The organism is Psychrobacter sp. JCM 18902, from assembly GCF_904846615.1.
Lineage (GTDB): Bacteria > Pseudomonadota > Gammaproteobacteria > Pseudomonadales > Moraxellaceae > Psychrobacter.
Map to the genome: position 1 here is coordinate 1,153,428 of NZ_CAJHBK010000001.1, position 230,686 is coordinate 1,384,113.

Consider the following 230,686-nt stretch of genomic DNA (forward strand, 5'->3'; position numbering starts at 1 on the left):
CTACTTCGTTAGTGTGGGTATAAGAATATCAAGATCATAAATTCATATACGGTATGAATGATTTTGATAGAAGTAAAAAAGATTACCAACACTATACTAGGCATAGTGTTAACAACCTTTCTTTAGTTAGCATTTTACTTAGGTGATGTGCTTAATATTGGGGTTTGAGAGGGTTGGGATGCCAGCTTTGGTGCTGCAAATAATCACTGGACTTTGGATGGCCTACCAGCTATTACCCAACATTGCTGCATGGTTTGAACTTGATAATGATTTTAGTATTCTTATTAGGGCGTGTCCTCAATTCAATCGATTATTATCTAAATGGACTAAAAATGGCTAAATTTTGCCAAACATCGTCAACTAGCTTATTAATATCTCGATATTATTTGCGCTACTTTCCTTGTTTGACGGCAATTTATCTCATTTTTACCCCCATTTTTAAAATGAGGACACGCCCTAGTCTCAAATCACTATTATTGCTAATGACTGTTCTGGTTGCTTTACACGCTCGTTTCTATCGGATACCCAGACTGTCTGTTCAGACCCTGAAAGGGTTTTCAATCAATATCATATTGGTCACTTTGTTTTCTGTCGCCTTTGTTGTCGTTGGTACGCTCTTTCGCACAGGGTTCGTCTAGTGATTCGATATTTTTTGTTATGAACAGAATCTAATCGTACCTCAATATTTAAATTGAACCATAGCGTTAGCAGTTTTCCAAGTAACCGGCCTAGTGGTATCTGCATGTTACTAGCCCATAACCGCAGTTTTTTATCTGACCACTGTCATTTAGTCCAATCTATATTTTCATGAATATAAGGCGACATGCTTCATAAATACGAGACAACCATTTTTTTGATGATAAAAATATTATTTTTGGCTTGATCGACGCTAGAGTGGAAGTCAAAATACTATAAATTATAGTTCCTAAACTAAATAAAGACACAAGCGAGTAGTAATACCTCTGAACACTTTCTACCAAGTGGCGACAGCCATATAAGTACCAGTTTAGCGTATTGTTGTTGCGTTTTTAATTTGGCTTAACGAGCATTCACATCTCTCAAAGATACAATCTCTTACGTCGCTACCCGTCATAGCCTTTTTCTTTGTTGTGGTAAACAAAATTGTAAGACGTCGCGTATTTTTTTCAACCACTTCCCAATCCTACAAAGTCCCTAAGTTACTTCAAGAATTTTCGACTGGACGGTATCTATACTAAGGCGTGCCCTCAATCTGAACAATAAATATTTGCCAAACTGTGTCACGTAGCTTGCTAATATCTCGATATTATCTGCACTACCTTTCTTGACCTATGCCGTCAAATCCGTATAGATAAACTTGGGAGATTTTAGTTACGCAGCTTGACGATAATAATCAAACCACACTTGTCTTGGCGATTTATAACCTAAAGCCTTTCGAATCCTAGTCTGACTATAATACAATTCAATATATCCAATGATACTCAGCATAGCCAAAAAAACCCATAAGTTATCAGCTTATGGGTTCCCTTCATTTATTTTACAAGCTAAACAGTATTTACATGGAGTCGGATTTAGATGTCCGACTTAATATGTAATTTATACATTGTCCTCTTTAATCATATCAGCTGCCTTTTCTGCTACCATAATTGTAGGTGCATTGGTATTACCAGCCATAACGAACGGGAAAATAGAGGCATCTACCACACGCAATCTTTTAACACCTCGAACCTTTAATCGTGGTGTTACCACTGCCAAACTATCAATTCCCATTTTACAGGTGCCATTTTGGTGATGGTAACTGACAACTGATGATCGTGCATACTCTGCAATTTGTTCATCTGTTTTAACATCTTCACCTGGATATATTTCTCGACCACGCCACTCCACTAAAGCTGGTTGGTTTGCGATATTGCGCATCTGTTTAATCGAAGTCACTAATGTATCGACATCATATTGTGTATCAAGTACATTGGGATCGATATTCATCTTATCATCAGGATTAGCACTGTTTAGTGTAATCCTGCCGCGTGAGGTCGGTCTAACTCCTGCAGCTACTAGAGAGAATGCATTTTGAACGGAACTATCTTGACCAGGTGCGTAATAAGGAACATGGAAAAAAAGTGGCTGCATATCGGCCCCTAGTAGAGCTGTCTGAGTTTTTGCAAACATATGAGCATGCAATACTTGAATAGACATGTCACTTGGTGGTGGAACCTCTTTCTTTCCTTCGTATATTACAGGGCTTAAGTTATGATCGTGGAGGTTTTCACCTACACCGGGGCTATCGACAACCACATTAATACCAAGCTTTTCTAACTCTGATTTTAACCCAATGCCTGATAGCATCAAAATACGAGGAGACTCAATAGCACCGCCACATACAATCACTTCTTTTTTAGCTTTGACTGTTTTGATAGTGCCTTCTTGACGATATGTAACACCTGTTGCTACACCCTTTGTTATATTTACTTTATGGACACGTGAGTTAGTTATTAATGATAAATTAGGACGATTGAGAGCTGGACGTAAGAAAGCGACTGCTGTGGAGTGTCTCTTCCCATCTTTCGTATTTAAATCAGTATAACTGACCCCTTCTTGTGTCTCCCCATTGCTGTCATCATTGAAAGGGATACCAGACTCTATAGCAGCATCAACTATCGCTTTCGTGACTGGATGAGGAGTAAAATCTGCAGTAACATGAAGTAGCCCGTCACCGCCATGATAGACACTTGGACCACGTGAGTAATTTTCTGACTTTTTGAAATATGGTAGTACATCACTATAAGACCATCCATCACAACTTAATTCATTTGCCCAATGATCATAATCAGATGCATTACCTCGCACATAAATCATGGCATTTAATGAAGATGACCCACCCACTGTTTTACCACGTGGCCAATTTAAGATACGATTGTGTGCATTTTTTTGCGGTATAGTTTTATAGTCCCAATCATATTCGGTACCCCATAGCTCAATTAAACGCATGGGTGTTGATATCATTTCACTGTTATCAGGACCTCCTGCTTCAATAATAAGTACTTGACTACCGTCTTCAGTTAGACGATTCGCAAGTACGCAGCCTGCTGAACCTGCGCCAATAATCACATAATCGAATTCCTTACTATGGCTATCTATAGGATTAATACTTGCACCTATAGCACCTTTAGATAACATAAGCACACCTGAAGCAACTGCGGTGTATCCTAAAAAATTGCGACGTGAAATACCTTTTGATTTATTTTTAGTAGACATGAAAACTCCTTTTTACTGTCAACTATATTCTTTTGTTTTAGATGAGCCTATTTCAATTAAAATAACTAACCATATTCAGATAACTGATTTTTTCTACTAACAACCATGTAATCTGATGCTTTTAGCATCTCTAAAGATAAGTACTCACTACCTGTTCTACTTCAGCCATATTTTTTGCATTTAACTAGCGGTCACTAGATGCTTGCTATGTAATAAATATCTATCAAGATTTAAAAATTTGCATGGTCTGTATAGAAGTAAACTCTTTAAGACCAGCTTCTCCGAACTCAATACCAAACCCAGAGTCTTTAACACCACCAAACGGAGCATCGGGTTGCACCATGGCATGATTATTAACCCACACAGTGCCACAGTCTAAACGTGAGCCTATACTCTGTGCTTTTTCGATGTCTGTTGACCAGACTGAACCGCCAAGTCCAACAGATAAGCGGTTGGCACTGGCAATCGCCTCTTCGACATCGCTAAACTTAATAATCGGTAGAATCGGTCCAAACTGTTCTTCATCAACCAATCTTGCGCCATCATTGATATGGTTCACCAGCGTTATGGGGTAAAAATAGCCGGTCTCGTCTACCACTTCCCCGCCGCATAAGAAGTTTGCACCGCGCTCTTTGGCATCTTGAGCAAGCGCTTTGACAATATTCAATTGTGCCTTATTTTGTAGAGGTCCAAAGTCGGTGTCTTCATCAAGCCCATTACCTGTCTTCATACTTTTGGCAATCGCGGTCAAGGCTGCACACAACTCATCATGCACGGATTCATGCACATACAGTCGTTTTAGGGCGGCACACGTTTGGCCATTATTGATAAAAGAGGTTGCAAAAATCTTACCCGCGATGGCTTCAATATCAGCATCCGCCAGTACAATACCAGCGTCATTGCCACCTAACTCAAGCGTTAAACGTTTTAAAGTCACCGCAGCGCTTTTCATGATGGCCTTGCCCGTTGGGGTTGAACCTGTAAATACAATCTTTTGAATGTCCACATGTGCAGACATCGCCGCACCAATATCACCTTTGCCAGTCACCACATTCAATACGCCTGCTGGCAAAATATCTTTAGCAATCTCACCAAAGCATAGTACGGTCAATGGGGTCATCTCAGACGGTTTCATGACGACGGTATTACCAGTGAGCAAAGCAGGAATGATGTGCCAAATACCGATGAGTAAGGGATAATTCCATGGGGTAATTGAGCCCACAACGCCCAGTGGCTTACGATGTAACTCTATCCGAGCCAAGTCATTGTCTTGAATGGTTTCTGGCTCTAACGCCATGTTGGCAGTCGCACGTATCCAAGCCAATGCACCACCCAATTCAAAGCCTGCACCCAAATCGGCAAAACCTTTTGTGGGTTTGCCTTGCTCTTTGGTCAGCATCGTCATAAGCACATCAGCACGAGCTTCAACCGCATCAGCAAGCTGCATTAAGTGGTCACGGCGCTCTGCATAGGTGAGTGCTGACCAACTAGGGAACGCAGCTTTGGCTGCTGCGACTGCTTCATCTAGTTGAGCCACACTGGCCTTTGGGCAGCAGGCAATAACCGATTTATCAGCAGGGTTGATGACATCAAAATAATCGGTAGTGGCAACGCTTTTACCACCGATAATTAAATTAAAAGATTCCATTATTCATCCTCTTATTGTTAGGATCTATTGTCTATAGAGTTGACCCGAATGATTTAAAAATAGTAGATTTAAACAATTGGCTTTAAGAACGCTAAAAATAATGGGCCTTAATGCAACAATATGAGTGCCACATTAAAGCCCATTATGTTAAAAACACGTCAGGTTTACTTACTATCGTCTTTACTTTGATTAAGATTTAATGAAGGGGTTTCATCAAAGAAGTTCCATGGTTTCAGCAGAATATTCACCCACTCTGTTGGCATAATAGGCCATTCTTCAGCCCGGGCTATATGTGTAGTGCCCGTGGTTAGCCACACCACTAAATCTTTGTTATGAATGTTCTCATCATCTGCAACAAAGGCGCCTAGCCCCGTATCTTTATCAGAGCGATTGGGATAAGTACCCTCTGGATATAGCTCATTCGTCTTGTATTTTGTCACCCAAATTTGTTTATCCATAAAGCTAAGACGATTAAATAACCACTCATCATCTGCAAAGTTAGCGCCTTTCGCAATGGGGTGAGTGGCACCTGCAAATGGGATCATCTGATAAGACACTGGATTGCCCATACGATTTTCTTTACTGGCATTGCTGATTAAACGCACAGTAGTAGGGTCAAAATTCTCTTGCGCCTTAGTTTCTGTCACTACTGTCGTCTCGCGAGTCTCCATTGCACTGGTACGAGGGCCACTGCGCACATTGGGTACGACGACTGGCTCTATACGTTTGATGTTGTTGGTCTCGCCATCAACATCCATATCCAAGCGGAAATTATAGATGTGCTGATGCGTGGTGCCAACGATGTTATGGTCTATCAGTGTGCCGTAACGTGTGTCTTCTTTAGCACTTGGATCATGCATGGTTTTTGCAATAACACCTTTGACCGCCTCGATACCAGTAGCACCAGCATTAATACCAATGGTACCGTTTGGCTGAAGCACCCAGTCAAAAATATAGTCATAGTTGCCGATGGTGCTGATCCAGCGTACGACCAGCTCACGACGCTCAGTACTGACATTTTTCTGTCCCATTTCTTGGTGTTTAAACTCAGGGCCTGCATAACGTTCAAACACGGCGATGGCATTCGGAATGGTATAAGGATTGCCTTGGTAATCTGCAAGCACCGCATCAAGGAGTACGGCATTTTCTGGTGCGTCAACGTTTCTTTCTAGCGGGGAGGTTAAGGTGCCCATGCCATATTCGCCAGAGTCTAAATAAGACTTAAAGTACCAACCCATATCGGGGTCACCATAAGGGACTACCATGCCGCCTAAGTTGCCTTGATACATGATTTTACGGTCTACGCCTTTGTCGTTAAAGGTCACGGTGCTGAGCTGTAAACCGGTACGACTGTCTAGACCAATATGGAATTTCCAATTGTTCCACTCAATGTTTCGACCAGTAATGGTATAGTTTTTCCCTTCTGGTTCGATAATGTTCAGTGGTTTATTGGTCACAACCTTTTTATCGCGACCATCAATTGGGCGCGGGGTCATAGGTACCGGAATAACACCGCCTTCTTCGATTTTAATAATCTTGTTCTTATCTAAATCGACAACGGCTACTAAGTTTTCGATCGGATGTGCCCAATAGTTGCCATCGCCGACATCTAGGTAAGAGACAATTTTTAGAATCCTCTGTTGCTGATCTAAAAGTCCATCTTTTCCCCCAAAATAGCCGACAGTCAATGGTGTTCCAACCACTTTTGTCACGTCATCAACGCCCCGTTTTTTCAAAGCGGTTTTATACTCTTGGCTAGTTTGAATAATGTCTTGTATGGCCATAAAATCATCGACTAATACCATACCAAATGTATTTTCGAGCGTTTTCCAGCTGGTAAGTGACTTGGTGTTTAAATCCACCTCACCTTCAATGACAGTGTTACCCTTTAGAATTGTAAAAGTGACTACACGATCGCCAACATAAGGTTTTTTATCAATTACGTTACGCCACACGGCATCTTTGTCAGGTTGCTTTAGACGAATATCGGCAAACCTTAAGTTGGTTTCTTTCGGTTTGGCTTTACGAATAATAGCGGTCGCTTGCTTAATTTCATCACTGCTCAAAGTATTGAGTGGATGCGGTATGCTCTCTACTTTAAAGGTTTGGTCTAAATTGGATTGGAGTATTTCATTGGCCAAGGTATCGGGCACCAAAGCTTGACCATCTTTCATAACCAGTGGGTTGGTGATTTTTAAGGATTTTCCATTAACCATGGCAGTTGCGCTACTGGGTTTGATTTGTACTCGTGTAGAGTTCTTGGTGATGGTATACATATCAGCATAACTGTCATAGGTGACCTCTGCACCCGCTGTAGACATTGCTTCCTCAATCGGAACCATATGCACCTCTCCACCATGTGCCAGTGCTTGACCACTATAAATAAAAGCTAAGCTGGCGACTAGCGCCGTTAAAGTAGACTTGAATGTGATATTGTGATGAGATTTTTTACTGATTGTAGCGTTGATTTTTTGGTGATGGCTTGAGTGTCTCATGAATAACTTCCTTGTTATTGTGGATGGATATAGATTTTACTTTTTGAAATAGCCGCTAAATATTGATGGCCTTTGTTATTAAAGTTCTGATTTGATATGATGTTGGGCATTAAATTGCTCATGTGTTAACCGCTCGTCTGCATCCATGGTTAAAGGCTTAACTTCCTTTAAAGAGTGCAAACAACGTTTGGTAAGATCTATATATTGCTGAGTACCATGAGCTTTCCAAGCCAATTCCTTTTCTTCAAGTTCTCTTATCACTTTTGCAGGGCTGCCAAATGCAATGACATTTGGCGGAATAACCATCTTCGCTTTGACGGTACTATTAGCACCAATAATGCTATTTTCACCCACTTCTGCTACGTCTAAAATGACACTATTCATTCCGACTAGTGCATTCTTTCTCACAATACAGCCGTGTAGAATGGCTGCATGTCCAATATGTCCATACTCTTCGACTACCACTACATGGTTAGGAAAACCATGTATAACGCAATTGTCTTGGATATTGGCGTTATTTTTAATACGAATACCACCAAAATCAGCACGTAATGAAGCGAACGGACCAATATACACACCTGCTTCAATCACAACATCGCCGATGATCACGGCAGTTGGATGAACATAAGCATTTGGGCTAATAACCGGTATTACACCGTCAATGGCATAGCAAGGCATCATCGTTTCCTTATCAAAAAATATCAAAAAAAGTTTACAGCCATCATTCGCTTAAGTTCCTTCAGCAAGCTTTAACCCGCCGAAGCGTTTATAAAACTGTGGCCGTGCTGCCGGCATAGTCCCCTCAGCAGTGCGAGCAATGTTAAGAAAAAACTCTTCAGACGAACTAATAATCATTTGGTACACATTACTGGTCAAATTACGCGCGGTCAGTGCCAGCCAATCCGATGGCAATAGTTCTAGAGGTAAATTCGGATCTTTTAATAATATACGTCGGTACTGGTGAATCAGTAGAATGCGAATTTGAAACGCTTGTAGTTCATTAAGATCACCATCTTCAATGAGGCTTAAAACATTACGAAAATCGTTAATAAATTTATCATAGCGTTGGTGCAGCTGCTCGATGGGCCAGTTCACCTCAATCATACGCTTAAGTGTTGGGTATGACTCTTGCCATAAGTGCAAGGCTTCAGCACGAAACACTACCACTTGTTCAGTCATATTGAGCTTAAACAGTAAGTTTTGCAGCTGCAGTTCATCACAGCTAGGATAGGCCATGAGATTGGTGGTAATATTGGCAAACCCTAACCACTCCAATTCTTTTTTGAGGAGGGTTTTGTTTCCAAGCTCAACCGAACTTAATAACACCAAGTCCCATTTGTGATCCCACTCACACTGATTTAAACCATAAATTTTTTCATGGGCGGCAGCAAAGCGTTCACGGCTGACTTCTGTAATGCGGTAGTAACTGGTACGTCCGATTTTTTCGGAGCTTAACCAGTCATTTTGCACCAAGCGAAACACCGCAGTACGCACGGAACGTTCGTTGAAACCGAACACATCCATGAGTTGAATCAGACTGGCTAAACTAATAACCCCTCCTCGTTGAAAGATACAATCACCAAAGATTGACATAATTAACGAGGTGCCACTTAAGACGTCTTCACAAATAAGCTCATCGATATATTGTTTTAGTTTAGCGTTCATGTCATTTATTCATTATTTAAAAAGCACGCAACAATACCCAAGAGACTATCGCGCGGGGTTAACTACATTAAGCAGGCACAGCGATATTGCGTAGGTCAACAACACGTTGAGCCTTACCCTCAGAACGAGGTAACATACCTTGTGGTAAGACGTCTATCTGAACGCTGATACCCACCATGGTTTTTATTTTTTGTTCAAGTTTTCTGGCCAATTGCATCACTTCAAGATCACTGGCATCACTACGTGACTCAACATGGATACGTAGGGTGTCTAAGTGGCCGTGCTTGATGATATGAATTTGGTAGTTTGGCAGTAATTTTGATATTTGTAAAATTTGTTCTTCGATCTGCGAGGGAAACACATTGACGCCGCGGATGATCATCATATCATCACTACGACCAACAATCTTTTCCATACGACGCATGGTGCGTACAGAGCCTGGTAATAAGCGGGTCAAATCTCGGGTACGGTAGCGAATGATGGGCATACCCTCCTTAGTAATGGTCGTAAACACTAGTTCGCCAAGCTCGCCGTCTGGTAGCACCTCCCCGGTCTCAGGGTTGATGATTTCTGGGTAAAAATGGTCTTCCCAAATGGTTGCGCCGTCTTTAGATTCTAAGCATTCCATGGCGACACCTGGGCCCATGATTTCTGACAGACCATAGATATCTAACGCATCAATACCCATGCGTGCTTCGATTTCTTGGCGCATGGCGTTAGTCCACGGTTCGGCCCCAAAAATACCGGTTTTGATAGAACAGTCTTTAGCTGTACCAAACTTCTTCTCTAATGCTTCAATAATGTTCAAGCAGTAAGAAGGGGTAACCATTAATGCGGTTGGTTTAAAGTCATGGATTAGCTGGGCTTGGCGGTCAGTTTGGCCACCTGACATTGGGATAACCGTTGCACCTAATCTTTCAACACCATAGTGCGCACCCAAACCACCAGTGAATAGGCCATAACCGTAGGATACTTGGATGGTATCTTTGCTAGTAAGACCAGCCGCACGCAGTGAGCGTGCTACGACATCCGACCAAGTCACGATATCTTGCTTGGTATAACCGACCACGGTAGGTTGGCCAGTAGTACCTGATGATGCATGAACACGGACGATCTGTTCACGTGGGACGCTAAACATACCGAACGGGTAATTGTCGCGCAAGTCTGATTTGGTGGTGAATGGGAATTTGGCTAAATCTTCTAATGATTGGCAGTCTTCTGGGTGGATACCTATTTGATCAAATTTCTTCTTATATACAGGGTTGTTTTCGTATGCGTGTTTGAGTGTTTTTTTCAAACGTTTCAACTGTACGCTACGCAATTCGTCTACTGACGCGGTTTCGATGTGTTCCATAACGTTATGATTCATGTAAAACTCCTTTTCGTAATCATCCTGACTACATTTCCAATTAAAAAACTCGGTTAAAGCCGTGATCAAACGTTTTCTATCACCATTGCCACGCCTTGACCCACACCCACACACATAGTGCATAACGCATACTTACCGTTACGACGTTTTAATTCTTTCATTGCGGTGATGACCAAACGCGTACCACTCATTCCTAGAGGATGACCTAGCGCAATGGCCCCACCATTTGGGTTGATACGTACGTCATTATCGGTAAGACCCAGTTCGCGAATCACGGCAAGGGATTGCGCGGCGAATGCTTCGTTAAGCTCGATAACATCCATCTGGCTTAATGTTAGTCCGGTTTGCTCAAGTACTTTTAGTACTGCAGGCACAGGACCAATACCCATATAGCGTGGCTCGACACCAGCACTCGCCATACCAACAATACGCGCTTGCGGCGTTAGATTGTGTGCTTGACCAAAGCGTTCGCTACCCATTAGCACACAAGCAGCACCGTCATTGACGCCTGATGCGTTACCCGCAGTCACTGAGCCGCCCTCCTTGCGAAATGGGGTTTTAAGACTAGCAAGAGCTTCTAAGCTAGAATCGGCACGTGGGTGTTCGTCTTGGTCAACAATCACGCTGCCTTTTTTCGTTTTGACTTCAACTGGTAATATCTCTTCGGTAAAAAGACCCGCCTGTTGGGCAGCGGCAGTTTTCTGTTGGCTGCGTAGCGCGAATAGATCTTGGTCTTCGCGGCTGATCTGATATTTTTCAGCCACGTTTTCGGCAGTTTCTGGCATGCTATCAACACCATACGCTGCTTTCATTAGTGGGTTAATAAAACGCCAACCGATGGAGGTGTCAAAAATCTCTGGTGCGCGGTGAAAGGCACTGGTCGGTTTTGATTGGACATAAGGTGCGCGGCTCATGCTCTCGACACCACCAGCCAATACAAACTCGGCCTCACCCGTTTTTACCAAACGTGAGGCGATGCCAATCGAGTCCATACCAGAGGCACAGAGACGGTTAACGGTGATAGCAGGCACCTTATCAGGCAAGCCTGCAAGTAAAGTTGCCATACGCGCTACATTACGGTTGTCTTCGCCAGCTTGGTTAGCACAGCCAATGACTACCTCATCGACCTTATCCCATGGCAAGTTTGGGTTTTGAGCTTTTAGGTGTTGAATAGGCAAGGCTGCCAAATCGTCTGTACGAACACTACTCAAGCCACCGGCATAGCGCCCGATTGGGGTGCGAATGGCGTCATAAATATATACTTGTTGCATCATAGTTTCCCCTTACAATAAATTAATAAGCTTAAGCGCTCGCCGTGTGACAGGTGACGGCTTTTTTTACCAAATACAGGCTGGCACGGTAACGTTCTTCACCATAAATACGTTGTAAGTTATTGAGCGTGTTAAGCACGGTGTCGTAGCCGAGCATTTGTGCCCATTCAAACGGACCTTGGGGGTAATTCACGCCGTACTTCATGGCCGCGTCGATGTCTGCTTCAGAGGCGATGTTATGTAACACTGCTTCACAGCCTTCATTAATGAGCATAGCAATGGTACGTAAAACATATAAACCAGGATGGTCGGCAGTCCAAATAACATGCACGTCAATACGGGCAAAGGCTTGCGTCACCAGCTCACGTTCATCATCATTACAGGCCATAGAGGCAGCCAATACAACAGCGCAGGCTTGTGACCAGTCCGCATGCCAGTCCATCAGCATGACTTTGGCATCACCATGATCAATCACCACGGATTCACCCAGTGATAAACGGATGCTAACATCACCAATTTCGATACTGTTCTGGTCTGCATTTTCAAGAGTCACCGTGAGGCTATCAGCAGCTTGTAAGCGTTCAACCAAACCTTTGGCATAAAGCCAATCACCGCGTACGATAATGGTAGGCAGCTCGCCATCGTTTGCTTCAACGGTGGGCAAGGTATAGGCAGGGGTTGCTAGGGTTTGGCTATACTCATAGAATCCTTGGCCAGATTTACGGCCGAAGCACCCTGCATCGACCAACTCTTTCTGTACCAACGATGGACGGTAACGTGGCTCATAGAAGAAAGCTTGGTAGACGCTTTGGGTCACCGAGAAATTGACATCTTGACCAATTAAGTCTGTCAACTCGCATGGCCCCATAGCAAAACGACCTGATTCACGCATGATAAAGTCAAGCTGCGCAGGCGTGGTCGCGTTCTCTTGCAGTGCGCGAAAACCTTCGGCGTAGTATGGACGCGCTACACGGTTGACGATAAAGCCTGGGGTAGACTTGGCGATTACTGGTACCTTTTTCCAAGCACTCATCAAGTTAAACAAGCCATCCGTAATCTCAGTCGCTGTTCGTAAACCGCGAACAATCTCAACAAGCTTCATCACTGGGGCTGGATTAAAGAAGTGTAAGCCCACCACACGCTCAGGGTTTGGTACTGCTGAGGCAATCGCTGTAATCGATATTGACGACGTGTTTGATGCAAAAATCGTATCATTAGCACAAATATCAGCCAATTGGACAAAGAGCTGCTGTTTAATGTCTTGACGCTCAACAATCGCCTCAACGATCAACTGCACCGCTGCCATCTCATTAATATCTGTAATAATAAATAAATGCTCTAGGGTGCTATCAAGTAGCACTTGGGACATTTTGCCTTTTTGGACCCGTTTGGCAAGTTGGCTTTCCAGACTCGCTAAGGCGGCTTGACTTTTGGCAACATCTACATCAAAGAGATAGGTCGTGTGACCGTGCATGGCGGCCAACTGGGCAATGCCAATCCCCATCGTGCCTGACCCAATAACGGCAATGGTTGCGTTTGATAAATCCCTCGTTTCCATGATTAACGTCCTTGGTAAATTGGGGGGCGTTTTTGCATAAAAGCTTGGACACCTTCTTTATAGTCGGCTGAGCGGCCAGCAAGTCGCTGCAAGTCCCGCTCTAAGATTAGCTGATCTTCTAGGCTGTTGTCCGCGGATACATTGATGGCTTTTTTAATGAGGCTTAGGCCATAGGTCGGTTGGCTGGCCAAGTGTTCGGCCAATTTACTGGCTTCGCTACGTAGCGCGTCATCTTCGACCACTTGCCAAATCATGCCCCATGCCATCGCTTGTTCAGCAGATAGCTTATCGCCTAATAGGGCTAAGCCCATCGCACGGGCGCGTCCGACAACGCGTGGTAAGAACCATGTACCGCCTGAATCGGGTACAAGCCCAAGACGACAAAACGCTTGGATAAATGAGGCTGATTTGGCCGCCAATACCAAGTCACACGCCAAAGCGATGTTCGCGCCGGCACCGGCAGCCACGCCATTCACCGCACAGATCACAGGCTTTGGCATGTCAGTAATCAGCTTAATCAGTGGATTGTAGTAAGTCTCGATAGATAGGCCCAAATCTGGCGCATCAGCATTCGGGGCAACTGCACGATCGCCTAAATCTTGACCTGCACAAAAACCGCGACCTTCAGCAGAGAGCACTACAGCGCGAATAGTACTGTCTTTTGACCATGCTTTTAGCACGCTGACCACTTCTTTGTGCATGGTTTCATTAAAGCTATTAAGCTGTTTTGGGCGGTTTAAGGTAAGATAGCCGACGGTATTTTTTTCTTCGACGAGAATCGTTTGATAGTCCATTACATACCTCTAAAAATTGGTTGACGTTTTTCTAAAAATGCACGGATGCCTTCTTGGCGATCTTGGGTGGCGGCAAGCCAAACAAATAGCTGACGTTCTTGCTTAAGGCCTTGGCTTAAGTTCACTTCGTGGATGGTTTTAAGTGACTGTTTGATGGCGCGAATGGCCAAAGGGGCTTGTTTGGCGATTTTGGCAGCCAGATCAATGGTGTATTGTACGGTCAACTCGGTTGGGCAGATTTGGGTGGTAATCCCATGTTGTTGCGCGCTCGATGCACTAATCCGCTCACCTGTCATCGCCCAACGCATGGCAAGCTGCTGACCTACTAGGCGAGCGAGGCGCTGGGTGCCCCCTGCCCCTGGTAGCATGCCCAAGCCAATTTCAGGCAGCGCAAATTGAGCGTTTTCGCCCGTGACCACGATGTCACCATGCAATACCAGCTCAAAACCGGCACCGAGTGCATAGCCATTGACTGCTATTAATAGTGGCTTGCTAAATTCATCGATTCGCTTCCATAAGGTTGGGCGAATATCGGTTTGTAAGCTAACGGTATCGAGTTGAATAAGTTCATTAAGATCTGCACCCGCAGCGAAGCATTGGGTGTTGCCAGTAATGACGACCGCTTTTATATCAGTATCAGCGTCATAGGCTTGAAGCTGTTCAACGATTTCTTGCAAAGTGGCGTTATTTAAGGCGTTGCGTTTTTCTGGGCGATTAAGCTCAATCAGTGCAACGCCTTCTTTTGGGCTGGAGGTTTTAATGTAATTCATCCCTGAATCCTAATAAAAACAATGAAATAAAACAATGAAATAATGAGTTTTGCCAAACCCTACTTTGGATATAAAAACGATAGATAGCTGGGTTGCTAGTGTCTCGCGATTACGCGTCAAAGCTTAATCGTATGTTGGCTGATACAGGTAATGCTTGGCAGCTGAGTACGTAGCCTTTATCTAACTCTTCTTGCTCAAGGCTATAGTTAACGGCCATCTCGACCTCACCTTCAATCACCCTACACTTACAAGTGGCACACACACCGCCTTTACAGGCGTAGGGTAAGTCAGCACCCGCACGTAATGCGGCATCTAGGATGCTGTCATCGTGTTTTGACACTTCAACGATCAGTTCACGTCCGTCCAAAATGATATTGACGCGCTCTTCGCTACGTTTTTCGATTTGCTGGGCGGTTGGTTTGTTGACAGTCCCCGTGTGGAAACGCTCGGTATGGATGTTGTTGCGATCGATACCAAAGTTTGGCAATACGGTCTCAACGGATTCCATCATCTCTTCTGGGCCACAGGCAAAACAGTGGTCCACATCAGCACTGATAAGTTGGGCGTCAAACAACTGTTGTAGTTTATTCGCATCGATACGGCCATTAAAGATCTCGCTGTCACTCATCTCACGTGAGAAAATATTGACCAGTTGTAGGCGTGTTTTAAAACGGTCTTTAAGGTCCATGATTTGCTCAGAGAACATGGTTTGTTTCCATGACTGATTGCCGTATACCAAGGTAAAATTGGCATCTGGTTGGGTATTTAACACCGTTTTGACGATGGATAAAATTGGGGTAATACCACTACCAGCAGCAAAGCTTAGGTAGTTTTGACCACCAGTTTTAGCGGCTTTTTGAAAGAAAACTCCTTGGGGTGGCATGACTTCTAGGGTATGGCCTACTTTTAGGTGTTCGTTTGCCCAAGTAGAAAATTGACCTTGATCAATCTTCTTGATGGCGATGCTCATGTCTTCTCGCACATCACTACAGATTGAGTAGCAGCGACGGATTTCGCCATTGTCTGTCATGTGACGGATGGTCAAATGTTGACCTGGTTGGTACTTAAAGGTTGCCGCGACTTCCGAAGCAAGATCAAATGCAATGCAAATCGCTTGCTCAGTTTGTGGCTGAATAGACTTGATAGTTAGTGGCAAAAATTGACTCATGCGAAAATCCTTATTTCATATTGCTTAGTTAGTGAGCTGACTGTCACGTGCGGTCTCGCGACTACCCCTACCTTAGATGCATTTAAAATAATCAAACGGCTCAAGGCAGTCGAGGCACTTATACAGCGCCTTGCACGCAGTTGAACCAAATTCGCTAATCAGTTGGGTTTTTTGACTGCGACAATGGGGACAGGTCACACCATCGATTAGCGCCACGTGGGTACCACAGCTGTGTGAATCGCCTTGCGGCGGTGCAATGCCATATTCTTGCAGCTTTTGCTTACCTGCCTCACTCATCCAGTCGGTCGTCCAAGCTTCAGACAAGTCAATCACCACCTTTACAGGGGTCAGCCCACGTTCGGTAAACGTGTTGGTAATCTCATCTTTTAGCATATCGGTTGCTGGGCAGCCGCTATAGGTTGGTGTTAAACGCACCACGATTTCGTTATCTGCGTTGATATCAACGCCCCGAATCATGCCTAAGTCAAGCACGGTCAAAACAGGTATTTCTGGATCATGAACCTGATTAAGGGCTTGCCAGCAGGCATCTGTGACTTGTGGAATTAACCGCATACTTTGACTCCCTGTCTTGTATGTTTACCAATTCATATTTGGGTAAGCACGTTGCATGTACTGTAATTCTGCCAAAATATAACCCAAGTGTTCGGTATGAGCGCCTTGTTTCGCACCACGGCGGTATGCGCCAATCTCAGGCAACGTTAAGTTCAAACGTGTCAATCCACTTTCAATCTGCGCTAACCATTCAGCTTTTAGAAGATCAAGTTTCGGTAAGACACCACTATCAATCAAAGCTTGTTCGTCAGTGGTGAGTTCAAACAATTCAGCAGTAAAGCGCCATAGGTTGTTCATCGCTTGTTGCGTTTTGTGGTGTGCCTCATCGGTACCTAGGCTTAGGCGTTCCATCCAAGCGCTTGAGAAACGTACGTGATATTTTGCTTCTTTCAATGACTTTACACCAAAGGCTGCAATATCTACGTGGCTGCTTTGGCTTAACGCGTCAAGTAACAATACATGGTAATGATCCATCAACCATTGACGCGCCATCGTTTGAGCAAAATCTCCATTGGGCTGTTCACATAGCAATAGGTTGCGATATTCACGTTCGGTACGTAAAAAAGCCATATTATCTTCATCACGGCCCAAGCCTTCAATTTGTCCGGCTAGACTCAGCACCGTACGTGATTGGCCTAATAAGTCTAAACCGATATTTGACAAAGCAATATCAAGCTCAAGCTCAGGGGCATGTCCACACCACTCAGACAAGCGGTGTGATAGGATCAATTGGCTATCACCAACATGAAGTAAAAATTGTGTTAATGCTTGGTTATTCATCGATTATCTCCTACCTTAAATATGTCCAATACCATCTGGAATTTGATAGAAGGTAGGATGACGATATACCTTGTCGAGTGATGGCTCAAAAAACTCTGGTTTTTCCTCAGGTTGCGATGAGGTAATCAGCTCTGATTTCACTACCCAAATGCTCACACCTTCGTTACGACGAGTGTAGACATCACGCGCGTTTTGCAGAGCAATTTCATCATCTGGCGCGCGCAAGCTACCAACATGACGATGGCTTAGACCTTGCTTGCTACGGATAAACACTTCGTAAAGTGACCAGTTGTTTTTGCTTTCCATGGCTAATTTTCCTTTAAAAAATATTAAGCGACTTTTTGAGTATTGGCGTGTTGTTTCTGTGCATAGACAGCAGCAGAGTCACGAACCCATTTACCCTCTTCCCAAGCTTTACGTCGGGCTTCGATACGCTCATGGTTACACGGGCCTTTACCAGCAATCACGGCCAAGAGTTCGTCCCAGTTGATTTCACCGAATTCATAGTTGCCCGTTTCTTCGTTAAACGTCAAATCTTTGTCAGGAATAGTTAGACCAAGTTGTAACACCTGTGAGACGGTGTTATTCACGAATTTTTGGCGCAACTCATCGTTACTAAATAGTTTGATTTTCCAATCCATGCTAACAGCACTGTTGGGTGAATTATCATCACTTGGACCGAACATCATAAGCACTGGCCACCAGAAGCGATCGACTGCATCTTGTGCCATAGCTTTTTGTTCAGGTGTACCATTCGCCAACACCATCATGGCTTCGAAGCCTTGACGTTGGTGGAAACTTTCTTCTTTACAGATACGAACCATAGCGCGAGCATATGGACCATATGACGTCCGGCAAAGCGCCACTTGGTTGACGATAGCGGCGCCGTCAACCAACCAGCCGATAGCAGCGATGTCAGCCCAGGTTAAGGTTGGGTAGTTAAATATTGATGAGTATTTCATGCGGCCTGCAACGAGTTTATCCATCATATCGTCACGATCTGCGCCTAAGGTTTCAGCAGCGCTGTATAGATATAATCCATGACCTGCTTCATCTTGGACTTTGGCCAACAATACGGCTTTACGCTTGAGTGTTGGTGCACGCGTAATCCAATTACCCTCAGGTAACATACCAACCACTTCTGAATGCGCATGCTGACCAATCTGACGAATGAGCGTTTTACGATAAGCATCTGGCATCCAATCTTTTGGCTCAATTGAAATGTCCTTTTCAATCTTGTTGTCAAACAATTCTACTTGCGTGTTCATTTGATACCTCGTCCTTAACAAGCGTTAGTGTTATCTAATCTAAAGCGATACTATTTTAAAATCAATACCTATTTTTATGTATCGTTTTATTTTTTAGCCACTTTTATTATAAGTTATTGTTTTTAATATCTATTTATAATAAAATTTTTAAAAAAATATTAATGATGTTAAATACGCTTGACTTCTTAGTGATTTAAATACAGATTATGACACGTTGAGTTTTTATTTTTATCTATAATGTATCGTAAAAGGAGTTATCATATGTCAGACATTAAAACTTTAAGCTCACTCATTCTCGGTAAAGCCTACGTTGCACAAAGCGATTTTCGCACCGTGCATCATGCGGTCACCGGTGAACCAATTTATCAAGTCAGTAGCGCTGGTATCGATACCAAAAAAGTGGTTGAATACGCCAAAGAATATGGCTCAGCGATTGCCAACTGGACATTCCACCAACGTGCTAATGCACTAAAACTAGTCGCACAATACCTACTTCAACGTAAAGAAGAATTTTATGCATTGGCCAAGGCAACTGGTGCGACACGCAAAGATGCCTGGGTCGATATTGAAGGAGGTATCGGTACCTTATTTGCATATTCGAGCCTCGTGCGCCGTGAGCTCAGCGATGAGACTGCCTTAGTCGAAGATGCTTGGATTCCTCTGTCAAAAAATGGTACGTTTGGCGCTCAGCATATCCTGAGCCCGAAAACGGGCGTGGCCATTCATATTGATGCGTTTAACTTCCCCATCTGGGGCATGTTAGAAAAAGTCGCACCGACTCTATTAGCTGGTGTCCCTTGTATCGTCAAGCCTGCAACCGAAGGCGCTGAGCTGACTCATGCCGTGGTAGCCGCGATTCATGAAAGCGGTCTATTGCCAGAGGGTTCATTGCAGCTGATATGTGGACAAACCTATGACTTGTTTGACCATCTGAATCCCCAAGACACCATAACCTTCACAGGTTCTGCAGTAACGGGTCAAAAACTACGAGCCCATCCACACTTAAACGCTTATTCAATCCCCTTCACCATGGAAGCCGATTCGGTGAACAGTGCAATTTTAAGCCCAGCTGCCAACGATGAAACTATCGATTTGTTTGTACGCGAAGTTTTCCGCGAAATTACTATCAAAGCCGGTCAAAAATGTACTGCAATTCGTCGCGCGTTTGTCCCTGCCGCCTTGCTAGAAACAGCGCAAATTCGCCTAGTTGAAAAACTACAAAAAGTCGTGGTCGGTGATCCAAGCCGTGAAGACGTGACCATGGGTACATTAGCTAGCGTGAAGCAAAAACTTGACGTCACAGAAAAAGTCGAGCAACTAAGCCAAGAAGCCGAAGTGGTATTCGGTAGTCACTTACGTGAAGACTTCACTCTACAAGTAGACGACGCAGAAAAATCAGCCTGTTACCCACCAACCGTATTGGTCTGTAATAACCCAAGCCAAGCCGAAAATATCCATCGCATCGAAGCATTTGGTCCAGTTGTCACCCTAATGCCATACGGCGACCTAGATGAACTCGGTGCACTTGTAGCACGTGGTGAAGGTAGCTTAGTTGCCTCTATCGTGCGCAATTCGGACGAAAATATCGAAGCCTTATTGAAAAAAATTGCCCCTTGGCATGGACGTGTACATATCCTAGATAGCGAAAGTGCTCGTGAAAGTACGGGTCATGGTTCACCTCTCCCATTACTTGTACACGGCGGCCCAGGCCGTGCCGGTGGCGGCGAAGAACTTGGTGGTCTGCGAGCTGTTAAACACTACATGCAACGTACCGCAATCCAAGGCTCACCCAATGCCATGACACAAGTCGGTCACAGCTGGACAGCTGGTGCACAAGTGTTCGAAGATCGTGTCCATCCGTTCAAAAAATCATTCGATGAACTTCGTATTGGTGAGCGTCTATTGACCGCACGTCGTACAGTGACGGAGGCAGATATCGTCAACTTTGGCTGCTTAAGTGGTGACCACTTTTACGCTCATATGGACAAAATTGCGGCGGCAGATTCGTTCTTTGGCGAGCGTGTCGCCCATGGTTACTTTATCGTATCGGCGGCCGCTGGCTTGTTTGTTGACGCACCAGCTGGTCCAGTTATCGCTAACTACGGTATGGAAAGCCTACGCTTCGTTGAGCCTGTCAAGATTGGTGACACAATTCAAGTTGAGTTAACTTGTAAACAAAAGACGCCAAAGGCACAACGCGACCCAGCGGAAAAAGCTCACGGCGTCGTAGTATGGGATATCAAAGTTAAGAACCAACGCAACGACTTGGTCGCAACTTACGACATCTTGACCTTAGTTGAGCGTAAGGCTTGATAGCTATACGGATTTGCGAAAAAGGAGTCGTCATGACTCCTTTTTTTCAACTAAAGTAAACTTTATTGATAAAACATATTGACGCCAGGTTGTAAAATAGCTAAATTATAAATAAAATGATACATAATTTTTTTTAAAAAAATAAAAAGTATCACTAATTTATATTGAGTAATGTTTAGCTAGGATAGCTAAGCTGTCGAGTCGTTTCTAGGACAATATATAGACAAGGAGTCACTAATGACAACCACCACCACGATGGCTGAAAACGCCTCGCTTGCTATACATCAGGATAAAAAAGTACTCACTGCCACCCTAGTTGGTACTGCGATTGAATGGTATGATTTCTTCATCTATGCACAAGCCGCAAGTCTCATATTTGCTCCCCTGTTTTTCGCTGAAGTCAGCAAATCTAACCCTATGCTAGCTCAAATCATCGCTTTTGCTACCGTTGGTATCTCATTTCTATTTCGCCCATTAGGTGCAATCGTATGTGGTCGTTTGGGTGACAAATACGGTCGCAAGATGGTATTGGTAACAACCTTGATTTTGATGGGTGCATCAACGACGTTAATAGGCTTCTTGCCGACTTATGCGCAAATTGGCGTATTAGCACCCTTGGCTTTGGTATTTTTACGTATTATCCAAGGCTTTTCTGCAGGTGGTGAATGGGGCGGTGCGGCATTGTTATCTGTCGAGCATGCACCCCTTAACAAACGCTCACTATTTGGGGCTTACCCACAGATTGGTGTACCCATCGGTATGATTTTAGCGACTGGTGTCCTGCTACTTTTAAATTTGATTTTGGGTAAAGAAGCCTACCTCGAGTGGGGTTGGCGCATTCCATTTATATTATCGATTGCATTGATCATCGTGGGCACCTTTATCCGTCGTTCGGTTAAAGAATCACCGGTGTTTGAAGCCATGCATCGCCGTAAAGCAGAAGCCTCTGCACCATTATCATTGTTATTCAAAAATCATACGCCAACAGTTCTTAAAGCGGCTTTAATCTTTATGGGAGTGAATGCAGGTGGTTATATCCTTATCGCTTTTATGGTGGGTTATGGCCAAAAAGCCTTAGGACTTAGCCCTACTTTGACCATGCTAATCGTAGTTGCGGCTGCTTTTTCTTGGTTAGTATCAACCCTTTGGGGCGGCATATTAGGTGATAAGATTGGTCGTCTAAGGATTTTTAAGTTAGGCTATATCTTATTGTCGTTATGGTCGATTCCAATGTGGTTTTTGATTGATACCAAATCTCCGTTTTTATTTATGCTAGCATTGGTGGTTTGGGCTATTCCCTTAGGTTTTACTTATGGTCCATTGTCAGCTTTATTTGCTGAAATGTTCCCTGCAAAAGTACGTTTTTCAGGGGTATCCATCAGCTATGCATTAGGTTCCATTATTGGTGGTGCGTTCGCTCCGATGATTGCGCAATGGATTATGGCAACTTATCAACAGTCATGGATGATTGGTTTGTATATTACTATCGTCTCATTAATTTCACTATTCACACTTTACACGATTAAAAAAGACCCACAAGGCGTTGATCTATCTCTCTAAATAAATTTAGAGGGATAGTGGAAAATGTCACCATATAAATGGTATAAAAATTTTCTCAGCATACGACAAAAAATCAGCCCCACCTCACCTTTAACGGTTGAAAAGCTGACTAACTATCGAAATACCTAAGTTTGTCGTATTACTATATTTGGTTGACATACATTGACATGGTAGAGGATGTTCTAATTCATTTTAAAAATTAAATAGTGGATTATATTAACTACTCTACGTTACAAACTGTCACGTGTTAAACCTCTTATTTTCAGATGATAGAAAATACAAATTATCGTGATTAAACGGTATCACCGTCACGTATTTCATGGATAAAAAAACACCCTTTAAACTATGTTTTATATAGTCTGAAGGGTGTTTTTTTATCTGTAGCCCTATGCGGTTGAGTCGCTTAAAGTTAAGGTTGGTCTAAAAATACAACGCCCTCCCTTATTGATAATTTGCCAATACTATCCTGCTGTGCGTTGACTCTGAACTCATCTGGTTTCGAATGCCACTAAAAACTTTACCTACTAAAAACAGGGTAATGCTAAAAGACTTTCGTTAGACAAACGATCGTTCATCATGTCTAGAGAATAGCTGTTTTTTTAGTCGCTATAATGAACTCAGCAGCAAAAAATGCAATCATTCCGGCTCAAGTTAAAAAACCATAAAAGGACATATCAATGAAATTCTCAAAAATACTCATGGCGCTTCCGTTGTCACTACTCTCTGTTAGCGCTATTGCAGGTATGACCGATATCAACGGTAGTACCAAATGCACCATCGTTGATTCTATTATTAAAAATAAAGCCATCGTAAAACCTTGTACTTACGAGGGTTCCGTAGGAGGAAGTATGAGTTATGCTATTAGTCAGCTGAATTTCAAACTCTCTAATGGCAGTATCTATCGTACCGTGGATGATGCGACGTTTGACTTTAATACAAGTGGAAAAATACAAAACTTAAAAGAGACTGTCTCACTCAATGGTAAGACAGCCGAGGTTGTAAGACTCCATCATAAAACATTTAAAAAAATCTCTGATAAAGACATAGAAAGTCGCTATGAAAGCGTAAAACCTGACTTTTCTGATGTTCTACAGTGTTTCAAATACGTTAAGCAAGACGCTGCTTTCTGCGTGTCTTATGAGTTTATCAATAGAATCTCTTAATCGTTATTTGGCCACCGTTTGTTCAGTACGCTATACATTAACCAGAGACACTCATCTATTGGAGTCATTATGAAATTAATTCACCTACCCTCTTTGGCGTTGTTCGTAACTGCGTCTTTATTGTCTGCTAATACACTGGCTGCACCTGAACTCTCTAAGAGTCTCAGCAGCACTACGAGCAGTGATATGGTTCATATATTTGGCTGGATGGAGGATGCTTGTGATGGTGAACAGCCACCTTACAAACAGATTTATGATAAACATGCAGTATTTATAAACAGTATTAGAGGTCAAAGACCTTATGAGGATTTCATCAAGCCAAAAGCGCAGTGGTCGTCAGAATATCGTAATACGATAAAAGAGGTAAAAATGAACGTCGGTGATATCTACACTGAGTATCGAGTCATTTTTAATAAAGGCGTCACTTACCGTGGTCAACCTCTAAAGGAATATATATTTAGTTTTACACCTGAATCATCAGGTGGTCAAAATATTTTAAAGTTTGCATCCAATGCCAATGTATCTACTATTATGTCGAACTTTCAAACTCGTCAGGTGGAGTACTGGGGTGAAATGGAAGATCGAGGTGCTATCTACAATCCTAAAAATAAAATGGTGACCTGTGAATTTTGGTAAAAATATCTTTGTGAACAATGATGACCCGTAGCCTAGTGCGTGTCATCATTGTTATATTAGGCCCACCTGCGAAGCATTACTGCGAAATTAGCTCGAACACAGAGCCGCTATCTGCTGCTAAGACAAATTATCTTAGGTAGCGATGGCATCATTTTTATGGTGGCCAATATATCAATATTACATAATCTATCTGAGAGACTAACGCCATAAAAATCTTCAAGCCATACTATATATGACGTATAGTTTTCTCAAGCCTTTATTATTCCCAGGTGAGCTTGTCAAAATCGGGGTTTAAAACAATACTGTAACAGTATTTATAAGGTTAAACAATAATTCATTCTAAGGTACAGTGTGTCAGTGGTTGGCGCGGCTTTATCATTAACAACAACGCTGATATGCTCAATAACGCCGAACCAAATCAGAATCTTAACATCCATAAAACACTGATAGCATGCTCAGATATGCCCATACATAACAACAAACGACCATAGCTGAGAATAGGTCACTAAATATTGCCGGTATCTGCATCAACAATAATTTCTAACAGATAACAGCCCGATGCATTGACCGCTTTATGGATTGCTTCGGGCAGATTTTCGTGCTCTTTGATACGAGCACCTTCACACCCCATACTATTGGCCAATTGCACAAAATCGATATTGGGTAAATCAAGCCCTGGTACAGACTGACTCTTCATAATTTTGCCAAAAGAATGCATGGCACCATACCCAAAATTGTTTAGCACAATAAATGTCACCGGCAAATTCAACTGCGCGGCCGTCCAAACAGCTTGAATGGAATACATAGAAGAGCCATCACCAATTAAGCACACAACCCGTTTATTGGTGGATAACGCGACTCCTACTGATGCTGGTAGTGCATAGCCAAGACCGCCACTGGACATCGTAAAAAACCCTTGCGCTTGTGTAATGGGCAAAAAACGTTGAATGACAGATCGGTGAGAAGGCGCTTCTTCGACGATAATAGAGTCAGATGGTCGTGCATGCGACAGCAGATCAATGGCATATTCCACTGGAATAGGGGTCGCTCCAGTTACCTTGGGCGCAGCAGGACGCAGTGGCATGACAAATTTGTCACTCTGAGAGTCAGATAAAGGAAGGATTTTATCCAACATGGCACTAATACTGTGATTGATTGAACCGAATAAAGTGGTGGTTGCAGAAGCAAATGCCGCATATTTTGGGTCATCGGTAATTTGATATATTTTGACTGCTGAATCAAATATCGTCACGTCCCCTGCAATATGTAGCGTAAACACAGGGGCGCCAATCACCAGAATCACATCATACCCAGACAGTTTTTCTGACAACTGCGCAGGAAGCGCAGGTAGAAACCCTGCAAATTGAGGGTGGTCTTCTGGAAAACTGGCTCGACTCGAATACGGCGCTGCCCAAACATGTGCTTGTAACCGCTCAGCCAGTTTAACGGCAGTATCAAATGCACCTTGCCTATCGACATCTGCACCCACAACTATGGCTAAATTTCGACTGTTTTTGAGTACCTCTAACAGTTGATCAATAGCTGCTGCCGTTGGTATAGTGCCCTCAATCACTTTTGAGTAATGAGGCATATAGGTCGTTTTGTCCCAATCATCAGAGGGTATCGATACAAAGGTTGGACCACGTGGATGCTGCATCGCAATATGATACGCTTGAGCGATTGCCAACGGCACATCCTCAGGACGCGCAGGCTCGATGCTCCATTTAACATACGGTTTTGGAAAGTCAGCAGCGTGATCTGCGCCAAGATAAGGTGCAAAAGGTAAGATACTACGAGATTGCTGGCCTGCCGTTATGACCAAAGGTGTGTGATTTCGATATGCTGTGAATATGTTTCCTAACGCATGGCCAACCCCTACTGCTGAGTGCAGATTGACAAAAGCGGCATTACCAGATGCTTGAGCATAGCCATCGGCCATCGCCACAACAGATGACTCTTGTAAGGCCAATATGTATTCAAAATCTTCAGGAAAGTTATTCAAAAAATTAAGCTCAGTAGAGCCGGGATTACCAAACACTGTCGTCATATTAAGTTCACGCATCAAACGAAACGTCACTTGTTGCACAGTATCTGTATGCTGGATAGAAGACATAAAAAACATCCTTGTCACTAATTGCTTATTACTAAGCGTTGATTGTCAAAATTATTAATACTAGGGCGTATCCTCATTTTGAAAATGGCGATAAAAATAAGATAAACAGCAGTCAAACAAGGAAAGTAGCGCAGATAATATCGAGATATTAGCCAGCTACTTGACGCAGTTTGTCAAATATTTAGCCATTTTTAGCCCATTTAATATTTATTGTTCAGATTGAGACACGCCCTAAGGTCTGTTGAATATTTAACTGCTTTACAGACCCTACTATCGGAGCAAGCGACCTAGCCATTAAGACTGACAAGCGGCACTGGCTTTTATGGTTTTTTGATAAGCTGTTTGAGCATCCAAACCCAGCTTGGCAAGATCTGTTAAATATTTTTGTGTGCCCGCTTCTACAGGCTTTTTCCATTCAGGGTTTTCTAGTGGATTGGGAATATCTATGATTGAATCACCCTTGGCTTTAGCTTCCGCCATATGCCTTGCGTCATCTTCATCGAACACCTTGCCCGCTATTTTGGCCATCGCCTCACCCGAATTATTATCGATGACTTTTTTAAGATCATCTGGCAAGCTTTCATATTTATCTTTATTCATAGTCACAACAATCGGCGAGCTATAAAAAGGGATATTGGTATGAGTGTTGGTTATCTCTGTCAACTTAAAGGAACCCATAGCATCCCAAGGCAAGCTTATGCCGTCCAATACACCGCGCTGCAAAGAGGTATAAAGATCAGTCACTGGCAACCCCACTGGCGTGCCACCTGCCGCGTCAATGATATTGCCGGTTATTGCTGAAGGACCTCGAATACGCATTCCGGCTAAGTCATCTGGTGTGCGAATCGGCTTGTCAACTGTGTGAAAACCACCAGGGCCGGTACCCATCATGAACAACACATGAGTGTCTTGATACTCACTTGCAATCACACCATCGTCATATAGATTATGGAGCATACAGTTTAGTTGTGTTGCCGAGTTTGACAGCCCTGGTAACTCAGTAATTTGAGTCAATGGAAAGCGGCCATTGGTATAGCCTTGGAGCGTAGACCCAATATCGACCACACCATTGGCAACTGCATCATAGGTTGCGTTTGGTTTACTGAGTGTTGCAGAAGGAAATATTTCAATTTTAATTTTTTCTTTAGAGTCTGCCTCTACTTTTTTTGCCCAGTATTCAAATATTTCTGTGTTTGTGGTCGAGGTGGCTGGCCAAAAATGTGAGAAACGCAGAGTGGTGACTTCTTGAGCACTTTGAGTGGTGCTGTCATCTGATGGTGAACAAGCCGTCAGACCCACTAGAGCCGCCAACGCTAAGCTAATTGAAAAGGTTTTACTCATCATGAATTCCTTTTTTTGATGGTAGACAATTATTGTGATAGATAAATGGGCATAGCTTCCAATCTATGCCGCTCTCATATGCCTGAATGATTAGTAATAAGAATCTTAGCGCGTGTCTTCAATTCACTCGATAGTCATCTCAATGGGCTAAAAATGGCTAAATCTTGCCAAACATCGTCAAATAGCTGGTTAACCCCGATATTATCTGCGCTATTTTCCTTGTTTGACGGCAATTTATCTCATTTTTATCACCATTTTTGGAATGAAGACACGCCCTAATACCTATATTCTTAAGTTCAAAATCACTTATTGATAGTTAATTATTAAAAATTACTAAACAGGATATGGACGCTGTTCAGTTTGTACCGATACCCATTGATAAGTCGTGAACTCATCGAAGGTAATGTGACGACCGAAGCGGCCCACCCCTGATGCTTTTTCACCACCAAAGGCAACGCGCGGCTCATCATTGACACTTTGATCATTAATATGAACCATGCCTGTGCGCCATCCTGCCGCAAACCTTTGTGCTCGGGAGATATCTGCAGAATGCACAGCACCGCTCAATCCAGCATCGGTATCGTTTGCTAAGCGTAAGGCATCAGCATCGCCTTTGTGTGAAATCAAGGTCACGACAGGACCAAACATTTCTGTACGTGCAGAATAAACGTCATTACTGCCCTTTAGGACATATGGATAAACGAGCGCACCGTCACGCTTACCTTCAAGAAGTATCTCAGCACCTTCTTGCACGGCCTTTTGTACGGCCTGCTCTACCCGCACAGCTTCACGCTCATCAATCAAAGGCCCCACCAACACATCAGGTCTTGATGGGTCACCAACGTTCAGTCCTTTTGTATATTCGACAAACTTTTCGGCAAACGCATCAAAGATAGACTCATGAACAATGACACGGTTCACTGACATACAAATCTGACCACTGTGTAAGAACCGACCAAAGACTGCAGAACGTGCCGCATAATCAATATCGGCATCGTCAAGCACTACAAAGGCATTATTGCCACCAAGCTCTAAAATAGAACGCTTGATTTCACGGCCAGTCATCTCTCCTATGCGCTGACCAACCTCAGTAGAGCCAGTGAACGAAATCACACGAGGAATCGGGTGTGTATATAGCGCATCGCCAATCTCAGAGGTTTTTGGCACAACCACTGTCAACACACCTGCGGGCAAGCCTGCCTCTTCGAAGATTTTGGCCAGTAAGATACCGCCAGTAATGGGTGTGGTAGAAGCAGGCTTTAGTAATACAGTGTTGCCACTTGCCAAGGCCGTGACTACCGATCGCATGGCTAAAAACATTGGAAAATTAAAGGGGCCAATAACCGTTACCACACCTACTGGCTTACGAATAATGTGATTTAACTTATTGGGAATGGCTGAGCGTGCAACCGTAGTTTCTAATAAAAACGGGTACTCGGCGGCCACTTTAATGACCCCAATACAGGCATCAATCTCGATATTGGCTTTCATCACGGTAGAACCAGACTCACGCACCAGCAAGTCAACCAACTCGTCTCGGTGATTGCTGATTACTTTTGCCGCTTGCTCAACAATCTGGCTCACAGCATAAGGGTTGGTCTGACACCAGCCTTGTTGTGCTTGCTCTAGTGCTTTATAAGACTCATTGATATCATCTAGACTGGCAGCTTTAAACGTAGCGATATCTTCACCAGTGAACGGGTTACTCGTGACAATACTGTGGCTCGACCTACCATCACGCCACTCGCCAGCCATATAATGGTAATGTAAATCAGTATAGTTAGACATATAAACTCCTTATTAAAAACAATGATCTAAACAGCGCCTTACGATTACAGCACAAACAGCTTTTGCTTGATGTTCAACATAATCATACGCTGTGTCATGAATCATGCGAGGTACTCAGACGACAAGGTCTAGCTCAGAAGTACCAAAGATATCGCTGGGAAAGCAATTAAAACCACCAGTCGAACCAAGTCCGATACAATAAAGGGGGCAACGCCGCGAAACATATCAGCGAGCTTGATGTGCGGTGCAGCCGCCTTAATCACAAAAATATTCATGCCCATTGGCGGGGTAATCAGCCCAAGCTCTACTGTCAATACAGCAATAATACCGAACCAAACTGGGTCAAACCCCAATGCCAAAATAATCGGGTATACCACAGGAATAGTAATAACCAGCATGGCCAAGGCATCCATAAACAGTCCAAGCACAAAGTACATGAACAAAATACAGATCAAGACGACCATAGGACTAACGGCTAAACCGCCAATCCACGATGCCAACGTATTAGACATCTGTGACACAGAAATAAAGTAACCTAGCGCTTCTGCACCTAGCAGCATAAAGAACACGACTGCAGATAAGGCCAAGGTTTCTGTTAACGAACGCTTTAACCCATCGATTCTCATGCCTTTAACAAAGGCGTAACCCCAAGCAGCAAACGCGCCAACCGCAGCCCCTTCAGTAGGCGTAAATATCCCAAAGAAGATACCAGCAATAATGACGATGAAAATAAAACTAAAAGGTATGAGACCCGTCAATGATAGTATCTTGGCTTTCCATGGCGTTCGTTCGCCGCGGGATGCCAAATGTGGCTTCCAACGCACCATAATCATGACAGTGATTGAATACATGACCATGCCTAAAATACCAGGCAAAAACCCAGCGATAAACATATCACCGACTGACTGCTGCGTTAAAATCGCATAAACCAGTAGAGCAATACTGGGCGGAATCATGATACCAAGCGTGCCACCTGCGGCCAAAACCCCACAAGCAAAGCCTGGCTGATAACCGTATTTTTCCATTTGCGGCAATGCCACTCGCGCCATTGTCGATGCGGTTGCTAAAGATGACCCTGAAATCGAGGCAAAGATACCCGATGAGCCAATACCTGCAATACCAAGGCTGCCTCTAACACCACCAAAAATAGTTCGTGTTGAATCAAAAAGCTTACCTGCCATACCAGAATGTGTCGCAAACACGCCCATCAAAATAAACAGAGGAATGGCACTAAAATCATATTTTGCCAACACATCAACAGGGATGTCTTTTAGCATCTGTAGAGCGCCACTTGGTGCAGTCACAGCACCAAATCCTACTAACCCAACACCTAGCATGGCAAGTGCCACTGGCACTCGTAACATCACCATCACAATCATGCACAACAAACCGATCGCACCAATAATTTCTGGACTCATGCGCCTGTCTCCTCGGCGTCATAAAACTCGCCAGTTTTAAAAATAGTAATAGATTCGATAAGTGCACGAATGGCGAGTAAAAGACTCAAAAAGGCACTGATAAGATAGATGGGCATCATAGAGACTCGAAGGTCTTGTGTTACCTTGCCGTACTCTAACGCATCAAAAGCACTCTCATAGAGCCCCCATGCAAAAACGAGACCTATCAAGAAAAACCCCATCATAAAAGTGCCCATCATGTAGCCTTTGATAGACTGCGGCATTTTTTGGGTAAAAATATCAACAATGATTTGAGAGCGTTCGACATACGCGGCACAAGCGGCCAATAAAGAAAACAGCATGAAATAAGAGACAATCTCTACGCTGCCCTTCACCGTGAATCCAACCTCACCACCAGTGAGCTTGAACACATAGCGAGTCACCACGTCTATCATAGTGGCCAAGACAATGATAATAAGACTGATGCCGCCAATAAATTGACATAATTTAGAGATTCCCTGACTGAGCTTTACCAATGGTGTCATTTGATACCTCCTAGCTCGCTACGTACTGCCATGCTATGGCCAGAGAAATTAGAGATCGCAGGCAATAGCGCCTGCACCTCTCTAAAAGAGAGATGATGATTCATCATTGAGTCCTTTCTTGATGGGTAAATATTTTTGTATTGGTAGACTGTAATCGCGGGTTTTTTGGTACTAACCTATGAGCTTCGCACCTGTTTTGGCTTGTAGCGCATCAAAGGTCAGACCTGCCACCATCTCACGGACAACCAAGCCTTGCTCAGTCACATCAATGACGGCCAAATCGGTATAGATTCGATTGACGCATCGTTCACCTGTGATAGGTAATTTTAGAGTCTTGACAATTTTTGGCTCACCATTTTTGCTGACATGATCCATGATGACGTAAACTTGTTTGGCACCAACGGCCAAATCCATAGCGCCGCCAACAGCCGGAATGTCATTTTCTCGACCCAAAAACCAATTGGCAATATCACCGTTTTCGGCAACTTCAAACGCGCCTAGCACGCACAGGTCAATATGGCCACCTCGTATCATGGCAAAAGAGTCGCCATGATGAAAATAACTGCCGCCTTTCAGCAAAGTTATGTATTGCTTACCTGCATTGATGAGATCACCATCCTCTTGACCCTTTTCAGGGGCAGGGCCCATACCCAAAACACCGTTTTCACTGTGCAAAAAGATATCTTTGTCTTTTGGTAAAAAGTCAGCCACTCGGGTTGGTTGGCCAATACCTAGATTGACATACATTCCCTCTTTGATATCTTGGGCAACGCACTGAGCAATCTCATCAACGGAACGCGGTTTATACTCACTCATGATGCTTCTCCTTGAATACAAACGACTTCATGTACAAAGATACCTGGGGTAACGATGTGTTCAGGGTCAAGTGCGCCCAGTTCCACCACTTCACTGACTTGGGCAATCGTGTGGTGTGATGCAGCTGCCATAATGGGGCCAAAATTACGTGCCGCTTTGTGATACGTTAAATTGCCCCAGCGGTCTCCCTTAAAAGCTTTGATGAGGGCAAAATCTGCTTTGATGGGGTATTCTAGTACATAGTTTTTGCCATCAATAACCCGAGTCTCTTTGCCCTCGGCCAGCAGTGTTCCGAATGCGGTTGGTGTGTATATTGCGCCAAGGCCGCTGCCTCCAGCTTGCATACGGGCCGCCAATGTACCTTGCGGCACTACTTCTAGCTCAATTTTACCTGCTCGGTATAGATCATCAAAAATATGTGAGTCGTGCTGGCGCGGAAAAGAGCAGATGATTTTTTGTACACAGCCTGATTTTAGTAATAAGGCCAATCCTGTTTCACCGTTACCTGCGTTGTTACTTACAATCGTTAGATTTTTAGCATTACGGGCAATCAGCGCATCAATCAATTGCGCGGGCTGACCAGCCAAACCAAAACCACCGATCAAAATGGTTGCCCCATCATTGATATTGCTCATGGCTTCGATGGCAGAATCTGTCACTTTATTTAACATTGCATCGTCCTATATAAAAGAGTTGAATCGCTAAATCAGACAGGTTTACTCTAAAGGCTCAACAGGCAATCCAACGTAGTTTTCAGCGATAGTCGCCTTCCCTGCTTCTGAGTTGATAAAGTATTCAAACTCAGCCTGTTGTACGCGAAAATCAAAACGTTCGCTGCTTTCGAAACGGTGTAACAGCATAGTCATCCACCATGAAAAACGGACCGACTTCCAAACACGGGCTAGACAGATTTCTTGATAGCGTGGAATCAGATCAGTCCGCCCTTCTTCATAGATTTTTACAAATAAACGAAACGCTGTTTCTACATCACTGGCGGCAAGGTTCAAGCCTTTAGCCCCTGTTGGCGGTACGATATGGGCCGCATCTCCCAATAAAAACAACTTACCGTATTGCATGGTTTCACACACATAAGAACGTAGTGGCGCAATGCTCATGTCCAGCGCAGGACCAGTCACTAGACGTTCTGCCATTTTTGGTGGAATACGGCGCTTTAGCTCATCCCAAAACATCTCTTCAGTCCAATCCTCAATTTTGTCGGTATTTGGCACTTGTATGTAGTAGCGGCTTCTGGTTGGGGAGCGCATAGAACAAAGCGCAAACCCGCGTTCATGAGCGCAGTAGACCAGCTCATCGTTAACGGGCGGCGTCACTCATCAGTCCCAACCAACCAAATGGATAAACCTTTTCAAACTCTTCTAGCTTATCGGCAGGAATAGATTTGCGTGAGACACCGTGGAAGCCATCACACCCAGCTATATAGTCACAATCTAAGCGGCATAATTGCCCATTAAGCTCATAGGTGGCATAAGGATTGTCTGATTCAAGATCGTGCAGCTCGACGTTGTCAGCCTCATAGACCGTCACACCGCCAACCGTCTTACGCGCCGCCATCAGATCACGAGTCACTTCTGTTTGACCATATACCGTGACATGTTTGCCGCCACTATATTTTTCTACATCTATTTGATGATGCTCACCTTGAAAGCTAAAATCAGTGTGCGTATGAATCAAACCTTCTGCATCCATACGTGCGCCAGCACCTGATTCACGAATCAGGTCAGTCGTCCCCTGCTCTAGTACTCCCGCACGGATACGGCCTAATACATACTCTGCTGTTTTACGCTCTAAGATAACGTTGTCGATGCCAGCCTTGGTCAGTAGTTGACCAAGTAATAACCCTGATGGCCCTGCGCCAATAATAGCGACTTGAGTTTTATAATTCATGAAATCCCTCTCATTACTGCATACATTGCGATTGTTGATTGAATAAATTGACTGTGTGTTATTCAGTGCACCGACTTAAAAGTCAAAGAATACGGTTTCACCATCCCCTTGCAAATAGATATTAAAACGATAGCGAGGTTTGCCAGCGCTTGGCTCTTTCTTAGCGATTAAAGTTTGACGGCGCTCAGTAGATGGCACACTGTTTAAAATGGGGCAATTGGCATTGGCATCTGGCTCATCATCAAAATAAGCACGGGTTTGCAAATGTAAGTTGATACCACGCGCAAAAATAGCGATATTAATGTGCGGTGCCATGGGTTTGCCATGCTGACCATCAAAAGCCACTTGTCCAGGTTTAACCGTATTGAAATGAAAATCGCCATCTAATGCACAAGCACTACGGCCAAAACTGGTGAATGGTTTTTTATTGTCAAATTCACTAATGTAGTGGCCACTGCTATCTGCTTGCCATATTTCGATGAGCGCATCGCGTACTGCATCACCATTGCCATCGTACACATGGCCAACCAGCTCAATGTGCTCACCGACTGCATCTGCTTTGGCCAAGTCTTGCCATATTTCATCTGAGCGCGACTCAAACCCGGCGATTTCTAATGCCAAACCAATATGAACGAAAGGCCCTGCTGTTTGGGATGCGGTCTCGCGCAGCAAACCACTGTCATCTTGCAATTTGTATTGACTGTACATGGGTTACTCCTCAAAGTAGGTTTGTAATGCGCCGCGGACCACAATGTCAAAACGGTACGCTAAGCAATCCATTGGCTTACTCATGGTCATATCTAGACGGGCAATCATCGTCTCGACTGCTTCTGGGTCTTTTAACACTTGTACAATAGGACACAGTGGAATAAGTGGATCACCTTCAAAGTACATTTGGGTAATCAAACGGGTTGAGATTGAAGGTCCCATGACTGATACGTGAATGTGTGCTGGACGCCATGTATTAATGCCGTTTGGCCATGGGTAAGGGCCTGGGCGCACAGTGCGAAATCGATAACAGCCATCTGCATCTGTGATGCATCTGCCGACCCCGCCAAAATTAGGATCTAATGGTGCCAAATAACCGTCTTTCTTATGACGGTATTTGCCGCCAGCATTTGCTTGCCACATCTCAACTAAGGTATTTGCAACTGGCTTGCCAAACTGATCAATCACACGGCCGTGCATGATGATACGCTCGCCGATAGGTAGACCGACTGGTGCACCTTCTGTCCTAAAGTTCATGAGTAAGTCGTTGTCATATTGACCAATCTCTAGGCCATTGAACACAGGGCCACTGCGCTCAGAGACGCTAGATTTTTGGATACTGACAAATGCTTGGCGCGGTGAACGTGCCACCGATGTTTTGTAACCTGGGGTATACTGCGCAGGTTGCCATGTCCGATCACGCGGTAAAAAAGAAGGATATTTATGGTTCATTGCATTGTTCTCCATTGCGATAAAGCAAATTTATCAATAACGTGTGCTTGTTGATTTAATGCTGTTAAATGCGACATTAAAGAAGCGCATCGCCCCAGCCATTATCTTTGGCCATAGAAAATGCATGATTGGCCGCAGGCACACCGCCATAAATCGACACATGCATAAGTACTTGGCGCAGCTGATTTTCGTTAATGCCCAAACGCTTTGCCGTACGCAAATGTAACCCCAGCTCGCCATCACGGCCAAGCGCCGCCAATATTGCAGTGGTAATCATGCTGCGTTGTTGCACTGTCAAGCTGCTATCACCCCATAGCTCACCCCATGCCGTACGGGTGATAAACTGCTGAAACGGGCTATCTAAAGTGTTGGCATTTTTGGATGCTTTTGCCACATGCGCCTCTCCCAAAATGCGTTTACGCTGCTTCAAACCTTGCTCATAACCAATGCCAGTTTCGCCAACCGATGTACGCTCTACATTACGCTGCATATAGTCAACCAGCTGCTGCGATGCTTCAACAGATGGCACATGACCCACCTCTTCCAATATGGTCAATGTTGCAGTAGTAAATGCTGTTTGTAGCACTTTGAGCGTGGCAGGCGGTGTCGACACATCTTGAGCGCCGCCCAACAACGCAACCATACCAGCATAGCCCACTAGGTTGTCACGGTTATCGACTTGTGCCAATGCCTCACAAAGTTTGGCATAGCTTTCATTATCATTGCGTGATAACTGTACTTGCCATCCTTGTAACACCTCAGGGTTTTGTTCGACATAGCTTTGTGAAAACCAGCGCGGCGTAATCGCTTCTGCCATCTCAGTCAGCCCCAAACGGCGAACATTGTCCGCACGCTCAGCCCATGCCTTTTTAGTACCAATCACCGCGCCCGTATTGGTCAGCCATACTTGCTCTAAACGCTGTGGCGCTATTTGGCATAAGTGTTGACCAATGACGCCGCCAATGGAGGTACCAATAAAACTAAAGCCTTCAATATCTAGGGCATCTGCTAGTGCCAGTGCATCATTGGCAAGCAGCGCTATTGATAAGTCTTCTGTCGCCACACCACTACTGCCATGCCCTGGCAGATCCCAACGCACACAGCGATAATGTCCGTGTAATTGGTCACACACCTCATCCCATACTGCATGGCTCATGCCCAATGGATGCGCCATCAATAAGGCGGGTAAGTAGGTTTCGCCACTGTCTTGGTAAGCAATGAGATGCGCTACTGTTGCTAAAAATGCCATTATTCTGCTCCTACTCGTGAAACCACCAAGGCAATTCCCTGCCCAACGCCAATACACATGGTACAAAGTGCACGGTCTTTTTTGGTGTGCTGTAATTCATGGATAGCTGAAATCAAAATGCGGGCGCCTGATGCGCCAAGCGGATGACCCAAGGCAATGGCACCGCCTCTAGGGTTGATACGCGCATCACGGTCATCAAGACCCAACTCGCGTGAACATGCCAATGCTTGCGCAGAAAACGCTTCGTTAAGCTCAATAATATCAATATCATCTAAGCTAAGATTGAGACGTTTGAGCAATTTTTGAGTGGCAGGCACTGGGCCAATGCCCATGATAGTCGGTAACACGCCAGCGGTTGCCATGCCCTCTATTTTTGCAACAGGCGTTAAACCGTATTTTTGCACGGCTGCTGCACTTGCGATAAGCATGGCAGCAGCCCCGTCATTAATACCAGAGGCATTGCCTGCGGTAATCGTGCCGTTTTCGTATATGGGACGTAGCTTTGTTAATGCTGCCATATCGGTATTGGGGCGTAGGTGTTCATCAGTATCAACAATGAGCGGTGTTTGCTTACGTCTTTCAATAGTAATGGGGGTGACTTCAGCGTTCAAGCGCCCGTCACTCTGTGCTTGGGCAGCTTTTTGCTGCGACCATAAAGCAAATGCATCTTGGTCGTCGCGTGAGATGTTGTATTTGTCTGCTAGGTTTTCTGCGGTACGCGGCATTGCTTCTGTGCCATACACGGCATCAAGCTTTTTGTTGATAAAGCGCCAGCCCATGGTAGTGTCTTGTAGTGTTTTACTGCGGTCATAGGCTTTTTCGGGTTTACCAACCACAAAGGGGGCACGGGTCATCGACTCCACGCCACCTGCGAGGGCCAACTCCATCTCACCACTCACGATTGCACGAAAGGCCGTTCCCACTGCATCAAGACCTGAACCGCACAACCGATTGATGGTGGTTGCTGGTACTTTTTCTGTCAAGCCTGACAACAATCCACTCATACGTGCAACGTTACGGTTGTCCTCTCCGCTTTGGTTAGCACAGCCCATAAAGCTGTCTTCAATGGCACTATGGTCAAAGTCAGGCGCATCTGCCAGTACTGCCTTAATAACTTGTGCCAACAAATCATCAGGGCGAATATCAGCTAGCGCACCGCCGTAACGCCCAACCGCTGATCGTTTTGGATGACAAATATAGACTGCTGTCATGGCTCTCTCCCTAGAGATAAGGTTAATACAACTCATCGTTATGATTTAACAAATACTATTTTGTTCTATATCAGAATTATTGTTCGTATAGTGAATTAATTTATACCTTTTGCTGGTATCTGTCAATATCAAGCACTGGTTTTCTTAAAATAAAAAACCCATGCATTACCATGGGTTTTTATCGCCATCAACACACTCATTAATAGGCATAAACTGATAGCACAGTGCATATCAATAAGAGGGTGCTAACGTATCCAGTTAGTGTCCATCCGATTCATCAAGCGATAGTATGCAGGCCATTCGGGCAATCTAACCTGAGCGCCCGCTTGCGCCTCACCCCCCTCAAACTGCTCTCTTGTTTTGCTCATGGCGTCTGCACTCGCTTGTAACAACTCGCCACCAGAAGCCATGGCTTTCAGCTGAACCTGACAAGCTTGTATCATTTGGTACATTCGCATAAATGCCCATGCCACATCAGGACCAGTGGTTATAACGCCATGGTTATTAAGCATGAGCGTGTGGTTCTTTGTGCCAATAGAATCTACAAGCCGCGCCTGCTCCCTCTCATCGAGCACAATGCCTTCGAAGGGATGGTAACCCACTCGCTCATGAAAGATATAAGCTTCTTGAAACAGTGGTATAAAACCACATGCCAATGCACTTACTGCCTGCACATCAGTGTTATGTGTGTGCATCACACAATGCACATCGGGGCGACCTTTATGAATGGCAGTATGAATCACATTGCCCGCTTTATTGACAGGATATGGCGAATCATCAAGCTTGTTACCATCAAAGTCTATTTTTACAAGATTTGAGGGCGTGATTTCACTATATAAAAGGCCAAAGGCATTAATCAGCAAATGCTCTGTGCCAGGTATGCGGTATGAGATATGATTATAGACCTGTGTTGTCCACCCATAGTAGTCTACCATTCTATAGCATAACGCCAGTTCTATTCTGGCTTGCCATTCAACATCACTGTAACCTATAGGCGTTACTATCGAGTCAAAAATATCTTTCATGGTGTTATCCTTTTATTGTGGTTTTTCGCCCATGACGACAGCACGATACATCTCTCTTCTGTGACCATCATAATCATTAAATGCTTGATGCAGACAGATTCTGTTGTCCCACATTATCACCGTATTGTTATACCATTTTAATCGGCAGACAAAAGACTCTTGCGTGGCAAAACCAGATAAAAAATCCAACAAAGGCCGTGACTCTTCTTCTGTCATGCCCTCTATGCCACAAGCATAGGTTTTATCGACATATAGCGATTTTTCTCCTGAGACTGGATGGGTTCTGACCAATGGGTGATAGGTACCTTCTATCATCTTTTGGGTATCTACATCCAGCTCAAGGCTACCGAGCTCACTCGCTTTTTTTGATTTTCGCTCAGCCTGCATAGAGGCAACCACATGTTTGGCACTCATCCATACTTTGAGTGGGTCTATCATTTTTTTCATGGCGGGGCTTAAACTGTTATACGCCAATACAGAGTTCGCAAATAGTGTATCGCCGCCATAAGGAGGCATGTCTTTACCATAGTTGATGGCAATGGCAGGTGGACGGTCTAAAAAAGCAGAGTCTGTGTGCCAACCACTACCGAACACCATTTTGGTCTCAACTGTGGCCTCTTTGATGACCGGTTGAATGTTCTCGTGACCAACTACCCCTTTGGTATAAGCATCTGTACCAAACTCACCAAACCTCAGGGTTACATTCTCATGATCTGTAAAAGAGAGCGTTTGATCTCTAAAAAAAATCAGCTTGTGTCGATACAGCGCTGCTTCAATTTCGGCAAAAGCCTCATCTGTTAGATTGCTTAAATCGACACCTTGTATTTCCGCCCCCATCGCAGCTGCCAAAGGAACTGCCGTAATATGCTTGTAGTCTCTTGCACTGTTATCAAAGAGACCCGTTGGGTGTGTGATGTTTTTCATCATGTTAATCCTTTAAAATTTAGTAAAAATTGATAATAGGGTTGAGATGAGTATAGCCGTCCTAAGACTGAGACCCCGATAGGGTTCACAGTCATTATGACCACTCACCTAGTCATGAATTAAACATTGCAGCTCTCACTGACGGTTTTTACTTTTTCGTACACACCATCAGCATCTAAGCCCAAAGCCTTAACATCTTTCAAATATTTTTGAGTACCTTTCATTAAAGGGCCTCTCCAGTCAGGATCATTCAGCGGATCAGGGATGTCAATCATCGTATGCCCGGCTGCTTGTGCCTCTGCTCTAAATTTGGCATCTTCTTTATCGGTAATTTTACCCACCAAATCGGCCATGACTTTGCCTGAATTGTCATCTAAGACTTTTTTGAGATTATCAGGAAGGTTGTCATATTTGTTTTTGTTCATCGTCACCAGTAACGCTGAATTATAAAAGGGAATGTTGGTATGGGCTTTGGTTAACTCTAGCAGTCGAAAGTCACCGGTTGGCTGCCAAGGAAAGCTGAGGCCATCGATCACGCCGCGTTGTAAGGACGTGTATAAATCATTTGCTGGCAGGCCGACTGGTGTACCGCCTGTGACTTCAATGATATCACCTGCAATGGCAGAGGGACGGCGGATACGCTGACCTTTCATGTCAGCAGGGACACGAATCGGTTTATACACTGTATGAATCGCTGCAGGGCCTGCACCCATCATAAACAATAAATGCGTGTCTTTATATTCACTGGCAATGGTGCCATCATCATAAAGCGTCTGTAGAATGCAGCCCATTTGCGTTGCAGAATTAGAAAGCCCTGGAAGCTCAGCAATTTGAGTCAACGGAAAACGACCAGCCGTATACCCATGTGCTTGAGAGCCAATATCAATGATACCTTTAGCAGCAGAGTCATACATGGCTTCAGGTTTACTCAATGTGGCTGACGGATAAATCTCGACCTTCAGTTGACCATTGGATTCAGTTTCAATTTTTTTGGCCCACGGTTCAAACACCTCAACATGCATCGCAGAAGTGGCAGGCCAAAAGTGTGAAAACCTTAACACAGTGGTGTCAGGTTTAGCACTTGTGTGATCTGCTTGACCCGAGCAACCTGCCATACCTAGTGCTAATGCAATTAACACAGACATGCCTTTGATCTTGAATTTGCCTTTCATTGCGTTATCTTCCTTGAATATAAATGATACGTCAGTCAGCTTGACGGCTATTAAAGCAGCACTGCCATCCTTGGCTTTATGATCAATAATTAGTGTGTTTATTAACAGTTATTCATCTTTATAAAGCACAAAGATGAATAACTGTTAATAATGACGCCTATGTATTCTACGAATATGATATATTGTTCTTAATTAGAATTAGTGTTCATATTATGAACTAAGCTATACGTTTTTTATTATAATGTCAATAATTTATTTTTTTGGCGCTTGCCATTGTTTTGAATGAGAAAAATCAGCCTATTAAGGCTAAATTTTCTATGTTTCACTTAAGTAAAAAATAAAAAAAGGCTGTCAGCGCTTGATATCAAATAGCGTTGACAACCTTTTTCTAATGACGATCTAATATATTTTCTATACTAGATATAGTATGTTTGTATTTTTTCGGCACAGTCACGTAATAGTGGTAAAAACGTTTCAATCAAAACGTCTTGAGAGATACGCATGGCATTAGTACTGATATTAATCGCCCCGATCAGCTCATTGTTTGATTTATAAACAGGCAGTGCCAGTGAGCGCAAACCTGAATCCAACTCTTGATCGACAACCGCATATTGCTGTTTTTTGGCGTCTTTTAGCATTTGTGCAAATATTTTAGGATCAGTAATGCTGTTGGGTGTGTGTGCGCTTAGCTCAAGGTTACTCAGCTGCGCCTCAAGCTCTTCTTGAGGCAAGTTGGCAAGGATAATACGCCCCATAGACGTATAAGCAACGGGCAACCTTGTGCCAATCGCTATAGCAATAGACAACAACCGATGCTGAGCAGCAGAACGGGCAATATAAACTATTTCATCACCGTCTAATACGGCAAATGAACAAGACTCCCCTGTTTGTTCGGTCACACGCTCTAAGTAAAATTGAATAATGTCGTGATGATGCACACTGCTCAAGTAGCTGGCGCCAAGACTCAGCGTTTTAGGTGACAATTTAAACTGGCGCTTATCTTTATGGACGTAACCAAGGGCATGCAAAGTCAACAGATAGCGTCGTGCTTTTGCTCTATCCATATTGGTGCGTTCAGCCACTTCGCTCAATGTCATTGTCGAGTGGTTTTCATCAAACGTCAGCAATACGCTCAGACCACCTGCAAGAGAGGCGACGAAGTCTGGACTATCAGAAGATATTTTCTTATCTTGTTTCATAGGCATACTATTTTATACTTACCAAAACTAGGGATTTTAAATGAAAATCAATCGATTAATCAATCAGCCTTTTGTACACCCCAGTATCTCTGACGACTTATCTGACCGTCTGTTCATCCAAGCGATGCTAGATTTCGAGCTAGCCATAGTCTCGGTGCGAGAAAAAAACCACCTAGTACCGCACAATACACATCAGCAATCTAAGCAGGCATTGGCGTTGGATTTGTTTGATATCGATGTCATCAGTGCGCAAACTTATTTAGGCGGCAATGCTGCCATTCCCTTTGTGGCTCAAGCCAAAGCCTTATTACCCTCAGATATAAAGCCCTACTTTCATCAAACGCTGACCAGTCAAGATGTCATTGATACCGCGATGATGATGATGTTAAAAACTGCTTTTCAACGTATTAACCAAGATTTGATAGTAGCGCTTAAAGCTTGTGGTCTTTTGATTGAACGGCATGATACAACCCCTATGTCTGGCAGAACACTGATGCAACAAGCGTTACCCATCACTTTTGGGGCAAAAGTCTCACAGTGGGCAGTCTCCTTGATGGCAGTCGTTCCCAATTTACAGAAAATAGAGCAATCGGGGTTTTATTTGCAATGGGGCGGTCCTGTTGGCATGAGTGACGAACAAAATGAACAGCATGACTTGCCGCAGCAAGTTGCCGCATTGCTAGGCTTATCCGTACCGTTACTCCCTTGGCATACCAATAGACAGCCTATTCATACTATCGCATCTACATTAGATGCCTGTGCAGGCGCAATGGAAAATATCGTCGAAGACATTGCTCTTATGTGCCAATCTGAGCTGGGTGAAGTATCCGAGCCTGCCATTGCTGGTATGGGAGGGTCATCGTCAATGCCTCACAAACGAAACCCAGTATTATGTGCCTTAATCAAAGCAGCGACATTAAGAATGCACGGGCATATGAGCGTGATAAGCAATACAACTGCACAGCCCTTTGAGCGCGCATTAGGACAATGGCATGCCAGCTGGGTTCCTTTAACCGAAGGGGTTGCTTTGGTGGCAGGTGCTGCTTCTTATCTAAAAACACTGTTGCAGGATTTACAAGTCTACCCTAAACGCATGGATGCCAATTTGGATTTAAACAGCGATGCCTACCTCATCAAAAACTTGCAGCACCATTTTGAAGCAAATGAAGATCAAATCTATCCATTAATCGCACAGGCCAGTCATAATGCACACCTTTATCATCAAGGGTTTGTAGCAAGTTTTTTGCCACTACTAGCAGCAGCGTCACCGTCTTTGCATGATGACCCTGCTCTACTGAATGTCTTATCTCCGCTAAATTATTGCGGTGCAGCACATAGGCAATGTCAGGTAGTCATAAACGCTATTGAAAAAATACTATCAGATACGAATTTAATAGAGTAAAAACCAAAGCTGCAATCTGATTGACAGCAAAGTAAAAAAAGCGTATTTTAATTCACAATGCGAACATAAATTCTTATCTAGAACAAACATCAAAAAAGGACCTTATGATGACAAAGATGCTCCCAATCAGTTTGGCACTGACCGCAATGATTGGTTTCACTGGCTGCTCGCCATCAAACGACTCGGCAACAGCAAATGCTGCTGAAACGACCACTTTGCGTTTCTCGCATTTTTGGCCAGCCACAGCAGCGACCCATACAGAAATCTTTGAACCTTGGGCCAAAAAGATTGAGCAAGAATCAGGCGGTCGGATCAAAGTTGAGCTTTATCCTTCAGCAACACTGAGTAAACCTGATGCCACCTATGATGCCACTGCCAAAGGCACTGTTGATATAGGCTCCCAGCTTCAAGGCTATACCAATGGACGCTTTCCATTGACCCAAGTGGCAGAACTACCAGGGCTTTCTAACTCAGCAACCCAAATGAACTGTATGCTCCAAACTTTATATGACGATGGAATGATAGCGGATGAGTATAAGGACACCCATCTATTGTTTATGATGGGTACAGGCCCAGGCGGCATGCACACCATTGATAAAGCCATTCGCACGCCAGATGATTTAAAAGGCTTGCGTATGCGTCGTCCCTCTGCCATTGCAGGCGATATTATTGAAGCGGCAGGCGGCACGCCAGTAGGCTTACCTGCGACGGATATTTATACATCATTGCAACGCGGTGTGTTAGATGGATTAAGTCTGCCGTGGGATGCAACAGGGTCTTTTAGACTGATAGAGCTAACCAACACTCACACTAATATCCCTTTCTATAGTTCCGCTATTATGGTGACGATGAATAAAGACAAATATAACAGCCTACCGGACGACCTCAAAAAAGTCATTGATGACAACTCAGGCATGCAAATGGCAGCAGCGGCAGGCAAAGTATTTGATGCAGAAGATGCAAAATATATGGCAGAAGCCAAAGCTAAGGGTGACACGATGATAGACATTCCAGACCCATTAAACGATCCAAAATGGAAAGGTCCGTTAGAAGCGGGTACTCAAAAGTACCTAAAAGATGTCACAACGCTGAATTTAGACGCACAAACAGTGTATCAAAAAGCCAAAGAAGCCAGTGCTGCTTGTCAGTCTTAATCGCTCCACATTATTTTCGTCAATATTGCTATTGTTAATAAAAACCGAAAAACGTATGACTCTAGCATCTTTAACCAGTAACTCAGAGGAATCACCATGACACAAACAACCCATACTAGCTACACGGCAGCAGTGATTCGCCAAAAAGGTGGGCCATTTCAAATTGAGCAAGTCAAAACGGCTACTATACAAGATGATGAAGTGTTGGTACGTGTTGTTGCAACCGGCATGTGCCATACTGACATGATCGCCCGAGATCAAGTTTTCCCTGTTCCGCACCCAATAGTACTGGGGCATGAAGGCTCTGGCGTTGTTGAGTCTATCGGCAGTAAAGTAACAGACATCGCTATTGGCGACCATGTTGTTATGACTTTTTTAAACTGCAATAAATGTAACTCTTGCCATGAAGGTCACCCTGCTTATTGCGAAAACTTTAATCAGTATAATTTTTCTGGTCAAAGAGTTGATGGTTCTCATGCCTTAATTGCAAGCAACGATACCGAACTGAATGATCGATTCTTTGGTCAGTCATCGTTTGGTCAGTATGCTGTAGCAAATGCGCGCAACGTTATCAAAGTTCGCAAAGATGCACCACTTGAACTACTGGGACCTTTAGGCTGTGGCATTCAAACAGGTGCAGGCACCGTCATGAATGCACTCAAAGTAACAGCTGGTTCTAGCTTCGTTGCGTGGGGCGGCGGTGCCGTTGGGCTATCAGCAGTAATGGCAGCCGCAGCAATCGGTGCTACGACGATTGTCGCAGTTGATATTGTGCCTTCACGATTAGAGCTGGCGCTTAAACTGGGTGCTACCCATGTTATCAATAGCAAAGAGGAAGACGCAGTCGCTCGCGTTCAAGAAATAACCGGCGGCGGCACACAGTTTGCGATGGATTCTACGGGTATTGGTCTACTAGTCTCAAATATGATTACCTCATTACGCCCTCGCGGCATCGGAGCTATTGTTGGCGCCTCAAAGCCTGGCACAACAGCCACGTTAGATCTGACCGATGTCATGCAAAACTGCAAAAAGCTGATTGGTGTGGTTGAAGGTGACAGTGTGCCAAGCACTTTAATACCAGCGCTGGTAGATCTTTATATGGCGGGTAAATTCCCGTTCGATAAACTAGTTAAATTCTACGATCTCAAGGACATTAACCAAGCAGCAGAAGACAGTGAGAAAGGCATCACTCTTAAGCCTATCGTTAGAATGCAGTCAGATGATATTCTTACTACAAGTCGATGAAACAGATTAGATAATCCTATTCTATGATTTAAACGCTTTTACTCTATAACAATATTACTCATTCCAAAACACTTGAATTAAACTTGGAATAGGTATGCTAATAACTAGTTCTGAATGAGCGGGTTCAGGCATTTCTGTTATTCATGATGGTGAGGCATATTTATTTGATATAAGACAAAGTACGGTAAAACGCGCTATTTAGTGCTTGGAAAACTATAGCTGCATCTAACACGGTCTATTCATCATCGGATTACTCAGACAGTTGATTAAAAACCTACTCCTACACTAAATATTTGTATTTTTGATCTGTTTCTCAACGACTGCAATATACGAGCCAGAACATAACTGCTTAGGTGATGATGACTTCGCTATCGAGGGACTGAAAATCTGATTATAACGAACGTATAAACTTACTTTTAGATATTAAAAACATAAAAAAAGGTTGCCAATGCTATACCAAATATAGCCTCGGTAACCTTTTTTAATTTGGAATTTTACTTAGGTGGTATTGTTAACATTGGGGTTTGTGGTTATAAGATAGGTATAACAAATCGTTGTGCCAGGTTGGATTGTCTAGTGATAGCGTGACATTACCTTGATAGACAGCTGTACTTTCCTGCCCTGAGTCATCAACAGAGGCAGACAGACGCCAGCGCTTGTCTTGCTGCCATTTGACTTGGATATCACTGTAACCAGGCTCGCTCATTCGATTGCTAGGTGCAATAGAGAAATCTGTGTCAGCGGTTGGTACGCGCTTAAAGTTTTCTAGTGACTGCTCGATATCACGGACATTAAGCAAATCACCAGACTGCATTGGCATGGCAGGGGCAAAGTTGGCGGGGTTGCCGCTATTATCAATATAAACAGGACGACTGGCTTGAACATCGACAGCGGTGATTTGATCAATACGACCGGGAATGAGGGTAAGCGTCAAGTCACCAAATTTGAGGTTTTGGTTTTGTACCAAAACGCGCGTGGTGACGTAACCTTTTTCGATAATCCGGTTCTGTACATTGGTGACCAGCTGGTTGATATCATTGACTGATAGACAGCTACCCAGTAGGGATGATTTGCCTTTGGTATAAGGCATGAGTGCGAAAGTAAATTTTTCGCTCAGCTCACCTGTTAGGTAAATATGGTCGATATCGAAACAAGGGGTTGAAGCGGCATCAGCGCTCTGAGAACTGGTTGGTGCTATAGAAGTGGAAGGTGCTTGTTGATACGTATCGGTATTTATATTGACATTGGGCTTAACCAATTGTTGCTGTTTTAAGGCTTCACTACGCTGCTCTTGGTACTGTTCAGGCGTAATCGCATTGGCATTGACACCCATACAAATGCTGATAATACTGACCGTTAAAAGGCTTAAAGTGTGGCCAGCTATATCTTTTCTCAAAATATTTGTATACATAAGTCCACTATTTTTATAGTAAAAGAATTACGTATAGGACAAGTACTTATTGCAAGTATTTTTTTATAATTATTAGATTTATAATAACAAGCATTCATATTTGAATTATTAAGTGCTAAAATAGTAGTTTAACACTCTTATATGATCGATTAAACTATGGATATAAGGTTTGATTTTTATACGCCAAGTGAAATCTCCAAAATTTTAGGTGAACGCTTAAAAACGCAGCGACTGGCATTAAACTTAACACAAGCGGCTCTAGCAGATAAGGCTGGTACTGGCATCAGTACGGTTGCTCGTATTGAGTCTGGTCAAGGCGGTACACTAGATAACGTGATTCGACTCGCTATGGCTCTTGGCATGGTAAATCACTTTTCTGAATTGTTTGATGTATTACCTACCAATATAGAAGATGTTATCGCTAAACAAAATCCACGCTTGCGCGCATCAAACAAAAATGGCGAATGACGCTATGTATCAACCGATATCAGTTGTCAATATTTACTACCAAGGATTTAAAGACAAACGCCTTATCGGTAAATTAACGATGGATGGACGACGCCCTACCTTTGGCTATGATGCGGCGTGGCTGGCTGATGGACTGGAGCTGTCACCAATTGAGATGCCCTTACGATCAGCGCCCTATTATGGTGCTCATGCGTCCAGTCATTACCTATGCGGATTATTGTCAGACAGCTTACCTGATGGTTGGGGAATGCTGCTAATGGATAGGTTCTTTCGAAAAACAATGCCTCATGCTGCGCCAATCAATGTCTTAGATCGCCTCGCTTATATTGGTAATTCAGCAATGGGAGCGCTTAGTTTTGAGCCGCAACAAGATCTATTAGACGCTGATATCGACATCACTGATTTTACTTTAGCCAAACTGGCCGCTGCCAATCAATCGATTTTATCTGGACAAGATAGTGACATATTGGCTGAGCTCATCGTCATCGGTGGCTCACCACAAGGTGCAAGACCAAAAGCACTTATCCTATATGATGAAGCAACCGAGTTTATTGCTACTGATTTAACCAGCGAACAGCCATCCGCAACGCCGTGGCTGATCAAGTTCCCTGCCCAATCTGAGCATAAAAGCGTTTGTCTCTTAGAATCACTTTATGCTGATAGGGCTAAGCAAGCAGGCCTAAACATGCCTGCGCATCATTATTTTGATATCGGTGAAAAACATGCTGCTTTTGGGGTTGCGCGTTTTGACCGCATCGGCAATCAACGCGTTCATACTCATACGCTAGCAGGTTTATTAGACATTGATTTTCGCATCCCATCACTAGATTATCTGCAGTATTTACGCTGCGTGCGTATGTTGACCCAATCACAAGTTGCTGTAGAATCAGCTTTTAAACATACAGTATTTAACGTCATCTTTAACAATAAAGACGACCATAGCAAGAACTTCTCTTTTATGATGGACAAGGCTGGCAGGTGGTCGTTATCGCCCGTTTATGATCTCGCTTATAACTCAGGTATGAATGGTTATCATCAGATGGACATAGCAGGTGAAGCTCAGCATCCTACCCTTTCATACTTATTAAAGTTGGCTAAACTTGCTGATATTAAGCAAAATAAAGCACAAGCTATTATTGATCAGGTAGCATCAGTTGCTGAAGATTTTTTGACTGTTATTAGAGACCACAACATCGAGAAAGAATTATCAAATCAGGTCATTCGTGATATAAAAGCCAATATCAATCGGATGGCAAATCAATAGACCATAGGAAGTTGTTAAATTTGTTGTTAAAATTAATACATACAGACCAAAAACCCTTATACAAAAAGACTTTTAATCAGTTAGTCGTTGCGTGGTGGGCGCACCATCAAACATTGTCAAAAGTAATCAAAAGACCTCACAGCCTATCAGTTGTGGAGTCTTTCAATGTCTTATCGCATCATAACATTGTATAACTTACGATGCATTTTCATACAGCATACCTTCAACACACAAAAAAGCCTTTCAAGCTATTAAGTATAAAGCTTGAAAGGCTTTTTCGATCGCATATTTTTATCTAGGTAAGCGTTTTAATATTAGGATTTGCTTACCGTTTAGAGCCGCTCTTACTCTATGTTCAACATCGATTTTGCCACGGCTTCTGCCACTTTAATACCATCAATCCCTGCTGACAATATGCCACCTGCGTAGCCAGCGCCTTCGCCTGCAGGGAATAAGCCTTCAGTGTTAATGCTTTGGAATTCTTTATTACGTTTAATGCTAATGGGTGACGATGTTCTGGTTTCTACGCCAGTGAGTAACCCATCATCAGATGAAAATCCTTGGATTTTTTTATTAAACGCTGGAATGGCTTCACGTATGGAATCCACGGCAAAGTCAGGTAACGCTTTGCTTAAGTCAGTTAAAGTAATGCCCGGTGTGTACGAGGGTTTTACATCGCCTAACTCTGAGTCTGGTTTGCCTTTTAAGAAATCACCAATGGTTTGCGCTGGTGCACTGTAGTCTTTGCCGCCTAATTCAAACGCTAAAGTTTCTAGTTGTCTTTGTAATTCGATACCAGCAAGAGGATGGTTTGGGTAATCTCGCTCTGGGTCGATGCCTACCACAATAGCACTGTTGGCGTTACGCTCATTTCTTGAATATTGGCTCATGCCGTTAGTGACAACACGGCCTTCTTCTGATGCTGCGGCAACCACGGTTCCACCTGGACACATACAAAAGCTATAAACAGAACGACCATTTTTACAATGATGAACCAGTTTGTAATCCGCAGCGCCAAGTATCTCGTTTCCAGCATTGTCACCAAAGCGTGCTTGGTCTATGGTTGACTGTTTATGTTCAATCCTAAAGCCAATCGAGAAAGGTTTTGCTTCAATATACACGCCTTTATCATGGATCATTTGAAAGGTATCGCGGGCGCTATGACCAACAGCAAGAACAACATGGTTAGTTTTTAATATTTCGCCAGTATTAAGTGTCACGCCAGTTACTTTTGAGTCAGTGATGTGCAAGTCGTCTACGCGAGTAGCAAAACGGACTTCCCCACCGAGTGCTATGATCTCGGCACGCATTTTTTCTACCATAGTGACTAACTTATAAGTACCTATGTGCGGCTTACTGACAAATAAAATTTCCTCTGGTGCACCAGCTTTTACAAATTCAGTCATAACTTTACGGCCATAATGATTGGGATCTTTCACTTGGCTATATAATTTACCGTCAGAGAAAGTACCTGCTCCGCCTTCACCGAATTGTACGTTAGATTCTGTGTTTAATTTACGCTGACGCCAAAAGCCAAAAGTGTCTTTGGTGCGTTGTCTGACTTCATTACCACGTTCAATGATAATGGGTTTAAAACCCATTTGAGCAAGGGTAAGTGCTGCTAATAAACCGCAAGGTCCAAAACCAATAACAACAGGACGTTCAGTTAAATATTTTGGCGCTGTACCTACATATTTGTAGCTGGTATCAGGTGTTGCTTTAACATGGTTGTCTGACTCAAATTGAACCAGTAAATCATTGGTTAAATCTAAGTCGGTCAGTGTGATGTCTAGCGTATAAATTAATTGGATATTTCTTTTATTACGAGCATCATAACCGCGTTTAAACATCACAAATGACGCCATTTGCTCAGCAGAAATTTTAAGTTTTGTCGTTATAGCCGTCGTTAGATCTTCAGGTGCATGATTTAATGGCAATTTAATTTCAGTTAAACGTATCATTGGTTACTCATAAACTCGTGTAGAAAACAGTCTCGCATTTTACTGGTACTGATACAAATAAGCGAATAAATATTTTACTTATGCAGGCTAAATTTACGGATTCTTCAGCATAGATCAGTACCCTATTATAAAAACTAAATGTCTGACCTCACCCCAAGCTAGCTACCAAGCCTAATGGCTAACGTGCTTTAGTCAAAAATAAACCCTACCTTTAGTTGAGTTAACATCATTTAGTACGTTTGCTTCTTAACTTCCTTCTGTTCACACTTCCTGACCTCAAAAAAACATCGCTTCTAATGTCGTCATTTTTTATACCGCTTTAGCATTTCTTAACCAGACATAAATGGTGCATAGAGCAACCTAAAAATCAATTATGGTGCAAAAAATCACCATAGCTCCTGATAAAGACCAATATTGGTGCATTTGTCTTGTATTTTATATTGGCATAGATATTGAAGTATTAATCATAGTTAGGAATGGCTCGTTCACTCGGCCTACCAGGCTGCTATTTTATCTTTTTGGAGAAATATATGTCTTTATTGCCAACGCTTATCACTGCTACTCCTATAAGTACAAATTATCGTATCGACTCAAAATTGACGTCACGTTTGTCTCTGCTAGCAGTAGCTGTTGTCGGCAGCTTAAGTCTTATAGGTTGTCAAAAACCTGCGGAAACCAGTGCAGAAACCAATTCTACAGCCACAAAAACGGACACCTCTGAGACGGCTGCTACCTCTGTGGCAGATGGTGACACCATCAAAGTTGGTATCTTGCATTCTTTATCTGGAACGATGGCCATCTCTGAAACATCATTAAAAGATACTGCGCTAATGACCATTGATGAAATTAATGCCAATGGCGGTGTGTTAGGTAAGCAGCTAGAGCCAATCGTCGTAGATCCCGCTTCTGATTGGCCGTTATTCGCTGAAAAAGCACGTCAGCTATTAACTCAAGACAAAGTGGATGTGATATTTGGGGGTTGGACGTCGGTGTCACGTAAGTCAGTGCTGCCTGTCGTTGAAGAACTAAATGGTTTGATGTTTTATCCGGTGCAGTACGAAGGTCAAGAACAATCAGAAAATATTTTCTACACTGGTGCTGCACCTAACCAACAAGCCATTCCTGCCGTTGAATATTTGATGAGTCCAGAGGGCGGTAATGCAGAACGCTTCGTTTTACTTGGAACAGACTATGTTTATCCTCGGACTACTAACCAGATACTGCGTGCTTTCTTAAAATCTAAAGGAGTCGCTGAAACAGACATCATGGAAGAGTACACCCCTTTCGGTTTTAGCAACTATCAGACAATCGTTGGCAATATTAAAAGCTTCTCTACTGGTAAGAAGACGGCGGTTATCTCTACCATTAATGGGGATTCAAACGTACCCTTTTATCGTGAACTTGCCAACCAAGGTATTAAAGCCTCTGATATCCCAGTCATGGCATTCTCAGTAGGAGAAGAAGAGCTTCGCGGTATCGATACCAGCTTATTGCAAGGGCATTTGGCGTCATGGAACTACTTTATGTCGGTTAAAAATCCTGTCAACAGCGACTTCACTAAAAAGTATAAGAAATATGCGCTGGATCATAAGCTACCCAATGCTGACAAAGTCGTTACCAATGATCCTATGGAAGCCACCTACGTGGGTATCAATATGTGGAAACAAGCAGTCGAAAAAGCTGGTACTACTAATGTCGATAAAGTGCGTATTAGTATGGGAGGTCAGACTTTTGACGCGCCATCAGGGTATACATTGAAAATGGATGAGGAAAACCATCATTTATGGAAGCCTGTCATGATCGGTCAAATCCGTGCCGATGGTCAGTTCGATGTGATCAGCAAAACGCCAAAAGTCATTCGTGCTGAGCCATGGAGTCAGTACATCCCTAAATAAGGTTGTGGTCACCTAAGCCGTAATCCTTAGCCCCTTAATGGTATCAAAACCAGCAACCCTTTAGCTCCTCTACTGATAAAACAGTTTTTAGTAGAGGTTAAAGGAGTGTTGACTGCAAAAAAGGAACCATCATGTCACATTACCCTTCATATTATAAAAGTGACGCGCAAGCCAATTATTTTAACAAGACTTTTATCATCGCCTTACTATCTTTACTCCTCCTCATTGCTATCACATCGCCTGCTCATGCTCACGAGATGCCAGTAGTACACAGCCACGAGCGCGATGAAGCAGTATCTACTAATACTGTGGCAGCGACATCCACTGCTATAAGTGAAGAGACCTTACTTGCTCAAGACGACACCTTGATTGCTCAAAACAAGCAGTCTCTGGCTACGCCTGCTAATCTTGCGATAAGTAAAAGGGATGCTATCGAACAGTTCGTTGCTGCTGACTTCACCAAGCGCCAAACCATGCTCAACCAGTGGCCGGGGTCAGTTGAGAGTTTGGATACTTTGGTTGAGCTTATAAAAAACGATGAGCTATATCAAGGCAATGGTGGGCAAACCTACCTACTTAACAGCGAAGATGAGCTATTTACTTATCCTGCTAAGCAGCTGACCACCGAGTGGCCGAGTGACTTGGCGCAAGTGACTTTGACCAATACGCTACGCTCAGCCTTAGTATTTGGACAAGCCAAGGTTAAGCTTGAGTCAAACGATCCTACGCAACGTATGCAGGCAGTTGCCATCTTAGCGGACAATATCGAACAGCTAGATCCAGCACTCATAAGTACTGCTGCCGCTACTGAGCAAGACGACGACGTCAAAACGGCGTTGAGTACTTTACAAGCGAGGATTGATTTTAGAGATGGCGACGTTACTACCCAAATTGCCGCGCTTACCGTGCTTGCTGATAGTGATAGCCCGCAAGTCTTAGTGGATGTCAAAAAAGCATTGGCGGCAGATGATATCGACCCTGTACTCAAATCCACGCTGTTAGACGCTGAAGAAAGTATTGAGCAGCGCATTACCCTCAGTACTTGGATAGGTCATCTGTTCACGGGGCTTAGTACGGCAAGTATCTTACTACTGGCGGCATTAGGGCTGGCCATTACTTTTGGGCTACTGGGTGTCATCAATATGGCTCATGGTGAGCTCATTATGATTGGTGCTTACGCCACTTATATGGTGCAAAATCTCTTTCAAGCGTATTTTCCTAGTATGACTGGATGGTATCTGGTTGCTGCTATACCCGTTGCTTTTTTAGTTAGTGCCATTATTGGCATGGTTATCGAACGAATCATTATTCGCCCGCTTTATGGTCGTGAGCTTGAAACCTTACTGGCAACCTTCGGTGTCAGTCTGATTCTCATGCAGTTGGTTCGGATGATATTTGGCGCGCAGAACGTCGAAGTCAGCAATGTCGACTGGTTGAGCGGTGCCTATCAAGTCTCCTCGAGCCTTGTGCTTCCCTTCAATCGTATCGCTATTATTGGCTTTACCATCATTATTCTTATGCTACTGGTGTACTTACTGAACAAGACTCGTTTCGGGCTATTTGTGCGCGCTGTGACTCAAAACCGGCAAATGGCACGTGCAGTTGGTATCTCCTCTGCTCGCATCGACATGTTGGCTTTTGGACTTGGCTCGGGTCTCGCAGGTCTCGCTGGCTGTGCCTTAGCGCAAGTAGGCAATGTCGGACCCGACTTAGGTCAAACTTATATTATTGATGCGTTCTTAGTCGTCGTGGTTGGCGGTGTTGGACAAGTATGGGGCGCGGTATTGGCATCTTTAGGTCTTGGTATCAGTGGTACGGTGCTTGAAATTGGCATTGGTGCTGTGATGGCTAAGATTGTGTTACTGGTTCTTGTGATTTTGTTTATTCAAAAACGTCCACAAGGTTTGTTCGCCCTCAAAGGCCGTTTTGTGGATTAAGGAGAACCTCATGCGTTTCGCTCAATTATTATCTGATTCCCCACGTAATGCCATTCTGATTGGTTTGTGTTTTTTAGTGCTACTGATATTGCCTTGGCTCCATTTACTACCTGAAACCTCTAGTTTTCACCTGTCTGCTTACTGGATAACTTTGATTGGTAAAATAATGGCGCTCGCCATGGTGGCACTGGCTTTAGACTTGGTCTGGGGCTATGCCGGTATCTTAAGCTTAGGTCATGGTCTTTATTTTGCGTTAGGGGGTTATGCTTTTGGTATGTACTTGACGCGTGAAACTGCTGGCACGGGCTTGCCAGATTTTATGCGTTTTTTGAGTTGGACCGAATTGCCATGGTATTGGGCAGGCACTCAACATTTCTGGTGGGCGATGGCTCTAGTGGTGCTAGTTCCCGGTCTAGTCGCTTTTATCTTTGGCTATTTTGCTTTTCGCTCAAAGATTAAAGGGGTTTATTTTTCGATTATTACTCAGGCCATGACCTACGCGGCAGCTTTACTGTTTTTCCGTAACGAAACAGGCTTTGGTGGTAACAATGGCTTCACAGGTTTTACGACGCTATTAGGTTATGACATCACGGCCTCTTCAACGAGGGCTGTGCTGTGCTTTACGACTGCTTTGGCGCTGCTACTGTCCTATCTTGGACTACGCTATCTGATGAGCCAGCCTTATGGGCGCGTGCTTGGTGCCATTCGTGATAGTGAAAATCGTTTGCAGTATTTAGGCTATCGCACGCTTTGGTACAAGCTTTCAGCTTGGGTATTGTCTGCAGTCATTGCTGGTATCGCTGGTGCTCTATATGTACCGCAAGTTGGTATCATTAACCCAGGCGAGATGAACCCCGTCAACTCTATCGAGATGGCAGTCTGGGTGGCTGCTGGAGGCAGAGGTTCATTAATCGGTGCCATTGTAGGCGCTGGTACAGTCAATGTGATTAAAACCTATTTTACCGTCGCCTACCCAGAGTTCTGGTTACTTATTCTAGGCGGATTATTTGTGGTGGTTACTATATTTCTCCCTAACGGCATCATTGGTGTACTCGATCGTTTTAAGAAGGAAAAAGAATAATGTCAATAATATGTAATAATGCTGCTTCCCAAAAAACAGCTAACGGTGCGCTTATTAAAAATCAAAATGATCCTAGTATACATAAGCCAATGGGAAGTTTTGACAATACAAATAACATAACGATTGCAGAAACCACGCCTACCCGACCAGTCACTAGTTTGGCTGAAGATTATGGAGATAGCGGTGGCTTAGCGCATCCTGTTTCTAAATCAGGTCCAGATATGAGACATGGGATTGCGCTGTATTTAGAAGGCGTTAGCGTGTGGTTTGACTCGTTCCGCGCACTCAATGATTCATCTCTATACATTGAGGCAGGCGAGCTGCGCTGCATCATTGGTCCTAATGGTGCAGGTAAAACCACGTTAATGGATGTCATCACTGGTAAAACGCGCCCGACCACAGGCAGCGCATTTTTCGGTCAAGTACATAATTTAGCCAAACTATCTACCGAAGAAATAGCGGAAGCAGGCATTGGCCGTAAGTTTCAAAAACCCACCGTATTTGAGAAATTTACCGTACTTGATAACTTAATGCTGGCTGCACCAAAGGACAAACGGGTATCAAAAAGCTGGTTTACTAAAATTGACGCAGAAATCCAAGATACTCTTGACTCAACGCTTGATCAAATACGCCTAAAAGAGCTGATTAACAAGCCAGCAGGACTATTATCTCATGGTCAAAAGCAGTGGCTAGAGATTGGAATGTTACTGATGCAAAGACCAAAACTTATCTTACTTGATGAACCAGTAGCAGGCATGACAGATGCCGAAACGGAACATACCGCTGAGTTATGTCTGCGCCTTAAAGAGAATCATACCTTAATCGTGGTTGAGCATGACATGACCTTTATTGATGCCATAAGTGAGAAAGTAACGGTTTTGGCAAATGGCGCTATTTTGGCTGAAGGGACGTTAGCTGAAGTGCAGAATAATGAAGCCGTCATTGAGACCTATCTAGGTCGATAATTGATAGTAGTGCTTAGAAATAGACCTAAAAAATAGAGGTGCTTATATGTTAGAAATTAATGCCATAAATCAATATTACGGTGGCAGTCACATCTTACGTGATGTCACCCTCGCCGCCCCTGTAGGAGAATGTAGCGTGGTACTGGGTCGTAATGGCGTTGGTAAAACCACCTTGCTTAAATGCTTGATGGGCATCCTACCAATAAAATCAGGTGAAATTTTATTAGACGGTAAGGATATTAGTCAGATGACGCCTGAGCAACGTGTGCGCACAGGACTCGCTTATGTGCCGCAAGGACGCGATATATTTTCTACTTTGACCGTTGAAGAAAACATTCTGATTGGAATGGCAAAATTCTCTCAACGTAAAGCAAGTAAAGTACCCAAACACTTATATGATATATTTCCAGTGCTGGACGAAATGAAGCATCGCCGCGGTGGTGATCTATCAGGCGGTCAGCAGCAGCAACTTGCTATTGCTCGTGCGCTTGCATCAGAGCCTCGAGTACTAGTACTTGATGAGCCGACTGAAGGTATCCAACCGTCCATTATTAAAGACATTGGTAGAGTCATTCGTAGTCTTGCTAATAAAGGCGATATGGCAATTGTTTTAGTAGAGCAGTTTTATGAGTTTGCAGAAGAGCTTGCCGATAACTATACCGTGCTTTCTAGAGGACAAGTGGTAGCTCAGGGCGCTGGATGTGACATGGCAAAAAACAATATTCAAGAGTTGGTGGCAATCTAAAAAGACACTTTATAAAAGGGAATACAATTTTGACTTGGCAATCCTCACTACAGCTCCATTTCGACTGCGCCTCTACTGCTGCAAAAACTCGGCTGTATCATCGTGCCCATACTGGCGCACTCATGGTGCAGCGCGCGCTGTATCCTGAGCCTGATAGTACTGACAACAGCCAAGCAGGGATTTGCCATATCTATGTGTTGTATCCTCCTGCTGGCATTGCTGATGATGACCGCTTAACATTGGAATTTGACCTACACTCTAATAGCCATGCGGTGATTACTACTCCTGGAGCTGGAAAATGGTACGGGCAACGCAAATCATTACGATCTTCTAAACCCAACGATTTATCAAAATCTACCGAGGATACCCAAGCGACAACTAGCAACGACTTTGACCATCCTCTCGACAATAGCTCCTGCTCCCATTTTATCGACAATACTTTAAACGATGCCGTCAGCGCAGAACAATATATCGATGCCCGCCTCGATGACCACGCTGTCCTAGAATGGCTACCTCAAGAAAGCATTTATTACGATTATTCCAACTCTAATGCGAATAACCGATTTTATTTAGCTAAGACAGCAAGTTTATTGACTTGGGATATTGCGGTATTTGGACGTCAAGCGTATCAAGAGACGTTTGCTAATGGTCATTATGCCAACCGCTTAGAGATATGGCGTGAGGGCAGTTTATTGGTCAGTGAATGCACCTCCCAGCCAGCAAATACACGCTGGTTTACCTCACCATTAGGACTGAACAACCAACATGTGCATGGCTCTTTTTGGGCAATACCTAGCACAGAGATCATTGCACCTGAGTTACAGAATAATCCGCTCAAGCTCGGCCAATATTTAGATACCACTATTACCGAGCTACGCCATCTCATTGATACGCAGTCATTACCTATTCACTGTACTCACAATTTTCAAGGTATCAATTGCCGTTATTTAGGGGCAGATGTGCGCGCCTGCTTTGAGGATTTTTACCAAATTCGCGAGCTTATCAGGTCTAAATGGTACGCGCTTGAGCCTCATCGACCAAGGATTTGGGACACTTAATATCATGTGCTCCCACTTAATCTCATCCTTAAACAGTGCTGCATCAAACTAGAGTGACTCTACTTATCCTATTTACTTTATAAAGATTAAAAACGAATCATAGTCTTCAAAAGACAATAATTATTAAGGAAGTTTTATGCAGTTAAATCCTACCGAAAAAGATAAACTCTTACTATTTACCGCCGGTATGGTGGCGGAACGTCGTAAAAATCGTGGCGTCAAGCTTAATTATCCTGAGTCTATCGCTTACATTAGCATGTTATTAATGGAAGGCGCGCGTGATGGCAAAACCGTGGCGCAACTGATGAGTGAAGGAGCCACTTATCTCTCTGCCGATGACGTCATGGAAGGCATTGCAGAGATGATACACGATGTCCAAGTTGAAGCCACTTTCCCCGATGGCACTAAGCTGGTGACGGTACATAACCCCATCGTATAGCTTGCTTGTTGTAAAGCCGTATAAAACGATATTGAACGAGAGCCATTGCCGTAAGACGATTAAGGATAATAAAAATGACGATAAAAGCAGGCGAATATAATATTAAAGCAGGCGATATGGCTTTGAATACTGGTCGATATGTTCAAACCATAACGGTAATCAATACCGGCGACCGCCCTATTCAAATCGGTTCTCACTATCACTTCTTTGAGGTAAATGCAGCACTGAGCTTTGATCGAGAGTCGACGCTTGGCTATCGACTCAATATCCTATCTGGCACTGCGGTACGTTTTGAGCCAGGACAAGCGCGCGAAGTGGAACTGGTTGCCATCTCAGGTAGACAGCACATTTATGGTTTTTCAGGCGAGGTTATGGGCGTTGTAGACCCTAAAACCTCTCAAAACACCTCGAAAAAACGCATTGACCGACGTATCTATGCCGAGCATTTTGGCCCTACCACAGGGGATAAGGTACGCTTAGCCGATACAAATTTATGGCTTGAGGTTGAATATGACTTGACCAGTCACAGTGGCCAACATACTGATAGCATCAGCATTGGTGAAGAGGTTAAATTTGGTGGCGGCAAGGTAATCCGCGATGGTATGGGTCAATCACAGCTGCTGGGTGACCAAGTTGCCGACACTATTATTACCAATGCTTTGATTGTGGACTACAGCGGTATCTACAAGGCAGATGTCGCTATTAAGGGCGGTCACATTAGCGGTATCGGTAAAGCCGGTAACCCTGATATTCAGCCTAACGTGACGTTACCTATTGGCGCGGCTACCGAAATTATCGCAGGAGAAGGTAAAATTTTGACTGCTGGTGGAATCGATAGCCATATTCACTTCATTGCACCTCAGCAATGTGAAACGGCGCTAATGTCTGGTGTGACTACGATGTTAGGCGGTGGTACGGGACCTGCTGAAGGTACTCTTGCCACCACTTGTACACCTGGTGCTTATCATATTCATAGTATGCTAAAAGCCACTGATGCTATTCCGATGAATATCGGATTCTTAGGTAAAGGCAATGTTAGTCTACCTGCCCCCATTGTAGAGCAGATTGAAGCGGGTGCTATCGGGCTTAAGCTTCATGAAGACTGGGGCTCCACGCCCAAAGCCATTGATAACTGCCTTAGCGTGGCTGAAGAATATGATGTGCAAGTGGCTATTCATACTGATACGTTAAATGAAAGCGGTTATTTAGATAGCACTCTAGGCGCGTTTAAAGACCGCTGTATTCACACCTTCCATACCGAAGGCGCTGGCGGCGGTCATGCCCCAGATATCTTAAAAGCTATTGGCGAAACCAATGTTTTACCCTCATCAACCAACCCGACGCGCCCTTTCACCATTAATACCATTGACGAGCATCTAGACATGCTCATGGTTTGTCACCACTTAAGCCCAGCCATTGCTGAAGATGTCGCTTTTGCAGAAAGCCGTATTCGTAAAGAAACCATTGCCGCTGAAGATATTTTACAAGATATGGGTGCTATCTCTATGATGAGTAGTGATTCGCAAGCGATGGGACGCGTGGGAGAAGTCATTATTCGCACGTGGCAAACGGCTGATAAAATGAAAACCCAACGTGGTCATCTGGCTCCTGATCAATCGGCTAAAACTGAGCAAGCATTAGAAAATATCATACTAAGTCCCACTGACTCTGATAGCAGCAATGATAATTTTCGTATCAAACGCTACCTCGCAAAATACACCATCAACCCTGCCATCACTCATGGCATTAGTGACGAAGTGGGATCCATTGAAGTAGATAAATGGGCGGATTTAATTTTATGGTCGCCTGCATTTTTTGGCGTAAAGCCCGACCTTATCATTAAAGGCGGCTTGATTGCGGCAGCGTCCATGGGCGACCTCAATGCTTCCATTTCAACCCCGCAGCCTGTGCACTATCGCAGCATGTTTGGTAGCTTCCCCAAAACAGTGGCGCAGACTTGCATCACCTTTATGTCAAGTGCGGCTATTGATAAGGGTGTTGATAGGCAATTAGGATTAGAAAAGGTCATTAAAGCGGTACACAACATTCGTAAGGTACGTAAACAAGACATGAAGTTTAATAGCTACTGTCCTAAGATGGAGGTCAACCCAGAAACCTATGAAGTGTACGCCGATGGTGAGCTGTTGACCTGTGAGCCTGCCGACTATCTACCGATGGCACAGCGCTATTTTTTATTCTAGCTGCTTTTTATTGTCGTGCTGATAATCCACCATCAGCTGTCAACCATCTACTTTAACGGACTATAAACATAATTATGAACATTTATACGCAACGTCTTGATCTATCAACCCTTAGCGCTGAAAAACAAGCGATTATTGATAGGCAAAAAAAGGCAGAAAACTTTTTATATTTAGATTTCGATACCCGTCAACGTAGCCGGTTTAAAGCAGACACTCAGCATCAAGAAACCATTGGTGTCGATTTGCCACGTACAGAAACCATTAAGAATGGCAGTGTACTGGCAGACCATCAAGGCAACTTGATACAGATTATGGCCGCTAATCAAGCCTTAATCGAAGTGACTGCTGATAATGATTTTGACCTTATGAAAGGCGCTTACCATTTAGGCAACCGCCATGTGCCTTTAATGCTGACACCTAAGGCACTCTACTTTGAGCCTGACCATGTTTTAGAAGCGATGTTACATCAACTTGGCCTACATACCCAAGCCGTACAAGCGCCATTTGAGCCAGAAACGGGTGCGTATAAAGGTGAGCACGGCGGACATTCTCACTCTCATAGCCACAATCGTAGTCACAGTCATGGACATAGCGATAATCATCAGCATAATCACTCTGACGCTCACAGCCATAGCTATGAGCATACTCATGACTAATCACACCACACACTCACAGCAGACTACCCGTACCGCACAAGGTATAAATGATCTGAATAATACAGAGGTAACTGGACGTTTGCTCATGCTGGCGTCAAGCAACTTACCTATTGGCAGTTATACCTACTCGCAAGGCATAGAGCCTGCTATCGAGTCAGGGCTTATTCATGATGAAAGCAGTTGCTTAACATTTATGAGTGACTACTTGGAGCTGGCATTGTGTCGTTATGAGCTACCATTATTGGCGCTGATGATAGAGGCACTTATGATTAATGATGTGGCGCTGACTGATGCTTTAGGTGCCGATTATCACGCTAGCCGCGAAACCAAAGAGTTCGTCTATGAGTCAAGTCAATTGGCACTGTCTTTATCCGCATGGCTTGATAATGTCCTTGAGCTCAATGTGCCTGATAGCTTACTCGCTCATGGGTTTTTGCCACTGTTTGCCCATATCAGCTCGCACTGGCAACTTAAGCCTGTACAAGCCATGACCACCTATGCCTTTGGTCAAATTGAAAACATGGTGCTGGCTGCGGTTAAGACCGTACCGCTTGGACAAATGGCAGGACAGCGCATCATTTGGCAGCTGCAACAATTATTAAGTCAGCAAATACAGCCACTGGCTGCCAACGTCCAGCAAAAATTTTCGCACGTTCAACAGATCGCGTTAATGACGGATAGCTCTGATATAACAACATTTAAGCTAAATCTTCTCTATCAACAGCTACATATGTCCGCCAACCTACCAAATTTAGCCATACTGTCTTGTCAGCATGAAAGGCAATACAGCCGCCTATTTCGCTCTTAATCGCTAATAAACACAACTCTCATCAAGGAACTTTATCTATGGCACTAACACCCAAAGTCGAAAACAAAAATTTAGAAACGACGCTCTCTCCGCTACGTTTAGGCATTGGCGGCCCTGTAGGCTCAGGAAAAACGGCGTTGACGCTAAGACTATGTCAACGCCTGCGGGATGATATCAATATGGCCGTGGTAACTAATGATATTTATACCAAAGAAGACTCTGAATTTTTAACCCGTCATGAGGCGATGCCAGCTGAGCGCATTCGCGGTGTTGAAACCGGTGGCTGCCCGCATACTGCCATCCGTGAAGATGCCTCAATTAACTTATCTGCCATCGCCGAATTACAGCAGCAATTTGCAGGTCTTGAGCTTATTATCATCGAGTCGGGTGGTGATAATTTGGCAGCAACTTTTAGCCCTGAATTGTCCGACTTGACACTATATGTCATTGACGTGTCTGCAGGCGATAAAATTCCTCGCAAAGGCGGCCCTGGTATCATGAAATCGGACTTACTTATTATCAATAAAACCGACCTTGCTCCTTTCGTAGGCGCGTCACTTGAGGTGATGGCACATGATGCCAAAAAAATGCGCGGTGATAAGCCTGTGGTATTCAGTAACATGAAAACAGGCGAAGGTCTTGATGACATTGTTGCTTTTATCTTAGATAAAGGCATGTTAAGTGTGGCGTAGAATTCCTTAGGTAATGGCATTAATAAGTGCTCTACAAACCGCTGATGGATCAGTGGATTATCAGTCAGTTTTTATATCGATTTGTTTATTTATTAAGGATTTATCATGACAACATACACAGCCAAAACGATGACACGCAAAAACCTCTTCCAAAAAACCACCATAATCAGTGGCTTAGCATTGTTATCGTTGCTACCAACACTCGCATTTGCTCACCCTGGGCATGAGTTGATGGCAGCAGATGGCTCATTTAGCCTTTCAATATTGTCTGGTATGTTGCACCCTTTGACTGGGTTCGACCATCTGATGTTAGCGCTGGGCATGGGCATGCTATTTACTCAAATGCACAGCTTTAAAAAAGGCTTTGTAGCACTGTTAATTGGTCTAGTAACAGGATTTGTACTGAGTTTAAGTGTGAGCTTGAATAGCCTATTTATTGAATACGGTATTCTACTCTCTATCGTACTACTGACCATGGCACTTATGAGCCGCTACTTTAATGTGGCATTGAATCAAGGCCACGAGATGTCCGTCAAAACCGTGTATAAATTCTTAGTCATTGGCTTTGGTGCGCTTGCTATGTTCCACGGTGCTGCTCATGCAATCGAAGTGCCTGCAAACAGTAATACCGCTGGCTTCTTTACGGGTATGATTGTTGCCATGCTAGGTCTATATACTATCGGCAAAGGATTTGCCACTTATCTAAACACTCACCTGCAAGACAGTTTGATTATTCAACGTGTTATAGCTGTTGTCGGTTTATGCGGTGTGCTGTTAGGGTAACTTTGTTAATTTATACACAGAGTTATTTAACACGGTAGTAAGTTGAAGTGTAATGCATGCAGATGACATCTGTATAAATTGCATTGTGACATTGCCTTATGACTCTAAGCTTATGGCAGCGCTTAAAGAAACTCTTAAAGAAATAAGGCCGCTCAAGCGACCGCTTAGCTCACAGCAGGATTAGCATTCAAAAAGGTTTGGGCTATAAGAAGCTTTAGATAATAAGTATGAAATGGTCATCAGAGAAAAAGAACAAATTAATGTCCTTTTTCTGGCTTTTGGTTTACTTAATGCTTACCAGCTAAAGCCCATACCCATGCCACCAGAGTTCTCATCTTTTGTGAAAGCACCACCGAGACTAAAGCTGGTATTGGGATTAATGACACGCTGATATCCTAAGGAAACCGCTTGCTCGGAGCCCTGAAAACCTGCGCCCACGCCTATACGGTTCTTACCTTGTAGACCTGACGTGCTGGTTGCCATGTTTAACATCGCAGCACTCATCGCACCTTGACGATCAAAACGATCATCAATTTCCTTAAAACGCTGTCCATTGTCTTGCAGATAATTGTGAATAGAGTCATTTAGAGTATTAAATTTAGTATCAGTATAAGTGTTCGAGGTTTCGATAGCGCTTGTTTTTGCGTCTTGTAACTGACTGACATTGACTGCATCATTATCAGCGGTACCATTAGCAACATTGATAATCTGACGCTGGTTAATATCCGAACCAACCGACACTGTGTTTTCACGGTTAGAGCTAGAGTCATTGCCGAGTACCACGGCGTTTTTTGCAGTAGTATTAACATTATTGCCGAGCACAAAAGTATTGTCGCCAGACAAGGTATTATTATTGCCTATACTATAGCTGTTATTGCCACTGACCGTACTTGGATCGCCAATCGCACCTGAATGATTTCCAGTCACTTTATTACCAGTACCAATGCTAATAGCTTGCTCACCGATTGCTTGGGCTCCATCTCCCATTGCAATAGATTGCTTGCCCTGCGCCGCCGCATTAGTGCCTAAAGCCATTGCGTTGTCTCCACTAGCAATCGCTTCTGCAGACGTACCACCATTGATGCTTAGGTATTTATGCTGTGCAGCAATCTCCTGTTTAACGCTCAATACCTGATCATTCGTATAACTTTGTGACGATGCTAGAGTCTCGGTTGCTTTGTCGTCGGTATAGCCTTTTGAGGCGGTTAAAGTTTCAGTTGCTTTACCATCGGTATAGCCTTTTGAGGCGGTTAAAGTTTCAGTTGCTTTACCATCGGTATAGCCTTTTGAGGCGGTTAAAGTTTCAGTTGCTTTACCATCGGTGTAACCTTTTGAGGCGGTTAAAGTTTCAGTCGCTTTGCCGTCGGTATAGCCTTTTGAGGCGGTTAAAGTTTCAGTTGCTTTGCCGTCGGTGTAACCTTTGGAGGCGGTTAAAGTTTCAGTTGCTTTGCCATCGGTGTAACCTTTTGAGGCGGTTAAAGTTTCAGTTGCTTTGCCGTCGGTGTAACCTTTTGAGGCGGTCAAAGTTTCAGTTGCTTTGCCGTCGGTATAGCCTTTTGAGGCGGTTAAAGTTTCAGTTGCTTTGCCGTCGGTGTAACCTTTTGAGGCGGTCAAAGTTTCAGTTGCTTTGCCGTCAGTGTAACCTTTTGAGGCGGTCAAAGTTTCAGTCGCTTTGCCATCGGTGTAACCTTTGGAGGCGGTTAAAGTTTCAGTTGCTTTGCCGTCGGTGTAACCTTTTGAGGCGGTCAAAGTTTCAGTCGCTTTGTCGTCGGTATAGCCTTTTGAGGCGGTTAAAGTTTCAGTTGCTTTACCATCGGTATAGCCTTTTGAGGCGGTTAAAGTTTCAGTTGCTTTGCCGTCGGTATAGCCTTTTGAGGCGGTTAAAGTTTCAGTTGCTTTACCATCGGTATAGCCTTTTGAGGCGGTTAAAGTTTCAGTTGCTTTACCATCGGTGTAACCTTTTGAGGCGGTCAAAGTTTCAGTCGCTTTGCCGTCGGTATAGCCTTTTGAGGCGGTTAAAGTTTCAGTTGCTTTGCCATCGGTGTAACCTTTTGAGGCGGTTAAAGTTTCAGTTGCTTTGCCGTCGGTGTAACCTTTGAGGCAGTTAAGGTTTCAGTCGCTTTGTCGTCGGTATATCGTTTATTTACCGCATCTGTATCATTTATTGCATCTGCCACGTTAGTGATACGTTTTTCGAAACCCTTGCTACCAACTGAAATCGTATCTCTTTCATCTGCAATGGAGAAACTACCGATGGCGGTTGCGCCTGTCGCAGTGGCTTGGCTATTACTGCCAAACACGCTGCTGTCTTTACCTGATGCGGTATTCTGATAACCAACTGCAACACTATAGTCACCCTCTGATGTATTTTCAAAACCGACGGCACTACTGTCTTTACCTGATGCTTTATTATTATAACCGACGGCACTGCTATTTACATTCGAGGCGGTATTTTTATAGCCAATTGCACTGCTATTTATGTTCGATGCCGTGTTGTTATAACCAAATGCACTACTATAACCCTCTGAGGCGATATTATTAGATCCTACCGCACTACTATTGATACGCGATGCGGTATTGTTATAACCAACGGCACTACTGTACTTAACTGATGCTTCATTATTAGCACCTAACGCACTACTATAATCACCTGATGCTACATTAGTATAACCAACCGCACTGCTATAACCACCCGAAGACTTATTGAAAAATCCCACTGCATTGCTAGAGTTACCTGTTGCTTCATTTGCATGACCTAGCGCACTAGTCGCTTCATTTGAAGCTTTATTGTCAATACCTAAAGCACTGCTATTGAGACCGTCTGCTGCATTATTTATTCCACAGGCTAGTGCAATTACACCTGTTGCTGTACTTCCTCCAGAGACAGGATCCGTTACGCATACCACGCCTGCCCACACTGTAGAGCCACTGATCGCTGCGATACTGAAGGCAAGCCCTTTCACAGTCAACATCTTATAGTCATTTGAGCGAGCTATCTGGGCGATAGTGCCAGTCATGCCACTGGTCTTACCAGCGCTCTTAGTATTTTCAGATACCACCACTATACAACCTAGTGATTGACTCCAAATCTTTTTAAATACTTTATTCATAGCTCGCTCCATAAGTCCAAAAACTACTCGTTGATAAAATCAAGGCTATCTATGCCACTTACATTAACCATGCTCGTAAATGACAGCTGTCACTTATTAAAGCACAAAGCTAACATACCTGTATATTTATATTAAAGGATGTTTAATCTTCAAGGCTGTCTTAGATAAGCAAAATAATCTGGGATAGTTTTATGGGAAAATAGCGTTATGAGTAAGATTCACCCACCCAAATGCTCACTGCACAGTGAGTATAACGATTGTTATATCGGTAAGAGTGAGCGCGTCTGGTAGGATTACAAGTGCCGTTATGGCACTCGCAAGGTCTGGCAGCAGATCAACCTGATGGCGTATCTAAGGAAATTTGGCATGGCAAAGAGAGTGTTGAACAAGTAACCATTGAGTAGATGGACTGATTTCATAACCCAAACAATCTACCTAAATGATTCACTCACGTAAATCATCCACGACCGCCAACATAGCCACTAATGAAGCTTCCCCTAATTTCATAGAGCGCTCTGGTGACCAACCCGTATCCGCATCGGGGACATTATTGTTGTCTATAAATGGCATCTCCAAGGTATTGGCAAGGCAGTCAAAGCGTTCGGCAACCCAGTGAGTGGCAAGCGTCATGTTCGCAGTGCCCGGTGCATCAACGTCATAGCCCTCTTCCGTCTGAAAGTCGGCACTGGCGATCTTTAACACTTCTGAGAATCTATCGCGTAGACGTGCGAGGCGGTCGCTATAATTTGGCGTACCCTGCGAGCCAGCAAGGAACACAAAAGGTATTTCTTCATCTCCGTGTACATCATAAAACAAGTCAACGCCCGTTTCTTCCATTTTATTAATGACATGAAAGACTTCTGGGCTGGTTTCCAAACTTGGATTTGACCAAGCACGGTTTAGGTTAGTCCCGACTGCGTTGGTACGCAGATGCCCGCGCATGCTGCCATCTGGGTTCATATTGGGCACGATGTAAAAGTTAGCTTTATCTAATAATAATTTACCCGTGGCATTATCACCATCTAATAGGCTATGCAGTAGACCATCGACCAACCATTCGGCCATCGTTTCACCAGGATGTTGACGTGCCGTAATCCAAATATTGCGTTTAGGCGCATCGTTATTGCTAGCGCCATCACTAATTTTGACTAAGGTTAAATCGCGCTTATCAAGGGTCTCCCCTAAATGCTCTAACGTCACTAATGGATGCATTTGTACTGCTGCTAATAAATCTTGATGACGCTCATCACTGTAAGGAGCAAAAAAAGCAATTTGAATGGTTTCACATTCCAACTCTGCCGTTATGGTTAGTTTACCGTCTTTATAAGAGGTGGGCAGACGAAACCAATAGTCGCGATCGTACGATGCCACCGCTTGGTAATTCTCCCACCCTGCAGGAAATGCTGCATCCCCTGCATTCATAATATTGAGCACATATTGTTCGCCAACTTGACCTGTCAGGCGAAAATTAAACCACTGAAAAAACTCGCCACCGACGTCCGGACGAATAGCCAATTGGATATTTTTTTTATCTTCTAAATTAATAACCTCAATATTACCAGCATCGAAATTAGCAGTGATATGCATAAAATTTCCTTAATTATTTTTTAGATATCTTAGTGAGTATTTGTAAAGCACCTGAGCATAAACGATTAAAAACAAGCAGGATAGAGACGCTAACAAATCATCTTAAAAAATAGTAAAAATAATTATTAATAATTGTAGCACCGCTGCTTTTTTTAATTAAAATAACGTAAAAACATTCCAAGCACTATGACAGGCATAGCATTAGCCAATTTTTTATATTTATCACATTACTGAATGAATGTGTCAGATATTGGATATTATAGCTCATAATCCTATATAGCACTGTTCATCATATATAGTACTATTCTCTATAGCTACAAAAACCACTCAATTGGTAGCCATCCTACTACTGTTAAAATAATGTTAAGCAGGGCACTTTGCCCAGGCTCCGAGACGCTCATCGATCCAGACGAGCCTTCCATTACACTGCTCTACTCGCCAAGTAAGGCCAACCATGCCTTGGTCAAATGCTTCGTTCAGTTTCTGTGCCATCTGTTCACTGTTAATCATTAAACCCATTTCGGTATTGAGCGCAGTCGAACGGGGGTCAAAATTGAACGAGCCAATAAAAATGCGCTTTCCATCTACCGCAAAGGTTTTCGCGTGAAGACTGGCTTTTGACGATCTGAACGGTCCTAGATGGTCAGCGGGTGCACCAGACGCAGCTTGGCTACGTAGCTCAAAAAGGCTGACGCCACTTTCAAGCATAGCCTTGCTTTGTTGTTATTTTATTAGCTAGCGAGCTGAAGATTTTTTACGTTACCCATAAGTGCGCTAAGATTTTTCTCAAGCTTACTTTTTTCTAGCTTCATTCTTACGACAACCTTAATAATCTCATCAGCTATCTCCTTATTGCCTTCAGCCACTGCCTGCTGCAATGCTAGGCCTTCACGCATAATAGCAACCCTTAAAGGCTCGATCTTATAAATAATACGATTGATAGATTTATGCAGATCCGACTGTCTATAGCACTCTTTTACCTTAGATGATTTATATAAGAGACTGTTTTTATCACTTTTTGCGCGGGCTAACGTCTCGATATAATCAGCCGCTATCTTGTCAGCATAATCATCTTGAATACCAATCTCTAAAATATTTTTTACTAATATGATATCGATTTTTTCTAATTCAGTCTCTTTAATGGCACTTTTTAACATTTCAAACAGTCCTTCGTAAATGTTGGGATTAGGGGTGAATTAAGTGGTTATCGCGTATAAAAAGCAAAGCTATCGGCGTCACTATAATTAGCACGTGGATTCGTTGTTTGCGCACTCTTATATTCATACTCGTATAAAAGTTACTTTAACAACCATGCGAATCAATTCGTAATTGAGCTCACTCAAGAATATTTATATAGTGATACACTTATGTTCATTCTAACCTAAGAGTACAAGTGTACACAATAGGCACTCAACCCTTTTGATACAAAGGTTATGAAAAGCGGCTATCAAACCGCCATAGATTGATATTTATTTTGAGAATAGTACTGTTGAGGTCTATCAAAATGATGAGGGTAAACAACTCCCTCACTATTAGGAATTGTTTAATGACGCGTGGATTCGTGCTGGACATATCTAAAATAGATTGATGAAATATTTACAAAGCAATGAATGAGCTACTTTTACTAAGAAGGGAAAATCACTGGCTCATCGCCATCTTGCCAAGGTTGAAACTTGGTCATGGCTTGTATGAATAATGGATGCGCTAGCCAGTTTTTTAGCCATATTTGCAGCTTCGGATAAGGCAAACTGTAAAAAATGTCACGATCTACATGAGCAAATTGGCGGACAAATGGCATAATACCGATATCTGCAATGGTCATACTATCTCCTAGCAAATAAGTATTTTTAGTAAGCAGTGCTTCTAAAATCTGTAGAAATGCTTCACCTTTTTGCCGATATTCTGTTTGAGTCATTTCAAGATAACGGTCAGCATATTTATAGCGATCTAACCAATGCTTAAACTCCTGATCGTTTTGCTCAATTAACGTATTACCTTGATGCAAAGTCTTAGGGTTCAACAGCTCTTGTGGATCTTGCTGTTCAAGCGCCCACTCCATTATGTCCCGACTCTCTTCGATCACAACACCATCAGCGAGCTGTAAAACGGGCACGGTGCCTTTTGGGCTAATCGCTAGCATGTGCGCAGGCTTATTTTTTAGCGTTATCTCCCGTAGCTCTACCGGCAACTGGGCAAACAACAGACCGAGACGCGCGCGCATGGCATAAGGACAGCGACGAAAAGAGTAAAAACAAGAAAGGGAGTAAGCAGTCATATATTTTTTCACAGTTAAAACGAGATCGGTAGGCTTAGAGTCACTGACATCAAGACTCATTTAGTTTCGTTACTGATCTCTATTAAGGGTTGGTAAAATTAATACTTCAAAGCATTGAACAAAGCCAGTATCATAGCGGCATTGAAAAACCCTTACCTTATTTATTATAAACAAAAGGAAGATATAGTGTCGCAGGCTCAGACAACTATCACAGAAACACCTAATCTCACAAAAGATCAGAACTCTGTATTAAAGATTCTTACGATCATGGGTTATTTAGAAGGTACGTCCTTTTTATTATTACTTTGCATCGCCATGCCGCTAAAGTACATGATGGGTATTGCAGAAGCGGTCACCTACATAGGGATGGCTCATGGCGGATTGTTCATCGCGTATATTTTAATGCTGTTGATAGCCACCACCAAAATCAAAATGCCGCTTTGGGCGATGCCAGCAGGGGTACTCGGATCCTTTTTACCCCTTGGTCCGTTTATATTCGATCATTTATTAAAAAAGAACTTGAATAAAAAAGCTTAAAGCCCCTTAAAAGTAATGTCAAATGACTTACTGAATATGACGAACATTGGTGATTTTAAGATATAGCGCTATTTAAGCGCTGGACGGTATGTATTAATGACTGCTTATGATTATTCGTCAGTCATTAATTTTCCCATAAAAACTATCCACTTACTGCGACTGGCACTTTACGAATCAGCCATAAAAAGTACGCCCCGCCAATGATAGCCGCAATCGTACCCGCAGGCAGCTCATAAGGGAAAATGACATAACGCCCAATCCAGTCTGCTATTACCATCACCCCTGCGCCTAACAAAGCCGCTAATGGCAATTGGCGCTCAAGCCTTACCGCACCGAGTGACGTCGCCAAATGTGGCACCATTAGACCAATAAAGCTCAATGGCCCAACCGCAAGCGTACTGGCAGTACTTAGCGCCGCCACCAACACCAATAACGCGAGTGTCACTGGTGTCACTGCCACCCCTAAATTACGAGCGACCCCTGTACCCAAACCAAGCACTCTTAAGGGTTTGATAAGCAATAAGCTGAGGGCAAATAAAATGAGGGCAATGCCGATAAGATACCACACCGTACTAGGCTGAGCGCTATAAGTCGTTCCCGATAGCCAGCTAAGCATTGCTTCTAGGCGTGGATCACCAGACAGCTTGACCATGTGCATCACCCCATCCATCATCGCGGCAATACCGATACCGACCAGCAGCAGATAGCCAGAACTTACCTTGCGGGCCAGCCAAATCACCAGCAATAACACAGCCATCGCTCCTGATAATCCTGAGATTAATAAAGTACCAGCTCCGGCAGATAGCCCTAAGCTTGGTAGCAGTAAAAACCCTAAGATAACCCCAAGCGCCGCGCCCGAGCTCACACCCAACACTTCTGGACTTGCCATCGGGTTGCGGGTGAGCGTTTGCAATAATACACCAGCGATGGCCAACATCAGACCTGTTGCCGCAGCGCTCAAACTGCGCGGTAGCCGATACTGCTGGGTGATCGCCCAATCGGTACTTAGTCCCCAGCCACTGACGTCTTGGACAAAAACACAGGCAAGTATGATTATCATTACCACGCCAATACCCCAGCGCCACCATGCCACAGGTGTATGCTTGCCCGTTAGCATCGGGGTTACTGTTTCTATCCGCTCACGGCGCTGACGCAAAATCAGCCAGATAATCAGTGGTGCACCAAGAATACCTGTCATTGCCCCTGCTGGAATTTGCATATTTAGTATGGGTTCAAGCAATAGAGCGACATTGCTAGTCAACCATAAAAGTAGTGCCCCTAAGACAAAGGCTGCAAGCAGACGTTTGCTAATAGAAGCGACACCCAGTGCATTAACCAGACTGGCAGCGCCAAGACCGATAAAACCGATTAGACCAACTTCGCTGACCACCAAAGCGGTAACGACCGCCACAATAAGCACCACTAATGCACGTATACCGTTAATCGGCACGCCCAAGCGCTTGGCTTGTGAGTCATCGAGACTCATCAAGGTTAATGGTTTTAACAAGGGTAGACAGACAACCGCCATCATGACGGCCGTTATCGCTAGCATCGTACTGGTATGCCAGCTATTCTGTGCCAAAAATCCCGCCGCCCACGACAGCATACCATTACTACGTTCAGCAAAAAACAACACCAAAACATTGGCAACGGCGGCAAGTAGAATGTTTACCACCAAGCCTGCCAATATTAAAATGAGCGGATTAAAACGACTGGGTGCTGACAATACAAAGACCAGTCCCATACTAATAAGCGCGCCGACAAAGGCCACATAAAGTCCGCCATAAATCGCTAAGCTTGGCAAAAACAAGGTCACAATGAGCATGGCCAATTGTGCACCAACACCGACGCCCAATGTGGTGTCTGACGCTAATGGGTTTTTGACCAATTGCTGTAGCAAAATACTGACAACCCCAAGCAGACCACCTGCCAATAGCGCCACTATGCTGGTCGCCACTATATGCAGCTGCGTCGCAAGACTGATAATATCCAATTGCGAGCTTGGAATAAACAAATCACTGATTGGGCGTGTCCACTCCTGATTGATTAATAACCATGTGCTCCATACTGACAATACTACAAGGATAATCATTACTGCCCAGATGCGCCATGTATCTGCAAATACCGAAGGTGGTTGCCGAGGTAATTTTGGTGCTGGATTGGGAGGTTTTTGCATAAGCTTGGAGTGTTGCTCTGATGGTGTTTTCAATGTGGGCGACTGAGACGCTGCAAGTGAAGTCATAGGTTTGACATAATCAGTAGTATTATTGGTATGAGAGTGATGAGTCTGTTCGGCAGTATTGATAGTCATGATGCTGCCCCACCTTTTAATGTCACTGTTGATAAATTATTTGCCAAGCCGACCAGTGACGACATGCCACCATAAATCCATATGGGTGGCAGCTCACCCACGCAGCGCTCATCGCCATAGCCTAGACGCTGCCAAACCAAACTGTCTTTAATCTCAGCTCGGGTTATCGGGCTTAAAGGGTCGATGATTAATAGGCAGGTCTCATTATCCAATTGAGCCAAGTCGCCCATTCGAATGGGGACAAACCCCCATTGATTGCCTTTTCCTAATACATCCAGCTCTTTGCCCATCTCTTTTAGCACGGGCTGAAACAAACTATTTTTGACATACATGCGCATGTTATTGGCATCAGCAAACTGCACAACGGCAAATCTCTTTACTTTTGGATAGCGCTGATGCAGACGCTCACTTGCCAGTTTGATATCTGTCTGACTTTTTTTAATATAGCTTTCAGCCAAGGCTGGTTCATCAATTAGCTGTCCCAACTGACGAGTTGGCTCAGTATAATCTGCCCAAGTTGCAGTATCACCTTTAGCGGCGAACATGACTGACTCAGAGGGCACATCTCCATAGAGATTGCGGGCATGCTCATAAAAAAAGTTATCGACGACCAAATCGACAGGCAATTGGGCAACCAATTCCGCATTAGGCTGATAGCGAATACCCAAATCAATGATTGAGGTTGGCAATTCAGGCGTACCTACCCATCTGTCCCACACCCTCACATCACCCGTCGCTATCGGGGGATAACCCATGGCGGTCAAGGTTGCCGCATTGCCCCAATCAGGTGAGACTATATTGATGTTAGCGTTATCTGCATTGCCCACTTGAGCGTCTTTTTGCGCCGTTATTGGTTGGTGACAGGCAGTCAGCACGGTGGTCAGTGTTAAGCTTGCTATGAGCGGCAAACACTTATATTTACTGATAGTGAGATTTGAGCCAGCTTTTATAAAAGGTTTTATGAAAGATTTTATGGCTATTAAAGAGAACAGATATTTATAAAGAGCAGGAAACATGGCGGCCTATCTTTTGCGCGAATAAGAGAAAATAAGAAATTAAAAAGATGAGGCAAATACTAGGGCATGCCCTCATTTTAAAAATGGTTATAAAAACTTAACCATTTTTAGCCTACTTATTCATTTTCGTTCAGATTGATGATATGCCCTACTAGGCAACGGCGACTGGCTGCCCCGTTATAGGATGACTAAGCAGCTGCATATCGACGTTAAAAATCTTGTGCAATACTGTCGGTTGCATGGTGCTGCCGATATCACCATTATGGCAAATACGGCCGTTTTTTAAGGCGATAACTCGATCGGCATACTGCGCGGCCAAATTGATATCATGCAAAATAATAACCACACTCAAGCCCTGCTCATCCACCAAACGACGGATAAGCTGGATAACTTCAAGCTGATAGTGCATATCAAGCGCGGCTAATGGCTCATCAAGTAATAAATATCTGGTGTCTTGTGCCAGACACATAGCAAGCCAAACGCGAGCACGCTCACCACCTGAAAGCGTGGCCGTAATGCGGTCAGCGAACGCCTCTGTTTGGGTGATGCGCATGGCTTCTATTACTTTATCTTTGTCCATTTGGTTGGGCTTTTGCAGCCATTTTTGATGCGGATAACGTCCTAGCATGACCAGCTCACGTACTGAAAACCCAGCGGCTTCTGGTAGTTGCTGTGGCAAATATGCCATTTGTCGCGCCAGCGCTTTGCTACTGTAATCACTGATACGGCGCTCATCCAAGCTGATGCTACCGCCACTACTCATCATCTCGCCTGCCAACGCTTTGATTAAAGTCGATTTTCCTGAACCATTATGTCCAACCAAAGCGACCAATTGGTTGCTATCAATCTCACAGCTTACATTGTCTAGTAAGGTATTTCCTTGGCGACTGATGGTCAATTGGTTTACACGTAACATATCGGTACTCATCATTAATTTAAATCGTTGTGTTTATATTGGACAGCCAATAAAAACTGATTTTACTCGTTAATGATAATAAAAACAATTATCATTAACTTAAAATATCATTCTTTTTATTCCCGTTCGCTGTTGCTTGTAAGTATCTATACGACCCATTTTCTTTTATCTGTGACACGTAACCCTTAAATACAAGCGGACTGCTTTATCACCTTAATCATTTTTGAACTCGCACAAACCATTATTCAACTCAATGAAGAACACTTCGATGAGTTGAGACAAGCTGATTGGTTCTTTAGTATTTTTTATTTCTTTAATCACCGAAGAGCTGTCGAATACCAACGTCAGTAACGGCTATCTATGCCGAAGCGATGACTGTACAAATATTATTAAAAGACACAAAAAAAACGTCTGCTCAATCTCTTGAACAAACGTTTTTAATCCCCTGTACAGCGCCTACTACACAACTTAGCGAGCTGCAAATCTGGTATATCGTACTCAACACCTATCAGCTTGTCTTAGATAATTGTAAGCGTATAAATAAAAACTAGGGCTTGTTGTGTTGTCTTAGAAGACACAAGCCCTAGCGTTTTAATGCAGAGTTTAGAGACAAAAGTTTTTCGGGTCACTGACTCTTGAGTCGGCTGATGGTAATTCCCGTAAAACCAAACAATATCGTTAGTAACAGCGATAAATAACAGAAGAACGCATAAGGCAGATAATCAAGCACAGGCACGCCTAATGCTTGGCTGATAAACACGCCGCACACACTCCAAGGCACTAGAGGATTGATAACCGTACCTGCATCTTCAATGGTACGAGACAGATTTTTAGGATGTAAATTCAAACGCTCAAACGTCGGACGAAAGGCAGTACCAGATAATAAAATACTCAAATACTGCTCGCCAATAAGCACGTTAATACTCAGAGCAGACATGGCAGCGGCAAATATGGCGCGTCCTGATGTGGTCAATGTGTCTTTAATCCCTGATAACAGTGCTGGCAAAATACCCAATGCTGTGAGCAAGCCACCAAGACTGAGTGCCAATATCACAATCGCTTGAGTGAAGAACATACTCTGCACACCGCCACGCGATAGCATACCACCGACTTCACCCAGCTCTAAAGATTCAGCTGGTGCATAGCCTGCAAATAAATAGCCGCCTAATTGTCCAAAGCTCGGCGAGCTGTGCAAATAAGTAATAATCAATGCTGCCACAATGGTACAGATAATCGTATAGATGGCATTGACACGAAAAACCGCCAACCCAACCAGTACCACAAATGGCAATACCGCATAACCATGTACCAAGCCACTTTCAATCAACTGACCTTGCAATACGGTTACTTGACTCAAGTCAGAGCCTGCGGTCTGCCCAGAGAAAAACCAAAAAATAATGACCGTGAGTATCCACGCTGGTACCGTGGTATACATCATATTGCGAATATGCTCAAACAAATCAATACCCACCACCGATGAAGCAATGGTACAGGTGTCTGATAACGGCGACATTTTATCACCGAAAAACGCCCCTGAGACCACCGCACCAGCCGCAATCGCCACGTTAGCATCAAAGGCATTACTCATACCAATAAAAGCCACGCCCAATGTCGCCGCGGTGGTCAAACTACTGCCCAAGGCAATACCAATAATGGAGGTCAATACAAAGGCTGAAATGTAATAATACTCTGGTGAAATCAACTGAAAACCAAAATACATCAGCGTTGGAATAGCACCAGACATCATTAAAGCGGCGACCATCAAACCAATAAAGAAGAATAGATAGATCGCACCGATACCACGCATGACACCCGATGCCATTTGCGCTTGCATGTCATCAAAGGTCAAGCCTTTAAACAGACCAATGCCCAGCAAGACACAAATAGCGAGTATCAATGATAAATGCGGTACCCAGCCAAAACCTATCATGGTAACGCCCATAATAGCGATGACAATGGCAGAAATCATAAATGCCAGTTGAGGTGAAATTTGGGTTAATATTTTTGGAGGCATCACACATCCTTAGCTTGCCAGTCAAATCTGGCGTTAGGGTTGGCTTTGAGTCGGACAAGTTTAATGAGTTGCAATAGCGATTGCTACCCTCATTATTGATCCAGCAGACTATCGGTCTTAGCTGCCATGACAAAATCATTGCGATGCAGACCTTTAATGCTGTGTGACCACCACGTTACGGTGGCTTTACCCCACTCTACCAATATACCAGGATGGTGCCCTTCTGCCTCGGCAATGTCTGCTAATTGGTTAGCAAACTCCATCGCCTTGACAAAGTTTTTGAATTTATATTGACGTTGTAATTGCTTGATGCCATCAACCTCGATCAATGACCAATCTGGAATTTGCTGTAATAGCTCTTGCGTTTCGATGTCGCTGACCGTTGGCGCGCCAATGCGGCAGGCCTCACAGCTGGCTTGTGATAATGTCGTCATTATAATATCCTTTTATGTTAACTATTCATTTTTTTAATACTGTTATGTTTAATACAGTTACGTCCATGTTGACGCTGTCGTTTACGGCTACATCATTCAAATGATGCCGTGTTTCTCAACCATACGTTAGGCGTTTTTCACCGCATAACTAGGCTCAAACAATCCTAGCGACATGGCTTGTTTGACCATTCTCATGATATCGCTATTGACGATATCAAATAATGTATCCAAATCATCAATGACATAATAAATCGGCTGGATATGATCGATACGATAAGGGGTACGAAGTACATCAAGTAAGTCAAACGCTCTATGCTCTGGTTGATTTTGCGGTTGATGCTGAGGTTCTGCTTGCTGCTCAGAACCAGCATTGAGTGCATAAACCGTCTCAGACGGTGAGCTTAAGATGCCTCCGCCATAGATTCGGCGGCTGCCTTTATTTTGTCCCACCAAACCAAACTCGATGGTAAACCAATAGAGCCGTGCCAAAAACCACCGTTCTTCTTTAGTGGCATTAAGACCCAGCTTGCCATAAGTTTCATTGAACGTCGCAAAGGCAGGATGGGTCAAAAGCGGACAATGTCCAACGATTTCATGAAAAATATCAGGCTCTTCGATATAGTCCATATCATCAAATCGACGGATAAAAGTTGCCACTGGAAAGGATTTATTGGCAAGCAATTTAAAAAACTTACCAAAACTGATTAATGCAGGGACAGCGGCAGTTTGCCAGCCAGTCGTGGCTTGCAATACTGCATCAATATCTTGCAGCTGCGGAATACGCGTAGCGGGCAAATTCAGTTTTTTTAAACCGTCTAGATAGGCTGGGCAGGCACGGTTGGGTATTTGCTCGGCTTGACGCTCAAGCAATGCCTGCCACATACCATTTTCATCATCACTATAGTGAATATGACCATGGCTATCTGGCTGATGTGACACGTAAGGTTTTTTTTTAGGCATAGAATCCTGCTTATGAGCAGAATTATCGTGACTGGCAGCATCAGTGCCTAGCGTTTTGCAAGCAACGCTGTTGGCACCGATAGCTTTATTAACAGAATTCGTATGTGGTAGGCGTTCCATGCCTGTATTCCTTTTATTGCCATTGGCGCTCTGATTTTTTGCTATTCGTTTTCAATAATGACTGAACCATAGCTCAGTCATCACATTGAACACACGGCATTACAGAGCGCAGTGGTTATTAAGGACAAGACAAACTCCTTTTGCCCTGCCCGTTTATTTTATGGATTTTTCCCTAAATGTAGAGGCGCTTACGGTGTTTCAGTTTCTGGCTGACCAACCGTGCCACGACGGACTTGATCGCGCTCAATGGATTCAAATAGGGCTTTAAAATTACCTTCACCAAAGCCATCTTCGTAATCACCTTTACGCTGGATAAACTCGAAGAAGACAGGGCTACCTAAGATAGTTTCAGAGAAAATTTGTAGCAGCAGACGCGGTGTGCCGCCTTCAGTGGTGCCATCTAACAAGATACCGCGCATCTGTAGCTCAGAGACATTTTCACCATGATTTGGTAGACGCTCACTCAGCATTTCATAGTAAGTCGCGGTTGGAGCGGTCATAAGCGGGATACCCGCTGCTTTTAATTTATCGATGCTGGCAAACAAATCATCGCTGGCTAAAGCAATATGCTGAATACCTTCACCGTTGAAATGCATCAAGTATTCTTCGATTTGACCGCCGCCCTGCTTTGACTCTTCGTTCAATGGAATACGGATTTTGCCATCAGGCGCCGTCATGGCTTTACTGGTCAAACCCGTATATTCACCTTTGATGTCAAAAAAGCGGATTTCGCGGAAGTTAAAGATGCGCTCATAAAAGTTTGCCCAATAGGCCATACGACCACGGTAAACGTTATGGGTTAAATGGTCGATAACTTTAAAACCATGCCCGACAGGACGACGGTCTACATCAGCAAAAAACTCGAAATCGACGTCATAAATAGACTCACCATCTTTATAACGATCGATGAGATAAATCAGTGAGCCACCGATACCCTTGATAGCAGGCAGGCGCAGCTCCATCACACCAGTTGGTACGTCTACTGGCTGCGCGCCCATTTCGATGGCACGCTCATAAGCTTTTTTGGAATTCTGCACACGAAAACCCATGCTACAAGCGCCAGCACCATGCTCTTCAACGAAATAGCTCGCTTCGCTTTTTGGTTCACGATTTAGAATAAGATTGATGTCACCTTGACGGTATAGCGCCACATCTTTTGAGCGATGGTTGGCGACATGGGCAAAGCCAAGCTGTTTGAACAATGCGTCGACCGCATCCGGTTGAGGTGAGGCGAATTCAACAAAATCAAACCCATTTAGGCTCATTGGGTTATCAAATAAATCTGCCATTGTAATCATCCTTAATTTCAATTGGTGGTAAAAATGCGATAAAAAATGTCTTCAATCAATAATTCTTATTGACGATGTATTTATATTAGATTAGGTTTATTTATAAGACTAATTGTTTTTTATGATTTATTTATCAGGTTTACTTATGAATATCAGCATTCGCCAATTAACCGCTTTTATCCAAGTCGCTGACAATGGCAGTTTTACCCGTGCCAGCGATCAGATGCATTTGACCCAATCTGCCGTTAGCGGCTTGATTAAAGAGCTAGAGTCCAGTCTCGGTATTGTGCTGTTCGACCGTACTACCCGCCAGCTGTCGTTGTCGGTAGTAGGACGGCATTTATTGCCGCAAGCACGGCGTATCTTGAATGAGATGCAGATGTTTGAAAATGAGGCGAGCAGTTTAACGAGCTTGGCGCAAGGTCAAGTCCGGCTTGCTGTCTCGCAGTTTGCAGCCTCCTCTATGCCAGCGGTCATCGCCCAATTCTCCAAACAACACCCCGAGATTGGCGTATCGTTATTGGATTGTTCGGCAGAAAACTTACTCAGACATATTCAGGACATTGAAGTAGACTTGGGTGTCGGTACTGAGCTTGGTTTTATGGAGGCTGAGGACGACATCAATGCTGATTTGTTATATCAGCTGCCATTTTGTGTGGTGATGCCTGACAACCATGCGCTGGCACAAAAACATGAAATAACGTGGCAGGATTTATTAGACATTCCGCTCATCACGCTGCAAGGCCCTTTCATTGAACAAGTAACAGCCGAATTGGACGACCGGATCGCCAGCCATATCCAACAGGCACGTTACAAGGTCAATTTTATGTCTACCGCGCTTGAGATGACCCGTCAAGGCTTCGGCATTACCTTATGTTTGCCCTATATGCCCGAAGTCATCGACTGGGTTAGCGCCAACGGCTTACAAATGAGGCCGCTGGCACAACCCGTTAAAATGCGGCAATTTTTTATCTATCAGCGTTCTTCTCGTGCGTTATCGCCTGCTACCATTGCTTTCAAAGACTTCTTGCAGAGCTATTTTTCCAGTCATTTTAATGACTTACAGCATACTTAAGTATCGCTGATACAGACATGATCGGTGCTTAAAAAGCCTTGAAACACAATGGTTTCAATCAACTATTTTATTAATTATGCAAGATAATTGAATCTCATATTGAGTTAACCGTCAATTTGCTCTATGATTTTTGGCGGCTTGATTTATATTTCATAAGGAAACAACATGTTTGAACGTATCGACTATTACGCTGGTGATCCAATTTTAGGGCTGATGGAAAAATATACAGCAGATAACAATCCTAAAAAGGTCAATTTAGGCATTGGTATTTATTATGATGAAAATGGTGTATTGCCTGTACTTAACTGTGTAAAAACAGCCGAAGAACGCATTGCCGATCCTATTGCGCCGCGTCCATATCTGCCGATGGCAGGCTTACCAGGACATCGTAAAGGCTGTCAGGAATTACTGTTCGGTAAAGACGCACAGATTTTAAAAGACGGTTTGGTCGCTACTATCGCTACGATCGGCGGTTCTGGCGCGTTAAAAGTTGGCGCTGAGTTCATCCATGAATGGTTCCCACAATCTAAATGCTATGTGAGTGATCCAACATGGGGCAACCACATTGCTATTTTTGAAGGCTCTGACGTCGAAGTGGGTAAATACCCGTACTATGACAAAGCCAACAGCAGCATCAAGTTCGATGAAATGATTGCGTTTTTTGAGACACTGAACAAAAATGATGTGATCTTGCTGCATCCTTGTTGTCACAATCCAACAGGTCTAGATTTGACCCGTGAGCAATGGGATACCGTGCTGAACGTCATTCAAGCGCGCGAACTGATTCCATTTATGGATATTGCCTACCAAGGCTTTGGCGAAGACATGGACAGCGATGCTTATGCGATTCGTAAAGCTGTCGATATGGGCTTGCCATTGTTTGTCAGCAACTCATTCTCTAAAAACTTATCGCTATATGGTGAGCGTGTCGGCGGTCTATCAGTTGTTTGTCCAACGATTGACGAGACAGAGCGTGTCTTCGGTCAGCTGAATGCTACCGTACGCCGTATTTACTCAAGCCCGCCATCACATGGTGGTCGTGTGGTCGATATCGTTATGAACGACGAAGCACTACATAAGCAATGGGTTGGCGAAGTTTATGCGATGCGCGACCGCATCAAAGCCATGCGTTTACAGCTAAAATCAGTGTTAGAAGCCAAAATCCCGAACCGCAACTTTGACTATATTACCCGTCAAAACGGCATGTTTAGCTTTACTGGTCTAACGCCTGAGCAAGTCGAACGCTTACAAAGCGAGTTTGGCATTTATATGGTTTCCAACTCACGTATGTGTGTGGCTGGACTGAACACCAGCAACATCGACTATGTGGCCAATGCCATGGCAGACGTCTTGAAAGACTGAGTGAGCACGCATTAAAGCGGTGCGGTAGTCAGTAATAGCGATTCATAAAAAGGTTGAGCGAGTGCTCAGCCTTTTTTTATGTCCTGCGTTTTTCCTATTTATTTTACCAAAGAACATCAACGTCCCTAGTATCACGTCTATTTTAAGAAAACACTGCACAAAAACCCTTGCAATCTCCACTTTGATAAATTACATTATGCGTAAGTAGTTAATTATAACGTAATTCATTATATGCTTTAGCAAGGAGCAACCTATGTCAACGATTGACAACACCCTCACATCCTTTATCGATATCGCCGCTGATTCTGACTTCTCCATTCATAACCTGCCTTACGGTATTTTTAGTGATGCCAAAGACGCTGCTGATAATAATAAGCGCCGCGCTGGTGTGGCTATCGGTGAGTACGTACTGGATTTGGCTGTGCTCGAAGCAGAAGGTTTACTGAGCTTAGAGGGCGGTCCATATTTTGATCAACCAACGCTAAACGCTTTTATTGACTCAGGTCGAGACAATTGGACTCAAGCACGCACAACCATCCAAACCCTCCTATCTAGTGTCAGCGACGCCTTGCGTGATAATCAAGACTTGCAGAAAAAGGTATTGTTGAAGCAAGCAGACGTCACCATGCATCTGCCTGTTCACGTCCCAGGTTTTACCGATTTCTATTCGTCTAAAGAACACGCCACCAACGTCGGCACTATGTTCCGTGATCCAAACAACGCCCTACTACCTAACTGGACTGAAATGCCAGTCGGCTATAACGGACGCGCCAGCACCGTCATCGTCAGTGGCACTGAGGTGATACGCCCCTCTGGTCAATTAAAGCCAAACGCTGACGACCGCCCTATTTTCTCAGCCTGTAAGCGTTTAGATTTTGAGCTTGAGACTGCTTTTGTGGTTGGTAAAGGTAATAGCATTGGTCAACCAATTGCAGTAGACAGTGCCTTTGAGCATATTTTTGGCATGGTTTTGCTCAACGACTGGTCAGCCCGTGACATTCAAAAATGGGAATACGTGCCTTTAGGCCCATTTAATGCCAAAACCTTTGCTTCTGAAGTCTCGCCTTGGATTGTGACTATGGATGCGTTGGCACCTTTTAAAACAGCATGCCCGATTCAAGAGCCAAAACCATTGGCTTATCTAAACGAAAAAGACAGCAATAATAGCTATGACATCCATCTATCAGTTGAGTTATTGCCTGAAAACTCAGATAGCGCCACTGTGGTTTGTGAGACCAACTTCAAACATATGTATTGGTCAATGGCGCAGCAGCTCACCCACCACACCATCACTGGCTGTAAAGTGGAAGTTGGCGATATGATGGGCTCAGGGACGATTTCAGGACCAACACCAGATTCTTATGGCTCGATGCTAGAGATTGCTTGGAATGCGACCAAACCTGTCACTTTAAAAGGCGGCGAGACCCGCAGTTTTATTGAAGATGGTGACACAGTGATCATGAAAGGCTATAGCGAAAAAGACGGCATTCGTGTCGGCTTTGGTGAAGTACGCGGCAAAGTACTGCCCGCGCTTAACTTTGATTTTGACAAATAGTCTAGAAAAAATGTGAGCACTATTGTTTTGAGCTGCCAAGCAACCATCGACCTATAGTCAATCGGTACTGGCAGCCTATTACTCACTGCATTCCCTATCAAAAGGAGTTTGATATGAGCTTTAAAATTGAAAAAATCCATCATGTGGCCTATCGCTGCAAAGACGCTAAAGAAACCGTTGAATGGTATCAAAAACACCTAAACATGGATTTCATCCTTGCATTCGCTGAAGACCACGTGCCTTCGACCAAAGCCTTTGATCCTTATATGCATGTTTTTTTAGATGCTGGTAATGGCAACGTATTGGCGTTTTTTGAAGTGCCCAATCAGCCTGAGATGGGTTTTGATCCGAATACCCCGAATTGGGTGCAACACTTAGCCATGAAGGTAAAAGACCGTGATGCCTTAATGGCAGCAAAAAAGCATTTAGAAGAAAATGGTATTGATGTGGTCGGCGTGACCAATCACGGTATTTTCCACTCTATCTATTTCTTTGATCCTAACGGCCATCGTATGGAACTCACCTACGATGATATTACCTCAGAAGAAAAAGTCTCGATGATTACTGAAGCCATGAAGTATGAGATGTTAGAAGAATGGTCACGTACCAAACGCGCACCGGCGCATACCCAGTTTTTACATGCAGAGGAACTGGCTGAAGCAAGAGAAGTCGCGCCTGTCGGTGAGTGATTGACCTGTTATTGTGTTTGCTATCTCTTTTTATATGATTAATTAGGGCGTGCCATCATTTTAAGACCATTGAATGTATCAATATACTAATTGATGACACGCCCTAGGTAGCGAACAATATCTAACCATCATGAAAGGATTCAATGATGAAAATAAAAACCCCTTTAGGAATACTCTTCGCTGCCTCGATTGCGATGACTGGCTGCTCCAATAACGATCAAGCGGTCAGCGCTGATGTAGATACAGGCGATGTGACTACTCTAAGATTCTCACACTTTATGACTGCCAATGACAACATAAACACCGAAGCATTGCAGCCATGGGCAAAGAAAATCGAAGAAGAATCAAAAGGCCGCTTAAAGATTGAGATCTACCCTTCGGCTACTCTTAGCAAACCGGGCGCTACCTATGATGCTACCGCGAAAGGTATTGTTGATATTGGTATGCAAGCGCAAGGATATACAGCAGGGCGATTTCCTTTAACGCAGATTGTAGAGCTGCCAGGTATCACCAATACTGCACAGCAGCAGAGCTGCATACTTCATAAACTGTATGATGATGGTGTCATTAAAAATGAGTACGAAGATACTCACCTGCTCGCGCTGATAGGCACTGGGCAAGGTGCGCTGCATACTGTAGATAAGCCTATTCGCACGCCAGCTGATATGAAAGGTTTGCGTATTCGCCAACCTTCTGCGGTTGCCAGTCACATTATCGAAGCGACTGGCGCGGCGCCCGTTGGCATGCCTGCCAGTGATACTTATACTTCCCTTCAACGCGGTGTCATTGACGGACTTAGTTTTACTTGGCAGCCCATTCAAGCATTTAGTTTTGATGAGTTAATCAATACGCACACCAACATTCCTTTTTATAACTCTACTTTTGTTATCAGTATGAATAAAGAGAAATACGACAATTTGCCCGATGATCTCAAGAAAGTAATTGATAATAATTCAGGTGCCGAGATGGCAGCACGTGTCTCCAAAGTATTTGACGTCAGTAACGCCAAAGCAATGGCCGCAGCCAAAGAAAAAGGCGATATCATGATCGATATCCCTGACCCACTCAATGACCCAGACTGGAAAGGTCCATTAATGGAAGGCTCGCAGCACTATCTAGATGAAGTCAATGCCACTGGTCTAGATGCTAATAATGTATACGAAAAAGCAAAAGCAGCAAGTAGCGCCTGCATGGTCTAAAGGTTGAATATCATTAAATGATATTCAACCTTTACGCGATAGCCGGTCAATTTATATGATTAAAACTTATATAGTAAAAATACCAGCTACGCAATTTGATAACGCTGCGCGATTGCTAGAATTTGCTCAACCACGTTGTGTTGCTCACTCATAGGCAATTGCTGTGTCGTTCCAATGATAGTGATGGCGTATTCTAGTGGTAGTCCTTTGCTAGCAGTTTTGCCACTAACAGCCGATAGATTAACAGCGCTATTAACAAACGGCGGCACTATGACAGGAATCGTAATGGCATTAATACCCATGAGCATATCACCCGTCACTGTCGCATAGCCTTGGGTACGAATCTTGGCTTGCAAGTGACTGAAATTCTGCCATTTTTCTGTGATTATTGCTTCATTGTCTGTCTGCCATTCAGCTGTGACCAATGGCTGAATGACGGCATCTGGCTGATAACTGGCAAATAATTGCCCCGTCGCCGATGTCGTCAGCGGCATACGTGAACCGATACGAGTGATAATACTAATCGGACTATCTGGTTCAACGGACTGAATAATAATAGGACCTTCGCTAAACCATTTGGCAATCTGCACACCGCAATTCAGGGTGTCTTTGATTTCATTAGCGATGTGCGTTAGCCGCTCTAAAATATTGTTTTGACTAAACCCAGAGTGCCCCAATGCTGCCAATGTGTTAATCCTATCGCCTAGCCCGTAGCGACCATCATCAAGCTTACGCGCATAGTTTTTACGAATAAGACTGACCAAATAGCGGTGACACTTTGCTGGATGCATTTGCATCACTTGCGCAATATCTTTTAGCATCATCGGCTCGTTATGATCAATAAGAACGTCTAATACCGACAAGCCAATCTCCAGTGACTGGACGCCACTTTGACTTTTATTGGTTGTCACGGGATTTTCTAAAGGGTTTTCAGCTGCTGGCATGTTTTGCTCAATGAGTAATTTACTTGGCATATTAATCTAATATATTCATGAAAAACTGAAATGAAGAGGTAACGTCATAAGAGTTCTTTAATTGTATAACATACATTTCGTATTATTAATTATAACCGCTTATCTCATTCACAACCTACCATAATAAAAGGAATTCACAATGATGACACTTTATGGCTACTTTCGCAGCAGCACCTCGTATCGTACTCGTATCGCGATGAATCTCAAAGGCTTAGATTATGATTATATTTCGGTCAATTTAGCAAAAGATGAGCAGTTAGCAGATACGTTTAAATCACTCAATCCACAAGGATTAGTGCCTGTTTTACAGACTGATGATTTATTACTATATCAAAGCCCAGCCATTTTAGAATGGTTAGAAGAGGTTCATCCTAAAAACCCGCTATTGCCTAAAGACGCGGCTGGACGTATGCAAGTACGTGCCATTAGCGCTATGATTGGTTGTGATATTCATCCTATTAATAATCGCCGTATCTTACAATATCTACGCAATGAGCTGACGGTAGACGAAGAAAAAGTCATGGCGTGGTGCAACCGTTGGATGAGTGAGGGCTTTGCGGCGTTAGAAAAAATACTAGCAAAAGACAAAAGCCGTGGAAAATTTTGCTACGGTGACAGTCCTACTTTTGCAGATTGCTATTTGATTCCTCAGGTCTCTTCGGCGCGACGTTTTAACGTGGATTTAAGTGCTTATCCCAATATCGTCGAAATTGACACACATTGCCGTACGCTCAAAGCATTTGCCGACGCTGATCCTAGCATGCAGCCTGATGCGCCCAAGTCTCAATAAATAATCAAACAGGGTGCTTTCAGTAAGGGTGTTTTGCTATTAAATGATTAGAGAATTTAATAACAAAACGCCCTTATAATTTCTGGGCTCAGGGCTCAGACAAAGCAATCAAAGCGAATGACTGCCTGAAAATAGACAAAGCATCGATACTCTTAAGCCAAATACAGCATTCAATATTTCATCGAATCATCACTTCCACTTTTTATCTCAATATAATATTCCATATATTCAAATTATTGGTTGTATAGCAGTCAACTGTTGGCTATTCTTGGTATAGGCGTTGTTATATCTCAAATTTAGAATTAATTTTAGATAAACATACTGTTTTATTCATTAAAATAAGGTTGGATATTATGAGTTATACACCTTTATCAAATAACAAAGACGCTCTACCATCCCATGCCGCTCAAGATATTTATGATTTAGCCCTATCCGCCAGAGAAGAAACAGAAACCTGTAGAAAAATTGCACCGATAGTGGTCAAAAAACTGTCAGAGTTGTCGCTATTTAGGATGGGACTGCCAAAATCGTTGGGAGGATGGCAAGGCAATCCTGTGGAAACGTTAAAGGTTTATGAGACGCTGGCCAGTGCTGAAGCTTCAGTTGCTTGGATCGTTTGGAATAACCATCTGGCCTGCACATTTGGGCGGTTTTTAGACGAGCCTAGCATGCAGGAGATATATAGTGACCCCTCTCATGTCTATGCCAACTCAGCACGCCCTGAAGGGATTGCTAAACAAACCGCTGGAGGATATACGGTCTCAGGTCAATGGACATTAGTATCAGGTTGTGAATTGGCAGACTGGTTTGTACTGCGCTGCTTGGTAGTCTCAGAAGGCTCACCCACCACCCTTGGACCGGGTGCAAATTTAAAGCTGTTCTTTATTCCAAAAAAAGATGTGGAAGTGATTGATACTTGGCATGTTGGTGGGCTAAATGGTACAGGCAGTCACGACATCGTCATCAAAGACGCGTTTGTGCAGGAGCGTTATGCGGTCGATTTTGATAGCCCTGTCGCCATCGATAATGCATATAGCCGCCTACCAATCGGTTGTATTAATGCCGCTGGCTGTGCAGCGATGGCACTGGGTGTCTTAAAAGCGGCGACAGATGAGTTAATCCAAATTTGCCTTGAGAAAGTAACGCCCGGCAAAAGCCCAGATTTGCGTGATCGTGCAGCAGTACAAGCGACTATCGCTAAAAGCAAAACACTATTAGCGTCTAGGCGCGCACAACTACACAATAGCGTCGAGGTATTATGGAACGAAGCACAGCAACAGAATGCCTTTACCGATATACAGCTGGCTGATGTGTGGGCAGCAGCCTGTGAGGCAGCGAGAGAAGCCAGAGCCATGGTATCGGAGATTTATGCGGTCGCTGGTACGGTCTCGCTATATAAAAAACATAGAATAGAAAGAGCGCATCGAGACATTCATGCTATTTTACAACATGGTATCATGCAGCCACATTGGATGGAGCAAGCTGGCATGGCTTATGTCGGATTGACCCCAAATGCAGCCATGTTCAGAGTATAGAATTGCTTTTATAAAAATAAATAAGCCCTCATAGAATGAGGGCTTATTATCGCTTGGCTATTGAGCCAAAGAAAAACAAATCATTGGTAAAAATCATATAGTGACTACCAAATAGTGATTACCAAATAGTGATTACCAAATCATCACGCTGAAAACGTCTTCATGCTCATGTCGCAAAAAAGCAAGACATCTGATGCCTTGCTTTTTTATGACTAATTTTTATAACTAACAAATCACTTTACTTGATAGTAGGCTTGATTGCTTTAATCAAAATGGAAGCCTGCACCAATCGAGCCGCCAGCATTACCTTGGGTATCAGCGGTGCCGTTTACCTTCATGACCCAACGACCATCATTGGATAACTTCGAGAAGCCAATAGCAACTGCACTTTCCCCATTGTACGTTCCTATACCGCCACCGATTAAGGATTTACCAGCGATATAAGCTTGCGGTAGTGAAGACATTGCCATGGCGGCTGAGATACCAGCATTTGCATCGTCTTCGACTTCACCAATTTTATAACCTAGCTCATTCATGTTGTTGCCAAGTCTTTGACTAACAGCATCTAATTGACCCATATTCACAGCGTCTCTGGGCGCCATACCATCAGCCACATCAGTGATCTTGTTGCCAGCGGCGTTGATACCGCTTGCAGTCATACTAGGACCACCGACAATGCTGACGCCATTATTATTGATTGTCGTATTGCCAGTTTTGACGCTATCGATATTAATATCACCGTTTAGATCAAACTTAATACTACTGCCCGCTGCTGTTGTGGTGATGTTATTACCACCTGTGAAGCTGAGGACACTGCCATCGCCTACTGGTTTGTTGATGGTAGCACCGCTATCAGCACCAAAATTGAGACCCGCATCTATTTTATCCTTGTTCACTTTGATATTGGTCGTATTAGTGTCGATGTTTGCTTTATTCGTGGCAATATTCGTGGTATTGGTTTGGATATTGGTAGTGTTGGCTTGGATGTTTTCATTGATAACGACTTCTCCTTGCTTAATAGAAGCAATCGCACCGTCGATACTATTTTGACCAGTACCACCAATATTACTATTGGTAAAGGTACCATCTACAGGATTGTAGACTGTCTCACCGCCAATGATACTACTGATGCCACTACCTTGTGCATAGAGCTGACCACCATTGATGGCATCTTTGCTACCTTCAGAGACATCGCCATTCACAACGTTTGTAATCTTAGTGTCAGCAGCATTGATGCCCGCTTTGGTGACACTAGGTCCACCTGTAATAGTCAGCCCATTATTATTCATAATGGTATCACCCGTCGTTACGCTATCTAAATTCAGGTCTGGGTTTAAATCGAAGCTAATGTCATTGACGCCTGCCAATGGTGCAGCAGCACGTAGACCAGGGCTAACATTATTGTCCGCTGATCTAGACACTTTAATATTACCATCTGTGCTGTTTAGATCGATGGCGCTGCCTTGTTTGATCATAGTGGCAACATCACCCTGAGCCGTTAGTCCCCAACCTTGATCAAGGGCAAACGTCGTGGCATTCAACTGTCCGACAGTCGCCGCATCTGTATCTGCAATACCAGCAGCTACATTGGTGATTCTGTTAAAACCATTGTCAAGACCGCTACTGCTCAGTCTAACCGTTCTACCCGGACCATTATCGGTAAAGGTAAAGCCATTACTATTCATAATGCTATTACCAATCTGCATGCTACCCTCATTGCCTAAATTCAACTGGTTATTCAGTTTCACCTGAACACCCGTTGCCGAGGCCATCGTCGTAATGTTGCTATCACCAGTGACGTTGATGGTATCACCTAAAGCAAACTGCTGGTCGTTGGCACTATTGCCATCACCGATTTTGATGCCTTTGGCCACGAGACTATTGGTTGCTGACAATTGGTCGAAGTTTACCGCATCCTTACCTGTGGTCGCTTCTGCAACGTTAGTAATTTTATTGCCACCATTGTTCAGACCATTGGCTGAGATGCTGACACCGCTACCAAAGTTTGCGCTGTTAAGACCAGTTAAATCTTTCGCAAGTTTCACGGTCAATGTGCTGGTACCGTCAGCAACGACGCCAATGTTGTTGCCATTTGACAAGTCACTTGCCACGGTCGCGCCACCTTTGACTGTCAGCTTGTCACCAAGCTGACGATTAACGGTAGTACCCGTGTCACCATCGAAATCAAAACCTTTATCGATGGTCGTGGTCGTGGCTTGTAGTTGACCAAAGTTTACGGCATCGCTGGCTATTGTACCGTTAGCGACATTGGTAATTTGATTGCCACCATTGTCTAGCCCACTATTACTGAGTCTGACCGTTTGATTAGTCCCACCCATAAATGTGACACCATCAGCGTTGACGACTGTAGTTCCTGTGGTCAAGCTGGTTGAGACTAAGTCGGCAGCAGTAGCAACTTTGATACCGCCATTGTCAGCGGTCAAGATAATATTGTCACCAGTAATAAAGTTGGCTGTATTATTGTCTTTATCCAAAGTCTTGACATCAGCACCATTGATTTGTGTCACTACCGTTTGCATCGCACTATCGGCTTTTACCAAGCTTGCCTTACTACCTTCGCTTAGATCAACTTGATAGTCGGTGATATTGGTATCAGGATCTTTGACACTAGTGCTAACTGTTAGTGCATTAGCATCTGCAGTAGAAACACTGGCGCCATTGGCATTGACAGTATAGACATCCTGTCCAGTATCGCTATCGGTTGAAAAGTCAACACTGGCAACATTCGTACCTTTAACTACTTTGGTTCTCGCTCCTGCGGCTGCCATCTGTACATCACCGATGTTTGCTGCATTGGTTACTGTATTACCACCGCTTTTTACGCCCTTGATCTGGGTGTCGTTGGCATTGATACCAGTAGTAGAGATACTAACACCACCAAAATCTGCACTAGTGAGGCCCGTTAAAGTTGGAGACAGACCGAGAGCAATTCCATCACCCGTTGATAAGCCAGTGGTGGTTAAATTGCTGTCCGTATCAAACTTAATTTCTTCACCCAAGGCGAAGGTTTTTTTAAGAGTGCCGCCGCTACTTGCATCATTCACGTTAAACTTGATGCCTTTAGCAATATTGTCAGTATTGGTACCAATATTGGTGGTATTGGTTGAGATGTTGTTAGTATTGGTCATGACATTAGTATTAGTCGTTTCTAGCTGACTAAAATTCACCGCATCTTTTGCGTTAACCCCATCATCAACGTTAATAACTCTCTTATTACCCGCATTGACCCCGCTTTTGGTGATGCTTGGGCCATTTAAAATGGTCAGACCATTGCTGGTTAACGTGGCATTGGTAGGGTTAAATATGCTTCCACCCGTTACTGTGACACCTGTACCACTAACGGTAGTGACGCCAGTAAGTACGCCGCCAGTGACAATACCTAGACCATTGACCGTTGTACCGTTTAATAAGTTGCCAGTGCTAACGCTGCCTGTTGTACCTAGGTTTAGGTTGTCATTGAGCTCAACTTCGATTTTGCCATTTTTTACTCGGGTGTCGATGTTGCTGTTAGAGCCAACCACCTCTACAGCTTGTCCCAATGGTTTCTGTACTGTATTACCATCAGCGGCTTTTAATGCAAAGCCTGAGGTGGATACGCCAGTAATGGCACTATTCAAATCACCGATGTTTGCTGCATTGGTTTCTGTTGTGCCACCGCTAGCCACTCCTGAGATGACTTTATCACCAGCATTGATACCAGTAGATGAGATACTAACGCCGCTATTAAAGCTTGCACTATCCAGACCTGTTAAGTTGTTGGCTAAGCCAAGTTTGATTCCATCACCCGTTGATAAGCCGGTAGTGGTTAAATTGCTATCCGTATCAAACTTAATTTCTTCACCCAAGGCGAAGGTTTTTTTAAGAGTGCCGCCGCTACTTGCATCATTCACGTTAAACTTGATGCCTTTAGCAATATTGTCAGTATTGGTACCAATATTGGTGGTATTGGTTGAGATGTTGCTAGTATTGGTCGTGACTTGTTGGTTGGTATTAAATAACTGACCACCATTGATGGCGTCTTTGCTATTTAGACTGACCGTACCATTAGAAACATTGACGACCTTCTTATTACCCGCATTGACCCCGCTTTTGGTGATGCTTGGGCCATTTAAAATGGTCAGACCATTACTGGTTAACGTGGCATTGGTAGGGTTAAATATGCTTCCACCCGTTACTGTGACACCTGCACCACTAACGGTAGTGACGCCAGTAAGCACGCCGCCAGTGACAATACCTAGACCATTAACCGTTGTGCCGTTTAATAAGTTACCTGTGCTAACGCTGCCTGTTGTACCTAGGTTTAGGTTGTCATTGAGCTCAACTTCGATTTTGCCATTTTTTACTCGGGTGTCGATGTTGCTGTTAGAGCCAACCACCTCTACAGCTTGTCCCAATGGTTTCTGTACTGTATTACCATCAGCAGCTTTTAATGCAAAGCCTTTGTTAATAGTCGTGGTATTATTTCCGACCGCTTCATTGGTCGCATATAATTGACTACCATTCACTGCATCTGTACTAGCCGCAGTGACAGCTCCACCAGCGACGTTTTTGATCTGACGCTCAGATCCTACTACGCCCACGGATACTTGCGCACCCTCTCGTAGCATGCCCTTATCATCAATGACATTACCGGCGATATCATATACCACGCCACCAACTGTCATCGTCTTTTCAGAGCTTGCACTTGTTGCTGTTGTTGAGCCTGCACCTAAAGAGACTGAACCGTCTTTGCTCGCTGATGCACCAACACCGAACGCTGAAGAAGCCGTTCCCGAGGTATTGGAATGAACACCAACGGCTGTAGACAGATCACCTTTAGACAGCGATTTTGCACCAATGGCTATCGACGCAGCACCTCCAGCTTCGGTATTGACATCGTACTGATTGGTTTCTACCAGATCTTTACCTACATAGGATTTGAAAGCCTCGTTAACTGTGCCACTATTTAATGGTGACAATGGACTACCATCGATATTGGTTCTCGATGCAAAATTTAGATCATCACCGCCTATCGCGATCGAGGATGCCCCTCTAGACACAACATTAGCACCGATAGCAATCGACTGCTCACCACTTGCCATCGTCTGTTGCCCAAATTCTGAGCTACCAATCGCAATAGTTTGGCTGCCTGTGGCTTTTGCATTTCCGCCCAGCGCCATGGCGTTATAACCTGTCGCTCCGTCGTTATTAGCATTACCGACAGCAGCTGAGTCCACGCTATAATACTTGGTTTTATTATTAGCGACAGTATTCGACAGCCCCGTTAGCTGAGCCACATTGACAGCATCACTAGCACTACTGCCTGCTGCGACGTTTACAATCTGACGGTTGCCACCCGCTGCTCCTGTTCCTACAGAAACCGCGCCAAGCGTAACGCTGTCCGTCGCTTGGATGACTGAGCTATCTGCTCCTACTGGTACAAAACCACTGGCACCACCAGCACGATTTGCAATAGAGTTTGAACCTAATGCGATGCCATTTACTGCGTTAGATCGAGAGCCGACACCAAAAGCAAGACTGTTATCAGCGGTCGCTTTTGCATTACTACCAAAGGCAATCGTATCATTGCCAACTGCTTGAGTTTGTCCATTCGCTCTATAACCTACATTTGCTTGATCAGCCACTGTACCTGCATTTTCAAAATCAGTTGAACCAATCGCAATGCCACGTTTGCCTGAGGCAAGTGCTGAATGACCAACAGCTAAAGAGCCTTGACCCGTTGCTGAGGAGACATTACCAATAGCCTGAGCAAAGTCAGCAGTCGCTGCCGATTGACGTCCAAGCGCTAACGAGGTATTTCCATTAGAATACGCTGCCGCCCCAATTGCCACAGATGACCGACCAATGGCTTTTGCTTGAGTGCCTAGAGCAGTAGCGACGTCACCGGCTTCTGTCCCAGTGCCAATGGCGGTACTACCAGAATTGTTTTGTGAACCACCAGTCCAAGTAAACGACGGATTGCCTCTATCGACCAGATTGAAGTTTTGCCCAGCGTCCGCTTCACAGCCAATGGCAACCGAATAGCTGCCTTCAGCATTCGCTTCAGTACTGTTTGTATTACAAGAAGAAATTGCCGTACCAGATCCCGTACCACCGCCGACATTCACTTGCGCAAAAGCTTGCGGTGACATTGTAAATCCAGCCGCCAGCATCCCTATGGCGATCGTAGATAATCGGAAAAATTGGGTAGAAGAAAGATTAGAAGTCGTATTGATGGTCGCGTTTGCGCTCACGCTAGATTTGGAAGATTTGCCGCGCCCCTTTGCATATTCACCAACTGCGGTAAAACAGCTCAAGGCTTCATTCCATATTACTTTATAGATGCGGTTCATAGTGTGCACTCCCTTACAGACTGGTCAGATTTAAAAATCAGAGATAATATCCATCTTGCAGAGAGTCGATATCACAAAATAAAATACGTTATTGGCTGACAATGAGTAAATGTTTTTTGTTCATCATTTATCTTGTTAACCAACAACTAACACTTTTTATCTTGAAAAGCCCTAATCGCTCTCTCTATATATTAGTATTACCGAATATATAGAGAGAGACAATGCCGCTCATCGGGCATTTATTACCGTTCATCCAATTATATAACAAAAAATGAATATATAGATGTTTTTTGCTCCTTGCTTATATTGAATGCTCCCACTTTTTTGAAATAATCCGCTTTGAAACTTAATAAAACACACGCTTATACACACACTTTAGAGATGTTTTAAGCGCGTGTTCGCCACTTTATGCTGCTCTTAGTCCCCTTCAGAGTTAACAGGCAATGTTATTTGCATCACCAGCCCTTGGATATCATCTTGGCGATTATAGACATGAATCTGACCCTTGTGTGCCATTACCACGGCATGAACGATTGCCAGCCCCAACCCATAGCCACCCGTCTCACGATGGCGAGCCGAGTCAAGCCGTACAAAGGGCTGAAAAATACGCGCCAAGTCCTTATCCGCGATGCCACCACCCTCGTCTGTGATGCTGATTTGAAGTGCTGGCTTATTGCCTTCCATCTCCACTTTTTTAATGTCAGCAATGACTGTTGAATCAGAGGCCGTATGCATAAAAGCATTACGAATGACATTTTCAAGCGCACTATGCAGCTGTTCTTGATTGCCAAGCACTGTCCAAGGCGTTGTTGAATCAGTGGTAGATGAAGCGTCTGCCACCAATGCATGACTCGGCTGCCATTGCCAACGCACGTTTTTATGCTGAAACTCAAAACAAACGTCTTGTCCAATCTCACTGATGATGTCAGAAATATCAACTGCTTCGTTTTCTATATTGTCGATGGTATATTGCTGCATTTGTAGAGATTGAATATGAATGATTTGCTCAATCAACTCATTCATCCGCGCTGACTCTTTATCGATACGGTCGAGATAACGACTGGCATTCGGTGCAAAGTCGCGAGTCAGCTCAGTCGCCACATCAAGTCGCGCCAGTGGCGATCGTAGCTCGTGCGAGATATCACTGAGCATCTGTTTGCGTGCCAGCTCACTCTCAGCCAACCGTTTTGATAGTTTAGCCACGTCTTTTGCGAGTAAACCAAGCTCATCATCTCCCATTTTTGATAGGTCTGGGTGGGTCTGATAATCGCCATCAATCAGACGGTGTACGGTATTTTGTACACGGCGGATACGCTGAGTCATTGTACGGCTCAGCCAAATACAAACCAAGACGCTAAAAACGAGAATAAATAGCAAACGTATGGGAAAATTGCCACGTTGCAGCGCCATAACATCAGCAAAACGCAAATGCGGACGTAATTGTATAATGACAGACTGCTCATCTGGTAAGACGACCGTCACATCAGCCAGCTCAGGGCGACTGTCGAAATCAGCTAGCGTAGCGCTATTTGGCATCATCGGTTGCAGAATATGGTTTAAGAATGACGACTTATCATTCGACATTTTATTATTATTATCGTGAATATTAGTCCTGTTCTTGTCCACATTGGGCTGAGCTGCCATTGATTGCACTGATGATTGCATTGATAGTTGCCCTACTTCACGCCGACTACCCTGCATACCTTTTTGCCTACGCTCATCTCTATTGCGATAACGCGGAAATATAATCGCCCCTTCTTCATCGTAAACTCTTATCTGATTCATGAGTTGACGGTCCTGACGATACATCTGTCTCACGGCATCTAAGTCACCAACCTGTAACGCGGCAACCATGTCTTGACGCTTAACCAATAGACTGTCGATTTGCACATCCATGCGAGCCGTTAGTGCTTTTTCGACCAGCCAACGCTCCACCATGATCGATAAAATAGAGGTGATGATAATTGTTAATAATAGACTTAGAAACAAACGCCAAAATAGTGTGATTCGCACTTTAAACTTTGGGGTTTGCTTAAGCGTTTTATGGTTAATAGCTTTCTTGGAAGCGTTCATCGATAAGTCCGTCATTACAATACCAGCTGATAGCCTTTACCACGAACCGCTTTGATCGGCTCATCATGAAAAGGTTGGAGTTTTTTGCGGAGTCGTGAGACATGCACATCAAGGCTACGGTCGAACGGCTGTAATTCACGTTGTAAGACATGCTCTGACAGCCATGCTTTGCTTACCACCTCGCCTTTTTGTTTCAGTAGCGCAACCAACAAATCAAACTCTGTCCCCGTCACTTGTAGTTCTATGCCATCTATCTGACAAAGCCGCTGGTTTTGATCCAGATACAAACGACTGTCTGGTAGCGGCGTATGCTCTGATGTCGCTGCGCTGGTGCGTTTGATGACGGCATTGATACGTGCTAGCAGCTCTCTAGGATTGCAGGGTTTGGTAATATAATCATCAGCACCAAGTTCAAGCCCAATAATACGATCAATCTCCTCCCCTTTTGCCGTCAGCATGATGACAGGGATATCACTGATATTGGGCAATTGACGCAAGACACTCAATCCATCGATTTTTGGCATCATAATATCTAGCACCAGCAAATCATAAGCAGCAGCGCCATTAAGCACATTATTGCTCGCGGTTTTGAGTTTCTGTATGACAGCCTCACCATCGTGAACGCAGTCGCATGTCACCCCATGATTGTGCAAGTATTCTTGTAATAACTGGGTCAACTCTTCGTCATCATCGCCTAGTAGTATGTGTGGCACATCTTTCTCCTTAAGCGTTAGATCGCTTTATGAGCCATATTATCAGTCAATTGCTTATCGATTCGCTATAAACGTTACCTTTCTTAATACTTCATAAATGTTCGTAACCTTTAACTGTCGTAATATATCGTCTATCAGCGACAAATACTGATAACAAGCTGTGATGGATAGTGGCTATCCGGGGCACTTACTGTTCATAAGCTGATCAGATAAAAACTGACTTTTTCGCAACCAATAACGTATGCACCATAAATTAAGGTAATGATGATGAAAAAATTATTAATGGGCTCAGTATTAGCAATGTCTAGCATTTTCACCGTAACGGCTTGTACCAGTGTTAATGCAACCACTGATACCACACCAACGACCAGTAAAATGCAGCATAAAGATGGCATGAAAAAAGCCATGAACAAAGGCGGCATGAGAGGTCCAATGTCGCAGCTAGATCTAACAGCAACGCAACAAGCGCAAATCAAAGCCATCATGCAAGCACAACACGGCGATCGTAAAGCTGACCGTACAAAAAACAAAGCAGAACGGGCGCAAATGCAGCAACAGATGCAAGCATTGACCAACGCCAGCACTCTAAATACAGCCGCAGTTAATCGCTTAGCTGATCAGCAAGCGGCTAAAACCAAGCAGCGCTTCATTGAGCGAGTACAGACTCAACATGCTATCTCTCAAGTATTGACTGCTGAGCAACGCGCAAAACTTGCTACATTAAAAGCTGAAAAAATGGCAAAAGGTCATAAAGGCTCAGAGCACGGTAAAATGCATGGCAAACCACATCAAGGCATGTAATTCGTCATTAATAGGCTATTTTGCATTCATACTGAATGTCCTATAAGACTGATTATGAACACATAAAAAAGCGCATCGTATAAACGGTGCGCTTTTTAGTTTTAATGTTGGAGCTCACATTACTTTGATATGTTAATTAACTGTAAAAAGGCGCGCTCTTCAAGAATTTTGATATCTAAACCATTCTGAATCAGCTCTTCTACTTTGCGATGCTTACTGCTTTTTTCATAACCAGCAAGCAACGTTAAATCTTGAACACCAACCACAAGATAATCTAATGTCTTCGAAGCACCCGCTTTGACATTAAAACCATTTTTGGCTGCTATCTCAGCAATATCTGCTCGACTGATACTAAGATTGCCTGTAAAGCAGATATTGAGTCCTGCATATTGTCCTGACTCATCTCCAACTTTTGTGATATGACTGGGGTAACTTCTACCGTTTGCGCGTGGTTGCTGAGGATAATTACGACTGTATTGACTATCTTCTATCCAATCATGAATTGACAAACCATTTTCTCTAAGAATGGTTACGATTATAAAGCCACATGCTTTAGCATCTTCTAGCGCGTCATGATGGTCAAACCGATAATTCCATTCTCTACAGACATTCGCCAGATTATAACCTTTAACCGAAAAGCGCTGACACGTCTTACGTACCAATACCGTGGCATCGACCCACTGTAGCTCTGGTATTGGTAATTTGTGAAGCTCTAGACTTTTTGTCAACGCCCTTTGATCAAAGACAGTATAGCTAACGACAACATTTTTACCGATAAATTTTAATATTTGTCCGTAAATGTCATACATAGACGGCGCATCTTTTACCATACTACTGGTAATACCATGCACTTCTATATTTTGACGACTAAAAGACGTCTGCGGTAAAATTAAAGTGCTGTATGTATCGATTAACTTACCGTTCAAATATTTAGCCAAGCCTATTTGACAAATAGACCCTACGTCGCTGTTTGCAGTTTCAACGTCAATGGTCACAAAATTCACTAGCTCGTCCTCAATGTCATAGATTTAGTCTGATTTAGTTTTATTTATTCAACCGCCCCAAACTTCTCTTTAGCCATTGGCATGACACTAAACATCATTTTTCCCATTGCAGTACCATTGCCATCACGATAGTACTGCATCAACTCGCTACCATACTCGCGCATATCAATACTATTACTGGCATTAGGCACTTGCACATCACTTGGTAAATTGGGAAATACCATGTTTTTGGCGCTGATAGCGGAATACTGCTGCAAAATATCTATGACCATGTTCTTACTAGCGGCGGTTTCGCTCGGAAGCTCACTGCGCATATGCTGCCATTTGAGCTGACCACGCTTATCAAATCCATACAACTCTTGCTTCTCTGAATTTGATAACATTGCACTTTCTGCCGTCTTTTCTTTTGCCTCACTGCCACTATCCATACCACTTTTCATCATTGCTAGCATCTGCTGCACTAACGCTTTACTGGTAAATTTCTTAGCATTTGTGTCGCTTGCCTCGTAGGGCTCACTTTCTTTAACCAGTTCTGGATATCGCTGACTTAGCCGCTCGTAGATGATACGCATATAATCTTGATAAAACTGCTCATAACTCTCAGCACTTTGTACACGGCGAATGACTTGGTTACTTGCCAGCATGGCTGGTAGCTGATGCGCGGGCAGCTTGGGAGAGAGCGAGGCTAGCGTATTAGGGGCGACATAATCAAACTGGCTAATCGGTGCGGCATCAAATGTGGCGTCTAAGGCTGCAAAGTGGCTTTTTATCAATTCACTACCAAAGCCTTTGGGTAAGGTGCCGTCATCAATGGCTAGCTTTAGCCATTTGTTGCGCCACTTTGTCCCGAGCTTATCGTCTAACAGCTCTGAATTAAACATCGCAAAATTATCTGCCCATAGATAAATATTACCGTTTTTCAAATCCAGATAAATCGGCTGATTCATGCTGCTTTGATGATTGCGTGCTTGATACTGCATGCTCGCCAGCATCGTCGCCTTGCCAGCCATTGGCTGATAAATGCCTTGTGCATTGATAGACAGTGGCTTTAGCACATAAGCATCTAGCAACTTTGCTTTTTTGATATCTTGCGCTGTCGATCGGTCGTCGTAATTGTCAAATAACTGTTGGTAAAACGCTAGCACAGTGATTTCACTATCATATTTACTCTCTACCCATGCCTCATAGGCATCCGTACACTCAAGATAGCGGTCTTTGAGCACTGTTCGCTGAGCATCATAATCTGCCGCTAAAATGTCTTTATTTTGCGCTTCTGCTTGGGTAATTAAGGCGGCATACGCTTGATCATGTGTGTCTTCGCAGTATTCATCGATATAGCCTGAGGCGACTGGCGCTTTAGCATCTATTTCAATATTTATATCGCTAAACTGCTGCTCGTTACTAACCTCAAGATTGCTATGATAGCTAAAGGACTGGCGGCGCTGTTTCTGTAACGCAGTCGCCAATGCTGTCTTTGCTGCTACTGGCGTTTGCTTAGCAGTCATAGCATTAAATTGGTCAAGACTGGTAGATTGGCAGCCCGTTAATAATAGTGCTCCTGTTACCAATGCACCAGCAAATAGGCGATTGCCATTAAGAACTGACGCAAGGCTCGCTAACGAAAGACGACTTGCAATGATTTGATCTGCTTTTTTCATTTTTTATCCTTAATAAATATGGGCTTGAACATGACAAGATAGCGTTATTGATCATCTACCCTGTTGTCAGCATCGTCTTCGATATCAGTGTCATCTTGACTATCAGCACTGTCATATTCTGCTGCATCATAGCCGCTATCACCATCTGCATAATCGCTACCATAGTCATCATCACTGCTCCCACTATAGTCATAGCGGGCATCACGTGCCGTTTGCAGTCTGTCTTTTTGTTGACGCTGCTCTGCCATCCATGCATTGCCATCGATAGCGGCTTTAGCATTTGCGCCAAAAGACTCGGTTAATAAAGGCGTTAGTGCATGGTTATTAAAGCTGCTTTTATCATAGCGTATTTGGTTTAGCACGCTGGTTGTCGAACCCATCAAGTCGCCACCGATATTTACCCGCTGCTGCTTAGCAAGCAGGCGATCTGAGCGGTCTAAATAATAGTAATTTATCTGATTAAAAGATATTGGACCGATGGCTTCAATTAGCTGCAAAAGCGAACCTACATCCGCACTTTGGTAGCCTTTATTGTATAGCTGCACTTTCGCCAGCGCAGTTTTTAGCATAGCGCCATCAGGATATTTCTGTGGATTGGCATCGACATAATCCTGTAGCGACTTTGTCATGTATTTTAGGGTTTTGCCGATCATCTCACCACTTTGCTTGCTGCCAAAATAGACTTTTACCGCTCGGCTCGCACCGACTTCTTTGGCAAATGCATCATTATGAATATCTACAGCACTAAAGTGCTCGGGCGCAAGTTCTGCCATGCTGCTCTGTATGGCAGCAATGGCGGCATCATAAAGCACTGCTGGCGGTAGCTGTGTCGTAATACTCTCGGGCAACCCAAAACTAACGGTATGCGAGGTCTTTTGGTTAGGTAAAGGGGTGTTTTCAGGATTAACCAATGCTACGATAGGCATGATTGCTGATGGGTCTACCGTGACTTTACTATGGTTAAAATCGAACGCTAACGGTATCTGTATAGATGAGCTAATCGTTGGTGTCACATAATCATAGCTATAGACGCTTTGCAGTTGTCGCTGTTTGGGTTTGTACTGACTGACGCTATTGAACGTTAAATTTTGATATTGATAAGCATTTGACGCAGCTATCTGTTCCGGCGTGCGATGGAACATACTCAGCATTTGACCAATGACGCCCGTAGATGTTGCTGATTGGCTATCTTGTTCTACATCCTCTGGTTGTTGTTTTGCCATTTGTACGGCTTCATACTGCTCTATCATGCTTTTTGGGTTTAATTTTGATAACTTTGAAAAAGCACTGTCTGATTCATAATCATCGGTGTCATAGTTCCCTTCGCCGTAACTCTCTGATTGGTAGTCACTGCGACTATAACCGTTTTCGTCATAGTTAACATCCTCTACAACACAGACTTCATAAGCGTCATCGTCCTCATTGTCATTGCATTTATTCGACTCTGCACTTACCGCTGCTAACTCTGCCATAGCCTCAGTTTGCCTGTCCTCATAATCACTTTCATCATAGTCACCGTCAGGCTTATAAACATAAGCTTCTATAATCGTTCTAAGTAAGCTACTAGAACCGGCATCGATACTATCTGGAGCAATAAAAGGTACCGCTTGATAATTGGCTTGCGAGACTGCTACGTGTTCTGTTGCAAGATGCTGACGAATAGCCGCCAGTAAATGTGACTTTGCTTGATTGTCAGTATTGGGATATTTTTCTTGGTCAAATAATTGCTGATAACGCTCAGCTTTGGCTGTGAGGCTGGCATTAAACGCGCGGCGTTGTGCTTGGCTCTGCGCGCTATCAGCGGTACTAAAATCAATCATACTTTTTGATGCCGCAGGCGATGATACCGCTGGGCTTGATTGACAGCCCAAAAGAGCCAGAGACGTAGTGCCAACCAGCAAGGCGATAGACGTCAATTTACCTACCTGATATACATGGTCGTTATTATTGATAGACGAATGATGACTCGTCATCTCAGAGTAGCGCTGTCGATTATGATTATTAATATGATTTGATGACATAGTAATCTCTTTGTATAAATAGCCAGTCTATAATTAGTGTACATTAGTACCGTTATTTATATCACAATGCGTTACAATTTAGTAATATTAGAACCTATTTATTAAGAAAATATTTAGATTTTTTTATACAAAACAACTTTCTCACTATGGCTTTCTCGCCCAAGTAAAAAGGACTTTACAATGCCAACCTCTATATCAAAAAACAACATACGCACTGCTGACAATAATCCTCAAGGTAGAGCAAATATTAAAGCGGCTATTTTGTTAATCAGTAGCACATTTTTAGTAGCACTATCTGCTCACGCGCTTGAGCCGACAACCAATCCATCAACTACCATTAACCAAACATCGATTAATACTAGCGCCATCAATCTTGCGATTATGGCTGATAATCCTACTGTAATATCTGAAACTCAGCTTGTGACAAGAGCCAAAACCAATACTCTAACTTCCACGATTAACCATGCCAATGCCGATCAAGCCATCTATTCTGAAGATGCTATTCACCACCCTGTTTGGGCAAAGAACGGCATGGTCGCCACCCAAGAAGCCCTCGCCTCTGATATTGGACTCAAGATTTTAAAAGACGGTGGTAATGCGGTTGATGCTGGCGTCGCTGTTGGCTTTGCGCTAGCCGTTACCTTACCGCGCGCTGGGAATATCGGCGGTGGTGGATTTATGATGATTTATGATGCCAAGCAAGGCAAAACGGTGGCACTCGATTACCGTGAAAAAGCCCCGAGTGCTGCCACTCGTGATATGTATCTTGATGAGGAAGGCAATGCCGTTAGCGATTTATCACGTTATCACGGTCTAGCTGTTGGTGTACCGGGGACAGTAGCAGGATTACTTAAAGCATTAGAAGAACATGGCACGATGAGCCGCGGACAGGTGATGGCACCAGCCATTGCACTGGCTGAAAATGGTATTGAAGTTACCGCAGGCTTGTCCGAGTCGTTAGAAGCGTTGAGCGATCGCATGCAAAAATGGCCAAGTACCAAAAAGGTATTTTTTAAACCTGATGGTAGCGCCTATCAGCCGGGCGAACGCTTAAAGCAACCTGAACTTGCTCGCTCGCTAAAACTAATCGCTGCAAAAGGTGCTGATGGATTTTATAAAGGCGAAACGGCCAAAAAATTGGTAAAAGCGGTCAATGATGCGGGTGGTCGTATGAGCTTACAAGATTTAGCCAATTATGAAGCCATCGCTCGCGAGCCAGTCAAAGGCGATTATCGTGGTTATGAGATTGTCTCGATGCCACCGCCGTCTTCTGGTGGCATTCATATCGTGCAGATTTTAAATATCTTAGAAGGTTATCCGCTAAAAGACTACGGTCAAAACAGCGCGCAAACCATTCATTTAATGGCCGAAGCGATGCAGCTCGCTTATGCGGATCGCTCAGAGTATTTAGGTGATTCTGACTTTATCGATGTGCCTGCTAGCGGTTTAGCTTCTCAGGCTTATGCGGATAAACTACGCATTTTAATCAATCCAGACAAAGCCACACCAGCGTCTACCATCAAAGCCAACAACCCTCTACCCTATGAGAGTGATCAGACCACGCATTTCTCTATCGTTGATAAAGATGGCAATGCAATAGCCAACACCTATACGTTGAACTTCTCTTACGGCACAGGTCTTGTCGCTGAAGGTACGGGGATATTGCTCAATAATGAGATGGATGATTTTTCTGCCAAACCCGGCGTACCAAATGGTTATGGCTTAATCGGCGGTGATGCCAATGCCGTTGAAGCCAATAAACGTCCATTATCGTCTATGAGTCCGACGCTGGTCTTTAAAGACAGTAAACCATATATCGTCACGGGTAGCCCTGGTGGTAGCCGCATCATTACCACTGTCACTCAAATAATCTCGAATGTCATTGATCATGATATGAATATCGCTGAGGCCACTCACGCACCGCGTATCCATGACCAATGGCTGCCTGATGAGATTCGGGTCGAAAAAGCACTGAATATTGATACGGTTAAAAAGCTTGAATCAATGGGTCATATGGTCAGTCCAAAATCAGCCATGGGTTCGACTCAGTCGATTATGATCACGCCAAATGGTGTCTATGGCTCATCAGACCCACGCATCGTTGATGCGGCAGTCGTTGGTTATTGATTTAACTTTTACTTGATATGTATAAATAAAAAACGCTCTCTATCATAATAAAGAGCGTTTTTTTAATAGATATGAAAAGTATTGAAAGATACTATCAATACAACTTGATCTTGTTAAAGAAGTCATTGTCTAATAATAATTTCGGTCTGGCATTGACCTCTTTTAGACCCACCTTATGTTGCATCATAAGCTCTATAAGATTCATTTGATCGATGAGTATCAGACTGTGCGAATCCGTTGCATTGGCATATTCCTGCGCAGGCTTGGTAAAGCTTGTCGTAGTAATAAACAAGCCATGATGATTGGTTTTTTGTGGTGGATAAGCCCCTATGAAGTTTCTCAAATCGCCATTAGATATATTATTACCGGCACTATATAATTTGGCTTGAATGTAATAGTTATGCACCTCACCATCTGGGAAATCCTGAATAATCAGCCCATCAATGCCATTGTCATTCGAGCGTCCAGTATGACGCGAGGTCAAATTACTCTCAGGACTTTCAATCTCTAAAGATCGTTCAATCATTTTTAGACAAAACCACTCAAACTGCAAAGGTAACAAGCTTTCAAGCTGCGCCATAATCATATCAGGCGTTACTTTGACAAAATCATTGCCCACAGTAGCATCTGCATAATTGTTCATAAACATAGACGTTCGGCGCTGAGTTTCTTCTATCAAATGATTAATAAGTGCATCGCCATTTTTACCATAAGCCGCAATATTGACTTTTTGCAGATCAGCAAAGGCTTTATTATCAAAACGGGTCAAGTTAGCAATATAATCACTATTTGGAATGCCTTCGTTAATGTATTGAGTAAAATTGTTTCCTGCTAACCAAAAATAGACTTTGCCAAACGGGTCTAAACGTATGATGTTTTTAGGCGTTACTTTTTCATCAAAAGTAATAAAATTAGCAAAATTCTGATTTAAATTGGGTACTAAGCTGAACTTATCTTCTTTGACCAGCCCCATCGCGGACAAGCACAATAAAATTAGATCAACGATGTCATCATAACAGGGTGAGCCGTTATGACACTCATGGCGTATATCATAATTACTCATGTAATTGATTTCTTTATGATCATTGACAATTTGTGCCAACTTTTCAAACTCTCTATAAAATACCGTGCGACCAACGGTATTCCGCGTACTCAAATTTTTTATGGTTTGTATACCCGCATTTAACATGTCACCAAATGCGGGCAGCTTCGTAATGTTACTCATAATATTATCGTCTTTGTTTGATTACATGAACATTATTGTGTGAAATAAGGCGTCAAATGGGCTTTGTTTCGCAATAACTTAAGGACAAATGTTTATGCTACCAACTATTGAGACAAAACACAGCAAAATTTCACCTTTATAAATAAGAAAAACAAATCCTCTCACTCAGATTAAACCCTTTGAATCAGTGGCTGTCTACGGCAAATAATGCTATTATTGACGACCCCATTTAAAACGTATCAACATGGCTATCGAGGTCTTATTTACCTTTGAACATCAATATAAATAACGGATAAACATCCTTTATTTTATCGATAGCTTATTGCTTTTGATCGTACTAGTAAGAGTCTTTTATGGCATTTGTACACCTTGGCATCCACAGCGAATATTCAATCACTGATTCTATCGTGCGTATCAAGCCGCTAGTGAAAGCTGCGGCGGCTGACCATCAGCGCGCGCTGGCATTGACCGATTTGTCCAATCTGTATGCCACGGTGAAGTTTTATCGTGCCTGCCTAGGTGCTGGTATCAAGCCCATTATCGGCAGTGAAGTCATCATGGAAAATGAAGACACACGGCTCACCCTACTCGCGATGGACAACGAGGGCTATCAAAACATCACTCGTATCGTATCGCTTGGCTTTACCGAAGGGCGCGCCGACGATGCCAATCATGGTGTACCAGTCGTCAAGCGCAGTCATATTCTAGCGCATGCGGCAGGCGTGATTGTCTTATTTACTGAAAAATCAGATGTCGGTCAGGCACTGGTTGGCTCGATGCCAGAAAAAGCCGATGAGCTGCTAATAGAATGGCAAGCGCAGTTTGATGATCGCTTATATTTTGCCATCAAGCGTACCAATCGCTCAGGTGAAGACGCCTTTATTAAAGCGGCTATTCACTCTGGTGGTAAGCATCATATTCCTATCATTGCTCATAATGACGTGCGTTTCTTAGAGCAGGATGACTTCGATGCTCACGAAGCACGGGTTTGTATCGCAGGCTCCTACGTACTTGCCGACCAAAATCGCCCGCAAACTTATTCCGATGCGCAATATCTTAAAACCCAAGCGCAAATGCAGCAGCTATTTGCTGATATTCCGCAGGTTATCGACAATACTTTGCGCTTAGCAAGCCGTTGTAATGTGACGTTGACGCTTGGTATCAACGTACTACCTGACTTTCCTGTGCCTGAAGGTGAGACGATTGAATCGTTTTTTCGCGCAGAATCAATACGGGGTCTGAATAATCGACTAGATAAACTATTCCCCATCGAGAAACGTAGCGATAATTGGAGCGAGTTTCGCCAAAGATATGATGACCGCTTAGAGTATGAGCTAAAGGTTATTCTTTCAATGGGCTTTCCTGGTTACTTCCTCATCGTGATGGACTTTATCCGCTGGGCAAAAGCCAATGGCGTACCAGTCGGTCCTGGTCGTGGTTCTGGTGCAGGCTCGCTCGTTGCTTATTCGCTCAATATTACCGACCTCGACCCTATTCATTACGACTTATTGTTTGAGCGCTTTTTAAACCCTGAGCGTGTGTCCATGCCCGATTTCGATATTGACTTCTGTATTGAAGGTCGCGACCGCGTTATTGATTATGTCGCGCAAACCTATGGTCGTGAAGCAGTCTCGCAAATCATTACCTTTGGTACGATGGCAGCAAAAGCGGTTGTACGAGATGTCGCGCGAGCACAAAGTAAATCCTACTTCCTTGCCAGCAAAATGTCGAAACTTATTCCCAAAACACCGGGTATCACCCTCAGTCAAGCGCTTGAACAAGAGCCTCAGCTTAAAGACTTAATCTCCAATCCTGACAATATGGATTACGAAGATGCCACTGAAGTGTGGGAAATGGCGACTAAGCTTGAAGGTATTTGCCGGAACGTGGGTAAACATGCTGGTGGCGTATTGATTGCGCCGCACAGAATCACAGATTTTAGCGCGATTTATTGTGATGATGAAGGTCACCGTGTCAGCCAGTTTGATAAAGATGACGTTGAAGCCGTTGGGCTAGTAAAATTTGACTTCTTGGGTCTACGTAACTTGACCGTGATTGATGCCGCGGTCAGAAATATCAATCTGCGCCGTGCCAAAGAAGGCAAAGATGCGTTGGTATTAGAAGACCTACCGTTAGATGATAAAAAAGCCTACAAGCTCTTGCAAGATGCCAAGACCACTGCCGTCTTTCAGTTAGAAAGTATGGGTATGAAAAAGTATCTGGCGAAATTACAACCGACCAACATCGAAGATGTGATCGCCATGTGTGCGCTTTATCGCCCAGGCCCACTGGACGCTGGCATGGTAGAGATGTATATCGACCGCAAACATGGTCGTGAGGAAGTCATCTATGACCATCCCAATCTTGAGCCGATTTTAGAAAATACCAATGGCGTTATTGTCTATCAAGAACAAGTCATGCAAATCTCGCAGGTCATGGCAGGCTACAGCTTGGGCGGCGCAGATATGCTTCGCCGTGCTATGGGTAAAAAGAAACCTGAGGAAATGGCTAAGCAGCGCGATATTTTCATTACTGGTGCAACAGAGCAAGGTATTGATGAGGCGACGTCAGGTGGCGTGTTTGACTTGATGGAGAAGTTCGCCGGTTACGGTTTTAACCGCTCACATTCCGCCGCTTATGGCGTGCTCGCTTATCAGACCGCTTATCTCAAACAATACTACCCTGCTGAATTTATGGCGGCGGTATTAACTTCCGATATGAACAACACCGATAACGTGGTGTTCTTTATCAATGATTGCCGTGAAAACTTTGATTTAACCGTCGTTAATCCATCGGTAAATCGCAGTGAGTGGCATTTTGTTGCCGATACACCGACCAATATTATTTATGGCTTAGGTGCGATTAAAGGCGTTGGTGAAGGTGCGGTTGAGTCTATCGTTGATGCACGCCGCCGTGAAGGTCCGTTTAAAGATCTCTATGATTTTTGTCGCCGCGTTGATATTAAAAAGGTCAATAAACGCACTTTAGAGGGACTGATAAACGCAGGTTGTTTTGATGACTTTGCAGCCACCCTGCGACCAGATTTACCAGCCGATGAAGCGTACGAGATTCGCGGCGCATTAATGAGCCAGCTGCCAAGTGCCGTACAAGCTGCTGAACAAGACCGTCAGAACCGTGAAATCGGCATGATGGATTTGTTTGGTGAAATGGATGGTGTCGTCGCCGCGCCGCCACTGGTTATGACGCCAGAGCTGATTTGGGGTGATAAACATCGTTTAAAAGCAGAAAAGAACACGTTAGGATTGTATTTGACGGGTCATCCAATCAATGAATACTTGGATGAGTTAAAACGCTATACCTCAGGCACTCGTCTCGACAAACTGACTGACACGGGCTATAACGGTAGCTGTTATTTCGCCGGATTGATTATTGATATTGCCAACTTTGGTAATCGCAACGTCATTATCTTAGATGACGGCACTTCAAGGCTGGAAGTAAGCTGCTATGCCGAGCGTTTCAATCGTGTCAAAGAACAGTTGAAAATTGATGAAGTCGTCATCATCAAAGGCAGCATTCGTGAGCGTGATGGGCGTTTATTTGCCCGTCTTGATAGTGCCATGAGCATGGTCGATGCGCGCCTAAGATGGATGAAAAAAATCAGTATTAAAATTCATGGCAGCGATATCAATCTGCTGACGCGACTGCAACCGTTACTCAAGTCTGCACAAGCCAGCATTATTCCAGCACCAAAACTGTCTCATGACAACGAGCAAGACGAGCAAAGTGGCAGCTTTAATGGCAATAGTGGCTACGATGCTGCGATGGGCGGAAGTTTGTATGATGAAAATGGCAATGATTTATTGGCACTAGAAAATGACATAAATCAAAATAATGCTAATCAAAGCTATGTGAACAATGCTTTGAGCAATACTGACGCCTCCATTAATGATAATTGTCTGCCACTGGGACTGAGCATTTATGAGGAATTTGGCATCGCTAACGTAGGACTATCTGAGCACTGGCGCATCTATCCCAACGATGACAACTTACAGCAATTAAAGAATATGGTTAGTGAAGACAATTTACATTTCCATTATAGCTAGGGCGTATCCTCATTTTAAAAATGGTGATAAAAATGAGATAAATTGCCGTCAAACAAGGAAGATAGCGATGTTAATATCGAGATATTGATAAGCTATTCGACGATGTTTAACAAAATTTAGCCATGTTTAGCCCATTTAGAGAGTAATTGATTGAAATGAGGACACGCCCTAATACCTGAAGAACATTGACGTATTTATTACAAACCCTTTACCGTTTTAACTTTTAGAATTGGACATAAAACCATGGATGAAACCCCAAATAAAAATATGGCTCACCAAGCTGAAGAAATCATTAATCATGAGCAATTTGAAGACATGCGTGATTTGTTAGAAGAAGACTTTGCTGATTTGATACAAGTGTATATCACTGACAGTCAACAGCGAGTAAGTGCGCTGCGAGTCGCTCAGCAAGAAAATGACAATGCCAATGGTTTTGAGGTTGCTCATGCGCTAAAAGGGGCCAGCGCCAACTTGGGCACGACCCAATTAATGAACTTGAGCAGCCAGTTACAAGAGCGCTGCCGCGAGCGTCTTATCAGCGAGCAATCGGCACTGATTGAAAGTATCGCCGCCGCATTGCAACGCGCAGAACAAGAAATCAATCTAAGACTGGGGTTGTAATGAGTAATGATTCCACCCCTATATTAGCAGCATCTACTGTCCATCATACAGTGAGCGACTATTTGGCTTGTGTGCAAGTTGTCATGGTTAATACCACTTTGCCTGCCAATATTGGCTCGGCGGCACGCGCGATGCATACCATGGGATTGTCACGTTTGACGGTCGTTGATCCTAAACTGCCAATTGATGAAACCAGTATGTCTCATGCAGCAGGTGGAAGCGAGCTGCTATCATTAGCCTTGATTGCACCTACTTTAGAATCTGCTATTGCGGATTGCCAGTTGGTATTTGCTGCCAGCAGTCGCAGTCGTCATTTGCCCCGCCCTGTCGTGACACCCACGCAAGCTGCTAAGATTATATTTGATTTTATCGATAAACAGTCGGCGTCGAGCAAAGACGATAGCAATGCTGATACCCTATCGGCTGCTACTGCTAGTAAACCAAATATCGCTATCCTATTTGGGCGTGAAGATCGTGGATTGACCAATGAAGAATTGGCTTATGCCGATTATCATATCCAAATCGATGCCAACCCTGCTTACCCTGTACTCAATGTCGCGTCAGCCGTGCAAGTAATCGCTAGCTTTATTTTTGCTTACGCGCAATCACACACTCAGACAGCGGATAGTTTAGATACTGCTTTGAGCACTACTACTCAGCCAATGCTCGATGTACATTTACGTCAGCAATGGGATGAGCCCGCGATTACTCAGCAACAACTGCAACAGCTAACTCATCGCACCACTGAACTGATGGTTCAACGAGGTTTAGCCGATAGCGAAAACTTGAAGTCATTACCATCGCGGCTGTCACGACTGGGCTCACGCTTACAGCTTGATCAAAAAGAGTATCAGCTACTCAGTGCTTTGATTGCCAAACTTGCAAAAGACTAAAGCTTTTAATATGCCAGGTTTCTGGCATTGAGTTTCTGTTGCAATAACAGCAGTAGCATTTACAAATGCTATGATTTTAAAAATGATATGATTCAATAATAAAAAGGAATTGATGATGAATTGGAACGTTTATTTGTCCGGAGAAATACACACCGACTGGCGACAAAAAATCATGCAAGGCGCAAAAGACAAAGGTTTAGACATTACTTTTACCTCCGCAGTGACTGAACATGAAGCCAGCGATGCCGCCGGTGACGTACTCGGTAAAGAGGATAATGGTTTCTGGCGCGACCATCAGTCATCAAAGGTAAATGCGATTCGCACCAAAAACATGATTCAAAAATGCGATATTGCTATCATTCGTTTTGGTGATAAATATAAACAGTGGAACGCTGCATTCGATGCTGGCTACTGCGCGGCTTTAAGCAAGCCGTACATTACCCTTCATGCTGAAGATATTATCCATCCGCTAAAAGAAGTCGATGCTGCGGCAATGGCATGGGCGCAAACGCCAGAGCAAGTTGTTGAGCTGCTAAAATATGTTGTCAGTGATAGCTAAATCATAAATAATTGCCTATAGATAAATTGTCAATGACTGGTATTTTATCTATCAGCCGTCTGTTTTTATTTATCGCTCATCGCTATATTTTGTGCTGCAAAGCTGCTATAACTAAATTGATTGTAATCAAAAATACGATAGGACAATTTATGTCATTGCCAACTGCCTTATTCAAATCACTTTCACGCATCAAAAAAGACCTAAAAGAAGATATCGATGCGGTATTTAACCGTGATCCTGCTGCGCGTAATAGTCTGGAAGTCATCCTGACCTACCCCGGTATTCATGCACTTATTTTGCATCGCGGCGCACATTGTCTGTGGCAAAACGACCAAAAGCTGGCGGCGCGAGTAATTTCTTATGGCTCACGCATCATCACAGGTATTGAGATACACCCTGCTGCCAAAATCGGTCGACGGTTTTTTATTGACCATGGTATGGGCATTGTCATTGGCGAAACGGCAGAGATTGGCAATGATGTGACCCTTTATCACGGGGTCACACTTGGCGGCGTCTCTTGGAACAATGGCAAGCGCCACCCTACTTTGGAAGATGGGGTTATCGTTGGTGCTGGTGCTAAAGTATTGGGGCCATTTACTGTCGGTAAAGGCGCCAAAATTGGCTCAAATGCCGTCGTAGTAAAGGCAGTACCAGCAGGTGCGACCATGGTCGGCAGCGCCGCTCGGATGATATCAGACCATCATGATGAAAAGGGCAATCCAATTGTCAAAAAAGTCGATGATGCCAAGCAACAAGAAAAAGTGGCGCAAGCTGCTTCTACAGATAATGGCATAAATAAAAAAGCAGTAGATAAAAAATCAATAGATGAAAAATCCACCAATCATTTAGCACGCGAAAACGCGTTTCGGGCTTATGGCATCGACCCATCCTCACAAGATCCTGTGGCTGAAGCGTTTGCTAAAATGCTAGAACATATCCAACAATCAGAAAATCGCCTCGATCAACTACAAACAGCGATGTGCAAAATCGATCCTAACTTTTGTAAAAAAGAATATGACAAACTGTGCTTAGAGGATATCGATGTGATTGGCCGTGCCGATATAGATGAGATAGATGAGATAGATGAGATAGGCGCTGAGCAGAAGTAATCTTCTAGCTGTCGTCAATACTGAATAAAAAAGAGGCCAAACAGCCTCTTTTTCTATTTTAACCAATTGATAAGCAGCGCTTTATGGACTAGCTAGTTAACAGACAATATTTATAAAAAAGATGAGTCAGGCTGGGTCAAAAACGCTATTTCTTCGCTACTCGAAACCCGACCTAAAATGTCATTACGATGTGGATAACGACCAAAACGATCGATAATCACTTTATGTTTAAGCTCAGCATCCACGGTGTCTGCATTGGTATATTGCTTAAATAGCTTTTCTGCTTGCTGATGAATCAGTTTTGATTCGCTGTGCATATAAGGCATCAATAAAAACTTACGTTCATCCATCGTTTCAAGCGCCTCTAATGCACATGCAGCAACCGCTTCTTGCGCGAGCGCGAGACTCATCGCATGTTGGGCAAAAGCCGCTGGCGTATCACGGTAAATATTGCGTGAAAATTGATCCAATATAATAATTTCTGCTAAACGCCCTTTTATGCTGCTTCGCCATGTATAAAATTCTACGGCGGCGGCTTGCTCAAGTATATCACTGTATCGCTCTATTAATAATTGATCAAACGCTATATCTTTCTCAAAAAACTGCTCACTACCTGCCTCATCAAAACAGAAATTTAATATGTCGTTGTACATCATTTCCTCACTACATTATTTAAAAAAATCAGCCAAAAGCATTGTTCAAAGCTATGTTTAAAACTATCTTTTAAAAACATCAAGTATTGACTTTTGGTTTCATAATCACTAAGGAGTATTTAGCGATTCTGTCCTATACTCTTTCATTATTCATAACTAAAAAAAACAGGAAAACTTATGGCTCGTTTACAAGACAAAGTGATTATTATCACAGGTGCCGCTCAAGGCATGGGCGAGACTCATGCACGTTTGTGTATGCAAGAAGGCGCAAAAGTCGTCTTGACCGACATCAATGCTGATAAAGGCGACGCATTAGCAAAAGAGCTTGGCGATAGCGCTTTATTTATTAAGCATGATGTCACTAGTGAAGAAGATTGGACGCAAGTTGTTACAGCCACCCAAGATAAATTTGGCAAAATTGATGTCTTGGTAAATAATGCAGGTATCACTACGCACAAATCTATTTTAGATACGTCAGTAGAAGCGTATCGCAAGATTCTAGAGATTAATCAGGTGTCGGTCTTTTTAGGCATGAAAGCAGTCATTCCAACGATGAAATCCGCCAAACAAGGTTCTATCATCAATATCTCATCAATTAATGGCTTGGTTGGCGGCGCTATCGGCTATACCGATTCTAAATTTGCGGTACGCGGTATGACCAAAGCGGCAGCATTAGAGTGCGCCCCTCATGGCATTCGCGTGAACTCAATTCATCCAGGCGTCATTGCCACACCGATGATTATGCAAGGCGATACCAAAGATGCGGTTGAAGCATTTGCCAAAACTATTCCGATGAGACGTGTTGCTCAGCCAGAAGAAGTCAGCGGCATGGTGTTGTTTTTAGCGTCTGATGAATCAAGCTACTCAACAGGTTCAGAGTTTGTTATTGATGGTGGTTTGACCGCACAGTAGGCGTAATAGTTAAAATTTTTAAATGTGATATAGGCTGGGCATTTTGCTCAGCTTTTATTTTGAGAGGTTTTAAGAAAAACACTAGGGCGTGTCCTCAATAACTTTTACTTATTTAGAATAGCATTTGGGCTGCTTCATTTAACCTTTTAAGAAATGATCTTTCATCAACTCCTCTACCCCTGCTCTTTCATGCGCTTTGAATGGGTAACGATCTGCCATTACAATCCAATTAAACTCTTCAAATTCTTTATTACTGCTTAGGCTATTTTCATCAGAAACAACTTCTATTAATAGCGTTTCTATCAAGAGAATATCGATATCCATCGTAACTTTTTTTATTGGCGTCTGAGCTTCTGTTAGACGCTGCCTATGACAGTCACCTTCAAGATCTTTAAAAACCTGCTGTAACTGTTGCAGTGTCATGGGCTCTACTAAGCACAAATAAACGCACTGATTGGTATAATCGGGCTTTGGTTGCGCTTCGGTCGATGTAAAGTCAGGATTTTCAAACGCAGTAGATAACTGTATTTCCCCTAGCGCCGCTAGATCTTTTCGGACAAGTGGCAGATAATGCTCAGCTTGATAATTACTGCCTAAAGCCAATAATACTGCCGTCACAGACTGCGTTTGCAACTGTTCAGGCGTCTGCTTTTTTAGCGTTTCAAGACTCAAATCAGCCAAATTTTTATGCATATTATGCATCATCGTCTTTGCTTACAACTGGCTTATCTTCGATGACCGTTGCATAACGCGTGATCTGCACCCCAACCGAATCCGCTTGCTTGATGGCTGTCGGCTTGGCAACGCTTAACGTTATTTTATGACAGCTATATTTTGCAAGCAACTTATCAGCGATTTGCCCCGCTAAATGCTCTAGCAACTGCGCTTTAATCGCTTGGCACCACGCGCTCACATCATCGCAAACCGCTTTATAATTCAGCGCATCATTGACATTATCTGAGATAGCCGCACGGCTGATATCTGTTTCAAGTGCTATATCAATCAGCAGCGGCTGCGTGATTGCGCGCTCCCACGCGTAAACACCGATGACTGCTTCTACTGTTAAGCCTTTAACGAATACTACATCAGATTCGGTATGAAACATGCTCTCATCCTTGTTTACTAAATTTTAATTAGATTTTGAACTCAGGTTTTTTAATTGGTTTTCTGCAACGCCTCTTCACGTAAACGCGCAGCTTTTAGCGCTTTACTAGGGCGATGACGCCATAAATCAATGCTGAATAATAACAGACCAAACCAAATCAGACCAAACACTGCAAGACGCTGTAAATCAAATGGCTCGTTATAATAGAACACCGCTAAGAAGAAGATAAAGGTCGGCGTCAGATAATTCATAAAACTTAAAATACTATAAGCAACGAGCTTGGTAGATTTATTAAACAATAACAGCGGTATCAAGGTAATCGGCCCTGCGATCATTAGTAGCCAAATATTGGGACTAAACCAAAAACTCAATTGACTGCTGACCACATCTGCTTGCCAGAACCACCATAAGCAAATCGGCACCAACATCGTTGTTTCGACAAACATAGCATCGACTGCCGTCAAAGGTGTCTGCCGTTGAATGGTGCCATAAGTACTAAAACTAAAGGCTAAAATCAGTGATATCCATGGCAAGCTACCAATCATAACTACTTGAATGACCACGGATAATAAGGCGAAACCGATGGCAACCCATTGCAGCATACGTAAGCGCTCTTTGAATAAAATCATCGATAGCGCAACGCCCACCAATGGTCCGATAAAATACCCCAAACTGGCTTCGAGAATGCGGTCGTGATTGACGGCCCATACATAAGTGAGCCAGTTGGTGGCAATAATCAAACCCGATATAAATGAAAACGCGATCCATCTCGGATTTTTCTTTAAGGTATCGATCCATTGCCAGCGCTTGGTGACTACCAACACGATAAGCAAGCAAGCAAACGTCCAAATAATACGGTGACCGATAATCTCGGTCGCATCGTAGGCGGCCAATTGTTTAAAATATAATGGAAACCCACCCCAGATAAAAAAGGCAATGAGTGCGGTGATGATGCCACGTCTGGTTGTTTTAATGGGCGTAACTGGTTTTTTGATGACGTTTTGGGTGGTCATAGTACAGTACAACTTTTTAGAGCAAAGCGCACTCTTGCCCCATATTAATTTTTATATCAATTCAATGGCAAAAGCGCAGGGTCACTACAGATAGGATGCAAGTTAAAAAGCAATGTGCTCATGCCAATATAGGCATCAACACATTGCTAACGATAACAACTTTAAAAACAACATTTACATCAAGGCTAATGAGCAACTTTTTAGACTTTATGGAATGCTGTAGCCAGCATTTTACAATTCAGTACTTTAAAGCTCAACCTTGCAAAAGCCAATAATACTATTCAGCAAGTTAATATAGTTTTTGGTATTAAACCGCAGCATTATCAACTTTAATAGACATTCCAATGTGATTGGCAAGCTCTGCAAATCCTGGGAAACTGGTATTTACGGTCTCAACGCCTTCAATAGTAATTTGCTTGGATGCACGTAAGCTGGCAATGGCAAAACTCATAGCAATGCGATGATCATGGTGCGAGGTAATATGACCGCCACCAAAGACAGGCTGGCTATTATTGACCTTGCTATTTTGACCCTCAATACCTTCGCGTTCAATACCCTTACCTTCAATAATCAAACCATCTTCCGTCACTGTACAGTCAATACCCAGTGTTTGTAATCCTTCTGCCATAACTGCAATACGATCAGACTCTTTTACGCGCAGCTCTTTAGCACCAGTTAACACCGTACGACCTTGCGCACAGCTGGCAGCAATGAACAATACTGGAAATTCGTCAATCGCTAATGGCACTAAATGCTCTGGGATTTCAATACCTTTTAGGTTTGAGCTACGAATAGTAATATCTGCCACTGGTTCGCCGCCCACATGTGTCTCATTACTTAAGCTGATATCTGCTTGCATGAGTTTTAAGATATCGATAATGCCCGTGCGTGTCGGATTAATACCTACTTGCGTCAAGGTCAACTCACTATTTTGGCTGATCGCAGCAGCGACCATAAAAAATGCCGCAGAGGATATATCAGCAGGGACAGCGATATCACCACCTGTGAGTTGCCCGCCACCTGCCACACTGATGCGGTTGCCATCGACTGTTACTGGATAACCAAAAGCTGAAAGCATACGCTCGGTATGATCGCGGCTGACTTCAGGTTGAATAACGGTTGTGGTGCCTTCTGCCCAAAGTCCAGCCAGCAACAAGCAGGATTTAATCTGCGCAGAAGCCACAGGCATCTCATAATCGATACCTTGTAATGGCTTACCGATAGTCGCTCGACCAGTAATACTAAGTGGCGCCGTACCACTATGACCTGTACTTTGAATGACTGCACCCATCTCGCGTAAAGGTGCGGCCACACGCTCCATTGGGCGCTTGTTCAGGCTGGTATCACCTGTCAACACGCTGTCAAATGATTGCGCCGCTAAGATACCAGCCAGCAGGCGCATGCTAGTACCTGAGTTGCCCATATACAATGGTGTTTTACTCGGTTTCAGACCGTTCATACCCACGCCATGAATGGTCAATTTTCCGTTATCAGGCCCTTCAATGGTCACGCCCATATCACGGAAGGCTTGCAAGGTGGCAAGCGCATCTTCCCCTTCCAAAAATCCAGTGACATTGGTCACGCCTGTCGCAAGGCTGCCCAGCATAATGCTGCGATGCGAGATAGACTTGTCACCAGGAATGGCAATAGTGCCCAATACAGTATTGCTAGGAGTAATATTATAAGAAGCTGACATGGCAGAAGTATCCGTATAAGGAGTGCTGGCTAACATATGGCCAAAATGTCGCCGTGCGGCTTGCGCGCGGCCCAAAAGTCCCATCAGGGCGGTTGAATCTTTATCGATGATAAGCTGACGCATGGTCTGTAGGTAAACGCCATACTCATCAAGGGCGCTAACAATCGCGCTTTCGTTGGCAAAAAATATATCATGCCACATTTTAGGGTCACTGGCAGCGATACGGCTAAAGTCACGAAAGCCGCCCGCTGCGTAGCGAAACATATCTAAATTATCATCATGGCTCGCCAATTGCTCAACCAAATTGAAGGCAAGCAGATGTGGCAAATGGCTGGTGTGCGCCAATATGCGATCGTGGTGTTCTGCATCCATTGACATAACGTTTGCACCCACTGCTTCCCATAACTGCCGCAGCTTAGCAATGGCGCTATTATGGGTCGTTGGTAGCTCGCAGATAATGACACTATGATTAACAAACAATGTCGCACGTCTGGCATGATATCCTGAATTCTCAGCACCCGCAATCGGATGCGCTGGAACAAGACCTATAGGCAATGAGCCAAAGACGGCTTTGGCAGCGTCAATTATATTGACCTTGGTGCTACAAACATCAGTAATGATGCAATCAGTGGCAAGTTGTCCATTATCCATCGCTGCTTTGATATCGACAAATACGGCTTGCACAGCCTGTACTGGTACAGCGATAACAATCAAATCACTACCAAACACTACTTCGTTTAAAACAGCGCTACCAGCGTCTAATAAGCCGTGCTGAATGGCTTCGTCGATGCTTGGCGTATGTCTATCAACCGCCACCAAACGCTCACTTAAACCATTGTCTTTAATGGCTTGGGCAAGGCTTGCACCGATAAGCCCTAGACCAATCACGCAAATTTGTTTACATAACGGCGGCTGAGTATTCATACACTGCATATTATTGTTTTGATTGCTTATGTTTTGATTGCTTATATTGTTTTGCTGGCGACTCACGGCTTTTCTCGTTAAACAAACTAGCGTCAGAATGACTAAAACAAGCCGACGCTAGTGTCATGAAAATGATTAATAAATTATTTACTTATCCAAAACGACCTAACATACTTCTGATCAATTATCAGTCAAGATTGAGCGCAGTGTATCAATCAGGCGCATATTTTCTTCTGCCACCCCTACTGTGATACGCAGCCAATGAGGTAAGCCATAGCTCTCTAATGGACGGACGATAACACCCTGCTCTAGCAATGCTTGATGAATAGAAGCAGCGGTGATGTCTTCCATCTCAACGGCTATTTCTACCATAATAAAGTTGGCATGCGATTTAATAAAGCCCAATCCTAATGCATCAAACTGCTTTTCTAACCAGCGCATTTGCTCATCATTCATCAGACGAGTTTTTTCAATAAAGCCTGAGTCAGCAAGTGCCGCCGCCGCCGCCGCTAAAGCCACTCTACTCACGTTAAATGGTTGACGGATTCGGTTGAGTAAGTCCGCGACAGCCACTGAGCTAAGCGCATAACCGACACGTAAACCCGCCAGTCCATAAGCTTTGGAAAAAGTGCGCACGATGACGACATTATCAAATTCATCTAACAATGCCCGATTATTACTCTCAGGGCTATATTCAATATACGCCTCATCTAATACCACCAATACCGAGCTTGGTATACTAGCCATAAATGCTCGTAACTCTTGAGGTTCAAGCTGTGTGCCAGTTGGATTATTAGGATTGGCGATAAAGACTATTTTAGTATTGGGGTTGTCTTGAACCGCTTGACTCATCGCTTTTAAATCATGACCAAAGCGATGTGCAGGCACTTCTATACCTGTCGCCCCTTGTATTTTAGCCAACATCGGATAAACGATAAAGGCATATTGACTGTAAACGATAGCATCGTCAGCACCAGCAAAACTACGCGCTAAAATATCAAGCAAATCGTCAGAGCCATTACCCAAAGTAATCTGCTCCACACTGACATCATTGAAGTCAGCCAGCGCTTGTTTTAGATAGTAACCGTTGCCATCAGGATAACGTGCTAACTGACCCAATTGCTCAGTAATCGCTAGCGTGACGTGCGGTGAGCAGCCTCTTGGGTTTTCATTACTGGCAAGTTTTACCACATCTGAGACGCCATACTCACGCGTCAACTCTTCAATCGGCTTGCCCGTTTGATAAGGCACCAGCTCTAAAATACTATCGTAGGCAGGTACAAGCGGTGATAAATTTGACTCTACTGAATGAGATGACGGCATGATTTATCCTTAGATATGATTTTGGCAAGTGAGGTGACCCATTCGGCGTTATATCGTTGGTTCAATTTCAGAGCGAGTCAAGGGTAACCAAGGCAACCGAGTGCAGATGATTATGTGATACTTCACACGAGGTAAACGCCATGACTCTTTTACAGTAGAAGGACTATAGCACTGCTTTTGGATAAGAACCTAGAACACGCACATCTTTTACCAACGGACGGATATCAGCGATAGCAGCGCTGACGTTTGGCTCGTCAATATGACCATTCATATCGATGAAAAACACGTATGCCCACTTATTCGGACGCTCAGGACGGGTTTCGATACTGGTCATCGACACGCCATGATAAGACAAAGGCTTCAAAATCTCGATCAATGCGCCCGCTTTGTCATGTGCTGATACGACGATAGACGTTTTATCCTGACCTGATGGCGCAATCGCTTCGTGACCGATGATAAGGAATCGCGTGGTATTGCTCGGGTTGTCTTCGATATTTGAATATAACTTATGCAAGCCATATTCTGCAGCAGCCACATCACCGGCGATTGCCGCTGAATGCCATTCATTTTTCAAGCGGCGGGCAGCTTCGCCGTTGCTCGATACCGCCACGCGCTCGACATTGGGATAATTGACATCGAGCCAATGACGACACTGCGCTAGTGACTGCTGATGCGAGTAAATACGGCTTAAACCATCAAGTTTGGTATGTTCAGCGACCAAGAAATTCTGATGAATCGGCAGCTCAACTTCTCCAATTATCTTTAAGGTAGAAGAAAGAAAACCATCTAACGTATGGTTAACCACACCCTCAGACGAGTTTTCGACTGGCACCACACCATACATCGCTGTGCCTGCTTCAACTTCACGGAATACATCAGTGATGGTGGTCATTGGTACGGTATCAGCGGCTTTACCGAAATGCTTGAGCGCAGCAGCATGAGTAAAAGTACCTACTGGTCCCAAGAAAGCAATGCGCTGCGGTGCTTCTAAGTCAAGGCAGACCGACATAATTTCACGGAACAACCGCGCCATTTTGTCATCAGCGATCGGACCTGTGTTGCGTTCCATCACCGCTTTTAGCACTTGCGCTTCACGCTCAGGGCGATAAAAAATAGGATTGCTATTGTCGGCAGTCGGGTTATTGACAATGTGTTGTTTCTTTACTGCGGCCACTTGCTGAGCCAACTTGGCACGGTTATTAATCAATGTCTGGATTTCGCAGTCTACTGTATCAATACTTTGGCGAATATCGTCCAAAAATGCTTTTTCAGTTGCAGTATCGTTAGCCCCTGCGATGGCTTGATTTAGCTTATCCATGTTTTGCTCTGATGACTGCTCACTCATTACCGCCTATCCTTTTTCTAAAATTATTACTGAGTTTTTTTACTATTAGGTACTGCTTTTTTAACTTTGAAGGCTTTAAATATTGCTAATTATCGACAACCAATCATCTCATTATTGAATCAGCACTCAATGACGGTCAGGGGTGTCAAGCATACTAGCAATGATATTCGATAGAAATCACGCTAAATAGCAAGCAGCCTCTCAAAAGCACCCTGTACTGCGAGCGCTATCGTCTACTGTTGTCGCATGTTAGTCAGACACCAGCATGCAAATGTAGCAGCCAGATCGCTGACCCGCTCTACTATAACAAAAACTATCGACAGTGCCCATGTGTAAATGCGCGTAAATTCGTCAATATTGGCAAACAGAGGCAATATGGCAGCGATGTACGGCAAAACTATGAAGGAACATCCACTCAAAACTATGTTACAGTCTAAAACTGACAGCAAATAGCACTATAAACAAGAAAATCACCACGTAACTGAACACAATCTGTTTTTGATCAAAAAGGATATATGATGAGCGCATTACAACAGCTTCGTACCATGACCACCATTGTCGCTGATACTGGCGACCTTGCCGCCATTGCGCGCTTAAAACCTATCGATGCGACCACCAATCCAAGCCTCATTACCAAAGCACTCCTCCATCCTGACAACCAAGGCATGCTGTCAGAAACCATGAGTCGTCATAATGGCAATATAGATGCAGTGATTGACGCGCTGACCATTCAGGTTGGCTGTGATATTTTAGAGCTTATCCAAGGCCGCGTCTCTACCGAAGTGGATGCTCGTTTGTCTTATGACACTCAAGCGACGATTGATAAAGCCTTAGCATTTATGGAAGCTTACCAAAAAGCAGGGGTTAACTCAGATCGCGTATTAATTAAGATGGCCGCGACATGGCAAGGTATTGAGGCAGCACGCTATCTTGAAACCCAAAATATTCACTGCAATTTAACGTTGTTATTTGGACAGCATCAAGCAATTGCCTGTGCCGATGCAGGTGTGACATTGATATCGCCTTTCGTTGGTCGTATTTTAGACTGGCAAAAACGCCAACAAAATCGTCAAAACGTGCCCGCTTCTGATGATATGGGCGTTCAGTCTGTGAAGCGCATTTATCAATACTACAAGCAGCATAACTATAATACGCAAGTGATGGGCGCAAGCTTCCGCTCGACTGAACAGATATTGGCGCTAGCAGGGTGTGATCTATTGACCATCGCGCCTGACCTTATCGACGCGCTGGCAGCGATGGATACTGAGGTGATACAGCAACTGTCACCTAGCATGTCATTAGATGTAGCCGACATGAAACGCGTGAGTCTAACGCGAGAGGAATATAGTAGCGCCTATCAGCAAGACACGGTTACACAAGATTTATTACCAAAAGGTATCGATGGCTTTATTGGTGCTCGTGATGAGCTTGCTCAGATGTTAGCAGCGATGCGTCATTGATATGAGCGTTGAGCGATATAAACGGTGATGGATATGATCAGCACTTTACAAACCTCAGTCGCAGGTCATAAAAGAAATTTGCCTGCTAATAGTAAGTTGGCTATCATGGCTCACTTCTCACAACAAGAAGCAAGGCTTGATTATGAAACGGCTATCAGTGTTATTAGTGGGTGGTGTTCTAGCAGTCAGCACGCATGCAGTGAACTGGTCAAAAATATCAGAAAGTCCTACTGGATCAATTTTTAGCTTAGACTTGGACTCTATTGAAAGCTCCGACATCAATATCATAGACGAAAAAAATGTCGAAAACATCACCGTATCTATTCGTAGAACGTACCCTGCACAAAAAGATGAAACAAAAGTAGATAAGGAAGGTAAAGAAAAAGTGATTCATCATAGCGATCAGCAATTGCTCATCTCTTGTAAAGACGCCAGTTACTATAGACGCGCTTACGTTAACTATGATGCCAATAATAAGGTATTAGAATCTTGGCAATCAGAAAAACCCATATTAACCACCAAAGATTTTAAGATAACCAAGCCAAAAACGATCAGTCGCATGCTAATAGAACAGGCGTGTAAAACTTACCTTACCAGCAAGACAAGTAACGTACGTTAAGACAAAGCAAATACAGGCAATCAAAAAAGCGCGCTAAATTCATTCAGCGCGCTTTTTTGATTGCTTCATTCCACGCTATTCACTAAGCGTTGCCAGTTTTAAGCCTTTAAAACCGTATACACAGGCACTGGAAATTCGCCATGCAAATCAACCAAATCTAGCAATACTAACGCCCCCACCACGGTATGATCTGCCGATTTACACAGCTCATAAGCGGTGGTTAAAGTACCGCCTGTGGCTAAAATATCATCGACCAATAGCACGCGCTCAGGCGGTAGATTGTTTTGCATCTCAAGCGTGTCTTTACCATATTCTAGAGCATACGCTTTATTGGCAACGGGCGGTGGTAGTTTACCGGGTTTACGTAGCAAAATCATCCCTTTGCCCAATCGACCTGCAAGCAAACTTGCAAAGACAAAACCACGCGCCTCGACTGCACCTAGACAATCTACCTCATCCATCACGCCTTCAGGCAGTGCAGCGAGCAATGCATCTATCACCTCATTAATATGACTGCGCAGTAACGGCGTAATATCATAAAAATCAATACCGACTTTCGGGAAGTCTGGTACTGTGCGAATCACTTGCCAAAAGGGATGATCCGTATTGAGCTTATTAGACGACTCATTTTCGACATTTTTAGATGTAGCGGCAGCATTAATGCTCATGGTAACCCTTAGCGTATATGACTTAGATAATGTAATTTAGATAATGTAATTTAGATAATAATATATCAACGATAAATGATGGCTAATACTGTGAATTTAGCGGCGCTTATTATAACATAATTGATAGAAATATCGCAGTTGAGCACATAAGCGTACAGGTACTTACTGACAGACAGAAGACCTAAACCCCTTGATAAAAACCAATCAATCTCAATATACAAGTGTAAACTTAACGACGAAAATCACGGTTATATGCTAAACTATGTGCGCTTTTACAGTCTCATCTAACGGCTGTGATTGTAAATATGAACGTCAAAAACACCCTGTAACACGGATTATAAACACTGATAATGCTCGATAGGACTATTTATGAAACGTTATGAATGTATCGTCTGCGGCTGGATATATGATGAAGCACTCGGCTGTCCCGAAGAAGGGATTGCGCCAGGCACTAAATGGGATGACATCCCTGATGATTGGACCTGCCCAGAGTGCGGTGTGGGCAAGCTTGATTTTGAGATGCTTGAGCTGTAATAGACGACCCTCTAATTAGGACACTTCATGACAACATCGAATGACATCAAACCATCGGCAACCCTACAAGAAGCCTTAGGTGGCTACCCTACTCCTGAGTGGCAAAAGTTTGGCGCGCACCAATGGCGAGACTCTGACCTTAGCAAGCATCTGTATCAATCAATGATTGATATCGGCGATGGCATTGAGCTGTGTGTTGAGGCAGGTGGCAATCCTAATAATCCACCACTGCTCATGATTATGGGACTTGGCTCACAAATGATATTTTGGCCAGATAATTTTATCAAGCGCCTTATTGATGCCGGGTTTTTTGTCATTCGTTTTGATAATCGTGATATTGGTCTGTCTTCTAAAGTGCAGATTGATGGACTACCACGTATCAGTCAGCTAAAAATGATGATGCGCCTGCAAACCGGGTTGTCCAATAAAGGTACGCAAGTTGCTTATAATTTAACGGATATGGCAGAAGATACTGTTCGTTTGATTAAAGCATTGCAGTTGGGCAAAACCCATCTGATTGGGGCTTCGATGGGCGGCATGATTGCGCAAATCGTAGCGGCACGTTATCCAAGTTTAGTACAGCGTATGGCATTGATGTTTACCACGACCAACCGTGCATTTTTAAAACCACCAAAACCTAAGCAGCTATATACCCTAATCAATCGTCCTGAAAGTCATTCTGAGCGCGATATCGTGCGCCATAGCGTGTGGTTTATGAAGACAGTCGGTACGCCTGGCCATGTCAACGTACGTATGGTGCGTGAAATTGCCAAATTGCGTTATCAGCGCAATTTTCATCCGCTCGGCACTGTACAACAGCTCAATGCTATCTTGGCATCAGGCTCTATTAGCCGGTTTAGCAAGCAAGTCAAAGCACCGACTATCGTACTGCATGGTAGCGCAGATGGACTACTGCCCGCCTCACAAGGTCGCGTGGTTGCCAAGACCATTCCGAATGCCAAGTTTCATTTAATCGAAGGCATGGCGCATGATATTCCTGAATACTATCAACCTTATATGGTGGATTTAATCAGCAATCATTTATTAGACGAATAGTTTTAGTTGTCACCCAATCCATAAAAAAGAGCGTAAACCCTACTACTGACTCATAGGTTTTACGCTCTTTTTTATGCTGGTATTTTACCTAGGTCATTAGATCATGTAAGTCTTTAGATTTGGACGCGCCGCTTAATCACAGCCTACTCCTGTGCCCTCTTTATCGATACACATTTTATTGCCGTTTTTTAGATTGCCAATCCACGCTTTACCACCAGTAAAGGTAAAGGCGGGTTTGCCTTGATAAAAATCACCAGCCGACACACCGCTATTGGCAAAGCGAAAAGGAATCACCAACTCGCCACCAAGATTAACAAAGCCCCAGTTTTCATCGATGCGCACGCCAGCCAAGCCTTCGGCAAAGGGACGCACCTCGTCAAAAGAATAGGTAATCATGGTCACATTATTATCATCGATAAATCCCCATTTGCCATCTTGCTGACGCGGTTGTAGCATCGTAAAGCGATTGGGAAGTGTCTGGTTGGATGAGGATGCATTGCCATTAGCGCTGGCAGGTGCTCGTGGCGTCGTGGATTGCTCGTTGTTACTAGCATTTGGGTCACTGGTCGTTTTGCCGTTTTCATCAATCCAACTGATCGCTTGATTTTTACGTACACGGGCGACACCATTTTGATAATCATCAATGTCACTAATCGCGGACGAAAATGGCACGATGGTTTTATTACTAGTAGTAATGACCCCATATTTACCATCCTGCTTTACCACGATACGCCCGTTAGAGACGGGACGCGCCCAACCCTGTCCTTCTTTAAGCACATCATACATCGCAGGTACTACTTCACGACCTTGCATATTAAGATAACCGACATGACCATTGCGCAGTACAGGAAGTAAACCTGCCGATATCTTACTGGCATCGACTTTTTGATAACGTGATAAATCAACGACGCTTTTGCCCTTACTATTAATCAGAGCAACTGGCGCGCCGAAATCTTTTGTCGCCAAAAAATAGCCGCTATTTGCCGTACAAGCCACGTTTTTATAATAACTTTTTGGAATTTTGCAACTGGCCGCTTGTACGCTTGGCGCCATAAATAACGTAATAGCAAAGATGGCGATAGCAAAACCAGATATCAATGGTCGTTGTTGTAGGGATAATGAACGTCGCAACATAGATGAACCTAGGCTAATGATATTGAAGTACTTGATGTGAAGACTAATAAGAAATATCCTGTTTTATTGTGCCACTACAGTGATTATAAACCACTAGATTAACAAATAGTGATATCCACGCCAACATCGTTCCTGTAAGGATGTCTCCACCATATATTCGTATTGTTATAGAGATTTTCTTATATGAGAGAAGCTTAAGGTCATCATTGATTTTATACCTAGGGCGTGTCCTCAATTCAATCGATTATTATCTAAATGGACTAAAAATGGCTAAATTTTGCCAAACATCGTCAACTAGCTTATTAATATCTCGATATTATTTGCGCTACTTTCCTTGTTTGACGGCAATTTATCTCATTTTTACCCCCATTTTTAAAATGAGGACACGCCCTAGCATATACAGAGATAAAACCTGATACAGCAATAATAAATCAAACAATAAGCATAAATGATGGTTTGACCATTTCATTTTAGCGTCAAAACCTAGACAATACGGCTTGTATTAGCGTCAGTATTTATTGGCGTCATCGTTGATACAGTAAGATAAAATAATAATACGGATATAAGGACATTGTATGGCGATTGCTTCTTCACGCTCTGCCTCTACTGGTTTGGTCATTGGTTGTATTATCTTTGGTCTGGGTAGTTTGATTGTCGCTCACGTTGATATTGGCGGTTGGGCAATGGCATTTTGGCGCTTGGCTATTTCAGGTGTCGTATTCGCTGTATTGGCCAAAATCATGGGACAGCGTCTACCCCGCTCAAGGCGCGCTATTTTTTATGGTTTATTATCAGGTGTCTTTTTAGGCTTAGATCTGGCGCTCTGGCACGAGAGTATTTATGCGGTCGGCCCTGGTATCTCAACGTTATTGAATAGCCTACAGATTTTCTTTTTAGCCGCCATTGGGTTCTTATATTTTAACGAACGCCAATCTATATTGCAGCTCATCAGTTTGTTTTTAGCCATGTTTGGTGTGGCCATGATAGGCAGTCCTGAGTTTGCGCATAACAGTGCCGCCACTTGGGGGTTCATCACTGGTATCGTCTCAGGGGCAATGCTAGCGGCATCGATGACCTTTATCCGTAAGACCCATGATACTGAACCCACACCCATATTTATGCTGATGCAGCTGATTAGTATCGGTGGTGTATTGGCGATGATTGTTCCCATGTTTGTGTTTGATATGGGTCATATTTTGCCAAACACTTGGTCTGAGATTGGCTGGGTGCTCATCTACGGTACGGTGATGCAATGCTTGGCGTGGGGACTAATTGCCTATTCCATTCCTAAGCTGTCTTTAGCGTTAACTGGATTATTATTATTATCAGAACCCATTGCCGCATTGGTCATTGATTATAGCTGGCTGGACAAACCGATTAATAGCTTACAGTGGAGCGGTGCTCTGTTGACCATGTTTGCAATCTATTTGGGTTCACTGAAACCTAAGCCGCGCGCCCTACGACGTTATCGGTTTTTCTCAAAATTTTATAAGCGAGACTACAAGTAGCTTTTATTCTGCATTTTTATCGTGCACTTGTTGCCACTCCATAAAAAGCGCCCATGCTACCTATAGCATGGGCGCTTTTTATGGAATGATATACGCTATTACCGTCATTAACTGATAGGTATAAAACCTCAGCATAAACGCTGATTATTTGGCCAATGATTGATGAGCGGCTTTCGCTTCAGATCCTTGGTTAAATAACGCATTTAAGACAATCGCTGCCAAAGTTGCCGTACCGATACCGCCCAAATCAAAGCTGCCTAAATGCAAACTAAAGTTACCGGTACCCATAATAACAGTCACAGCCGCGATAATTAGGTTACTGTTTTTACTAAAGTCGATACGACTGTCTATCCAAATTTTGACCCCTGCAATAGCAATCAAACCGAACACCACAATGGACGCACCGCCCAATAAAGCGGCTGGTATCGTCTGAATGATGGCACCAAATTTTGGTGATAGCCCCAATAAAATAGCTACCACACCTGCCACGACAAATATTGTTGTGCTATATACCTTAGTCACCGCCATCACACCGATGTTTTCAGCATAAGTCGTCACACCAGTACCGCCAAATCCTGCTGAAAAGGTGGTTGCCAAACCATCAGCAAAAAATGCTCGACCCATATAAGGCGTTACACGAGCTTTGGTCATACCTTCGACAGCCTTAAAATGCCCTAAGTTTTCAGCCACCAAAATAAAGGCCACAGGCGCAATCAGAATAATAGCACTCATCTCAAAGCGAGGCGTATGGATACTAGGCAAGCCAAACCACGAAGCAGCTGCCACACCACTAAAGTCAATCGCCGTACCAAAACCCATGACGTTGGTCATGATAAAATAGGCAAAATAGGATAATATTAAACCAACCAGTAATAACAGACGACGCAGCATACCACGTGTAAAGACAGCCACACCACTGATGAGTAATACGGTCAACGTAGCCATCCAAGCATCGAACTGATTTGCAGACACCCCTTGAATGGTCACTGGCGCTAAGTTGAGACCGATAATCATCACGATAGCACCAGTAACGATAGGCGGCATTAAACGCTCAATCCAGCCAGTACCCGTTTTCATCACCAGCAGCCCGATTAACGCATAAATAATACCGCAAGCCATGATGCCGCCCAAAGCGACATTCAAGTTACCATTGAACCCTGCGCCTGCATAGGCTGTCACAGCGATAACAGGACCAATGAAAGCAAAACTTGAGCCCAAATAGCTCGGCATGCGCCCACCAGTGATCAGAAAGAACATCACCGTACAGATACCTGACATCAAAATGGCTAAGTTAGGATCAAAGCCCATTAACAGCGGCGCAAGCACAGTCGCACCAAACATCGCAAAAGTATGCTGTACACCTAATAGCACGCTTTTTGACGGTGGCAAATATTCATTGATACCAACCGGATCACGATCTAAATCGCCTTGATAAGGACGCCATATCGGAAACCAGCGTCCATTTTCAAAGTCTGGATTGTACGGAGGACTGATCGCCGCAGCCTCTAATCCAGGTTCAGCAGATGGTGCTTGAGCGCTGTTTTCTAAAGGCGAGGAAGGGTCTTTTTGAGATGGCATACACGCTTGTCCTATGTAAACTGGGCTAAAATAATAGACAACAGTAAATGAAAAATAAAAATTGAGTTAAATCAGAGCATCAATCGGCAAGAATATGTGGCTAGAAATTACGATAACGAGTAAAATCCGCATCTTTTCATTTATAATATGTCGCCCTGACTCATTCATTTATGTTGCAATATGGCAAACCAAAAGTATTATTTGGTATGATGACCATGTTTTGGTAGATGTATGTGGTCGGATATGTTTAACTAAAAAATGGTTATGGTCGCTTATGACTCAGTGTACTCTGCAGCGACAATCAACTTACAGGATGTTACATATCCATTAGCTCCGAGCATGATAGCGGAGTTTCAAAACAAATAAAAGTTATTATTCAATCACTATTTTTCCTCTTTTGCGTTAATACTTCCATGGGCGGTGCTTCCTCTACACCTTTGTCGGTGCTATAAGCGAGAGCTGCCTGTTATATTCTCAATGAAAGTGCCTAAAGCAGCTATACAACATGTTAGTGCACTTAAAAAACTTGGTAAGTTATTATGATTAGTGTTTTTGATTTGTTTAAAATTGGTATTGGCCCATCAAGCTCACACACGGTAGGACCCATGGTCGCCGCCAATCTTTTTTTGGGCTCATTAACCAAGCAAACAGAGCTGACGGCTATTACAGGTGTTGAAATTGAGCTTTATGGCTCTTTGGCAGCCACAGGCAAAGGGCATGCAACCGATACTGCTATATTGTTAGGGCTGCTTGGGCATGCTCCTAGTACGATCGATACCCGTTTGACCAGTCAATATTTGTCACCGATTTTTTCAGACAAACAGCTCAATATAGCAGGCACGCATGTTATTGCCTTTGAGACAGAGCGCGATATTCATTGGTATGACGAAACCGTTTTGCCCTACCATCCTAATGCCTTGACTATCCGTGCACTATTGACCGACGGCAGTCATTATCAACAAACCTATTATTCGGTAGGTGGCGGCTTTGTTATCAATGAAGAAGATGCCACCAATCCGGATGAAGATAACGCCACGCCGACCATTGACGCCATTCCGTACCCCTTTAATAGCGCCGCAGAATTGCTGGAGCAATGTCGTCAACACCACTTAAGCGTGAGTGAATTGGTATTGGCGAATGAATGTCATTACCGCAATCAATCAGAAGTTTTTGCTTACTTAGACTCTATTTGGGAGTCAATGCAGGACTGCGTGACGCGAGGCTGTCAAAACAGTGGCATATTGCCTGGTGGCTTGGATGTAAAGCGCCGTGCCCAAGCATTACATCTACAATTGTGCGCCGAGAAAAACCAACCCATTACCAAAAATGACAAACTCGCTGCCATGGACTGGATTGATTTATATGCCTTGGCGGTCAATGAAGAAAATGCCAATGGCGGAAATGTCGTCACTGCCCCCACCAACGGTGCAGCAGGTATTATTCCTGCGGTCATGCATTACTATCGCGACTTTTTATCAAGCTATAGCCAAGATGGTGCACGCAAGTTTTTGTTAAATGCGACTGCTATTGGCAGCTTAATCAAACAAAATGCCTCCATCTCTGGCGCTGAAGTTGGTTGCCAAGGTGAAGTTGGTTCTGCTTGTGCCATGGCAGCTTCTGCATTGGCAGAAATCTTAGGCGGTGATCCAGCTAAATGCCTTAATGCGGCTGAGATTGGTATTGAGCATAACTTAGGTCTGACATGCGACCCTGTAGGCGGTCTAGTGCAAGTGCCTTGTATCGAGCGCAATGCCATGGGCGCTGTCAAAGCTGTCAATGCGGCGCGACTTGCTTGCCGTGGTAATGGACAGCACTTTGTCTCTTTAGATAAAGTGATTGAAACCATGAAAGTCACTGGTGCGGATATGCTAGATAAATACAAAGAAACCTCACGAGGCGGTCTTGCCGTTTATGCAGACAATCGCATCCCTACTGCCACTCATGGCGTCAGTGTAAAATATAGTCAGTGCTAAAGCATTTCCTCAATTCAATCGTTATCCTCTAAATAGGGGTACGCCTTAACATAACGATTGTTTAATATAGCTTATCCTGACATCACATTCCCAAGTAGTTGCTAAAATAAAAAAGACCCCTAATTCTTCATTAGAGGTCTTTTTTTATTTCAGCAAATATGCTCGTTAACTAGACATACTCAATGATTCATTACTCAGCTGTTTTTGAAACCACTTCGTTTAGAATCCAAACTGGCTTAGTCATGTTAGTATTTTCATCCATCATGACTTCTTGGCGAACATCTAGAATATAACGATAGTTTGGCTCATAAGTGAAGCCCTGAATATTGCCGTTTAAAGGTGTGTAGTTTTTCTGATAAGTCTGGCGATACTGTAAGCATTCTGCTTCAACTTTAGTACCCTCAGCTGTTGACAGCTCACAGACGGCTTTCAGTGGTGCTACTTCTATCTCAAAACTTGGAATGTTAACCACTTTAACATTCATAGGTTGCCCATCGACAACCATGGTACGTTCGTTATCCATACCCATGGTAGAACAACCTGACAGGGCAAAGGCGGTCATTACTGCTGCAAGTACTAATTTTTTCATTATTAAATCCTCAGTTAATTATTATAAATACATTATTGATGGTTTGAGATTATTGTTTTGGACACATCATGCTGGTAAATATATATTTGAAAATATCAGTCAATTTTTGCGATGGGTGTAATACTATGTGGAGATTGAGCTAAGCAAGAGTATTCACCTGATTTAGCTTTACCAAAGAAACCTATTACGTCTCAATAATGTCGTCTATTGTTTGTTTACTGAGGTCAGTATAGAGCGCAACTCGTCTTCTGCTCTATAACTGCTTTGTAAAGTAACGTCAGCTTTTGCAACTGATGTTAATGGAACGTATGAAATAACAGGGTAAATTGATACATACTTATTGACATATACTTAATATACACAATAAAAAGCCAGAGCAATACATGCTCTGGCTTGATAATAAATAGACCAAAAAAATGATTGGCTTTAGTTTTTAGCTGCGATAATCCGCATTAATTTTGACGTAGTCATAGGACAAATCACAAGTATAAACGGTGTCACTGGCATCGCCGCGAGCAAGATCGATATGAATGGTAATCTCAGGGCGACTCATGACGGTCTTACCTGCCGCTTCCGTATAACTAGGGGCGACACCACCATTCTGGCAAATCATGGCTTCATCTAGATAAACATCCACTTGTTCCGTATCCAAGTCTTCGATACCAGCATAACCAACCGCCGCTAAGATACGACCCCAATTGGCATCGCTAGCGAAGAACGCGGTTTTGACCAACGGTGAATGCGCGACCGCATATGCCACATCGCAGCACTCTTGCGTGGTCTTGCCACCAGTGACGTTGACGGTCATAAACTTGGTAGCACCCTCGCCATCACGTACGATTAATTGCGCCAGACGAACAAACACCTCGGTCAAAGCCGAAAATATAGCCTGATAATGCGGATGTTCTGGACTATCAATGATATCTGAGCTGGCAGCACCCGTGGCGATCAACACACAACAATCATTGGTTGAAGTGTCGCCATCGACAGTGATGCGGTTAAAAGATTGTTCATTGATGGCACTTAGCATTTCTTGTAATAGGTCAGCAGCGATATTGGCGTCAGTTGCCACATAACCCAGCATGGTTGCCATATTAGGGCGTATCATGCCTGAGCCTTTCGACATACCTGTCACATGATAGCTGACACCCGCCACGTCGATTTTTTGGCTAGCAAGCTTCGGAATCGTATCTGTGGTGCGAATACCATTCGCCGCGGCAAGCCAATTATCAGCCCCCAGATTGGCAAGTGCATTATCTAAGCCCGCGATGACCGCATCGCTATTTAATGGCTCGCCAATGACACCGGTTGAGAATGGCAATATTGCATTACTATCCACGCCAGCCTTACTCGCCAGAGCGGCACAGATATCAACGGCTCGACGTTTGCCATCAGCACCCGTCCCAGCATTAGCATTACCTGTGTTAGTGACCAAATAACGCGGACTCATCTTGGCAAAATTCTCACGCAACACCCGTACAGGCGCAGCACAAAAGGTGTTTTTTGTGGTCACAACCGCAGTGGTCGCGGTATCAGCGATCTCAATCACTACTAAATCATCTCGGTCTTTATAGCGTACGCCTGCGGCAGTGGCGCTTAGCTTGATTCCTTCGATAGGATAAATAATATCAGGTACTGCAACATTTCCGACTGCCATGGTTCAATCCTTATTGTAAAATTTTTATCATTATTTATAACAGATGATGTGGTAAATACTAAGATGCGTTGAGCCTTCAACCATGACACTACTGCTGGTGAAGTATCAAACACGACCTATATAAATATTACCGTTTTTTTAAATCAAATGCCGACCAAATTGGCGCATGATCAGACGGTTTTTCCATCGCCCGTAGCTCATAACTAATCCCAGCATCAACACAGGCCTCAACAAGATCCGAGCTGCACAAAATATGATCGATACGCAAGCCACGTTTCGGCTCATCATTGAACCCACGACTGCGATAATCAAACCAGCTATATAGCTCTGTGCTTTCTGGATAATGTAAGCGATAGGTATCTGTCAGCTCGCGTGACATCAGCGCCGCATACCACTCACGTTCTTCTGGTAAAAATGAGGTCTTTCTATTTTTCAACCAGCGCTTAGCATTGACGTCGCCGATGCCAATATCAGTATCTTCTGGGGCAATATTCATATCACCCATGATTATGAGCGAGCGACCTTCTGCTTTTAAGGTATCGATATACGCCATTAAATCTGCATAATAAGCCCGCTTCATCGGGAATTTGGTCGGATGGTCTTGGCTTTCGCCTTGTGGAAAATAACCATTGAGCACATCAATTTCACGACCCTCAAACTCATATCGTGCATGAATAAAACGCTTCTGTGCCTCGACATCTTCACCAGGAAAACCCTTTTGCACAAATATAGGTGCAACCTTGGATAGTAATGCCACACCATAATGGGCTTTTTGACCAAAGTACTCTACGTGATAGCCCAGACTCTCTATGTTTTCTAGGGGGAATTGCTCATCATGTACTTTGGTTTCCTGTAGACCCATCACATCAGGATCGATCACTTCTCGCACGGCCTCAAGCTGATGTTGACGAGCGCGAATACCATTGATATTAAAACTGACAAAACGGGTCATAAATTATCCTATACTAATTGATGAAAATACGGTGCTAATATAAAGAAATGGGCTATGAAAATGCATAATCCACTATCATAACAGACGTCGACCGACCTAACTGTTGCGCGCCCTGATATCTTAAGCTAGAGTAGTTGTGGTTAATATGGCTGCTATCAAATTTTGGCCATCGAATCATGAACATCGAACAATATTTATTAAAACAATGACCGAGCATCTTTATGATAAAAAATAACAGCAAAAATACAAATACAGTGGCAAGTGTAGACGGCAAATATACGCCATTGTTTACCAAAAATTATAATGTCTATATTAACCATACTGATGCAGGCGGTATAGTCTACCATGCCAATCATTTGGTGTTTTTTGAAAACTGCCGCCGTGATTGGTTTGGGGAACTGAATTTAAATGGGTATTTTTTGCAGACTGACGATGGAGAAATCCAACATTTTGTCGTCAGTCAAGCAGACTTGCAATACCAAAGAGCTATTTTGTTAGATGAAGTCATCAGTGTGCGCATCGATAAAGTCGAGTTAAAACCTGCCAGCATTATCTTTTACCAGAGCATTCATCGTCACAGCCCAGACAGCCTTTCTTCTGATTATGCTAATAGCAATGCTAATGCTAGCAGCTTATTAAGTAGTGGCAAAATCGTCATTGCTTGTGTGCAAAACCAAGTCAAAACCAAACCGCTATCCAATAGTAAGGCAGATACTGCGGTTGCTAGTGCCACGCCCATGCGCCCTATTCGTGTTCCAAAGCATTTACGCGATGCCATTGAGCAAGCGATCCACGAGCAGCTGAATGCTTAGTGGCTGGATAATTAGTAGTTAGATACTTAATGATTGGATATTTAGTGGCTGAATAATTGGCGATAATGACTTATGCATCTTCATAATAATAAACCGATACTGATATTCGAGAATATTCAGGTACATAGTAAACGTACAGCCAGCATACCTGCCTATAATGATAACAAGGTTGGCGATAAAAGTATTAATAACAAAAATATGGAAGCCATAGAAGCCACAACATCTGCGCTATCTACCATTTATCAAAGATGGATCAGCAAACTAAGACCAAACACTGTCTCTCAGCCAATCATACCTGCTCATCAACGATTATTAATCGATGGCGCCACAGGCAAGCTGTTAGCAGGTCAAGTAACCGTGTTAACAGGCGCTTCTGGTAGTGGTAAATCGGTATTATTACGGGTAGTGGCTGGACTACTGCCCATGAGCGGTGGCAATGTTCGTTTGCGCTCTGATGACCAATCAACCAGTAGTGCTTATTGTAGTATCCATGATACTGCACCGATACAGTGGCGCACGCACGTTGCCCTACTCGCCCAGCACCCACAATTATTAGAAGGCAGTGTGCTTGAGAACTTGCAAATGCCTTATCAGCTACAAGCGCATCAGCACCTTGATTTTGATATCGACTGGCATATCGCACAGCTTGAGCAATTGCAACGCAGCGCTGACTTTTTACAGCAAGATGCCTATCATCTATCGGGCGGCGAGCGGCAACTGGTCAACACGTTACGCCTCTTACAACTGAACCCACGGGTGTTATTACTAGATGAGCCTACTGCGGCTCTAGATAGTGACACATCAGCCCAGCTCGTCAATCTACTCATGAACTGGTTAAAGGCAGATAAGCAGCGTACATTACTGTGGGTAACTCACGATACACAAGACATCATGCCATTAGCCGATCAGCATTGGCAGATGCAAGCAGGGCTATTAACTGAGATATTCTAACGTTGATTTAAACCTGTCATGTCACTCTTTAAAATGACTTTTCTTAACAAATTCGTATTAACGTCTATCTTATATTCGTCATTTTATATAGTGAGCCACTATGAGCGGTACAGATGACATACAAGTATTTTTAACTTACGGTGATATTGCCCTTGCCAGCAGCTTAATTATCATCGTTCTTATTATCTCTTGGCGGCTACGCTTACAGCTGACCAAAACGCTGTTAATCGCGGCTATCCGCACGGTGCTCCAGCTTAGTTTTATCGGTTTAATATTGGCATGGATTTTTGCTCGTGAACAGTGGTATGAAGTCCTGTTAATTTTGACCATCATGACCTTGATTGCAGGCGCTGCTGCCAAAAATCGCGTCAAACGTAGCTATAAAAGTTTGTTAACTGACACTTTGCTGGCAGTAAGCGCTTCGGCTATATTAGTCACTGCGATAGCCATCATGATTATTTTAAAGGTACAGCCTTGGTACACACCGCAATTCGTTATTCCTATATTGGGGCTAATATTGGGCAATTCGCTCACCGCTATCTCATTGACCAGCAACCAGTTGATTGAATCCTTTCATGAGCAACAAGGACGTATAGAGATGATGCTCAGCCTATCTGCTCGCCCATTTGAAGCAGTGCATGAACCAATACGCGCCGCCATTGTCAATGGCATGACTCCAACGCTGAACTCTATGCTAGTCGTCGGTATCGTTAGCTTGCCCGGAATGATGACGGGTCAAATATTGGCTGGCGCTGACCCCACTCAAGCGATTCGCTATCAGATAGTCACTATGTTTTTGATATGTGTGAGCAGTACGCTCGGCTGTACGATCAGCGCTTTACTCATTTATCGACGCTTTTTTAATCAAAACAAGCAACTGATATTACCTGAATAATTGGGCATAACTGCATTCAGTTGGAGTGCTGACAAATCTATAGTTGATATATTGATGTTGGCTATGATAATTTTTTTGTTTCACTCATTCTTCTATACTCATTCATTTCTATACTTATTAAGCGGCGAATAGCGTATCTTAAGTGACAAACAGCGCATCTATCTAATCACTTGAAATTCCATAAAAATCATATTTTTCAGCTTTATTTATGCACTGCTCAGTATTTCATACTAGTATAGTATTTGATGATATTCATGCTACTGTATTGCTTAAATGTATCATTATTTTCTGATACCTTAGTGTTAGATAACAGGTAGAGCTTATTTAAGAGCAAAAATGCTTTTACAATTAAGCGATCTTTTCGTTCAATTGACGTCATTATCCTTTAATAATGATTAAGTCGTTTTGTACGATAGCAATAAAACCTAGCAGCCAGTCAATAGATAAGGATATTATCACGCTCAGCGGCAAACGGTTTACGTCAGCGCTGATGTGTTTTATTGACACGGATATGACTGCTTTACGACAGAATTCACCCTATTTTAAACTTCAAGGACGCTGACTATGACGCCGAATAAACCTTGGCTTGCCCATTATCCTAATGGTGTACCAAAAACTATCAACCCCGATAGATATAGCAGCATCATGGAGCTGTACGAAGAATGCTTTGAGCGCTTTCGTCTGCACCCTATGAGTATCTGTATGGGCGTGACCCATACCTACGATGATGTTGATAAAGTTTCACTTGCCGTTGCTGCATGGTTGCAGGCGCAGGGGCTGCCTCAAGGCAGTGTGGTTGCACTTATGATGCCAAACGTGCCGCAATATCTGCCAACGATGATTGGTATTTTGCGGGCGGGTTATGTGTGTACCCCAGTTAACCCACTGTATACTGGTCGTGAGCTGCGCCATCAGTTGAACGACTCGGGTGCTCAGGTTATTTTTGTGGTTGATAACTTTGCTCAAGCGCTCGAACAAGTCATTGACGAGACCAATATTAAGCGTATTGTCCTCTCGAAAATGGGCGACATGATGGGCTTAAAAGGTATCTTAGTAAATACCATCATTCGTCAGGTCAAACGCTTAGTGCCTAAGTACAAGTTGAATGATCCTAAACACGAAGTGACCAAGTTTCCTGATGTGCTGAAGAAAGGCAAAAGCCTGCCGTTCCACAAACCAAAAATGCAATTAGATCAAAAAGCATTTTTACAGTATACAGGTGGCACAACAGGACTATCTAAAGGGGCTATCTTAACGCAGCGCAATATCGTCGCCGCTGCGATGCAATCAGAAGCATGGACCAAACCGATTACGTCAGAGATTAATGAGGTCTATATCAATATGGTGATGGCGTTACCGCTATATCATATTTTTGCCTTTATGCTCAGTCTACTCGGCATGCGCTCAGGCTACACTTTTATCTTGATACCTAATCCACGTGATATACCAGGATTTATTAAAACGCTGTCAAAACAGCCGTTCCATATATTGCCAGCGGTGAATACCTTGTTTAAAGGCCTACTTGATCATCCAAACTTTAAAGAGTTAGACTTTAGCTCACTACGCATCTCACAAGCAGGTGGCATGGCAGCAACTGAGCAGACAGCGGCACGCTGGTTAGAAGTCACTGGTTGCGCTATGATTGAAGGTTGGGGTATGACAGAAGGTGTCGCTGTAGGTACCGCTAACGTCATCACTGATCGCAAGTTTAACGGTACAATTGGCGTCCCTGTTCCTAGTGTCGATGTCATTGTCATCGATGATGAAGGCAAGCGCGTTGGTGTCAACGAAGCTGGTGAGATGTGTGTAAAAGGTCCTAACGTAACCTCAGGTTATCTTAACAGAGACAGTAGTGATGACTTTACGGCAGATGGCTACTTTCGCACTGGCGATATCGTCAGCATGGATGAAAAAGGATACTTTAGATTATTAGACCGCAAAAAAGACATGATTTTGGTTTCAGGCTTCAATGTCTTCCCAAATGAGGTTGAATCAGTGATGCTAGATTGTGATGGTATTATTGATTGTGCGGTGATCGGCATTCCCGATGAGCATCAAGGTGAAGCAGTCAAAATTTATATTGTTCCTGCCGATAACAATGTCACCAAGGAAGTCATTAAAGAATTTGCTTTGGACAATATGACTGGCTATAAATGCCCGCGTCATATCGAATTTGTCAGCGAGTTGCCAAAGAGTAATGTGGGTAAAGTATTACGTCAAAAACTGCGTGAAAAGCATATGTCGGACAACCCACAATTGTAAATAAATAAATCATTATCAAAAAGCGTTTTACATCATATGTAGAGCGCTTTTTTTATGTGAATCTATCATTCTTATACAGAAAATTATTCCTTTGTAACTATAATGTTAATGCTTTTACGTAACAACTTTTTTTACAAAATAGATGATTCGTATAATGATTCACAAATTTCCAAGGAAAATGCCGTTCGCACCTTGTTGCTAACCGCTTATCCTCTATGCTGTTACAACATATATTTTTTGCTTTATCAAACTTAATTATAAACTATCAAGTTCTTGTATAAAAATAACAATATCAATTGTAGTTATGTTAATGTGTTGCCAAAATAAGTCACGCTATTTTTTATTAGTGTGAGTCGATAGTCGTTCAATTCAGATCAGTTTATGAGCAAGTGGTGCTTTTCTTAGTAAGGATAATAGTAACCAGCTGTTTACTGTATTTAGACCACTGCTTTTTATAGTGAAATGAGCTTGTAGTTAAATAATTTATATAAAGGTCACCGTATTTTAGCAGTCTGTGAATCGATAGGATAGCACGCGACAATCCATTGCTCTCAAGGCGATGATTTATATTGTTGACAAGGATGTGACTACTCTTTTATAGAACCTTAACGTATCACAACATTTAAGGACGCTAAGTATGACAGTAGATAAGCCTTGGCTGGCGCAATATCCAGAAAACGTACCCAAGACCATTAGTCCTGATCAATATGAGAGCCTCATAGAGCTGTATGAGGAATGTTTCAATCGTTTTCGTATGCATCCTATGACTATTTGTATGGGTGTCACTCATACTTATGGTGATGTGGATAAAGCCTCACTTGCCGTTGCTGCATGGTTACAAGCGCAAGGCATTCCTAAAGGCAGTGTCGTTGCACTCATGATGCCCAACGTGCCGCAATATCTGCCAACGATGATTGGTATTTTGCGAGCGGGTTATGTGTGTACACCAGTGAACCCACTGTATACCGGTCGTGAGCTGCGCCATCAATTAAATGATTCTGGTGCTCAAGTTATTTTTGTGGTTGATAACTTTGCTCAAGCACTTGAACAAGTCATTGAAGAAACTGACATCAAGCGTATTGTCCTCTCAAAAATGGGCGACATGATGGGGCTAAAGGGGATTTTGGTCAATACGGTTATCCGTCAGGTCAAACGCTTAGTGCCTAAATATAACCTGAATGACCCTAAATACGATGTGACCAAGTTTCCTGATGTACTGAAGAAAGGCAAAAATTTGCCTATCCAATCACCAAAAACCACACTGCAACAAAAAGCAATTTTGCAATATACTGGTGGAACGACTGGTTTGTCGAAAGGTGCTGTTTTGACTCAGCGTAACGTCGTCGCCGCTGCGATGCAGTCAGAAGCTTGGTACCGCCCTATCACCTCAGATATTAATGAGGTCTATATCAACATGGTAATGGCGTTACCGCTTTATCATATTTTTGCCTTTATGCTGACTCTGTTAGGCATGCGCTCAGGTTACACCTTTATCTTGATTCCTAACCCACGCGATATGCCGGGCTTTGTTAAAACGCTGTCAAAACAGCCGTTCCATATATTGCCAGCGGTGAATACTTTATTTAAAGGCTTACTTGACCAACCAACCTTTAAAGATTTGGACTTTAGCTCGCTACGCATCTCACAAGCAGGTGGTATGGCAGCAACTGAACAAACAGCTGCTCGCTGGTTAGAAGTCACTGGTTGCCCGATGGTCGAAGGTTGGGGGATGACTGAAGGGGTTGCAGCTGGTACGGCTAACGTCATCACTGATCGCAAATTTAACGGTACGATTGGTATACCAGTCCCTAGCGTAGATATCATTGTCGTTGATGATGAAGGTAATCGTGTCGGCTTACATCAAGCTGGCGAGATGTGCATTAAAGGCCCAAACATCACTTCAGGCTATTTTAATAAAGACAATAGCAATGACTTTACCAGTGATGGTTACTTCCGTACTGGCGATATCATCAGTATGGATGAACGGGGCTATATCACTTTACTTGATCGCAAAAAAGATATGATTTTGGTTTCAGGCTTTAACGTCTTCCCAAATGAAATCGAGTCAGTCATGCTAGATTATAAAGGCATCATTGATTGCGCAGTGATTGGTATTCCTGATGACCACCAAGGCGAAGCAGTCAAAATTTATATCGTCCCTGCTGATAATAATGTTACCAAGAGTGATATTAAAGAATTTGCTTTGGACAATTTGACTGGTTATAAATGCCCACGTCATATCGAATTCGTAAGCGAGTTGCCAAAGAGTAATGTGGGTAAAATATTGCGTCAAAAGCTACGTGAAAAGCATCTGTCCGATAACCCTCAAACCTTGTAGTGCATAGATTTTAGATTTTTAAAAAGAAGACAATAAAAAACCCTCAACCTTAATGCTGAGGGTTTTTTATTGTCTTCTTTTTGACTTCATTGCTGTTGATACCAAAGCAATGAAGTCAACTAGTTACTAATTAACTTTATTAACCACTTGCAATGGTAAATGCTTCATTGCTTGACCGACAATAGACCACGGTAGACTTGGTACACAAGCTTCATCGACTCCAGCCTCAATCGCTGCAACGATGGATTTGGTGCCCATATCTGCATCCACTTCAAACGGTAATGGTTTGGCATTTGCATTAATTTCAGTACGGATATAACCTGGATAAATGGTCGAGACTTTAATGGGCAATTTGGTTAATAACATATCAGCACGAATGCCTTCTGCCAGATGAGCCAGACCCGCCTTACTTGCGCCATAAGCGGTCAAATGCTTAGGCAGTCCACGCATTGCTGACATGCTTGATATCACCACCAGATGACCGCTGTTTTGTGCGCGGAATATATTCATCGCTGCTTCACATTGCGCGAGCGCAGAGACAAAGTTAATCTCAACGGTGCGTCGGTTGGTATCGAAGCGCCCTTTACCAATACGGCGACTATCCCCGACGCCCGCATTGACCACCACACGATCGATATGACCAAAGTCAGTTGCGAACGCATCAAATACATCGAATATGGCATCATAGTCGCTGACATCTAATGCTCGATATTCAACACGAATATCAGGATACGCTGCCATCAACTCTGCTTGTAGACTTCCTAGACGGTCGGTACGACGCGCGCAAATCGCTAAATTATAGCCAAGCTTGGCAAACAATCTTGCCATGCCTTCGCCCAGTCCTGAGCTGGCACCCGTGATTAATACTGTTTTACCACGACCAATCTGCTGCTTATTTAAACCTTTTAGATAGCGCGCAGGCTGAATCGCGCTAAATAGCTGATTTTTACTTTGTTTAGCGCTTTTGGTGACTAAATTGATCAATTTATTTTGCATAGAACGTCCTGTTTACATCCATATTATATGAAGCTGACAGTCTATAATATCGCAAATTGATAAGTGCGGCTTGTCTGTTATAAAAATACACAAAAAGTACTCAACAGTTATCATAACTGATTCTAATAACATAAAAATCGGCTACGTGTTTAGAGCAGCCATTTTATCCTGATGTTAATCACGGCTTAATTATGACCTTGATATCTCACCGGCTATCACATGCTATGTTATCGCCACGTCACGAAGCGTTTGCCATCAGCAAATAAGTGACTGTATTCATTTAAAGACAATAGCCGTGTACTCTGCGCTTCTAAAGTAATAGACGTCACGCCCGTATTAACCAAGCTTTTATTAATTTGATACGCAGTCTGACTGCCTTGTTGTAATAACTGCGCGGTAATAGCCGAAATAATGCCGCCCGAAGTAAACACCAGCACCGTACTATCACGCTCTAAATTCAGATTAGCCACTTGCAAACGCACTTGCTCAAGCGCTTGTTTTGCCCGCTCATTAAATTGTGACCAGCTCTCAATATAATCAATGTCATTGTCACCTGCATGCCAGCGCTGCATCGCAGCATCAAACAGCTCCGCCAAACGCATAGATGGCACTTCTGCTTGCGCAATCTCAGCCGCAATAGCACCTTTACTCATGAAAGCAGGATTAGACTTTATAAACACGTCTTTATGATTAAATTCATCAAATTGTGGCAGTACATAGCTATCCGGCGCACTTATATCGATCGCAGGCTTACTAGAGATATCGCTATCAAAAAATGACTGATAACGCTGCCAAAAATGATGTGCAGAGTCTTGCTGCCTAACCAAACTACCAGTAAAAATCGCATCGATTCGACGCTGAGTCGTCGCGTAATGCTGACCTAGCATCTGCGCTTGCTTGCCACCCAGCTCTGAGAGTTGATCGTAATTCTCTTGTCCAAATGACGCTTGACCATGACGGGCCAAAAGTATGGTTGTCATAAAATATTGCCTTGTTAATCGCACTTTTATAATTTTTAAACGCCCTAGATTTTTAATTTTTAAACTGCTTACTCTTCAGCTTTAGGTGCGTTTTGTCCAAAATAGCTCTTTGGTAAGATACCTTTAATAACAGCCTGTATAGGACTTGGCAACTGCTCAATCATCGCAGCATCAACACCCATATCTTGCAAATGCGGCTGTACTCGGCTAGTAAACAAAATCTCACCTTCATATTGAGCAATCAGTTTAAGACATTTGGCATGTAACACGTGCACAATAATCCAGAAATTTTTAAAGGCTGGATTGGTCGTTTGTTTATGATAGTAGCGGTAATAAATCTGCTGAACGATACCCGCTAGACGGAATAGCCCAAACACTTCATAAAACGTCCAGTTGTCTATCTCTAGGCCTGTCTGCTCAAGATAATAAGCAACCACCTCATTGCGAGTCATCATGCCTTTTAAATGGGTGGGCTGACGGCGTGACTGCTGCATAATGATGTTGTCATCTTCTTCAATCCAATACGCCAATGCGCTGCCCAAATCCATCAAAGGATCGCCCAAGGTCGCCATTTCCCAGTCGAGTACGCCGATCACCTTGGTCGGATCTGCTGCATCCAAAATTACATTATCAAAGCGCCAATCGTTATGAATGAGGCAAGTCTTACTATCAGCAGGCGTATGCTTACCAAGCCACTGACGAACCAAGGCAAAGCTTGGAACATTAGGGGTTTTGGCTTTGACATAACGCTTGTTCCAACCTGCCACTTGGCGCTCGCAATAACCTTCACCGCGTCCAAGATTGACCAAATCAGGATGCGCTTTATAATCGACTTGATGCAATTCAATCAAAGCATCGATGACATTGGTACATAATGCACGGGTTTGCTCTTCATTTAAATCGATGCCTTTTGGCAAATTGGCACGAGGAATGATACCTTCCATACGCTCCATGACATAAAAGTCGGCACCGATGACGGACTCATCCGTACATAGCGCGACCATTTTAGGTACATAAGGATAAGCATCTTTTAAGGATTTTTGAACCGTATATTCGCGCACCATGTCGTGTGCTGATTTTGCTTTGGTGCCTTTTGGTGGACGGCGTAAAATTAAATCTTGGCTTTTACCTTCGCCTTCATATTGCAAACGATAGGTCCAGTTTGATGCGCCACCTGAAAATTGAGTAACGGTAGGTTCGCCTTTTATATCCACACCCTGATCACGTAGCCATGAGCTGACCGCTTTGGCATCAAGCTCTTCGCCCTCACGAACCTCGCCGCCTTTATCTAAGATTTTATTAGCTACTTCTTTGACGGTAGTGTTGCTTTGATTAGCAGTTGCCATATGACATTCCTTATCGTGTGCTCAATTATGTTTATCGATGGATATAGGGCTGGAAATTCACTATTAACGGTGTAATAGTGAATTTCAATGAGAAATTAATTCAAGCAAATGCTCATTTAAATCAATTTCTATAAGTTTATGAATAACTAAATTTAGGATTTACCAGATTTAGAAGGACGAATAAAACCCTGACGCTTTAATTCTAACTTAGCAATCATCGTTTTATGTACTTCATCAGGACCGTCAGCCAGACGTAGCGCTCGAGCTTGCGCATAAAATGACGGCAACATGGTATCTTGGCAAACGCCCATGCCACCATGAATCTGAATCGCCATATCGACCACTTCTTGTAATACCGTCGGTGCAACAACCTTAATCGCAGAGATTTCAGTCAATGCTGCTTTTGTACCTTGCGCGTCCATTTTTTGCGCTGCATATAACGTCAATAAACGCGCTTGGTCAATCTTAATACGCGCCTCAGCGATACGCTCAAAGTTACCACCCAGTTGTAATAATGGCTTGCCAAAAGCGGTACGCTCCATGCCGCGCTTAACAGCCAGCTCTAGCGACTTTTCGGCAGCGCCAATACAACGCATGCAATGGTGAATACGACCTGGTCCTAGGCGACCTTGCGCAATCTCAAAGCCCATACCGGCTCCACCGATAAAGTGACTGACAGGCACACGTACATTATCAAAGCTGACTTCACCATGGCCGTGCGGCGCATCATAATCGCCAAAGACTTTGAGCATGCGCTCGATATTGACGCCTGCAGTTTTTGCTGGAACCAATACCATCGAATGCTGATGATGACGGTCTTTATTCTCATCAGGCGTATACGCCATCACAATCAAAATATCGACCGCAGGGTCACCAAGACCCGATGACCACCATTTACTGCCATTGATAATAATCTCATCGCCATCAACCACAGCTGTCGCTTGCATATTGGTCGCATCACTAGAGGCGACATCAGGCTCAGTCATACAAAATACCGAACGCGTTCTACCTTCTAAGATTGGTGTGAGCCATTTGTCTTGCTGCTCCTCAGAACCATAGCGCCATAACAGCTCCATATTGCCGCTATCGGGGGCATTACAGTTAAACACATAAGGCGCTAATAAACTGCGTCCAGTGAGCTCGGCAATCGGTGCATAATCGGTCACCGACAGCCCTGCCCCTAGCGTGTCATCTGGCAAAAACAAATTCCATAGACCGGCTTCGCGTGCTTGTTTACGTAAACTCTCATACTTTTCTGGCCATTGCCAATTTTTCCAATTACCGTCTGGGTTTTGCGCATGACAATCCGCCCAAAACTGCGCTTCTATTGGCTCAATATGGGTTTCGATAAATGTTTTGACTTTGGCATGCATGGCTTGACCATGTTCGGTGGCGGTAAACATCAATGTATTTTCAGACATAGCTGGCATCCTTTTCCTTGCTGATGGTTAATGGTTTTCATCACGTTCACATAAAACTTTTATAAAAAGCCCAATGCTAATTTTATAGTGTACGTGCGTATACTCTGTTCTGTATGCCACATTTATAACACAGCATTTATGAATAAACAGCAAAAAGGCGCGACCCGCTAGGACACGCCTTTTACAAAATACAAACAATGCTTCTATTTAGAGTGGAAAATTAAAAACTACTTTAGGATATTTAAACGGCTATTAAAATCAAAACGTGCTAGCGCATCTGGCAGCTTGTCAATCGCCATATTCACCGTTGCTTCGGCAGCTTGTGATAATCCCAACTTCTCGGCCAGCGTTGGTTTTTGACGTGAATGCAGCGCATAGACTTCATTGTCTTCCATACGCTCTAAAATATAGCTGTCTGAGGTTTGCAGACTGTCAATTAAATTCAATTTTAGCGCATCTTCGCCATACCAATGCTCACCTGTTGCCACTTTCGCGACATCCAATGCTGGACGATACGTGTTGACGAAATGTTTGAACAATTCGTGCGTTTGTTCCAGCTCTTCTTGGTATTTGGCACGGTCGTCAGCGTCATTTTCACCAAACATAGTAACGGTACGCTTATAGTCACCAGCGGTAAACATCTCATAATCGACGTCATGATTTTTTAGCCATTTATGAAAGTTTGGCAACTGTGATACCACACCGATTGAGCCAATAATGGCAAAGGGCGCAGCCACTACATTATCCGCCACACACGCCATCATATAACCGCCACTGGCCGCGACTTTATCGACACAGACTGTTAGTTTTAAACCAGCCTCTTTTAGACGTGCCAATTGTGCTGCTGCCAAACCATAACCATGAACCAAGCCGCCACCTGATTCAAGACGTACCACGACTTCATCACCTTTATTTGCGCTGCTGATTAATGTGCTGATTTCTTCGCGTAAATGTTTAACTGCCGTGGCTTTGATATCACCGTCAAAGTCGAGAACGAAAACTTGTGATTTATTATCACTGTTTTTTTTCTTATTTTTGCTTTTTGCCTTCAATGCTTGCTTGGCTTTCTTAGCCATTACTTTTTTGAATTGCTTAAGCGCGGCTTTACCTTGAGTTGCCTCCATTAAGTCTTCACGGCGTTGTTCTTGGCTTTTATTTAGATGAACAACTTGTAGCTCAACAGGGTTCTTAGCAGGGTGAAAAAGCATGAGTAGCATTCCTTACATGATTAGAATAATTTGAATAAGATTTTATAAGTGAGCCTAATATGTGCACAGTGGCTGATATTTTCAAGCAGTATGACAATATTTAACCCAATGCAAATGTTACTGAATAAATACGCCCATTACTGATACTTTCCTACGCTTTGATTGGACGCCACTGGTTGTATAACAAGGGCAGATTAGGCATAATATGCGTTTACACCAAATTTTCTGTAGCCAACGTGATGACCATTTGTCTTAATCGCGTTATTTGTGCGTTTTTAGCGGATAGCTTGAATCGTACAGCAATGGCTGCATTATTGTATTTCGAATTGGGCTGACAACTGGATAATTATATTATGACGCAAAGCACTATGACGCATAGCGAATATCGAGACGAATATTGCGGAGCCGTAACCGAAAGCTTCATCGATCAAACCATCAGTATCGTAGGCTGGGTACATCGTCGTCGCGATCACGGTGGCGTGATTTTTTTAGACATGCGTGACCGCGCTGGTATCTTGCAGGTCGTCGTTGACCCTGATACGCCAGAAGCCTTTGCAATGGCTGATGCGGTACGTCCTGAATATGTGCTAAAAATCACTGGTCGCGTACGTCAACGCTACGCGGGTACTGAAAACAATAATATGACCAGTGGTCAGATTGAGCTGTTAGGCAAAGAAATTGAAGTATTGGCGAAATCTGAAACACCGCCTTTCCCATTAAATGATGAGAAAACCACGGTATCAGAAGACTTGCGTTTAAAATACCGCTATCTTGATATGCGCCGTCCGCAAATGCAAGAGCGTATGGTTTTCCGTGCTAAAGCCACGTCAGCCATTCGTCGTTACTTAGATGACCATGGTTTCTTAGACGTTGAGACCCCTATCTTGACTCGTGCGACACCAGAAGGCGCGCGCGATTACCTTGTGCCATCACGCACACGCCCAGGTAACTTTTTCGCCTTGCCACAATCACCACAGTTATTCAAACAGTTATTGATGGTGTCAGGTTTTGATCGTTATTATCAAATCGCTAAATGTTTCCGTGACGAAGACTTACGTGCTGACCGTCAGCCTGAATTTACCCAAGTGGATATTGAGACTTCTTTCTTAAATGAAGAAGAAATCATGAATATCAACGAAGGTTTGATTAAGCATTTATTCAAAACCATGATGGATGTTGAGTTTGAGCAATTTCCACGCATGACGTACGCTGAAGCAATGCGTGACTATGCCTCAGACAAGCCTGACTTACGTATTCCATTAAAGCTCATCGACGTTGCTGATTTAATGAAAGACGTTGATTTTAAAGTATTTGCCGGTCCTGCTAACGATCCTAAAGGTCGTGTTGCTGCGCTACGCATCCCAGGCGGCGCTTCATTAAGCCGTAAGCAAATAGATGCTTATACCAAATTCGTTAGCATCTATGGTGCACGTGGTTTGGCTTATATCAAAGTCAATGACGCCAGCAACATCAACAACGGCGTTGACCAAGAATCTGGTCTTCAGTCTCCTATCATCAAAAATATGACCGATGACGTATTGGTAAGCTTGATTGAGCGTACTGGTGCAGAAAGCAACGATATTATTTTCTTTGGTGCGGATAAAGCCAGTGTCGTCAATGACGCAATCGGCGCATTACGTCAAAAAATTGGACTAGACCTTGAGATGACTACTTGTCAGTGGGCACCACTTTGGGTCACTGATTTCCCAATGTTTGAGCAAACGGACGATGGTCGTTGGACGTCAATGCATCACCCGTTTACTAAACCTAAAGGTTCTGTTGATGAATTGAAAAACAACCCAGAATCTGCCCTTTCTATCGCTTATGATATGGTATTGAACGGTACAGAAGTTGGCGGTGGTAGCTTACGTATCAATACCTTTGATATGCAGCAAGCGGTACTTGATGCTTTAGGTATCGGCGAGCAAGAAGCTCAAGACAAGTTTGGCTTCTTACTTGACGCCCTAAAATTCGGTGCGCCGCCGCATGGTGGCTTGGCCTTTGGTTTGGATCGTCTGATTATGCTCATGGTAGGCGCAGACTCTATCCGTGATGTTATCGCTTTCCCGAAAACCAAAACTGCTGAGTGCCCACTAACTCAAGCACCTGCTGAAGTTGATAGCAAGCAGCTACGTGATCTTGGTATCCGTGTGCGCGAAAAAGCACAGGCTGACACCAACAAACCTGCGCAATAAATGGTCTAACGATGTCCGGATATTTTTCTCAGTACTTATTACGTGATTCATCACTGTGTGAATGGTTATGAATCCGTATCATATTTTTAAAATCGTGCCATTGTCTGTCTTGCAGATACTGGCACGTTTTGTTGCGTGGGTGATTATCAAGACACCCCATTTGAGTATCATGCGTACAGTCAGTATCAATATGGCGTTAATTGCTCCTAAGCTGACTGATGTGCAAAAACAAGTGTTAACCAAAGAGATTATTTATCACCAGTGTTTGACCAGTATTGAATCGATCAAAAGCTGGGCCATGCCACCTGAGTGGAGTATCGCTCAGATTCGCGACGTTCATAATAAAGACATTTTATTAGAAGGACTTGCGAGTGCCAACGGCATGCTCGCTATCGTGCCGCATCTCGGTACATGGGAGATGATGAACGCTTGGCTCAATCAATTTGGTTCCCCAACCATTATGTACAAACCTGTCAAAGGCGAAATTACCAACAACTTTGTGCTACAAGGGCGTTCTAGGCTTAATGCGACCTTAGTACCAACCGATGGTAGCGGTGTCAAAGCCATATTTAAAACCCTCAAACAAGGTGGCTTTAGTATCGTCTTACCCGATCATGTTCCTGATCCTTCGGGCGGCGTGGTTGTGCCCTTTTTTGGTATTAAAACACTAACCAGTACGCTTGCTTCTAAACTTGCTAGTAAAACCAGATGCGCCTTGGTCGGCTTATCTTGTATTCGCCGTGACGATGGTCGTGGATTTGACATCTATTGTTATAAGCTTGATGATCCAGCACTTTATGATCGTCATGCCGAGACCGCCGCTTATGCACTTAACCAAGCCATGCAACAGATGATTGAAGAAAAATGCAGTCACTATATGTGGGGCTATCGACGTTTCAAACACATTCCCACATTAGGAAATCCTTACAACGTTGATGAAGAAACTTTGGCCAAATTCATTCTCGACAACAAGCGGGCTGATCAAAACGTTCATGATACAACCACGCGCGCTGACAATGAGCAATAACCTTACAATTAGCCAAACGTTTAGAGATATCGTGAATCCTAGCTGTGATAGTATTGGCTGACTTTTGTACCTTTAAACGTTACTAAGGCGTGTTCTCATTTCAATCGATCGTCCTATAAATGGATTAAAGATGGCTAAATTTTGCCAAACAGCGTCAAATAGTCAGTCAATAGCTCGATATTGTCTGCACTACTTTTTCATTTGGCGACAATTTATCTCATTTTCATCATCATGTTAAAAATGAGAACACGCCCTAAATATTTTTTATTTATATTAATATGAGTGCATTATGGCAACTGACGTAACCAATACCTCATCGACAGACCACACGCATGCACGCAGCAGCACTGCTGAGCAGCGTTATGTTATCTGTATGAAATGGGGTGACAAATACGGCGCTGAGTACGTCAACCGTCTTTATAATATGGTCAGTCGCCATTTGACCTTAGACTTTCAAATGATCTGCCTCACTGATGATAGCAGCGGTATCGACCCTGCTGTGACTTGCCATCCTATTCCAAAGATGGATTTGCCTGCTGGACCTGAGCGTGGTTGGAAAAAACTCACGACTTTCAAACCTGAACTATATGGTCTTAAAGGTGTGGCTTTATTTTTAGATATCGACATTGTTATTGTTGATAACATAGACGCCTTTTTTACCTATCAAGCTCAGCACAAAGACAGCGTGGTAATTATCCGTGATTGGAAAAAACCGTGGCGAATGATCGGTAATAGCTCTGTTTATCGTTTCAATATTGGCATGAACACTTATCCTGATTTGCTCGCAAATTTTGAGCGTAACTTTGCCACCATTCGTACCCAAGTGCGCCATGAGCAGGCTTATCTGTCTAACTATTTACGTGAGCATCATCATTTAGAGTATTGGGATAAAACATGGTGTGTCAGCTTCAAGTACCAATGCATCGCCCCTATTCCCTTTAACTTTGTGCGTGCGCCTACTCTGCCGGATGGCGCAAAGATTGTCATCTTTCATGGTGAGATTAATCCGCCAGATGCCATCAATGGTAGCGGCGGCAAGTGGTATCGTCATGTTAAGCCAAGCCCTTGGCTAAAAGATTATTGGCGATAAACCCATAGGAAATACCATGAAAGCAGATGATGAAAAGCAAATAGATATTGTGATTGCTTGGGTAGATGGTGATGAGCCACTGCTTAAAAAAAAGAGAGCGCGTTATCAAAAAACAACCAGCGCGGCATCTGATGCTATCAGCTCAACACGTTTCGCCAGTAACGATGAAATATATTACAATATTGCCTCCATCATAAAATACGTACCTTTCTGTCGACATATCTATATCGTCACCGACCAACAACAACCGGCACTGATTGAAGCATTTGCTGAACAAGATATTTGTGCAAAAGACAAGATACGTATCATCGATCATAAAGACCTCTTTGCGGGCTATGAGCAGTTTTTGCCTACTTTTAACACGCGGTCTATTGAAAGCATGCTATGGAATATCTCAGGCCTGTCTGATTATTTTATATACATGAATGATGACTTTTTCTTCAACCAACCTGCTGTTATCACAGATTTTTTAGATGACGACACGATTATCATTCATGGTCATTGGCGAAAAAACACCCTCCTACAAGCCAAACTTCAATATCGAAAATCTCTACAAAAATTATCGGGCAAAAAAGTTCAACCCAAACATACGATTGCTCAAATGCTCAGCGCTAAAATCTTGGGGATGAATCAGTTTTTTGAAGTGCACCACTATCCCCATATTGTCGATAAGAATATTTTAAAAAACTATCTTTTGCATAACCCTCAGCTATTGATTGAGCAAATTCAATATAAGTTTAGAGATGTGGCTCAGGTAAATCCCATTACCTTAATGAATCACCTAAAGATTCAACAAGGACAAGCTTGTCTCAAGCCGCCCGTAGCAATCAACTATCTAAAAAATGAAAATGGTGTTGAGGATTTTTTAGCAGGTTTGCAAAAAAAATCTGTCAAATATGGCTGCATACAAAGCTTAGACTTGCTGGACTCTAACTCCCGTAGCAATATTACCGAGGCGATGATTCAGAAGTTTTCCCATCATCTGCCATCATCGTTATTGCTAAATCTCACTAAATAAAACTAATCTTATAATAATAAAAATATAACCTTGGAATTTTTATGAAAATAACAGTAGTAGGTACAGGCTATGTCGGCTTATCCAATGCTATGTTACTTGCCCAGCACAATAAAGTAATCGCTGTCGATGTCATAGCAGAAAGAGTCGAGATGTTGAATGCCAAGCAATCTCCTATTGAAGATCCAGATATTGAAGATTTTTTACTCAACAAACCCATCGACTTCACAGCCACTTTAGATGCCAAAGCAGCTTACAAAGACGCAGATTTTATTATTGTTGCTACCCCTACGGATTACGACTCAAAGACCAACTATTTCAATACCAAAAGTGTTGAAAGCGTCATTGAAGAGGTCCTGAGTATCAATAAAAGTGCGCTAATCGTTATAAAATCAACAGTGCCCGTCGGCTATACCAATGACATTAGAAAACGATTTTTGACAGATAACATCATTTTTTCGCCTGAATTTTTACGCGAAGGCAAAGCGCTATATGACAATCTTTACCCTTCGAGAATTATCGTCGGTGAGCAGTCGGAGCGTGCAAGACAATTTGCAGATTTGCTTTTGGAAGGTGCGATAAAGAAAGACGTTCCTCAGCTATTTACTGAATCTACTGAAGCTGAGGCCATTAAATTGTTTTCCAATACCTATCTAGCAATGCGTGTTGCTTATTTTAATGAGCTAGATACGTATGCCCAGACTTTTGGGTTAGATACCAAGCAAATTATTGAAGGCGTAGGATTAGACCCGCGTATCGGCAATCATTACAATAATCCATCGTTTGGCTATGGTGGCTATTGCTTGCCTAAAGACACCAAACAGCTATTGGCAAATTATGATGACGTCCCGAGCAACCTTATCCGAGCTATTGTTGATTCTAATAGCACTCGTAAAGATTTTATTGCTGATAAAATCATTGAAAAGCAACCAAAAATTGTTGGTATTCATCGACTAGTGATGAAAAGTGGCTCGGACAATTTCAGAGCGTCTGCTATTCAAGGCATTATGAAGCGTATCAAAGCAAAAGGTATCGAAGTGGTTGTCTATGAACCCGTGTTAAAAGAAGAAGAATTTTTTAACTCAAAAGTCATTAAGGATTTGGACGCATTCAAAGCCATGAGCGATATTATCGTGGCGAACCGCTTATCTGCAGACATCCAAGATGTGTCGCATAAAGTGTTTACTAGAGATTTATTTGGGAGCGATTAATGAAAATTTTAGTGACTGGTGCTGCAGGTTTTATTGGCTTTCATTTAATTAAAGCATTGCTGGGCAAAGATTGCTTTATTGTCGGTATTGACAACCTAAACTCGTATTATGAGGTTACGTTAAAAAAAGACCGTCTCAAAATCCTAAACGAACAATCAAACGAAGATACCTTTAGTTTTATCACCTTAGATCTGGCTGACCGAGAAGCAATGGCCAGTTTATTCGCTGAACATGGCTTTGATATCGTGATTAATCTCGGCGCACAAGCGGGCGTGCGCTATTCTATCGAAAAGCCACATGAATACATTGATTCCAATGTAGTAGGATTTCTGAACGTGCTTGAAGGCTGTCGACAGACTCAGGTAAAACATTTGGTATACGCCAGCTCTAGCTCTGTATACGGTATGAATATCAAGCAGCCTTTTAGCACTGGAGATCGTGTAGATTATCCCATTAGCTTATATGCTGCGACTAAAAAATCTAACGAATTAATGGCACACACCTATAGTCACTTATACAATATTCCCACGACAGGGTTACGCTTTTTTACGGTCTATGGCCCTTATGGTCGCCCTGATATGGCCTACTTTTCATTCACCAAAAAAATACTGGCAGGCGAGCAGATAGATGTCTATAACAATGGTGAGATGCAACGTGATTTCACCTACATTGATGATATTGTCGAAGGCATCACTCGTATTATCGATAAAATCCCAGAACCACAACAATCTTTTGCGACCACGGCAATCGCACCTTACCAAATCTATAATATCGGTAATAACCAACCCGTAACGCTGCGCCGCTTTATTATCGCGATTGAAAGTGCATGTGGTAAAAAAGCCAAAGAAAACTTGTTGCCCATGCAGCCAGGTGACGTCCCAGCGACTTATGCCGACATAGACGAGCTAACAGCCGACATTGGCTTTAGACCAGAAACCAGTATCGAAGATGGCATCTTAAAATTTGTAAATTGGTACAGAGCCTATTATCTAAAAGAACCAACAGAATCACAGCAAGCATAAAACTCGATAAGTCATAGAATAGATATAGCAAGGAAGAGTCAACCTATGAAGACATTGACATATTTGATCAATTTAGATGGAAGCGATACGCGCTTAGAGAGCGCAACTCAGCAGTTAGAGCAGATAGGCTGGCCGTTTGAGAGGATACCTGCCTATGATGGTCGCGGTAAAGAGCTATCTGATTTTGTAGATTATGATGATTTTCAAGCCAGAAAAAATCTAGGACGTGGCTTATTAAGCTCCGAAATCGGCTGCTATCTAAGTCATTACAACTGCGCTGAACAATTTTTGCAGACGGATGCTGACTTTTTGGTGGTACTAGAAGATGATATGACCTTGTCTACCAGCTTCAAGACAATAGTCAATGAAACCCTAGCGTTTTTATATGCTCATCCAACGTTGGACTGGTACTTGATAAATCTTGCAGCAAAAAAGAAAAAGCTTGCTCGGGATATCGTGAGCTTTGATAAACATACATTATGGCACGCCTATTATTTTCCTATTCGTGGTCTTGGCCTCATTTGGTCACGTAAGGGTGCTGAAGCATTTATAGCAGCCGCCAAACCCATCTCTATGCCCGTTGATATATTTTTCCAACAATGGCTGAGTGACAATGGGAAAGGCTTGGGCGTTTGGCCTGCATTGGTACAGCCCTTGGGACTTGACAGCGATATCTTAGGAACCGAGGCTTCGCAAAACATAAAACGCAAAGACAAAGAAAATCGAGACTTGTCCTATAATATAAAAAAACAGAAAAGAATGTGGCAAAATAAAACCACAGCTGTTGCCAACTTATACCTAAACAAGTAGTTTATATTTTATGAAAAATATCGTAATAAGTTTAGAATCTGCGGTAGAGCGCAGAAAGCATATAAACGAAGAGTTTGGTAAACATAAAGTAGATTTTGAGTTCTTTGATGCGTTAACTCCAGATTTAGCTAAAGATTTTGCCAACAATTTAGGTTTAAACCTTAAAGATGCTAAGTTAACTCCAGGTGAACTAGCTTGTATGATGAGTCATGTAGCTATCTGGAAAAAAACGATTGACGAAAACATCCCTTACGTTACTGTCTTTGAAGATGATATCTATCTAGGTGAAGACGCTGAAGAATTACTGAACAGATCTACTTGGATTAAGCCTGAGTGGAATATTATTAAGATTGAAACTGTTCTTAAAAAAATTATCTATGCTAAGAAATCTTATAACATACAGGGAGTAACAAGACAGTTGCACCAATTAAAAAGTAAACACTTAGGTACTGGTGGCTATATACTCTCTCTGAAAGGATCTCACACTTTTTTTAATTATATAAATAAAACAATTTTACGCCCCTTAGATGAACTAATTTTCGAAGAGTTTATACTAAATTATGATGAGCCGATATACCAAATGAAGCCCGCTTTGTGCATACAGGAGATAATTTTAGCTGGCCCAGACGCAGACTTATTATTACCAAGCCTACTCATCAATGAACGTAAAGATAGAATGAAAGCTAATAAAACAACAGGGTTCAATAAAGTACGTAGGGAGTTAAAGAGAGTTGCTCAGCAAACGAAAAAAGCATTATTAGCTAAAGAGATAGCTTTTAAATAATTTCATACCTTTAAATAATGCATATAAATTTACAGCTTGAACTCATTTACTGTCTTACAGGGTAATATATGTCAATTATAAACAGCTCTATAGAAAATCTAAAAAAAGTTAAATATGGCGTTCGCGGTGGTTGGCAATCTATAAAAGATATTAACTCCCGATCGGGACTTAGTATTTTTGATTATACGGAGCTAATGAAACCCTTAGACTTCTATCCTTTTGTACCCCATAAAGAAAATAATTTATATGGAAATGGGAGTGTCATCCAAGCTAGTTTCCCACATTTAGATTTTAGTGAGACTACAATTGAACATGGCTTGTATATTGGTAGTCTTGTTCCCTCACGCCATCTTAAAAGTCGATTTAAGAATATCATTACTTTTTCAGAGTATAGAAAAAAATTTATTGGCGCTAAGACAGAGCAAAATATCATTGCTGTTGGTCCCTACATTAACTATGCAAAGTCTCTCTATGACTCTGAAAAGCTACTGTCAGAGAAAGATAAATTGGGAAAAACTTTGGTTGTTTTCCCTTCCCATTCTATTGATAGTGTATATGCTCATCACAATATTACAGAGTTCATTAAGTACATTGAAATTTTTAAGGAAAAATATAGTTTTGACTCAATCTTAGTCTGCATGTACTGGAAAGATATTGAATTGAATAACCATAAGGAATATGAGCTATCAGGCTTTAGAATTGTAACTGCTGGGCATTCTTATGATGCTAACTTTCTTTCGAGATTAAAAACCATACTGCTAATTTCGGATGCTGTGTTAACTAATTCTGTAGGCACTCATGTTGGCTACTCTGTATCATTAAATAGGCCTATTCAAATCTGGAATGGTAGCAAACTAGAATACTTACCTATTCTAGGGCAGGAAGATGAAGCTAAAAAAGAGCTGAGCCAACGGCAAGGTGATGATTTAAATACACACTTAGATGATATTGAACATATCAAAACCATGTTTTTTGAGTTTGATGAAAGCATCTCCACCCCACAGCTTGAATGTGTAGAGTACTATTGGGGCAGCTCACCTTCTTATTTATTAGAAGCTTTTAAGTGACTAAAAGGAATTGGACATATGTATTCTATTAAAGACTTAAATCTTTTAGGCAAAGGAACTCAAAAACTTGTCTTTGAACATATTGAAAGTCCTGATAAAGTAATTAAGATAATGAGACCCGAGAACGCCACCGCAGATGGTGCTAGAGTTGGTCAACACTACTTACGAGCACATAGATCACAGGGCATTTACAGACAGTTCCGTAGAGAATTAATCCAATATCTGCAGCTATGCAAAACCAATTTTCATGAGAAAAACTACACCTTCCCCATTGAGACTGTACATGGCTTTGTAGGTACAGACTGGGGGTTAGGCCTAGTAACAGAAAAAATTATCAGTCCATCAGGCTCTCCTAAGACTTTATCCTACTTATCTAGCCATGATGAGTTTACATCAAAACATGCCAAAGCCTTGGATCAATTTTTTGATGAATGTTGTCATCTTCATATCGTTTTTGGAGAAGTTAATATTGCTGGCATAATGTACACTGAAAATAGAAGAGGTAGGCCTGAGTTCGTTCTCATTGATGGTATTGGAGATAAGCTAATAATACCCTTTAGATCTATGAGTAAAACTATTAACACTAGAAATGTTAGAAAAGTCGAGCGTAAAATAAAGTCTAAAATCCCATTTTATAATGATCCATTTCTCTAATATCTAATAGAAGAAAAGCTCTATTAAGTAAATCCAAATAATTAAGATAAAAGCTCATTCTTAATATATTTACATATTAGTTATCGAAAGCTTGTCAAACTAACAGGTGTGTTCTTCCTTATATCCTCTATAACCACCTTCCCAACAATCTTATCATAGAACTTAGGAGCAAGACCGAAACCAGGGCGTACACTGCGTATAGCATCTTCAGTAATGATATCACCCGCTTTTAAATCTTTTACAAAGTACAATGAGCGACGGAATTTCACGTTTGCTTGCTCACTACATTTACGGCCATAGTTGACTGAACCAAATGCTTGCCAAGCTGTTTTACTATCACGACATAAAGCAACTAAATCCTCAGGCTCAAGTGAGAAACTATCGTCAGGACCACCGCCGTTACGATCTAAAGTAAAATGCTTTTCAATAATTGAAGCACCTAACGCCACACTAGTAATTGCCGTTGTGTTGTCAATGGTGTGATCGGACAAACCCGTTACTAACCCGAAACGCTCTCTCATGTCTAAGAGAGTACGCAGATTATAATCTCCCGCGGGAGCAGGATAACCACTAACACAGTGTAAGATAGCCAATTCTTTACAGCCCCCCGATCGTGCGGCATCAATTGCTTCTTGTATCTCTTTGTCATCGGCCATACCAGTCGATATAATCATTGGTTTACCAGTACTTGCCACATATCGAATTAAGGGTAAGTCAATAGCTTCAAAAGAGGCAATTTTATATGCTGGAGCATTCAAGTCTTCTAACAGATCTACAGCTGTATTATCAAAAGGCGAGCTAAACATAGTAATATCTAATTCACGAGCATATTCAAATAAAGGCTTATGCCATTCCCATGGCATATGAGCTTTCTCATAAAGGCTATATAGAGTCTCGCCGTCCCATAACCCACCATGAATTTTGAAATCTTCAGAATCACTGTTTAATGTGATGGTGTCAGCAGTATAAGTTTGTAATTTTATCGCATCAGCACCTGAGGTTTTGGCCTGATTGATAATTTCTAAAGCAGTATCAAAGCTGCCATTATGATTAGCAGAGAGCTCTGCAATGATATAAGGGGCAGCATCAGTTGCGATCCTACGTCCTGCAATATTTATACTAGGGATATTAGACATAATTTAATTCTCATTATTATTAATTATTAGATAATACTCGTGGGCAAGTAAACCAAAGCAAATAACATCATAATATTTTTTACCATCGAAGTGATGTTGCTCTAGGATACCCTCTTCTTTAAACCCTAATCGTTTATGAAATTTCCTAGAAGCTTCATTAAAGTCTAAGGCTTGTCCACAGAGCTTATGAAGACGTAATATATTAAAAGCATAGTCTAAAGCTTGTGCACCAAGCTTCGATCCTGTTCCTTTAGGAGCATCTGGTGAAGTATAGAATCCCCAATCGGCAATACCACATTGAGCGATTCGATGAATATTTACAAAACCTAGAGGTTCACTATCTAATTCAAAGATTAAAAGGCTATAGCTACTATCTTTAGAAACCTTATTAAACCAATTTGTGTGCTCGGTTAAGGAAATCTCATGCTGGGTATACATATATCTACGAATATCAATATGGTTTCTCCAACTAATCACCAATGCTAGGTCAGACGACTGCATAGGCCGTAGTTTCAACTGAGATTTATTCATTATGGAAGCTCTTAATATGTTCTATAACCGTATATACACCCCTACCATCTAACACATCTGCGCTAGACTGACTCATCGCTTTTAGTTTATCTGGCATTTTTATAAACTCACATAGATATTCATTGATAACTTGAGCAAGGTTATGATCGTTTAACACAATTTTTACTGCATTTATAGAGCGTAAATTATTTGCAATATCCATTTGATTATCCGCGATAACTAACATAATAGTAGGTAAACCTAAGCAGCATCTCTCCCATGATGTTGATCCAGCAGCACCAATGGCTAAGTCGCTGTTAGCCATTAGCTCAGCCATATTGGAAACGCCAGTTTTAACTTCAGTATACCAAGGCAGTTGATTAGCCTTGGTTGTCACAGCATCTAACCATGGAGAGGTAGAGCCCATAACCACCGTAACCTTACATGACTTAGGTAAAGGTGCTTTTTTCAATAATTCCAATATATGTGAGGTTATATTATCCTTATCTACACCACCTAAGTTGATTAAGACGTGCTGTAAACTATTATCTTTTCTACGCTCTAAACTATACTGACGCCATTTAGAAAACTCTGGGCGTAGTAGTGCATAGGTAGTTCCACACAAAATTTCGCAGTGATTAGGAGCTAAGTTATGATAGTCTTGCTCATCACGACCGAATGTTTGATCAATTAATACTTCGCAATCATGCTTTCTATCTGCCAAATCGTCAATCACTAGAATATTATTGTAATGAGGTCTAAGCTTTTTCTCCCAATAACTATCTAGGGCGTAGTGATCAATAACCAGCCATTCCGGTTGTAATGTTTTAATGATCTCTTTGGTTTTCCTGGCATCTTCCTCTTGAGTAGATCCTAACCATTTAGAGTGGAATAGCACCGGCTCGTTATCGTTTTTTTTATTAAAGATATCCTGACTTTCTACCTCAAGCTTATAAGTGTCATAACCTTTTTGAGTGATAAGCTTTATCAGGTGACCCTCATGCTCACGACATATAAAATGGCACTTAGCGCCCTGATGCGCTAACTCATCAGCAAGAGTTAAGCAACGCATAACGTGGCCAGTACCTATTTGAATAGAGGCGTCACAGCGGAAGACTATATTCATATTTAATTTAGTCTTTTAAAACCACTGTGGCAGACTGGGCCATCTAATAAACCCTCTACAGATCGTCCTTGTTCACACTCTTTTATCAAAGAAAATATAGGATCAAGAGCCTCCATATAACCTTCAACAATAGGTTTTGTATGTTCGGTACATACATACACAACATTACTAGCTAGATAGCCCTTCTTTAACATCTCTTGAGTAACTAAGGTTTTGTAATATAAGTTCTTTTCACTAGTAAACGAAAATCCTGTTAAGGCCGGAAGTCCAAATTGACTAATCTCTAGCTCATACTTATCAGCCAGTTTTTGCCAGCTGTTTTTAATATTAAGACCCGTTTGAGTGATAGTATCCCATGATTGAAGTTTCTCCATAACCTCTAACGTTTTTAGCCCAGCTACAGAGCCTATACGTTCAGTCCAGAATGTGCTACTTATAAATGATGACTGTGCTGCCTCCATAACTTCTCTTTTTCCAATCGTGGCAGTCACAGCATAGCCATTCCCTAAAGCCTTACCAAACATTGCCATATCAGGCTCAACACCATACTTCTTATGAATCCCACCAAAGGTCTCACGGAATCCTGATGTACACTCATCAAATATAAGCACTATATTCTTGTCAGTAGCAAGCTTACGAACCTTATGTAAAAAATTATCTTCAGGCCCCTTATTACGTACCACTTCCATTTTTATAACGCCAATGTCATGTTTATTGACTAGTGCTTCTAGCTCTTCAAAATTATTGTAGTTAAAGGGAAATACTGTACCTCTAAGATTTTGAGGTACACCTTTCGGACTCAGACCAGGTAATAAGTGACCTGCTAAGTTTTCTGAATCTCCAAGGTTTGCTGATAAATACCAGTCATGCCAACCGTGATAACCACAGACAGCTACCTTTTCTTTACCTGACGCTGCTCTCGCAATACGTATTGCAATCGCATTCGCCTCTCCGCCTGTACGAGCAAAACGCACCATATCCGCCCAAGGATGTAGCTCAATTAGCTTCTCAGCTAGGTAAACCTCCTCAGGAGCATTCAATGTTGACATGTTACCTTGATAAATTACAGAGTGAACTGCATCATCTACTTCTTCGTTGCCATAACCTAGTGTATTAGTTCCTATGCCCATAATACACATATCAGTAAATTGGTTACCATCTAAATCCCAAACTTGGCAACCTTTCGCTTTACTAAAGTATGCAGGCCAATGCTCTGGTAAAAACATTTCTGCACGCTTAGAAAGCAGCATGTTCCCGCCAGGAATAACTGACTTAGCTCTTTTCCAAAGTTTTTGACCGGTGCCCATATTAGCTCCTTCATTACGTTTAATATTTCTATTATTATCAAATAACATAGGTTTCTGTTTTTGCAACTCATAAACCTCATGCCAACTGAAGTATATATTAGGTGAAAAATGGTCAAAAATGTTAGAAATCACCTCAAAATCGACAGGCTCATCAACGGTCCATCGCAAGTCCGACAGATCCTCAGTATAGCTAATCGAATGAGTCTTAAATTTACCGCTATTTCTGATATATGGCGTAACATGCTCTTGATCGAATAAAGATGTAGTCTCTTTTAGTGCACGCTCTAATGCTTTCATAGTGAACACTTCAATATCTAGACCATCTGGATAGGTCGCTGGACTAGTATTGCTTAGATAGTCAACTCCATGATCTTTAAAATCATTAATTGCAGTATCTACTAGATTAGCATCGACAAGTGGACAGTCTCCCGTTATCCGTATAACTATATCAGCATTATGAGCTTTAGCAGCTTGATAATAGCGTTCTAAAACATCGTTCTCACTACCTCTTTCACAGACATAACCTAAACTTTCTACATGTCTTACTAATAAATCGTTTTTCGGATCAACTGATGTAGCTACAATTATCTGATCAATCTGTTCGGATTTAGCCAAGCGTTTTAACAAAACCTCTATCATAGGGGTTCCATTAATTTCTTTCATTACTTTATTGGGAAGTCTTGTTGACCCCATCCTGGCCTGAACGATAGCGACAGTTTTCATAGTTGACTCCATAAATGGGGGCTTAATAATTTTTCATCATGACAAAAGAGACTTGAAGGTAGCATAGGTAAGTTACCTTCAGCTGCCGTTATAATTTCTTGCAACTGATTGGCACTATCTACGCCTACCACAACCTTTTCAATCTGAGGCATAGATAAAGCATGACGTATACATGCTTCTAAAGGGGTTAGATTATTTTCCTTTAACCATTCTTCCCACTTTGTCCAAAGCCGTGACCACTGATTAAATTTACTAGATCGTTCTTTTTTTTCCATCAATAGTAAGCCCTGAAGAAAAATAGACCTTACATGCAAGCTTGTATCTTGAGCTGTTAATGCATCGAAGGCACCTGAGTCTTGCAATCTTGTATCTAAAACATTAAATGGAACTTGAATTAAGTCAAAGTGAAAATTTCTACTAAGGTTTATAAATTCATTAGGAGAGTAAGTTGAAATTCCTATACGCTCTGTTAAACCTCCACTCTTTAAGGAATTCAGAGCAGCATATATTTTCGCCCCAATTTCTGAGTGGAGTTGCTCAGGGCGATGAAGAAGTACAGCATTTACTTTAGATGTTTTTAACCTATTCAAAGAGCTTGTCATTTGCTCTTCAACCCAGCCTGTGATATCTAAGATATCTTCTGGAATAGAAGGCAATTTAGTAACGATATCAAAACTTCCAAGGTTATGCTCACCCAGCACTTTTTCGCTACTACCGTATGCAATTGCAGTATCTAATGTATGGACACCTTTTGCTTGCGCTAGATCTAAAATCTTACCTACTTCTGAACTACTTACTTGCCCATTTTTATTAGATATTCCATAAGGCAGACCGAACTGTACTGTCCCTAAAGCAATCTTTAAGCGAGTATTTTTTTTAAGCATATAAGAAGCCCATATCTCTTATTATTAAATGTAATCTTACTTAAGACGAGCTTACGTCTCTTAGTTTTTTAAAAGCAGCTTCTTAAGATTCGCCACTACTTCTTGCTGCTGTTCATATGATAATATTGGAAACATAGGCAAGCTAATAGCTTCTTTATAATACTGCTCAGCTTCAGGAAACTGTCCTGCTTCAAAACCTAACTCTTGATAATAAGGTTGTAGATGTATGGGAATATAGTGAAGGTTCACTAAGATACCCGCTTCACGCATACCATTAAATACTTCAAGCTGAGTTTTAGATATTTTATCTAACTGCAATCGAATCACATATAAATGAAGACCTGAGTAGCTATCATCACTCTGCCAAGGCAGTGTAATAGGCAAATCTTTAAGTAACTCATTATAACGCTCAGCAAGCTCATGGCGTTTAGCAACATATTCATCTAGACGTTGCATTTGAGAAACACCTAGGGCAGCTTGCATATCCGTCATACGGTAATTGTAACCAAGCTCCATTTGCTGATAATACCAAGGACCATCAGCCGGCTTAGTCATCAAATTTTCATCACGAGTAATACCATGACTTCGTAGAAGATTTAACCGCTCTGCTAATTTAGGATCATTAGTAACCGCCATGCCACCTTCAGCAGTAGTAATAATTTTTACAGGATGGAAGCTAAATACGGTAATGTCACTGTATTGACAATTGCCAATAGGCTCATCCTTATACTTACCACCAATACCGTGAGAGGCATCTTCAATAACTTTAAACCCATACATTTGTGATAAAGCATAAATAGCGGCCATATCACAAGGCTGACCACTAAAGTGTACAGGAACGACGACTTTAGGGAGTTTACCTTCTTTCTCTGCGATAATAAGCTTGTCTTGCAATGCTTTAACACATAGATTGTAGGTATGAGGATCGATATCAACGAAATCCACTTGGGCACCACAGTACAAACCACAATTGGCAGAAGCTACAAACGTATTGGGCGTTGTCCACAACCAATCATCTTTACCTAAACCTAATGCTAGGCACGCAATGTGTAGTGCAGATGTGGCACTATTAACTGCCACGCCATACTTTGCATTACAAGCATCCACTACTGATTCTTCAAATGCTGAGACTTTTGGTCCCTGAGTTAAAAAATCAGATTTTAATACCTCGACTACTACATCAATATCTTGTTGGCTAATATCTTGGCGACCATAAGGAATCATTTAGATGCTCCCGATTTTTTCACGGTTGGTTTCTATCCACTCTTGAAGTTGTTCATCGCTCATCCACTCAGTATTATTGTCACTGGCATAAACGAATCCTTCAGGAACACGTTTACCATCTTTGATACGAGCAGGGTCAGTCGCCCATCCATTAATAGTTGGCAATATTTTGAAGTGCTCTAAATACTCGTAAGTATAATAAGCGTCTTCTGCACTAATCATTTGCTCATGCAGCTTCTCACCTGGACGAATACCTATAACGTCTTGCTTCGCTTCTGGTGCGACGACACGAGCTAAGTCAATCATTTTCATTGATGGAATCTTCTTAACATAGATTTCACCTCCAATCATATCTTCGAAAGCATGCCAAACCAGCTCAACACCATCTTCTAATGAAATCATAAAACGAGTCATACGTTTATCAGTAATTGGCAGTACACCTTTATCTTTTATAGACATAAAGAAAGGAATTACTGAACCACGAGAGCCCATTACATTACCATAACGCACCACTGAGAACTTGGTACCATGCTGACCAGAGTATGAGTTGCCTGCGACAAAAAGCTTGTCAGAAGCTAACTTAGTTGCACCATATAAGTTAATAGGGCTACTGGCCTTATCAGTAGATAGCGCAACAACCCCTTTAACACCCTTATCGATACAAGCATCAATTAAATTCATTGCCCCGTTAATATTCGTTTTCACGCATTCAAATGGATTGTATTCAGCCGTAGGAACAATTTTGGTTGCAGCAGCATGAACTACATAATCCACATCATCTAAAGCGCGGTATAAGCGTTCTTTATCACGAACATCACCGATGAAAAAACGAACCCTGTCATCATTTTCAAAATTTTTGGCCATATCCCACTGTTTCATCTCATCACGTGAGAAAATTATTATTTTCTTTGGATTATATTTAGCTAAAGTCATTGGTACGAATGTATTTCCAAATGAGCCTGTACCACCTGTAATTAAAATGGTTTTATCTGTGAACATAGTTTTCCTCAAAAAAATAGATATTGAAAGTTAAAAGCCAAAACATTATAAATATAGTCAGTCCAATATAAAATATATATCCAATATCACAAAATAGTTTATTTAATTCATTACCTATCACTCTTGGCATAGAAAATTAGCCTACGCCCACTTCTGCTCGATGGGATTAAGACTAGGATGACAGCCAAAGAATGCGGTGACCATGCATATTGAATGGTTTTTCAATACGTTCCTGCTTATGCTACCTATCACGATCCCACATGGTGTTTTTAAGCTTGAAATAAGTATGTATTTGTAATAATCACATGCCAATTCGCACTTTTATATACATACTTAATAGCAAGCAGCATCGTTTATACACAACCCAATGACGTTGGATATTACGCTAAACCAGTGCTCATAAAGCGACCTTTCATTAAATGTTGGACGCGATCCAACAGTTTGAAGCACAAAAGACTAGATAAAAGAAGCCAAGTGCACTTAGTGTTCAAAAGCAAATACTACTAGCCTTTACTTATTGGTGTGAATACCAGACGCTTTATCACATCAATATAGACTACGGAATTTATGAGTCTTTTCCTAGCTAGGTTAGCCGTAGAGTAAAAAAACATACTTGTTAACTCTAGTAATTTTACATTACCCAAAAGCCTTCCTAATATAGGATCGATGATGATGTCAATTGGACACTAGTCGTTGTCGATGTAGCAGAAATCCTTACAGAGCTCACACAAAAACTAAAGAGATTAGTATAGTTGTCAGAAAAAATAGTATCCCTTAACAACTCGATTGATCACCAATTGGAAAATAAGCTATATATCAGATGTTCAAATCATTAAAGATTCCGCCCAAAAATTTAGGCTGTATAAGGAAATTTACCCTGACTGACTTCTTAATGATATTAAACTATTAGCTGATAGCGACTATCAGAGCATCTCAAATAAGCCAATCCATACCTAGCTAAACTCTGTATTATGGTTGAATGTAAAGTAGGCTTAGTCAAAAATTTTAAAATCGTCAACCATAAATATCGCAATCGTCGTTAGCGCTATGACCTCAAAATAAATCTATTCACTTGTATTGTTAAATTCGATCTTAGCTTATGACTCTTACAACAGCTCTATTGTTCATAAAAAAGCTAAGACCTCAAGTAATCTTAGCTTTTTTTATCTCATACAACATAATTTTAAATATTAATCAATAAAACTTAACCAATCCATATACTGCTCATTGCGACCATGGACCACATCAAAGTACAAGGTCTGTAGCTGCTCAGTCAAAGGTCCTCGGCCACCATTTCCGATATTACGATCATCATATTCACGGATAGGTGTGACTTCAGCCGCCGTACCCGTCATAAATATCTCATCCGCCAAATAAAACTCATCACGAGTGATGCGACGTTCAACGACCTTGATGCCTAGATCATCAGCAAATTGAATGATAGTACGACGCGTGATACCGTCAAGTGCACCGCCCGCTAAATCTGGCGTATGTAGCACACCATCTTTGACTAAGAATAAGTTTTCGCCTGCCCCTTGGCAAACATAACCCTGCGGATCCATCAAGATAGCTTCGTCATAGCCATTACGAGTGACTTCTTGGTTCGCCATGATAGACACAGGATAGTTGCTCGAGGCTTTTGCCTTACACATGGTCACATTGGTCATATGGTGAGTAAATGAAGAAGTTTTTACACGGATACCGTTTTTGATACCCTCTTCACCCAGATAAGCGCCCCAATGCCAAGCAGCAACCATCGCATTGATACTATTATCACGTGACGATAAACCAAGCTTTTCTGCACCGACCCAAATGAGCGGACGAATATAGGCTTCTGCCAAGTTGTTTTGCTTGACCACATCTTTGTGCGCCTGCTCCAGAGTCGCTGCATCAAACGGTACATTCATTTGAAAGATTTTTGCAGAGCCTAACAGACGCTCGGTATGCTCTTTTAGGCGAAAAATTGCCGTACGATTATCAGCGGTTTGGTAAGCACGCACACCTTCAAACACAGCCATGCCATAATGCAAGCTATGCGTCAGCACATGGACTTTGGCATCTGGCTGCTCAATCATTGTGCCATTCATCCAAAGCTTACCATCTTGTGTTGCCATATTCATTTTATAATCCTTATGTTAGCACTAACGGCTATTTTTTTAGGTATAGTCGACGCACGTATAAATGCTTCGACTAGAGGTTTTAATTAATCGTATCTATCAACATCATATGATAACACCGCAGCGTCAAATTTTATTGCTAAAATATAGTGTTATCCTTACTAAGAAATAACCAACAACTGACAGCTTTATCGTAATGTGTCGCCGATTATATCACTGGCGGTGCTAGCAAATGAAATCTTTTAGTTTGAGTATCACAGGCTATTATTTATAAGCAAAAACCTTCTTAAGAATTGGGCGAATCGTCATCTGCCAAATTAACACCCATCAAATGTTGCCATTGCGCTTGTACTAATGCTCGTGTTTCTTTCCACAGTGACTCATCCACCAATAGCGATTGCTCTGATAGTGCCAATTGATGAGTAGCAGCACGAATTCTGAGGTAGGCATCCGTTAAATCTTGGCAGACTTGCTCCTCCCAAATACCCAGTGATGCCACTTCTTCGAAAATACGAACGTTGTCGCTCCATTTGGTCAGGCTTGGATGCTCATGCGAATAAGCCAATACTGCAAATTGCGCTAAGAACTCGATGTCGATGATCCCGCCTGCATCTTGTTTAAGATGAAACTTACCTGCTTGTTGTTGCCATTGACTGGTGCCCAGATGTTTTTGCATCTTAATACGCATACTGGTGACTTCTGTACGCACCTGCTCTATCGTGCGCGGTAATGATAATACGTCTCGGCGAATATCACAAAAGCGGGCCGTCACTCGCTTGTCACCGCAAATCGCTCGTGCCCGTACCAAGGCTTGATGCTCCCACGACCATGCCTTTTCTAGCTGATAGGTTTCAAAAGCATGACAAGACACCACCATCATGCCAGCATTACCTGAGGGGCGCAGACGCATATCAATCTCATAAGCGCGGCCATCTCGAGTTTGGGTGTTGAGATAGTTCATCAGCTTTTGTACCAAACGGGCAGCAAACTTCATACCGCTGACTGATTTTTCACCCGTAGTCATGCCCTGCTCTTTTATCTTATGCAAAAACACCAGATCCAAATCTGAAGAATACGACAGCTCTAGCCCGCCAAGCTTGCCATAACCAATGATGGCAAAACCGCAGTCTGCCTCAGTCACTGGGTCGCCATCTTGACCAATAGGATAGCCGTAGCGTTTGACAATTTCTGCAAAAGCCCGTTCTAATGCGGCTTCTAGTACCACCGCTGCGATATAAGTGAGAGAATCCGACACCTTCATAATCGGACGCTCAGCCAATACATCACTGGCGGCAACCGCCAACACTTGGTTCTTCTTAAATAGTCTTAATACGCTGAGCAGCTCTTCTTCGTCATTAGGCTCTACGCGCAATAGTTGTTGACGCAAAATATCACGCAACTCTGGCTTGTCCGGCAAGTGGCGATAGCGCTGCTGTAAAAAAGTATCTAAGAGCACAGGATAATGTGCCAACTCTTTGGCAATCCAAGGACTGGCCGATAGCATGGGTATCAGCTCAATTGTCGCATTGGGATTTTCTGCAATCATCACCAAATAGATAGAACGACGACAAATCGCTTCGAGTAATGTAATGAGACGCGGCAAAGCGGTATTGGCCAATTGCTGCTGCTCTTGATGAGCGAGTAACGCATGGATAATCACAGGATAAGCGTCATCCAACCGCTCGCGAGCCTCATCGCTTAAGTTAGCGACCATCTTTGACTGCCAAAAATCTTGTAATAGCACTCGGTTTTCTGCCGTTAGCACATCATTCAATCGTGCAATCTGTTCATCAAGATGTTCGGGCTCAAGATCTGTGTCTTCATGATCCGGTACCTGACGTTCGGTCACCATACGCTCAAAGGGAACATTGACATTGTCTCGGTGGTGGTTGAGGGTATCTAACAGTGCGTTCCACTCGTCAAACCCAAGGGTAACCGCCAAGTTATACTGCCACTGCGGATCATGTGGCAGGCGCTGAGTCTGTTGATCATTAATCGCTTGAATGGCGTGTTCAAGCCGACGTAAAAAACGATACGCGGCTTGGAGCTCTTGATAAGTAGTCCTCTCTAGATACTCAAGCTTATGTAATACCTGCATTGCTTGTAAACAAGATTTCACCTGTAATTGAGGATGCCTGCCACCATAAATCAACTGAAAGGCCTGCACAATAAACTCAATGTCTCTGATACCACCAGCACCCAGCTTGATGTTATCCAAATCCTCCCGCTGAGCGACTTGGTTTTGAATAAGGGATTTCATCTCCCTGAGCGCTGAAAAAGCACTATAATCCACGTAATAACGGAAAACAAAGGGCTTAATGAGCGCTTGTATCTCATCATAAAACGGCTGTTCTAGCTGCCCGACTACTCGCGCTTTTAGCCATGCAAAACGCTCCCATGCACGTCCATGTTGAGAGAAGTACTTCTGTAATGCGGACAGATGAATGGCCAAATCACTACCGTCACCCCAAGGGCGCAAACGCATATCGACCCGAAAGACAAAGCCATCAGCCGTCTTTTGATCCAGTAATTTAATAATACCTTGACCAAGCCTTGTCATAAACCGCTTATTATCTATGCTGCGCGTGCCTTTTGATTTATCACCGCTGGTTACACCACGAGCCTGATGAACAAAGATAAGGTCGATATCACTCGATAGGTTCAGCTCATGAGCGCCAAGCTTACCCATCGCCATAATCGCCATGTCATCAATTTGCACGTTACCTTTAGCATTGACAAAAGTCGGTTCGCCGTACTGTTTAATCAAATGCTGGTAGGTATAATCTTTGGCAAATGAGATACAGCCGTCTGCAAACTCAGACAGCTCGTCGGTCAATTGCTCAAGTGCTATCAGTTGTAAGGCATCTTGCCAAATCCAGCGCATCATCAGCAGTGTACGTAGATGACGCAGGCCACTCATCACCTTCACTTCATCAGCAAGTTGGTAATTATCATCTAACGTATAATCTTGAATCAAATCATCGATTTGCTGCCGAGTTAAGGTTCGATCTAACGGGTAGCTACGTAAAAACGTTTGGCATGAAACCGTTCGACTCTCCCAAATTTGATAAGCGAACTCGCTTGCCGTCTGCAATATATGCAGCTGTTCGGTTGTATACTGACAATCTGTACCATAGGTTGCACGTGAAGGCATAGCGGGTGACATAGGGAACATAACTCCTTGCATAGAGAGATAAGACTACGTGAACTTAGCGCATAAGTTTATCGTTTTTTCTTACGAAGCAGTCACAGCATCAACTAACGATACGCAATATGTCAGATATTTAATATAAAACTACGTTTAATGACAGTGACCCTATTTGCTTTTGAGCACTTTATGGTAGCATAAACAACTTTAGCGCAGATGATTGAAAAGAGCTCTTATGACAACCATGACCCCATTGCTTCTGATTACTGCTGATCCTAGCCACCCACTTGCCCATTTAGCGCTACGTTATGCACGCGCTTATCTGACAAATGCCGCCAATAATAAAGATACCAATGATAATGTCACCTTAAACGTGTTTTTTTATGGCGATGCAGCTCATACTGCCAATGGTTTACGCTGGCAGTCGGCGGATCAAATTAATTTGACCAAAGAATGGCAAACGCTCGCTGAGCAGTTCCAGTTAGCGCTGCCTGTCTGTGTCAGTACTGCACTCAGTCGCGGCATTAGCGACACGGATAACAGCAAACGCCATCAACTTAATGGTGACAACCTTGCCACCGGCTTTTCACTGGTCGGACTGAGTGAGCTTGCGATGATGATGCAAGGCGACTGTCGTTTGATGCAATTTTGATGACTTGCCGTGCAGACAGATTACATCTTATGATAATAACTGTCAGCGACCAATTAGATTAGGAATTAACCATGAAATTATTAATTCAGCTGCTCACGCCGACTGAAATGGCGAGTTATGAAGGCTGTGCGCTTGCATTAACGCTAGCCACCTTTGGTCATGAAGTACAGCTGTATTTGGATGCGCCTGTTTTTGGCTTATTGATGCAGCCTGCGTCGCGTTTGCATGGCATGATTCAGTCGCTTGAGCTATATGACATGCCAGCCGCTTGGCTACCTGACGATGTCTTTAGCGGGTGGGTCACGGGTATGCTGCCTATTGATTTGGCTTCACAATTGACATTGATACCTGAAGTGGTGAACGCTTCAGATTTTGAGCAAATACTAAGCTTTTAGCCTCGCAATTTTATTTGTAATACTTTAAATACTAGGGCGTGTCCTCATTTTAAAAATAGAGATGAGAATGAGGACACGCCTTATCCTAAATCTAGCAACGAATCGGACACTGTTATGGCAACTTTATATCAAATACACAGCACAATGGATATGCTCAGGCGCAGTGTCGATGAGATGTCACGGACATGGCGCACTGGTGACAGTATTCTCTTGCTTGGTAGCACCGTGGCTTTTATCAGTTGGCTTGATGCATATTTGAATGACAGTGAAATACAAGGCATCGCAAATATTTATGCCTTAGTCGATGATGTGGCGCAGCTGAGTACCAATACCAGTGCGAAGCTCAATCTAGAAACCAAACTGAGTGAGCTGTTAACAGATGAAGAGTGGGTCAATCTAACTCAGAGTACCAATTTTAGTAATACCAGTGTTAGTAATACCGATGCTAATAATGCGGGGTTTGATAAAGTAGTGACCATTGCCCTATGAATAACGATAATACGATCAATCACGATATAACCAATCATGCTATAACAGCGGCAATCAACGTTGAATTGGATCAAGACGGTCATTTATGTGACCATAATATCTGGACCCCTGAAGTCGCTCAGCAATTGGCCAACACTCTAGAGGTGCATCTAGAAACTGAGCATTTACAAATTTTACAACAGGTACGGGCATTTTTTACTCAGTTTAATCACGCACCAGCCACGCGCCCACTGATTAAATGGTTACAGAAAACCTTGCCAGAGCATGATATCAGCAATCAGAAACTACAGCAGTTATTCAACACTGGCTTGGTTGCCCGCCATGTCAATCGCCTTGCCGGTCTGCCCAAACCACCCAACTGTTTGTAAGATATATGGCTTATAAGATATATGATTGATAAGGGGTTATGAATGGCGATGAATACCTGAATGTTGGATCATCGCCTGCAATCAGTAAAAAATGCATGGCTATTTTGGATCGTACACTGTCAACGTCTCATATCCGATACTACGACCTTCATCACCAGTAAAACCTTGCTGACGCCAGACCTCATACAGACATATCGCCACACTATTCGATAAGTTTAAACTGCGTGAATCAGCCAGCATAGGCAATCGCAACCAGTGATCAGCGCCAATATCTTCACGTATATCATCTGCCAAACCTGCTGTTTCAGAGCCAAATACTAAGGCGACATTAGGTATCTGCTCAGGCATCAAAGCACGATCAGATTCGGCAGCCATCTGTTGCCCACCAAAGTCATAGTCATAAAAAGGCTTGCTCAGTTTGGTGGTCAATGCTGTGACAATATGACAATCCGCTGCCTGTAGCGCCAGTTTTGCTGCCGCCCAATCATCATGTACTTGTAGGTGCGCGTATTCATGATAATCCAAACCTGCACGCCGTAGCTTTTTATCATCAAGCTCAAACCCTAATGGCCTGACCAAGTGTAGCTGCGCGCCCGTGTTGGCACATAAGCGGATAATATTGCCCGTGTTACTAGGCATTTTTGGCGCTACCAACACAATATGGGTGATCATATCGACTCCTTAAGTCGTCAAATCTGCGTATTATCGTCGATCCGAGATAACGTGGACAGACTCTACTAAAATGATGGTTATTTGAATTTCTGAGCAAAAGGTAATTAAAAGTTACAGTTTACTGCCAATAATTACATTTTGATACCTTGCACAGTTTTTAACTTTCACTATGATGTCTCTAACGGATATCGAGATAGTATTTATCAATTATTATCTTATCCAATAACCCCTCAGTGAGGCTCAAGCCTAATGCTTAGAGCATCACTGTTATTATTTATAACGACCCATTTTTTAGGATTCTATTATGAAAAAATTAATCATCGCATCTTTAACTGCTATGTTTGTTCTAACTGGTTGCAACACTTTCAAAGGTTTGGGCCAAGACGTATCAAGCGCTGGCGAAGCTGTTACTGGCGGCGCTCAAGACGTACAAAATAAAATCTAAGTATTGATTTTTTTGCGTATTTGAAAGGCTTATCGTTTATGTGATAAGCCTTTTTTTATAACTTTATTTTTCGATCGTAAAGACTGATAGTAAAGACACCGTGAATATCTCCAATTATAAGAAGGCTCGCAATATCTGATTGAGATAACGTTGACCCAATAGCGTTGGCTGTAGCCGCTCAGTATTGTCTACTAGCAATCCCTGAGTAATCAATTGCGCCACTTGTACAGCAATATCATCATCACTAAGCCCTGTCCTTGCAGTAAACATCGACCAAGCGACCCCGTCATGTAGACGTAGCGCATTCAGCATAAACTCACTGACCAATTCATCACTGTCAATTTCCTGCCAACCCACCATTTTTGGTGCGTTTTGTTTAACAGAAGAATCAGTGTTATCTTGATAATCCACATAATCTTTAGGCAATCGTGATTTACTAAAACGATAAATACCAGAATCTGCTAGCAAGTCATTCTTTAAGCGATTCTCTGTTAATGCTGATGCTTCATGAGCAATCGTTACTTTACCATGCGCGCCCGCACCAATCGCTAGGTAGTCACCAAACTGCCAGTAATTAACATTGTGACGGCATGCCTTATCTGACGCGCCTGCCCACGCGGATACTTCGTAATTGCAGTAGCCCAATTGCTGCAACAACGCTTGACCTGCCTGCTCAATATCTGCCAAGTTATCCTCATCTGGTAAAATTGGTTGGCTACGGTAAAACACGGTATTGGGCTCAATCGTTAATTGATACCAAGAGATATGCGTCGCCCCAGCATCGTGTGCCATCTGGATATCGTTCAGCGCCTCATTCATCGTTTGCTGCGGCAGCCCATGCATCAAATCGACATTGACTCGCTCAAACCCAGCCGCGCGCGCCGCACGAATCGCTGACAATGCTTGTGCAGGGTCATGTATGCGACCAAGGGTTTTGAGCTTATCAGCAGCAAAACTTTGTACACCTATCGACAAACGATTGATGCCCACCTCTAAATATTGGGAAAAAGGCGCATGCTCAAGCGTGCCCGGATTGGCTTCCATCGTCACTTCAATGCCGTCAGCAAACTTAAAGATGTTGCGTAAGCCAGTAAACAATCGCTGGTATTGCGCAATGGGTAGCAGTGAAGGCGTACCACCACCGATAAAAATTGAACTGATTTCACGCGCTTGGGTTAACGACTGCTGCATGGCGGCATCTGACAGCAGCGCATCCACATATTCGTCATACATAGATAGTTGCATATCCATCGGCAGCTCATGCGAATTAAAATCACAATAAGGGCATTTTTTGACACACCACGGGATATGAATATAAAGCGCCAGTGGGATGGCGCTTACCTGTATCCCACTCGCAGTATTATTAGAGATGCTGAGATTATCAGAAAAATGAGCAGGTGTAATATTTGACATAAACGAAGGTATCTATAAAAAAGGTTACATAAATGAATGACTGCTGTCACTAGCAGAAAGTAGCGCTAGGATAACGGCTAATGTGATTAAAAAAAAGGCTATCTTAAAGAAAAGCCGATCAATAACAAAACCAATCACAAACATTCATGTTAACCCTGTACTTTTATAGGCAAAATAGTGAAGAATGGTGGCATTAAATGTCATTGTATTAAATGTCATTGCATACAGTGATATTGCAAATAATGAATGGCTGATAATGATAAATAGGATAAAGATATGGCTTATTGGTTAATGAAGTCCAATCCCAAGTTTTTTGGTATTGATGATTTGCAACGCCTGGAGACAGACAGTTGGGATGGTGTGCGCAATTACCGCGCTCGTAACTTCATGCGTGACGAGATGCAGGTCGGCGATAAGGTATTCTTTTATCACTCTAGCGCTAAGCCGTCTGGCGTCACTGGCATCATGACGGTAAGCAAAGCAGGCTACCCTGACCCTTGCCAGTTCCATCCTGAGCACCGTCATTACGATCCTATTGCCACCGAAGATGAGCCACGATGGTATATGGTAGACGTCACTTTTGAGCAAGCGTTCATTGATATTCTACCACTATCAGCCCTTAAATTTTTACCCGCACTTGAGGATTCATTATTAATGAGAAAAGGCTGTGAGCAACTTACCGTGATTCCACTAGACGCCAAACACTGGTACGCCATTATGGATATGGCAGAAACCCTTCATCTACTATCTGAGCAACCAGTGGTTAGATAGTAACGATTGAGTAAGGTTTTTAGTGTTATCAACGAACACTTATTGATGCGCTGCCTGCAAAAAATTTGCTATATTTGCGATTTATGCTCAACAATTCATTTCTCGATTTTCTTTATCACACCTTTATCCCCATTATCAGGACTCGCTTATGAGCGCACCAAAACTACTATTATCTGTATTAACTGTCAGCATGTTCAGTCTTACTCTTAGCGCTTGTGGCAGTGACGGGGACAAGATCAAAGACGAATATGACCGAATAGAAGATCAGGTGAACAATGAATATGATCGTTTGGAAGACAAGGTCAAAGAGAAGTATAAAGAAGTCGAAGATAAGCTGAGCGATGATGAAAAATCCATGGCCGAGATTCTGGAGTCGGTATTTTTACCAGAAGAATCACTCGATAATTTCTTGGATAAAATAACCCCAGAAGGCGGTCGCGGCGGTTTATATGTCGGACACTTCATTGAGATTGACGATGGTGACAACGACGATATCGATATCGGTGCTGTTTACTTTGACATCAGCAAAAAAGATGGCGCTGGCAGCGTAGATGGTAGCGTTAGTTATCAGCAGCAAGCCTGCCAAGAAAACAACACTCTGGGCATCAACTCAGCCATTAAGGTTGACAACTATATCGCGGGTAAAATAACAGGCAGTCTCGATACGTTAGCGTTTTTAGACATTAAATATGTCAATGATTTGGGCATAGAAACACCAAACTTATTAACCACCTTTGCGGGGAGCTTTGAGGAAAAAGCAGCAGGATCACCTTGGAGAGGTAGCTTTGAGTATCAGGATGGCATCGGCGGTAAAAAACTAACCAGTAGCGAAAAAAATTGCAATGTCACTTACACCATTAGCGATCGCTCTAATTTTAAGACTTACCCACTTGATTATAGTCTGGGCAAAATGACTCTTGATGTCATCGGTAATGGCAATCAAAAGACCGTCACTTGGCAAAATCCTGCCAATACCAAGTATTTACTGGTCAGCCAAATTGATGTCAACAAAGCCGAGTCTGGTGCCAACGGCTATGTGCAGAATGTGATATTAAGTAATCTTGAAACACAGTTTGCCCCTGTCATTCCAGCCATGTCCACCAATTACGTGATTGTCGTGCAAGCATTTGATGCCAGTAATACCTTGATTGGCTATCAAGCAGTGGTGCAAGATTTGCCTGAGTCGCTATAAATACGTGCTGATGCGCCTATAAGTTAGAATGGTTATCGTCAAGTGCACACTCTATGGAATCGATTACCTTTCACAGTCAGTTTTTAAGAGCTATATAACGCTTTTAAAGCGTTGACATCATAGCGTGGCTTCTTTACCATTCTATTTATTTATGACCTGTCAATCCACTGCTTGGATTGACGGGTTATTTTGATTTTTGTGCCTGCCTTTTTTTTTGCATACTCTGTCTATATAGGCTTGCTCATATTATTTATCGGAGTATTATCGTCGGCACGACTCCCCCTTTTACATCCATCCAAAAAACTGGATTGGCTTGGTTAAACTTGCTTAGGGCGTGTTCTCATTTGCTTTTCTGCTCAAATTTTTGGTCATGGTATGACCGTCTCGCTATTGTTTTGTTGATGGCAATATTTGCTCATCTATCATAATTACCGCAAAGAATAAAAAGTTGCTCACTATGGTTTTCCCATTATCTTTTAGAGATTTTAAAAGCTACAGCTTACGCTTAGGCGTGCTCGCGCTTCCTATTTTAATTACTCAGTTTTGCCAAGCAGCACTTGGTGTGGTCGATGCTATCATGGCAGGTCAAGTCTCCGCGCTTGATTTGGCTGCCGTCGCCGTTGGCTCTGGTATTTGGCTGCCGCTGTTTTTATTAGCCACTGGTATTTTAATCGCCACCACCCCTCTTATTGGTGAGGCGATTGGTCAAAATAAGCACCATCAAGTACCGCATATCACGCAGCAGTCTTTATGGACCGCCAGTGTCATTGGTATTATGGGCTTTATCATCGTTAATTTAGCACCCAATGTACTTGGGATCATGGGTGTGCCTGAAAATATCCAACCGATAGCAACGCAGTATTTGCATGGCGTGTCGTTTGGTTTTCCCGCACTGGCAGTCTATGCGGTACTACGCAGTTATTGCGAAGCACTTGGGCGACCTGAGCCGGTGACAGTGATTAGTATTATCGGACTACTTGCCGATATCCCCCTTAACTATATTTTTATCCACGGTTTGTTTGGCATGCCCGAAATGGGCGGCGCAGGCTGCGGGGTCGCAACGGCAATAGTGTTATGGATAAATGTTTTATTACTGGCGGCTTATACCAGCTTTACTAAGCGACAGCAGTTTGCCAGCACGCGCTTCTTTTATGCCTTTGCCAGCCCTAACCGTGCACAGATTAAAAAGCTCCTTAAACTTGGTATTCCGATTGGTATCTCTATCTTTTTTGAAGCCAGTTTGTTCAGCTTGGGCGCTCTTGTTATCAGTCCATTAGGTGAGCTAGCAACCGCATCGCATCAGGTGGCATTAGCAGTGACCTCCCAGCTGTTTATGATTCCGATATCGGTCGCGATGGCACTGACAATCATGGTATCCAATCGTTTTGGCGAAAAAAACCTCATGGCGTTACGTCAAGTGCAAGCCACTGGTCTTATCTGGACAGTATTGATTGCACTCACGTGTATGCTTGGTATTTGGCTATTTAGGCCACAATTGGCAGCTGCATTCTCTGATAACCCAGCCGTTATCACGCAATCTATGCATTTACTTATTTTTGCCCTTGGTTATCAGCTGTTCGATGGCTGGCAAGTCAACGTCGCTGGTATATTGCGCGGCATGCAAGACACCACGATACCAATGTGGGTCACGTTGTTCTGTTACTGGCTGGTAGCATTGCCACTCGGTGTTTATTTGGTGCGCTTCACCGATATAGGCGCACAAGGGTTTTGGATGGCATTAATCACGGGTTTATTTTTATCGTCTATTCTACTCACCCTACGCCTGCGCTATCAACAAAAGCGTCTGACGGCGATGTGGGGTTAATGCATCAGCTATACTGATGTAAATGCAGTATCTACTAACCATGACTAGCGCTACATGGTCACATAGACTATGATAAATCATTAAGCATTTCTTACTCGTAAGAAATGCTTACGTCATAATATGTAAAAAAACTCAGTTAACAACTGTACATCGATTGCTCATTGCCATGAATATAGGTATCATTAGCAATTACCTACACAATATTTAGTTACACTATTTCTTGAAATTAGTAGAAGGCAAAATTAAAACTATGGATATTGAAAAAATACGCACCCTAATCGCCCTCATGGAAGAAAGTGAACTGGTTAATTTAGAAATCAGCTCAGATGATGAACACATCAGCTTAACTCGTCACTATGATGCGCCTGCACCGACCATGATGGCCGCACCTGCTGCTGGCATTGCCCCTATCACTGCTGAAGCAAAGCCAGCGGTAAAAGCGGGTAGCGTTGAGACATCGCCGATGGTTGGTGTTTATTACTCAGCACCTAGCCCTAATGACCCGCCATTCGTAAAGGTCGGACAAAAGGTGCAAGCTGGTGACACATTGGGCATCATCGAAGCCATGAAAATTATGAATCCTCTTGAGGCAACGCAAAGTGGTGTCGTTGACGAAATCTTAGTCGATAACTCCGAAGTGGTACAGTTTGGTCAACCCGTCATACGCTATAGAGCTTAACGACACTGTTTACCAACCTTTACCTCATTATGATAGAGATTTCGTTATCATTTGGCATTTTAGCTTGAGTTATTTTATCTTTATTGTAGCTCAATTTAATGGTGCCTAAAATAACGACTCTATCAATGACCGCCGCTTCGACAAGGATGACCCCATGATAAAAAAACTGCTCATCGCCAATAGAGGTGAGATTGCCCTACGTATCGTTCGAGCCTGCAAAGCCCTTGGCATAGAGACCGTCGGTGTCTACTCCACAGCTGATGCAAACTTGATGCACCTGCGCTTTGTTGATGAGGCAATCTGTATTGGCAAACCCAATGCCAATCAAAGCTATCTTGATATCAATACTATTTTAACCGCAGCTGAAATCACTGGTGCCGACGCTATCCATCCGGGTTATGGTTTTTTGGCTGAAAATGCTGAATTCGCTGAACGCGTCGAAGAAGCAGGTCTCACTTTCGTTGGTCCTAATGCTGACCATATTCGATTAATGGGCAATAAAGTCTCTGCCATTAATGCAATGAAAAAAGCTGGCGTACCGACCGTCCCTGGTTCAGTGGGCGCGGTAACGTTGCATAATGCTGAAGAGCAAGCACGCCATATCGGCTTTCCGTTATTGATTAAAGCCGCTTCTGGCGGCGGCGGTCGCGGTATGCGCGTGGTTGAGCGCTTTGAAGAAGTCATTGGTCAAGTACAGGCTGCTAAGCAAGAAGCTGAGCTGTGGTTTGGCGATGATACCGTGTATATGGAACGCTACCTACAAAATCCGCGCCACGTAGAGATACAAGTGCTTGGCGATGGTAATGGTAATGCCATTCACTTATACGATCGAGATTGTTCATTGCAACGTCGCCACCAAAAAGTATTAGAAGAAGCCCCTGCGCCTGATATCCCTGATGATGTACGTCAGCCTATCTTGGATGCTTGCGTTAAAGCATGTGAGTTGGTGAAATATCGCGGTGCGGGTACTTTTGAGTTTTTATTTGAAAATAATGAATACTTTTTTATTGAGATGAATACTCGTGTGCAAGTTGAGCATCCGGTAACTGAGATGATTACTGGCATCGACGTGGTCGTCGAACAGCTAAAAATCGCAGCCGGCTACGGTTTGTCTTATCGTCAAAGCGAGATTGAGATTCAAGGCCATGCCATTGAATGTCGTATCAATGCTGAAGATCCAGCGACCTTTATGCCTTGTCCTGGCACAGTCACTCAGTTATTTGCCCCCAGTGGTGCTGGTGTACGCTTTGACTCGCACCTCTACCCGGGCTACGAGATTCCAAGCTATTATGACTCATTAATTGGCAAGCTTATCTGCCATGGTCAAACGCGCCAGCAAGCCGTCTCTAAGACGCTGCATGCACTCGATGAATTGGTAATTGAAGGTATTAAAACCAATATCCCGCTGCATCGCGATGTCATTTTGGCAGATGACAATTTTATTCACGAAGCACAAAATATTCATTACCTTGAAAGAGAACTTCTAACTGGCAATAAAAAGAAGGCGGATGTATAACCTACTTTGATTTATTGTTGAGCATAAAAAAACCGCTACCTATTTAGATAGCGGTTTTTTTATATTTCTATTTTAGGAAAAATGGTTTTAAGTCTTATGATTAACGATAAAGTGCTATGGCAACACTCTATTAAAATTCATAAAGCATTCATTACCATCAGGATCCGTACACCACTGCATTTGGTTGCCATCGTGGTTTAAAAACGCAATCAATGCTTCGTCAGTTTGGTCGATTTGGTTACCTGAACAATCTACCTCATTGTTGTCATAGACTGTTTTTAGCGCAATAATGGGCAGCCCTTCTTCGCGATGCGTGATTAGGTAACGACCATATGTCCACTCTTTGCCACTCACTGCCCACATCTCATTATCGGCCGCAAAATTGTATAGCTCGCGACACTGGTTTGCTTTTTTGGCAGAAGCCGTTAACTGGTTGTTGGTATTGGGCTTAATATTAAGGACGCGCTTTTCACTCTGCACAAGGACACCGCCTTCTGTGCCAGCAGTCACTTTTGGCTCATCACTTTTTGTCTGGTTCAGCTCTTTTGCTACAGCTTGTCTGGCTTTGGCTTCTTTAGTCATCGTGATACTACTGTCTAAGTCGATTTCCCATTGTCCTGCGATAGCTGGGCTGATATGAGTAGTAATAGTCGGTTTAGTGACCACTTCGCCATTTACTGGCAATGACGCCAAAATAGCAGCCAATGAAAATGAAGCAAGTGAGATAGGTTCCATAATTAACCTTTTGTTTATAATAATATAATAATATGAGTTATGTACATTAGCGTAAGTCTTAGACATCAAAAACACAAGTAACATTATGCTATTAGTCGCGATGCTTTAACCAACTGCAAGATAGGCGATAGTTATAAATGTCTACTTTCTGCATATAGACTGTCGTTTTTCATGCAAAAAATAACGCCATCGCTTTACTTGCCAAAGACAAGAAGCGACAGCGTTATAGCTACAAGTTATTAAGACGATCATAAAAACATTAAGCAGTGGCAGTACTAACTGCTTGAGCAAACGCTGATAATGCGCCTTTAAGCATCGCTGATACAGTACTGCTGCAAGTACCAATGCCAGAATAAACTTCACCATCAACATTCAACTGAATGTAAGCAGCGGCATTGGCATTGGTTTTGTTGTCATTATTGGTATCATCATCGATGCCATCACCGCTATTGTGCTGCGGATTAATTGCATGCTCAGCGTAGTTGATGACATGTATCGATTTACCAGTGTGCTGGGCAAGTCCGTCTATAAACGATGATAATGGACCATTACCAGTGCCATCAATATTAATGATGTCCCCATTCATTTGTACTTGACCAGTAAAGTAGACTTCACCGCCTTTATTATTGACCGTATAATCTAATAGCTCAAAACTGCCTTGCTGTAGATACGTATCTTCAAAGGTCTGTAAAATTTCATCATTCTGCAATTCACGAGCAGCTGATTCAGCTTGCTTCTGTACCACGCCGCTGAAGTCAATTTGCATCCAGCGCGGCAAATTAAAGCCATAGTTGCGCTGCAAGATATAAGCCACACCGCCTTTACCAGACTGACTATTGATACGTACCACATCCTGATAACTACGTCCGATATGCGCCGGATCAATTGGCAAGTAAGCCACATCCCAAACGTTATCCGTCTCGTTTTGATGCTTTTCGTTATAATCGAGAGATTTTTTGATGGCATCTTGATGCGAGCCGCTAAAGGCCGTAAAGACCAATTCGCCGACGTATGGATGACGCGGATGTAAGGGCAAATTGTTACATTCGCTGACCACTTGTACAATTTCGCTCATATTACTAAAATCAAGCTCTGGATCGATACCTTGACTAAACAAGTTCATCGCCATGACCATGATATCCATATTACCCGTACGCTCACCATTACCCAATAGCGTACCTTCGATACGATCGGCGCCCGCTAATACCCCAAGCTCTGCTGCTGCAACCGCACAGCCACGGTCATTATGTGTATGCAAGCTGATAATGACATGCTCGCGCTGGGCAAGATGACGGCAAAAATACTCCACTTGATCGGCAAAAACATTGGGCATAGACGCTTCAACCGTCGCTGGCAAGTTTAAAATAACTTCCTGCCCTTGTTGTGGTTGCCATACTTCACAGACCGCATCACAGACTTCTACGGCATATTCAGTTTCTGTTTGACTAAAGCTCTCAGGTGAATATTGGAACACCCATTCCGTCTCAGGATACTGTGCCGCATACTTCTGTAATAGCTTGGCACCAGTGATGGCAATTTCTTTAATCTCAGCTTTGTCTTTACCGTAGACCTTTTCACGTTGTACACGGCACGTTGAATTATAAACATGGACAATCGCACGCTTCGCGCCTTTCAATGACTCAAACGTACGGGCAATCAAATGCTCACGAGCCTGCACCAATACCTGCAAAGTCACATCGTCTGGGACGTGATTTTCTTCGATAAGTTTACGAGCAAAATCAAACTCAACCTGCGCCGCTGATGGAAAGCCAATTTCAATTTCTTTAAAACCAACCTCAACCAACGTTTTAAAAAAACGCATTTTTTGTTCGATCGTCATCGGGTCAATCAGTGCTTGATTGCCATCACGCAGATCCACACTTGCCCAAATTGGTGACTTTTCAATCGTTTTGCTCGGCCAAGTACGATCTGACAGCGATGGCGCAAAAGCAAATGGACGATACTTTTTATAATCAAAAGCGGCATTTTTGGGTGTAATCTTTGCAGTCGTTGAGGCTACAGTGCGTTTGGCTTGGTCAGACATAATCAATCCTTAGATGATATGGGAATTTATGTTTTTAGCTGGACGGCTGGTGATTAGATCAATGTTTATCATACGAGATAACCAATATTTATACCATAATAATATCAGAGTTTATGCAATAGAAATCAGCTTTCTTTGATAATATATGGCACTATTTTAGTGAAAAAATACAATTTAATCAGTATAATTAGCTGAATCCACTAATAAAGCAACAGATCATGCCAAACAGTCATCTTGATAGTCCACATTTAGCCGATATTGATGAGATCGATCGACAGCTCTTGCGCGTATTGCAAACTCAGGCACGTATGAGTATCACCGAGCTTGCCGAACGCGTCAACCTGTCAGCCACGCCTTGTGCACGCCGTATTAAACGCTTAGAAGATGCTGGTATTATCACGGGTTATCACACCAAAACAGATGCGCAAAAACTTGGCTACCCGCTCGCCGTCTTTATCGCGATTAGTATGGACCGCCATACGGCTGAACGCTTTGAGCAATTTGAGCGTAAGATTCAGAGCTTTGATGAAGTCATTAGCTGTAGCATTGTCACGGGTCGTACAGAAGACTACCTTATCAAGGTAAGAGTACGCGATATGGCACATTATGAGGAGTTTTTATTACATAGGCTCAATCGTATCGAAGGTGTCGCTCAAGTGCATACCAGTTTTGAGCTACGAGAAATATTTAATCGTAGTGTGGTTTAAATGGTAGTCGGTGGCTGTCGACGAAACAATAGCAACAGCACCAATCCAACCATCAATCCAGCGGCGGCAACGAGTAACCCTGCATTGAAATTGTCGTCCTGCCCTGCCAATGCTACCGTCACCAATGGTCCCAAAAACTGACCCAATGCATAAGCCAAAGTTGCCAATCCTATCAGCAAATTTGAGTAAGCAGGATTGATATTTTTAATCAAAGTGAGCGTCATCGAAACCATACCCACAAAGGTCAAACCTAAAATAGCAGCATTGCCGTACAAACCAATAGCGCCGTCGAACCATATGGGCAGGCACATCCCAAATGCTTGTAATATCGTTAAGCCTATTAACGTTTTAATTTCACCAATTCGCTTGGCAAGTGCGCCCCACAGTGGATTTGATAACATCGCAAATACACCAACGACTAGCCAAATAAGCAATCCAGCATACGTCTGCGTCGTAAGGCGCTGTGCTGCCATGACTGGCAAAAAAGTCGCAGAGGTAATATAACCAAAGCCTGCCAGTACATAGCTCGCTGACAGCAAAGCAATAGCCTTACGATGACCAGCAATGGCCTCATACAAAGCGCGCTTAAAGCTCAAATAGGTTTGATACACTGACACGTGCTGTTTAAGATCAGTCTGCAGCAAGTCGGGACCCTGTGCTTGTCTTGGTTTTACCGCATAGAGTAGCCATACCAGAGGTAAGCTTGTAAAGCCTGCTACCAACCAAATGACATTAAAATGATAGCCCAATATTAACAACCACCACGTCAGTATGGCAGAGGCACTGATACCGACGCCAATACCTGCGTAGTGTACTGCCGACAGTACAGAGCGGCGTTCAGGACTTAAGCTTTGAATCACAAACGATGAGCTTAAAATCATCGCTACCCCGCTTGCAATACCTGCGATTAGACGAATGAGATACCATACAGTTAATGACATATCAGGTACGACAAGTAGCATCGTTGTGACGACACTTACAATCGCCCACAGTGTCAGTGCTTGCCACGTTGAACGCTGAGGCACAAACATGGCGATGAGGGCACCGATAAAATAACCGATGTAATTGATAGAGGCAAGCCAGCCTGCAATCGTCGTTGAAATCGACAGTTGCACCATAATATCGGGCAAGGTGGCAGTAAAGAGGAAGCGTCCATAGCCCATGACGACTGCCATGCAGTACATACCGATACAGGCAATGGCAGCTTCATTGGTAATATGAGGAAAAGCACGGCTTTTGAGAGCAGTCATCATGACAGAGCCATTTTTGCGGCCATTAGCACACAATCCTTTGTGTTAGAGCATTCAAGAGCAGCGGCAGATTAATAATCAAACATACAAGCGAAAACTACGATACGTTTACTGTTGGTGGCATGGTCACATCTGTTTCTGTGTGTCCTAGCATTTGTACGCGTTGATCACTAAACATATCCATATCAGGTGCCAGCGTACGCATAAAGCGATCAAAATAGAGCATCTGCTTGGTCAATAAAGCAAAGTCACGTGGGAAATGTATGCCATGGCGCTTACCGACTTCTACAATCTCAAGCATCATTTTATTTAGCTCATCGGCTTGCTCTTTACTAGACCTCTTGCAAAAGTCACAAACCAAGCTCTAAATTAACAACACTGGCGAATAGCTTCATTCTAAGATCATAACGCTGACGACGGTTGCGATACTTATGAGCCACGATTTTGAACAACTTGATTAAGCCTATTTTGTGCTCAACCATAATACGAAACTTAGCCAGATAGTGATTGGCTTGTTTGCAGAGCGCTAACAGCTGACCACCACGTGGCTTTTTAAAGGGGGTGAAGCTTTGTTCATGTAACTTTGCAATACCCTGATAGCCACTATCGGCTAATAGTTTAGTGTCACAAGGAAGCCAGTCAGGACAAGTATCTTTATACAGCTTAAAATCGTGCACTGACCCTTTGGACGTTTGAATATCTAATATTAAGCCTGTTTTCCAGTGGACGATCACTTGCGCTTTTAAGGTGTGTTGTTTCTTCTTGCCGCTGTAGTACTCTCTTTGGTTTTTTTGGACGCTCAATTGGGGTTTCAGTGGCATCGACGATGACGACTGTCCAATTAATATCGTCATCGACTCTACTAGGCAGCTTTTTAGGCAGTTCAAACTTGCCTGAATCAATAAGAACATCTTCTACTTTACGAATGATACGACTGGCAGACGATTCATGAATGCCAAAGTCCATACTGATGTGGTACAGCGTTCGATACTCACGCCAATAAGTAAGTGCTAGTAGTATTTGTTCTTCAAGACTAAGCACGCTTGGTCTACCTGATTTAGTCTTTTGTGCTTCACATTGCTGCATAGCATCCAGCATTTCATGGAAGGTCGCTTTATGAATGCCTGTATAGCGTTTAAAGCCTGCATTATTTTTTTTGAGTAGTTTATCTATGTTTGGCATGGTTCCTAGCCAGTTGTGGATGTGTTTCTTATATTAAATCTCTTTGCTACTTTTGCAAGAGGTCTACTATTAAAAGGCACACCACTGGTAAAGGATTTGTCCTCCGCCATAATAGTCTTCATCATACGCTGCAAATCATTACCCAATGCCACTACATCGACTTTATTGCCACCATGGGTCATTTCCATATCAATCATATGGCGCGCCATCGCTTGATAGTCACTGTCCTGCATGGCTTGCATCATACCTATGCACGCACGCCAGCTTTCAGCTTTTAGCTTACCGACAATACCAAAATCCAAGAAGCCAATACGACCATCGGTTAATAGCATCAAATTGCCCGCATGCAGGTCAGCATGGAAACTGTTGCACAGCATGAGACTGGCAAACCACGTATTCAAGGTATCCGCCATGACTTGCGCAGGATCAGCACAATACTGACGCATGAGCGACTCATCGACCATAGAGACGCCGTACAAGCGGCTCATGGTTAGTACACGCTTGGTCGTCAGCTCTTCATATACTTTGGGTGCTACCACGCGTGTATTACCTGATACGGCTAAGAACTGCTGAAAATCGCGGATGTTTTGTGCCTCAGCGATAAAGTCCGTCTCGGCAAGCATACGCAGGCGGATCTCATCGATAATCGGCGCAATACTGGCAAACTTCATCGACGGCATCAGAATCTCAAGTAACTTAGTCACCCCATGCAATACGCCCAAATCCGTTTGCATAATGGTCTCGACGTCAGGCTTTTGCACCTTTAATACGACTTCATCGCCATTATGCAACCGTGCCGCATGCACTTGCGCAATAGAGGCTGACGCTAGTGGCTTTGAGTCGATATGGGCGAACTTATCAGCGAGCGTCATACCATCAACCGCCAACTCTTCTTTCAATACCTGCTCGATATAAGCATAGGACAATGGCGTGGTTTGATCCAAACAGCTCTGAAAAGCTTTTACATATTCGCGTGGAAACAGTGACGGCGTACTAGCGATAAACTGACCAATCTTGATATAAGTCGTGCCCAACTGCTCAAACGTTTCTTTTAATAATGTGGCATCAGGCTTTTCACCTTTTGCCACTCTCAACGCAGATAAACCTGCCACGCTGGCTGTTTGGCGAACACGGTTCATGACATTGAAGGTATGCTTTAATAAATGCGGACGATGAATTTTCATAAAAAACAACTATGGTCATAAGAAAGGTTTTTGAGAATAGGCGATTATAAATAATGACAAATTACACAGTCACTAACGAACAATCACTAATGACTGCTACAGACAGGACACGCAGCATCTTGGCGATAGCCCATCAGCCGTTGCTGCATCTGGCTACCATCCCATAATAATAGCTTATTTGTCAGTGGATTTTTGGTTAATCCCAAATACTGCAGGGCAGCATTCGCTTGCAAATTACCCATGATAGCAGTGGTACTCGCTAGCACACCTGAGTTGGCACACGTACGCTCGTCAGCCGCTGCATCAAGCACTACCGAACCAAACACGCAGTGATAACAACCAGTGTTTAGTTGCGGCTCAAACAGCGCCAACTGACCTTGCATCGCAATCGCTGAGGCAGATAATAGCGGGATTTTATAGCGCACGCTAATACGATTGATGACATCACGCGTAGCAAAATTATCGGTGCAATCTAAAAGCAAGTCTGGCTTGCCTGTCGCCATATCGAGCAATTCATAAGCATTGTCTTCGCTTAATCTTGCAACTGTACCGCTCGCGGTAATTAAAGGATTAATACGCTCTAACATTTGCGCAGCTGTTAGCGCCTTAGGTTTACCGATATCCTCAGGTAAAAACAGCGTTTGGCGCTGCAAGTTGCTGGCTTCAATGACGTCATTATCTATCAGATGAATGTGCCCAAGTCCTGCACGCACCAGCGTCTCAGAAGCAGGACAACCAAGCCCGCCTGCCCCTATCATGACCACACGAGCTGACTTTAAGCGTAATTGAGCGTCAATATCCCAACCGTCTAATAATATCTGCCTTGCATAACGCAGCAGCTCTTCATCCAACAACTGCCCTTCATCTGATGTGTGCGCCATATTTATTACCAATAACCTATTATTAAAGAAGTCTACTAACAAAAATCTGATGACTTAATTTGACCAAGCGTAACACGATCATTACCACCATAATCTTGTACTGTATGCACAGATTCAAAGTCACTGTCTACAAACAACTTGCGAACGGCATCACCTTGGTCAAAACCATGTTCGATAGCCAGTAGCCCACCGACACGCAAGTATTTCGGTGCCTGTCCTACGATATGCTCTATATCGGCAAGCCCATGATTGGGAGCACTTAAGGCACTAATAGGTTCGGCTACAAGGCGTGCTAAATGCTCATCTTCCTCATCGATATAAGGAGGGTTGGACACAATCACATCAAATAATAGCTCGCCATGACTGGGCAGCTCGTCATACCAACTGCTTTGTATAAACTCAATATCAGCAACATCATTGATAGCTGCATTGTGCTGAGCAACCTTGAGCGATTCTGGCGACATATCCACCGCAACGACTTGCCAGCTTTCTGCCTTACTGTCTGAACGCTGCGTATTTAACTCGTGAGCGAGACTAATCGCAATACAGCCTGAACCTGTCCCTAAATCCAGTAACCGTTTTGGGCTGCTGACACTGTTTGGCTGATATTTTATCCAAGTTAATACTTGCTCAATCAGTATCTCAGTATCAGGTCGCGGAATTAAAGTGTGCTCATTGACCCTGAATTTTAACGACCAGAACTCTTGCTGACCAATCAAATAGGCAAGTGGCATTCCTTGCTGCATCTTTGTTACACCTGTATTAAATTGCTCAAACTCACTATCAGTTAATTGATAATCTTCATGCGTTATTAAAAATATCGCAGGCTTATCGATGACATATAATAGCCAATCGGTGAGCCAAAATGACGGTAGCTTGCTATTTGCAGCCTCATTCGTCAATTGCTGAATGTGCTGCTTTATCTGACGAATGGTCGATGCTGTCATAAGTAACTCTTAAAAATATGATGAATCAATGAGAATAAAATACTGCTTAGCCTACTCTGACGCGCGTGTTGGCTCTTTGGTATCGGTCAGGTTTGGATTCGCCTTGGCCAACTTATCACTGCTTCCATTACCGCCGCTTCCATCATTGTTGTCATCGCCATAAATATCATCGTTATCACCAATGACGATATGTTTATCAACAAAGTAAATCAATACCAAAATCGGAATCCCAATAGCGAAAGTAAAGATAAAGAAAAATGGATAGCCCATATTATCGACGATAGCACCTGAATAACCGCCCATCACCTTGGGAATGAGCGTCATTAATGAAGAGAAAATCGCATACTGCACTGCCGTAAAACGAATAGACGTTAGAGCGGATAAGAAAGCAATAAACACGGCACTCGCCAGCCCTGCTGCCAAGTTATCAAATATGACCGCAACATACATAAACGGCAAACTGCCTGGGTTGTAAGTTAGTAGTACAAACAATAAATTGGTCGCACACGCAAGAATCGCCCCAATCATCATGGCATGCATCATACGGAAACGCTGTGCCAATAGCCCACCTAAGAACCCACCTGCAATCGCCATAATCACGCCGACGAGTTTCACTGCATTGGCAATATCTGTTTTACTAAAGCCCATGTCTTGATAAAAAACGTTGGAAATAACGCCTGCCACAATGTCTGAAATTCGATATAGCCCAATGAGCGCCAATAGTAATAACGCCTTTTTGCCATAGCGTCTAAAAAAGTCCAAGATCGGCTCGACCCAAGTGGCCATGGCTACTTCTTTTTTCACCAACCCTACTTGTACCAATGCATAACCTGCTACTATCGCTACACCCAAGCTTATCAGCAGATGCAATGTTTCAACAAAGAAGCTGGAGAATGCTCCTTCAAACTCTGGCAGTACTTGTCCCATTAATATATAAGCGGCGATAAAAGCGATCACAGAAAATACGAATAGCGCCACCAATCTCACATAATCTTCACGAGTTTCCGCAACCAATGGCGCTTTATTAATAATTTTTGGTTGATTGATAATGAAATACAACAGCAGCAACGGTGCGCAAGCGACCAATGCCAAAAAGTAAAACTTAATCGCTGGCATGACCATTAACGGTATCATTGCCAATGTGCTATCAAATACTGTATTAATCAAAATATTGATCAGATAAATAATGCCAAAAATCAGACCTGGGATAAGTAATAAAGCAGAATAAATAAGAAATACTTTTAAGTTACCCTTTTGCTTTTTAGTTTGCAACGTTTCAGCCGTTGGCTCATAGCTGGCAAACGTGGTTAATACTCCTAAAGTCATGACACCTGCCATAATGTAGTAAGTATTTCGCCATGCCTCATAACTATAAAAAGTCTCATTCGAGCCAAAAAAATCTGCCAAATATAACGCGCCTGCCCCCGCAACGATCATGCCGATACGATAACCCGACACATAAATAGAGGATAGAATGGACTGCATCGATGGCGGCGCAAGCTCGATGCGGTAAGCATCAATCACGATATCTTGGGTGGCAGAAGAAAAGCCAAGCAAAACCGCAGCGCCTGCCATGTAGACTAAAACGTCTTCACTAACTGGATTAACATTTGCCATCAAAAAGATAGCAAATATGATAAGCAGCTGTGATACCACCATCCAACTGCGACGACGACCCAACCATTTAGTCAAAAATGGCACAGGAAGCGCATCTATTAATGGCGCCCAAATAAATTTAAACGAATAACCCAGTGCCGCCCAACTAAACATGGTCACAACACTACGATCAATGCCTGCCTCTCTAAGCCAAAGTGATAAACTTGAAAAAATAAGCAGTATAGGAATACCCGCTGAAAAGCCCAAAAACAACATGATAATGACACGAGGGTCTAAATAAGCCTTTGCAGCCTCTCCCCATGATTTTTTGACAGCTGGTTGATTGGGTGGCACAGATTTGACAGCAGACATAATCGCTCACTAGCACTTAAGAAAAAGAACACAACCGCGCACAATTTTTATCAATCATTAGTATCATCTATCGGTAACTGATACTGATAAATAGCACTGATAAACGGGATCGATAAAAATTGCTTAACGTTGCACAAATACAGCCATTACAACAAAATTGAATTATGGTACTTGAGAACGCTGACCTTGACTAGACATTCTAACGATATTTTTGCATTAACCGTTGTTTCTACTGGTTAATAAAACCTAGCTTATAGACTAGGGTTTGCTTTCATATTAAGAATGGGTATAAAAATAAGGAAAATATCGCATTTTGCATCATAACCGTTTTATATAAACCCCTTTCTCTTGTGATTAGTCAATCATTATCCTGATAAATAATTAATGCTTTAATAACCAGAAATTCTTGCTACATCCTTACTTTTATATATTTAAAAATATTATTTTATTAGATATATAATTTATTTTACAAAACAACGCGTTTGTATAAATCGCTTCCCTAAATCAATCATTATTCTATATGCTAGGGATGACAAATAATTTTTGCAAACAATAGTAAATAACACCCTCGATTGCCATTTATCTGATTACTGCCTAGGAGCCACATGATGACTAACTCAAACTCAACATCAGATGCTGCAAGTAACACCACTTATGATAAAGGAGATGGTCATGGACCAACCATTCATAGTGAAAATGTAGATACTTCGCACGAGCCACAACGTCCAAGCATGGGTGGCTGTCCTGTCATGCACCAAGCACATACTACGAACGCCTCGGCAGCAACCGACTGGTGGCCGAATAGCTTAAATTTAGATATCTTGCATCAGCAGGATCACAAAACCAATCCAATGGATCCTGACTTTGATTATGCAGCAGCCTTTAAGCAATTAGATTTAGAAGCCGTCAAGCAAGATTTAAAAAATCTAATGACTGAGTCACAAGCATGGTGGCCTGCAGATTGGGGTCATTATGGTGGGTTGATGATTCGTATGGCTTGGCATTCTGCCGGTACTTATCGACGCTCCGACGGCCGCGGTGGTTCTAACACTGGTAATCAACGCTTTGCGCCATTAAACAGTTGGCCGGACAATGTCAACTTGGACAAAGCACGTCGTCTATTATGGCCAATCAAGAAAAAATATGGTAACAAACTTTCTTGGGCAGATTTGATGATACTAGCGGGTAATATGGCTTACGAATCTATGGGCTTTAAGACGTTAGGTTTCGCTGGTGGACGTACCGATATTTGGCATCCAGAAAAAGATATCTATTGGGGTTCTGAGCGTGAATGGCTGGCGGCTACCAAAAATCGTTATGAAGATGATAATCAGCGTGAATCACTAGAAAACCCTTTAGCAGCGGTACAGATGGGCTTGATTTATGTCAACCCTGAAGGTGTCGATGGCAACCCTGATCCAATCAAAACAGCACAAGACATCCGCACCACTTTTGCTCGCATGTCAATGAATGATGAAGAAACGGTCGCCTTGACGGCTGGTGGTCACACGGTTGGTAAATGTCATGGTAATGGTGACGCTACCTTATTAGAAGATGAGCCAGAAGCGGCTGACATCAAAGAGCAAGGTCTAGGTTGGCGCAATCCTAAAGGTACAGGTAATGCTGGCGACACCGTCTCAAGTGGTATCGAGGGCGCATGGACCACGCATCCAACCCAATGGGATTATGAATATTTCGAGTTATTGCTAAATCATGAGTGGGCACTGACTAAGAGTCCTGCTGGTGCTTGGCAATGGGAACCTATCGATATCAAGGAAGAGGATCGCCCTTTAGATGCACATGATCCAAGTGTACGCCGCAACCCAATCATGACCGATGCTGATATGGCAATGATTAAAGACCCTGCTTATCGTAAAATTTCAGAGAACTTTCATCAAAATCCAGAATATTTCGATGAAGTATTTGCAAAAGCTTGGTTTAAGCTTACCCATCGTGATTTGGGGCCAAAATCTCGCTATTTAGGGGCGGATGTGCCAAGCGAGGACTTCACTTGGCAGGATCCAATTCCACAAGGCAATGTTAATCTGAGCGCTGATGATATTGCGATCTTAAAAGCACAGATACTAGGCAGTGGTATCGACCATCGCGAATTTATTATTACCGCTTGGGATAGCGCTCGTACATTCCGCGCCTCAGACTATCGCGGCGGCGCCAATGGTGCACGCATTCGTTTAGCCCCGCAAAAAGACTGGCTAGGTAATGAGCCTGAGCAATTGGCTCGCGTACTTGAGGCGTTCACTGCCATCCAGACGAACTTTGATAAAGACGTCAGCATCGCGGATTTAGTGGTACTCGCTGGTAACACCGCCATTGAAAAAGCAGCAGCTAATGCAGGTGTGCAAATTGAAGTACCATTCGATGCGGGTCGTGGCGATGCGAGCGATGAGATGACTGAAACAGAGAGCTTCTCTGATTTAGAGCCACGACATGATGGCTACCGTAACTGGATCAAAGGCAGCTATGCCATATCACCTGAAGAGATGCTATTAGATCGTACTCAGCTGATGGGCTTGACTGCACCCGAAATGGTCGTTTTAATCGGTGGTATGCGTGTCTTGGATACCAACTACGCTCAGAGCCAACAAGGCGTCTTTACTGAGCGTGCGGGGACACTTAGCAATGACTTCTTTGTGAACTTGACGGACATGAGCTATTCTTGGCATCCCGTTAAGACAGACAACAATGACGCCCCTGCTCTCTATGAAGTGCGTGAGCGTGCTACTGGCAATGTAAAATGGCAAGCCAGCCGCGTAGACCTAGTGTTTGGCTCAAACTCCATACTACGCGCTTACGCTGAGCTTTACGCACAGGACGATAACCTAGAAAAATTCGTTCATGACTTTGTAAATGCTTGGAATAAAGTGATGAATGCGGATCGTTTTCGCTAAAACCCACTGAAATAGATACGCCTTTATCTTAAAAAAGCCCTCTTTAATCGAGGGTTTTTTTATTGTAATGGTTTACTTCTAGCAACGGACAAACGACTTATTGTATATTCCAAATAAACATAAATAGATAACCATTAAGTATATACAAGAATAAACACTTTGTTTTACACTACCTGCTTACTGCATATTTGTACATTTTCACTTTTGTATACAGACAGGGTTTGTATATTTATACAATAGGATTTAGTTATGGCAATCGACGTAGTGGTCAATCAGCGGCATTTACAAATCCAGCTCAAGCAGTTGGAGACAGTATGGCATACGGTGATTAATGGCTATAACTTAAGTCAGGCGGCGACCGTACTGCACACCAGTCAATCTAGCCTATCAAAACATATTGCGGCACTTGAAAATCAGCTCAAAACGGAAGTATTCGTCCGTCAAGGCAAACGCCTAACGGGTCTTACGACCATGGGCACAGCACTAATGCCGCATATCGAATCTATCTTCGCCGAGATCCGTACGATTGAAAACCTAAGTCTCGATTTTAATAATCCGAATATTGGCACGCTGACGATTGCCACCACTCACACGCAAGCGCGATATGTATTGCCACAAGTCGTCAAAGAGTTTAAAGAGCGTTTCCCCAAAGTCAACCTAATACTACAACAAGCGGATCCAGAGACCATCGCGCAGATGGTCATTCGCGGGCAGGCAGATATTGGCATTGCAACCGAGTCTTTACTTCATAACAATTATTTACGCTGCTATCGCTATTATGACTGGACGCATCGCGTCATTGTGCCAAGCGATCACGAACTGGCCAATCACGAGTCTGTGGATTTGCCGACCCTCGCCAGCTATCCGATTGTGACCTATCACGGTGGCTTTACGGGGCGCGGTGCGATTGACAAAACTTTTGAAGAAGCAGGATTGGAACCAGATATCGTGCTAGCAGCGCTCGATGCTGATGTAATCAGTACTTACGTAGGTCTGGGCTTGGGTATCGGTATTATCGCAGAGATGGCGTTTGAACCGAGTCACTATCAAAATTTAACCGCGATACCTGTGGATCACTTTGGGCGCTTTACCAGTTGGATGGCGGTACGTGATGATGCAGAAATTCGTCAGTATGGTCGGGCATTTATGGAACTGTGTCAAAAACAATTTAGCCAGTAAAGAACCATTTATTCATGTTTTTACTAAACGTCAATGGCATCGTTATCAACAGATAATGATGTCATTTTCTATTCTCATTTCTACTCAAAATCGACTGCCGCGCATGTGACTCTTATAACTCTACCCCATTATTAAGATTTGTTATCGTCTTAACTTCTGACCTTTATATTCAATAGAACCGCCCCATTATATGAACTATTGAGCGACTAGTTACAGCAATATTGAATTAGCACTAGATTCTTGAGGTGCTGGTTTATCATTGCTGTCGCTAGTCTCTTTTATAACTAGAATCAAATACCAATATAACCATATAACCACGTCGTTGAAAGGCGGCATCATAAAAACAGGTGATTTATGAGTAACGCTATTCCCTTATCCTTTTTAGACCTAGCACCCGTGCCTGAAGGTAAAACCATCGCAGAAGGCATTGCCCAAACGGTTGAGACAGCACAGCAAGCAGAAAAATTCGGCTTAAACCGTTATTGGATGGCAGAGCATCACAATATGCCGGGCATCGCCAGTGCAGCGACGTCAGTACTACTAGCGCATATCGGTAGTCAAACCAAGCATATACGTATTGGTGCTGGTGGTGTGATGCTTCCGAACCATGCACCGCTCGTCATCGCTGAGCAATTTGGCACTTTGCAGGCATTATATGGCGATCGCATAGATTTAGGGCTGGGTCGTGCGCCGGGTACTGATGGCGCAACCTTTCAGGCACTACGCCGTCAGATGCAAGATGCTGATCGCTTTCCGCAAGACGTCCAAGAATTGATGTACTTTTTAGGGAACGGTACAGATAATAGCCCAGTACAGGCATTTCCTGGGGCAAAGTCAAACGTTCCTATCTGGATATTAGGCTCTTCTCTTTTTGGGGCTACGTTAGCGGCGCATCTAGGACTTCCTTATGTGTTTGCCTCACACTTTGCACCGCAAATGCTTGGGCAAGCGATTACAGCTTATCGTGAACAGTTCAGACCATCAGCCTATTTAGATAAGCCTTATGTCATGCTGGCAGCCAATTTATTACTCGCCGATGACGATGCTACTGCACAGTATCATTTTACCTCTGCGCAGCAAAGCTTCGTACGCTTGCGCCGTGGTGAGACAGGTCAAATGCCGAAACCTACTCACGATATGGACAGTATCTGGAGCCCTGCTGAAAAAATGATGGTGGATAGCGCATTGTCAGTGTCATTCATCGGTTCTGTGGAAACTGTCAAACCGAAACTGGCGGCATTCCTTGCTCAGCATGAGCCAGACGAGCTGATTGTGACGGCTAACGTTTACGATCAGGCAGCGCGCATGCGTTCACTGGAACTTACACCTGAGTTAAATTTATTTACTTTACAATGAAATCAGACACTTGCATAATTATTGATAAACCTTAGCTGGATGTTTGACATGGATGCAACTCCTATTATCGGTGCCTCACTGCTTATTGGCTCATCAATATTTATGTACATTGTGGCCTTTCTTGCGGTGATGGCTGTCGGTGGTTATTTGACCTACCGCACCAGCCCAAAACGTAAGCAGCGGCGCGAAGACAAACGCAATAAAGACAATTCAAATTAATAACCGCTCTCGAAATATGCTGGGGGCGTATTAATTTAACGTTTAAAGCAATATAAAGAGCCCTCTTTTCTTATTTAGAAAGAGGGCTTTTTTTGGCTTGCTACATAATAAAAATACAGCAATCTTTACGTACTGTTATTCAGACGGCCTTACCATTCAATTGACGAGCCAAGATTTTTTTGTGCGGCTTGTTGTGCGACATATAGAGCGACTGCTGCATCAAAACTGGCTGCACCAACCGATTTAAATAACGTAACACCATGATTAGACTTAGCGGTTTTTTCTTGTAGCGCCCCTGTGACTAGTGCTTGTAAGTCACCACTGAGGTCGTCCCATGTCCATGCACAATCGATACTATCGTGAGCTTGGATTAAATCGCCCGCTTCATGACGACTGCCAACCAAATCATCGACAACGACCATGCGACTGTTTGCAATGACATCATTGCTTATCTCTTTCATTGAAGGCTGATAGGCGCCGACTGCGTTGATGTGTACATCAGATTTAATATGGTTGAGATCAAACAAACCTTCTGTTGCGCGGGTTGCGACATTGATAACATCTGCATCATGGACAGCATCATTGATATTTTCGCAAACCGTTATAGTAACGTCCCATTGCGGATAATCACGAGTAAATTTCACTTTAAAAATCTCAGCGCCTTCCCTGCTTCTATTCCATAAATATACTGTTTTAATCTCAGGACGTACTGTCATTACCGCATGTAACTGCTCATAAGCCATGCCGCCACAACCGACCACCGCCACACTTTGACAATCAGGCTTTGCCATATATTTGGTGGCGATACCTGACAATGCTGCGGTACGCACTTGGGTAATATAAACCCCATCCATAATTGCCAATATTTCACCAGTATCATTGTTTGACACGGTAATAATCGCCGTTGTGGTTGGTAAATTTCGGCTCGGATTATCAGGACAAATGGTGACCAATTTTACGGCGGTATACTCATTCTTACCATCATAAATCGTCGCAGGCATTGATAAATGCGAACCTGAACGATGAGTGTCATCTTCACTAAAAGTGTCAATGACCAAACGTTCAGGTGCTTTGATCCAATTGGGATGCGCTGCCTGTTGATGTAACAATGCTTCTATCGCCCCAATGGCAGATTGCATATTGAGATGTTCGGCCACGATTGCTTTGTTTAGTAATTGCAATTTGAGTACTCCTGTTTATAGATTTATTATTAGAACATGTTTTATCACGCCAAACGGCTACTACATTAATCCTAACCCGCGTAATATTGCCGCACCAATCGCTATTCCAAACATACCTACCACGGTGGTAAAAGCCGAAATATTAGCAGCTAACACATCATTGCCACCCATGGCTTTTGCCATTACATAGCTGGCGGCGGCTGTTGGTGAAGCTGCCATCAAAAACAACACACCCATATGCACACCTGATAGATCAAATCCCAATCCAATAGCGATGGCAATCAATGGCGCAACAATAATACGTCCGATACTCGCCTGCATGGACAGCCCTGAAGGGTGCAACATCGACTTCAAATCAATACTGGCACCGGCGCAAATCAATGCTAAGGGCAATGCCACTGCGGCCAGTAGATCGCCAGTCGTATGAATCACACCTGTAATAGGCGGCAGTGGTGATGCCTTATAAGCAAATGCTGCTACCAATGCGATAATCAGTGGATTGGTAAATAGTTTTTTAATAATCATGGTACTGCGACTGAGCCAAGTATCATCCACACTTTTGGACACACGGCTGAGAGTGATAACCGCTAAGATATTAAACAGTATCGTCACCACACCCATATAGACAGCACCGATGCTTAAGCCACGTTCTCCGTAGGCATTAGCAACCGTTGCCAGTCCGATAATAGCCATATTACTCCGAAATATCCCTTGTACAAACACCCCTTGATCAGCCGGTTTGCTCACAAAATATTTGGCGTAAATCTCTGCACCTATAAACAAGATGAATGTCACCAGAATACCAGCCACTATCAGCGTGATTTGTTTGCTGTAATCGACATCACTATCAACAACGCTAAAAAAAAGCAAACAGGGTAAACAGTAATTAAAGACAAAGCTCGATGCTTGGTCAATAAAAGTCTGGCTCGCCTCACCGCGTCTCTGCATAAAAAAACCCAACCACATTAAGGCAAGGTTGGGCAAGACAATGGTAATAGCAAAGACAATAGCATCAATCATAAATAGGCTCAGTTCGTTGACAAGCCCATCATGATATGGACATCAGCGAGATAAATTGACAAGTAATCATTAAAATTTCTAACCTATAGTCAGAGCACTTTTAAACCGCTACGGTGTTACCCGCCCTAGATGTACTCAGTGTACTATCTGCGGTCGGTCGCCTTGTAGCGATTCTAAAATTCCTTGACTATAGTATAGAGACAAAATAGCAAGTAAGACAAGCGCCTGCTCTATTTTCTTTTAACAGCAATTGTATTATTAATACACAAAAGCCCATAACGATATACCGTTATGGGCTTTTGTTATACTAGTTATACTACCATTACGAATCTAGCGCGGCCTTCGCTTTTTTATGTTTTTTCACTGTCATGGCTAGCAATTGAACGGCCGCAGGCGTCACACCGCTCACGCGTCCTGCTTGAGCAAGCGTCGCAGGACGTATTTGCGTCAATTTCTGTACAATCTCATTTGATAAGCCTGATACCACACTATAATCAAAGTCCAGTGGCAGCGCTGTATTTTCTAGACGCTTCATCTGATCAATGTCTTCTTGCTGACGATCAATATAGCCTGCGTACTTCACAGAGATTTCTATCTGCTCACCCACTTGGGCGTCGACTTGCGAATCAGTGATGGCAGCGATATCAGCAAAATGAATCTGCGGACGCTTGAGCAAATCAAAAGCAGTCGATTCTTTTGACAACACCTCGCCCGTTTGCTCTGTGACTTTTTTGCCTAACGTATTGGCAGGGGTTGCCCACATATCTTTGAGACGTGAGGTCTCTGTGGCAATGGCTTCCATTTTTTGTTGGTAAGCCTGCCAGCGCACATCGTCAACCAGACCAAGCTTACGACCTGTTTCAGTCAAGCGTTGATCCGCATTGTCTTCACGTAACAGCAAGCGATATTCTGCGCGGCTCGTAAACATACGATATGGCTCAGTCGTACCATGGGTAATCAAATCATCAACGAGCACGCCAAGATAGGCTTCATCACGGCGCGGTGTCCACGTTTCAAACTCACTATTATTAGTAGTAACCAATGCCGCATTAGTACCTGCTAGCAAACCCTGTACGCCAGCCTCTTCGTAGCCAGTTGTACCATTGATTTGTCCAGCGAAGTAAAGACGATCGATAGATTTGGTTTCGAGCGTTGGTTTTAGGTTTTGTGGATCAAAGTAATCATACTCAATAGCATAACCTGGACGGGTAATGTGCGCGTTCTCTAAGCCTTTCATACTATGGATAAACTCTAACTGCACATCAAATGGCAAACTCGTTGAGATACCATTTGGATATAGCTCATGTGTCGTCAAACCTTCTGGCTCGATAAATATCTGATGGCTGTCTTTATCCGCAAAACGATGAATCTTGTCTTCAATTGACGGACAATAACGTGGACCCACACCTTCGATTTTGCCAGAGAACATCGGCGAACGGTCTAAATTCTCACGGATAATATCATGGGTACGCGCATTGGTATGCGTGATGTAGCAATTGACCTGCTCAGGGTGCATCGACACGTCACCCATATAACTCATAACAGGTAGCGGCGTATCACCCGGCTGTACGGTCATCACACTAAAATCAACGCTACGCGCATCGATACGTGCGGGCGTACCTGTCTTTAGACGACCGACTGGCAGCTTAAGCTCACGCAAACGATCTGCCAACTTGATAGAAGGTTGATCGCCTGCGCGACCACCTTTTGAGCTTTCGAGACCAATATGAATAACTCCGCCTAAAAACGTACCTGAGGTCAGTACCACCGTTTGCGTATTAAAGATAATACCCGTTGCAGTAACCACTGCCGTCGCACGACCATTTTCAACTAAGATATCATCAGCCGCTTGTTGAAATATATCAAGATTTGGCTGATTCTCAAGCGTATGGCGAATAGCGGCTTTATATAAAATACGATCTGCTTGCGCACGCGTGGCTCGAACTGCCGCACCTTTACGGCTATTTAGTACTCGAAACTGAATACCCGATTTGTCCGTCGCTAGCGCCATCGCCCCACCAAGTGCATCAATCTCACGCACCAGATGCGATTTACCGATACCACCAATTGCTGGATTACAACTCATCTGTCCGAGCGTCTCAATATTATGTGTCAACAGCAAGGTCTGCGCGCCCATACGTGCGGCTGCCAAAGCAGCTTCTGTGCCAGCATGACCACCACCGATCACTACCACGTCGTAATTTTTTGGGTATTGCATATACGCCTCACTTGACTCATAACGCCGCTTTTAGCCAAAAACTATCATTACCAGAATTTTATGGCTAAATAGCATGGTCATCAGCAAATAAACGTCAGTCGGATTTAAAAAGTTAACGACTTGGAAAAGCCGCTAGATATTGGATTGCTAACCCACCATTATAACAATTTTTTGATGCTTAAAAAACGCCGCAGTAGAAACTATTTACATTAAGTGTTAAGCATCATTTTTAAACTTAGTAACTAGCAACTTAATAACTAGCGCCTAGTTACCAGGGCTCAGCGGTACGATTTGATCTGATTGACCACTGCTCAGCATATGCTGACTGCCATAACCTTCTGGATTGATCTGCAAATAAGCATTCATCAAGCCAATGGCATCGCCATCATTACTGGCCAGAACTTGCTCTTTAATCATGTCCACTGGCGGTAGCAGCAAGTTTTTTAGCAATGCCAAACGCTGCTGGTTATCGCCTTTATTAACGACCATCTCGATAAGTTGACGCGCATCGATGGGTAAATCTGGCGTATTCTGTGCCAATAATGCCAAATGATAAGCGCCCGCAGAATCTTGATCCGCAACGATACGCTGCTCAATCGCAATATAAGTGGCTTCTGTTGCGCCGCCTGCCACATTAAGCTGATGAATACATTTCAGGGCTGAATGTGGCTCATTGCCAGCAATTTCAATGATACGCGTGGATTCATTTTTTAAATGCTCACGGCGTTTCTCTATTGCCGCTTGCTCAGCAGATAGTGGTTCGGGCGTTTGCTGTTCTATTGGTTGATTACTCATAATACTCTCTTATCATTTGTATTTTTATAATGTTCAAAACACCTTGGTCTTGAGCCATATATGGGGGCAACACTGACAAAAACAATAAAAGCCCGAGCGTCCATCTAAGGACTCGCTCGAGCTTTCATACACTACACTTAATAAGTTTAGTAAAACAGCTTATGTAAGTTATGCAGCAGGGCTGTTTGCTTCAACCAATGGCTTAAGCTCGCCTGATTGATACATTTGCAAAATAATGTCTGATCCGCCCATCAATTCACCATCAATCCACAACTGTGGAAAAGTCGGCCAATTAGCCACTTTAGGTAACGTCGCACGGATTTCTGGGTTTTCTAAAATATTTACAAACGCAAATGGACGACCGATTTGAGTAAGAACTTCAATCGATTTAGCAGAAAAGCCACACTGCGGAAATTGCGGCGTGCCTTTCATATAAATAATAACTTTATTGTCACGGATTTGATCACGGATCAATTGTTCAACGTCGTTTGCAGCAGTATTTGGGGTTTGCTCACTCATAAAAGCTCCTATTGATAAAGCGGTTCATTGAAAACAGTGATTGATATTACAAAATGATTGATATTACAAAATGATTGATATTACAAAATGATTGATATTACAAAATGATTGAAAAAAGAGATGGCTGATACATGGGGCAAGCGCCACGGTATTACAAGTACAACTCTATAGAGTCTATATATAAAATCTACGCGCAACTCACCAAGTCAATATGACTCGGAGTGCTCAAACAGCGATGACACCCGATCCAAGCTATCTAGATTCGACAACATTAGGGACTAATAATACCACGGCATTGGCCATAATGCCCTCTTGCCGACCGGTAAAGCCTAACTTTTCAGTGGTGGTGGCTTTAACGCTGATATTATTGACCGCCGTCTGCAAATCACTGGCAATATTATCACGCATGGCTTGGCTGTGCGGTGCCAGCTTTGGACGCTCACACATCACAGTGATATCAGCGTTGCCTAGACTATAACCAGCCTCTTGCACTTTACTGTAGACATAACGTAGCAGCACCCGCGAGTCCAACCCTGCATGGGCGGCATCTGTATCAGGAAAATGCTGACCGATATCGCCAAGCGCCAATGCGCCAAGCAGTGCATCAGCAAGCGCATGCAGCACCACATCTCCATCAGAGTGTGCAAGCAAGCTGTGCGTGTGTTCAATAGGCACACCTGCTAGCACCACATATTGCTGCTGCTGACCATTATTGTGAAAAGCGTGAACATCGATACCTTGACCAATTTTTATCATTATTATTCCAAGATGAGTGAAACGTGATTTAAATAATTCAAAACCACTATCTAAATTTCTAAAGCGATTTTACCAATGCCTAGACACCATCGGTCGCCACCAGTTTCAATTAACTGGTATAATATGACGTTTATTTTATCATAATACCAGATCCAAAAGATAAGCTGACGTCGTTCTGCTAAGACTACCTATTGTAGCAATGGCATAATTTTTGGCGTCAATATCTATTTTGGAGAACGTACAAATAGTTGAGCCGCTTTATGTCAGCCATACAAGATACCTCAAGCATAGCCGTTTCTGAGTCTTTTACGCCTCATCGTCCATTAACACTTGCCGATATCGAGAATCCTAGCGCCAAGCACGTGATTGTCGGTATGTCAGGTGGCGTCGATTCTTCTGTATCAGCCGTTTTACTTCAGCAAGCAGGCTTTAAAGTCGAAGGTCTGTTTATGAAGAACTGGGAAGAAGATGACGGCACCGAATACTGTACGGCAATGGACGACCTAGCGGACGCACAAGCGGTATGTGACAAAATCGGTATGAAGTTACATACGGCTAATTTTGCCATGGAATATTGGGATCGCGTCTTTGAGCATTTTTTAGCAGAATACAAAGCGGGTCGTACGCCCAATCCCGATATTTTGTGCAACAAAGAAATCAAGTTTAAAGCATTTTTAGACTATGCTTTGACGTTGGGCGCAGATTATATCGCCACCGGTCACTACACGCGCCGTAGTATGAACTATACGAATGCTAATGGCACTGAGGTTGCGCAGCTATTACGCGGGCTTGATAACAATAAAGACCAAAGTTACTTTTTACATGCGGTTGGCGGCGATAAAATCGCTAAGACGCTGTTCCCAGTCGGCGAGCTTGAAAAGCCAGTGGTTCGTCAAATCGCTGAAAAACATGATCTTATTACCGCCAATAAAAAGGATTCAACGGGTATTTGCTTTATTGGTGAGCGCCGCTTTAAAGACTTTTTACAACAGTACTTGCCCGCTCAAAAAGGCGATATCATGACTGACGATGGTCATATTATCGGTCAACACGATGGTCTAATGTATTATACCTTAGGACAGCGTGGCGGTATCGGTATCGGCGGTGTCAAAGATCGCCCAGAAGAGCCTTGGTTCGTATTAGCAAAAGACTTGGACAACAACCGTTTAATCGTTGGACAAGGTCATGAGCATCCCATGATGCTGAGTAATGAGCTGCAAGCTTATAAGCTCGATTGGGTCGATGGTTTACCGCCTGCAGATATATTTACCGATGAAGGTTTACGTTGTATGGCAAAATCGCGCTACCGTCAGCCAGACCAAGCGTGCCGAGTGTTTTCTGTTGATGATAAAGGTTTAGAAGTACGAGTGATATTTGATGCGCCGCAACGGGCAGTGACGCCAGGTCAATCAGCAGTATTTTATATCGATGAGGTTTGTTTGGGCGGCGGTGTCATTGCCTCTATTGACGCGCCTTGCGGGATTTGACATCTCAGTTAACATTAATTTGACATCTCAGTTAACATTAATTTGACATCTCAGTTAACATTAATTAATACAATGATTTGTCTTTTTTTAGGATACTAAATGACCGCTCGCCTTTTCGCCTTGCTGAATATCTCATTTTCTTGTTCGATATGGGTAAAGAGAGGTCTTACGCTTACTTTCATTGCTGCGTCATTTAATTTGCAGGCTGCACCAACAAAGATGGGTAGTATCACGGTTACCAGCTCTGATGCTTCGGCTGGTACTGCTTCTGGCACATATGTAGCAGCAGGTTCTGGTGCTACCGGTAGTTTTACTTTAGTCCGCAATGAAAATATTGGTTATAGCAATAGCGCTGAGATAACACCAGCTAGTGGTACGCGCACCAATGGTATTGAAATCAGGAATGATTCTAATACTAGTATTGATAGAGATAAGTTCAAGTACACCTTTACTATTACTCCTGATGACAATGCTTCTATACATACCATAAAAATTGGTCAAGCCAGCTATTCAATGGGTGGTAACTCAGAAATTGCACGTCAAACGTTAAGTTTTACCCAAAATAGTCAAATTAGTCTACCTGCGCAAGCCACTATCAAAAACAACCCAGATGTCCCCTATTACTATAATGCAATGGGTGATTATTTTATGGGCAGCAAAGTCAATAGTACCCAGCTGAATTCACAAAATGCTGTGTTCAACCCGCAGCTGCGTACCGATAGCTCAAATGTGAATGGTAGTGGTTTATTTTATTATAATATTACTAATCTAGCGGGTGCTACTGGTAGCCAAAATCCATATAGTCCTACCTTGAATACGAATAAACAAGTAAGCCTCAGTTCAAATAACGGAGTTTTACCACCGACGCCAACTTTTGAAAATATTATTAAAAGTATCAATAATGGCAGCACGTATTCTGCACTCTCATCTAATACCGCTATTTCCAATGGCGGTACTTATGTCAGTTATGGCATCGAAAACAGTCAAAGCAATTATGTTGTCGCGGTAAGAAATTCGAAAACCGTGACTTTGACCTATGAAGGGATTATGAATGGTAATATCGGCATTGCGCGTAACGTAATCGGTGAAACCTATAACGAATGGATCAGCTTTGGGGTAGAAAGTGAACCGTTTAATTACGTCTTTTCAGGCACTGTATTCAATGATAATGGCGGTATAAACGATAGCGACATCAATGTCAAAAAAGATAACGCTACGATAGACAGCGGTATATATAACAATACCAACTTCTTCAATGGTACTTTTGACTCTGCTGAAAGTGGTATTGCAGGTAGTACAGTCAAGCTGGTTGACTGTATAACCAATGCTCCTCTTGAAACTATCAATATTCCTACTAATATTGTCGGTAAATATGAGATTAAAATACCTATCGCTTCTCTAACTGGCAAAAGTACTGTCTGCCTGATTGAAGAAAATAGTGGTAACACTTATCCCATTCGTACTACTAATGAAAAAACGGTTATTTCCTTGACTACTAACCAGTATAACTATGAAAATAATAACTTTGGCAGAGTGATTGATAAAAACACAGCTTTAGTCCTTGAAAAAGAACAAGCACTTAACGATTGCAAAATCGCCTCATTGTTACCAAATCTAGAAAACAAGCTTGCCTATAGTAAAACCGCCCTATCTGAAGTAACTCCAGGACAATGTATTGCCTACAAAATTACTGCGACCAATCGAGCCAACCTTAGTATCAATCACTTTGTTCTACAAGATGTCTTGCAAGAAAAAAATGTGAATGGCGCGATAGTGACGTCAAAACTTGCGAATCCAATCCATCAAGCAAGCGAATATGCCGCAGACAGCGTCGCTATCGGCAATAACGGTACTGTCAAAACGGTAACCTCTATTTTAGATCCAAGGACAAAACGTAGTTTTTACTTTAATACTAAGTATGGCACGACATACTCTAATACACCCGATACCCCTTAATAATAGCGTTATATGCATATTTTGATTTTATCAACGGCTACATTTGCTACACTACCCGTATTTTTTTGACCACAGTCTTATATGATGTGTTCATTTGTGGGATTTCACATTTTTCATCACTTTTACTTTTTTAATTTAAAGGCATTATTATGAACTTACTTACCGCACTCTCCCCAATCGATGGTCGTTACGCCTCTAAAGCTGACAGCTTGCGTCCTTATTTATCAGAATTTGGTCTCATTAAAGCCCGCGTCACTGTCGAGATTCGCTGGTTACAGTCATTGGCTGATAACAATGCGATTGGTGAATTGGCAGCATTTGATACCGATACCAATACCTTTTTAAACAGTATCGTTGATGACTTTAGTGAAGCAGATGCCCAAGCTATCAAAGACATCGAAGCGACGACCAATCATGATGTAAAAGCCGTTGAGTACTTTATCAAAGACAAGTTCCGTGGTCAGGCAGCGCTTGAAGATTCATTAGAATTTATTCATTTTGCGTGTACCAGTGAAGATATCAACAACTTATCATATGCGTTAATGCTAAAAGACAGTCGCGAGATTGTGGTTGCGAAAATGCAACAATTGACTGATAGCATCGTTGATTTGGCGATTGCTCATGCTGACCAACCCATGCTATCACGCACCCATGGTCAAACCGCTAGCCCAACAACGCTAGGCAAAGAAATGGCAAACGTCGCCTATCGTCTGGCTCGCCAAATTAAGCAAGTAGGGCAAGTTGAGCTGTTAGGTAAAATTAATGGCGCGGTTGGTAACTATAACGCTCATTACGCCTCATACCCTGACGTCGATTGGCAAGCACATGCAGAACGCTTCATTGATGAAAGTCTTGAGCTGACTTTTAACCCTTATACCACGCAAATTGAGCCGCATGATTATATCGCTGAGCTATTTGATGCAGTCAAACGTTTTAATACTATCTTAATCGATTTTAACCGTGATATTTGGCAATATATTAGCTTAGGCTATTTTAAACAGCGCCTAAAAGATGGTGAAGTTGGTTCTTCTACCATGCCGCATAAAGTCAACCCGATTGATTTTGAAAACTCAGAAGGTAACTTGGGCGTTGCTAATGCCATGCTGGCTCATTTGGGTGAAAAACTGCCAATTTCACGTATGCAGCGCGATTTATCAGACTCTACCGTACTTCGTAATATCGGTGTTGGTCTGGCGCAAAGTATGATTGCTTATGATGCTTGTTTAAAAGGTGTCAGCAAACTTGAATTGAATGCCCAGCGCTTAAACGACGATTTGGATAATGCACAAGAAGTATTGGCAGAGCCGATTCAAACTGTCATGCGCCGCTACCGTGTTGAAAACCCATATGAGAAGCTTAAAGCTCTGACTCGTGGTAACGCCATGACTCGCGAAGCCATGCTGACATTTGTTGAAAGTGATGAGCTATCTGCAGTGAGTGATGTGGATAAAGCGCGCCTACGTGAGATGACGCCTGCCACTTATATCGGTAATGCGGCGGAGCAAGCACGTACCATTAAAGAGTGGATTGCTAAGATTTAACTAGCGATCAATTCATTTTTATAAAATGTAAAAAAGATATAAACGAGCATTCATTTATATCTTTTTAAAAAAACCTTACTCTAAACACTATGATTTTTTAAATACATAGTTAATGGGTGAGGTTTTATTCTTTATCGTCTTTGTCTTTTTTATCACTGCTATCACCCGGTATGATCGCTTTGGTAACAGCAACAGTACCTTTGACGACGCCTTTAGTAGTTTTGTAGGCGACTTTTACAGGTACGGTGACGATTTTATGCACACAAGCTTGCAGCATAAACATACTGGCGATGATGACGATAAACTGTAATTTTTTCATATATTTCCTACGGATAATGAGAGGCATTGATGGCTATATTTTGACCATCAGCTAGACGCTAATCATAAACCAATACACGTCAGCTATAAAGCACTGTTCTAGTTTTATATTCTGTTGACCTTGATATCCTTTCTACTTAAACACACGGATCTACCCATGACTTCTATACCGCTTTGTTTACCCGACTCTATCACGCCTGAGCAATTTTTAAGCGAATACTGGCAAAAAAAGCCACTCTTAATTAAACAAGGCTTACCACAGCTAATTGGCATGTTTGAACCTGACGACATGCTTGGTCTAGCCCTAGAAGAAGATGCTGCGGCACGCTTACTAACTCAAGCAGCAAGTAAAAAAGAAGGTCAGGCGCAGTGGCAACTCAAGAAAAGCCCATTGACTGAAACTGATTTCGATAACTTACCTGAGCAATGGACCGTACTGGTGCAGAATATGGAACAGTGGTCACCTGAGCTTGGTCAATTGTGGCAAGCCTTTGACTTTATTCCGCAATGGCAACATGATGACATCATGGTTTCTTATGCGCCAAAAGGTGGCTCAGTCGGCAAACACTATGACGATTATGATGTGTTTTTAGCACAAGGCTACGGCACTAGACGTTGGCAACTGGGCAAATTCTGTGATAAAAATACCGAGTTTGTCGCCGATGAGCCGATTCGCCTCTTTGATGACATGGGTGAGATTATTTTTGATGAAATATTAGAAGCCGGTGACGTACTTTACGTACCGCCGAAGCTGTCGCATTTTGGTGTGGCACAAGACGATTGCTTAACCTTTTCATTTGGCTGCCGTCGTCCTAACTTGATGCAAATCATCGACAACTTAGCTGATATTGCCACCAACGATAGCGATTTATTTATCCCAATGCTGTTGCCACAAGCGCTGCAAGCGTCAGGTGAATTGCAAGCGAGCAGCATCAATGCGATCAAAGATCAGCTATTACAAATGCTACAGTCTGAGCGTGGTGATGATATCATTCGTCAAGCAGTTTCTGAAGTCGTCAGCAAACGCCAGTATGATGCGCTGATGCCAGAGGATACACTAGATACGGATGAGCTCATGCAAGCTCTAGCAGAAGGTGCCACCTTGCAAGCGGATTATAGCAATCGTTTGCTCTATAGCCAGACTAATGATGGCATTGTGCTATATGCCAATGGTCAGCGCATTGACGGGCTTGATGATACAGCAGTAGCGGTATTGGTGCGTTTGGCTAATGGCGAACACCTAAATAGTCAAGATGTCACCGATGTTGATGCAGATGATTTGAGCGAATGGCTAGAGAACGGCTGGGTGTGGATTGATATTGCTGAATAATATCTATTAATCAGACATTAATCAAATAACGCAAATAAAAAAACCGCTATTCGACAATTACTCAGATAGCGGTTTTTTCTTATAAATCGTATTCGGTATTTATAGCTATACCAAACACTGCTTAGCACTTATCAAAACGGATATAAGAGCGAAGCGGGTTTGTAATTAATACGGTTATTCTGTACCAAGTTCAAGCAAGCTAGCATTACCACCGATCGCTGTGGTATTGATTGTTTTGACGCGCTCAGTGACAAAACGATGCAAATAATCAGGCGTTAGCATCTCTGACAAGCCTTCCATATCAGTGACGCTGATGACTTGCGTTAAGATACCGTCTGTATTGGCAAGCTCTTGACTGATAGTCTGTACTTCGCTTCGATTGCCAGAGACTGCAACCTGTGCCAGACGATCGATATATAAAAGCGTGACGGTTTGCGAGTCATTCGCCACACTCAATACATCTTCGCTGATACCTGTATCATATAGTATCTTGGCAGCTTCATTGCACATCTCATCTTGGCTTGGGCAATGCAGGATGACTTCATTACCTGTCAATAGTGCGGCTACCAGCTGTCCTAATACTGCCATGGCTCTAGCAGATTCACCACCAATAACCATGGTCTTACCACGACCAGTGACATATAGATCGTTGGATTCACCAGTTGCACCAGTCATGCGATGCACCTCATCCAAGCTAGGCGCGGCGCTCAATAGATGATTGAACAAACGCTTTGCTTTATTGGCATCACCAGTCAGCAGCGCCAACTTCGGAATAGCCGCTTGCAGATATGTTGCGCGATTCACTGCGCCAAGTAATCGCCAAGATTCACAAACCTGGGCATGATTTTTTTTGAATTCAGTCGCCATGTTGCTACTCCTTATGCGAGTTCTGTTTGAGTGATGGTTTGGGTAGTATTAGCAGTTATCTGGTTACTACTATTTGACTCTGAGCTAAGCTGCATCAAACGTGCGACATAATGCGGGCCACCAGCTTTAGGACCCGTACCAGACAGACCACAACCACCGAATGGTTGTACGTTTACGACGGCACCGATTTGGTTGCGGTTGATGTAAGTATTACCTACAAACGCACGGCGCTCGATATGCTCAACGGTATTTTCGATACGACTATGAATACCTAGGGTCAAACCAAAGCCTGTCGCGTTGATGGCATCAATCAGCTTATTCAGATCACGTGCTCGATAGCGCAGTACGTGCAAAATTGGACCAAAATGCTCGCCACCTATCACGTCGATACTTTTCACTTCGATCGCTGTTGGCAATACAAAGGTAGACTGTTCTTGACTGACAACTGAGCTTGAGCTCATTGGCGTCTGTGCCAAGATAGTCGCCGTTGGCTCAGCGTCCATACGCTCGATATGCGCTTCAAGACTACGTTTGGCATCCGCATCAATCACTGGACCCACATCTGTAGCAGCATATAAAGGATTGCCGACCGATAGCTCAGCCATATTACCTTGTAATAGCTCAATTAAATTATCAGCCATTTCTTCTTGCACGCACAATATACGACAAGCTGAGCAACGCTGACCTGCTGAACCAAATGCAGATAAGACAGCGTCTCTAACTACTTGTTCTGGCAATGCCGTTGAATCAACAATCATAGCATTCTGACCACCAGTTTCGGCGATAAAAACAGGTAGCTCACCACTGGCTTGGGCATGATCATTTAGGCTTTGGTTAATACGTTGAGCCGTTTGGGTTGAACCCGTAAATATCACACCTGCTATATTGTCAGCCGCTGTCAATGCACCACCAACATCGCCAGCACCGATCACTAACTGTAAGGCTTGTGTTGGTACGCCTGCTTGGTACATTAGCTGAGCACCAAAATGGGCAATCAAGCTGGTTTGTTCGGCAGGTTTCGCCACCACCGTATTACCTGCTGCTAGCGCCGCTACGATTTGACCAGTATAGATAGCCAATGGGAAATTCCATGGGCTAATACAGACAAAGGTGCCACGTGCTTTATAAATTTGACGAGATTGCTTGCCAACCAAATCGGTGAATTCATGCACGACATCGTCTAAACGCTCTGCTTCATCGGCATAAAAACGGCAGAAATCAACCGCTTCTTTGATTTCATCAATACCGTCTTGAAGGGTTTTGCCCGCTTCGATTTGGCATAGCACCATTAGCTCAGCGTAGTTTTCTTCATAGAGATCCGCTATCTTACGCAATATTTCAGCACGCTTAGCAGCTGATACTGCTTGCCAGACACTTTGCCCTGCCACTGCCGCATCGATTGCTTGACCAGCTATTTCAGCATTGGCATAAGTGACTTCACCAGCACTTACTTCGTGGTTCCAAGGTGCACGTACGGTTTGAGTCTCAAGCTTATGCGTTACGCCCTCTACTTCATATTCATCAATTGCTTTGCCATTGACGATGGACGTCGCTGACCAAGTTTTATGCAAATGGCTATCGATAGCAGATTTAAAGGGCAGCCATTGTGACTCTACGAATATATTAGGACCAAAACTGGCACGGCGCGCACCATAAATCTCTAACGGTAACGGAATCTCTGGATTGTGTAACGTCGCATTGGCCAGCAGCTTGTCATAGGGATGTACTGTCAGCTTCTCAATCGGATAAGACTTGTCTAGCAGCTGATGGACAAACGAGCTGTTGGCGCCGTTTTCGAGCAAGCGACGTACCAAGTACGGCAGCAAATCTTTATGCGCGCCAACTGGGGCATAGATACGTACCGGAATTTGATACGCTTGTAAGATATGATCATAAAGCGCATCACCCATGCCGTGCAAACGCTGAAACTCAAACTCTCTATGCTTACTCATGGTCATAATTGACGCTAGGGTGTGCGCATTGTGTGTCGCAAACTGTGGCCAAATCAAGCCGCGCAGATGATCTGACAATAAGAAACGCGCACAGGCAAGATAAGCAGTATCCGTGCCTTCTTTGCGTGTCCAGACAGGATAGCCTGACAGACCTTTTTGCTGGGCAAGCTTGATCTCAGTATCCCAATAGGCACCCTTTACCAGACGTACTGGAATACGATCTCCCACCTCAGTCGATAGACGAGCCAGCCACACCAAAATAGCGATGGCACGCTTAGAGTAACCTTGCACGACCAAGCCAAGACCATCCCAGTCAGCCGTCAAATTGTCACGGTACAAAGACTCAAACAGTTTTAAAGAAATTTCAAGGCGGTCGGCTTCTTCGGCATCGATACTAAGATCCACATTGACTTCACGTGCCGCTTCGATGAGCAACAAGCAGCGTTGACGTAATAAACCCATGACTTGGGCTTCTTGCGTGGCTTCATAGCGAGGGTGCAATGCTGACAGCTTGATAGATACTGATGGCTTAGGCATGCCTTCTTTGACTTTGATACTGGCAGTGGCTCTGATCGCATGCAGGTAGTCATTGAAGTATTTTTCAGCGTCTTTATGCGCAATAGCCGCTTCACCAAGCATATCAAACGAATAGGTATAGCCTTTATTACGATAAGGCTGGCTGTTTTTATTGGCGTCTTCGATGGTCTCGCCCAATACAAACTGATGACCCATGATGCGCATGGCTTTTTGCATGGCACTACGAATAACAGGCTCGCCCATCTTTTTAGTCATGCGATCCAAAAAGCCTGATGCTGTGGTGCTACTATCAATACTGACGACACGACCTGTCATCATCATGCCCCATGTCGAGGCATTGACCATAAAACCGTTGTCATTTTTGATGTGCTTTTTCCAATCAGCCACACTCATTTTGTCATGAATCAACGCATCAGCAGTATAATTGTCTGGCACTCGAATCAAGGCTTCTGCCAAGCTCATCAGCAAGATACCTTCTTGGGTATCAAGACTATACTCAAGCAGTAACGAGTCGACCATCTTGACCGCTTTGCCATCATTACGTACATGTTCAACCAGCTGGCGCGTTTGCTCAGCAGCGGCGTCACGTTCTTCTGTGCTGGGTTTAGCAAGTGGCAATAATTTGGACAACCAGCGCTCTTCATCAACGCTATACAACGGCGAAATACGGGCGTGCAGAGTTTCTGCCGACTGGGCAATATAATCTGGCGATAGCAAATCGACAGGATTAAACAAAATCGGCTCTTGCGGGGTAAACTGGTCTACTGGGTTCATAACAACTCCATAACTATCGTTTAAAAACCATCATAAATAGTGCTTTAGGAAGTCTGATCGTCTGGTATAACTAGCCATCACCATCATTCATTTAGATGATGGCTATCGATAGATACTTATAACAATAATCAAAAGTCCAAACGGCGCCATCACAAAACGAGAAAATCCAGCGTAGGCTGGAAGCGGTTAAGTAGGTCGTTCGACTGTTAAACGGGCTACGTTAACAATACAAAGGCAACAACGAACAGCTAAGCGGCATTAGTGCCTTCTTCTTGTTTGTAGTGAAAGGAGTGTGATGATCAGATATCGCTACATTAAAACGAAAAAATCGCTTTAGCAAAAAAATCTGCCATCTTGGGGGCTGCTAATTCACTGTAAGAAAAACCTCTACGGCGTTGATTGAGGTGATGCGCTTAACTCGGCTATAATATCATGAAAAAAATTTTCAAACTAACGATATTGCTTATTTTCACAAATTAATATATTTCTAAAAAACAATCAGTTAACAGCACTTTATCCCTTATGACGCACTGGTTATACTTTCCTATTTACTATTGGCGATTAATTGTTTTATTAAATCAAACACTTGAATAAATTTAGGGAAATTTGAGCCATTTTAAATCAAAAAAAACCCCTTTATCGTTTCCGAATAAAGAGGAATTTAACGTAACAAAACTTAAAAGCAGTAAAGTAATATCGAGAGCAGTAAAGTAATATCGAACGCTCACCGCATTCTAGGGCATGTCCTCAATTCAATTGCTCATATCTAAACGGGCTAAAAATGGCTAAATTTTGCCAAACATCGTTAAATAGCTGGTTAATATCCCGATATTATCTGCGCTATTTTCCTCGTTTGACTGCAATTTATCTCATTTTTATCACCATTTTTGAAATGAGGACACGCCCTAGTAAAACTTATAAAACCACCAACTTGGTCAGCAAAATAACCGTCAATACCCAAACTGGGATCGTAATTTCAGAGAATTTACCAGTCATCAGTTTTACCGCGGTAAAGGTGATAAAACCAAGCGCAATACCATCAGCGATAGAGTACGTCAGCGGGGTCAATAACAGAACAACCGCGACAGGAGCCGCTTCTGTCAAATCTTCCCAGTTGATTTCTTTTAGGGTAAATAACATCAGTACCGACACATAGAAAATCGCGCCAGCTGTGGCGTAAGCAGGAATCATACCAGCCAATGGTGCAAAGAAAATACTCAGTACAAACAATACGCCAACCGTCACTGCCATCAGACCTGTACGACCACCTGATGCCACTCCAGAAGCACTCTCAATATAACTGGTGGTCGATGACGTACCCAACATTGCACCAGCGACCGTAGCAGTAGAATCCGCTAGTAGCGCTTTGTCCATATTAGGAATATTACCATCTTTATCAATCAAACCCGCTTTATTGGCAATACCAACCAAACTACCTGTCGTATCAAATAAATCGACGAATAAGAAGGCAAAAATAACGCTGATCATACCAACGTCAAACGCACCCGCAATATCAAGCTCCATCAATGTTGGTGTGATAGATGGCGGCGCAGACATAATGCCAGCAAACTGTGTATGACCTGTCAACAAGCTAATCACGGTGATAACCAAGATACCAATCGTCACGGCACCTGGGACTTTTTTATAGACCAAACCAATAATAATAAAGAAACCCAAAGCAGCCATCATAGGCGCAAATGAGGTCATGTCACCTAGCATCACCAATGTCGCATCACGACCGACAATGATACCTGAGCTCTGTAGCGCAATAAATGCTAAGAAAGCACCAATACCTGCCACAATACCTTGCTTAAGGCTGTTTGGAATGGCATTGATAACCCATTCGCGAATCTTAAACAAACTCAAAATGATAAACAAGCAACCCGATAAGAAAACAGCACCTAGCGCAGTTTGCCAAGCGTAGCCCATACCCAATACAACGCCGTAAGTAAAAAAGGCGTTCAAACCCATACCTGGTGCGAGTGCCACCGGCAGTCTGGCATAGATACCCATAATAAAGCAGCCTATTGCCGCTGCTAAACAGGTAGCAACAAATACCGCCCCTTTATCCATACCAGCTTCCGCCAATACGTTGGGGTTGACAAAGATGATATAAGCCATGGTCAAAAAGGTGGTTATACCGGCAAGGATTTCCGTTTTAACTGTGGTGTTTTCACCATTAATCCCAAAATAGCGTTCAATTGCATTCATAAGTGTCGCGCCCAGCTTGCTAGTGAAAGAACAAATTTATTGATGCCTAAAATAAATATGACGTCAGCCAATGGATGGCGACGTCATTATCAAAAGACAGCGGTAACAAGGTGCAACATTTTAGAGAAGTTGCGGTACAAATTCAATCATTACCAGTGCCTTATGGGTACAAACCCACCTTTTCAGTCAATTGAGACATAACAGCCAGACAATATTTCAGACATCCGCATATAAATTAACCTTATACTATGAATTCTACAAACAGCTGTTAATTATTTGGTATTTAACACTTTAACAAATGACCTTTTCGACATTTAGCAGTACACTAGGCGGCTGATAGCAATATGCATCATGACTGTCATATTATATTTTCATTATTAAAGATCCTATCTGGTCTGCGTGTCGCGCCATGCCAGCTATTATTAATTACCCATGAGTCCCATACATGCCTGAATCATTAAATATTATCGACCTTATTACCCAAGCCAGTCTCTTGGTGCAGATTGTGATGGCATTATTGTTGTTGGCGTCTTTACTCAGCTGGGTAATTATCTTTCGTATGAGCGCGCGGCTTGGTACGGCCAAAAATTTCGATCAACAGTTTGAAACTTGGTTTTGGTCAGGTGAAGACTTAGCCAAGCTTTACCAAGGCGTACAAGGCTCACCTGAACGCCAAGGACTTGAGCAAATATTTTATGTGGGATTTTCTGAATACTTAAGAATGCATAAAAAGCGCCAACCCAAAGATGACATCATCGATGGTGTTGAGCGCAAGCTACGAGTCGGTTTAGGGCGTCAGCAGCAACTATTAGAATCAGGACTGACCACGCTAGCGAGCATTGGCTCAGTCGCGCCTTATGTTGGATTGTTCGGTACAGTTTGGGGCATCATGAACGCCTTTTTAGGATTGTCACAAACGGAACAAGCGACCCTAGCGTCTGTCGCACCTGGTATTGCCGAAGCACTAATCGCAACCGCTATGGGCTTGTTTGCAGCGATTCCTGCCGTACTGGCGTATAACCACTTTACCGCCAAATCAAGCCGCCTTTATGATTCACGTGCTTTATTTTGTGATGAAATGACGGGCATGCTCCAGCGCGAGACCAGTGCAGAAAGCACTGTTGGTAGAGACAATATCGCTACGAGAGAAACAACATCTACGGCCAATCAGGCACAAGGACTATGAAATCATGAAACAGAGTCCCTATCGCCGTGAAAAAAAAGCGCTAAATGCGGAGATGAATGTCGTTCCTTATATCGACGTGATGTTGGTGCTGCTCGTCATATTTATGGTCACAGCGCCCATGCTGATTACGGGCGTCGATGTTGACTTGCCAAAAGAGCAAACCAATACCATGAGCCAAAGCCAACTACCCGTCATTGTGTCCTTGACCGATAGTGGCGATATTTTTATCAGTTATGAAGACAATGTTGACTTGCCTATCAGTGAGCCAGAATTGATTGATACGCTCGCCAATCTGCAAAGCCAAAGCAGCAATGTAGGCGCTCAGCCCGTACAAGTCATGATTAATGCCGATCAAAACAATCAATATGGCGCTATCATGACACTCATGGCCACCTTACAACAAGCAGGCATTCAAAAAGTGGGATTATTAACAGGCGCACCCTTGCCCACACCATCATTGTAATAAATCCTATTCCTCGCTCAGCTTGCTATAATAAAGTAGATAATTTGATGAACCTCGTCCTTGAGTATCTTTACCATGCATAATGCTCCTGTCGTTTATGTACCGACCCAACCTGAAGGCAATGGGCTAACATTGCCTACGCTACTTAGCGTGCTGGCACATGGTCTCGTGATTGGAATACTCGTTTATACTTATCAACACACTAAAACCGACACTGTAGAAAGTATTGAGACGGTCATGGTCTCCCCTGAGCAATTGGCTGAAATGCAAGGTCAAATCCTTGCCAATCGTGCAGCGGCAGCTAGCGCGATGCAAGCTGAAACTAGCACAAGCAGTGCATCGAGCACCTCATCATCAGAAAGCTTTAGCGATAGCGCCAGTCAGCCAAACTCGCAGCGTGTGCCTGTCTTTACGCGCTCTAACGATCCTGCCAGTCAACCAATGCTGATGAGTGAAGAGCAGCATCAACGCTTGTTCGAGCAAAACCAAGACTACGAACGTCGAATGGCAGAGTGGGCAGCACAATTAGATGAGTCGGTGACAGAAGAGCATGGTCAGGTGGAGCAAAACAAAAAAGAACAGCTAATAGAAGAACAAAAACAGCTGGGCGATTTCCGTAATAAACAGAATAACCCGCCAAAGATTACACGCCCGACTGCGACTGATAAAAATTTAAAGATTAATACAGGTGATTCTGGTAGCGCAGGTCAGAGATACGATCTAGAAGCAGACGGCAACTCAACAACATCTAATGATGGTAGTGGCAGTACCTCTCGTTCTACTGGTGAGTTCAAAAGTGCTATATTAAGTAAAATACAAAGCAAACTTGATACCCCAATCGAAACACAGGGTCTAACCACGTCATTGTCGCTCAAATTAGATACCAGAGGCAACGTGAAATCTGCAAAGGCTAGTGGTCCAAATGCTGTCGTCAACCAAGCAGTTGAACAAGCTGCACGCGCTGCTAGCCCATTGCCAATTGATTTAGACAATCCTGAAAGTTTTGCAAATTTGACAATCAACGTTACTATTAATTGATTTTGTATAGCCTATAATTCTATATCATTAATGATTTTCTACCATCTTAAGGTTCTGGTTTATGAGTTTAAGCAAGTGTCATATATTACGTAATACCTCAACTTTACTGCTATTGCTGTCTTTTTTTCTATTATCTAGCTACTCTGTCGCTGGCACATTACCAGAAAGCCATAATGTCAAAAATGAGTTTATGGATCAAAAAGCCTTGTTTGCCGCTATTACTACTAGAAAAAATGATTTAAGTAATGAGAGTCATGTAACAACAGCTATATTAGAAAAAATTAAACGTAATATTACTCTACCCACTGCTACCCCAGAATCAACAACTACTTTATACTTTAAGTTGGATGAAAAAGGTAATGTGTTATCTGTTAAGGCTCAAGGTGCAAATCTTGCTGTAAATCAGGCAGTGGAAAAAGCTGCTCTATCTGCTAGTCCATTACCCATTGGCTTAAATAAACCTGAAAACTTTAAAGACTTAATAATTAAAATTAACGTTCAATAAAAAACACCTAACGTTGTACAGTTAATCTCACTATAAATAATAATTAAGCCTGTATGATGAACCAATTATTTCTATTTTAGGATATTACTTCATGAAGCTACCTACACATTCTATCCTTCGTGCCACTTCAAGCCTGTTGTTAATCACTCCCTTGTTATCAGTGCCTGCTTATGCTGCTGAATCAATGGTGCTTGATATGACTGTTACCGCGCCAAGACAACAAAACCAAGTCGCGTTTGTACCCTTTGCTGGTGATTCTGTATTATCGCCGATTATTCTAAATGATTTAAGCAAAACAGAGCTAAAAGTGACTAGCAAAGATCTACCACAGCAGCCGCGCAGTAGCAGCGAGCTGGCAGGCACATTGCCAGTATGGCAAAGCATGGGGATTCCTTATCTAGTGGTCGGCAGCACCCGCAGCAATCGCGGTAAAATAGTAACCGATTACGAAGTGATTGACGTTAAATCTGGTAGAGTAATCGAAGGCAAACAAAGCTTAACAGCTGACAATAATAAAGAAAGCATGCGCTATGCTGGTCACGTCATCGCTGATAAAGTATATGAGCTAATTACTGGTACGCCAGGTGACTTTTCAGGGCGTATTGCTTATATTGAAGAGACTGGTGCTGGTAAAGAAAAAGTCTCACGTTTAAAAGTGATGGATGCCGATGGTGAAAATGCCAAAACCATTACTGAAGTAACCGGTTCTATCTTTTCACCAACATGGTCGCCAGATGGCAATCGCATTGCTTATTCCGTACAACGTGATAAATCTTATCCCGTTATTTATGTACAAAGTGTGAGCGGTGGCGGTGCAACCCCGTTAACGCCCTTCCCTGGCAGCAACCTCAGTCCATCATTTTCACCTGATGGCAGCAAGATATTATTTTCTAGCAGCTTTGAAGGCAGTGCCGATATTTATGAGATGAGTGCCAGTGGTGGTCAACCTAGAAGGCTTATCAATTGGCCAAGCAGCGAAGTGCAACCAAGTTATGCGCCTGATGGCAAATCCTTTGTTTTTGTATCAGACAGAACTGGATTTAACAAACCACAGATTTATCGTTATGAGTTTGGTTCAGGACGTACTACTAAGGTATCAAGTAGCGGTTATGCCACTAGCCCGCAATTTAGTAACGATGGCTCACAAATTGCCTTTTTAAGTGGTCGCTCAGCGGCGATCATGAATAGCGGCGGCGCGGTCACTACTAACTTGGGCAATACGGGTATCGATGAAGCGCCAAGCTTTTCGCCTAATGGTAAGCGGGTCGTTTACGCCTCAAAGCAAGGCGGCAAAGGTGTATTAACCATCAAATCATTGAATGGTGGTGAGTCGTTTGGTAAGTCTGGTCAAGGCACGATTCGCTCACCAGTCTGGTCATCTAGTCCTAAATAAATCATATTTATCATTATCTTTCTTAATTCATAAAGTCTTGCTCATAAAAAAGCGCCTAATAAATAATTAGGCGCTTTTTTATGAGCAAGGTACGGTTAAATCATTTCGCTACTAGCATGTATTGGACAATTATTGACTAAATTAGTAAACACGATTAATCATCACTCGGATCACCCGCTGATGGATTGGGATGCCGCAGTTTTGCCACATCTTCAGCAGTCACGGTATCGGTAAAACCATTTAGGTCACTGACCACATATTGAGTAACCGCCGCCATCTGTGCATCGTTCATCATTCCATGGAATGAGGGCATGCCACGAAAGCCATTAATCAAGATATCGATGATGTAATACTTTGATTGCATCTTACTGTTATTCGCCAGTGGCGGATAATAGCCTGCACCGTAAGCACCCTCGCCTTTGTGCATGTGACAAGCCGCACAAGAGTCGTGATACAGCTTTTTGCCATCTGTCGTTACAAAGCCATTTGTGCCTTCAAACTTTGCGTCCCATTCAGTAATACTTGGGTCGTCTTCCATATTGGGCAATGAGCTATCGTCGACAATATTGATAGCAGGTGCAGTAAGCTCCTCACGGCTCATATAAACGCCGCCCCACGCACCCGTATTTCGGCTTGCTTGATAGTCATTGGTTGTTAAGGAATTCTGATCTTGTACACTGGAAACCGTCACTTCATCATCTGACCGTTGACTACAGCCCAACAGTGCTGCACTGCTGATCCCACTCAGCAGCATCACCGTCAGCAGTTTGAGTGTCATGTTTTTCATGACTCTTTTCTTCAAGATTGCTTTCTCCGCGATTGCCTTCTTCACGATTGCATTGTCCATGATAGCCTCTGAATCTTATAGTTATTTATATAACCCAAGCGTTATTAAACCAGCATTTTTGCTTTTTTATGTAGGCGCTTTGCGGTATCCATACCAGATAAAATAGCGCCTTCTTGCCATGCCGGAATGTGTGAGCAATGCTCGCCCGCCAGCACAATACGATTATCAATACTGCACAAGGTATCGTAATGCTGACGACGGGTCGACTCATTCCAAATACCGTAACAGCCGAGCGTCCATGGGATGCGGTGCCAGACAACTGATGTCCCTGCGCGGAATTCTTTTGGATACTGAGGATGGATGTATTTACCATAAGCAAGCGCAACATTAATACGTTCTTGCGGCGTTAAGCTATTAAATTTATAAGACGTCGGACCATAACCATACGCACCGAGTAGCACGCCTGTACCATCTTTAAACATATTTTGTGACGGGTAAGCAATCTGCGCAATGGGCATGTCGGTATAAGTCAGACCACCAAATATCCATTCATCTTCTTCCCAAAAACGGCGATTAAACTCTAGACCAACTTTATAAGAGGTTTCATAAGGCACAGCGGCCATCGCCTGCTTCATTGGTTTTGAGACATTAATATCCATCTGCGTCAATACAGTTAATGGAATATTACACACGCACCAATCTGCACGAATGGTCTTGGTGGCACCATCTGGGCTGTTGCTGTCTACATAATCGACAGTGACGCCACTGTCATCTTGATGAATTTTAGTGACCTTTGCATTAAACTCAATCATATCGCGGCATTCACGGGTGAACGCATCACCAATTTTCCCCATACCACCTACTGGCTGAAACATCGTCGGTTGATGACCATAAGTCATATGGTTGCCATAAATATCTGCCCACATACCTGAATCTAGTATCTCACTGATCGGCAAAGGTTTTGATGGCGTCGCATCAGGCATCAAGCCACCACCCGGAAACACACTAAAGCCGCGATGTTTACTAGTCTCATTACTGGCGCGGTAACGATAATCTTTATCCAGCACCCCCCAGCCTTTTAAACCTTCTAATAGCTTTTCTTTGTCCTCAGTATTGACCGAGCGATCAAGACCACCGACGTTGACTGATTTCGATAGCAGCTCCGCAACATGACCTTGGATGTCGTTTTTTACATCACCCAAACGCTGAGGTACGCCGTCGAAATGAGTACTTCGATGCAAATAAGCACGATCATTAGTTTGAATAAAGGGCTGCATTTCAACGCCAAATTGTTTGCAATAATGGAAGACGGCATAATGATGGCTTGGCAGACGCCACGGTCCACCATTAAAGTAATTGCCCTCTTCAAAATCACAGGTGACTTCTTCGCCGCCAAGCTCGGTATATTTGTCCCCACTGTTCAATGTCCAGCTACGACCGCCGCCACGATTTTGATATTCGAGCACTTTGACATCGTAGCCTGCTTTACGTAACTCATAAGCCGCGGTCAGCCCGCCAAGACCCGCACCAAGAATGACAATACTAGCGCCAGGAGGTGCACCTTTAAGATCCATGGTCTCTTTAAAACTCGACTCTGACGCAAATCCTAATGTCGTCATCGCCTGATACATCGCAGTCGCGCCTGCGGTTTTACCAATCATCGAGAGCAGTTGGCGCCGCGTTGGTGATTGAAGCATGTCTTTCATAATAATGTCCTTAAAGTAGACGTTCCTGCAAGACGGTAGGCATATATATTATTAATCAGCTCGGCTTAGTTCTACGTCCGTTTTTCGAGCTGTTGTGCCTTACCATATTGCCTGTAAATCTTGTCCTATAATAAATATGTAAATCGTCTTTATAAAATCAATGAATCAACGACGGTGCCTAGACCGCAAGATGGCTCGTATAATAAACACAATGATAATAATAGCCACGATGATGCCGATTACTGCCAGTAAGCCCGCGTATTTGATTAAGAAGGGCTTGTCAGTACCTGTCGTTGCGATACGATCAACATCATTAGCACTCACCTCACTACTGTTGAGACCACCAAAATTCACACGCACATAATTGGTAATACCAGCGATTTGCTCGCTATTTAGCTCATCTGAGAACCCTGGCATGATAGGTGACGTGTTAGTCGCGCCTTCTACCCCATGAAGGATCATATTGACCAGCGCATCAGGTTTCTCACGGCGAATACTGCTTAGTCCAACGATAGGAGCGTAACGCGCATCAGGCTGACCATAACCGTCAACGCCGTGACAGCTGCCACAGGCTGCCAAATATAGCGATTCTGGTGAATTGCTGCCATTACTCACCTGTACTTTGGCTTGGGCTAAATAATCTTTTTGCGCCAGTAAATCATGAGTGATAGATTCGCTAATGGGTGTTGGTAAACGCGAGACATCAACGGCTGCGACCTTATCATCTGTTTGGATAGCAGGCACCGCTTTTAAATAAGAAGCAATGGCATTCAAATCTTCATTTTTTAAGTAGCGCGTACTATGTGCAACCGCCTCGCCCATAGGACCACCCGCATAGGCACGCTGGTCAAGCTCACCAGTACGCAGATAAGTGACGATATCTTGCTCACTCCAACTACTGATACCGCTCGACTCGTCAGGCGTGATATTTGGTGCATGCCAATGACCAAGCTGAGCACCTGATAGATACATTTTTTTATCGAAACCCATAGTGCTATTACGCGGGGTATGGCAAGTGCCGCAGTGCTCTAAGTTATTGACAATATATTCACCACGTTGCTGCGTCTCGGTGAGACCATCACGGTTTTCAGTAGACGGAACATTAAGAAAATTCCAGCCAATCATTAAGCTGCGAATGTTAAAGGGAAATGGCAGGTCAGTTTTATATTTTGGTGCTTCATCGACAGTAGGTACGGTTTGCAGATAAGCAAACAACGCACTGATATCTTCTTCTTTCATGCCACTATAAGAAGGATATGGCATGGCAGGGTAAAGCATATGGCTTGGCGTACGACCTTTTTGCAACGCGTTCTTTAGGTCCGTTTCGGTATAATCACCGATACCATAACGTTTAGACGGGGTAATATTGGTTGAATAGATATCTCCCATCGGCGTTTCGATCGCTGTACCGCCAGTATAATCTTCGCCATGACATGCCATGCAATCGGCCGCACGGGCAATGTAAGCACCTCGATTGACAAGCTCGCTATTGGCTGGACTAATATTAGGTAAACTGGCATTAGGCAAGCTAGCATTCGCTAGGCTGGTATTGACGACGCTTGCGCCTTCAGCCATAGCGGCGCTGGAGGTCATACCAATGACGAGCATCGATAACATCACAGAAAGTGGCTTCATAATATCCTCATATAGCTGGCACCTAGGGTGTTGTAATTATTATTAAGATGAA

General features: G+C 43.2%; 183 protein-coding genes and 6 pseudogenes. 82 read left to right on the plus strand and 107 right to left on the minus strand.

What is annotated here, in order from left to right; genetic code table 11:
- Positions 1–1,350: 1,350 nt before the first annotated feature.
- The 16 genes and pseudogenes from JMY05_RS04720 to paaA form a co-directional block, all read right to left on the minus strand.
- A pseudogene (locus tag JMY05_RS04720) lies at positions 1,351–1,476 on the minus strand (IS3 family transposase); the annotation flags it as partial.
- A gap of 99 nt (positions 1,477–1,575) precedes the next feature.
- The gene (locus tag JMY05_RS04725) at positions 1,576–3,234 is read right to left on the minus strand and encodes a GMC family oxidoreductase (RefSeq protein ID WP_201614283.1); all 1,659 of its coding nucleotides are present in this window, start codon (positions 3,232–3,234) and stop codon (positions 1,576–1,578) included.
- Positions 3,235–3,457: 223 nt separating this feature from the next.
- The gene (locus tag JMY05_RS04730) at positions 3,458–4,882 is read right to left on the minus strand and encodes an aldehyde dehydrogenase family protein (RefSeq protein ID WP_201614285.1); all 1,425 of its coding nucleotides are present in this window, start codon (positions 4,880–4,882) and stop codon (positions 3,458–3,460) included.
- A 164-nt stretch (positions 4,883–5,046) separates the two neighbouring features.
- Positions 5,047–7,377: a primary-amine oxidase gene (tynA, locus tag JMY05_RS04735; RefSeq protein ID WP_201614287.1), complete on the minus strand. Its 2,331-nt coding sequence runs from the start codon at positions 7,375–7,377 to the stop codon at positions 5,047–5,049.
- 78 nt (positions 7,378–7,455) lie between these two features.
- Positions 7,456–8,055 carry a gamma carbonic anhydrase family protein gene (locus JMY05_RS04740; protein ID WP_201615346.1) on the minus strand — a complete coding sequence of 200 codons (600 nt, stop codon included), beginning with the start codon at positions 8,053–8,055 and terminating at the stop codon, positions 7,456–7,458.
- A 51-nt stretch (positions 8,056–8,106) separates the two neighbouring features.
- Positions 8,107–9,042, minus strand: a complete 936-nt coding sequence (locus tag JMY05_RS04745) for a PaaX family transcriptional regulator C-terminal domain-containing protein (RefSeq protein ID WP_045447527.1) — start codon at positions 9,040–9,042, stop codon at positions 8,107–8,109.
- 67 nt (positions 9,043–9,109) lie between these two features.
- Positions 9,110–10,411 carry a phenylacetate--CoA ligase PaaK gene (gene paaK / locus JMY05_RS04750; RefSeq protein WP_201614289.1) on the minus strand — a complete coding sequence of 434 codons (1,302 nt, stop codon included), beginning with the start codon at positions 10,409–10,411 and terminating at the stop codon, positions 9,110–9,112.
- A 65-nt stretch (positions 10,412–10,476) separates the two neighbouring features.
- Complete coding sequence (pcaF, locus tag JMY05_RS04755; RefSeq protein ID WP_045447543.1) at positions 10,477–11,682, minus strand: 3-oxoadipyl-CoA thiolase; 1,206 nt, start codon at positions 11,680–11,682, stop codon at positions 10,477–10,479.
- A gap of 31 nt (positions 11,683–11,713) precedes the next feature.
- Entirely contained in the window at positions 11,714–13,240 is a 1,527-nt protein-coding gene (locus JMY05_RS04760) for a 3-hydroxyacyl-CoA dehydrogenase (RefSeq protein WP_045447524.1), read from the minus strand.
- Positions 13,241–13,242: 2 nt separating this feature from the next.
- Positions 13,243–14,034 carry a 2-(1,2-epoxy-1,2-dihydrophenyl)acetyl-CoA isomerase PaaG gene (paaG, locus tag JMY05_RS04765; RefSeq protein ID WP_201614291.1) on the minus strand — a complete coding sequence of 264 codons (792 nt, stop codon included), beginning with the start codon at positions 14,032–14,034 and terminating at the stop codon, positions 13,243–13,245.
- Positions 14,034–14,804, minus strand: a complete 771-nt coding sequence (locus JMY05_RS04770; RefSeq protein WP_201614293.1) for an enoyl-CoA hydratase-related protein — start codon at positions 14,802–14,804, stop codon at positions 14,034–14,036. Before JMY05_RS04770 ends, paaG begins: the two co-directional genes overlap by 1 nt.
- 109 nt (positions 14,805–14,913) lie before the next feature.
- On the minus strand, positions 14,914–15,972 hold the full coding sequence (paaE, locus tag JMY05_RS04775; protein WP_045447521.1) for a 1,2-phenylacetyl-CoA epoxidase subunit PaaE: 1,059 nt from the start codon (positions 15,970–15,972) through the stop codon (positions 14,914–14,916).
- A 72-nt stretch (positions 15,973–16,044) separates the two neighbouring features.
- Positions 16,045–16,545, minus strand: a complete 501-nt coding sequence (gene paaD, locus JMY05_RS04780) for a 1,2-phenylacetyl-CoA epoxidase subunit PaaD (RefSeq protein WP_201614295.1) — start codon at positions 16,543–16,545, stop codon at positions 16,045–16,047.
- 24 nt (positions 16,546–16,569) lie between these two features.
- Positions 16,570–17,325, minus strand: a complete 756-nt coding sequence (gene paaC / locus JMY05_RS04785; protein ID WP_201614297.1) for a 1,2-phenylacetyl-CoA epoxidase subunit PaaC — start codon at positions 17,323–17,325, stop codon at positions 16,570–16,572.
- Between the two features lie 15 nt (positions 17,326–17,340).
- The gene (paaB, locus tag JMY05_RS04790) at positions 17,341–17,631 is read right to left on the minus strand and encodes a 1,2-phenylacetyl-CoA epoxidase subunit PaaB (protein ID WP_045447518.1); all 291 of its coding nucleotides are present in this window, start codon (positions 17,629–17,631) and stop codon (positions 17,341–17,343) included.
- 23 nt (positions 17,632–17,654) lie between these two features.
- A complete protein-coding gene (gene paaA, locus JMY05_RS04795; RefSeq protein ID WP_201614299.1) occupies positions 17,655–18,593 on the minus strand; it encodes a 1,2-phenylacetyl-CoA epoxidase subunit PaaA in 939 nt (312 codons plus the stop codon).
- 273 nt (positions 18,594–18,866) lie between these two features.
- Here paaA and paaZ point away from each other — a divergent pair.
- From paaZ to JMY05_RS04815, 4 genes and pseudogenes are all read left to right on the plus strand, one after another.
- A pseudogene (paaZ, locus tag JMY05_RS04800) lies at positions 18,867–20,906 on the plus strand (phenylacetic acid degradation bifunctional protein PaaZ); the annotation flags it as partial.
- A 237-nt stretch (positions 20,907–21,143) separates the two neighbouring features.
- Positions 21,144–22,466, plus strand: coding sequence for an MFS transporter (locus tag JMY05_RS04805; RefSeq protein ID WP_201614303.1), 1,323 nt, complete (start codon positions 21,144–21,146; stop codon positions 22,464–22,466).
- Positions 22,467–23,143: 677 nt separating this feature from the next.
- Positions 23,144–23,629 (plus strand): hypothetical protein, encoded by a 486-nt coding sequence (locus JMY05_RS04810; protein WP_045447515.1) that lies wholly within the window; start codon positions 23,144–23,146, stop codon positions 23,627–23,629.
- A 69-nt stretch (positions 23,630–23,698) separates the two neighbouring features.
- Positions 23,699–24,265 (plus strand): hypothetical protein, encoded by a 567-nt coding sequence (locus JMY05_RS04815; protein WP_201614305.1) that lies wholly within the window; start codon positions 23,699–23,701, stop codon positions 24,263–24,265.
- 505 nt (positions 24,266–24,770) lie between these two features.
- Here JMY05_RS04815 and mdlC read toward each other — a convergent pair.
- The 16 genes and pseudogenes from mdlC to JMY05_RS04895 all read right to left on the minus strand — a co-directional run bounded on the left by mdlC (position 24,771) and on the right by JMY05_RS04895 (position 42,396).
- Positions 24,771–26,378: a benzoylformate decarboxylase gene (gene mdlC, locus JMY05_RS04820; protein WP_227678106.1), complete on the minus strand. Its 1,608-nt coding sequence runs from the start codon at positions 26,376–26,378 to the stop codon at positions 24,771–24,773.
- A 294-nt stretch (positions 26,379–26,672) separates the two neighbouring features.
- Positions 26,673–27,719, minus strand: coding sequence for a TRAP transporter substrate-binding protein (locus JMY05_RS04825; RefSeq protein WP_201615347.1), 1,047 nt, complete (start codon positions 27,717–27,719; stop codon positions 26,673–26,675).
- Between the two features lie 333 nt (positions 27,720–28,052).
- Entirely contained in the window at positions 28,053–29,507 is a 1,455-nt protein-coding gene (locus JMY05_RS04830) for an aldehyde dehydrogenase family protein (RefSeq protein WP_201614307.1), read from the minus strand.
- A gap of 128 nt (positions 29,508–29,635) precedes the next feature.
- Positions 29,636–30,925, minus strand: coding sequence for a TRAP transporter large permease (locus JMY05_RS04835; RefSeq protein ID WP_201614309.1), 1,290 nt, complete (start codon positions 30,923–30,925; stop codon positions 29,636–29,638).
- Positions 30,922–31,449: a TRAP transporter small permease gene (locus JMY05_RS04840; RefSeq protein ID WP_201614311.1), complete on the minus strand. Its 528-nt coding sequence runs from the start codon at positions 31,447–31,449 to the stop codon at positions 30,922–30,924. The genes JMY05_RS04835 and JMY05_RS04840 overlap by 4 nt, the downstream gene beginning before the upstream one ends.
- A gap of 171 nt (positions 31,450–31,620) precedes the next feature.
- On the minus strand, positions 31,621–32,265 hold the full coding sequence (locus JMY05_RS04845; protein WP_201614313.1) for a 3-oxoacid CoA-transferase subunit B: 645 nt from the start codon (positions 32,263–32,265) through the stop codon (positions 31,621–31,623).
- Positions 32,262–32,936, minus strand: a complete 675-nt coding sequence (locus JMY05_RS04850; RefSeq protein ID WP_201614315.1) for a 3-oxoacid CoA-transferase subunit A — start codon at positions 32,934–32,936, stop codon at positions 32,262–32,264. Before JMY05_RS04850 ends, JMY05_RS04845 begins: the two co-directional genes overlap by 4 nt.
- Before the next feature lie 45 nt (positions 32,937–32,981).
- Positions 32,982–34,170, minus strand: a pseudogene (gene pobA / locus JMY05_RS04855) (4-hydroxybenzoate 3-monooxygenase).
- A gap of 75 nt (positions 34,171–34,245) precedes the next feature.
- A complete protein-coding gene (gene pcaG / locus JMY05_RS04860) occupies positions 34,246–34,878 on the minus strand; it encodes a protocatechuate 3,4-dioxygenase subunit alpha (protein WP_045447497.1) in 633 nt (210 codons plus the stop codon).
- Between the two features lie 3 nt (positions 34,879–34,881).
- Positions 34,882–35,610: a protocatechuate 3,4-dioxygenase subunit beta gene (gene pcaH, locus JMY05_RS04865; protein ID WP_201614317.1), complete on the minus strand. Its 729-nt coding sequence runs from the start codon at positions 35,608–35,610 to the stop codon at positions 34,882–34,884.
- Positions 35,611–35,686: 76 nt separating this feature from the next.
- Positions 35,687–36,859, minus strand: a complete 1,173-nt coding sequence (locus JMY05_RS04870; RefSeq protein ID WP_045447494.1) for an alpha/beta fold hydrolase — start codon at positions 36,857–36,859, stop codon at positions 35,687–35,689.
- The gene (gene pcaF / locus JMY05_RS04875; RefSeq protein WP_201614319.1) at positions 36,859–38,070 is read right to left on the minus strand and encodes a 3-oxoadipyl-CoA thiolase; all 1,212 of its coding nucleotides are present in this window, start codon (positions 38,068–38,070) and stop codon (positions 36,859–36,861) included. Before pcaF (JMY05_RS04875) ends, JMY05_RS04870 begins: the two co-directional genes overlap by 1 nt.
- A 245-nt stretch (positions 38,071–38,315) precedes the next feature.
- A complete protein-coding gene (locus JMY05_RS04880) occupies positions 38,316–39,095 on the minus strand; it encodes a class II aldolase/adducin family protein (RefSeq protein ID WP_045447491.1) in 780 nt (259 codons plus the stop codon).
- Between the two features lie 12 nt (positions 39,096–39,107).
- Entirely contained in the window at positions 39,108–40,022 is a 915-nt protein-coding gene (locus JMY05_RS04885; protein WP_201614321.1) for a TauD/TfdA dioxygenase family protein, read from the minus strand.
- 116 nt (positions 40,023–40,138) lie between these two features.
- The gene (locus JMY05_RS04890) at positions 40,139–41,191 is read right to left on the minus strand and encodes a TRAP transporter substrate-binding protein (protein WP_045447489.1); all 1,053 of its coding nucleotides are present in this window, start codon (positions 41,189–41,191) and stop codon (positions 40,139–40,141) included.
- A gap of 416 nt (positions 41,192–41,607) precedes the next feature.
- A complete protein-coding gene (locus JMY05_RS04895) occupies positions 41,608–42,396 on the minus strand; it encodes an IclR family transcriptional regulator C-terminal domain-containing protein (RefSeq protein WP_045447487.1) in 789 nt (262 codons plus the stop codon).
- Between the two features lie 34 nt (positions 42,397–42,430).
- On the opposite strand from JMY05_RS04895, the gene JMY05_RS04900 reads away from it, so the two are divergent.
- From JMY05_RS04900 to JMY05_RS04910, 3 genes are all read left to right on the plus strand, one after another.
- Positions 42,431–43,792: a lyase family protein gene (locus JMY05_RS04900; protein ID WP_201614323.1), complete on the plus strand. Its 1,362-nt coding sequence runs from the start codon at positions 42,431–42,433 to the stop codon at positions 43,790–43,792.
- 107 nt (positions 43,793–43,899) lie between these two features.
- A complete protein-coding gene (locus JMY05_RS04905; protein WP_045447486.1) occupies positions 43,900–44,946 on the plus strand; it encodes a TRAP transporter substrate-binding protein in 1,047 nt (348 codons plus the stop codon).
- A 96-nt stretch (positions 44,947–45,042) separates the two neighbouring features.
- The gene (locus JMY05_RS04910; RefSeq protein WP_045447484.1) at positions 45,043–46,191 is read left to right on the plus strand and encodes an NAD(P)-dependent alcohol dehydrogenase; all 1,149 of its coding nucleotides are present in this window, start codon (positions 45,043–45,045) and stop codon (positions 46,189–46,191) included.
- A 511-nt stretch (positions 46,192–46,702) separates the two neighbouring features.
- Here the strand turns inward: JMY05_RS04910 and JMY05_RS04915 are convergent.
- Complete coding sequence (locus JMY05_RS04915) at positions 46,703–47,602, minus strand: ShlB/FhaC/HecB family hemolysin secretion/activation protein (protein ID WP_201614325.1); 900 nt, start codon at positions 47,600–47,602, stop codon at positions 46,703–46,705.
- Between the two features lie 156 nt (positions 47,603–47,758).
- Between JMY05_RS04915 and JMY05_RS04920 the strand changes: the two genes are divergently transcribed.
- Both JMY05_RS04920 and JMY05_RS04925 read left to right on the plus strand, forming a co-directional pair.
- On the plus strand, positions 47,759–48,070 hold the full coding sequence (locus JMY05_RS04920) for a helix-turn-helix domain-containing protein (RefSeq protein WP_045447482.1): 312 nt from the start codon (positions 47,759–47,761) through the stop codon (positions 48,068–48,070).
- 4 nt (positions 48,071–48,074) lie between these two features.
- A complete protein-coding gene (locus JMY05_RS04925; protein ID WP_201614327.1) occupies positions 48,075–49,334 on the plus strand; it encodes a type II toxin-antitoxin system HipA family toxin in 1,260 nt (419 codons plus the stop codon).
- 344 nt (positions 49,335–49,678) lie between these two features.
- Here the strand turns inward: JMY05_RS04925 and JMY05_RS04930 are convergent, their stop codons facing one another.
- Positions 49,679–51,295, minus strand: a complete 1,617-nt coding sequence (locus tag JMY05_RS04930) for an NAD(P)/FAD-dependent oxidoreductase (RefSeq protein ID WP_201614329.1) — start codon at positions 51,293–51,295, stop codon at positions 49,679–49,681.
- A 584-nt stretch (positions 51,296–51,879) separates the two neighbouring features.
- Here JMY05_RS04930 and urtA point away from each other — a divergent pair.
- The 12 genes from urtA (at position 51,880) to JMY05_RS04990 (ending at position 64,555) form a co-directional block, all read left to right on the plus strand.
- A complete protein-coding gene (gene urtA / locus JMY05_RS04935) occupies positions 51,880–53,190 on the plus strand; it encodes an urea ABC transporter substrate-binding protein (protein WP_201615349.1) in 1,311 nt (436 codons plus the stop codon).
- Positions 53,191–53,321: 131 nt separating this feature from the next.
- Positions 53,322–55,127 (plus strand): urea ABC transporter permease subunit UrtB, encoded by a 1,806-nt coding sequence (gene urtB, locus JMY05_RS04940; RefSeq protein WP_201614331.1) that lies wholly within the window; start codon positions 53,322–53,324, stop codon positions 55,125–55,127.
- A 10-nt stretch (positions 55,128–55,137) separates the two neighbouring features.
- Positions 55,138–56,208, plus strand: a complete 1,071-nt coding sequence (gene urtC / locus JMY05_RS04945) for an urea ABC transporter permease subunit UrtC (protein ID WP_201614333.1) — start codon at positions 55,138–55,140, stop codon at positions 56,206–56,208.
- On the plus strand, positions 56,208–57,173 hold the full coding sequence (urtD, locus tag JMY05_RS04950; protein WP_201614335.1) for an urea ABC transporter ATP-binding protein UrtD: 966 nt from the start codon (positions 56,208–56,210) through the stop codon (positions 57,171–57,173). The genes urtC and urtD overlap by 1 nt, the downstream gene beginning before the upstream one ends.
- Positions 57,174–57,219: 46 nt before the next feature.
- Entirely contained in the window at positions 57,220–57,918 is a 699-nt protein-coding gene (gene urtE / locus JMY05_RS04955; RefSeq protein WP_045447478.1) for an urea ABC transporter ATP-binding subunit UrtE, read from the plus strand.
- A gap of 29 nt (positions 57,919–57,947) precedes the next feature.
- Positions 57,948–58,976 (plus strand): urease accessory protein UreD, encoded by a 1,029-nt coding sequence (locus tag JMY05_RS04960; protein ID WP_045447476.1) that lies wholly within the window; start codon positions 57,948–57,950, stop codon positions 58,974–58,976.
- A 136-nt stretch (positions 58,977–59,112) separates the two neighbouring features.
- Positions 59,113–59,415, plus strand: a complete 303-nt coding sequence (gene ureA, locus JMY05_RS04965) for an urease subunit gamma (RefSeq protein WP_010200554.1) — start codon at positions 59,113–59,115, stop codon at positions 59,413–59,415.
- A 74-nt stretch (positions 59,416–59,489) separates the two neighbouring features.
- Entirely contained in the window at positions 59,490–61,616 is a 2,127-nt protein-coding gene (ureC, locus tag JMY05_RS04970) for an urease subunit alpha (RefSeq protein WP_201614337.1), read from the plus strand.
- Between the two features lie 74 nt (positions 61,617–61,690).
- The gene (gene ureE, locus JMY05_RS04975) at positions 61,691–62,272 is read left to right on the plus strand and encodes an urease accessory protein UreE (protein WP_201614339.1); all 582 of its coding nucleotides are present in this window, start codon (positions 61,691–61,693) and stop codon (positions 62,270–62,272) included.
- Complete coding sequence (locus tag JMY05_RS04980) at positions 62,265–63,080, plus strand: urease accessory protein UreF (protein ID WP_201614341.1); 816 nt, start codon at positions 62,265–62,267, stop codon at positions 63,078–63,080. Before ureE ends, JMY05_RS04980 begins: the two co-directional genes overlap by 8 nt.
- 38 nt (positions 63,081–63,118) lie before the next feature.
- Positions 63,119–63,772 carry an urease accessory protein UreG gene (gene ureG / locus JMY05_RS04985; protein ID WP_201614343.1) on the plus strand — a complete coding sequence of 218 codons (654 nt, stop codon included), beginning with the start codon at positions 63,119–63,121 and terminating at the stop codon, positions 63,770–63,772.
- A 105-nt stretch (positions 63,773–63,877) separates the two neighbouring features.
- Positions 63,878–64,555, plus strand: a complete 678-nt coding sequence (locus JMY05_RS04990) for a HupE/UreJ family protein (RefSeq protein WP_201614345.1) — start codon at positions 63,878–63,880, stop codon at positions 64,553–64,555.
- A gap of 294 nt (positions 64,556–64,849) precedes the next feature.
- On the opposite strand, the gene JMY05_RS04995 is transcribed toward JMY05_RS04990, so the two are convergent.
- From JMY05_RS04995 to JMY05_RS05020, 6 genes and pseudogenes are all read right to left on the minus strand, one after another.
- Positions 64,850–66,529 carry a YadA family autotransporter adhesin gene (locus JMY05_RS04995; protein WP_227678107.1) on the minus strand — a complete coding sequence of 560 codons (1,680 nt, stop codon included), beginning with the start codon at positions 66,527–66,529 and terminating at the stop codon, positions 64,850–64,852.
- Positions 66,530–66,615: 86 nt separating this feature from the next.
- Positions 66,616–67,665 carry an ESPR-type extended signal peptide-containing protein gene (locus tag JMY05_RS05000; RefSeq protein WP_201614347.1) on the minus strand — a complete coding sequence of 350 codons (1,050 nt, stop codon included), beginning with the start codon at positions 67,663–67,665 and terminating at the stop codon, positions 66,616–66,618.
- A 444-nt stretch (positions 67,666–68,109) separates the two neighbouring features.
- Positions 68,110–69,252 (minus strand): M14-type cytosolic carboxypeptidase, encoded by a 1,143-nt coding sequence (locus tag JMY05_RS05005; RefSeq protein WP_045447857.1) that lies wholly within the window; start codon positions 69,250–69,252, stop codon positions 68,110–68,112.
- Between the two features lie 491 nt (positions 69,253–69,743).
- A pseudogene (locus JMY05_RS14055) lies at positions 69,744–69,870 on the minus strand (phospholipase D-like domain-containing protein); the annotation flags it as partial.
- Between the two features lie 113 nt (positions 69,871–69,983).
- Complete coding sequence (locus JMY05_RS05015; RefSeq protein WP_045447860.1) at positions 69,984–70,409, minus strand: hypothetical protein; 426 nt, start codon at positions 70,407–70,409, stop codon at positions 69,984–69,986.
- A gap of 467 nt (positions 70,410–70,876) precedes the next feature.
- Positions 70,877–71,527: a glutathione S-transferase gene (locus tag JMY05_RS05020; RefSeq protein WP_201614350.1), complete on the minus strand. Its 651-nt coding sequence runs from the start codon at positions 71,525–71,527 to the stop codon at positions 70,877–70,879.
- 186 nt (positions 71,528–71,713) lie between these two features.
- Between JMY05_RS05020 and JMY05_RS05025 the strand changes: the two genes are divergently transcribed.
- Positions 71,714–72,064, plus strand: coding sequence for a DUF3817 domain-containing protein (locus JMY05_RS05025; RefSeq protein WP_045447909.1), 351 nt, complete (start codon positions 71,714–71,716; stop codon positions 72,062–72,064).
- A 142-nt stretch (positions 72,065–72,206) separates the two neighbouring features.
- Here the strand turns inward: JMY05_RS05025 and fhuB are convergent, their stop codons facing one another.
- From fhuB to hppD, 7 genes are all read right to left on the minus strand, one after another.
- Complete coding sequence (gene fhuB, locus JMY05_RS05030; RefSeq protein ID WP_227678108.1) at positions 72,207–74,375, minus strand: Fe(3+)-hydroxamate ABC transporter permease FhuB; 2,169 nt, start codon at positions 74,373–74,375, stop codon at positions 72,207–72,209.
- The gene (locus tag JMY05_RS05035) at positions 74,372–75,283 is read right to left on the minus strand and encodes an ABC transporter substrate-binding protein (RefSeq protein WP_227678109.1); all 912 of its coding nucleotides are present in this window, start codon (positions 75,281–75,283) and stop codon (positions 74,372–74,374) included. Before JMY05_RS05035 ends, fhuB begins: the two co-directional genes overlap by 4 nt.
- Before the next feature lie 259 nt (positions 75,284–75,542).
- A complete protein-coding gene (locus tag JMY05_RS05040; protein WP_045447912.1) occupies positions 75,543–76,307 on the minus strand; it encodes an ABC transporter ATP-binding protein in 765 nt (254 codons plus the stop codon).
- 625 nt (positions 76,308–76,932) lie between these two features.
- The gene (gene nhaC / locus JMY05_RS05045) at positions 76,933–78,321 is read right to left on the minus strand and encodes a Na+/H+ antiporter NhaC (RefSeq protein WP_055124079.1); all 1,389 of its coding nucleotides are present in this window, start codon (positions 78,319–78,321) and stop codon (positions 76,933–76,935) included.
- A gap of 92 nt (positions 78,322–78,413) precedes the next feature.
- A complete protein-coding gene (locus JMY05_RS05050; RefSeq protein WP_045447865.1) occupies positions 78,414–78,755 on the minus strand; it encodes a 4a-hydroxytetrahydrobiopterin dehydratase in 342 nt (113 codons plus the stop codon).
- Positions 78,756–78,881: 126 nt separating this feature from the next.
- A complete protein-coding gene (gene phhA / locus JMY05_RS05055) occupies positions 78,882–79,835 on the minus strand; it encodes a phenylalanine 4-monooxygenase (protein ID WP_265089050.1) in 954 nt (317 codons plus the stop codon).
- A gap of 188 nt (positions 79,836–80,023) precedes the next feature.
- A complete protein-coding gene (hppD, locus tag JMY05_RS05060; protein WP_045447873.1) occupies positions 80,024–81,124 on the minus strand; it encodes a 4-hydroxyphenylpyruvate dioxygenase in 1,101 nt (366 codons plus the stop codon).
- A gap of 145 nt (positions 81,125–81,269) precedes the next feature.
- Between hppD and JMY05_RS05065 the strand changes: the two genes are divergently transcribed.
- The 5 genes from JMY05_RS05065 (at position 81,270) to JMY05_RS05085 (ending at position 87,004) form a co-directional block, all read left to right on the plus strand.
- Positions 81,270–82,199 (plus strand): LysR family transcriptional regulator, encoded by a 930-nt coding sequence (locus JMY05_RS05065; protein ID WP_045447915.1) that lies wholly within the window; start codon positions 81,270–81,272, stop codon positions 82,197–82,199.
- A gap of 165 nt (positions 82,200–82,364) precedes the next feature.
- Complete coding sequence (locus JMY05_RS05070; RefSeq protein WP_045447876.1) at positions 82,365–83,561, plus strand: aromatic amino acid transaminase; 1,197 nt, start codon at positions 82,365–82,367, stop codon at positions 83,559–83,561.
- Between the two features lie 253 nt (positions 83,562–83,814).
- Positions 83,815–85,116: a fumarylacetoacetase gene (gene fahA / locus JMY05_RS05075; RefSeq protein ID WP_413786566.1), complete on the plus strand. Its 1,302-nt coding sequence runs from the start codon at positions 83,815–83,817 to the stop codon at positions 85,114–85,116.
- 113 nt (positions 85,117–85,229) lie between these two features.
- On the plus strand, positions 85,230–85,805 hold the full coding sequence (locus JMY05_RS05080) for a VOC family protein (protein ID WP_201614352.1): 576 nt from the start codon (positions 85,230–85,232) through the stop codon (positions 85,803–85,805).
- A gap of 146 nt (positions 85,806–85,951) precedes the next feature.
- Complete coding sequence (locus JMY05_RS05085) at positions 85,952–87,004, plus strand: TRAP transporter substrate-binding protein (protein WP_045447879.1); 1,053 nt, start codon at positions 85,952–85,954, stop codon at positions 87,002–87,004.
- A gap of 86 nt (positions 87,005–87,090) precedes the next feature.
- Here the strand turns inward: JMY05_RS05085 and JMY05_RS05090 are convergent, their stop codons facing one another.
- Positions 87,091–87,978, minus strand: coding sequence for an IclR family transcriptional regulator (locus JMY05_RS05090; RefSeq protein ID WP_227678110.1), 888 nt, complete (start codon positions 87,976–87,978; stop codon positions 87,091–87,093).
- Between the two features lie 142 nt (positions 87,979–88,120).
- Here JMY05_RS05090 and maiA point away from each other — a divergent pair, with 142 nt between their 5' ends.
- Positions 88,121–88,768: a maleylacetoacetate isomerase gene (maiA, locus tag JMY05_RS05095; protein ID WP_201615356.1), complete on the plus strand. Its 648-nt coding sequence runs from the start codon at positions 88,121–88,123 to the stop codon at positions 88,766–88,768.
- A gap of 353 nt (positions 88,769–89,121) precedes the next feature.
- Positions 89,122–90,303, plus strand: a complete 1,182-nt coding sequence (locus tag JMY05_RS05100) for an acyl-CoA dehydrogenase family protein (protein ID WP_201614354.1) — start codon at positions 89,122–89,124, stop codon at positions 90,301–90,303.
- A 263-nt stretch (positions 90,304–90,566) separates the two neighbouring features.
- Here JMY05_RS05100 and JMY05_RS05105 read toward each other — a convergent pair whose 3' ends face one another.
- The 3 genes from JMY05_RS05105 to JMY05_RS05115 all read right to left on the minus strand — a co-directional run bounded on the left by JMY05_RS05105 (position 90,567) and on the right by JMY05_RS05115 (position 99,442).
- Complete coding sequence (locus tag JMY05_RS05105; RefSeq protein WP_201614356.1) at positions 90,567–96,656, minus strand: YadA-like family protein; 6,090 nt, start codon at positions 96,654–96,656, stop codon at positions 90,567–90,569.
- Between the two features lie 417 nt (positions 96,657–97,073).
- Positions 97,074–98,729 (minus strand): sensor histidine kinase, encoded by a 1,656-nt coding sequence (locus JMY05_RS05110; protein WP_227678111.1) that lies wholly within the window; start codon positions 98,727–98,729, stop codon positions 97,074–97,076.
- Positions 98,730–98,743: 14 nt separating this feature from the next.
- Positions 98,744–99,442: a response regulator transcription factor gene (locus tag JMY05_RS05115; RefSeq protein WP_045447891.1), complete on the minus strand. Its 699-nt coding sequence runs from the start codon at positions 99,440–99,442 to the stop codon at positions 98,744–98,746.
- A gap of 267 nt (positions 99,443–99,709) precedes the next feature.
- Here JMY05_RS05115 and JMY05_RS05120 point away from each other — a divergent pair, with 267 nt between their 5' ends.
- Positions 99,710–100,243, plus strand: a complete 534-nt coding sequence (locus tag JMY05_RS05120) for a Spy/CpxP family protein refolding chaperone (RefSeq protein WP_201614360.1) — start codon at positions 99,710–99,712, stop codon at positions 100,241–100,243.
- 119 nt (positions 100,244–100,362) lie between these two features.
- On the opposite strand, the gene JMY05_RS05125 is transcribed toward JMY05_RS05120, so the two are convergent.
- The 3 genes from JMY05_RS05125 to JMY05_RS05135 are packed head-to-tail and all read right to left on the minus strand — an operon-like array spanning position 100,363 to position 104,926.
- Positions 100,363–101,247, minus strand: a complete 885-nt coding sequence (locus tag JMY05_RS05125) for an exonuclease domain-containing protein (protein ID WP_045447894.1) — start codon at positions 101,245–101,247, stop codon at positions 100,363–100,365.
- A gap of 44 nt (positions 101,248–101,291) precedes the next feature.
- Positions 101,292–102,905, minus strand: coding sequence for a hypothetical protein (locus tag JMY05_RS05130; protein WP_201614362.1), 1,614 nt, complete (start codon positions 102,903–102,905; stop codon positions 101,292–101,294).
- Between the two features lie 44 nt (positions 102,906–102,949).
- Positions 102,950–104,926, minus strand: a complete 1,977-nt coding sequence (locus JMY05_RS05135; RefSeq protein WP_201614364.1) for a hypothetical protein — start codon at positions 104,924–104,926, stop codon at positions 102,950–102,952.
- A 180-nt stretch (positions 104,927–105,106) separates the two neighbouring features.
- Here JMY05_RS05135 and ggt point away from each other — a divergent pair, with 180 nt between their 5' ends.
- Positions 105,107–107,053, plus strand: a complete 1,947-nt coding sequence (gene ggt / locus JMY05_RS05140) for a gamma-glutamyltransferase (protein ID WP_227678112.1) — start codon at positions 105,107–105,109, stop codon at positions 107,051–107,053.
- Between the two features lie 94 nt (positions 107,054–107,147).
- On the opposite strand, the gene JMY05_RS05145 is transcribed toward ggt, so the two are convergent.
- Positions 107,148–108,278: a restriction endonuclease gene (locus JMY05_RS05145; RefSeq protein ID WP_201614365.1), complete on the minus strand. Its 1,131-nt coding sequence runs from the start codon at positions 108,276–108,278 to the stop codon at positions 107,148–107,150.
- Positions 108,279–108,631: 353 nt separating this feature from the next.
- Here JMY05_RS05145 and dnaE point away from each other — a divergent pair, with 353 nt between their 5' ends.
- From dnaE to cysE, 5 genes are all read left to right on the plus strand, one after another.
- Positions 108,632–112,342 carry a DNA polymerase III subunit alpha gene (gene dnaE / locus JMY05_RS05150; RefSeq protein WP_201614367.1) on the plus strand — a complete coding sequence of 1,237 codons (3,711 nt, stop codon included), beginning with the start codon at positions 108,632–108,634 and terminating at the stop codon, positions 112,340–112,342.
- A gap of 243 nt (positions 112,343–112,585) precedes the next feature.
- Positions 112,586–112,963, plus strand: a complete 378-nt coding sequence (locus tag JMY05_RS05155) for an Hpt domain-containing protein (RefSeq protein ID WP_045447903.1) — start codon at positions 112,586–112,588, stop codon at positions 112,961–112,963.
- A complete protein-coding gene (locus tag JMY05_RS05160; protein WP_201614369.1) occupies positions 112,963–113,856 on the plus strand; it encodes an RNA methyltransferase in 894 nt (297 codons plus the stop codon). The genes JMY05_RS05155 and JMY05_RS05160 overlap by 1 nt, the downstream gene beginning before the upstream one ends.
- 112 nt (positions 113,857–113,968) lie before the next feature.
- Entirely contained in the window at positions 113,969–114,415 is a 447-nt protein-coding gene (locus JMY05_RS05165; RefSeq protein WP_265089051.1) for a YtoQ family protein, read from the plus strand.
- Between the two features lie 188 nt (positions 114,416–114,603).
- Positions 114,604–115,524, plus strand: coding sequence for a serine O-acetyltransferase (gene cysE / locus JMY05_RS05170; RefSeq protein ID WP_413786579.1), 921 nt, complete (start codon positions 114,604–114,606; stop codon positions 115,522–115,524).
- Positions 115,525–115,634: 110 nt separating this feature from the next.
- Here the strand turns inward: cysE and JMY05_RS05175 are convergent, their stop codons facing one another.
- Positions 115,635–116,180, minus strand: a complete 546-nt coding sequence (locus tag JMY05_RS05175) for a DUF924 family protein (RefSeq protein WP_201614371.1) — start codon at positions 116,178–116,180, stop codon at positions 115,635–115,637.
- A 174-nt stretch (positions 116,181–116,354) separates the two neighbouring features.
- Between JMY05_RS05175 and JMY05_RS05180 the strand changes: the two genes are divergently transcribed.
- Positions 116,355–117,089 (plus strand): glucose 1-dehydrogenase, encoded by a 735-nt coding sequence (locus JMY05_RS05180; RefSeq protein WP_045448280.1) that lies wholly within the window; start codon positions 116,355–116,357, stop codon positions 117,087–117,089.
- A 138-nt stretch (positions 117,090–117,227) separates the two neighbouring features.
- Here the strand turns inward: JMY05_RS05180 and JMY05_RS05185 are convergent, their stop codons facing one another.
- From JMY05_RS05185 to pheA, 6 genes are all read right to left on the minus strand, one after another.
- On the minus strand, positions 117,228–117,794 hold the full coding sequence (locus JMY05_RS05185) for a 2-amino-4-hydroxy-6-hydroxymethyldihydropteridine diphosphokinase (protein ID WP_227678113.1): 567 nt from the start codon (positions 117,792–117,794) through the stop codon (positions 117,228–117,230).
- A complete protein-coding gene (gene folB / locus JMY05_RS05190) occupies positions 117,784–118,194 on the minus strand; it encodes a dihydroneopterin aldolase (protein WP_201614373.1) in 411 nt (136 codons plus the stop codon). The genes JMY05_RS05185 and folB overlap by 11 nt, the downstream gene beginning before the upstream one ends.
- A gap of 50 nt (positions 118,195–118,244) precedes the next feature.
- A complete protein-coding gene (rarD, locus tag JMY05_RS05195) occupies positions 118,245–119,207 on the minus strand; it encodes an EamA family transporter RarD (protein WP_201614375.1) in 963 nt (320 codons plus the stop codon).
- Positions 119,208–119,514: 307 nt separating this feature from the next.
- A complete protein-coding gene (locus JMY05_RS05200) occupies positions 119,515–121,836 on the minus strand; it encodes a bifunctional prephenate dehydrogenase/3-phosphoshikimate 1-carboxyvinyltransferase (RefSeq protein WP_413786580.1) in 2,322 nt (773 codons plus the stop codon).
- A 171-nt stretch (positions 121,837–122,007) separates the two neighbouring features.
- Positions 122,008–123,150 (minus strand): histidinol-phosphate transaminase, encoded by a 1,143-nt coding sequence (gene hisC, locus JMY05_RS05205; protein WP_201614376.1) that lies wholly within the window; start codon positions 123,148–123,150, stop codon positions 122,008–122,010.
- A gap of 163 nt (positions 123,151–123,313) precedes the next feature.
- The gene (pheA, locus tag JMY05_RS05210; RefSeq protein WP_045455471.1) at positions 123,314–124,495 is read right to left on the minus strand and encodes a prephenate dehydratase; all 1,182 of its coding nucleotides are present in this window, start codon (positions 124,493–124,495) and stop codon (positions 123,314–123,316) included.
- A gap of 518 nt (positions 124,496–125,013) precedes the next feature.
- On the opposite strand from pheA, the gene JMY05_RS05215 reads away from it, so the two are divergent.
- Positions 125,014–125,955, plus strand: a complete 942-nt coding sequence (locus tag JMY05_RS05215) for a transaldolase (RefSeq protein WP_045448278.1) — start codon at positions 125,014–125,016, stop codon at positions 125,953–125,955.
- 142 nt (positions 125,956–126,097) lie between these two features.
- The gene (locus tag JMY05_RS05220) at positions 126,098–126,574 is read left to right on the plus strand and encodes a hypothetical protein (protein WP_045448276.1); all 477 of its coding nucleotides are present in this window, start codon (positions 126,098–126,100) and stop codon (positions 126,572–126,574) included.
- A 98-nt stretch (positions 126,575–126,672) separates the two neighbouring features.
- Here the strand turns inward: JMY05_RS05220 and JMY05_RS05225 are convergent, their stop codons facing one another.
- Complete coding sequence (locus JMY05_RS05225) at positions 126,673–127,242, minus strand: adenine phosphoribosyltransferase (RefSeq protein WP_055124107.1); 570 nt, start codon at positions 127,240–127,242, stop codon at positions 126,673–126,675.
- Positions 127,243–127,611: 369 nt separating this feature from the next.
- Here JMY05_RS05225 and JMY05_RS05230 point away from each other — a divergent pair, with 369 nt between their 5' ends.
- Entirely contained in the window at positions 127,612–127,776 is a 165-nt protein-coding gene (locus JMY05_RS05230; RefSeq protein WP_011280463.1) for a rubredoxin, read from the plus strand.
- 27 nt (positions 127,777–127,803) lie between these two features.
- A complete protein-coding gene (locus tag JMY05_RS05235; protein WP_045448268.1) occupies positions 127,804–128,832 on the plus strand; it encodes an alpha/beta fold hydrolase in 1,029 nt (342 codons plus the stop codon).
- Positions 128,833–128,964: 132 nt separating this feature from the next.
- Here the strand turns inward: JMY05_RS05235 and JMY05_RS05240 are convergent, their stop codons facing one another.
- The gene (locus JMY05_RS05240) at positions 128,965–129,966 is read right to left on the minus strand and encodes a WG repeat-containing protein (RefSeq protein WP_045448265.1); all 1,002 of its coding nucleotides are present in this window, start codon (positions 129,964–129,966) and stop codon (positions 128,965–128,967) included.
- A 575-nt stretch (positions 129,967–130,541) separates the two neighbouring features.
- Here JMY05_RS05240 and JMY05_RS05245 point away from each other — a divergent pair.
- A complete protein-coding gene (locus tag JMY05_RS05245; protein ID WP_045447840.1) occupies positions 130,542–131,474 on the plus strand; it encodes a DMT family transporter in 933 nt (310 codons plus the stop codon).
- Between the two features lie 144 nt (positions 131,475–131,618).
- Here the strand turns inward: JMY05_RS05245 and JMY05_RS05250 are convergent, their stop codons facing one another.
- A complete protein-coding gene (locus tag JMY05_RS05250; RefSeq protein ID WP_201614378.1) occupies positions 131,619–133,052 on the minus strand; it encodes a solute carrier family 23 protein in 1,434 nt (477 codons plus the stop codon).
- Between the two features lie 539 nt (positions 133,053–133,591).
- Between JMY05_RS05250 and JMY05_RS05255 the strand changes: the two genes are divergently transcribed.
- On the plus strand, positions 133,592–135,025 hold the full coding sequence (locus tag JMY05_RS05255; RefSeq protein WP_087815291.1) for an L-serine ammonia-lyase: 1,434 nt from the start codon (positions 133,592–133,594) through the stop codon (positions 135,023–135,025).
- 190 nt (positions 135,026–135,215) lie between these two features.
- On the opposite strand, the gene JMY05_RS05260 is transcribed toward JMY05_RS05255, so the two are convergent.
- From JMY05_RS05260 to xthA, 3 genes are all read right to left on the minus strand, one after another.
- Positions 135,216–135,614 (minus strand): DUF4377 domain-containing protein, encoded by a 399-nt coding sequence (locus JMY05_RS05260; RefSeq protein WP_201614380.1) that lies wholly within the window; start codon positions 135,612–135,614, stop codon positions 135,216–135,218.
- A gap of 433 nt (positions 135,615–136,047) precedes the next feature.
- Positions 136,048–137,271 carry a bifunctional glutamate N-acetyltransferase/amino-acid acetyltransferase ArgJ gene (gene argJ, locus JMY05_RS05265; protein ID WP_201614382.1) on the minus strand — a complete coding sequence of 408 codons (1,224 nt, stop codon included), beginning with the start codon at positions 137,269–137,271 and terminating at the stop codon, positions 136,048–136,050.
- 127 nt (positions 137,272–137,398) lie between these two features.
- On the minus strand, positions 137,399–138,223 hold the full coding sequence (gene xthA, locus JMY05_RS05270) for an exodeoxyribonuclease III (protein ID WP_045447834.1): 825 nt from the start codon (positions 138,221–138,223) through the stop codon (positions 137,399–137,401).
- Positions 138,224–138,444: 221 nt separating this feature from the next.
- Between xthA and JMY05_RS05275 the strand changes: the two genes are divergently transcribed.
- The 5 genes from JMY05_RS05275 (at position 138,445) to JMY05_RS05295 (ending at position 145,481) form a co-directional block, all read left to right on the plus strand.
- On the plus strand, positions 138,445–139,035 hold the full coding sequence (locus JMY05_RS05275) for an acyl-CoA thioesterase (protein WP_045447832.1): 591 nt from the start codon (positions 138,445–138,447) through the stop codon (positions 139,033–139,035).
- Positions 139,036–139,107: 72 nt separating this feature from the next.
- On the plus strand, positions 139,108–139,986 hold the full coding sequence (locus JMY05_RS05280) for an ATP-binding cassette domain-containing protein (RefSeq protein ID WP_201614384.1): 879 nt from the start codon (positions 139,108–139,110) through the stop codon (positions 139,984–139,986).
- A 100-nt stretch (positions 139,987–140,086) separates the two neighbouring features.
- A complete protein-coding gene (locus tag JMY05_RS05285) occupies positions 140,087–140,881 on the plus strand; it encodes an ABC transporter permease (protein WP_045447830.1) in 795 nt (264 codons plus the stop codon).
- 564 nt (positions 140,882–141,445) lie between these two features.
- Positions 141,446–143,143, plus strand: coding sequence for an AMP-binding protein (locus JMY05_RS05290; RefSeq protein ID WP_045447827.1), 1,698 nt, complete (start codon positions 141,446–141,448; stop codon positions 143,141–143,143).
- 637 nt (positions 143,144–143,780) lie between these two features.
- Positions 143,781–145,481, plus strand: a complete 1,701-nt coding sequence (locus tag JMY05_RS05295) for an AMP-binding protein (protein WP_201614386.1) — start codon at positions 143,781–143,783, stop codon at positions 145,479–145,481.
- 126 nt (positions 145,482–145,607) lie between these two features.
- On the opposite strand, the gene JMY05_RS05300 is transcribed toward JMY05_RS05295, so the two are convergent.
- The 5 genes from JMY05_RS05300 to sohB all read right to left on the minus strand — a co-directional run bounded on the left by JMY05_RS05300 (position 145,608) and on the right by sohB (position 151,432).
- Entirely contained in the window at positions 145,608–146,477 is an 870-nt protein-coding gene (locus JMY05_RS05300; RefSeq protein WP_227678114.1) for an SDR family oxidoreductase, read from the minus strand.
- Between the two features lie 227 nt (positions 146,478–146,704).
- Positions 146,705–147,457 carry a histidine phosphatase family protein gene (locus JMY05_RS05305; RefSeq protein WP_045447825.1) on the minus strand — a complete coding sequence of 251 codons (753 nt, stop codon included), beginning with the start codon at positions 147,455–147,457 and terminating at the stop codon, positions 146,705–146,707.
- A 68-nt stretch (positions 147,458–147,525) separates the two neighbouring features.
- The gene (locus JMY05_RS05310) at positions 147,526–148,803 is read right to left on the minus strand and encodes a phosphotransferase family protein (RefSeq protein ID WP_201614388.1); all 1,278 of its coding nucleotides are present in this window, start codon (positions 148,801–148,803) and stop codon (positions 147,526–147,528) included.
- A 152-nt stretch (positions 148,804–148,955) separates the two neighbouring features.
- Positions 148,956–150,206: an acyl-CoA dehydrogenase family protein gene (locus JMY05_RS05315; RefSeq protein ID WP_201615360.1), complete on the minus strand. Its 1,251-nt coding sequence runs from the start codon at positions 150,204–150,206 to the stop codon at positions 148,956–148,958.
- A gap of 245 nt (positions 150,207–150,451) precedes the next feature.
- A complete protein-coding gene (gene sohB / locus JMY05_RS05320) occupies positions 150,452–151,432 on the minus strand; it encodes a protease SohB (protein WP_201614390.1) in 981 nt (326 codons plus the stop codon).
- A gap of 368 nt (positions 151,433–151,800) precedes the next feature.
- Here sohB and aspS point away from each other — a divergent pair, with 368 nt between their 5' ends.
- The 10 genes from aspS to JMY05_RS05370 all read left to right on the plus strand — a co-directional run bounded on the left by aspS (position 151,801) and on the right by JMY05_RS05370 (position 162,307).
- Complete coding sequence (gene aspS / locus JMY05_RS05325; RefSeq protein ID WP_045447850.1) at positions 151,801–153,627, plus strand: aspartate--tRNA ligase; 1,827 nt, start codon at positions 151,801–151,803, stop codon at positions 153,625–153,627.
- Positions 153,628–153,694: 67 nt separating this feature from the next.
- On the plus strand, positions 153,695–154,654 hold the full coding sequence (locus JMY05_RS05330) for a lysophospholipid acyltransferase family protein (RefSeq protein ID WP_045447823.1): 960 nt from the start codon (positions 153,695–153,697) through the stop codon (positions 154,652–154,654).
- 373 nt (positions 154,655–155,027) lie between these two features.
- On the plus strand, positions 155,028–155,744 hold the full coding sequence (locus tag JMY05_RS05335) for a glycosyltransferase (RefSeq protein WP_404816123.1): 717 nt from the start codon (positions 155,028–155,030) through the stop codon (positions 155,742–155,744).
- 16 nt (positions 155,745–155,760) lie between these two features.
- Positions 155,761–156,762 carry a Stealth CR1 domain-containing protein gene (locus JMY05_RS05340; protein ID WP_201614392.1) on the plus strand — a complete coding sequence of 334 codons (1,002 nt, stop codon included), beginning with the start codon at positions 155,761–155,763 and terminating at the stop codon, positions 156,760–156,762.
- A gap of 41 nt (positions 156,763–156,803) precedes the next feature.
- Positions 156,804–157,970: a nucleotide sugar dehydrogenase gene (locus JMY05_RS05345; RefSeq protein WP_045447816.1), complete on the plus strand. Its 1,167-nt coding sequence runs from the start codon at positions 156,804–156,806 to the stop codon at positions 157,968–157,970.
- Positions 157,970–158,992 carry an NAD-dependent epimerase gene (locus JMY05_RS05350; RefSeq protein ID WP_201614394.1) on the plus strand — a complete coding sequence of 341 codons (1,023 nt, stop codon included), beginning with the start codon at positions 157,970–157,972 and terminating at the stop codon, positions 158,990–158,992. Before JMY05_RS05345 ends, JMY05_RS05350 begins: the two co-directional genes overlap by 1 nt.
- A gap of 45 nt (positions 158,993–159,037) precedes the next feature.
- Positions 159,038–159,802: a glycosyltransferase family 25 protein gene (locus JMY05_RS05355; RefSeq protein ID WP_201614396.1), complete on the plus strand. Its 765-nt coding sequence runs from the start codon at positions 159,038–159,040 to the stop codon at positions 159,800–159,802.
- A gap of 10 nt (positions 159,803–159,812) precedes the next feature.
- Positions 159,813–160,586: a glycosyltransferase family 25 protein gene (locus tag JMY05_RS05360; protein ID WP_045447813.1), complete on the plus strand. Its 774-nt coding sequence runs from the start codon at positions 159,813–159,815 to the stop codon at positions 160,584–160,586.
- A gap of 68 nt (positions 160,587–160,654) precedes the next feature.
- Positions 160,655–161,653, plus strand: coding sequence for a hypothetical protein (locus JMY05_RS05365; RefSeq protein ID WP_201614398.1), 999 nt, complete (start codon positions 160,655–160,657; stop codon positions 161,651–161,653).
- 18 nt (positions 161,654–161,671) lie between these two features.
- Positions 161,672–162,307: a YrbL family protein gene (locus tag JMY05_RS05370; RefSeq protein WP_201614400.1), complete on the plus strand. Its 636-nt coding sequence runs from the start codon at positions 161,672–161,674 to the stop codon at positions 162,305–162,307.
- Between the two features lie 80 nt (positions 162,308–162,387).
- On the opposite strand, the gene pseI is transcribed toward JMY05_RS05370, so the two are convergent.
- The 9 genes from pseI to glnE form a co-directional block, all read right to left on the minus strand.
- A complete protein-coding gene (pseI, locus tag JMY05_RS05375; protein WP_201614402.1) occupies positions 162,388–163,443 on the minus strand; it encodes a pseudaminic acid synthase in 1,056 nt (351 codons plus the stop codon).
- A 3-nt stretch (positions 163,444–163,446) separates the two neighbouring features.
- Positions 163,447–163,974, minus strand: a complete 528-nt coding sequence (pseH, locus tag JMY05_RS05380) for a UDP-4-amino-4,6-dideoxy-N-acetyl-beta-L-altrosamine N-acetyltransferase (protein ID WP_227678115.1) — start codon at positions 163,972–163,974, stop codon at positions 163,447–163,449.
- Complete coding sequence (gene pseG, locus JMY05_RS05385) at positions 163,967–165,079, minus strand: UDP-2,4-diacetamido-2,4,6-trideoxy-beta-L-altropyranose hydrolase (RefSeq protein WP_201614404.1); 1,113 nt, start codon at positions 165,077–165,079, stop codon at positions 163,967–163,969. The genes pseH and pseG overlap by 8 nt, the downstream gene beginning before the upstream one ends.
- A 2-nt stretch (positions 165,080–165,081) precedes the next feature.
- Positions 165,082–167,109, minus strand: coding sequence for an aminotransferase class III-fold pyridoxal phosphate-dependent enzyme (locus JMY05_RS05390; protein ID WP_201614406.1), 2,028 nt, complete (start codon positions 167,107–167,109; stop codon positions 165,082–165,084).
- On the minus strand, positions 167,106–167,993 hold the full coding sequence (locus JMY05_RS05395) for an aldo/keto reductase (RefSeq protein WP_045447804.1): 888 nt from the start codon (positions 167,991–167,993) through the stop codon (positions 167,106–167,108). The genes JMY05_RS05390 and JMY05_RS05395 overlap by 4 nt, the downstream gene beginning before the upstream one ends.
- Positions 167,994–168,053: 60 nt before the next feature.
- Positions 168,054–169,217 carry a UDP-4-amino-4,6-dideoxy-N-acetyl-beta-L-altrosamine transaminase gene (pseC, locus tag JMY05_RS05400; RefSeq protein ID WP_045447802.1) on the minus strand — a complete coding sequence of 388 codons (1,164 nt, stop codon included), beginning with the start codon at positions 169,215–169,217 and terminating at the stop codon, positions 168,054–168,056.
- The gene (gene pseB / locus JMY05_RS05405; RefSeq protein WP_201581268.1) at positions 169,218–170,216 is read right to left on the minus strand and encodes a UDP-N-acetylglucosamine 4,6-dehydratase (inverting); all 999 of its coding nucleotides are present in this window, start codon (positions 170,214–170,216) and stop codon (positions 169,218–169,220) included.
- 1,190 nt (positions 170,217–171,406) lie between these two features.
- The gene (locus tag JMY05_RS05410) at positions 171,407–172,336 is read right to left on the minus strand and encodes a branched-chain amino acid transaminase (protein ID WP_045447800.1); all 930 of its coding nucleotides are present in this window, start codon (positions 172,334–172,336) and stop codon (positions 171,407–171,409) included.
- A gap of 283 nt (positions 172,337–172,619) precedes the next feature.
- Positions 172,620–175,499, minus strand: coding sequence for a bifunctional [glutamate--ammonia ligase]-adenylyl-L-tyrosine phosphorylase/[glutamate--ammonia-ligase] adenylyltransferase (glnE, locus tag JMY05_RS05415; RefSeq protein ID WP_201614408.1), 2,880 nt, complete (start codon positions 175,497–175,499; stop codon positions 172,620–172,622).
- Positions 175,500–175,716: 217 nt separating this feature from the next.
- Between glnE and tusD the strand changes: the two genes are divergently transcribed.
- The 4 genes from tusD (at position 175,717) to JMY05_RS05435 (ending at position 177,385) form a co-directional block, all read left to right on the plus strand.
- Positions 175,717–176,133, plus strand: a complete 417-nt coding sequence (tusD, locus tag JMY05_RS05420; RefSeq protein WP_201614410.1) for a sulfurtransferase complex subunit TusD — start codon at positions 175,717–175,719, stop codon at positions 176,131–176,133.
- A gap of 71 nt (positions 176,134–176,204) precedes the next feature.
- The gene (locus JMY05_RS05425; protein WP_045447797.1) at positions 176,205–176,528 is read left to right on the plus strand and encodes a hypothetical protein; all 324 of its coding nucleotides are present in this window, start codon (positions 176,205–176,207) and stop codon (positions 176,526–176,528) included.
- Positions 176,529–176,642: 114 nt separating this feature from the next.
- Positions 176,643–177,017: a hypothetical protein gene (locus JMY05_RS05430; protein WP_045447794.1), complete on the plus strand. Its 375-nt coding sequence runs from the start codon at positions 176,643–176,645 to the stop codon at positions 177,015–177,017.
- Positions 177,014–177,385: a TusE/DsrC/DsvC family sulfur relay protein gene (locus JMY05_RS05435; RefSeq protein ID WP_201614412.1), complete on the plus strand. Its 372-nt coding sequence runs from the start codon at positions 177,014–177,016 to the stop codon at positions 177,383–177,385. Before JMY05_RS05430 ends, JMY05_RS05435 begins: the two co-directional genes overlap by 4 nt.
- A 99-nt stretch (positions 177,386–177,484) precedes the next feature.
- Here JMY05_RS05435 and JMY05_RS05440 read toward each other — a convergent pair whose 3' ends face one another.
- Positions 177,485–178,057: a tRNA (cytidine(34)-2'-O)-methyltransferase gene (locus tag JMY05_RS05440; protein WP_045447792.1), complete on the minus strand. Its 573-nt coding sequence runs from the start codon at positions 178,055–178,057 to the stop codon at positions 177,485–177,487.
- A gap of 304 nt (positions 178,058–178,361) precedes the next feature.
- Between JMY05_RS05440 and JMY05_RS05445 the strand changes: the two genes are divergently transcribed.
- Positions 178,362–178,502, plus strand: a complete 141-nt coding sequence (locus JMY05_RS05445; protein ID WP_045447789.1) for an entericidin A/B family lipoprotein — start codon at positions 178,362–178,364, stop codon at positions 178,500–178,502.
- 114 nt (positions 178,503–178,616) lie between these two features.
- Here the strand turns inward: JMY05_RS05445 and hemW are convergent, their stop codons facing one another.
- Positions 178,617–179,915 carry a radical SAM family heme chaperone HemW gene (hemW, locus tag JMY05_RS05450; RefSeq protein ID WP_045447786.1) on the minus strand — a complete coding sequence of 433 codons (1,299 nt, stop codon included), beginning with the start codon at positions 179,913–179,915 and terminating at the stop codon, positions 178,617–178,619.
- Positions 179,916–180,191: 276 nt separating this feature from the next.
- Between hemW and JMY05_RS05455 the strand changes: the two genes are divergently transcribed.
- The 5 genes from JMY05_RS05455 to accC all read left to right on the plus strand — a co-directional run bounded on the left by JMY05_RS05455 (position 180,192) and on the right by accC (position 185,898).
- Entirely contained in the window at positions 180,192–180,686 is a 495-nt protein-coding gene (locus tag JMY05_RS05455) for an EVE domain-containing protein (RefSeq protein ID WP_201614414.1), read from the plus strand.
- 148 nt (positions 180,687–180,834) lie between these two features.
- Positions 180,835–181,878: a hypothetical protein gene (locus tag JMY05_RS05460; protein WP_201614416.1), complete on the plus strand. Its 1,044-nt coding sequence runs from the start codon at positions 180,835–180,837 to the stop codon at positions 181,876–181,878.
- A gap of 457 nt (positions 181,879–182,335) precedes the next feature.
- Positions 182,336–183,703, plus strand: a complete 1,368-nt coding sequence (locus tag JMY05_RS05465; RefSeq protein WP_060490947.1) for an MATE family efflux transporter — start codon at positions 182,336–182,338, stop codon at positions 183,701–183,703.
- A gap of 250 nt (positions 183,704–183,953) precedes the next feature.
- Entirely contained in the window at positions 183,954–184,382 is a 429-nt protein-coding gene (gene accB / locus JMY05_RS05470) for an acetyl-CoA carboxylase biotin carboxyl carrier protein (RefSeq protein ID WP_045447773.1), read from the plus strand.
- A 154-nt stretch (positions 184,383–184,536) separates the two neighbouring features.
- Positions 184,537–185,898 (plus strand): acetyl-CoA carboxylase biotin carboxylase subunit, encoded by a 1,362-nt coding sequence (gene accC, locus JMY05_RS05475; protein ID WP_060490945.1) that lies wholly within the window; start codon positions 184,537–184,539, stop codon positions 185,896–185,898.
- 114 nt (positions 185,899–186,012) lie between these two features.
- On the opposite strand, the gene JMY05_RS05480 is transcribed toward accC, so the two are convergent.
- Positions 186,013–186,633: a hypothetical protein gene (locus JMY05_RS05480; protein ID WP_045447770.1), complete on the minus strand. Its 621-nt coding sequence runs from the start codon at positions 186,631–186,633 to the stop codon at positions 186,013–186,015.
- A 259-nt stretch (positions 186,634–186,892) separates the two neighbouring features.
- Positions 186,893–188,677, minus strand: a complete 1,785-nt coding sequence (leuA, locus tag JMY05_RS05485; RefSeq protein WP_045447767.1) for a 2-isopropylmalate synthase — start codon at positions 188,675–188,677, stop codon at positions 186,893–186,895.
- A gap of 218 nt (positions 188,678–188,895) precedes the next feature.
- Between leuA and JMY05_RS05490 the strand changes: the two genes are divergently transcribed.
- Complete coding sequence (locus JMY05_RS05490; protein ID WP_045447764.1) at positions 188,896–189,384, plus strand: Lrp/AsnC family transcriptional regulator; 489 nt, start codon at positions 188,896–188,898, stop codon at positions 189,382–189,384.
- Here JMY05_RS05490 and JMY05_RS05495 read toward each other — a convergent pair.
- The 8 genes and pseudogenes from JMY05_RS05495 to JMY05_RS05530 all read right to left on the minus strand — a co-directional run bounded on the left by JMY05_RS05495 (position 189,381) and on the right by JMY05_RS05530 (position 196,796).
- A complete protein-coding gene (locus tag JMY05_RS05495) occupies positions 189,381–190,637 on the minus strand; it encodes a YbfB/YjiJ family MFS transporter (protein ID WP_045447761.1) in 1,257 nt (418 codons plus the stop codon). The genes JMY05_RS05490 and JMY05_RS05495 overlap by 4 nt on opposite strands.
- Positions 190,638–190,731: 94 nt before the next feature.
- Positions 190,732–190,965, minus strand: a pseudogene (locus JMY05_RS05500) (AarF/ABC1/UbiB kinase family protein); the annotation flags it as partial.
- Between the two features lie 19 nt (positions 190,966–190,984).
- A complete protein-coding gene (locus JMY05_RS05505; protein ID WP_320157822.1) occupies positions 190,985–191,545 on the minus strand; it encodes a transposase family protein in 561 nt (186 codons plus the stop codon).
- A pseudogene (locus JMY05_RS13825) lies at positions 191,535–191,816 on the minus strand (helix-turn-helix domain-containing protein); the annotation flags it as partial. The pseudogene JMY05_RS13825 and the gene JMY05_RS05505, both read right to left, overlap by 11 nt.
- A 5-nt stretch (positions 191,817–191,821) precedes the next feature.
- Positions 191,822–193,000 carry an ABC1 kinase family protein gene (locus JMY05_RS05515; protein ID WP_227678116.1) on the minus strand — a complete coding sequence of 393 codons (1,179 nt, stop codon included), beginning with the start codon at positions 192,998–193,000 and terminating at the stop codon, positions 191,822–191,824.
- Between the two features lie 86 nt (positions 193,001–193,086).
- Positions 193,087–193,881 (minus strand): HesA/MoeB/ThiF family protein, encoded by a 795-nt coding sequence (locus tag JMY05_RS05520; RefSeq protein WP_045446232.1) that lies wholly within the window; start codon positions 193,879–193,881, stop codon positions 193,087–193,089.
- A 35-nt stretch (positions 193,882–193,916) separates the two neighbouring features.
- Positions 193,917–194,828: a peptide chain release factor N(5)-glutamine methyltransferase gene (prmC, locus tag JMY05_RS05525; RefSeq protein ID WP_045446229.1), complete on the minus strand. Its 912-nt coding sequence runs from the start codon at positions 194,826–194,828 to the stop codon at positions 193,917–193,919.
- A gap of 51 nt (positions 194,829–194,879) precedes the next feature.
- Positions 194,880–196,796: an AmpG family muropeptide MFS transporter gene (locus tag JMY05_RS05530; protein ID WP_045446226.1), complete on the minus strand. Its 1,917-nt coding sequence runs from the start codon at positions 196,794–196,796 to the stop codon at positions 194,880–194,882.
- A 731-nt stretch (positions 196,797–197,527) separates the two neighbouring features.
- On the opposite strand from JMY05_RS05530, the gene katG reads away from it, so the two are divergent.
- The 4 genes from katG to JMY05_RS05550 all read left to right on the plus strand — a co-directional run bounded on the left by katG (position 197,528) and on the right by JMY05_RS05550 (position 202,459).
- Positions 197,528–199,705 (plus strand): catalase/peroxidase HPI, encoded by a 2,178-nt coding sequence (gene katG / locus JMY05_RS05535; RefSeq protein ID WP_201615361.1) that lies wholly within the window; start codon positions 197,528–197,530, stop codon positions 199,703–199,705.
- Positions 199,706–199,954: 249 nt separating this feature from the next.
- On the plus strand, positions 199,955–200,884 hold the full coding sequence (locus tag JMY05_RS05540) for a LysR substrate-binding domain-containing protein (protein ID WP_045446223.1): 930 nt from the start codon (positions 199,955–199,957) through the stop codon (positions 200,882–200,884).
- 354 nt (positions 200,885–201,238) lie between these two features.
- Entirely contained in the window at positions 201,239–202,240 is a 1,002-nt protein-coding gene (locus JMY05_RS05545) for an LLM class flavin-dependent oxidoreductase (RefSeq protein ID WP_201614420.1), read from the plus strand.
- Positions 202,241–202,288: 48 nt separating this feature from the next.
- Positions 202,289–202,459 (plus strand): hypothetical protein, encoded by a 171-nt coding sequence (locus JMY05_RS05550; RefSeq protein WP_176393081.1) that lies wholly within the window; start codon positions 202,289–202,291, stop codon positions 202,457–202,459.
- A 149-nt stretch (positions 202,460–202,608) separates the two neighbouring features.
- Here the strand turns inward: JMY05_RS05550 and JMY05_RS05555 are convergent, their stop codons facing one another.
- The 6 genes from JMY05_RS05555 to ispF all read right to left on the minus strand — a co-directional run bounded on the left by JMY05_RS05555 (position 202,609) and on the right by ispF (position 208,948).
- Entirely contained in the window at positions 202,609–203,640 is a 1,032-nt protein-coding gene (locus JMY05_RS05555) for an ornithine cyclodeaminase family protein (RefSeq protein ID WP_201614422.1), read from the minus strand.
- Positions 203,641–203,700: 60 nt separating this feature from the next.
- A complete protein-coding gene (locus tag JMY05_RS05560; protein ID WP_201614424.1) occupies positions 203,701–204,660 on the minus strand; it encodes an AEC family transporter in 960 nt (319 codons plus the stop codon).
- Positions 204,661–204,982: 322 nt separating this feature from the next.
- Positions 204,983–206,878: a tRNA uridine-5-carboxymethylaminomethyl(34) synthesis enzyme MnmG gene (gene mnmG / locus JMY05_RS05565; protein ID WP_045446220.1), complete on the minus strand. Its 1,896-nt coding sequence runs from the start codon at positions 206,876–206,878 to the stop codon at positions 204,983–204,985.
- A 264-nt stretch (positions 206,879–207,142) separates the two neighbouring features.
- A complete protein-coding gene (locus JMY05_RS05570; protein WP_201614426.1) occupies positions 207,143–207,673 on the minus strand; it encodes a hypothetical protein in 531 nt (176 codons plus the stop codon).
- A gap of 168 nt (positions 207,674–207,841) precedes the next feature.
- Complete coding sequence (grxD, locus tag JMY05_RS05575) at positions 207,842–208,192, minus strand: Grx4 family monothiol glutaredoxin (RefSeq protein ID WP_045446215.1); 351 nt, start codon at positions 208,190–208,192, stop codon at positions 207,842–207,844.
- A gap of 252 nt (positions 208,193–208,444) precedes the next feature.
- On the minus strand, positions 208,445–208,948 hold the full coding sequence (gene ispF, locus JMY05_RS05580) for a 2-C-methyl-D-erythritol 2,4-cyclodiphosphate synthase (protein WP_045446213.1): 504 nt from the start codon (positions 208,946–208,948) through the stop codon (positions 208,445–208,447).
- A 260-nt stretch (positions 208,949–209,208) separates the two neighbouring features.
- Between ispF and mnmA the strand changes: the two genes are divergently transcribed.
- The 3 genes from mnmA (at position 209,209) to purB (ending at position 213,932) form a co-directional block, all read left to right on the plus strand.
- Positions 209,209–210,435 (plus strand): tRNA 2-thiouridine(34) synthase MnmA, encoded by a 1,227-nt coding sequence (mnmA, locus tag JMY05_RS05585; RefSeq protein WP_201614428.1) that lies wholly within the window; start codon positions 209,209–209,211, stop codon positions 210,433–210,435.
- Between the two features lie 99 nt (positions 210,436–210,534).
- Positions 210,535–212,391: a hypothetical protein gene (locus tag JMY05_RS05590; protein WP_045446210.1), complete on the plus strand. Its 1,857-nt coding sequence runs from the start codon at positions 210,535–210,537 to the stop codon at positions 212,389–212,391.
- Positions 212,392–212,540: 149 nt separating this feature from the next.
- On the plus strand, positions 212,541–213,932 hold the full coding sequence (purB, locus tag JMY05_RS05595; protein WP_045446207.1) for an adenylosuccinate lyase: 1,392 nt from the start codon (positions 212,541–212,543) through the stop codon (positions 213,930–213,932).
- Between the two features lie 124 nt (positions 213,933–214,056).
- Here purB and JMY05_RS05600 read toward each other — a convergent pair whose 3' ends face one another.
- Entirely contained in the window at positions 214,057–214,251 is a 195-nt protein-coding gene (locus tag JMY05_RS05600) for an NF038104 family lipoprotein (protein ID WP_045446204.1), read from the minus strand.
- 156 nt (positions 214,252–214,407) lie between these two features.
- On the opposite strand from JMY05_RS05600, the gene JMY05_RS05605 reads away from it, so the two are divergent.
- Positions 214,408–215,580 (plus strand): cupin domain-containing protein, encoded by a 1,173-nt coding sequence (locus tag JMY05_RS05605; protein WP_201614430.1) that lies wholly within the window; start codon positions 214,408–214,410, stop codon positions 215,578–215,580.
- Between the two features lie 174 nt (positions 215,581–215,754).
- Here the strand turns inward: JMY05_RS05605 and JMY05_RS05610 are convergent, their stop codons facing one another.
- The 3 genes from JMY05_RS05610 to JMY05_RS05620 form a co-directional block, all read right to left on the minus strand.
- Positions 215,755–216,447, minus strand: a complete 693-nt coding sequence (locus tag JMY05_RS05610) for a 1-pyrroline-5-carboxylate dehydrogenase (protein ID WP_045446201.1) — start codon at positions 216,445–216,447, stop codon at positions 215,755–215,757.
- A gap of 11 nt (positions 216,448–216,458) precedes the next feature.
- Complete coding sequence (gene putA / locus JMY05_RS05615; protein ID WP_201614432.1) at positions 216,459–219,710, minus strand: bifunctional proline dehydrogenase/L-glutamate gamma-semialdehyde dehydrogenase PutA; 3,252 nt, start codon at positions 219,708–219,710, stop codon at positions 216,459–216,461.
- A 915-nt stretch (positions 219,711–220,625) separates the two neighbouring features.
- On the minus strand, positions 220,626–221,921 hold the full coding sequence (locus JMY05_RS05620; RefSeq protein ID WP_055124161.1) for an NCS2 family permease: 1,296 nt from the start codon (positions 221,919–221,921) through the stop codon (positions 220,626–220,628).
- Between the two features lie 445 nt (positions 221,922–222,366).
- Here JMY05_RS05620 and tolQ point away from each other — a divergent pair, with 445 nt between their 5' ends.
- From tolQ to JMY05_RS05645, 5 genes are all read left to right on the plus strand, one after another.
- Positions 222,367–223,107, plus strand: a complete 741-nt coding sequence (gene tolQ / locus JMY05_RS05625; protein WP_045446198.1) for a protein TolQ — start codon at positions 222,367–222,369, stop codon at positions 223,105–223,107.
- 4 nt (positions 223,108–223,111) lie between these two features.
- Positions 223,112–223,570, plus strand: a complete 459-nt coding sequence (gene tolR / locus JMY05_RS05630) for a protein TolR (protein WP_045446195.1) — start codon at positions 223,112–223,114, stop codon at positions 223,568–223,570.
- A gap of 75 nt (positions 223,571–223,645) precedes the next feature.
- Complete coding sequence (locus tag JMY05_RS05635) at positions 223,646–224,608, plus strand: cell envelope integrity protein TolA (protein ID WP_201614434.1); 963 nt, start codon at positions 223,646–223,648, stop codon at positions 224,606–224,608.
- Positions 224,609–224,669: 61 nt separating this feature from the next.
- Positions 224,670–225,113, plus strand: coding sequence for a hypothetical protein (locus JMY05_RS05640; protein WP_045446192.1), 444 nt, complete (start codon positions 224,670–224,672; stop codon positions 225,111–225,113).
- Positions 225,114–225,204: 91 nt separating this feature from the next.
- A complete protein-coding gene (locus JMY05_RS05645; protein ID WP_201614435.1) occupies positions 225,205–226,506 on the plus strand; it encodes a PD40 domain-containing protein in 1,302 nt (433 codons plus the stop codon).
- A 154-nt stretch (positions 226,507–226,660) separates the two neighbouring features.
- Here the strand turns inward: JMY05_RS05645 and JMY05_RS05650 are convergent, their stop codons facing one another.
- The 3 genes from JMY05_RS05650 to JMY05_RS05660 all read right to left on the minus strand — a co-directional run bounded on the left by JMY05_RS05650 (position 226,661) and on the right by JMY05_RS05660 (position 230,634).
- Positions 226,661–227,293 carry a c-type cytochrome gene (locus JMY05_RS05650; protein WP_045446189.1) on the minus strand — a complete coding sequence of 211 codons (633 nt, stop codon included), beginning with the start codon at positions 227,291–227,293 and terminating at the stop codon, positions 226,661–226,663.
- A 104-nt stretch (positions 227,294–227,397) separates the two neighbouring features.
- Entirely contained in the window at positions 227,398–228,999 is a 1,602-nt protein-coding gene (locus tag JMY05_RS05655; RefSeq protein ID WP_201614437.1) for a flavin monoamine oxidase family protein, read from the minus strand.
- Between the two features lie 165 nt (positions 229,000–229,164).
- The gene (locus JMY05_RS05660) at positions 229,165–230,634 is read right to left on the minus strand and encodes a cytochrome c (RefSeq protein ID WP_045446186.1); all 1,470 of its coding nucleotides are present in this window, start codon (positions 230,632–230,634) and stop codon (positions 229,165–229,167) included.
- Between the last annotated feature and the right edge of the window lie 52 nt (positions 230,635–230,686).

Coding starts and splice junctions, on each gene's coding strand:
- JMY05_RS04725 (WP_201614283.1), bottom strand. CDS start 3,234: ATGTCTACTAAAAATAAATCAAAAGGTATTTCACGTCGCAATTTTTTA.
- JMY05_RS04730 (WP_201614285.1), bottom strand. CDS start 4,882: ATGGAATCTTTTAATTTAATTATCGGTGGTAAAAGCGTTGCCACTACC.
- tynA (WP_201614287.1), bottom strand. CDS start 7,377: ATGAGACACTCAAGCCATCACCAAAAAATCAACGCTACAATCAGTAAA.
- JMY05_RS04740 (WP_201615346.1), bottom strand. CDS start 8,055: ATGCCTTGCTATGCCATTGACGGTGTAATACCGGTTATTAGCCCAAAT.
- JMY05_RS04745 (WP_045447527.1), bottom strand. CDS start 9,042: ATGAACGCTAAACTAAAACAATATATCGATGAGCTTATTTGTGAAGAC.
- paaK (WP_201614289.1), bottom strand. CDS start 10,411: ATGAATCATAACGTTATGGAACACATCGAAACCGCGTCAGTAGACGAA.
- pcaF (WP_045447543.1), bottom strand. CDS start 11,682: ATGCAACAAGTATATATTTATGACGCCATTCGCACCCCAATCGGGCGC.
- JMY05_RS04760 (WP_045447524.1), bottom strand. CDS start 13,240: ATGGAAACGAGGGATTTATCAAACGCAACCATTGCCGTTATTGGGTCA.
- paaG (WP_201614291.1), bottom strand. CDS start 14,034: ATGGACTATCAAACGATTCTCGTCGAAGAAAAAAATACCGTCGGCTAT.
- JMY05_RS04770 (WP_201614293.1), bottom strand. CDS start 14,804: ATGAATTACATTAAAACCTCCAGCCCAAAAGAAGGCGTTGCACTGATT.
- paaE (WP_045447521.1), bottom strand. CDS start 15,972: ATGAGTCAATTTTTGCCACTAACTATCAAGTCTATTCAGCCACAAACT.
- paaD (WP_201614295.1), bottom strand. CDS start 16,545: ATGCGGTTAATTCCACAAGTCACAGATGCCTGCTGGCAAGCCCTTAAT.
- paaC (WP_201614297.1), bottom strand. CDS start 17,325: ATGAATAACCAAGCATTAACACAATTTTTACTTCATGTTGGTGATAGC.
- paaB (WP_045447518.1), bottom strand. CDS start 17,631: ATGGAAAGCAAAAACAACTGGTCACTTTACGAAGTGTTTATCCGTAGC.
- paaA (WP_201614299.1), bottom strand. CDS start 18,593: ATGAACACGCAAGTAGAATTGTTTGACAACAAGATTGAAAAGGACATT.
- JMY05_RS04805 (WP_201614303.1), top strand. CDS start 21,144: ATGACAACCACCACCACGATGGCTGAAAACGCCTCGCTTGCTATACAT.
- JMY05_RS04810 (WP_045447515.1), top strand. CDS start 23,144: ATGAAATTCTCAAAAATACTCATGGCGCTTCCGTTGTCACTACTCTCT.
- JMY05_RS04815 (WP_201614305.1), top strand. CDS start 23,699: ATGAAATTAATTCACCTACCCTCTTTGGCGTTGTTCGTAACTGCGTCT.
- mdlC (WP_227678106.1), bottom strand. CDS start 26,378: ATGTCTTCTATCCAGCATACAGATACTGTGCAACAAGTGACGTTTCGT.
- JMY05_RS04825 (WP_201615347.1), bottom strand. CDS start 27,719: ATGAGTAAAACCTTTTCAATTAGCTTAGCGTTGGCGGCTCTAGTGGGT.
- JMY05_RS04830 (WP_201614307.1), bottom strand. CDS start 29,507: ATGTCTAACTATACTGATTTACATTACCATTATATGGCTGGCGAGTGG.
- JMY05_RS04835 (WP_201614309.1), bottom strand. CDS start 30,925: ATGAGTCCAGAAATTATTGGTGCGATCGGTTTGTTGTGCATGATTGTG.
- JMY05_RS04840 (WP_201614311.1), bottom strand. CDS start 31,449: ATGACACCATTGGTAAAGCTCAGTCAGGGAATCTCTAAATTATGTCAA.
- JMY05_RS04845 (WP_201614313.1), bottom strand. CDS start 32,265: ATGAGTGAGTATAAACCGCGTTCCGTTGATGAGATTGCTCAGTGCGTT.
- JMY05_RS04850 (WP_201614315.1), bottom strand. CDS start 32,936: ATGTTAAATAAAGTGACAGATTCTGCCATCGAAGCCATGAGCAATATC.
- pcaG (WP_045447497.1), bottom strand. CDS start 34,878: ATGTACAGTCAATACAAATTGCAAGATGACAGTGGTTTGCTGCGCGAG.
- pcaH (WP_201614317.1), bottom strand. CDS start 35,610: ATGAACCATAAATATCCTTCTTTTTTACCGCGTGATCGGACATGGCAA.
- JMY05_RS04870 (WP_045447494.1), bottom strand. CDS start 36,859: ATGGCATTTTTAGCAACAGTAGCGCATCTCATTGCTTACCAAGACAGT.
- pcaF (WP_201614319.1), bottom strand. CDS start 38,070: ATGACAGCAGTCTATATTTGTCATCCAAAACGATCAGCGGTTGGGCGT.
- JMY05_RS04880 (WP_045447491.1), bottom strand. CDS start 39,095: ATGAAAGATATTTTTGACTCGATAGTAACGCCTATAGGTTACAGTGAT.
- JMY05_RS04885 (WP_201614321.1), bottom strand. CDS start 40,022: ATGATGAAAAACATCACACACCCAACGGGTCTCTTTGATAACAGTGCA.
- JMY05_RS04890 (WP_045447489.1), bottom strand. CDS start 41,191: ATGAAAGGCAAATTCAAGATCAAAGGCATGTCTGTGTTAATTGCATTA.
- JMY05_RS04895 (WP_045447487.1), bottom strand. CDS start 42,396: ATGCCTATGAAACAAGATAAGAAAATATCTTCTGATAGTCCAGACTTC.
- JMY05_RS04900 (WP_201614323.1), top strand. CDS start 42,431: ATGAAAATCAATCGATTAATCAATCAGCCTTTTGTACACCCCAGTATC.
- JMY05_RS04905 (WP_045447486.1), top strand. CDS start 43,900: ATGACAAAGATGCTCCCAATCAGTTTGGCACTGACCGCAATGATTGGT.
- JMY05_RS04910 (WP_045447484.1), top strand. CDS start 45,043: ATGACACAAACAACCCATACTAGCTACACGGCAGCAGTGATTCGCCAA.
- JMY05_RS04915 (WP_201614325.1), bottom strand. CDS start 47,602: ATGTATACAAATATTTTGAGAAAAGATATAGCTGGCCACACTTTAAGC.
- JMY05_RS04920 (WP_045447482.1), top strand. CDS start 47,759: ATGGATATAAGGTTTGATTTTTATACGCCAAGTGAAATCTCCAAAATT.
- JMY05_RS04925 (WP_201614327.1), top strand. CDS start 48,075: ATGTATCAACCGATATCAGTTGTCAATATTTACTACCAAGGATTTAAA.
- JMY05_RS04930 (WP_201614329.1), bottom strand. CDS start 51,295: ATGATACGTTTAACTGAAATTAAATTGCCATTAAATCATGCACCTGAA.
- urtB (WP_201614331.1), top strand. CDS start 53,322: ATGTCACATTACCCTTCATATTATAAAAGTGACGCGCAAGCCAATTAT.
- urtC (WP_201614333.1), top strand. CDS start 55,138: ATGCGTTTCGCTCAATTATTATCTGATTCCCCACGTAATGCCATTCTG.
- urtD (WP_201614335.1), top strand. CDS start 56,208: ATGTCAATAATATGTAATAATGCTGCTTCCCAAAAAACAGCTAACGGT.
- urtE (WP_045447478.1), top strand. CDS start 57,220: ATGTTAGAAATTAATGCCATAAATCAATATTACGGTGGCAGTCACATC.
- ureA (WP_010200554.1), top strand. CDS start 59,113: ATGCAGTTAAATCCTACCGAAAAAGATAAACTCTTACTATTTACCGCC.
- ureC (WP_201614337.1), top strand. CDS start 59,490: ATGACGATAAAAGCAGGCGAATATAATATTAAAGCAGGCGATATGGCT.
- ureE (WP_201614339.1), top strand. CDS start 61,691: ATGAACATTTATACGCAACGTCTTGATCTATCAACCCTTAGCGCTGAA.
- JMY05_RS04980 (WP_201614341.1), top strand. CDS start 62,265: ATGACTAATCACACCACACACTCACAGCAGACTACCCGTACCGCACAA.
- ureG (WP_201614343.1), top strand. CDS start 63,119: ATGGCACTAACACCCAAAGTCGAAAACAAAAATTTAGAAACGACGCTC.
- JMY05_RS04990 (WP_201614345.1), top strand. CDS start 63,878: ATGACAACATACACAGCCAAAACGATGACACGCAAAAACCTCTTCCAA.
- JMY05_RS05000 (WP_201614347.1), bottom strand. CDS start 67,665: ATGAATAAAGTATTTAAAAAGATTTGGAGTCAATCACTAGGTTGTATA.
- JMY05_RS05005 (WP_045447857.1), bottom strand. CDS start 69,252: ATGCATATCACTGCTAATTTCGATGCTGGTAATATTGAGGTTATTAAT.
- JMY05_RS05015 (WP_045447860.1), bottom strand. CDS start 70,409: ATGTTAAAAAGTGCCATTAAAGAGACTGAATTAGAAAAAATCGATATC.
- JMY05_RS05020 (WP_201614350.1), bottom strand. CDS start 71,527: ATGACTGCTTACTCCCTTTCTTGTTTTTACTCTTTTCGTCGCTGTCCT.
- fhuB (WP_227678108.1), bottom strand. CDS start 74,375: ATGACTATCAATACTGCCGAACAGACTCATCACTCTCATACCAATAAT.
- JMY05_RS05040 (WP_045447912.1), bottom strand. CDS start 76,307: ATGTTACGTGTAAACCAATTGACCATCAGTCGCCAAGGAAATACCTTA.
- nhaC (WP_055124079.1), bottom strand. CDS start 78,321: ATGCCTCCAAAAATATTAACCCAAATTTCACCTCAACTGGCATTTATG.
- JMY05_RS05050 (WP_045447865.1), bottom strand. CDS start 78,755: ATGACGACATTATCACAAGCCAGCTGTGAGGCCTGCCGCATTGGCGCG.
- phhA (WP_265089050.1), bottom strand. CDS start 79,835: ATGGAACGCCTACCACATACGAATTCTGTTAATAAAGCTATCGGTGCC.
- hppD (WP_045447873.1), bottom strand. CDS start 81,124: ATGGCAGATTTATTTGATAACCCAATGAGCCTAAATGGGTTTGATTTT.
- JMY05_RS05065 (WP_045447915.1), top strand. CDS start 81,270: ATGAATATCAGCATTCGCCAATTAACCGCTTTTATCCAAGTCGCTGAC.
- JMY05_RS05070 (WP_045447876.1), top strand. CDS start 82,365: ATGTTTGAACGTATCGACTATTACGCTGGTGATCCAATTTTAGGGCTG.
- fahA (WP_413786566.1), top strand. CDS start 83,815: ATGTCAACGATTGACAACACCCTCACATCCTTTATCGATATCGCCGCT.
- JMY05_RS05080 (WP_201614352.1), top strand. CDS start 85,230: ATGAGCTTTAAAATTGAAAAAATCCATCATGTGGCCTATCGCTGCAAA.
- JMY05_RS05085 (WP_045447879.1), top strand. CDS start 85,952: ATGAAAATAAAAACCCCTTTAGGAATACTCTTCGCTGCCTCGATTGCG.
- JMY05_RS05090 (WP_227678110.1), bottom strand. CDS start 87,978: ATGCCAAGTAAATTACTCATTGAGCAAAACATGCCAGCAGCTGAAAAC.
- maiA (WP_201615356.1), top strand. CDS start 88,121: ATGACACTTTATGGCTACTTTCGCAGCAGCACCTCGTATCGTACTCGT.
- JMY05_RS05100 (WP_201614354.1), top strand. CDS start 89,122: ATGAGTTATACACCTTTATCAAATAACAAAGACGCTCTACCATCCCAT.
- JMY05_RS05105 (WP_201614356.1), bottom strand. CDS start 96,656: ATGAACCGCATCTATAAAGTAATATGGAATGAAGCCTTGAGCTGTTTT.
- JMY05_RS05110 (WP_227678111.1), bottom strand. CDS start 98,729: ATGAACGCTTCCAAGAAAGCTATTAACCATAAAACGCTTAAGCAAACC.
- JMY05_RS05120 (WP_201614360.1), top strand. CDS start 99,710: ATGAAAAAATTATTAATGGGCTCAGTATTAGCAATGTCTAGCATTTTC.
- JMY05_RS05130 (WP_201614362.1), bottom strand. CDS start 102,905: ATGAAAAAAGCAGATCAAATCATTGCAAGTCGTCTTTCGTTAGCGAGC.
- JMY05_RS05135 (WP_201614364.1), bottom strand. CDS start 104,926: ATGTCATCAAATCATATTAATAATCATAATCGACAGCGCTACTCTGAG.
- ggt (WP_227678112.1), top strand. CDS start 105,107: ATGCCAACCTCTATATCAAAAAACAACATACGCACTGCTGACAATAAT.
- JMY05_RS05145 (WP_201614365.1), bottom strand. CDS start 108,278: ATGAGTAACATTACGAAGCTGCCCGCATTTGGTGACATGTTAAATGCG.
- dnaE (WP_201614367.1), top strand. CDS start 108,632: ATGGCATTTGTACACCTTGGCATCCACAGCGAATATTCAATCACTGAT.
- JMY05_RS05155 (WP_045447903.1), top strand. CDS start 112,586: ATGGATGAAACCCCAAATAAAAATATGGCTCACCAAGCTGAAGAAATC.
- JMY05_RS05160 (WP_201614369.1), top strand. CDS start 112,963: ATGAGTAATGATTCCACCCCTATATTAGCAGCATCTACTGTCCATCAT.
- JMY05_RS05165 (WP_265089051.1), top strand. CDS start 113,969: ATGATGAATTGGAACGTTTATTTGTCCGGAGAAATACACACCGACTGG.
- JMY05_RS05175 (WP_201614371.1), bottom strand. CDS start 116,180: ATGATGTACAACGACATATTAAATTTCTGTTTTGATGAGGCAGGTAGT.
- JMY05_RS05180 (WP_045448280.1), top strand. CDS start 116,355: ATGGCTCGTTTACAAGACAAAGTGATTATTATCACAGGTGCCGCTCAA.
- JMY05_RS05185 (WP_227678113.1), bottom strand. CDS start 117,794: ATGATGCATAATATGCATAAAAATTTGGCTGATTTGAGTCTTGAAACG.
- folB (WP_201614373.1), bottom strand. CDS start 118,194: ATGTTTCATACCGAATCTGATGTAGTATTCGTTAAAGGCTTAACAGTA.
- rarD (WP_201614375.1), bottom strand. CDS start 119,207: ATGACCACCCAAAACGTCATCAAAAAACCAGTTACGCCCATTAAAACA.
- JMY05_RS05200 (WP_413786580.1), bottom strand. CDS start 121,836: ATGCAGTGTATGAATACTCAGCCGCCGTTATGTAAACAAATTTGCGTG.
- hisC (WP_201614376.1), bottom strand. CDS start 123,150: ATGCCGTCATCTCATTCAGTAGAGTCAAATTTATCACCGCTTGTACCT.
- pheA (WP_045455471.1), bottom strand. CDS start 124,495: ATGAGTGAGCAGTCATCAGAGCAAAACATGGATAAGCTAAATCAAGCC.
- JMY05_RS05215 (WP_045448278.1), top strand. CDS start 125,014: ATGAGCGCATTACAACAGCTTCGTACCATGACCACCATTGTCGCTGAT.
- JMY05_RS05220 (WP_045448276.1), top strand. CDS start 126,098: ATGAAACGGCTATCAGTGTTATTAGTGGGTGGTGTTCTAGCAGTCAGC.
- JMY05_RS05225 (WP_055124107.1), bottom strand. CDS start 127,242: ATGAGCATTAATGCTGCCGCTACATCTAAAAATGTCGAAAATGAGTCG.
- JMY05_RS05230 (WP_011280463.1), top strand. CDS start 127,612: ATGAAACGTTATGAATGTATCGTCTGCGGCTGGATATATGATGAAGCA.
- JMY05_RS05235 (WP_045448268.1), top strand. CDS start 127,804: ATGACAACATCGAATGACATCAAACCATCGGCAACCCTACAAGAAGCC.
- JMY05_RS05240 (WP_045448265.1), bottom strand. CDS start 129,966: ATGTTGCGACGTTCATTATCCCTACAACAACGACCATTGATATCTGGT.
- JMY05_RS05245 (WP_045447840.1), top strand. CDS start 130,542: ATGGCGATTGCTTCTTCACGCTCTGCCTCTACTGGTTTGGTCATTGGT.
- JMY05_RS05250 (WP_201614378.1), bottom strand. CDS start 133,052: ATGCCATCTCAAAAAGACCCTTCCTCGCCTTTAGAAAACAGCGCTCAA.
- JMY05_RS05255 (WP_087815291.1), top strand. CDS start 133,592: ATGATTAGTGTTTTTGATTTGTTTAAAATTGGTATTGGCCCATCAAGC.
- JMY05_RS05260 (WP_201614380.1), bottom strand. CDS start 135,614: ATGAAAAAATTAGTACTTGCAGCAGTAATGACCGCCTTTGCCCTGTCA.
- argJ (WP_201614382.1), bottom strand. CDS start 137,271: ATGGCAGTCGGAAATGTTGCAGTACCTGATATTATTTATCCTATCGAA.
- xthA (WP_045447834.1), bottom strand. CDS start 138,223: ATGACCCGTTTTGTCAGTTTTAATATCAATGGTATTCGCGCTCGTCAA.
- JMY05_RS05275 (WP_045447832.1), top strand. CDS start 138,445: ATGATAAAAAATAACAGCAAAAATACAAATACAGTGGCAAGTGTAGAC.
- JMY05_RS05280 (WP_201614384.1), top strand. CDS start 139,108: ATGCATCTTCATAATAATAAACCGATACTGATATTCGAGAATATTCAG.
- JMY05_RS05285 (WP_045447830.1), top strand. CDS start 140,087: ATGAGCGGTACAGATGACATACAAGTATTTTTAACTTACGGTGATATT.
- JMY05_RS05290 (WP_045447827.1), top strand. CDS start 141,446: ATGACGCCGAATAAACCTTGGCTTGCCCATTATCCTAATGGTGTACCA.
- JMY05_RS05295 (WP_201614386.1), top strand. CDS start 143,781: ATGACAGTAGATAAGCCTTGGCTGGCGCAATATCCAGAAAACGTACCC.
- JMY05_RS05300 (WP_227678114.1), bottom strand. CDS start 146,477: ATGCAAAATAAATTGATCAATTTAGTCACCAAAAGCGCTAAACAAAGT.
- JMY05_RS05305 (WP_045447825.1), bottom strand. CDS start 147,457: ATGACAACCATACTTTTGGCCCGTCATGGTCAAGCGTCATTTGGACAA.
- JMY05_RS05310 (WP_201614388.1), bottom strand. CDS start 148,803: ATGGCAACTGCTAATCAAAGCAACACTACCGTCAAAGAAGTAGCTAAT.
- JMY05_RS05315 (WP_201615360.1), bottom strand. CDS start 150,206: ATGTTTACCGCCACCGAACATGGTCAAGCCATGCATGCCAAAGTCAAA.
- sohB (WP_201614390.1), bottom strand. CDS start 151,432: ATGCTTTTTCACCCTGCTAAGAACCCTGTTGAGCTACAAGTTGTTCAT.
- aspS (WP_045447850.1), top strand. CDS start 151,801: ATGACGCATAGCGAATATCGAGACGAATATTGCGGAGCCGTAACCGAA.
- JMY05_RS05330 (WP_045447823.1), top strand. CDS start 153,695: ATGAATCCGTATCATATTTTTAAAATCGTGCCATTGTCTGTCTTGCAG.
- JMY05_RS05335 (WP_404816123.1), top strand. CDS start 155,028: ATGAAATGGGGTGACAAATACGGCGCTGAGTACGTCAACCGTCTTTAT.
- JMY05_RS05340 (WP_201614392.1), top strand. CDS start 155,761: ATGAAAGCAGATGATGAAAAGCAAATAGATATTGTGATTGCTTGGGTA.
- JMY05_RS05345 (WP_045447816.1), top strand. CDS start 156,804: ATGAAAATAACAGTAGTAGGTACAGGCTATGTCGGCTTATCCAATGCT.
- JMY05_RS05350 (WP_201614394.1), top strand. CDS start 157,970: ATGAAAATTTTAGTGACTGGTGCTGCAGGTTTTATTGGCTTTCATTTA.
- JMY05_RS05355 (WP_201614396.1), top strand. CDS start 159,038: ATGAAGACATTGACATATTTGATCAATTTAGATGGAAGCGATACGCGC.
- JMY05_RS05360 (WP_045447813.1), top strand. CDS start 159,813: ATGAAAAATATCGTAATAAGTTTAGAATCTGCGGTAGAGCGCAGAAAG.
- JMY05_RS05365 (WP_201614398.1), top strand. CDS start 160,655: ATGTCAATTATAAACAGCTCTATAGAAAATCTAAAAAAAGTTAAATAT.
- JMY05_RS05370 (WP_201614400.1), top strand. CDS start 161,672: ATGTATTCTATTAAAGACTTAAATCTTTTAGGCAAAGGAACTCAAAAA.
- pseI (WP_201614402.1), bottom strand. CDS start 163,443: ATGTCTAATATCCCTAGTATAAATATTGCAGGACGTAGGATCGCAACT.
- pseH (WP_227678115.1), bottom strand. CDS start 163,974: ATGAATAAATCTCAGTTGAAACTACGGCCTATGCAGTCGTCTGACCTA.
- pseG (WP_201614404.1), bottom strand. CDS start 165,079: ATGAATATAGTCTTCCGCTGTGACGCCTCTATTCAAATAGGTACTGGC.
- JMY05_RS05390 (WP_201614406.1), bottom strand. CDS start 167,109: ATGAAAACTGTCGCTATCGTTCAGGCCAGGATGGGGTCAACAAGACTT.
- JMY05_RS05395 (WP_045447804.1), bottom strand. CDS start 167,993: ATGCTTAAAAAAAATACTCGCTTAAAGATTGCTTTAGGGACAGTACAG.
- pseC (WP_045447802.1), bottom strand. CDS start 169,217: ATGATTCCTTATGGTCGCCAAGATATTAGCCAACAAGATATTGATGTA.
- pseB (WP_201581268.1), bottom strand. CDS start 170,216: ATGTTCACAGATAAAACCATTTTAATTACAGGTGGTACAGGCTCATTT.
- JMY05_RS05410 (WP_045447800.1), bottom strand. CDS start 172,336: ATGAATATGGCAACACAAGATGGTAAGCTTTGGATGAATGGCACAATG.
- glnE (WP_201614408.1), bottom strand. CDS start 175,499: ATGTCACCCGCTATGCCTTCACGTGCAACCTATGGTACAGATTGTCAG.
- tusD (WP_201614410.1), top strand. CDS start 175,717: ATGACAACCATGACCCCATTGCTTCTGATTACTGCTGATCCTAGCCAC.
- JMY05_RS05425 (WP_045447797.1), top strand. CDS start 176,205: ATGAAATTATTAATTCAGCTGCTCACGCCGACTGAAATGGCGAGTTAT.
- JMY05_RS05430 (WP_045447794.1), top strand. CDS start 176,643: ATGGCAACTTTATATCAAATACACAGCACAATGGATATGCTCAGGCGC.
- JMY05_RS05435 (WP_201614412.1), top strand. CDS start 177,014: ATGAATAACGATAATACGATCAATCACGATATAACCAATCATGCTATA.
- JMY05_RS05440 (WP_045447792.1), bottom strand. CDS start 178,057: ATGATCACCCATATTGTGTTGGTAGCGCCAAAAATGCCTAGTAACACG.
- JMY05_RS05445 (WP_045447789.1), top strand. CDS start 178,362: ATGAAAAAATTAATCATCGCATCTTTAACTGCTATGTTTGTTCTAACT.
- hemW (WP_045447786.1), bottom strand. CDS start 179,915: ATGTCAAATATTACACCTGCTCATTTTTCTGATAATCTCAGCATCTCT.
- JMY05_RS05455 (WP_201614414.1), top strand. CDS start 180,192: ATGGCTTATTGGTTAATGAAGTCCAATCCCAAGTTTTTTGGTATTGAT.
- JMY05_RS05460 (WP_201614416.1), top strand. CDS start 180,835: ATGAGCGCACCAAAACTACTATTATCTGTATTAACTGTCAGCATGTTC.
- JMY05_RS05465 (WP_060490947.1), top strand. CDS start 182,336: ATGGTTTTCCCATTATCTTTTAGAGATTTTAAAAGCTACAGCTTACGC.
- accB (WP_045447773.1), top strand. CDS start 183,954: ATGGATATTGAAAAAATACGCACCCTAATCGCCCTCATGGAAGAAAGT.
- accC (WP_060490945.1), top strand. CDS start 184,537: ATGATAAAAAAACTGCTCATCGCCAATAGAGGTGAGATTGCCCTACGT.
- JMY05_RS05480 (WP_045447770.1), bottom strand. CDS start 186,633: ATGGAACCTATCTCACTTGCTTCATTTTCATTGGCTGCTATTTTGGCG.
- leuA (WP_045447767.1), bottom strand. CDS start 188,677: ATGTCTGACCAAGCCAAACGCACTGTAGCCTCAACGACTGCAAAGATT.
- JMY05_RS05490 (WP_045447764.1), top strand. CDS start 188,896: ATGCCAAACAGTCATCTTGATAGTCCACATTTAGCCGATATTGATGAG.
- JMY05_RS05495 (WP_045447761.1), bottom strand. CDS start 190,637: ATGATGACTGCTCTCAAAAGCCGTGCTTTTCCTCATATTACCAATGAA.
- JMY05_RS05505 (WP_320157822.1), bottom strand. CDS start 191,545: ATGTTCTTATTGATTCAGGCAAGTTTGAACTGCCTAAAAAGCTGCCTA.
- JMY05_RS05515 (WP_227678116.1), bottom strand. CDS start 193,000: ATGAAAATTCATCGTCCGCATTTATTAAAGCATACCTTCAATGTCATG.
- JMY05_RS05520 (WP_045446232.1), bottom strand. CDS start 193,881: ATGGCGCACACATCAGATGAAGGGCAGTTGTTGGATGAAGAGCTGCTG.
- prmC (WP_045446229.1), bottom strand. CDS start 194,828: ATGACAGCATCGACCATTCGTCAGATAAAGCAGCACATTCAGCAATTG.
- JMY05_RS05530 (WP_045446226.1), bottom strand. CDS start 196,796: ATGTCTGCTGTCAAATCTGTGCCACCCAATCAACCAGCTGTCAAAAAA.
- katG (WP_201615361.1), top strand. CDS start 197,528: ATGGGTGGCTGTCCTGTCATGCACCAAGCACATACTACGAACGCCTCG.
- JMY05_RS05540 (WP_045446223.1), top strand. CDS start 199,955: ATGGCAATCGACGTAGTGGTCAATCAGCGGCATTTACAAATCCAGCTC.
- JMY05_RS05545 (WP_201614420.1), top strand. CDS start 201,239: ATGAGTAACGCTATTCCCTTATCCTTTTTAGACCTAGCACCCGTGCCT.
- JMY05_RS05550 (WP_176393081.1), top strand. CDS start 202,289: ATGGATGCAACTCCTATTATCGGTGCCTCACTGCTTATTGGCTCATCA.
- JMY05_RS05560 (WP_201614424.1), bottom strand. CDS start 204,660: ATGATTGATGCTATTGTCTTTGCTATTACCATTGTCTTGCCCAACCTT.
- mnmG (WP_045446220.1), bottom strand. CDS start 206,878: ATGCAATACCCAAAAAATTACGACGTGGTAGTGATCGGTGGTGGTCAT.
- JMY05_RS05570 (WP_201614426.1), bottom strand. CDS start 207,673: ATGAGTAATCAACCAATAGAACAGCAAACGCCCGAACCACTATCTGCT.
- grxD (WP_045446215.1), bottom strand. CDS start 208,192: ATGAGTGAGCAAACCCCAAATACTGCTGCAAACGACGTTGAACAATTG.
- ispF (WP_045446213.1), bottom strand. CDS start 208,948: ATGATAAAAATTGGTCAAGGTATCGATGTTCACGCTTTTCACAATAAT.
- mnmA (WP_201614428.1), top strand. CDS start 209,209: ATGTCAGCCATACAAGATACCTCAAGCATAGCCGTTTCTGAGTCTTTT.
- JMY05_RS05590 (WP_045446210.1), top strand. CDS start 210,535: ATGACCGCTCGCCTTTTCGCCTTGCTGAATATCTCATTTTCTTGTTCG.
- purB (WP_045446207.1), top strand. CDS start 212,541: ATGAACTTACTTACCGCACTCTCCCCAATCGATGGTCGTTACGCCTCT.
- JMY05_RS05600 (WP_045446204.1), bottom strand. CDS start 214,251: ATGAAAAAATTACAGTTTATCGTCATCATCGCCAGTATGTTTATGCTG.
- JMY05_RS05605 (WP_201614430.1), top strand. CDS start 214,408: ATGACTTCTATACCGCTTTGTTTACCCGACTCTATCACGCCTGAGCAA.
- JMY05_RS05610 (WP_045446201.1), bottom strand. CDS start 216,447: ATGGCGACTGAATTCAAAAAAAATCATGCCCAGGTTTGTGAATCTTGG.
- putA (WP_201614432.1), bottom strand. CDS start 219,710: ATGAACCCAGTAGACCAGTTTACCCCGCAAGAGCCGATTTTGTTTAAT.
- JMY05_RS05620 (WP_055124161.1), bottom strand. CDS start 221,921: ATGAATGCAATTGAACGCTATTTTGGGATTAATGGTGAAAACACCACA.
- tolQ (WP_045446198.1), top strand. CDS start 222,367: ATGCCTGAATCATTAAATATTATCGACCTTATTACCCAAGCCAGTCTC.
- tolR (WP_045446195.1), top strand. CDS start 223,112: ATGAAACAGAGTCCCTATCGCCGTGAAAAAAAAGCGCTAAATGCGGAG.
- JMY05_RS05635 (WP_201614434.1), top strand. CDS start 223,646: ATGCATAATGCTCCTGTCGTTTATGTACCGACCCAACCTGAAGGCAAT.
- JMY05_RS05640 (WP_045446192.1), top strand. CDS start 224,670: ATGAGTTTAAGCAAGTGTCATATATTACGTAATACCTCAACTTTACTG.
- JMY05_RS05645 (WP_201614435.1), top strand. CDS start 225,205: ATGAAGCTACCTACACATTCTATCCTTCGTGCCACTTCAAGCCTGTTG.
- JMY05_RS05650 (WP_045446189.1), bottom strand. CDS start 227,293: ATGAAAAACATGACACTCAAACTGCTGACGGTGATGCTGCTGAGTGGG.
- JMY05_RS05655 (WP_201614437.1), bottom strand. CDS start 228,999: ATGAAAGACATGCTTCAATCACCAACGCGGCGCCAACTGCTCTCGATG.
- JMY05_RS05660 (WP_045446186.1), bottom strand. CDS start 230,634: ATGAAGCCACTTTCTGTGATGTTATCGATGCTCGTCATTGGTATGACC.